This window comes from Ruegeria sp. CF5, from assembly GCF_056537325.1.
This window is the reverse complement of record NZ_JBQFRI010000008.1, coordinates 1-225,041: the sequence shown is the minus strand read 5'-3', so window position 1 is coordinate 225,041 and position 225,041 is coordinate 1. Positions and strand designations below refer to the sequence as shown.

Sequence of the window (225,041 nt, the reverse complement as noted above, 5' to 3'; positions counted from 1 at the left end):
CCATGGTGACGAAACCGGCCAAGGAATATACCGATTCCATGGGCCGCCGTAAGGTCAAAGGCAACATGGATATCGAACTGACCGTCGATGCCATGGAACTGGCGCCGCGCGTCGATCATATCGTGCTGTTTTCGGGCGATGGGGATTTCCGCCCGCTGATTGCCAGCCTTCAGCGTCAGGGCGTTCGCGTCTCGGTGGTTTCGACCATCCGCAGCCAGCCGCCCATGATCTCGGACGAGTTGCGCCGTCAGGCCGACAACTTCATCGAGTTGGAAGACCTGCGTGACGTCATCGGACGTCCGCCGCGTGAAATGCCGATGGAGCCCCGGGAACCTCGGGAGCCCCGCAGCGTCGCGGTAGCGGGCGGTAGCTAAGGCCAGAGGAATATCTGGCATGAACCGCAGTGATGGGAAATTGCGCGGTCAGGATCGTTATGATTCTGACCGCGCTTCTTTAACTAGCATTCGGTGCTTAAACACCAATCACGTTAATGCCCGACGATGTCAGGATCATGACGCCATCATGACATCTGGACCAATGCTGCGAAAAACCTTACCTGTCCGGGTCAGGGAGATGTCCACATGACCAAGCCGCCACTCACACTCTACCTCGCCGCCCCAAGGGGTTTTTGCGCAGGCGTGGACCGTGCCATCAAGATCGTCGAGATGGCGTTGGCCAAGTGGGGGGCGCCGGTCTATGTGCGACACGAAATCGTGCACAACAAATTCGTGGTGGACGGGCTGCGGGCAAAGGGCGCGGTGTTTGTCGAGGAACTGGACGAATGCCCCGATGACCGCCCTGTCATCTTTTCGGCCCACGGCGTACCCAAGGCCATTCCAGCCGAGGCGGCGCGGCGCGAAATGATCTATGTGGATGCAACATGCCCGCTTGTGTCCAAGGTGCATATCGAGGCCCAGAGGCACGCGGATGCCGGATTGCAGATGATCATGATCGGCCACAAGGGCCACCCCGAGACGGTTGGCACTATGGGCCAGTTACCCGATGGCGAAGTTCTGTTGGTGGAAACCGTAGAAGACGTTGCCAATGTCCGGGTCCGCGATCCCGAACGGCTGGCTTTTGTTACGCAGACAACGCTGTCGGTCGATGACACCAGGGACATCGTTGCGGCATTGCACGCCCGCTTTCCCGCGATTATCGGACCACACAAGGAAGACATCTGTTATGCCACCACAAACCGACAAGCAGCGGTCAAGATCGTAGCACCCAAATCCGATGCGCTGCTGGTTGTGGGCGCGCCAAATTCTTCGAATTCCCGCCGTCTGGTTGAGGTCGCCTCCAAGGCGGGCTGCAACTATGCCCAACTGGTCCAGCGCGCCACAGATATCGACTGGCGCGCGCTGACAGGTATTTCCAGCATCGCAGTCACCGCCGGGGCATCCGCTCCCGAAGTGCTGGTGAACGAGGTCATCGAGGCATTTCAGTCCCGTTTTGACGTCACTGTCGAAATGGTTGAAACGGCGATCGAGAATGTTGAGTTCAAGGTGCCGCGCGTGCTGCGGCAATCTGCGTGATGCCAGACCATAAAACGATCGACGCCTATACCTCGCATGTTGCGGATTATCTGAAGGTGCCGTTGCCCGCCAAACAGCTTGAGGCGCGGCAGGCCTTTGCGGATGCGGTAGGCGCAGCAGGATATGTGCTGGATCTGGGTTCGGGGCCCGGATCGGACAGCACGTTTCTGATGCGACAGGGCCTGAAGGTTCGGGCACTGGACGCCACACCCGCTTTTGTCGAGTACGCCCGCGACAACGGCGTAGATGCGCATCTGGGCACATTCGATGATGTCACTGAAACGGCGGAATATGATGGCGTCTATGCCAGCTTTTCCCTGCTGCACGCCCCTCGTGCGGATTTTCCGCGTTATCTGGGCGCGATCCACAAGGCCCTGAAACCCGGCGGTCTGCTTTTTCTGGGCATGAAACTGGGCACCGGAGAACACCGTGATCATCTGGACCGATACTATACCTATTATTCGCAGACCGAGATTGAGACGGCTCTGACCGAGGCGGGGTTCACGCTCGATCGTTTCGTGACGGGAATGGGCAAGGGGCTGGCCGGATCGTATGACGGTTTCATTCTGGTTTTCGCCTATGCCTGAACTATTCGCCTATACCGATGGGGCCTGTTCCGGCAATCCCGGCCCGGGGGGTTGGGGTGTCTTGCTGCGCGCCATGGACAAGGGCGCTGTGCTGAAAGAGCGCGAATTGAGCGGCGGTGAAGCCGAGACAACCAACAACCGCATGGAATTGCTGGCGGCGATCAACGCGTTGGAGACACTGGAACGCCCATCAACGATCACCGTGGTAACAGACAGTGCCTATGTAAAGAACGGCGTTACCGGCTGGATTTTTGGGTGGAAGAGAAACGGCTGGAAAACCTCAAACAAAAAGCCGGTCAAGAACGTGGAACTCTGGCAGCGACTGGACGAGGCGCAAAGCCGTCATGACGTGACCTGGGAATGGGTCAAAGGCCATGCCGGGCATCCTGAAAACGAGCGGGCCGATGAACTGGCCCGCGCGGGAATGGCCCCGTTCAAGCCGGGCAAGGCCAAAGTCTGACCCGACCCATTTTGGTTGCTGGCATTATTGGGAAAGCAGGCGCGCGCCGATTTCCTTGACGAATTTCGCCGCCACCATCGCAGTCATGCCATAGGGGTCGCGATGCGGGTTCAGCTCGACGATATCAGCCCCGACCAACTGCCCCTCGAACCGGTGGATCAGGTCGATCACCTCGCGCGTCGTCAGACCGCCGGGTTCGTGATGTGAAACACCGGGGGCAAACGCCGGATCAAGCGCATCCAAATCCAGCGAAAGGTAGACCGGGCCACCAAAGGAAATCTGCAGGTCCGGGCGCCAGTTGCGCATATCGATCACCTCGACCCCGAATTTGTCTGCCTGTTCGCGCTGATGCGTGTTCATGGTGCGGATGCCGACCTGCACCAGCCGCTTGACCGGGCAGTTCTCCATCACCCGCGCAAAAGGGCAACCATGTCCCAGCGGGCCGATTTCCTGCGTGTCGTAGAGGTCGGGATGGGAATCGATGTGCAGGATGTTCAGCCCCTCGTACCGTTCGGCATGGGCCTTGATCAGCGGATAGGCAACCGAATGATCGCCACCCAGCGACAACAGCCGCGCCCCGCTGGACAGACGTTCCGCCGCACCCGCCTCGATCCGGTCTATCGGTTCCTGACCGCGCATTTCGAATACATCAAGATCGCCCGTATCCCGAAACCGGTCGGTTGCACCCAGATCGGTGCCATCTTCGGCGGTCAGGTTCGCAGCACCCGAATGCAGCGCCTCGCGGATGCGACCCGGAGCAAAGGCCGGGCCCTGCAGGAACGACGAATGCAGGTCCAACGGAACCCCCATCAGGGCGACGTCGCCCGGTTTCAGATCATGATGCATATGAGTTGCCCCTGAATATGATTTCGGGCGATCTGGCCCTCAATCCTTCAGGGGGTCAAGGCCTCAGCGGCGAAAATACCTCTGCCACAGCCAGAGAACGAGGAGCGCGCCGAGAACAGCACCAACAAAGCCCGAGAGCCAGCCCATAACGGTCAGCAGCGCGCGCAGGATCAGTCCGCCAACCAGTGCGCCAACGATCCCGACCAGCATCGTCGTCGGAATGTCCGCCTCGATCCGCATCAGGCGGGTTGCGAAGAACCCGGCAGCGGCGCCTATGATAATCAAGGCAACGACGGGCATCTCATTTCCTCCAATGCGTCGGCACGATGATCAGTGCACCGATGGATGACAGTACCGCATCCAATCCCGGCGAGCCAAATCCGATTCCGAACATGATGCGGATGAAATAGAACAGGAACGCGCCACCAACGCAGATGATGATGGATTGCAGATAGCCGTTCTTGGTAAAGCCTGTGATCTCGGACAGATATCCGACGATCCCGGCAATAACGACTGTGCCCATGAGGATCATGAACATCCGGCGGCCCTCCGACTAGAGGCGGGTTCCGGCAGCCACAGGCCAGCCCCGCAAAAAGCTTTGTTTATCCTGCGCGCCTTTGCCTGCCCTTTGCAAGCGCAGTAGCTCGACTGCCCCCTCCCCACAGGCCACGCGCAGCACGTCGTCCAGAACCTCGCCCGCTGCCCCCTGTCCGTCCGACAGGCGGGAGGCCAGCAGTTTGACGCGTTCGCCCTCGATTTCGGTCCAGGCACCGGGAAACGGCGAAAGCCCCCTGATCTGACGATCAACCTCGGCAGCGGGCCGGGACCAGTCCACGCGTGCCTCTGCCTTGTCGATCTTGGCGGCATAGGTCACGCCATCCTGCGTTTGCGGTTCGGGGGTGAGTTCGTGCAGACGGCCCAGCGCTTCGACGATTTGCTCCGCACCCATGACTGACAGCCGGTCATGTAACTGATCGGTGGTTTCTTCTGCGCCGATTGGCGTGGCGGCCCGCAGCAGGACGGGGCCGGTGTCCAGCCCAGCCTCCATCTGCATGATGCAGATACCGGTTTCAACATCGCCCGCCATGATCGCACGGTGAATTGGCGCCGCCCCCCGCCAACGGGGCAACAGACTGGCGTGGATATTCAGACATCCATGCACCGGCGCATCCAGAATGGACTGAGGCAGGATCAAACCATAGGCCACCACAACGGCAATATCAGCCTGCAGCGCGGAAAATTCCTGCTGTTCCTGCGGGGACTTCAGCGACACCGGATGCCGTACCTCCAGACCCAAGGCTGCAGCCCTTGCGTGAACTGGGGTCGGGCGGTCCTTTTTCCCGCGTCCGGCTGGGCGGGGCGGCTGACAGTACACGGCCGCAATCTCGTGCCCGGCATCGACCAGCGCATCCAGTACCGGAACCGAAAACTCGGGCGTTCCCATGAAAACGACGCGCATGATAGTGCTCCTTTATGGCGGGTTATCCCTGTTTGCGCGCCTTGCGCAGCAGCATATCCCGTTTCACCTTGCTGAGGCGATCAAAGTACATCTTGCCGTTCAAGTGATCGATCTGATGCTGAACGCTGGTGGCTTCGATGCCCACAAAATCGCGCCGATCCATCATCCCTTGTTCGTTCAGGTAACGCACGGTGACAGCCCGAGGTCTTTTTACTTTGGCTGAAACACCGGGCAGGTTCGGGCTGGCCTCATCATGCTCGCGCAGTTCGATGGAACTGTGCAGGATTTCCGGGTTTGCCAGACGTACGGCCCTGCCCCGTTCGGTCGATCCGTCCACAACCGCCAGACGCAGCATCACACCGATCTGTGGAGCCGCCAATCCGACACCGGGCATCGCCTCCATCGTGTCGATCATGTCGTCCCAGATCGCCCGGATGTCGTCGGTGATCTTGTCAACTTCATCAGCTTGGGTTCGCAACCGCTTGTCAGGCCAAGGAAGACAGGTGCGTACAGTCATGGTCTGTTCTCCAGATAATCAGCCTCGGCTGCTGCCCGGGCGTCGGGGTCCAGATGATCGAAAGTCACAACCCCGTTCAGGTGATCGAATTCATGCTGAATGCAACGCGCCTCGAACCCGTCGAAATCAGCCATGTGAATGTCACCTTCGGCGGCCGTCCATTGCACGGTGATGGCCTTGGGTCGCACGACCGGGATCAGAATGCCAGGGATCGACAGGCAGCCCTCCTCCATCTCGGTGGGCACGCGTTCCGCTGCCATGATGGTCGGGTTGATCATGACCATCGGGCTGGGAGTGCCCTCTTTCCAACCGCAATCCATCACAAAGAACCGTTGCATCACGCCGACCTGCGGTGCGGCAAGCCCCCTGCCCGGTGCGGCATACATCGTATCGAACATGTCGCGGATCAGACCCTCGGGCACTTCACCCACAACCGGTTCGCATTTGTGCGACAGCCGGGGATCGGGCCACTTGAGAACCTCCAGAACGCTCACGCCCGTGCCTGCTCGCGCTTCAGTTTCTGCATCTTGCGGGTGATCATCTGACGTTTGAGAGGCTTGAGATAGTCGATGAACAGCTTTCCGTTCAGATGGTCGATTTCGTGCTGAACGCAGGTTGCCCAAAGGCCGTCGAACACCTCTTGCTGCGCTTTGCCGTCCTGGTCCATCCACGCAACCTCGACCACCTTGGGACGGGTCACTTCGGCGTACTGATCCGGGATTGACAGGCATCCCTCTTCGTAGACGCTGGTTTCATCCGACGACGATATGACCTCGGGGTTGAACATCACCAGCGGGCGCGGCGCCTCGCCCTCTTCCTTGACGCAATCCAGAACGATCAGCCGGTCCAGTACACCGATCTGCGGCGCGGCAAGGCCGATGCCGGGCGCGTCGTACATCGTTTCCAGCATGTCATCGGCCAGTTTGCGCAGTTCGTCGGTAAGGTCGCCCACCGGCGCACAGACCTTTTTCAGACGGGGATCAGGATGGATCAGGATATTGCGTTTCATGAGGCTGATTTAGGTCATCACGCGCCCAGCCGCAACGCCCCCCTTGCACCTGCGTAATTTGCGTTTAGCTTTCAGCCCGAAGAACGGAGTACACATGACTTTCAACGACCTGATCGACCGCCGGGGAACCCAGAGTTCCAAATGGGACAAGATGGAGCAGCTGTTCGGCGTATCGCCCGAAGACGGGCTGGCCATGTGGACAGCGGATTCGGATTATGCCACCGCGCCTTGCGTGATCGAAACTGTCCACAAGGCCGCCGAGCACGGTGTATTTGGATACTCGTGGGAACACCCCCAATATCTGCAGGCCGTACAGTGGTGGATGAAGAACCGCCATGGCTGGTCGATCGACACAGATTGGGTGCTGACAACTCAGGGATTGGGCAATGCCATTGCACTGGCGTTGGACGTCTGGAGTGAGCCGGGTGATGGTGTGGTGATCTTTTCGCCGGTTTATCATGAGTTTGCCCATAAGGTGAACAAGTCCGGCCGAAAGGTGGTCGAGTGTCCGCTGGTACGGGACGGTGATACCTATGTGCTGGATCTGGACGACGCCCAGTCGCGTCTGGACGGCTCTGAAAAGCTGCTGCTTTGGTGTTCGCCTCAGAATCCTTCGGGCCGCATCTGGACACCGGACGAGTTGCGCGCGGTCGCGGCATTTGCCGAGCGAAACGGGCTGATACTGGTATCTGACGAAATTCACCATGACCTGATCTATCCCGGGAACACCTTTGTCCCGATGGATGTTGCCGCGCCTGATGCGCGCCCGTGGACAGTTACGCTGACGGCGGCGTCAAAAACGTTCAATATCGCCGGGCAGCGCACCGGCAACATGATTATCCCCGACCCGACCCTGCGGGCGGCCATGCGTCACCGGCTGAATACGCTGGACTATTCACCCAGCTCTCTGGGCGTTTCGATGATTACCGCGGCCTACAGCCCCGAGGGTGCTGAATGGGTTGATACGCAGGTTGCGCATCTGGATGGGAACCGGCGCCGCTTTGACGATACGATCGCGGCCATTCCCGGATTGTGGTCGATGCCCCTGCAATCGACCTATCTGGCATGGGTCGACTTTTCAGGCACCGGGATGGAAATGGAAGAAATCGTCCGACGGCTGCGCGAGGATGCAAAGATCGCCACTTCACCCGGACCCGGATTTGGAACCGGCGGCGAAACCTTCCAGCGGTTCAATCTGGCCACTCAGGGCGCGCGGGTTGACGAAGCCTGCGACCGGCTGCGTGCCGCATTCGCCGATCTGCAATAACGTCAATGCGGCGCGGCCAAGTTCTTTGCTTGTTGGTCCTGGCGGTAGGTGCCGCCTGGATCGGCTGGCATCAATACCGGCCTGGACCGCCAGCCCCGCCGTTGGCACCCGAAGCGCAAAGGGTCGATCACATACTGATTGAAAAATCAGACCGGCGGCTGACAGCGACGCTTGGTGGCGCAGTGGTAATGCAGGCCGACATCGCGCTTGGGTTTTCTCCGCTAGGTGACAAGGTCCTGGAAGGCGATGGCAAAACGCCCGAAGGCATATTCACCATCGACCGGCGCAATCCACAAAGCGCCTATCACCTGTCACTGGGTATCGATTACCCAAAGCCTGAGGATACTGAACGCGCTGCAAAACAGGGCATTGATCCCGGCGGGGACATCTTCATTCACGGGCAGCCAAATGCCATTGTCGGCTTTACCCTTCCCGGCGACTGGACGGCTGGCTGCATTGCCATCTCAAATGCGGAAATGGCCCGACTGTGGAGCCTTGCCGCCAACGGAACTGTTGTCGAAATTCGCCCCTGATCCGTCAGTCGTCAGCCGTCAGAGCCCAACAGGGCAACGGGCGCATCCGGTGAGCGATAGAAATCCAGCGGAGCCTTGTCCGCTGCCACGGTGCTGCGCTTGAATTCATAGCGCATCTCACCCGCTTCTTCCTCATCCGCGACGATCAGACATTGATACAGATGGTTCGCGCCATCATAGATGTCGACCAGCCCCCGCAAACGCGGTGTCGACGCCGCTTCGACCGCGAAGCCGTCTTTCCACAACCGCAGGATTTTGAAGTGATTGTCGCCCAATTCCACCCGAAGGCGGCTGGATTTCTTCAGTGTGGCGATTCGCGCGGCATCCAGTTCGTCGCGCATTTCCTTTGAAACATAGGTACTCATCAACACACTCCCCTCGGCTCAGTATCAGTGTGCGCGAGAAATTGTAAAAAACAAATAAACTCAGCAGCTCTTTTCGAAACATTGTGCATCTAAGCCGCCGGGAATTCCCGCTTCGCTGTGCGATTTTGCAGGTCACATGCGCGGCGGGCGATGTAGGACACAGTGCGCTGGCGCATTATCTTCGTACTGAACCTAAACAAGGAGATTACGGTATGGGCCTGCTTGTCGAAGGAAAGTGGCACGACACTTGGTACGACACGAAATCCACCGGAGGCGCCTTCAAGCGGTCCGAGGCCCAGTTTCGCAACTGGATCACGGCGGATGGCACTCCAGGACCGTCCGGAAGCGGTGGTTTCACGGCCAAGTCGGGCCGGTACCATTTGTACATCAGCTATGCCTGCCCATGGGCCCATCGGACGTTGATTTTTCGCGAACTCAAGGGGCTGACAGATCACGTTACCGTTTCCGTCGTGCATCCCGACATGCTGTCCGATGGCTGGTCGTTTGAAACCGATGATCATGGCGCCACCGGCGATCCGCTGCATGGCTTTGAGCGGGCGCATCAGATCTATACCAAGGCTGACCCTCTTTTTTCGGGCCGCGTGACCGTTCCGATTTTGTGGGACAAGCAGAAAGAGACCATCGTTTCCAACGAAAGTTCGGAAATCATCCGCATGTTCAATTCGGCTTTCGATGGCATCACGGGCAATTCAGACGATTTCTGGCCCGCGCCAATCCGGGATGAGATCGAAGACGTCAATACGCGCATCTATTCAAACGTGAACAACGGCGTCTACAAATGCGGCTTTGCGACCACGCAGGAAGCTTATGATGCGGCGGTTCATCCGCTGTTCGACACTCTGGACTGGCTCGAGGATCGCCTGTCGTCAAACCGCTATCTGATGGGGGACCGACTAACCGAGGCGGACTGGCGTCTGTTCACAACGCTGATCCGGTTCGACCCGGTCTATCACCTGCATTTCAAATGCAACCGAAAGCGGCTGATCGACTATCCGAACCTCTGGGCCTATACCCGTGAGCTGTATCAGTGGCCGGGCGTGGCATCGACGGTGAACATGAACCACATCGTCAGGCACTATCACTACAGCCACGACAGCATCAATCCGCACCGCATCATTCCGATAAACCCAGAGATCGACTATCACGCACCGCACAGGCGGGATCAGCGACCTGCCGCATAGTGTTCGACCATCGCCGCCAGATCCTCTGGCGGCGTACCGCTCTGCACATAGGCGCAGGCATTTGGACTGTGGGCAAAGATGGATCCGTCCGAGAAAAAGGTCGTGTTGGTGACGAAAATCACCCGCGCCTCTGGTCGGCGGTAACTGGCGAAATCCGCAACGGCCAGCGCGCTGCCAGCCTCCAGAACCAGATCCAGAACAATGATGTCAAAGGCGGTTCCGTATAAGGCCAGAATGGCCGCCTCCTGCGTCTCGACAAGTGTCACCTCGGCGCCCTGCCTTTCAAGGTGCCTTTGCCAGACCCGACCAAGTTCGGGGTTACTCTCAACAATCATAACTTTCATTTGCAACAACCTCGGTACTCGTGCATGAGTGGTACCGTCCCCATGATCGGTCATCCCGCCAATTCCTTAACAAAGTGTTAATGTCGCTCTCTGGTGGCCCTGCTCACGCGGATTTGCTTGTGCGGACGGCGAAAATCCGCTTGAAGCAGGCGAAACACCGGTGCCGTTGACTGAGAATCCGAATGAGCAATCAAGATACAGACCCCCGCGCCCGACGCGACCATGGTGGTGGCCTGGACAGGGCGATGAAGGCGTTCGGCGGTGCCCGATCCGATTGGATCGACCTGTCCACGGGCATCAATCCGCATCCCTATGAGGTCGCGGACCTTACCAATTCCGACTGGGCGGAATTGCCCGATCACGGTGCATTCGAAACACTTACAGAGGCTGCACGCCAGTTCTGGCGCGTACCCGATGGCGCCGCGATTCTGCCAGCCCCCGGCGCATCGGCCCTTATCGCGCGTATTCCGGTATTGGCGGCACCTAGAAGCGTCGAAATAACTCCACCGACCTACAATGAACATGCCGCCGCATTCACCGCGCAGGGCTGGCAGGTTCAGAATACCGGCCCCGCCGATGCCCGCGTTCTGGTTCACCCCAACAACCCGGACGGGCGCATCTGGACCGAGGCTGACGCCGCAGCCCCCCTGACGGTAATCGACGAGAGCTTTTGCGACGTCACGCCTGATGCTTCACTGATCCATCTGGTAGAACGCCCCGGAACGGTTGTTCTGAAAAGCTTTGGCAAGTTCTGGGGGCTGGCAGGGTTGCGGCTGGGATTTGCCATTGCCCGTCCTGACATAATTGCACGGTTGAACGATCTGACCGGCCCGTGGGCAGTATCGGGACCGGCATTGCGTGTTGGTGCCCGCGCGTTATCAGACACTGGTTGGGCCGACGCCACCCGAGTGCGGTTGGCACGGGATGCAGCGCGGCTGGATGCCCTAATGATCGACAAAGGGGCAAAGCCGGTGGGTGGAACGACCTTATTCCGATTGTACGAAGTTGAGTCAGCAATCGAGTGGCAAACGCGGCTGGCCGAAGCGCACATCTGGAGCCGTATCTTCCCCTATTCGCAAACTTTCCTCCGCCTTGGCCTGCCGCCGACCCACGGGTGGACGCGACTGGAGAAAGCGCTGTGAGCACGGCCCTCTTGCTGGCCATAGCCATGTGCCTGGACGCAGCCCTGGGCGAACCGGATTGGTTGTGGTCGCGCCTCAGACATCCCGCAGTGCTGATCGGTGCCGTAATCGGATGGCTGGACAAACAGCTGAACCACGGGCCGAACAGGCGCCTCAGAGGGGTTGCAGTGGTGATCCTGCTGGTAGCCGGCGGACTCATCCTGGGCTCGTTACTTGCGCGGCTTGGACCTGTGGCCGAAATCATCGTCTGTGCCATTCTGCTTGCCCAGAAATCACTGGTGACGCATGTGCGCGACGTGGGCGATGCGCTGCGCAGGTCGCTGCCCGAAGGCCGCGACATGGTTGCACGGATCGTCTCGCGCGATACGTCGGGCATGACGCAGGCACAGGTTGCCCGATCGGCCATCGAAAGCGCCGCCGAAAACCTCAGCGACGGGGTGATCGCACCAGCGTTCTGGTTCCTGATCGCCGGGTTGCCCGGGTTGCTGATTTACAAGGCCATCAATACCGCTGACAGCATGATCGGCTACCGCAATGAGAAATACCTGGAATTCGGCTGGGCCTCGGCCAGACTGGACGACCTGCTGAACCTTGTCCCTGCCCGGTTGACCTGTCTGATGATCGTTACCCTGTCCGGCCAATGGAACAACTGGCGAAGCATCGTCGCCGATGCGAGGCGCCATATCTCACCCAATGCCGGTTGGCCCGAAGCCGCGATGGCGCGGGCCCTGAACGTCGCACTTGCCGGGCCACGCAGCTATCACGGTCAGGTGCGGGATCTGGCCTGGGTGAACGGAAACGCGCGCAAAGAGATTGGTGCATACGAGGTTTTCCGCGCATCCGGCATGCTATGGAAGGTTTGGGGGCTTGCGCTTGGCGTCGTGTCGGTGTGGTTTGTCATAAGCCTTGTCTTTTGACGTTCAACACGGATCACCCAGACCATGCGTTTTCTTTCCGGCTTTTTTGCCCTTGCCCTGCTGTCCTCACCTGCCTTTGCGCAATGCGGCGGTGGATTTAATCAGTTTGTCAAAGGGCTGAAATCCGAAGCTGTCGGTCAAGGTTTTGACAAGGCAACGGTCAATGCGTTCTTCAAGGGCACGCAGCAGGATGCGAAGGTTCTGAAAGCCGATCGGGCGCAGGGGGTTTTCCAGAAACCGTTCATCGATTTTTCGCGCCACCTGATCTCAAAGAACCGCATTGATCGCGGACAGGCTATGGCCCGGAAATATGATACCGTCTTTGACCGGATCGAGGCCGAATACGGCGTGTCGCGCGGCGTTTTGCTGGCTTTCTGGGCGTTCGAGACGGACTATGGCGCGTTTCAGGGTGATTTCAACACGCGGAACGCTTTGGTGACGCTGGCACACGACTGCCGCCGACCTGAACTGTTCCGGCCGCAGATCTTTGCTGCAATCGAGCTGTATGAGAAGGGCAACTTTGACCCCGCCCGCACAACCGGTGCCTGGGCAGGGGAAATCGGCATGGTTCAGATGCTGCCCCGCGACATACTGGAAAACGGCGTTGATGGGGATGGTGACGGGACCGTTTCACTGAAAACCTCGGCACCGGATGCCCTACTATCGGGGGCAAAAATGCTGTCGCATCTGGGCTGGCAACCCGGTCAGCCGTGGCTGCAGGAGGTGTCTGTGCCTGCGCAGATGGACTGGTCAATATCCGGTCCCGGGAAACCGCGCCCTGTGTCCGAATGGCAGGCCATGGGCGTGACGACGCGTAACAGTTCGCTGCCCGCCAATATGCAGGCGTCACTGATTATACCACAGGGGCACAAAGGCCCCGCCTTCCTCGCCTATCCGAATTTCGACGTCTATTTCGAATGGAACCAGAGCTTTGTCTATGTGCTGACCGCCGCCTATTTCGCAACCCGGTTGGAGGGTGCACCTATCTATGATGCAGGCGCAGCCGAGCCGGGCCTGTCCGGTTCGCAGATGAAACAGCTGCAGTCGAAACTGCAGTCCCGGGGTTACGATGTTGGAAAGATCGACGGTATCCTCGGGGCCGGAACCCGCGCCGCCGTTCAGGCCGAGCAGGCACGGCTTGGACTGCCGGCGGACGCATGGCCCACGCCAGAGCTGTTGAACCGTCTCTGATCAGTCAGTTGGGGCGAACGGGATAGCGTTCGCCTTTTTCATTAATGAGGATAAGGCGACCACCACTGCGCACATACAGGTCGCATCGGCTAAATCCATTGTGAAAATCCGTACACACACTACCGTCGCTGGCGACGTGATACGTGCCATAGGCGGTTCCGCCACCATTTGCGGCGGAGTAGGTATAGGAATATGCCCCACCCGCCGAATATCGCGACTGTCCGTCGTCGTAAAAAGTCAGGGTTTGCCCAGCCAGAGCATCCAGTTCATCTGAGCTCAGCGGAACGTCGCCTTGCCGCAGGGGCCATTCCCCGGCGCCCAAAGGTGCTGCCCACATGACAGCCATGGAAAAAAGCAGAATTCGGATCATGCCTCACCCTAGCCCGGACCGCCGCGCGACAGGTGTCACTTTGCAGTGAGGGGTCAGGCGACCATGGCCTCGGCCTTTTTCAGATCAACTGAAACAAGCTGACTGACGCCCTGTTCCTGCATCGTTACACCAAAAAGACGGTCCATCCGGGCCATGGTTACCGCATGGTGGGTAATGATCAGGAAGCGTGTGTCGGTCTGACGGCACATCTCGTCTAAAAGATCGCAGAACCGAGTCACGTTTGCATCATCCAGAGGCGCATCAACCTCGTCCAGCACACAGATCGGCGCGGGGTTTGCAAGGAATACGGCAAAGATCAGCGCCATGGCGGTCAGGGTCTGCTCACCACCCGACAACAGGCTGAGTGTCGACAGTTTCTTGCCCGGCGGCTGACACATGATTTCCAGCCCAGCATCCAGCGGATCATCGCTTTCGACCATGACCAGATTGGCCTCACCACCACCAAAGAGGTGCTTGAACAGCATGGCGAAGTTGGAATTCACCTGTTCGAAGGCGGTCAACAAACGCTCGCGCCCTTCGCGGTTGAGGCTGGCGATACCGCTGCGCAGCGCTTTGACCGCTTCTTCAAGGTCCGCTTTTTCGGAGTTCAGCGCGTCGAATTCCTCCTGAACCTCCTTGGCGTCTTCTTCGGCCCGCAGGTTCACCGCGCCCATCGCATCACGCTGACGCTTGTGGCGGTTGACCTCGGCCTCAAGGGCATCGGCCGCAGGCATCCGGTCAGGATCGACATCAAGCTGGTTCAGCAGCTGATTGGGCGTCAGTTGCTGATCTTCGGCAATCCGCTCTGCGGCGGCGACGACACTTTCCCGCGCGGCTTCGCAACGGGCTTCGGCAGCAGCTCGCGCCTCGCGCATTTCCGAGGCCAAACGCTCGGCATCGCGTTCCGCTACAACTGCTTCTCGGTGATGCGTTTCAGCTTCGGCCAGCCGGTCCGCTGCTTCGGAACGGCGTGCTTCGGCAGTTTCGATCTGCTCGCTCAGTTCCTCACGCGCCTCGGCAATCTCGGCAGGTGCCGCCATGGCCTCGGTCAGTTCCTCTTCGGAACCGGTCTTGCGTTCTGACAGTTCCGCGATCCGTTTGCCCGCTGTTTCCAGACGGTGACGCCAACCGCTGAGATCCTTAGTCACCTCCTGTGCGCGCCGTGTCCGCGCCTCACCTTCGCGCCGCAATTCGTCATGGCTCGACCGGTGAGTCAGCATGGTGATCCGCGCGGCCTCGACGGTATGCTTGATGTCCTCGACATGCGCGCGTGCACTGTCGAGGTCGCCCAATCCTGCAAGCGCACTTTCGGCTTCGCGCACCTGAATGCGCGCCGACATCGCATCTTCCTTGTGACGGTCGACTGCCAATGTCAGCGTTTCCAGCTTGCCCTGCGCAAGGTTTCTATCCGCCTCGGCCCGGCTGAGCGCACGTGCCGTCTCAGCCATGCGCTGATCGGCCGTCCGACGCGCCTCACGCGCCCGGCGGTCCGCTTCGGTCACATCCGCCAATTGTTGCGACAGGGCCTCGTGCGCGGCGCGTGCGCCTTCGGCCTGTGCCTCGATCCGCGTCAATTCCTGTTTAAGCGCTTCCAGCTTGTTCAACTGTTCCAGCCGCAATGCGGCGGCACTGGGCGCATCCTCGGCCCAGGCCCTGAAACCATCCCACCGCCACAAATCACCCGAACGGGAAACAAGGCGCTGGCCGGGTTTCAACTTCTGCTGCAGACGGGCACCCAAATCGGCATCGACAAGCCCGATCTGGGCAATCCTGCGGCTCAGCCGGTCAGGGCCCGAAACATGCAACGCAAGCGGCTGCACATCGTCCGGCAAGGGCTGATCGGCGTCATAGGCCGGAACCTGCGTCCATCCCGACGGGCCGTCCCCTTCGACCAGAGGTGCCCGCAGATCATCGGCCAGAGCAGCGCCAAGCGCCTTTTCATACCCCGGCTCGACCCGCAGCAGATCAAGAACCTGCCCGCCCTCGGCCGTGTCACGCTCGACCAGCTTGGACAGTGCAGTGGTCTCGGCCCGGATCGCCCCTAGCTCACCTTCGGCCTCGGACCGCTTGGCACGGGCTTCGGCCTCGCGCGCCTGGGTATCGTTGCGCAACTCGTCGGCAGCAGCCAGAGCCTCTTCGGCGGCTTCAGCCGCTTCACGGGCTTCTTCCTCGGCCTCCTGCGCTGTTTCAAAACCCTCGCTTGCGCGGGTAACCGCGGCACGGGCCTCGTCCACAGCCGCACGGGCTTTTTCCTCTTCACCTTCAGAACGGGCCAGTGTCTTGCGGCTGTCTTCGACCAGACGCTGGGCGGATTGGTGGCGGGCAACCAGCCGCGCCATATCCTCGGTCTCTTGCGACAGGTGCTGTTCGCGTTCCTGCAGGACAGCAGCGGCTTCGTGTGCAACTTGGGCAGCTTCGGACAGTTTGTCCCCGTGGCCTTCCGCCGCCTTGGCCAGTTCGCGCGCTTCCCATTCCAACCGCTCGATCATCTCGTCCGCGTCGCGGTTCAGGCCGGTTTCACGATCAATATCGCGGCCAAGCTGCTGAATTCGTGCAGTCAGGGTTTCGATGGTCTGGCGCGCGCGACTTTCCTGATCGTTCATCGCGTCCCGCTGAACCTGCAGGCGCTGAAGGACTGCTGCCGCAATCGCCTCTTCCTCGCGCAGGGGCGGCAGCGCCTCTTCCAGTTTCGTTCTTTGTGTCGAAGCCTGTCTGGCCTCAACCTCGGCCCGGGATGCTTCGGTTGTCCGCTCGCGCAGCTTGTCCTCGGCCTGCAGGCGGGCGATGTCCGCCTCTTTCCAGCGGCGATAAAGCAACATGCCCTCGGCATTGCGCAGTTGCTCACCAATCTCGCGATAACGGGCCGCCTGCCGCGCCTGACGCGCCAGTTGCGCCAGCTGAGCACCCAACTGCTCCAACACATCATCCACGCGGGTCAGGTTCGTTTCGGTGCCCTTCAGTTTCAGCTCGGCCTCGTGCCGCCGCTGATACAGGCCCGAGATACCCGCCGCCTCTTCCAGAATGCGCCTGCGCGCCTTGGGCTTGGCGTTGATCAGTTCGGCGATCTGCCCCTGCCGGACCAGAGCGGGCGAATGCGCGCCCGTCGATGCGTCTGCAAACAGCATCTGAACGTCGCGCGCCCGAACGTCCTTGCCATTCGTTTTATAGGCACTGCCTACGTCGCGTGTGATCCGGCGCACGATCTCAAGCTGGTCGCTTTCATTGAACCCCGAAGGTGCCAGCCTCTCGGAATTGTCCAATGTCAGCATCACTTCGGCAAAGTTGCGGGCTGGTCGGCTGGCGGCACCCGCGAAAATCACGTCTTCCATGCCACCGCCACGCATCGCCTTGGGGCGGTTTTCGCCCATAACCCAGCGCAGAGCCTCAAGAAGGTTGGATTTGCCGCAGCCATTTGGACCGACGACTCCGGTCAGCCCGTCCGCAATAATCAGGTCGGTCGGGTCAACAAAGCTTTTGAAGCCGGTCAGTCTGAGTTTGGAAAACCGCAAAAGGCTGCCATCCGTGATTCCTATGGCCTTGAAGTCTGCGCAATGGATGGGGGTCGAGTCAACGTGGATGCGCAGGATATGGCCCAACAAGGCGAGTTATCCACAATATCTTGCCACATGAGGCGGCAAATCCGCCCTTTTCAATAAGGCGAGCACTCGAATACCTGATAACCGGTATCGCGATCCCCGTTTTCGAAAATGCCGTAATCGATGCACTCGTAATTCGGTACGGATATCGCGGTCAGCAACAGCCTTTCCCCGGCGGCGCGATCACATCCCAACACCCCGGTCGTTACCGCCGCATCCCCCAATACATCCAGCACCGGACACCCGGACACCTGCGCCATGGCCAGCGCCGCCCTGTCCCGGATTGGTCCCAGGCGGGGCGCATATTGCGTGTTGACGCGCACGGCCTCAGCCAGATGACCACGCACGCGCACGTCAAACACACTGCCATTCACCGCAACCCGGGTTGCAGGTACCCCCCTGAACTCGGGCGTTGCAGCAGAACAGGCCGTCAGAAAAAGAAAAAGGAGAATGCGCACCATGCGCAAGCTTTGGCAGGATTTGGTTAACAGGTTCTTTCGCCCTGTTCGTGTCCAAGAACTTCGCCCAGCCGTCTGATGCCTTCGTGAATGGTCGGCACATCCGAGCACGAAAAGCTCAGGCGAACAGTGTTGGCACCGGACCCATCGGCAAAGAACGCCTGACCGGGTACAAACGCGACCCCCACTGACTCAAGCGCACGGGCCAAAAGTGCCGCCCCGTCGCATCCCGCAGGAAGTGTCAGCCAGATGAACATGCCACCCTCGGGTCTGGTCCATTGCACCCCGTCTGGCATGTGTTCGGACAGGGCGGACAACATCGCATCCCTTCGCTGCCGATAGGCCGCGCGCAGTTTTGGAACGTGGTCTTGGAAACAACGGTCGGCGACTTCAAAAATGGCCATCTGGTTGACTGTTGATGAATGCAGATCGGCGGCCTGCTTCAACAACACCATCTGCGCGATAACCGGTTTTGCGGCAACAACCCATCCGACCCGCAGCCCCGGTGACAACGTTTTGGAGAAGCTGCCGCAATAGATCGTGCGGCAGTGTTCAATCGACCCTTTGCGTTCGATCTCAAGCGCCAGAATGGGTGGCACATCTTCACCATCAAACCGCAGGGCCTGATAGGCAGCATCCTCAATCAGAGCACAGTCCAGCTCATCCACCAGATCCAACAGGTATTTACGCCCGCGGCGATCTACCGTCTCCCCCGTCGGGTTGGCAAAATCTGCCGAGAGATAGGCGAATTTGACCCTGCCTCCTTCCGCTTTTGCTGCGGCCTGATATTCGGTGGCATCCCGGTTGCCGTTCACACTCAGTTGGTCAAATCGGGGCTCATATGCGTTAAATGCGGATAATGCGCCCAGATAGGTCGGCCAGCCCACCAGCGCGGTATCCCCAGCGGTCAGGAACAACTTGCCCAGATAGTCCAGCGCCTGCTGGGACCCGGAGGTTATCAGGACATTGTCGACATCACATGGCACCCCGATCTTTTTCATTTCGGAAACGATCCAGCGCCGCAGCGGGTGGTATCCTTCGCTTACCGAATATTGCAAGGCTTGGGATTGGTGCGCCGGATCCAAAACATGCGTGAATGCTTGGCTGAATTCTTCGGCCGGAAACAGCTTGGGATCGGGGATTCCACCTGCGAATGAAATGATCCCCGGCTGATCCAACAGCTTGAGCAACTCTCGGATTTCAGATGCCTTCATACGCGATGCGCGCGTTGCAAATAGCTGATCCAACGACATGGCTACTCCTCTGGCTGTCTGACGAAGCAGCCTAGGCAGAAGTGTATTAATGTCAATATTGCTGACCTTTTGTTTCAGCCTTTCTACGCAACCCGGCCATCTTGCAGCCATTCCAGATACGTGGTCATATGATTTGACCAATCTGAATGAATGCAAAAATGCCTTTCCAGAAAGTCCAACCCGAAAAATTGTCCACCGGAGTGATCCGCCAGATCGAGCTATTGATATTGCGCGGTATTTTGCGGCCGGGTGAGCGGCTGCCATCCGAGCGCGAATTGGCGGAGCGGCTGGGTGTTTCACGACCATCCTTGCGTGAAGCAATTTCCGAGCTGCAAGAACAGGGGCTACTAGCCGCCAGGGCCGGCTCGGGCATTTACGTGGCCGAAGTTCTGGGCTCTGCGTTTTCTCCAGCGTTGATCCGGCTGTTCAGCAGTCATGACGAGGCCATGTTCGACTATCTCTCGTTTCGCCGCGATATGGAGGGGTTGGCAGCGGAACGCGCGGCGCGGTTGGGATCGGACAGTGATCTGCAGGTGATCCAGACCATTTTCAACAAAATGGAAAGTGCCCATTCCCGGCAGGCAACCGATGAAGAGGCACATCTGGACGCCCAGTTTCATATGGCGATCATCGAAGCCAGCCATAACGTCGTGATGCTGCACATGATGCGGTCGATGTTCGATCTGTTGCGACAGGGAGTGTTCTACAACAGGCAGATCATGTTTCACCAACGCACGACACGAAACGCGATCCTTCTACAGCATCAGGCGATCAACACCGCCCTGCAATCACGCGATGCAGTTGGTGCAAGAACTGCAGTCGAAGAACATCTGAATTTTGTTGAACGCTGCATGGCCGACCATCTGAAGGCAATCAAGAACGAGGCTATTGCGCAGCAACGGCTGGAGCATGAAACCCGCCAGGATTAGGGAAGTGGCTCAGGTTTTCCGCGCACCATGCAACAGTTTGTGTTTCCAAAGCTGCAAACGCTTAAGTGGCTTGGGATCAGACTTCAGCAATTCGGGAAAAGTGCTATTGGTCTCTTTCCGTGATCTGAGTTTCAAAGGAGTACTCAGAATTTTCCTGGTCAATTCATCTGTGACTTCGGTTTTCTGCCGCTCCAGCTCGATCATGTGCAAAAGCTCGGAGTGATAGGCGTCCTGAGCTTCGGAGCGTTGCCCCTTGCGGTATCGAAACGCCCCGATCTGGGCATGGACAGGAATCATATCGGCATGTCGGGAAAACCGAAGCCAGAGCTCTCCGTCCACCGCCAGCTTCAGGGATTCATCAAGGCCACCACCCGCGCGCTGCCACAGGCCCTTTCGCCAAAAAGTGGATTCCTGCTGAATCCATTGATAATCGCCGGCCAGAAACCGAAGGTGTGAAACCGCTCTTGGTCTGTGATTGCTGAGTTGCTGATCTTCCTCGTCGATGCAGGTGACCCTGCCCGACAACCATTCCATACCGTCATTGGCGGCAAACAAAGAGCCGACAAGATCAAGCCCACCCGGCATGAGGATGTCATCCGAATTGATCCACCCCATGACATCACCGGTTGCCACTGCAAAGCCCTTGTTGACCGCGTTGGCCTGACCAGTATCCGGAGCAGATATTACATGTGCAAAGGCATCCCGATAGCGCCTGACGATTTCCATGGAACCATCCCTGCTGCCACCGTCGGACATGATCAGTTCAAGTCGGGGATAATTCTGCGCCAGTACGGACATGATTGTACGTTCCAGAAACTCCGCGCAGTTCAGGTTCGGGATCACTAGACTGATGACTGGTAGGTTTTTCATTTAACGTTCTCAACAAATCCGTCAGTCACCGGCGTCACCGGGTAAAGCATGTGCCGAAAATTAATCGGTTGAAAGCAAAACAGCACAAACGTGCTTTTCTTGCGGATCACACTCGAAGATCAGAGGTGATCAAACAGATGCTTCAACCCGGCAATTTCTGCCGGGTTGAAACATTATTCTCGGTTAGTGCAGTTTGGCACCAACATCAGCAATAGCCGCATCGATCAGCTTGTTGGCCTGTGCAGCGGTCATCTGTTTCTTGAGAACAGCGTTGGCTGCGGAAACGGCCACATTGGCAGCCTGATCGCGAACTTCCTTCACAGCAGACGCCTCGGCCGAGGCAATCTGATCTTCGGCAGCGGCCAGACGACGGGCAATCGACCGTTCCAGATCGGCCTTCGCCTGTTCAGCAGCAAGAACTGCGTCATCCTTGGCAGCTGCCACGATGGCCTGAGCCTGATCCTGAACTTCGCGCTGCTTGCGCTCATACGAGGCTAGCAGGCCACGGGCTTCTTCGTGCAGGGCGCGTGCTTCATCCAGCTCGGCCTTGATGCCTTCGGCGCGGTTGTCCAAAGCCCCGCCGATCATGCCCGGAACCTTGAAATAGAACAGAACCGCGATGAACACGATAAAGCCCAGCAGGACCACAAAATCTGTGTTGCCAAGCGAGAAGAACGGGCCGCTTGCGGCAAGTGCCGGGCTGGCCGCGCCAACGGTCAGGATAAGGGCAAGAGTATTCCGCATATCACTTATCCTTTCATCTGCGCTTCGACGGCACCGGAGATAGCGTCGGCATCCGCCTCGCCGCCCAGTGCGGTGACCAGTTCAGCCGCCGTATCTTTGGCAACCACTTGAATGCTTTCCAGCGCACCGGCACGGATTTCGGCAATTGCCTTTTCCGATTCAGCCGCTTTTGCAGCGATTTCCGCATCCGCCTTGGCAATCGCATCATCCAGTCCAGACTGGATTTCGGCGCGTGCTTCGGCAGCGATACGCTGTGCCTCAGAACGGGCATCGGCCAGCGCCTTGTTATAGGCCTCTTCGGCCTCGACCGCTTTGGCCTTCAGATCTTCGGCCGCAGCCAGGTCATTTGTAATGGTCCCCTGACGTTCAGCCAGGATTGCCGCGATGCGGGGCAGAGCCACGCGGGACAGGACCAGAAAGATGACGACCAGCGTAATGACCAGCCAGAAAATCTGGTTGGGGAACCAATCGAAGCAGAGCTGCGGCATCCCGATGGCAGAGCCATGCGAGTCGACGCACGAGCCAACTACTTCTTCTGAAATGGGTTCAGTCGCCATGATGTCCTCCGTCGGAACGTTGTCTTTACAACAGGTGGGCCGCTATGGCTTGGGCCCACCTGCGCGTAAGGATCAGGTTCCGCAGATTAGACGGCGAACATCAGCAGCAGCGAGACCAGGAATGCGAAGATCCCCAGGGCTTCTGCGAATGCGATACCGATGAACAGGGTTGCGGTCTGCGAAGCAGCCGCCGAAGGGTTGCGCAGGGCGCCGGCCAGGAAGTTGCCTGCAACGTTGCCCACCCCGATTGCGGCTGCGCCGGAACCGATTGCTGCCAGGCCTGCGCCGATGTGTGCGAGATCGCCTTCCATGATGTATCTCCTTACGAATTGGAAGTTTCGATGTTGGGGTATCGGACCTTAGTGCGAAGGATGCAGCGCATCTTTCAGATAAACACAGGTCAGAATGGTGAATACGTAGGCCTGAATGAAGGCCACCAGGACCTCAAGACCGTACATAGCGGTGATCGCCAAAACGGACACGGGCGAGATCACCGAGATCGCGGCAAAGCCTGCGAAAACCTTGATAACTGCGTGGCCTGCCATGACGTTACCGGCAAGACGAATGGAGTGGCTGACCGGACGCACGAAGTACGAGATCAGTTCGATGATCGCCAGGATCGGGCGCAGCGCCAGCGGCGCGCTGGAGACCCAGAACAGGCCCAGGAAACCGGCGCCGTTCTTGACGAAACCCAGAACGGTCACGGTCAGGAACACGGCCAGCGCCAGCGGAATGGTGACCGCAAAGTGCGAGGTTGTGGTGAACGAGGTCGGGATCAGACCCAGGAAGTTCGCCGTCACGATGAACATGAAGAGGGTCATGACATACGGAAAGAACTTGACGCCCTCTTTCCCGCAGATGTCTTCGAGCATCTTGTAGATGAAACCATAAGCCAGTTCGGCAATCGACTGCATGCGGGTCGGCACGATGGCGCGCTTTGAGGTGCTGAGCACCAGCAGGCCAAAGATCGCGGCAATCGCCAGGAACAGCCACAGCGTAACGTTAGTCGGCGTGTACCAGGCCATCTCACCGCCGAACAGCGGCTTGACGATAAACTGATCCATCGGGTGGAAAACCAGGCTGCTGCCTTCTGCTGCGGTGGTCTCAGTCGCCACGTTCAGTCCCTCTCGTCCTTATCGGTGGCCTGAGCCGCCGTTTGTTTCTCTTGAACCTCTTTCGCGCTGCGGAGCATAACCTTCACGCCCGCGACAAGGCCCAGCAATGTGAACAGCACCAGAAAGATCGGGATCGTCCCGAACAGGCTGTCCAGCCCGTATCCGATGCCAAATCCGATCCCCAGACCGGATACCATTTCGATGACCATCCTCCAGGCAAGCTCACCCCCGGACACGTCAGCATCCGCACGAGGCTTCGGCTCTTTCGCCTTTTTTGCCGCTTCGATCTTGGCCTCCAGCTGCGCCATACGCTGCTTTTGGTCATCATCGGTCACGGGCGTTTCCCTCGTACAGTCTTGGGTAGGGTGCTAAGGCGCGCAGCGCGCAGAGTCAACGGTGTTGAGCACATGGCGCGACGGCGGATAAGTCCAAGATTTTTATGCTAAAAATCTTGGACCCGCAGAACGGCAGCGATGCGCTGATCCTGTCGATCGGATGGATTGGCCTGAATCCGCATATTCAACCAAATGGTTGATCTTTGCGCGCCCACCAGTAGCTTGCCTGGGGCGTTAACCTCAAATCCGCCATTGGCACTTTCAACCCAACCGCAATAAAAGAGATTGTTGCATCTGCGCCCTCAGGGGGCACCCGCGAAACAAGATGCGCGTGAGAACATGAGGGCAGAGAATGAGTAACGTGGTTTGGCTGAGCAATATCTACCGTAGCTCTTCCGCAGAACGTGGATACAGACCGATTGGATACCCAGACGTAGTAAACCCGCCTCTCGACAATGAAGTTGGCGTGGCATTTCGTTCTGTGACAAGGCGGCAAAAGAATCATCAGCACATTGATGACCACGAGTTTCCAAAACAGCTCTATGCCGTGAAACGATGGGCCGATCACAAACGTCCTAAACGCCATATTCTGAGTGCCGGCGGTGCGTTGGTTGTGTCATCGACATCTGCTGAAATCCTGCGTGAACACGATATGGGGAGATCAAGACTGGTGCCGGTCGATCTTCTTCATCCAGACCAAAAAACCAAGCTGGCGGGCGATTGGTTTTATCTCGCACTGGGGGACGGCAAGCCTTGCTTCAGGGCAAATATCTCAAAGGGTGTAACACCGCTTGGAGATCCGGTCGCATTCTTCTCAATCAACAATGCAGGTCATGTTAGCGATGAGGATCTAGTGTTCTCAAAAGACGTCCTTGGCGGGCCAGATATTTGGTTCGACCCATCGATTATTGCAGCCCCAATCCTGAGTGATCGCCTCGCCAATGCCCTAAAGGCTGCGAAAGTGGCAAAGGACTGGGATCTGTTATGCTGCAAAGTGATTTCGGGATAAAGCCATGTCAAACGACCTCGATACCGTCTTCGCCGCCCTTGCCGATCCAACCAGACGCGCCATTCTGGCGATGCTGCTGGAGGATGATATGGCTGTGACAGATGTGGCCGAGCCGTTCGATATGTCACTGGCCGCCATCTCAAAGCATCTGGTCATTCTGACAAAGGCGGGGCTGATTTCTCAGGAAAAGCGCGGGCGGGTGAAGTGGTGCAAGCTGGAGCCGGACGCGATGCGTGCCGCATCCATCTGGATGCAGGGCTTTGGCCAATTCGAACCCGTCAATCTGGACGCGTTCGAGCGATTTCTGGCGGTGGAACTGCCAAGCGGCGACGAGACCGAAGCATCCAAGTAAACGTCAGTGCGCGTTGGCGCGCTGCGTTTCCTCGGGCTTGAGAAGCATAAGCAGCGCAACGATTGTCAGGGCAATTCCGATCAGTACGAACCCTGTCGGCGCACCGTTGCCAAGCGCAATCTCCCAGAGAATGACCCAACTGGGCGTCAGATAAGTATAGGCCATGACCTTGGCTGACGGCAGGCAAAGAGTTGCATATTGCAGCAGCACGAAGGTTGCAGCACTTGCAAAAACCGCCACATAGATCAGCCCGATCCAGACGATCATCGGCAGGTTCGCCCAATCGGTTTCCAGAATATCGGACCAGCCGAACACAGTCAGGACCAGACACCCCGCCAGCAAGGTCCCAAAGGTGAACACGACTGCGGGTTCACCCCGGTTCAGCTTGCGCACCATCGGTGTATAGATCGCATGCGCGGCACAGCCCCAGAAATAGATGATCTCACCCACGCCAATCTCGAATGCGTGGAAAGCCTGCCAGTCCGCCCGAAAAATCACCCATAACGCGCCGATCGCCCCGATCGTCAGCGCGGTCGCCATGTGCCAGGTGGTGATCTGTCTGAGCAGCACCCACCCCGCAACGGCCGACATGACGGGGGTAAGGGTGAAAACGGCCGCCGCACTAACCGGCGGTGCGGTCTTGAGCCCCTCGAACATCAGCACAAAATAGGTGGCAAACAGCCCCCCCAGCACAAAATACCGCCACGGTGCCTGCGCGGCAGTTTTGGGCAATCCGGTCGTAGCCTGCGCCGCCACACCGATCACAACCGCCGCGAGGGCAAATCTTGCCGCGTTCAACGCAGCGGGCGCAATCTCATTTGCGATCATGGAGCCAAGCGAAAAGCTGCCCGCCACCAACGCCGAAAATGTAAGCATGGCCAGATGGCCGCGGGCCTGCGGGCTCACGGCAGCCAGTCCCGCGATTGTTCCTTCAGGTATTTGAGAAAGGCCTGAACCTTGGTGGTTCGATGCAAATCCACATGTGTGACCAGCCACAGCTTGCCCGACCATTCGGGCAAGGGCTCCATGACCTCTGTAAGCTCGGGCTGACGCGCCGCTTCCCATCGCGCCATAAAGCCGATACCAGCCCCCGCCAGCACCGCTTCGCGCATCGTAAAGTTGTTGGTGCACCGGAACGTAATGGCCTCGGCCGGCGCGTTTGCACGCAACCACTGGGCAAATGGCGCACGACTGTTTTCATCGTCATTGCCGACGAAGAGGTGATTGGCAAAGTCATCGACACCCTTTGGCTTGCCATGGCGGGCGACATATTCCTTGCTGGCGTATAGCCCGACTTCCTGCGCGACGAATGGCTGGACTACGTTGTCCGGCTGATCCGGTGCCGCACCGGCCCGAATGGCCACATGCGCCTCACCATATTCCAGCCGGAACAACCGATCCCCGGTCAGGTAACGTACGATCAGATCGGGATGCATACGCTGGAACTCACTCAATGTGGGTACAACCAGCGGTGCCACTGACGCCAGAGATGTCACGACCAATTCGCCGGATACGTCATCGCCACGGCCTTTCATACGCCCGACCAGTTGATTGAACTGATCCTCAGTGGCCTGCGCAACACGCAAGAGATCCTCTCCCGCCTCAGTCGGCGTATAGCCCCGGGCGTGGCGCTGGAACAATTTGACCCCCAGCCGCATTTCGATCGCGTCGATATGCCGGATCACTGTGGCGTGGTGCACACCCAGAACTTCGGCGGCACCGCTGACGGTACCCATTCGGGCAACCTGATATGCCGTCCTTACTTCGTCCCAGTTGTCCATGTGAAAGTCACCGCTGTGCAAATTCCAACAATCAGTGTTGATATATCCGAGTTTTGTTCGCAGGCGCAACATTCATATTGACAGCACCAACAGATTCCCTCCGATCAAAGGACCCTGAAACATGACCAAGACGATACTCCACATCGATGCCTCTGCCCGTCGCGCAGGGTCTGCCACGCGAGAACTGTCCGACAGCATCGTTAAGCATCTGGGCGCAGGTCGCATAATCCGCCGTGATCTGGCCTCGCCATTGCCACTGCTGACCGAAGACTGGATCAACGCGAACTTCACCCCTGCCGATCAGCGCGATGAAGTGCAGCGTGATCAGCTGGCCCTTTCGGATGAACTGGTCAATGAGCTGCAGCAGGCGGACACCGTTGTAATCGGCCTGCCGATCTACAACTTCTCGGTACCGGCCGCGTTCAAGGCGTGGATTGACCTTGTCGCCCGCGTAGGCCTCACTTTCGCGTATACCGAAAACGGGCCGGCGGGCCTGCTGGAAGATAAGCGGGCGATTCTTGCCATCGCTTCAGGCGGAACCGCCGTCGACTCGGAAATCGACTTTGCAACCGGTTACGTTCGCCACGTGCTGGGCTTTATTGGCATCCGGAATGTCGACGTTGTTGCCGCTGACCAGATGGCAATAGATCCTGAGGTCGCATTGACCACAGCGCGCAACGCAGTAACCGAACTGGCCGCCTGATCCCGACTGCCTTCTTCTGTTCAAAATACCTTCCACCTCGGGTACGCGCCGCAAGGCGCGTACCCTCAAGGCATCCAGCTTACCTCACATCCGATCCGGTCAAAAAACGCAAAAAAATCGGATCGACCCAGCGCAACGGTCCGATCATTGACCAAGGGGTGCACGTAAATGACATCCGCCTCTTTGGCTGCTGCATCCATGAAAAACCGCACATTATTCCCAACCCCGTTGATCATCGCCAGCGGACTGACCGCACCGGGGCGAATACCAAGGTTCTGAAACAGACGATCTGCCGAACCAAAGGACAGGGTCCCGACGCCAAGTTCCGCGCCCAGCGCCTTGAGGTCAATCTCACGGCTTTGTTCCAGCGTCACCAGATAGTTCCGTTTCTTCTTGTCGCGCAGATACAGATTCTTCACCCTCAACGCGTTTTCGCCGGAAACCATGAACTGATCTTCGACCGCTTTGGCCTCTTCTACCGTGCGCAGCGGCACATGCGTATGCAGGCGATAGGTCAGCCCCCAATCGTCCATCTGCGCCAACAGCGCATCGGAACTGAGCGGCAATGAGTCCTGAAAATCCGATGATGCATCCATGAGAGCCTCCTGCTATCCTGTTGCCGCTCTTGCAGGGAAAGGCCATCGGGTTCAAGACCCGCCTGTCGTGTCTGCCTTGACTCTGATCCAAATCCAACATAACGACTGCCCAACATCCGGAAGAGACGATCCTTCCGGTCCCTTGAGTCATTCAGGGATCGCCCCCCACCAGCGTGTTACGCCCGTGGGGGCGTTTGTGCATTGAACCGTCTGCCCTTAGATAAAGGGCGCCATCAGTTAACCGGCGTAGGAGGCCGAAGGCATGTTTGAAAATCTATCCGAACGCCTCTCTGGCGTCTTTGACCGGCTGACCAAACAGGGCGCCCTGTCCGAAGAAGACGTAAAGACCGCCCTTCGCGAAGTGCGCGTGGCCCTGCTTGAGGCCGACGTCTCGTTGCCGGTGGCCCGCGAATTCGTCAAGAAGGTTCAGGATCAGGCAACTGGTCAGGCAGTAACCAAGTCGATCACACCGGGCCAGCAGGTCGTCAAGATCGTGCATGATGCGCTGGTCGACGTGCTGCGTGGAGAAGAAGACCCCGGCAAGCTGAAGATCGACAACCCGCCCGCGCCGATCCTGATGGTTGGTCTGCAAGGCTCGGGTAAGACGACCACCACCGGGAAACTGGCCAAGCGCCTGAAAGAAAAAGAAGGCAAGAAGGTCCTTATGGCCTCGCTGGACGTCTACCGCCCGGCGGCGATGGATCAGCTGGCGGTTCTTGGCACTCAGGTTGGCGTGGATACTCTGCCGATCGTGCCGGGCCAGAAGCCTGTCGATATCGCCAAGCGCGCCAAGCAGCAGGCAACACTGGGTGGTTACGACGTCTATATGCTCGACACGGCGGGCCGTCTGCACATCGATGAAGTGCTGATGGACGAGGTCGAGCAGGTCCGCAACGCGGTTGACCCGCGCGAAACCCTGCTGGTCGTCGACGGCCTGACTGGTCAGGTTGCCGTCGAGGTGGCCGAGGAATTCGACGCCAAGGTCGGCATCTCGGGCGTGGTCCTGACCCGGATGGATGGTGACGGGCGCGGTGGTGCGGCACTGTCGATGCGTGCGGTTACCGGCAAGCCGATCCGCTTTGTCGGTCTGGGCGAGAAGATGGACGCGCTGGAGACCTTCGAGCCGGACCGGATTGCAGGTCGTATTCTGGGCATGGGCGACATCGTTGCCCTGGTCGAAAAAGCCCAAGAAACGATGGAGATGGAACAGACCGAGCGCATGATGAAGCGCATGGTCAAAGGTCAGTTCAACATGAACGACCTGAAAATGCAGCTGGAACAGATGATCCAGATGGGCGGCATGCAGGGCATGATGGGCATGATGCCGGGCATGGGCAAAATGGCCAAGCAGATGGATCAGGCCGGCCTTGACGACAAGATCCTGCGCCAGCAGATCGCCTTGATCCAATCCATGACCAAACGCGAGCGCGCCAACCCGCAACTGCTGCAGGCAAGCCGCAAGAAACGCATCGCCGCAGGTTCGGGGATGGAGGTTAGCGACCTCAACAAGCTGCTCAAGATGCACCGGCAGATGTCGGACATGATGAAGAAGATGGGCAAGATGGGTAAAGGCAAAATGCTGAAACAGGCCATGAAGGGCATGTTCGGCAAAGGCGGCCCCAGCCCCGAGGAAATGGCCGCAGGTATGGACCCCAAAGCGCTGGAACAGGCGGCCAAAGCGATGGGCGGCAAGATGCCCGGTGGTCTGCCCGGAATGGGCGGCGGCATGGCCCTGCCCCCGGGTCTGAGCGGTTTCGGGAAGAAAAAGTAAGTGACCGCCCTTGCGCATCATATCCCACGGCTTGAGACCGAGCGCCTGATCCTGCGCGCGCCGTCCGAGGCCGATTTCGAGGCCGAGGCTGAATTCTTCGCCTCCGATGCCTCGAAATTTGTCGGCGGGCCACTGCGCCCCGACGAAACATGGCGCTCGATTGCCATGCTGTTGGGGCATTGGGAGTTGCGCGGATATGGGTTCTGGGGCGTCGAGGAAAAAGACACCGGCACGTATGTCGGTCATGTCGGCCTGTGGTTCCCGCATGGTTGGCCCGAGCCGGAAATTGGCTGGACCCTTATGAACAACGCGACCGGTAAAGGTTATGCGACCGAGGCTGCACTGGCCGCGCGGACCCATGCCTATGACATACTGGGCTGGGACACGGCGATCTCTCTGATCGACCCGGATAATCACGCCAGCAAGGCCGTGGCCACACGACTGGGTGCAAAATTCGACTACCATTACGAGCACCCCAAGTTCGGCACCACCGAAATCTGGCGTCACCCTGCCCCCGCTGATCTGGTGAATGGCGGGATGGAGGCCTACGCATGACCTCGTTCACCATCCCCACCGTCGAAACAGATCGTCTGATCCTACGGGCCCCGCATTTGGGCGACCTGCCCGCGATGACCGCATTCTTTGCGACCGAGCGCAGCCACATGGTTGGCGGACCCAAGGACGAATTGGGCAGCTGGAGTTCGCTTGCCAGCCGCCTTGGACATTGGGCGTTAAAGGGCTTTGGCCTGTGGCACCTGACCGAGAAAGCCAGCGGCGCATTCGTTGGCTGGGCGGGCATGATCGACGCTCCCGGATGGGCGGAACCCGAGTTGGGCTGGACCCTGATGGCTGAGGCCGAAGGCAAAGGGCTGGGCTTTGAAGCCGCGCAGGCGGCGCGCGATTATGCGGCACGGCATCAGGGACTGAATGGAGTGATCTCATACATCGCCCGTGCCAATGACCGGTCGCGCGCTTTGGCTGAACGCCTTGGCGCCGCTCTGGAGCTTGAGAATGCCGAGCTATTGGGCAAACGCGCCCAGATTTGGCGCCACCCGCTGATCGACATAACGACCGACAAGAGGACCGGCCAATGACCAACCCCGTGACACAGGCTGCCACGCTGTTGAAAGAGCATCGCGAAAGCATCGACCGGCTGGACGCGATCCTTGTCTATACGCTGGGCGAGCGGTTCAAACACACACAAGCCGTTGGCAAACTGAAAGCGGCACACGACCTTCCCCCGTCCGATCCCTCGCGCGAGGCCGCGCAGATCGCACGGTTAGAAGACCTGGCGAAAGAGGCCGATCTGGACCCCGACTTCGCCAAGGCTTTCTTGAATTTCATCATTCAGGAAGTCATCCGGCACCACAAGAAACACCAGAACTAAACCGGGCACATCCCGGCTCTAACAAAGACACGCCTCTGGCGTGATGCCATTCAAAGGAGATACCACCATGGCAATGAAAATTCGTCTCGCCCGCGGCGGCTCGAAAAAGCGTCCCTTCTACCGCATCGTGGCTGCCGACAGCCGCATGCCGCGCGACGGCCGTTTCATCGAGAAACTGGGCACCTACAACCCGCTGCTGCCGAAAGACAGCGAAGAGCGCGTGAAAATGAACATGGAGCGCATCCAGTACTGGCTGGATCAGGGCGCACAGCCGACCGACCGTATCGCACGTATGCTGGAAGCAGCCGGCACCCGCGAAAAGGCCGAGCGCAACAACCCCAACAAGGGTACCCCGGGCAAGAAAGCTCAGGAACGCGCTGAAGAAAAAGCCGCCAAGGCCGCAGAAGCTGCAGAAGCCGCTGCCGCTCCGGCAGAAGAAGCTGCTGAAGAATAAGCAAGGCGGGCGCGTGCAGGATCAGACCTTCAGCGAAGATTTCCGCACGCAGTTCGATCTGCTGATGCGGCTCCGGCGCGATGTGCGTCGGTTCCGCGCCGATCCGGTGGACGAGGCAGTGCTGATGCGCTGCCTCGAAGCCTTTCGCTTGGCCCCCTCCGTGGGCCTTAGCGAGCCTTGGCGCGTAATCCGCGTCGAAAGCCAGGCGGCCCGTGCCGCTGCGCTAAAGAATTTCCAGTCCGCAAATTCAGAGGCCCTTTCGGGCTATTCGGGTGATAAGGCCCAACTTTACAGCCGCCTGAAACTGTCGGGGATGCAGGAAGCGCCGGTACAACTGGCGGTGTTCTGCGATGACGCCACGGATAAAGGGCTGGGACTGGGCGCGGGCACCATGCCCGAGATGCGCCGATATTCGGTCGTGACCGCAATCGCCTTGTTCTGGCTGCGACTGAGGGCCGAAGGATTGGGGCTCGGCTGGGTTTCGATCCTGAATCCCGACCAATTGCACCGTGATCTGGATGTACCTGGCGAATGGCGTCTGATCGGTTACTTTTGTGTTGGCTGGCCCGAAGATGTATCAGACACCCCTGAGCTGGAGCGCGTCGGCTGGGAAACCCGACTGGACGCGCTGCCGGTCGAAACGCGCTGAGGCACCATGTTCGGATTGATACGATTGCCTGTGCTATTGCTGATCGCATTCATTGCGGGTGTTTTTTTTGAGCGCAACAATCAGCGCGAAGCCTGCCTGCCGTCCGGTGACTGGCAGGATGGCGTGTGCCTGACGACGGAATTGCCAAATGACTGATCTGATCTGTGTCGGAACCGTTGCCGGTTCGTTCGGAGTGCGCGGCGAGGTCCGCCTGAAAAGCTATTGCGCCGTACCCGAGGATATTGAGGAATTTTCCCCGCTGACCGACGAAACCGGAACAGAGCGTTACCCGCTGATCATTACCCGAGCCATCAAAAACGGGTTTGCCGCACGCATCGGCGGTATTGAGGCCAAGGAGCAGGCCGATGAAATCAAAGGTCTGCGGCTTTATGCGCGCCGGGATCAACTGCCGTCGTTACCCGACGATGAATTCTATCACGCGGACCTGATCGGTCTGGAAGTCTACGACACAGGGGGTGCCTTGCTGGGGCGCGTCAAATCAGTACAAAACCACGGCGCGTCGGATCTTCTTGAAATCCACGGGCAAGGGATGAAATCCACCGTGCTGTTGCCTTTCACCCTTGCGGTCGTACCAACCGTGGACCTTGACGCAGGTCGCATCGTCGCTGATCCGCCAGAAGGCCTGTTCTGAAACAGCAGCATCGCAGATCTCCAAAGCCCGGAACAGATTGTCATGACGCAGCCACCCAGCAAATCCCACGGTCGAAAGGCCATCCGCCCGACGATAAAGCCACGCGAGTTGATGACGCCAACGCCGGACCTTCACGGCGTATGGAAGGCAAAGATCATAACCCTGTTCCCCTCGGCCTTTCCGGGCGTGTTGGGCGAAAGCCTGACGGGCAAAGCCCTGCAGGAAGGTCTTTGGCAACTTGAAACTATCGACCTTCGGCAATTCGGCATCGGCAAACACCGCAACGTGGATGACACGCCCGCCGGAGGCGGGGCCGGAATGGTTCTGCGCGCGGATGTTCTGGGTCCGGCGATCGATCATGCAATGTCAGGCATTCGAGGCAACTGGCCGCTGATCTATCTCAGCCCACGCGGGCGCAGAATGGACCAGACGATGATGCGCAATCTGGCCCGATGCGACGGTGTGACCATGTTGTGCGGACGTTTCGAAGGCGTCGACGAGAGGGTGATCGAACAGTACGGCATTCAGGAGGTGTCGCTGGGCGATTTCGTCATGACCGGCGGAGAGATAGCGGCGCAAGCGTTGATAGATGCAACTGTCCGGTTGATCCCCGGCGTTCTTGGCAATCAGGCGTCGGCGGAAGAGGAAAGTTTTTCATCCGGCTTGCTGGAACACCCGCAATATACCCGGCCCGCTGAATGGAAAGGGAAACCGATTCCTGAAATTCTGATGTCAGGTCATCATGGGCGCATCGCGGAATGGCGGCACGAGCAATCGGAAAAGCTCACCAAAGAGCGCAGGCCCGACTTGTGGCAATGCTACGAAGCGGCAAAGACCACTTCCGAATAGACGGTATTCCGCCCGAATTTTTGTTGCGAACCCAAGCGATGAAGTGGTGCGTAAACAAGCAAACTGACCGGGCTGTTGCCGCAGTGCCGCACCGGCGTATTCAAGTGCCGACTTCAGTTTGAAGCTGGGATTGGTGTCCTCTAATCCCTCTGAAGCTGCAGGAAAGTTCCAGGGGAAATTATGAGAAAAGTTGCTTTGGCCGCGATGATGGCAATGATGGCCTGCGGGCAGGTGCCCGGCCCGTCCGTTCCCATGCAGGCCGGTCACAATCTGCACTCCGCCCGCTCTGCCGTTCAGGCCTGTTCGACCAATGCGTATCGGGGCGGTAACGTGGCGGTGGCCGGTGGCTACGTAACCGGCATTATTCTGGCAGGTGTCATCGTCGGCCCACTGGTCGTCGCGTCGACCGAAGACGATATTCGCGCTAGCGGCGAAGTGGACTCGGTTGATCGCTGCCTCTCCAAACGCGGGTTCCAGCGCCGGGATCTGACCGAAGGCGAAATCTTCTGGCTCAACAACAGCTACCCGTCAGAACGCGAACAGAAGCTGGATCACCTGATCGGTGGCGGTACCCTTGAAACCTTTGGCCGGCCATCCGCTTGATGGTGGGGCAGCGCGCTGAGCATCAGCGCGCAATTACACCCGCCTTCCAGCGCAGCCAGGTTTCCGGCGAATCGTGGAACACGTTGATATCGACCGGTCCACTCACACCGGGCACCAGTCCGGTGCCGGTGTACTGCCAGAACCTCCAGCGTGCCCCCGGATAGACCTTTCGGGGGTGACCGGCCACGGAACGCAGCCAGAATTCGGTTCCTCTCAGACGACCGATTTCGGTATCGCGGTAGAAATCCACAGTCGAATAGACAACCGGCCTGCGCCCATAGTGCGCCTCAAGAATATCGAGGAACTTTTTGGCCTCGGACCGCACTTTGGACCCTTCGGGGCGCAGCGTGCAGGTTCTGGAATGGGGCGTCCATTCCATGTCCAGCACATGCGGAAGGTCGGCGCCTTTCGGAACGTTGCGGATGAACCACCGCGCCTGCTCCTCTGCCGGTCGGCAGAAATAGTAATAGTGATAGGCGCCCCACGGCACTCCGGCAGCTTGCGCCCCACGACGATGCAAGTCGAATTTCGGATCGGCAAAATCCCCGCCTTCAGTCGCCTTGATGAACACAAAGTTCACGCCCGCCGCTTTTGCCACCGGCCAATCCACTGGTTCTTGCCAGCGGGAAATATCGAGGCCGTGGATAGGATAGGACCGCGGTCCGCGCCCTTCCCATTCATGCGGGTCGGCGTCGTCGAACTTGGGATAGGTGACAAGGCTGGCCGCTGCCGCAACATAGCCGGACTGCGGTTCGGGCCGGGGTTCCGGCACACGCCTTCCACAGGAAACCAGCACGGTCAAAGTCACAAGAAATAACAGCGCAAAACGCATTGAACCGCTCCACCTCAATTTTTATCTTCAAATCTGCTCTGACGACCAGAATGCTGTTTCTGTCGCAGAAGGCAACGGCAGAACCTATCAGCACGAATTTCCGGCTGCTTCGCGCCGCGCCTGCAAAGGAACGGATTCCGGGGTTGATCTCTGCCCCCTTTTTTCCTAAACGAGCGCAATCCGGAATCGTTTTATGCGACTCCGGTGTTTTGGTTTGTTTCGCGGCGACACGCCCGGCTTTCTTCGGCCATGGATGCGTTGCGGGAAAAACCGGACCAAAGGAACATTCGATCTGACCTCTGGCGGGCTGCATGCAGGACCCGGTGAAGACCAAGAGCTCTCAGGCCGTGCCAACTTCGTGGACCAACCACGAGCAGATAGGAGAAACTGCGATGGACCTGATCGCACAGCTTGAGGCGGAACAGATTGCCGCCCTGGGGAAAGACATCCCCGATTTCAAAGCGGGTGACACCATCCGCGTCGGTTACAAAGTGACCGAAGGCACGCGCAGCCGTGTGCAGAACTATGAAGGCGTCTGCATCTCGCGCAAGAACGGCAGCGGCATCGCCGGTTCGTTCACCGTCCGCAAGATTTCGTTTGGCGAAGGCGTGGAGCGTGTGTTCCCGCTGTACTCGACCAACATTGACAGCATCACTGTTGTTCGCCGTGGCCGCGTTCGCCGCGCCAAACTGTACTACCTGCGTTCGCGTCGCGGTAAATCCGCCCGTATCGCAGAAGTCACCAACTACAAGCCCAAGGCTGGCGCCGAGGCGTAAGGAGCGGATCCATGAAAAACGACATCCATCCCGATTACCACCTCATCGACGTCAAGCTGACCGATGGCACCGTGATTCAGATGAAATCCACTTGGGGCGCCGAGGGCGACACGCTTTCCCTGGAAATTGACCCGTCTTCGCACCCGGCATGGACCGGCGGCGGCGCGCGTCTGATGGACACCGGTGGTCGCGTATCCAAGTTCAAGAAGAAATACGAAGGTCTGGGTTTCTGATCCTATCCCCTTCTGATTTCAAGGAAGGCCGCCCATCTGGGTGGCCTTTTTCTTTTGCAGGTGAATGAAACCCGAAGCCGGAAGGTTATGCAGGCGATATTCCCCGCACCAACTCGAATTATCCTGCATCTGCCGAACTCGGTGCTTTCGCGGGGTTAGGACCGCTGCCGGAACATTGTCGGTGTCATACCGGTCTGACCTCGAAAGAAACGAGAGAAGTGAGACTTGTCTGAATAGCCCAGCATGAGGCCGATTTCAGAAATTGTCATTCGGCGCTCTTTTAGATGTTCCTTGGCAATATCGACCCGCAGCCGTTTGATCTCGCGGGGTAGTGTTGTGCCCTGTTGCTGCAATGCCTTAAGCAACCGATCCGGTTGTATTCCGAGCAAACTGGCCACGGAGTGCGACCCCAAATCCGCCTCGTCCAGTTTGTCGCGTAACACGGACCTCATAGCGGCAACGACGGTTACCTCCTCGTCATGGCTGGCGCTGGCCTGGTGCCTGGGTTCAACCGCTGACATCTGATCCAGGCTCAACCATTCAACAGGGAAGCTGAACCGCATTCCGGGATCGGTCCCAAGACCAACCTCAATCCCTTTGTAGTCAATCGGCAAGCCATTGATGTACCGGCTTTCCCATCGCACAACGGACGGGTCCCATGCATTACCGACCACGGATTGCAGAAGCCTCATGTAAATTGCGGCTCCGAAACCCGTAACCTGTACCGGCAAGACGGCGGGTTCCTGTTGCCGCTCGATCCAATAGGTCGCCTTGTCAGCATCAATGATAAGCCGGTGCCGAACTGAGCTGGACTCTTGAGGTACAAGCCGAACAAAGCTGGCAAAGAACTCAAAAAGCGTCTTTGAGGATTGCCGGGCCTGCGCAAAAGGCGGCCAGCCCTCCAGATCGAATGTTTCCCCAACATGAAGCCCGAGGTACCGGTCGCCCGCCAGTTCCGCAAAGGCATTCAAAAGTCCGTAAACCAATTCTGAATGTACATAGACTGATGGGTCACCCAACAGTTCAGCTTTCAACCCAACCTGATCCAGGGCTGGTCGCGGGTCGATCTTGCGATCAGTGAGATACTGCAGAAACGGCGCTGCCAAAGCCAGCCTGATAAAGCCCTCGCTATGGTCTTGAGTGGAGGAATTGAATGGCACGGTTGTCCGCCTTCGTTTGAAGCGGCACACCAAAGGTGTGTTGCCACTTTTTACGTCACATTCAGCCATCCTAATTAGAAACGGGCAACCATGTCACATTTTTTCGGGCTAGCATTAAAGATATTTGAATGTGTCGAGGTAACTGATGTCCGACTTGCGAAACTCCCTTTTGTCCGCGGCCTTCGTTGCAGTGGCTTGTTCTTGTGCCTGCCCTGCTCTGGCGCAAGATGAAGAACTCCCTCAAATGCTTTTTATCAATGTGCATGTCTTTGATGGCTTGAATGAACAGCGTATCGAGAATGCCAGTGTTTTGATCGAGGGGAACCTGATCAAGTCCGTTTCAACCGATGCCGTCGATGCCCCTAATGCGACTGTGATTGATGGCGGGGGTCGCACGTTGACCCCCGGCTTCATTGAACTGCATGCCCACCTGATGCTGATGGGGCCGACCCTACCGGCAATGGAGGCCAACACGACATGGGAAGACTTCGCAATCCATGGCGCACGAATGGCCGAGATGTATCTCATGCAGGGTTTCACCACTGTGCGGGATGCAGGCGGGGCAAATGGCGGGCTTCGCCGCGCAATTGATGCAGGGCAGATCGTTGGCCCGCGTTATTATCCGTCGGGTGCGTTTATCGGAACGCGTGGTGGCCACGCAGATTTCGCCAACTTCACTGCGCCGCCGGGTTCTCAAACAAATATGAGCCGCCTGAACTTGGCGCAAGAAGTCAGCGGAGTCGACGACGTCTACAAGTTCGCCCGCAATAACTTCCGGATGGGCGCGACGCAGTTGAAATTCATGCAATCCGGCGGTGTCGTTTCAGCATTCGACCCATGGCAGTTGCTTGCAGGATCTCCTGCAGAGATTGAGGCCGCTGTGCAAGTGGCGAACGAATATGGCAGCTATGTCATGGCGCACTCCTACCGGAAAGAGGCGATCCTGAACGCCTTGGATGCCGGGGTGATGTCGATCGAACACGGGTTCTCGTTTGACTGCGAAATCGCGGAGGTCATGAACGAGAAAGGGGCCTACATCACAACGAACCTCACGGCTTTTGACCCGGGCCTGTTGGATATTCCTGCAGTCGCCAACGTGCCTTCCAGCCTCGCCAAGGCGAAATCGGCCTCGGCCACATTCGCAGGCTACATCGACAACATGAAAGAATGCCCGGTAAAGCGGGGCTTTCAGACCGACTGCGTCGGCTCAGTTGAGGCATGCAACATCCAGATCGCCTATGAGAAGCACCTGAACAACGAGTTCTTCGGGCCATACACATCAATGGTGACACTGACGTCGACAGGCGGCGAAGCTGTTGCACTGTCGGGCGATTTCATGAACCCTTATACCGCTGGCAAGCTTGGAGTGATCGAGGAAGGCGCCTATGCGGATATTCTTTTGATCGACGGAAACCCTCTTGAGGATTTCTCGGTGGTCGGCACGGGGGATCAGTGGTTCGGTGCTGATCCAAGACCGGAGAGTCCCGAAACGATTAGGCTGATCATGAAAGATGGTGTGATATACAAAAACACACTGGATTGATCCGGACAAAGAAGGTGAGACGCGTTGATACGCCGAAAGTTCCGTTTAGCAATGATCGTAGTGCTGGCTTTGTGCGGACAGTCAGCCATGGCCGCGACGGGTCAGATCCTTGATTGGTCCGACTTGCCTGACCCGTCAGTTCAGGTCTTTGATGACCCTTATCGCGATCTTACCCCCGAGCAATTCGATGACGTGATCTTTGTCGTTCGCTTGCGTGGCAGACTGCAGCAAGACACGGGCACCGTCGAAGAGCGCCAGAAATGGCAAAAGCTTTTGACCGAGACGCTGGACGCTTTGGCGGCCGATGGTATTGATGTCGACTGGCTGCTGGAGCAGCGACAGGTCGTGACCGAACGCCGAAGACGCGCCGGTACCGCGGGTAACCCGCTGTTTGACGGCCAGATGGTAACGGTGGCAGGTTTTGCCATTCCAGCGCCACCTGACGCCGATGGTCGGCCCGTGGCCTATCTAGTGCCCGAGCGTGGTATGTGCAGTCACATGCCGCCACCGCCACCCAATCAGATGATCCGGGTGCGGCTGAACGATGATTGGGCACCCAGCTATTTTCACGAGCCCGTGCGGCTAACGGGAACGCTGTCCATCGAGCCTTCGGATCACAAAATGATGGTCGTTGATGGCCTTATGCCTATGCGCGCAACCTTCCAGCTGGACACCGACAGCGTCGAGACACTTGAAACGCAAGGCGAGGGGCTTGAGTGGACGCAAAGTATTGCCGAACGCCTTCGTGCGGCGGGCAGCCGCAAGACAGGCGGCGCGAAGGTTTCCGAATGATAAGACTTCTGATCGCCGCCCTTCTGGCGATCGCATCCGTCGATGCAGCCTGGGCTCAGGGTTTGTCTGGCCCGTCTTCCGTCGAGGCTGATCTTGAACCAGGTGATGGGCTGACCGATCCACAACTCCGTTCAGACTTCCCACGCAATATCGCGCCGCGTTGGTTCGACTGGAAAGACCGGCTGGCCGAGGACGGGTTTCGGTTCAATATTGATTATCTGGCACTGGGCCAATCCACGAATGCCGATCAGGGCAGTGGCGAAGCCGCCAGCGGTATTGCTCGCTTTTATGGTAGCTGGCAGGCAGCCGAACGCGGATCTTTGACATTCAAGATCGAACACCGACACAGCTATACGGATATTGCCCCGCAGTTTCTTGGCCTGAATGGTGGTGCCCTGTCGATCACAGGAACGGCATTCAACGACTCCGGCTTGCTGCTAACCAACCTGTTCTGGACACAGAGGGCCGATGATGGAGCATGGACACTTCAGTTTGGTCAGATTGATGTGACTGACTTTGTTGATGTCTACGGGCTGGTCAGCCCTTACTCCGGGTTTCAGAATCTCGCCTTCAATACCAACCCGACCATCAACGCCCCAAACCCAGGGTTGGGAATTGCAGGAGGTGTAAAACTCAACAGCAATCTGTACGCTGTAGCCAGTATTGCCGATGCCAACGCTGACCCGTCCGATCCGAACTTTGACGTTTTCAGTGACGGCAATCTCTTTATGTCGCTCGAGCTTGGATATACTTCCGGTTTTGACCGCATCTACTTTGACAATATCCATCTGACCCTCTGGCATGCGGATGCAGCTGACGACGGCAGCCGACCCGAAGACTATGGCGGAGCGTTCTCGGCCGCGTGGTTTGTGAACAACAAGTGGATGCCGTTCTTTCGCGCCGGTGCCGCTAAAGGGACGGCCGCGCTTTACAAACGGTCTGTGTCTACCGGTCTGGGGTATTACGGCCGAAACACCGATCTTGCCGGGCTGGGTCTCAATTGGGCCGAAGCGCGAGGCATCGACGAAGACCAGTTCACGGTCGAGGCTTTCTATCGTTTTTCGGTGTCACCGGGCCTGCAGATCACGCCATCTATACAGTTCATTTCCAATCCGCTGCTAAACCCAAACCAGAAAAATATTACTCTGTTCGGTTTGCGAACACGGGTTGTGTTCTGAGGTCTTTGTTTCGAAGCGCGAAGGCAAGCGGCAGTGTACGAACCGCCATGAATTAGCACTCGCGACGGCAGACATATCTTTCGAAACCCTGTCTGAACGACACTGTCCCATTTGCGCAGCAATGCATCAGCAATTTGAAAAGTGGTGCAAATTTCGCCTGATGTACAATGCTCTGCGCCGTCAGGTAAGATGAAGGTGCAGAGATTTCAAACGGGATGCAGAGACATGTACAAAGAAGCTTTGGGCGCGGGTGGAATTGCTGTCGTCACAGGGGCCGCAAGCGGTGTTGGGCGTGTTGCGGCGTTGCGCTTTGCGCAGGCCGGCCTTGGCGTGGTTCTGGCCGATATGCCTGGCCCACAACTTGAAGAAGCTGCTGGCGAGGTACGCGCTGCCGCGGCCCCGGGGGCAAAGGTGATTGCCGTCCCGACCGACGTCAGTGTCGATGAAGATGTTCAGGCTTTGGCAGACACGGCGTTTGCCGCAGGCCCTGTCGCCGTCCTGATGAACAATGCCGGGATCGGAATGCGGACCGGCAGCTGGCAAAACAGCGCCAACTGGCAAAAGATGTTCGATGTGAATTTCTTTGGTGTGATGCGAGGGGTTCATGCCTTTCTGCCCCGCATGATACAGGCCGGCCGCCCGGCTGTGGTGATCAACACGGGATCCAAGCAGGGGATAACCACTCCGCCGGGCAATCCGGGCTACAATGCAACGAAGGCCGCGGTAAAAGTCCTGAGTGAACAACTGTCGCACGACCTGCGGAAAGAAGATGCGCCGATTTCCGTCCACCTGTTTGTTCCGGGGTTTACCTATACCGGTATGGTTGCCGCCCACATTCCCGAAAAACCCGATGCTGCGTGGTCAAGCGAGCAGACGGTGGACTATTTCCTGGGGAAAATGTCTGACGGCGATTTTTACATCCTGTGCCCCGACAATGACGTCGACGAAGTCACGGACAGGCGGCGCGCGGAATGGGCCATTGGCGATATCGTCGAAAACCGCCCGGCCTTGTCGCGCTGGCACCCGGATTATACCGATGCCTTCAAAGCCTTTGAACAAGACGGGAAAGGCTGAGAAAATCGAACGCCTTTCCCATTCTATTACGATGATCTTCCCGGTTCAGCCGCCGGCAGAGATCGAATGTCTCACCAAACAGTGATCGAAGTTCACTTGCTCAAATCACTGCATCCGCAGACGCTGACGTCACTCACGTCAAATGCATTTGGTATTGCGCCCCATTGGCGGGGCTGGAGAGTGACATGAACAGACTGAAGGAAATTTCCATACTTGCCGCGATTGTGATCGCCGTTCCGCTGGCAGCGTCCGCAGGTAACGACACCGACAAGAAAACCAAGGATCAGGTCACCAGCGACCACAAACTGGACAATGACCCAAAGTGGTCGAACTGGCCGCACCTGCCTGAGCGGCAGGGCGGAAGCGCGTACAGCAAAAGAACCCGCATCGAATATGGCGGCCCGGTCGAGCGTAATTTCGAATCCGGCCGCCGGTAGTCCGGTTCAGGTGTTGAAGAGGAAGTGCATCACGTCGCCGTCCTTGACGACATAGCTCTTCCCTTCAGCCCGCATCTTACCGGACTCTTTAGCACCCTGTTCACCACTGCATGAGATGTAGTCGTCATAGGCAATCGTTTCCGCGCGGATGAACCCCTTTTCGAAGTCGCCATGAATGACACCTGCCGCCTGCGGTGCGGCGGTCCCTTCGCGGATGGTCCAGGCGCGGGCCTCTTTCGGGCCGACGGTGAAATAGGTTTCAAGCTTCAGCAGGTCGTACCCTGCGCGGATCAGACGGTCGAGACCGGGCTCGCTGAGGCCCATCTCCTCGAGAAACATCTGCGCCTCTTCGGTTTCGAGCAGGCTGATCTCTTCCTCGATTTTGGCGCTGATGATGACATGGGCATTACCCTGATTAGCCGCCATTTCAGCAACCCGCGCGGAATGTTCGTTGCCGGTGGCCGCTTCTTCTTCGGAAACGTTGCACACATAAAGGACTGGCTTGGTCGTCAGCAACTGCAGTGTGTTCCAAGCCTTGGAGTCTTCTTCGCTGACTTCGACCAGACGCGCAGGCTTGCCATCTTCAAGCATTTCCTGCGCCGCGGCCAACAGGCGATCCTGCTGCTGCGCTTCCTTGTCGTTGCCTTTCAACTTGCGCACCAGATTGGCACGGCGCTTTTCGATGCTTTCCATATCGGCAAGCATCAGCTCGGTCTCAATGGTTTCGGCATCGGCTACCGGATCAACGCACCCTTCCACATGGGTGACATCCCCATCCTCGAAACACCGCAGGACATGTGCAATCGCATCAACTTCGCGGATGTTGGCCAGAAACTGGTTGCCCAAGCCCTCGCCCTTCGAGGCCCCTTTGACCAGACCGGCAATATCCACAAACGTGATGCGCGTCGGAATGATCTGACGGGATTTCGCAATCCCCGCCAGTTTATCCAGACGATCATCGGGTACCGCCACATCGCCCACATTCGGTTCGATCGTGCAGAACGGGAAATTGGCCGCCTGCGCAGCCGCGGTTTTGGTCAGCGCATTGAAGAGGGTCGACTTGCCCACGTTCGGCAAACCCACGATTCCCATTTTAAAGCCCATGACGGTCTCCTGATGCCATTCGCGGCTGCTTCTATGCAGGTACGCGAAAATGCGCAAGCAGAGCCGGGAATACCGACAAAATGAGTCCGTTTGGACACATCACAAAACTGTTGAGATGTTGTGTACTTGTGAGCATTGAAAAAGAGACATTAGAATAACCACTTAACCAGTTACCAGTGAAATTATATCGAAGAAAAACAATGAAATACCTGATTGCTTCCGTTGCTCTCGCCGCCGTTGCATCAACCGCGCAGGCTCAATCTCTTGTATTTGGGGCGGGATACGCCGATTTCTCGGACAGTCAGTCTGAAGATCAAGCCATATTTTCGTTGGAATATCAGCACAGACCGTTTCACGAGGCGACAAGGTTCAGTGCGACGTGGGGTGGTGCGCTGACCGTCGACCAATCAGGCGATACACATATCGGCGTCGGTCTGATCGGTATCTACACGTTTGCAGACCAGTGGTTTGTTGAAGGCAGCGTGATGCCGGGATACTTCTCTGAGGCCGACGAACTTAACGATCTTGGCGGCAGCTTTCAGATCCGCAGCCTGCTGGGCGTGGGATACACACTGAACAGCGGCAACAAACTGTCGCTAGCAATCACGCATAAATCGAATGCCAGCACGCAGGACGAAAACCCGGGTTTGAACGCAGTCTTCCTGCGATTCCACAAGGCGTTCTGATACCTTGTCGACAAGCCGGGATTGATTTTCCGTCAAAGTTTCTGCACATCAGGTTCAAACCTGATTGCAAGGACATCCGATGACCCGTATCGACGCCAAATTCGCCGCCCTGAAAGCCGAAGGGAAGAAAGCCTTTGTCGCCTACATCATGGCTGGCGATCCCGACTATGACACCTCGCTTGAGGTCGTAAAGGGTTTGCCGGGCGCCGGTGTAGACGTCATCGAACTGGGTCTGCCCTTTACCGACCCGATGGCAGATGGACCCACCATTCAGGCCGCAGGTCAGCGGGCACTGGACGGAGGCATGACCCTGCAGCGGACGCTCGACCTTGCGCGTGCCTTTCGTGAAACGGATGATACGACGCCCATCGTGCTGATGGGATATTACAACCCGATCTACAGCCGTGGCGTTGAGCAGTTTCTGTCTGATGCAAAGGCCGCAGGCATCGACGGCCTGATCGTCGTGGACCTGCCGCCGGAAGAGGACGAAGAACTGTGCCTTCCGGCGCAGGCGGCCGGACTGAACTTTATCCGTCTGGCAACTCCGACTACCGACAACAAACGCCTGCCCCGCGTTTTGCAGAACACTTCGGGGTTCGTTTACTACGTCTCGATCACCGGCATCACCGGGGCCGCCGAAGCACAGGCTACGGATGTCGGCCCAGAGGTGGCGCGGATCAAGGCGGCAACCGACCTTCCGGTGATTGTCGGCTTTGGCATCAATACTCCGGAAAAGTCGCGCAACATCGCAAGCGTTTCTGACGGCGCGGTTGTCGGCTCGGCTATTGTCAGCCAGATCGCTGCAGGCAGGCCGGTGAACGAGGTTCTCGACTTTGTCAAAACACTTTCGGACGGTGCCCACGCCGCCTGAACTGCCGTACCGCACAACACAATTCTGAAGCGCCGCAGCCGGTCAAAAGCCGGTTGCGGTTTTCTTTTTGCGTCCTAACACTTTGAAAAAGCGGCTGGAAACCCGAAGTGCCGGGTGCGGCACATACCCGCAATCTGTTTTGTTGCGATCTGATTGAAAAATTGGTAAAGAAACTTAACCAATCCTCTGAGGGCCCGGAAATCATGCCAGTCATCACCAACATCGAAGACCTGAAACGGATCTACGAACGCCGAGTGCCGCGCATGTTCTACGACTATGCGGAAAGCGGCAGCTGGACCGAGCAAACCTTCCGCGAGAACAGCTCGGATTTTGAGAAAATCCGTCTGCGTCAACGGGTGGCCGTGGACATGACCGGGCGTTCGACCTCATCCCAAATGATTGGGCAGGATGTCTCCATGCCGGTTGCGCTTGCCCCCGTTGGGTTGACGGGTATGCAGCACGCCGATGGTGAGATGAAGGCCGCAAAAGCCGCCGAGGAGTTCGGGGTGCCTTTTACCCTGTCCACAATGTCGATCAACTCGATCGAAGACGTGGCCGAGAACACCTCCAAACCCTTCTGGTTTCAGCTCTACACGATGAAAGACGAGGATTACGTCGGCCGTCTGATCCAGCGTGCCAAGGATGCGAACTGCTCGGCGCTGGTAATCACGCTTGACTTGCAAATCCTTGGCCAGAGGCACAAGGACCTTAAGAATGGCCTGTCCGCCCCACCAAAGCTGACCGCAAAAACAATCGCCAATCTGATGACGAAATGGGCCTGGGGCATCGAAATGTTGGGCGCACATCGGCGCGAGTTCGGCAATATCGTGGGCCATGTCGAAGGCATTTCGGACGCATCTTCGCTTGGCGCTTGGACTGCCGAGCAGTTCGATCCCAGTCTGGACTGGGGCAAGATTGAAAAGCTGATGGAGAAATGGGGCGGCAAGGTAATTCTCAAGGGCATTCTCGACGCTGAAGATGCCAAAATGGCAGCAAAACTGGGCGCAGACGCCATCGTCGTGTCCAATCACGGCGGCCGTCAGCTGGATGGCGCACTCAGTTCGATCCGTATGCTACCCGAAATCATGGATGCGGTCGGCAGTGACATCGAAGTGCATCTGGATAGTGGCATCCGGTCAGGTCAGGACGTGCTGAAAGCTTTGGCCATGGGTGCCAAGGGGACCTATATCGGCCGCGCCTTTGTCTATGGGCTGGGCGCGATGGGTCAGAAAGGCGTCACCACCGCCCTTGAGGTCATTCAAAAGGAACTGGACACTACCATGGCCCTCTGCGGTGAACGCAGCGTATCCGATCTTGGTTCGCATAACCTGCTGGTACCCAAAGATTTTGGTGGCGTCTGGCAACCCTGACGGGAACTGGATAATCTCCCGCGCATGTTCATATGCAGCGCTCAGAATCTGGCCTTTGTTTCCGTTCCCAAGACCGGGAGCACGGCGATCAGGATGGCGCTGCGTCCCTACGCCGACATCATGTTCACCAGATGGCGCAGGCACATGTCCGCGCAGAAATTCGGCAGTCAGGTTGCCCCCTTTCTGAAAGAGTCGCTGGGCCTGAACCCCGAACGTTTTGCGGTCATGCGCGAACCAGAAGAACAAATTCGCAGCTGGTATCGGTATCGTATGCGTGAAAGCAATTCAGACGGGCCGACCAGCACCACCGGCATGGATTTCGACCAGTTCGTTCTGGACGCTCTGTCGGACGACCCGCCATCCCATGCCCGAATCGGAACCCAGTGGCGCATGCTGACGGGAAGGGATGAGCTTTTGGTTCATCACCTTTTTGCATATGAAACGCCAAATCACCTGCGCGGTTTTCTCAATGAACGGTTCGGCACGGAAATCGGGTTGAAAACCGTCAACGTTTCGCCCCCGGTGGACGCGCCACTTTCAGAGAAAACGCGGCAAAAACTACGCCGCGCAAGACAGAGTGAATACGTGCTTTATGACATGCTCATGGAGGCTGGCGGCCACCTAGAAAACCGGTTCTGATCAAAGGCCGTAAAAGCACTTTTCAAGCCAAATGAAACAGGCTATATGCGCGGCTTCACGCGGGCATACAGCCTTGGAGGATGCCCGCCCTAACATTGGAGAATTATCATGGCTGGAGAGATTCCTGATCTCGTAGCTCTGGAACGGACGGGGACAGGCAAGGGCGCCGCTCGTCAGGCACGCCGCGACGGCATGGTTCCGGGCGTTGTATTCGGTGGCGACAAAGACCCGCTGGCGATTCAGATTCCGTTCAACGAACTGTTCAAGCGCCTTAAAGCTGGCCGGTTCAAGTCGACCCTGTGGAACCTGAAGGTTGAAGGCCACGAGGACGTCCGCGTCATCTGCCGCGACGTTCAGCGTGACGTCGTCAAGGACCTGCCGACCCACCTGGACCTGATGCGTCTGCGCCGGACCACCAAAATCGCGCTGTTCATCCCGGTTGAGTTCATCAACGAGGAAGAAGCCCCCGGCATCAAGAAGGGCGGCGTTCTGACTGTTGTCCGCCCCGAGGTCGAACTGGTCTGCACCGCGGGTGACATCCCTGAAAAGATCACCGTTGATCTGACCGGAATGAACATCAACGACGTCGTCACCATCTCGTCGGTCGAACTGCCCGCAGGCACCAAACCGACCATCGACCGCGACTTCGTGATCGCCAACGTTTCGGCACCGACCGGCCTGGCCACCTCGGACGACGAGGAAGAGGGCGAAGCCGAAGTGGCACCCGATGAAGTTGAAGTCGTCGGCGAAGAATAAGCCACGCGACAGCAATGCAAGTTTGAAACAGGGTCCTTCGGGGCCCTGTTTTTTCTTCAAACATTCAATTAACAACATTTATTCAGAAATGGCGCTATAGTCACTCGCAGGCCGACATTTCGGGCCGTTTTGGCAAGAAATCCTTATCCAAAGGGAGAGCGATTATGACCAATACGTTTCATGTTTCAGCCGCCGTTCTGGGGGCATCACTGCTGGGCTTCATCTGCACTCCGGCATCTGCGCAGGTACAGGATACCTTGCCCAGCAAGGACGACGTTGCAGAACGTTTCACCTCGGACCATTTCTCACCCTATGCAGGGCGCAATTTTCCGACGCAACTTCTGTGGGGTGACACGCACCTGCACACCGATGTTTCGGTGGATGCCGGAACGATGACGCGCCTCAGTCAGGAAGACGCGTTCAAGTTCGCGCGCGGCCACGAGGTTACGACGACACACGGGTTGCAGGCCAAGCTGGCAAGACCGTTGGACTGGCTTGTGGTGTCCGACCACGCCGAAATGTACGGCCTGATGCCGCAATTGCTGGGTGGCGATCAGGAAATTCTGGCAACGGAACAAGGCAGGCTCTGGTACGATGCCCTGAGCAGCGGGGACAATGACGTGGTATTTAACACGGCGATGCAAATCGTGGCTTCGCTGTCGGGCGACGAGCCCCCGATTGATAATCCCAAGGCCACAAAAAAAGCCTGGCAACATTACACGGCCCTTGCGGACCAGTATAACGAACCGGGCGTTTTCTCTGCCCTTATCGGCTATGAATGGACGTCCGAGGGCGGCGACAACATCCACCGCAATGTCATTTTCCGCGATGGAGCGGAGATGGCCAATCAGGTTTTGCCGTTCTCGCAATTCGACAGCAAGAATCCCGAAGATCTTTGGGCTCATCTGGCCGACTATGAAGACCGGACCGGCGGTGATGTCCTTGCCATCCCCCACAACGGCAACCTGTCCAACGGGCGTCTGTTTTCGGTCTCGAACTTCGACGGCTCACCTCTGACCGAAGACATGGCCCGCCTGCGTGCCCGTTTCGAGCCGGTCATCGAAACCACACAGATCAAAGGCGATAGCGAAGCACATCCGTTCCTCAGCCCCGACGACGAATTCGCCGATTTCGACACCTGAGACGCATCAAACCTGAACGGGACCGAAGCCAAGACCGAGGACATGCTGCAATACGAATACTCGCGCGAGGCTTACAAAACCGGTCTGATGCTGGAAGAGACGCTGGGCATCAATCCCTTCAAGGTCGGTCAGATCGGTTCAACCGACGCGCATACCGGGATGGCAGCGGTCGAAGAAGACAACTTCTTTGGCAAGCATTCGGGCGTTGAACCCGAACCCAACCGCTGGGAACATCTGGTGATCGAAGCGCCTGATCCGGAATTTTCGATTTACGGATGGAAACAGGCATCAGGCGGATATGCCGCCGTTTGGGCCCCGGAAAATACCCGCGAAGCAATCTTTGATGCGTTGGAGAGACGCGAGGTTTATGGAACCACCGGGTCCCGCATCATGGTCAGGTTCTTTGGTGGATGGGACTTTACACCGGATGACGCCCTGTCCCGCCTGCCTGCGGATCTGGGATATGCGAAGGGCGTTCCGATGGGCGCTGATCTGCCACCCCAAAGCGGCGATGGTGCCCCCAATTTCCTGATCGCGGCCCTCAAGGATCCGTTCAGCGGAAATCTGGATCGCGTTCAGGTCATCAAAGGCTGGCTGAACGCCGATGGCACACGGGGCGAAAAGGTCTATGACGTGGCGTGGAGCGGCGACCGTCAACCGGGCGATGATGGAAAGCTGCCATCGGTCGGCAGTACGGTCGATGTTGAAAACGCGACCTGGACCAACACGATAGGCTCACCGGAACTGATCACATTTTGGGAAGATCCTGACTTCGATCCGTCTCAGAAGGCATTCTATTATGTGCGCGTCATCGAAATTCCCACACCAAGGTGGACTGCGTACGAGGCGAAACGCTTTGACGTTCAAATGGACCCGGACGTTCCTATGACCACAACCGAGCGGGCCTATACCTCGCCGATCTGGTTTACCCCAAAAGGATAAGGAGTCAGGATCGGGCCGCGATTTCCCGTTGCGGCCCGTCTGGATTTTTTCGTCAATTCAGGGCATGACAGCGGCCAAGTGAAAAGCAGCACGGGGCGATGCCATGAAACTCTTTGTCGGATTGGGAAATCCGGGCCAGAAATACGCCCGCAACCGACATAACATCGGGTTCATGGCGTTGGACCAGATCGCCGGTGATCACGCTTTTGGCCCATGGAAATCCAAGTTTCAGGGCGAGATTGCCGAAGGGCGGCTTGGCACCGAAAAGATCTTGCTGTTGAAACCAATGACCTTCATGAACCGGTCCGGCCAGTCGGTCGGTGAGGCGATGCGGTTTTTCAAACTCGACTCGACGGACGTCACCGTCTTTCACGACGAACTGGACCTTGCCCCCGGCAAGGTGCGGGTAAAGGCAGGTGGGGGCCATGCCGGGCATAATGGCCTGCGCTCGATCCATGATCATATCGGCGCGGCCTATGACAGGGTGCGGTTGGGCATTGGACATCCCGGCAGCAAGGACAAAGTCTCGCCCTATGTCCTGAGCGATTTCGCAAAAGCCGATGCTGAGTGGTTGGATAATGTTCTGCGGGGCGTATCCGATGGCGCGCCAAATCTGGCGGCGGACGAAGGCGGGAAGTTCATGAACGCCGTGTCCCTACGCACGGCACCTGCACGATCTTCCAAAACCACAAAGCCCGAGGCACAGGACAACGCAGCCAATCGCACCACCGCGCCTGCGGAACCGGCACCTGACACGCGGTCTCCGATGCAGAAACTTTTGGATAAGTTCAAATAAGGCCGCAAACCACACCCAAAATTGCCGCCACGTAGAGATTGCGCAAACCGCAGACACGCGCTCCAATACCCATGTAGATGGAGGGGTGTAATGCGAACAATCCTGAAATGGCTCGGCCGTATTCTGTTGGCATTGATTCTGGCAGCAGCCGTTGTCGGATTCTGGAAGCGCGAAGAAATCAAACGCCTCATGGCGGTGAATTCGTTGTTTTCCGAAGAAAATATTGTCCACAACTTCTCCAACATGGACGCCGCTTTCCTGACGGCCCCCTTGCCGCGCGGCAATGGGCCGACAAGCGAGCTTGCCTATGGTGCCGAATACACCCTGCCGGAAGACGCCGCCGGGTGGATCGAGGACCGGGCCGTGACCTCTCTGCTTGTCATGCAGAACGGTGATATCAGGTTCGAGGAGTATTTTCTGGACACCACCCCCGAGGACCGCCGGATTTCGTGGTCCATCGCCAAAAGCTATCTCTCGGCCCTGTTCGGCATCCTTCTGGCCGAAGGCGAAATTGACTCCCTGGACGATCCGGTGACGAAATACGCACCCCAGCTCAAAGGTAGCGCCTACGAGGCCGCGACCATCCGAAACGTCCTGAATATGGCCAGCGGGGTGACCTTTAACGAAGATTACCTCGACTATAACTCGGATATTAACCGCATGGGCCGGGTCGTAGCGCTTGGCGGAGAGCTGGACGATTTCGCGGCCTCCCTGACAGACAGTTTCGCACCTCCCGGAGAAACCTGGCAGTATGTCTCGATTGATACCCATGTGATTGGAATGGTCGTCCGCGGCGCCACGGGGCGCAGTGTCACCGAATTGATAACCGAGAAAATCATCCACCCACTGGGACTTGAGAGGGATGGATACTACATCACGGACGGCGCAGGTGTTGCGTTTGTGCTAGGCGGGCTGAACTTCACAACGCGGGATTTCGCGCGGTTCGGGCAGATGATCCTTGAAAACGGGATGTACAACGGCCAACAGATCGTCCCCGCCGAGTGGATATCGGAATCCACCTGGCCCAGCGCCCCGACCGCTTCGGGCAAGATCGGCTATGGGTATCAATGGTGGATACCCGTCGGCGCGCATGAGGGCGAGTTCATGGGGCGCGGCGTTTATGGGCAGTATCTGTATTTTGATCAGGCCCGTAACGTTCTGATCGTGACCACAGGCGCGGACAGAAAGTTCCGCGAACCGGGCGTGAATGAGGCGAATATCGAAATGTTCCGCAAAATCGCACAAAGCCTGTAAGATGGATTCATGCAGAAAGAAGACAGCATAAATGTTCTGGGCGGCGTCCTGTCCCCATGCTCGCGAAATCCGCTAACCGGGTTCTTTCGGGATGGCGCCTGCAATACCTGCCTCGAAGACAGGGGCAGCCATACGGTCTGTGCCGTTATGACTGCAGAATTTCTGGCCTTTTCTAAATACGTCGGCAACGATCTGAGCACACCGCGCCCGGAGTTCGATTTTCAGGGACTTAAACCCGGTGACCACTGGTGCCTATGCGCGGCCCGCTTTCTTCAGGCCCATGACGAGGGCTGCGCCCCAAAAGTAAATCTGGAAGCAACCCACAGGCGCGCGCTGGATATCGTGCCAATCAAACTTCTGGTCGAACACCGAATTGATAGCTGATCCGGATCAGCCCAGATCAGAACGCCATCTGCCAGGTCAGGCTGACGCTGTAGCTTTCAAACCCGCTTTCGCCGATCCCGTCATAGAACATGTTGGCCGACAGCACGCTGCTGTTTTCAAGCAGATAGTCAAAGCCCAGATCGGCGCGTCCGCGCGCGGTATCTCCGATCGGTGATACACCCGGCGCGACACCCGTACCAGACGTGGTACTCCAGACTCCGGACAGACCACCGGTCAGGGTCATCTGTCCGCGCTTGACGGGAAGCGGACGGCTGAAATCCAGACCCAGCTTGGCCGTGGTCAGGCTGAAATCCTGCTGAGGGATCAGATTGCCCAGACTGTCGACATAGGCGTCCTGATCATCGCTGACATAGCTTACGTCCAGATGCGGCATGAGGGTTGTCTGACCGCGCAGCATTTCACCGGTTACCCGGGATTGCAGCAACCAGCGATCACTGTCGAACTTATCGCGGTAGGTGCCCAGCGGTGAGATTTCGTTGCTGGTTTGCCCATAAAGGGCGCGGCCTTCGAAATAAACCGGGTGGTCGGGCAGTTTCGCCACAAGATATGGACCGATCAGCCAGCCAGTGCCGTCAACCTCGGACGACCCGCTTTCGCTTTTGGCGTAATCGAACTGCAGCATGGCCCCGACCAGCAGGTTCTGGTTGATCCGCCGATGCGCCCCCAGAACAGCCAGCGCATATGCACTGTCCACGTTATCCTGCGAACTCCAGTTGCCGGTTACATTAAACCAGACCGGCAGGGATGGATCGCTGGCAAACTCCAGATATCCGACTCCGCGGGTGACAGACGTATCCAGCACACCTGCTCCGGTTCTCTGCAAAAACTGCGTCAGCTTTGGCTGGTTGGTCGCCAGATTGTTGGCCCGCGCATATTGAAAGGCCTGAATCTGTCGCTGGGTATCCTCGACAATCCGATTGGCAACGGTCACCTGGTTCGAGGCAACGCTGGGGTTGCCCGCCAGATCTTCGGCTGCGCCCGCTTCGACCACGACACCAAGGTCTCCGCCCCCCGATGGCGTAATCATCGCAGAATAGGATTGTGGCCCGCCGGAAAGCGCACCAATTGTCCCGTTGGTGACTGAAATACCTGACGTACTGAAATTCTGAACAGCTTCGGAAAATGTGAAGGTGACCCGGATGGGATCAAGGCTGTTGAAGTTCGAAGGAAGACCCGAAATGGTCACCGTCGGCCCGGATGAGTCATAGTTAACGGTCACCGTGTTCGAGGCCAGATTGGTATTCCCCGCCGCATCGGTAAACACCCCGGCCGGGATCGACAACTCAACCAGCCCGTTGGCCTGAGGCGTCAGTGTCGCGGTATAATTCTGGCCCGATCCGGTCATCGTGGCGGTCGCGTTGACCAATGCCAGATCACTCACGACGAAATCGGTGCTGGGTTCACTCAGTGTGATCTGCGCGGTAAAAGTTCCGCTCCCCGTCGATGCCAAAGGCGCAATGGTCGCCGTTGGCCGGGTAACATCCGCTGCGGTGCGCGTGTTGATGAACTGCGTGGTTGTCGCTCCGGACAAGGCCATTTCGTACCTGTAAAGTGTACCGCCCGGCGCTTCGCGCGCCGTGAAAACGACGCCCATATAGTCATCCGTGGCATACGTCCCCTGAGCACCGTCCTGACTGATGATGGTGACGTCCAGCCAGCCCATACTGGCAAGGCCAGCCGGGGTGATCGCCGCCTGAGGCACGATTGAACCTCCGGAAAAGATCATGCCGCCCGGCACTTCTCCTACAAGTCCAAAGGAAAGAAAGGCGGTCGTACTGGGGCTCACTGGAATGTTGACGACGGTAACCTGTTGCCCATTTGGTGACGAAGCAGATGTTGTAATAAACGGAGGGCCAAGCGCCGCACCTTCCCGACTGGTTCCCGCCAAAAATATTACGGCCAACAAACACAGGCACACAATTCTGCGTACAAGGGACCAAACCATCCCGACCTCCTACAGCGCCATCGAGGCGCAAACACACGCACGCGAAAAAGGAAACTGCCTTCCCCTGCGCACCACTTCCGCTCCCGCTACATTCGGGGCTCCCCAAGACTGACAACCTGAAATTGCAAGTCGAAGGGAAAGTTAAATCAAATCTTAAGAGTTGTATAGCTGCCGGAATTTCACGACCCGTTCAGCCGAGTCCGCCCGGATTGGCACCCTGCTGGTTCTATAGGCAGCCAACCCGAGCGAAATACAGTAACAGTCACGAATGATTAACAAATCCCGGATCTTTGCCAGCCACGTCTCCTACGGGGTTGGTACATTGCAACAACGCCGAACAATGGGTTTTTGCTGCAAAACAAGATACAATCCCAACAAATTGACAGCAATTCGCAAGTATTTGAAACATTGCCAACGGCCCTGATAGTAAGCCCAGTCGAATCGACCGGGCTACCGTTTACCGTGTCAGGAATCAAATCCAGGTTGTTCCTGACTTCACCCAGCCTGACGCCCTTCGGTGTCCGACATGTCGAATCCAAGGAAATTGGCAACAGTCTGAACGTCCTTGTCCCCGCGTCCACACATGTTCATGCAAATCAGGTGATCTTTGGGCAGGTCAGGCGCAATCTTCATGACATGGGCAAGTGCGTGACAAGGCTCAAGCGCTGGGATGATCCCCTCGGTCGAACAACACAGCTGAAACGCCTCAAGCGCCTCCATATCCGTGATCGACACATACTGGGCACGCCCCACCTCGTGCAGCCAGGAATGCTCGGGCCCGATACCCGGATAATCCAGACCTGCGGAAATCGAATATCCTTCCAGAATCTGCCCGTCATCGTCCTGCAGCAGATAGGTGCGGTTGCCATGCAGAACACCGGGTCGGCCACCAGTCAGCGAGGCACAGTGTTCCATCTTTTCGTCGACACCCTTGCCACCAGCTTCGACACCAATGATGTTGACCGATTTGTCATCGAGGAACGGATAAAACAGGCCCATCGCGTTCGAGCCACCACCGATGGCGGCAATGATGGTATCGGGCAGACGGCCTTCGGCCTTATGCATCTGTTCCTTGGCTTCCTTGCCGATGATCGACTGGAAATCGCGAACCATTGCCGGATAGGGATGCGGCCCGGCCACGGTACCGATGCAGTAGAACGTGTCGCGCACATTGGTCACCCAGTCGCGCAGCGCGTCGTTCATGGCGTCTTTCAGCGTGCCACGGCCAGAGGTCACCGGAATCACTTCAGCGCCCAACAGGCGCATGCGGAACACGTTCGGAGCCTGACGCTGAACGTCATGCGCACCCATATAAACCACGCATTTCAGGCCGAATTTGGCGCAGACGGTGGCGGTCGCCACGCCATGCTGCCCGGCGCCGGTCTCGGCGATGATCCGGGTCTTGCCCATGCGGCGTGCCAGAATGATCTGACCCAGCACGTTGTTGATCTTGTGCGCGCCGGTATGATTCAACTCGTCCCGCTTGAGATAGATTTTCGCCCCGCCCAGATGCTCGGTCAGACGTTCCGCGAAATACAGCGGCGAGGGGCGGCCCACGTAGTTGGCCCACAGATCATCCATCTCGGCCCAGAAGGTCGGATCGTCTTTGGCCTTTTCATACTCCTCCTCCAGCGACAGGATCAGCGGCATCAGAGTCTCGCTGACGAACCGTCCGCCAAAGATACCAAAACGGCCCTGCTCGTCGGGGCCGGACATGAAGGAATTGAAAAGATCGTTGGCCATGGGTGTCTCCATCGTCGTACCCGTCGTTCATAGGAGGTGGCGCAGGGATTTTCCATGGCAAAAAGTACTATCCTGTTGCAATCGGATTTTGCCGCCAAAACCGATATGCCTGATCACGGGTTGGAACCCCGATGCAGGGAAAACAGCACGACCGATAGGTGATCGCCAGACGCGAAGCAGTCTGGATTATGCGACGATGAGGCCCAGAATGGGCGAATGTCAGCATTGCCTCGGCATCCTGCCAGACGCTGAGGGAAAACCAGAACTCATCGCGAGGGAACAGGTCGGCATGAAAACAAAGCGGGTCATCCTGTGCCTGCCTCAATGCCTGATCCGAACGCCAGCGGAGCTCCGGATTCAGAACCCGGTTTTGCGGACGAAACCCGCCAATCGCTGCCAACATCTTTGCGCCCTCCTGAACAAGGGGTACGCAAAGACAGGTCTATCAGATCACCGGGCCGCGTTGATAAAGGCCTGAATCAACGTTGCATCCTTGACGCCCGGCGCACTTTCCACCCCGGAAGACACGTCAATCTGACGGGCGCCGGTCATTCGAATGGCCTCAGCAACGTTGTCGGGTGTCAGACCACCGGCCAGCATCCAGGGCTTGCGCCAGTACTTGCGCCCGGCAAGAAGGCGCCAGTCGAAAGCCAGACCATTTCCACCGGGTAACTCCGCGTTTCGCGGGGGTTTGGCATCAATCAGCAACTGATCCGCCACGTCCATGTACAGGTCGATCTGCGCCAGATCCTCGGCATCGGCGATTCCAATGGCCTTCATCACCGGCAGACCGAACCGGTCTTTGACCTCCTGCACACGTTCAGGGCTTTCTTTGCCGTGCAATTGCAACATGTCCAGCGGAACATCAGACAGTATGGCCTGCAAATCCTCATCCGTCGCGTTGACGGTCAGGGCTACTTTGGCGATCCCGGCCGGCACGTCCTGCGCCAACTGGCTGGCAGTCGATACACTGATGTTGCGCGGCGACTTGGGAAAGAAAACAAACCCCACATACCGTGCGCCCGCATCCACGGCGGCACGCACCTGTTCTCTTGCGGTCAGACCGCAGATCTTGATGCTGACATCATCGGACATAGGATCGCCTCAGCTTGCCTCATCCAGCAGCGCAAGCACCTCGTCCTTACCTTCGTTCTGCTTTTTCTTGAGCTTGTTTACTTCACGCTCAAGTTTGCGAACTTCGCTTTTCTTTACTACGGCGTCCTTGCGGTGCTTATGCTCGCGCAGCCATTCCCAGATGAAACCGATGATCAGGCCGGCCACGACCCCACCCAGAACCACAAGGAACAACGGCAGCGACGCCGAGAAGTTGAACCCCAGCAATTCAGCCAGAGCGTCCGGCATCAGTTTCAGTTCCACCGCCGCGCGGTTGGCCAAAGAGACGGAGACCAGAATGATCCCCAACGCCGCCAGAAAGGCATAGCGAAGATAACGCATCATGAGTTCAGGCTTTTCCGTTTAAACGATCCCTGAGCAATTTGCCGGTCTTGAAAAACGGCACATGCTTTTCTTCTACTTGCACTGTTTCGCCGGTTCTGGGATTGCGACCAATCCGCGCGTCACGCTGTTTGACCGAAAATGCCCCGAAACCGCGCAGCTCGACCCGGTCACCGCGTGCCATCGCATCGGTCACCTCTTCGAACACGGTGTTCACGATCCGCTCGACATCGCGCTGATAAAGATGCGGATTCTCATCGGCGATTTTCTGAATCAATTCTGAACGGATCATGCGCTCTTCCCTCCCAGGCCACCGGTTCGTGTCGTCTACTGCTCTGGTAGTATAGAAAAAAACCCGGATCGGGGGAACGTAAACTCTGTGTGCTTTGGGACCATTTTTCGGCAATACAGAAGATTTTTTAGGTTCAACCCGCGTTTCAGAGCCAATTGCACACGCAATAGGGGAATTTGCCCTCAAATTTGGAACTTATTGATTCGCAACAAAAACGGCCCCGTGCAATTGCACGGGGCCGTAATTCTGCACCTTGATGGCGTGTCGGCTTAGTCGCCGGATTTCAGCGCTGCACCAAGGATATCGCCCAGCGACGCGCCCGAGTCGGAAGAACCGTACTGTTCCACGGCCTCTTTCTCTTCGGCGATTTCGCGCGCCTTGATCGACAGACCCAGACGGCGGGTCTTGCTGTCGACATTGGTGACGCGAACGTCGATCTTGTCACCGACCGAGAAACGCTCGGGGCGCTGTTCGGCACGGTCGCGGCTCAGATCCGAACGGCGGATGAAGGATTTCATGCCTTCGTATTCCACCTCGATGCCGCCATCTTCGATTGCGGTCACTTCGACGGTCACGATCGAACCACGCTTCACGCCGCCCACGGCTTCGGCGAACTTGTCACCGCCCAGGGCTTTGATCGACAGCGAGATACGCTCTTTCTCGACGTCAACTTCCGAGACGACGGCCGAAACCATGTCGCCCTTGCGGTAGTTCTGGATAGCATCCTCGCCACGCTCGTCCCAGGACAGGTCGCTGAGGTGAACCATGCCGTCGATGTCGCCTTCGAGGCCGATGAACAGACCGAATTCGGTGATGTTCTTGACTTCGCCTTCGACCTCGGTGCCCTCGGGGTGTGTTTCTGCAAACACTTCCCATGGGTTGCGCTGAGTCTGCTTCAGGCCCAGGGATACGCGACGCTTGGCGCCGTCGATTTCCAGAACCATGACGTCGACTTCCTGGCTGGTCGAAACGATCTTGCCGGGGTGGACGTTTTTCTTGGTCCAGGACATCTCGGAAACGTGCACCAGTCCTTCGACACCGGCTTCCAGCTCGACGAACGCACCGTAGTCGGTGATGTTGGTGACGCGGCCCTTGTGCACCGAACCCAGCGGGTACTTGGCGCCGACCAGATCCCACGGATCATCTTGCAGCTGCTTCATGCCCAGGCTGATGCGGTGGGTTTCCTTGTTGATCTTGATGACCTGAACGTTGATGGTCTCGCCGATCGTCAGGATCTCGGACGGGTGGTTCACACGGCGCCATGCCATGTCGGTGACGTGCAGCAGGCCGTCAACACCGCCCAGGTCAACAAATGCACCGTATTCGGTGATGTTCTTGACGACACCCTCGACGGTCTGACCTTCGGACAGGTTGCCGATGACTTCGGCACGCTGTTCGGCACGCGATTCTTCCAGGATTGCGCGGCGCGAAACAACGATGTTGCCACGGCGGCGGTCCATTTTCAGAATCTGGAACGGCTGCTTCAGACCCATCAGCGGGCCAGCGTCGCGCACGGGGCGGACGTCAACTTGCGAGCCGGGCAGGAACGCAACTGCGCCACCCAGATCGACGGTGAAGCCACCTTTGACGCGACCAAAGATTGCACCTTCGACGCGCTGGTCGTCGGCATATGCTTTTTCCAGACGGTCCCATGCCTCTTCACGGCGGGCCATCTCGCGCGAGATGACGGCTTCGCCACGGGCGTTTTCTGCGGCGCGCAGGTAAACTTCGACCTCGTCACCAACAGCGATTTCAGGGGCTTCGCCGGGATTTGCGAATTCTTTCAGATCAACGCGGCCTTCCATTTTGTAGCCTACGTCGATGATGGCTTGGCCGGCTTCGATCGCCAGAACCTTGCCTTTGACAACAGAACCCTCTTCGGGTGTGTCCATTTCGAAGCTTTCATTCAGGAGGGCTTCGAATTCCTCCATGGATGCGTTAGCCATGTGGCGTTGTTTTCCTTTACATACGTTTTTTCTGGCCGAGCGGTTGTCTCCGCCGGTCTTAAGGATTGGTCAGGCAATCTGACTTTTTCGCCACAAAACAAAGAGGGCCGGTTCTTGTCCGACCCTGCTCGTCTCTTTCTTTTATGGCTCAAATCGCCTTGTCGACGCGCGCTCTATACCCAGTTCACCGGGTCGCCGCAAGCCCCGCGCGATAAACGCAAGGAATGTCGCAAGCGGTCGCTCAGTATGCGGTCTTGTCTGTTAGGACTGTCGTGAACTGCACAGGAGCGGCGCATGTCGGACAAACTGAACTTTCTGGTCATCATTGCGGACGAACACCGCAAGGACGCCATGGGATGCGCGGGGCATCCAATCGTGAAAACGCCGAATCTGGACGCGCTGGCCAAACGTGGCACCATGTTCGACGCCGCCTATACACCTTCGCCCATGTGTGTTCCCACCCGGGCAGCTTTGGCAACCGGCGATTGGGTCCACAAGACCGGACACTGGGACAGCGCCACACCCTATTCAGGAGAGCCACGCAGCTGGATGCGCCAGTTGCGCGACGCCGGGCGCGAAGTAGTGTCCATCGGCAAGCTGCATTTTCGGACCACCGAGGACGACAACGGATTCAGTCAGGAAATTCTGCCGATGCACGTGGTTGGCGGCGTCGGATGGGCCGTCGGGTTGCTGCGCGAAAACCCACCGGAATATGATTCGGCGGCGGAACTGGCCGGAGATGTCGGTGTGGGCTCCAGCACCTATACCGACTATGACCTCGATATCACGCAGGCAACCGAAGAATGGCTGGCCGACCCCAAGCGGACCGAACAGCCCTGGGCCGCCTTTGTCTCACTGGTCAGCCCGCATTACCCGCTGACCTGCCCCGAAGAATGGTACGCGCTTTATGATCCTGCGGACATGGACCTGCCGGTTGGTTATGGGCAGGGACTGCCCGATCATGAGGAACTGAAGAACATCGCCGGTTTCTTCAACTATGACGACTATTTTGACGAACAGAAAATGCGCGAGGCCAAGGCCGCGTACTATGGCCTGACGTCATTGATGGACGATTGCGTCGGTCGCGTGTTGCGCGCCCTCGAAGCCAGCGGCCAAGCCGAAAATACCGTGGTTGTCTATGTCTCGGACCACGGGGACATGATGGGCGATCAGGGTTTCTGGACCAAACAGGTAATGTACGAGGCCAGCGCGGGCGTACCGATGATCGCTGCCGGTCCTGGTCTTCCCGAAGGCCATCGGGTTACCACCTGCACCAACCTGACGGATATTGCCGCCACCGCTCGCGACGTGTGTGGCGTGGCCGAGGACGCAGGCAATGCAGGTCAGCCCGGCCAGTCATTGAGAACCATCGCCAACGCGCCCGACGACCCAGACAGAACGGGGTTCAGCGAGTATCACGATGGCGGCTCCAAAACTGGCAGCTTCATGGTTCGGTGGGGAAACTGGAAATATGTCCACTATGTCGGCCATCCACCGCAACTGTTCGATCTGAATGCCGACCCGCACGAGCAAGTTAACCGCGCCATCGAAGGTGTGAACGACCCCCGGATCAGTGCAGCACTGGCCGAGGGCGAACGGCGCCTGCGCGAAATATGCGACCCCGATCAGGTCAATGCCCGTGCCTTTGCCGATCAGCGCAAAAAGATCGAGGAACTGGGAGGGGAAGAGGCCTGCCGCACGGCGTTCGTCTTCAACCACACGCCAACGCCATCCGAACAGGATAAGATGCGCGAGGGCTCGCCGCTTTAGATCAGAGTTCCTCGCCCTTTTTCAACAACTCGTCGATCAGGGCGCGCTGCAGGTTGTTGCTGTCGCCACCGCCAAACTGCGCCGCGCCGCCGGTGTAAAGCGTGCCATAGGTCTTGGCCACGTTCACGGTCTGCGCCACGCCCGAGATGAACTGATCCTTCTCCAAGGGTGACAGCGGGTGGATGAAAACGGCCCACAGCGTGTCGTTCGCGATGGCATAGCGCGCATCCAGCGCGCTGTCGAAATTGGCCTGCATCATTCGGCGCATATCCTCGGAGGACAGCTCCTGCGCGCTGCGGATTGGAACCATTGCACGCATTCGGTCGGCTGTCGGATCGGTGATGACCAGAACAGGAACGTCCGACACGGTCAGTTCGAAACCCGGGCCACGGGGCTGCGCATCAGGGTCGAGGACAAAGATGATCTTGCCCAGCCGCTCATATGTCATGGGCGGTTCTGCCTCCTGAGCGGACAGGCTGCCGGCAAAAAGGATCAAGGCAACAACAAGTCGGATCATCACGGTACTCCTGCGGTTTTCACGCCAACAATAGGGGGCGATCCGGACACTGGCCAAACAAAGCTTGGTGAACGGAATTTTGGTATCGCCCTGAATTTCCGAACGATCTGCAATGTTTTGCGGCCTCTCTGCGATAACGCGTTCAAACCTTTGTTCCTACCTTTTCAACACCGGCCGGAAACGGCGTGGAAACTGATCCGAAAAAAGGAAGGAAAAACCGATGAAATCCCTTGTTCTGACCGCCCTGATTGCCGCTTTGCCTCTGGCCGCAGCGCCCGCCTTTGCCGCGGACGAGATCAATGTTTCAAACGGCATCTCAGCGGGGGGTGCGCCGCTGGCTGCGCATGGGGTCGACCTTGTGGCGCTGGTCAATGACGGCAACCCGGTCGAAGGCTTTGCCACTCACTCAGCCACCTATGACGGCGCGTCCTATTACTTTACCACCGAAGAAAACCACGACGCATTTGTGGCTAATCCGGCTGCCTATCTGCCGCAGCACGGTGGTTTTTGCTCTTACGGAGTTTCTGTGGGCAAAAAGTTTGACGGCGATCCCGATCAGTATGTCGTCACCGACGGAAAGCTGTTCCTGTTCCTGAATGCGGCGACCCGCGCCAAGTTTCTGGAAGACGTGAGTGGCACGGCTCAAGTCGCAGATGGTCAATGGTCGAAAATCCGCAGCATTGCGGTCGGCGAACTGTAACCCGGTCTGATCTGGCGGGCCATCTTGCCTGCAACTCTGCCTGCGTCGCTTATGTCTTCGCGGGCAGTTTTGACCGGACCTGTGCGATGGCACGATCCAAAGCCTCTTCCACCGACAAATTCGATGTATCAAGCAAAACCGCATCCTCGGCGGGTTTCATGGGCGCCGCACTTCGGCCCGCATCACGCGCATCCCTTTCGCGCACGTCTGCAAGGACGCCATCACGCGTGACGTCCTCACCTTTGGCGCTGAGTTCAAGAAAGCGACGTTCGGCGCGCACTTCGGGGCTGGCGGTGACATACAGCTTTACTTCAGCTTGCGGGCAGATAACCGTCCCTATATCCCGGCCATCCAACACCGCACCGCCGTCACGCTTGGCAAAGGAGCGCTGAAAATTCACCAAAGCGGTGCGGACCTCGGTATTAACCGCAACTTTCGATGCAGCCTGCGCCACATCAGCCGTGCGTAAATCACCCTGATCCAGTTCTTCCGCCGTCAACGCCTGAGCCGCCGCAACCGGGTCTTCGCCGTTCAGCACCCGGCGTCCGACAGCGCGATACAGCAGGCCCGTATCCAGATGGGCAAACCCAAAATGCGCAGCAACCGCTTTCGAGATCGTCCCCTTTCCGGCGGCGGCTGGACCATCGATGGCTACGGTGAAACTCATCATCTTCTCCGGAAAATCTGTACCCCAAGGCCTTAGCAACAGGACCCCCAAAAAGGAACCTGAAATGCGCCTTGCCCGGCGAAGCCCGCCCCGCTTCACAGTCAGAAGCCGAGTTTCACCAGAAGCCGCAATATCCCGAAACCGGACCGCTGTTGATCAGATCAGCCGCGTGCCAGTTTGGCCCCAAGCCCGCCCATCAGCGGCTCGAAGATCGGAAAGGAAGTGGCAATTGGGCCGCCGTCATCCACCGAAACAGAGCTTTGCGCGCCCATGCCCATCACCATGAAAGACATGGCAATGCGATGGTCCAGATAACTTTCGCAGGTGCCGCCGCCGGGAACGCCACCGATGCCCAGCCCTTCGACGGTCCACCAGTCGTCACCTTCTTCAACCGTGACGCCATTGGCGCGCAATCCACGCGCCATGGCGTCGATGCGGTCGCTTTCCTTGACGCGCAATTCCTTGACGCCACCCATCATCGTGGTGCCCGTGGCATTGGCCGCAACAACCGACAGGACGGGGTATTCGTCAATCATCGACGCCGCACGCTCGGGCGGAACGGTGATCCCCTTCATGTCCGGCGAATAACGGGCGCGCAGGTCGGCAACCGGCTCGCCACCTTCTTCGCGCTCATTTTCATAGCTCAGGTCGGCCCCCATTTCCCGCAGAGTGGTGAACAGACCCGCGCGGGTTGGGTTCAACCCGATCCCAGGCACCAGTACGTCCGAACCCGGCGTGATCAGAGCGGCACAAACAGGAAAGGCCGCGCTGGACGGGTCGCGCGGAACCGCAATGACCTGCGGTTTCAGCTCAGGCCGCCCGGTCAGGGTGATCACGCGCCCCTCATCGGTATCTTCGACCGTGATTTCGGCACCGAAACCGGCCAGCATCCGTTCAGAGTGATCGCGGGTCGCCTCCTGTTCGATCACGACCGTTTTGCCCGGTGCATTCAGCCCTGCCAGCAACACTGCGGATTTCACCTGCGCCGAAGGAACCGGCACCTCATAGCGCACCGGGACTGGATCGGCTGCGCCCACGATAGTCATTGGCAAACGCCCACCGGAACGCCCGACCGATTTTGTTCCGAACAATGCCAGCGGATCGGTAACCCGCGCCATCGGCCGCTTGTTCAGGCTGGCATCCCCGGTAAACGTTGCCGAGATCCCAGATGTGGCCATCGCGCCCATGATCAAACGCACACCGGTGCCGGAATTACCGCAATCGATCACCTGATCGGGTTCGGCAAATCCACCAACGCCTACGCCGTGGACCGACCAGTTGCCGCCTCCGTGATCGATCACTTCTGCCCCAAGGGCACGCATCGCCTTGGCGGTATCCAGAACATCCTCGCCTTCCAGCAAACCGGAAATCTTCGTCTCACCTACCGCCATTGCCCCAAGGATCAGCGACCGGTGCGAGATCGATTTGTCGCCCGGAACCTCAGCCGTACCCGTCAGCGGGCCGCAGGGATGAGACGTCATCGGGATGGGCGTGCCGTGTCCGGACATGGGGGCTCCTTTTGCGCTATCAGTCACTGCCGATTAGCGAATTGGCGCCGCAGCGTCCAGCGGCAATACTAGGTCGCGTTGCTTTGGCCCTTGTTCTCAGATCTCGCCCAGCCATCTGGCGGGGTTTTCTTCCGCGATCTGGCGGAACACTTCTTCACCCAGTGCGTTCCTCAGGCGGAAACACACGGACCGCTCGGACAGCTTTTCCTGTCGGGTCATGTAATAGTCTGAACCAAATAGAACCCTTGATCGCAGGCGCGCGCCTTCTTCGTCCTCTCCCATCAGGAAGATACGCAGGAAGGGCACGAAATCTTCGAACTGAAACAGGGTATAGGAAATATCGGTCCATAAGCCCGGATAGTCACCACTGCCAATCATACGGCGGATCGCCACCTGCCAGTTTCGGCTGTAAGCATCATCAAGCGGATCATTCCGTTCCGGATTGACGTATGCCTCCCAGTCGCGCTGCCCGCCGAAATGTGCAAGACATATCCTCAACCCGGGAAAGGCGCGCATGACCGGAATATAGGCCTCGGGCTCGGTATACCGATCTGCCCAGTGATCCGACAGGTCCCGCCCCTGAACCCCGCCACGCGAACAATGGGTCATCAGCGGCAGTCCGTTGCGTTCCATCTTCGGGTAGACGCGTTCCATCAACACCGGATCATCCGGTGCAAATCCCAGACGCGGATAGATCTTCACACCGCGAAAGCCAAGCGTGTCTATTGCGCGCCACAACTCCGTTGCCTGCGGGTCCGCACGCGGGTCAATCGTCGCGAACGGGATGACCGATCTTCCAACTTCGGGATTCCGCGCAAGTTCGGCCAGCTCATCATGTTGGGCACGCAATGAAACGGCTGGCGCGCCAAATCCAAAAGCGGACAGTTCCATCGGCAGAACGACGAAGCGGGTGCTGTCAGGATAATGGCGTCGCATGTTGTCCAGAATGGACCGCTGACTATCTGCCGTTGTTTCCTTTTGAAAGCGATACAGCCGGTCAAGCTTGTCGGCGACCGGATGTTGCCCGATCATACGTGCGCCAAATGCCAGCACTTTTATGATCCAAGGCATTCGTTTGAACGGCTTCAGGGCCGGATAGGGATAATCCTCGGGCACGTGCTGCCCGTGAAACAGGTGCGTATGGCAATTGGTAATCTGAAAGTCGGACATGGCAATTCCTGAAAGAACGTCTGGAAAGGGAAGTGCAATCTGCCCCCCATTCTAACACAGCTCTCAGGTCTTGCGGGATCGTGATGCGAATTAGTCGCCTGTCCGGCGGAACGTCAGATAGTGCGGCAGCCGCCCCTCGCGCAGCGCCTTTTGTTCGTAACGGGTCGATATCCAGTCATCCCATGGCTCGCGCCAGTCGGCGGGGCCTTCGGCCAGCCATTCGAAACCAGCGCGCGGCACCTCCTCCAGTGTTTGCCTCACATAGTCGGGGATGTCAGTTGCCACACGAAAGATCGATCCCGGTTTCAGGACGCGCGCCAGCGGTTCCAGATGTTCAGGCGTGACGAACCGTCGGCGATGGTGGCGCTTCTTGGGCCAGGGATCAGGATATAGAAGAAAAGCGCGCGAGATACTTTGTTGAGGCAGCACATCGAACAGATCGCGGGCGTCCCCCGGGTGTACAGAAAGGTTATTGACGCCTGCACGACGAATTTTACCCAGCAGCATCGCGACACCGTTGATGAAAGGCTCTGCACCGATGATGCCGATATCCGGGTTTTGCCCAGCCTGATGCACAAGATGCTCGCCGCCGCCAAAGCCGATTTCCAGCCAGACTGGTTTGCCCCCAAACAGTCCATCCAGATCAATGGGGGCGCGCTGAGGGTTGCTGTCCCAGTCCACGGCGCCGGGTGACAGTGCCGCGAGGTCTTCGCTCAGATACGTCTTTTGACTGGGCTTCAGGGTTTTTCCTTTGAAGCGGCCATAGAAGTTTCGGCGGGGGCGTTGCGGGGTCTCGGTGCTCATGGCGGTGGCCATACTGCGGAGGCTTGCCCGTTGCAAGAGGGGCCGTTCCGCGGCTGGATGTGGGGCCAACCCCCACACCCCCGAGATATTTCAGGCAAGAGGAAACGGCGCAGCCTTTAGGATGCGCCGAACCCTCGTTTTTTGTTAGACGGCCCGTTTCAGGGCGTCAGCCAGATCGGTGCGTTCCCAGCTGAATCCACCATCTGCATCGGGCTCACGGCCAAAGTGACCATAGGCCGCCGTGCGCTGGTAGATCGGCTTGTTCAGCTCGAGATGTTTGCGGATGCCGCGCGGTGTGAGGTCCATGACCTGACCTACGGCCTTTTCGATCTCGGCATCCGACACCTGACCGGTGCCGTGGGTATCCGCATAGATGGACAGGGGTTTCGAGACGCCAATGGCATAGCTAAGCTGAATTGTGCAGCGTTCGGCCATACCCGCCGCAACCACATTCTTGGCCAGATAGCGCGCAGCATAGGCTGCCGAGCGGTCAACCTTGGTCGGGTCCTTGCCCGAAAACGCACCGCCGCCGTGCGGCGCGGCACCGCCATAGGTATCCACGATGATCTTGCGGCCCGTCAGGCCCGCATCCCCGTCCGGTCCGCCGATGACGAACTTGCCGGTCGGGTTCACATGCCATTCTGTTTCGCCGTTCAGCCAGCCCTCGGGCAGGGTTTCGCGAATATAGGGCTCGACGATCTGGCGGATGTCATCCGAGCTCAGCGTCTCGTCCAGATGCTGAGTCGACAGAACAACCGAGCTGACGCCAACCGGCTTGCCATCGCGATAAACGACGGACAGCTGCGATTTCGCATCCGGACCCAGTGCCGGTTCGGTCCCGTTTTTGCGCACTTCGGCCAGACGGCGCAGGATTGCGTGCGAATACTGGATCGGAGCAGGCATCAGCGCAGGGGTTTCGGTCGTAGCGTAGCCGAACATGATACCCTGATCGCCCGCACCCTCGTCCTTGTCATCGGATGCATCCACACCCTGGGCGATATGGGCCGACTGTTCGTGCAGCAGGTTCGTCACCTCGACGGTTTGGTGGTGAAACTTGTCCTGCTCGTAGCCGATATCCTTGACACAGGCGCGTGCGATTTCATCGATGCGCCCCATATAGTCGTGCAGTTTGTCCTGATCCGACAGACCAACCTCGCCCCCGATCACCACGCGATCAGTCGTTGCGAAAGTCTCGCACGCGACGCGCGCTTCGGGTTCTTCGTTCAGGAATGCATCAAGCACGGCGTCCGAAATCCGGTCGCAGACCTTGTCGGGGTGCCCTTCGGAAACGGACTCCGAAGTGAAAGTATAATTCTGACGGGACATAAAAAGTGCTCCATTAGGGTCAAGCCCACCACGCCAGGAAGCCGTTGTGACAGGCGAAGATCGGGATACGCGCAGGGACACCGGGGGTCAATTGGAAATTACCGCTTACCCCGGCGAACGCTGCGCAAAAGTAACGCAACCAGCCCCAATAACGCGAAAAAGACAGGACCGTCGCCCAATCGGCTATAAAATGTCGGGGGCAAAGGCTGGGGTATCTCGGCATCGATGAAACCGGCCTCACCCAAGGGCAACGAACCGGTGATGCGTCCAAGCGGATCGATGACGGCGGAAACACCGGTATTTGCAGATCTCAACATCGGCACGCCATGCTCGATCGCCCGCATTTGAGCCTGCGCCAGATGCTGATACGGCCCGGACCGGGTGCCAAACCATGCATCATTGGTGATCTGCAACAGGAACGCGGGACGTTCGGGCGCAGACAGGACGTCCTGAGTGAATACTGCCTCATAGCAGATAAGCGGCAGAGCCAGACCCAGCCCGCCAAGGTTCAGCACGGACGCCCCCGGCCCGGCGCTGAACCCCTGCCCTGCGGTGGTGGCAAATCCGTGAATGCCTATTCGGGACATGAGGTTCCCCAAAGGCACATACTCACCAAAGGGAACCAGGTGGTGCTTGTCATACAACCCGGCCTGCTGGCCGGTCTCGTCCAGATACACCATCGAGTTATAGATACGGGCACCCTCGCTGCGCTGCGCGCCGAGGATAACCGGAACGCCCTGCGCAGCCAGCGCGATGGCGTCAAGAACATGCCCGGCATTTTCCAGCCAGACCGGAATCGCGGTTTCCGGCCAGACGATCAAATCCGGACGCGGGCCAGCGGAGGTAAAGTCGATCTGGCGATTGAAAAACAGGGGCGCGTATTGTGGGTCCCATTTCTGATGCTGCGGGGCGTTCGGTTGCACCAGCCGGACAACATCGCCCGAAAGCTCCGCTTCGGGACGCGTCAGCCCATATCCCAAAGCCGTAACCGCGAATCCAACGGCCACCACAACCGGCCACAACAAGGCCCGGTTCACCCGGCCGGAGGACAAGGCGGCGCCCAGTGGCAGCGTGACGGCGAATGTCAGGGCGCCCAGTCCATAGGGACCAATCAGCGACAGCATCTGTGCAACGGGGGTATTTACCCAGATCTGCGCAACGCCTGCCCATGGGAAACCGGTGAACAGATATCCGCGAGCAACCTCGCCCAGTGACAGAAACAGGGTCAGCAACAGGCCTTGATCCTCAGGTGTCGCATCGGGTCGCCGCGCAAACCAGAACGCCGGAGCCCAGAACAACGCCATTCCACCCGCCATGAAGACCAGCGCGAACGGGGCCATCCAGGCGTGGCGCTGAGCGTCCACCAGAAAGGGCTCCACGATCCAGATCAGCGCATGGCCGAAATACCCGGTGGCAAACAGCCAGCCCAGCCAGACCGCCCGCTTTTTGCTTTCACAGGACAGAAACAGCGCAGGCAACGCAACCAAAGACAACAACGTTGCTGGCCAGAAACCAAATGGCGCTAATCCGAAAGCCGCGACGCTGCCCAGCAGGACCGCCAGTATGAGCCGCAGCCAGAATGGCCAGCGCGTGGCAGGGTTCATGCAGTAACGCCCGGCAGCATCACTCGCAGGCGCTTGATGCGGCGCGGATCGGCGTCGATGACCTCGAATTCAGGACCTTCGGGGTGGATCACGACCTCTCCGCGCGCGGGTACACGCCCGGACAACATAAAGACCAAACCACCCAGCGTATCTATCTCTTCCTCGTCCACATCCTCGTGACTCGTCAGCGATTGCCCGATCTCGGCCTCGAAATCCTCAAGCGGCACGCGGGCCTGAACCGTGTAACAACCGGGTTTGTCCTTGATCCACAGCTTGTCTTCATCCGCGTCATGTTCGTCGGCAATTTCGCCCACAACCTGTTCAATCAGGTCTTCGATCGTCACCAGACCGTCAACGCCGCCATATTCGTCAATCACAAGGGCCATATGGCGCCGCTCGGTCTGCATCTTGGTCAGCAGAACACCGATCGGCATGGACGGCGGTACAAACAGCAAGGTTCTCAGCATGGATCTGAGATCGAATTCTGCCGACTCTCCGTTAAAGCCGTGGGTAAGCGCAAAATCCTTGAGATGCACAAATCCAAGCGGCGTATCCAGCGTACCCTCGTAGACCGGGATACGGGACATGCCACTGTCACGAAACACCTGCGCCAGTTCTTCTTTCGCAGTTGTCGCCGGAACCGAGATGATCTCGGCTGTCGGAATTGCCACGTCCTCAACCCGCATTCGGCGCAAGTTGATCATCCCGCGCGGCTGCGCGGCCAAGACCTCTTGCCCGTTTTCCGGGGCAGTTTCGTTGTCATCATGAGAAGAGAACGCGTCCAGAATACGGGAAAAAAGTCCGCTTCTCTCTTCGAGTTGGGTATCGTCGTTCCGGGGTTGCGCGCCATGCGCCGCCATAGAACTGCCGTCTGTTTCGCCCATTTTCCTGTTCCAAATGATCGGGTCGGATGACCCCAATTACCCATTATATGGGTCATCGATACCCATCTTGCCAAGTATTTCGACCTCGACGCGTTCCATCAAAGTGGCGTCAGGGTCACGAATGTGATCATACCCCAAAAGATGCAAAACGCCGTGCACAATCAGATGAGTGACGTGATCGTTTACGGATTTACCCTCATTTTCGGCCTCGCGAGCGCAGGTATCGTAAGAAATCGCGATGTCGCCCAGCGCAATTTCGCCTGTGAAATCGGGCTGCGGAACAGGCGGAATATCCCCTGCCCCGGCAGGCGCCAGATCCTCGGCAGGCCAGCTCAGAACATTTGTCGGCGATGGCTTTCCGCGAAATTCGGCGTTCAGTTCGGAAATGCGGGCATCGTCACAGGCCAGCAGGCTGACCTCGCACAATTCCGGATCAAGACCGCAATGCTCGAGGGTCGCCTTAACAGCAGTGCGCGCCAACGGCTCAAGGTCCCGCCAGCGGGCGTCCTCAACTGTCATTTCCAGGTTCATCAGCGATCCCGATCAGGTTCAGCCGGTCGATGGCCGGCCAGCGTCGGCCTCATACGCCTCGATGATCGCCGCGACAAGCGGATGACGCACGACATCTTTCGAGGTGAAATAATTGAAGCTGATATTCGGGATCGTCTTCAACAGCCTTTCGGCATCCGCCAACCCTGACTGCACTCCGCGCGGCAGGTCGACCTGAGAACGGTCGCCGGTGATCACCATGCGACTGCCCTCACCCAGCCGGGTCAGGAACATCTTCATCTGCATGGTGGTCGCGTTCTGCGCCTCGTCCAGCACCACAAAGGCGTTGGCCAGCGTTCGCCCTCGCATAAATGCCAGCGGCGCGATTTCGATCCGCTTTTCCTCGATCAATTTGGCAAGCTGCTTTCCGGGTAGGAAGTCATTCAGCGCATCATAAAGAGGCTGCATGTACGGATCGACCTTGTCCTTCATGTCGCCGGGCAGATATCCCAGCTTTTCCCCGGCCTCGACTGCCGGGCGGCTGAGGATGATGCGGTCGACATGGCCGCCGATGAACATCGAAACTCCGACCGCTACGGCCAGATAGGTCTTGCCGGTACCGGCGGGGCCGATGCCAAAGGCCAGTTCATTGCTGAACAACGACTGGACATAGGCCTTCTGGGCATCCGTACGCGGTTCCACCAGCTTTTTGCGGGTCTTGATCTCGACCGTGCCGCCCTTGAACATCTCAAGCTGATCGCCGTCGCGCACACCGGTATCCTCTTCAGAACCGCCCATCCGCAATTCGCGATCCACATCGGCCGATTCGACCGGTCGACCACCTTCAAGGCGTTCGTACAGCGCCTGCAAAATCTCGACCGCCTGCTTTTGCGCGTCCTCGTCGCCGATGATCGCCAACTGATTTCCGCGCCGCAGAATCTGCACCGTCAGTTTTTGCTCAATATCGGCAAGATTGCGGTCGTATTCGCCGCACAAATCTATCAATAGCCGGTTGTCTGGAAATTCAACAAGCACCTCTGGCGGGGGCATGTCATCCTGCGGTGGGTTCAGGGCACCGATGGCCAATCCGTTCTCCTGTCTTGGCGTGTCCCCCCGAGCGTAGACAACATTTCTCGCCGGGTGCAAGCCACAGTTTTAAAATTTATTCCGGGTGAACCAAAACCGTTGCGGCAGACACCGTACTTGGCCTGCCAACACGATCCACAAATCAGCCAAATTCAGAATTTGTAGTTCAGCCCGAACCGTACGCCACCATAGGTCGGGGTCGACTTCGTCGACAGTGCTGACGAGAAATCAATCACTTTGGACTGGAACTGCACGTATTCATATTCCCCCGTCAGCGACCACTTTTCGGACAGTTGGTGCTCGGCACCGAGACTCAGCAGAAACCCGTTGCGACGATCGGATTCTTCCATCGAACTGCTGCTTCCCGATCCGGCACCCAAAAGTGTCGTCTCCACACCGCCGTTCACATAGCCGACTGAGCCGAAATACAGGGTTTTACCACTGCGATTCGTTATGCCGCTGCGAAACCGCAGGCTGAAAATGTCGGTGACTTCGGACTTGCCACCAAGCGTCCGACCGAATGCAGGCCCGGTTGTCGAATCCTCAAGCCCCGCAAGATCAAAGCCCAGCTCAAAACCATAGACATAGCTGCGGCCTTCGCCGATGGGCAGATTCGCGCGCCATCCGCCACGGATGCCGCCGAAGGCACCGTCGATCTTCAGATCCCCGATGTCGACGGTTGTTCCGCCATTGCGTACGCCAAAACGGTCGGATTTGCCCCAGCCATAGCCAAGACTGAACCCGCCGTAAAAATGGCTGAGGCCGCTTGAGACAGGTGTCGGACTGATAACCGGAGGTTCTATCGGGGCTTCGGACAAGGTGCCCGCCTGTGATGGGGTACCGGCAACCGAAATCAACGACACAACTGCCAGAGCGCGAAGACATCCGGCACCCAATTTCGCGAGCCCTGCTTTGTATGACACTCGCACCCTCCTGACCTTCGGCAACCTGATAACCAACTCTCCGGACCCCTTTGTCCAACCCCCTGATACACTGACAGGGCATGATCCATCTATCCTCGGAACATGGTTCCGAAGCATAAATCAAGGGTAAATTTTGGAAACAAACGCCAAATATGGTGTCTGACTGCGATACAGGTCAGGTCAGATCAACTCACCGGCCAGCGAATTCGCACCCGAGGATTTGACCCGAACGCGGCGCAGATCACCGGCCTGCACATCCGCGCCCGCGACGTGAACTGCGTGAAGATACTCGGATTTTCCGACCATCTGCCCGTCAAGCCGCCCCGGCTTTTCGAACAGCACGCTCACCTCGCGGCCGACCATGCCGTCCTGAATTTCGCGCTGGTGGCGGGTGATCAGCCCCTGAAGACGCTGTAGGCGGTCATCCGCCTCTGCCGCGTCCACCTGTGGGCGCTCTGCCGCCGGGGTGCCGGGGCGTGTGGAATACTTGAAGGAATAGGCGTAGCCGTATTTCACCTCTTCCACGAGATCGAGTGTCGCCTGAAAATCCTCTTCGGTCTCTTCCGGGAAGCCCACGATGAAGTCACCGGACATCAGGATATCCGGACGCGCGGCGCGAATGCGTTCGATCAGCCGCAGATAGCTTTCCGCCGTGTGGCTGCGGTTCATCCGTTTGAGTATCTTGTCCGACCCCGATTGCACCGGTAGATGCAGATAGGGCATCAGTTTTTCACAGGTCCCGTGCGCTTCGATCAGATCGTCCGCCATGTCGTTGGGATGCGAGGTGGTGAAACGGATACGCTCCAACCCGTCGACCTTGTTCAGTTCCCAGATCAGACCGGCCAGTGTCATGTCACCATTCGGACCGGCCCCATGATAGGCGTTGACGTTCTGACCCAGCAGAGTGATTTCGCGCACGCCCCGTTCAACCAGATCCTGCGCCTCACGCAGAATGCGGTCCGCTGGTCGACTGACCTCGGCCCCGCGGGTATAGGGCACAACACAGAAGGCACAAAACTTGTCGCAACCCTCCTGTACGGTCAGAAACGCAGTCGGACCACGCTTGGCCTTGGGGCGATTCTTCAGCTTCTCGAACTTGTCTTCCTCGGGGAAGTCGGTATCCAGCGCCTTTTCCCCGGCCTGTGTCTTTGCCTCCATCTCGGGCAAGCGGTGATAGCTCTGCGGCCCCACCACCAGATCGACAAGCGGCTGGCGGCGCATGATCTCTTCGCCCTCGGCCTGTGCGACACATCCAGCGACACCGATCTTGAGGTCGGGCTTGTCCGCTTTCAGTCCCTTGAAACGACCCAGTTCGGAATAAACCTTTTCAGCCGCCTTTTCCCGGATATGGCAGGTGTTCAGCAGGATCATGTCCGCGTCATCGGGGCTTTTGGTCTCGACATAGCCCTGACCGCCCAGCGCCTCGGCCATGCGCTCGCTGTCATAGACGTTCATCTGACAGCCATAGGTCTTGATATAAAGCTTCTTGGGTTCGGACATGGGGCTGGCCTTTGCATTCGCTGGACCGGCGTCATCTATACGGATCGGACGCCGCTTGCAATGCAGGCGCAATTACCCGAATTTGACCCGGAATTCCAGCAATGCAGGCAAAGGCCGGACCATGCAGTACGAAACCCTAGACGAATTTCTGAAACAGGGTTCAGCGGCACTTGCCCGTGGGCCGGTCGCGCTTGTCTTCGTCGAGGACGAAGTCGAAGTGGACAGCACGCTGCGCCATCATCTGGATCTTGGATTCAGATCGGTGATCGCATTCACGCCTCAGGACATTGCACCGGAACCTCAGCTCTCGGAACGTATTTATCGCGTTACGGGCAACTACTCTCAGGGCGCCAACGTTTTCGACACGATCAACCGGATCATCGACGCCGCGCCGGGCGTATGGATGTATTACTGCTTCAACGCGGAATACCTCTATTACCCTTTCTGCGAAACCAGAACCATTGGCGAGATGCTAGCCTTTCACGGGGAAGAGCGGCGCGACGCCATGCTCTCATATGTCATCGATCTTTATGCCGGTGATCTGGACGCCTGCCCCGGCGCGGTTTCGCTCGATCAGGCGATGCTGGACAGGACCGGCTATTATGCGCAGTCGCGCTATGACGCCGAAAACAAACGCCCTTTTGACCGGCAACTGGACTTTTCGGGCGGCTTGCGCTGGCGCTTTGAGGAACACGTGCCTTATGAGCGCCGCCGCATTGACCGGATTGCGATCTTCAAATCGAAACCCGGCCTTCGGATCAGGCCCAACCACACGTTCAGCGATCAGGAATACAACACCTATTCCTGTCCCTGGCACCACAATCTGACGGCCTCGATCTGTTCATTCCGCGCCGCAAAGGCGCTCAGGCGAAATCCGGGGTCGCGCAATGCCATCACCAGCTTTCGCTGGCGCAATTCGGTGCCGTTCGAATGGCACTCGCAACAACTGCTTGATCTCGGCCTGATGGAACCGGGGCAGTGGTTCTGACCGCCCCGGATTGCGGTACCCTCAGCGGCGGAACAACACCGGGAACCAATCTTCGCGCAGTCTCTGGCCCGGCTGCATGTCGTGTCCCGGATAGGGTGGCGATGTGGGGCCCGGCCTTTCGACATAGCGCGCGTCATCCCCCACCAGACGCAAGGAAAACGCTCGCCGGCGCGTGGCCGAGGTATTGCCGCGCGCTCCATGCAGAACGCGATAGTTGAACGCAACTGCGTCGCCGGGCTCCATCTCGAACTCCACCACCTTCATGCCTTCGGCATCGGGATCGGGTATCGGCATGTACTGGCCCTCATCCGCAAAGAATCCTTCTTCGGAAACCCAGCGGGTCGGCAGCACTTCTTTTTCCCAGCGATGCGAACCGGCGACACAACGCAGGGCTGCCTCTTTCACCGGATCAAGCGGCGACCAGAAGCTGACGGTCTGCTGACCTTCGACAAAATAGTATGGCCCGTCCTGATGCCACGGAGTCGCCATTGACGTGCCCGGCTCTTTCACCAGTACGTGATCGTGGAACATCTGCACGCTGTCGGATTGCATCAAATCCGCCGCCACTTCGGCCGCGGGCGAGGATTCGATCACATCCCGGAATTGCGGGATGCGTGTCCAGTTGCAGTAGTCGTCAAAGAACCGCCCGGATTCGCCGTCCTTCTTATTCTCCGACGCATACGGGCCGGGATCGGCCATATTCGCGGCAACGCCGTCGCGCAGTTTTTCCACCTGCTCTGCAAACAGCCCTTTGACCAGAACGACTCCGTCCTGTCTGTACGTATCGATCATGTCCTGCGTGACGAGGGGATGAGGCATTTCGAACTCCGCTTTTAAACCTGACTGATCTGCGCATGTTTGCAGCCTCTGTTCAAATAATATCTTTTAAAGCTATAAATAAATTCATGTTATATATCTCACTCCGCCAATACGAATACGTCTGCGCCATTGGCCGGTATGGCAGCCTGTCTACTGCGGCTCAGCACCTAAACGTTTCGCAACCCGCCCTGTCCACTGCGCTGACCCGGATCGAAGAGCATCTGGGCCATCCATTGTTTTCGCGCAGGCGCGGTTCGGCGATGGCCGTGACACCGCAGGGACGCCAATTCATCGAACAGGCAGAGCTATTGCTGGCCAGTGCAGCGCAACTGGAAAACTCGGATCGTCCCCATCTGGGCACGGAAAGGCTGCAACTGGGATGTTTCGTCGATCTTGCGCCATTTCTTCTGGCACCCGCCCTGCACCAGTTGCGCAAAGTGATACCGAATGTGACCGTAAGCTATCGCGCCGACAGGTTCGAGGCACTGCTGACGGCGCTCATCAAAGGGCAGATCGACCTTGCGATCACATATGATCTGGGAATGGACGCAGGGTTCACGCGTCGCCCCCTGTTCGTAAGCAGGCCAAATGCGATCATGTCGCCCGACCACCCCCTGTCTCGCGCCGGTCAGGTTTCACTGGCGGACCTGACCGAATACCCGCTGATCCTGTCCGAAGAGGGCCTGTCTGCACAGCATATCCTTGGTCTGTTTCGGCGCAGCGGGCTGACCCCGCAGGTGAATCACCGTGCCGCGTCGCTTGAAATTCTCCGAAGTCTTGCGGCGCATAACGAAGGTGTCGGTCTCAGCTACGCCGACCCGCCCGCCAGACGCAGTTATGACGGCAAGCCGATTGTCAGCCTGCCGGTTTCCGACCCTGAGGCGTCCGAGGCCGTGGTACTGGCCCGGCACGGAACCGGCCCCGTGACAGCAGAGATCGCAGCAGCCGAAGCTGCACTGATCCGGATTTTCAAAACGGAATGATTATGGCTTGCGGCGCAGGCGGATCACAACATCGACCGATGCGATCTCGACACCGTCAGGTGCGTCCGGCAGGCGCTGAATGACCAGCTGCTCCGAGGGCGCATCACTCAGACGGCCTTCGTCTTCCCAGAAGAAATGCGGATGGTCGTGTGTATTGGTGTCGAAGTAGCTCTTCGATCCGTCCACCGTGATCTCCTGCAGAACACCGGCCTCGCAGAACGCCCGCAACGTATTATAGACCGTGGCCAGCGATACGGCGGCGCCGGTTTTCTTTGCCGCTTCAAACAGGCTTTCCGCTGTAACATGGCGATGCCGTCCGTCGCCCACCAGCAACTCGGCCAGGGCCACACGTTGACGCGTTGGCCGCAGCCCGGCATCAGCCAGCCAGTTGGTTGCGATTATTTGGCTTTGCGGTGTCATTGATCCGATACCCGTATTTGCTAACGCTATATAAGGGCTGTGGAACCGGAATTTCAAATGAAATTCATTCGCAAGAATGCCGTGTCTGCAGAAGGATGTGGCGTACCCGCTCTTGCAGGACCTTGCAAACGGGTGCTAGACGAGGCCAGATAAGACGAACAGACCCTGGCAGAAGAGGCGGCAGAATGGCCCAATTCCCAAGCAGTTTTGACAAGGACGATCTGCTGAAATGCGCCCGAGGCGAGCTATTCGGCCCCGGTAATGCGCAATTGCCTGCCCCGCCGATGCTGATGATGGACCGGATCACCGAAGTTTCCGCGGATGGCGGTGCGCATGGCAAGGGTCACATTCTGGCTGAATTCGACATCACTCCCGATCTCTGGTTCTTTGACTGCCACTTCCCCGGCAACCCAATCATGCCTGGCTGTCTGGGGCTCGATGGCCTTTGGCAGCTGACCGGATTCAATCTGGGCTGGCGCGGCTGGCAGGGGCGTGGAATGGCCGTGGGCGTTGGCGAAGTCAGGCTGACCGGCATGGTGCGCCCCGACCGCAAGATGTTGACTTACAAGGTTGACTTCAAAAAGGCTATTCAGACGCGCCGCCTGACCATGGGTGTGGCGGATGGTATCGTCGAGGCTGACGGCGAAATGATTTACGACGTAAAAGACATGAGAGTCGTTCTTTCAGAAGCCTGAGCCTGACCGGCCCGAAATAAGGAGCACGCACATGCGTCGAGTAGTTGTCACCGGCCTGGGGGTTGTTTCCTCCATCGGGAACAATGCCGAAGAGGTTCTGGCCTCTTTGAAAGCTGGCAAATCCGGCATCGAGACCAACGAACAAATGATCGAGCATGGCTTTCGCAGCCAGATTGCAGGCCCTTTGCGTATCGACGTCTCGGAACACGTGGACAAGCGCACGCTGCGGTTCATGGGACCGGGCGCAGCCTATGCCCATATTGCCATGCGGCAGGCGATCGAAGATGCCGGGCTGACCGAAGATCAGGTCGTGAACCCGCGCACCGGTCTGGTTGCAGGGTCCGGCGGCCCGTCGACCAGCGCGATGCTGACAGCCCATCAAACCGTCCTCAAGACCGGCGCCACCAAGCGGATTGGGCCGTTTGCGGTGCCGAAATGCATGTGCTCGACCATCTCGGCCAACCTGGCGACAGCGTTTAAAATCAAGGGTATCAACTATTCGATCACCTCGGCCTGCTCGACCTCTTTGCACTGCATCGGCAATGCAGCCGAACAGATCATGATGGGCAAACAGGACGTCATGTTCGCCGGTGGCGGCGAGGAACTGGACTGGACCCTGTCCTGCCTGTTCGACGCGATGGGCGCGATGTCATCGAAGTACAATGACGCACCGGAAAAAGCCTCGCGCGCGTTCGATCAGGATCGCGACGGATTCGTGATCTCGGGCGGCGGCGGCATGGTCGTGCTGGAAGATCTGGAACACGCACAAGCGCGCGGCGCAAAAATCTACGCGGAAGTCACAGGCTTTGCTGCAACCTCGGACGGGCACGACATGGTTGCTCCGTCGGGTGAAGGCGGCGAACGGGCAATGCGACTGGCCCTGGCCACCGTGCCCGAAGATCGCAAGGTGTCTTATATCAACGCGCACGGCACATCGACACCGGTCGGCGACGTGGGCGAGGTTGAGGCAGTGCGCCGCATTTTCGGCCAGGGCAACGTACCACCCATTTCTTCCACGAAGTCTATGACCGGGCACGCGCAGGGCGCGGCCGGTGCTCTGGAAGCCATATTCTGTCTGCTTATGCTGGACAACGATTTCATCACCCCTTCCATTAACGTCGACACACTTGCCGAAGGCATTGAGCCGGGTGAAATCGCAACCAAAGTCATTGAAAACGCGGGACTGGACAGTGTCATGACCAATAGCTTCGGCTTTGGCGGCACAAATGGTTCCATGGTCCTTTCCAAGTTTCACGGGTGATAAGAATGTCAGAAGTACTCAAAGGCAAGCGCGGCCTGATCATGGGTGTCGCCAATGACCGTTCCATCGCATGGGGTATCGCCAAAGCCATGCACGAGGCGGGCGCAGAACTGGCATTCACCTATCAGGGTGAGGCATTTGGCAAACGGCTGGAACCGCTGGCGCAAAGCGTCGGAAGCGATTTCATGGTGGACGCGGATGTTACAGATGATGCGTCTCTGGACCGCGCGTTCGAAGAACTTGCCGCCCGGTGGCCGACCATCGACTTTGTGGTTCACGCCATCGCCTACTCAGACAAGTCCGAACTGGCCGGGCGGTTCCTGAACACCACCCGCGCAAATTTCAAACATTCGATGGATGTCTCGGCCTATTCCTTCATCGAGGTCGCGCGCCGCGCCTACCCGATGATGGCAGAGAATGGCGGCACACTGCTGACCCTGACCTATCAGGGGTCCAACCGGGTCATTCCGAATTACAATGTGATGGGCGTTGCCAAGGCGGCGCTGGAATCCGCGACACGTTATCTGGCCAACGATCTTGGCCCGGACGGCATTCGCGTAAACGCCATCTCGCCCGGTCCGATGAAAACTCTGGCCGGTGCCGCAATCGGCGGGGCGCGCAGGACCTACAAGTTCTGCGACCAGAATGCGCCCATGCGTTCGAACGCCACACTGGAAGCCGTTGGTGGAACCGCTGTCTACCTGACATCCGATGCGGGCGCCTGCACCTCGGGCGAGATCATCCGCGTCGATGGCGGCTTTCACGTACTGGGCATGCCGCAACCAGAATCCATGTGACTCTATCTTTCCCTGCCCCCGCCAAGATTTGACCATCTTTGGCAGGCAGGGATTGCCACATGAGTAAAGTCGATCTGATCCTTGAAAATTCCGCCCACCGCGGGCAGCCCCGTCGAAAATCAGGGCTGCTCAACAATCGGGCGCGTGTGATGTTGCTGACGCTGACCACATTGCTGGTCGCCTTCGTCTTTCTCACCCAGCCGCAGGTGCGCGACGCCGTCACCTCACTGCTTCCCTAAACGCAGGGTGAAATCCCTGCGTCCGGGAATGCGGGTTCAGGCGATCGAAACAACCTCGATATCAAAAATCAGGTCCTGTCCGGCCAGCGGGTGATTGCCGTCCAGCGTGACCGTTGCCTCATCGACTTCGACCACTGTGACCGGCAACGCCTGTCCATCAGGTGCCTGCATCTGCAATTGCGTACCGATGTCCAGCGGGATGTCATCTGGAATGCCTTCGCGCGGGATGGCCTGCCGCATGGCCGGATTGATCGGTCCATAAGCGTCGACGCAGGCGATCTCGACCCGCTTTTTCTCGCCCGTCGTCATTCCGGGCATGGCGGAATCTAATCCGGGAATGATCTGCCCCGACCCCACGACAAACTCCAGCGGCTCGCGGCCTTCGGAACTGTCAAAGACATTTCCGTCCAGCAATTTGCCTGTGTAGTGAATGCGAACCGTGTCGCCTTGTTTGATTTCACTCATCTTGGGTCTCCGGTCCTTTGTCTGGGCATGAACGCCCCACCCTAGGGCCTGTCACGCCAATGTAAACCCGCCCCCCTTTCACACAGATTTCTCCTGTGCCAACCTGCGCCCGATCAGGGGAGGATCAGATGCCAATCACAACTTGCATATTCGACGCCTATGGCACGCTGTTCGACGTGGCCGCCGCTGCCCGTCAGGCCGCCGCGGAACCGGGATTTGACACGCTGAAGGACAAATGGCCCGAGCTTGCAAATCACTGGCGCCTCAAACAGTTGCAATACACATGGCTCAGGGCTGTCGCAGATGCACATACCGATTTCTGGGACGTGACGCAGGATGGGCTGGACTGGGCACTGGAGGCCACAGGGCTGGACGGCGATGCCACGCTACGCCAGCGCCTGCTGGACCTATACTGGGAACTTCAGGCCTATCCCGAGGTTCCGGACATGCTTGCAGCCCTGAAAGCGTCCGGCAAACAGACGGCGATACTGTCGAACGGCTCGCCGCCGATGCTGGATGGCGCTGTGCAGTCGGCGGGTATCGGAGGAGTACTGGACGATGTGCTGTCGGTCGAAAGCGTCGGCGTCTTCAAACCCCATGCCCGTGTCTATGATCTGGTGCAGAGCCGGTTCGGCTGTGCCCGTGACGAAGTGTTGTTCGTCAGTTCCAACGGCTGGGATGCGGCCGGGGCCAGCGGCTATGGCTTTGTCACCGCCTGGGTCAATCGGTCAGGAGAGCCAATGGACCGGTTGCCGTGGAAACCCGATCACGTATTGTCGGATCTGACCTCGATCCCGCAACTGGCAGGCGCCTGATGCGCTTTTTCACTTCGTCCGATGGCAAACGCCTGTATTTTGAAGACGCAGGAACTGGCCAGCCTTTGCTGTGCCTGTCGGGTTTGACCCGAAACAGCAAGGATTTTTCCTTTCTCGCGCCACATGTGACCCACCTGCGCATGATCGCGATGGACTACCGTGGTCGCGGCAAGTCGGATTACGACCCCGATTACATGAACTATAGTATCGCGCGCGAAGCGCAGGACGTGATCGAACTGCTGGACCATCTGGGGCTGGGCAGAGTTACCATACTCGGCACCTCGCGGGGCGGATTGATCGCGATGGCGCTGGCCGCCAGCAATCCCGAACGTTTGTCCGGCGTGATCCTGAATGACGTGGGACCTGTCATTGAACCCGCCGGGATTGCGCGCATCATGGATTTCGTTGGCAACAAGCCGGCGTCAAAAACGCTGGACCAGTCCGCCGCAGCCCTGCAAAGCGCCATGGAGCAACAATTCCCCGGTGTTTCGCTTAAGACATGGCGCAGACAGGCCGAATATCAGTATTCCGAAACACCCGATGGTCTGGACCTGCGGTATGACCCGGCCTTGCGAACCGCGTTGATCGAACAGGCCACGACTGGGGCGACACCTGATCTTTGGGCTCTTTTCGACGCGCTGGCCCCAATCCCCACCGGCCTCATCCGGGGTGGGAATTCAGATGTTCTGGGCACCACGACCGTCAGCGAGATGAAAAGCCGAAAACCCGACTTGATACTGGCCGAGGTCCCCGACCGGGGCCATGTGCCGTTTCTGGACGAACCTCAGTCCCTGGACGTTATTCGAAGGATAGTAAACACCGCATGAGCACCTTGGAAATGATCGAATCCGCCGCCGCGCGTTTGGACGGCCACGTCAGACGTACGCCCATTCTGAATTCGCCCTTTCTGGACGAAATCGCAGGCCGTCGGGTGCTGGTGAAACCCGAATGCCTGCAACATACCGGCAGCTTCAAGTTTCGCGGGGCATGGTCTGCAATTTCTGCTCTGGACGAGGAAACACGCCAGCGGGGCGTGATCGCCTATTCCTCGGGCAACCACGCGCAGGGCGTCGCACTGGCGGCCTCAAGGCACGGGATTACCTCGGTGATCGTCATGCCGTCTGACGCCCCACAGTTGAAGATCGACAACACCCGCGCACTGGGGGCCGAAGTTGTTCTGTATGATCGGTCCCGCGAGTCCCGCGAAGAGATAGGTCAGGCTTTGGCATCCGAACGCGGACTGACCCTGATCCGCCCCTATGACGAACCGCAGGTGATCGCCGGGCAAGGCACCACCGGGCTGGAGATCGCACAGCAAACTGCCGAAATGGACGTGGGCAACGCTGATGTTCTGGTGTGCTGCGGCGGCGGTGGCCTGTCATCGGGCATCGCGCTGGCCCTTGAAGCGCACGCGCCGGACATGCGCGTGCGCCCGTGCGAGCCGCTGGGGTTCGACGACGTCAAACGCTCGTTGGCGGCGGGGCGCATCCTGAACAACGACGCGACCTCGGGCAATATCTGCGACGCCATCCTGACTCCGCAACCCGGCGACATCACCTTTCCGATCCTCCACCGCCTGTGCGGACCGGGCCTGAGCGTCACCGAGGAAGAAGCTCTGCGCGCCATGGCCCTTGCCTTTCTGCGGCTGAAAATCGTGCTGGAACCGGGTGGGGCGGTTTCTCTGGCCTCGGCCCTGTTCCGATCAGATGAAATCGAAAGCGACACGGTGATCGTGGTTGCATCGGGTGGCAACGTGGACGCTCAAATTTTCCAAAAAGCGCTGGAATTCCTGACGTGATCTGAAAATTGGACCGGCGTAAGCTGCTGCCGTATACCAATACCAAACACTCAACAGATCTCGGTTCCGGAACTGCAAAATGACAAGGCTCAAGCGATGAAGATCGCCAATCTCGGGGATGTAAATCTGCACTACCGGATCGACGGAGACCCGGACGGCGCGCCGATTGTATTCGCAAATTCGCTGGGAACCGATCTGCGCCTGTGGGACGATCTGCTGCCCCTTTTGCCCAAGGGGCTGAAGATCATCCGATATGACAAGCGCGGACACGGCCTGTCGTCGCAACCTCCGGCGCCTTATTCCATGGGTGCCCTTGTCCGCGATGCTGAGGCCTTGCTGGACCATCTTGCCGTCCGCGACTGCGTATTTGTCGGCCTGTCCATCGGCGGGATGATCGCACAGGGGCTGGCGGTCAAACGGCTGGACCAGATTCGTGCGCTGGTGCTGTCAAACACGGCGGCCAAGATCGGAACCGCCAACATGTGGCAGGACCGAATCGAGGCGGTACGGGCGGGCGGTATCGAGGCCCTCGCCGACTCGATCATGGAGCGTTGGTTTTCGAAACCATTCAGGAACGGGCCGGAGATTGAGATTTGGCGCAACATGCTGGTGCGCCAACCGGACGAAGGGTATGTCGGCTGCTCTGCCGCCATATCGGGCACCGATTTCTACACCCCGACCAGCGGATTGCGGCTGCCGACGTTGGGTATCGCCGGGACCGAAGACAAATCGACCCCACCTGATCTGGTCCGCGAAACCGTCGATCTGATCCCCGGCTCACGATTCGAACTGATCCGCAAGGCCGGGCACCTGCCTTGCGTCGAACGCCCCGAAGAATACGCAGAATTGCTGCGGCAGTTCCTGCATGAGATTGGCCATATCTGAGGGAGACAGGGTTGGCGGATTTTCTTCTGATACATGGGTCATGCCACGGCGCATGGTGCTGGCGTGACCTGATCCCAGAACTGACCGCATTGGGCCATTCGGCCCATGCAATCGACTTGCCCAGTCACGGCTCGGACCCGACCCCGATCCCGGACGTGACCATGGAGAACAGCCGCGACGCCATTCTTGCGGCCTCGACACCCGAAACCATCATCGTGGCCCATTCCTGGGGTGGATACCCCGCAAGCGCCGCTGCCGAGGCCGATCCCGATGCCATGCGCGGCCTGATATACCTGTGCGCCTACGTTCCGAAACCGGATACGTCGATGGTCGAAATGCGCAGGCAGGCACCGCGCCAACCGATCCTTGATGCTGTCATAAAATCGGCGGACGGGCTGTCCTATATGGCACGCCCCGACAAGATAAAGGGGCTGTTCTATCACGACTGCCCGAAAGAAACCGTGTCCTACGCTCTGCCCCGACTGTGCCCGCAGGCCATCGGACCGCAGGAGACCCCTCTGACGTTGACAGATCGGTTCGCCGGCGTTCCCAAAGCCTATGTTCGAACGCTGGACGACAGATGCGTTCCCACCGAATATCAGCAGGAAATGAGCTGCATAGCCCCCGATGACATGCGCCAAGAAATCTTCAGCTCGCATTCCCCGTTTTTCTCACACCCCAAGGATCTGGCTCAGGTCCTGAACCGAATCGCGGAGGGTATCTGATGGCGGGTTCCGTCTTTGACAGCGCCCTGTTCGCGCGTCTTTTCCCAACCGGCGAAGTGGGCCGCCTTTTTACCGACAGCGCCGAGTTGCGCGCCATGCTTCTGGTCGAAGGGATGCTGGCCAAGGTTCAGGGCGATCTGGGCGTGATCCCCGAACTCAGCGCTCAGGCCATTACCCGCGCGGCAATGGAGGTACAGCTTGATCCCGGTGCGCTGGCCGAGGCAACCGGCCAGAACGGCGTAAGCGTTCCCGCACTTGTCGCCGCTTTTCGTTCCGAAATGCAGGCACCTGAACACGCAGCCTTTGTGCATTGGGGCGCGACCTCTCAGGACATCATCGACACCGGACTGATGCTTCGGCTGCGGCAGGCATTGGGGCTGATCGAAGCTGATCTGAAAACCGTCCTGCGCCGACTGGCGCAACTGGCCGACACACACGCGACCCTGCCGATGCCCGCGCGCACCTATGGTCAGCATGCCACCCCGACCAGTTTCGGCGCGGTTGTCGCAAGCTGGGGCGCACCGCTGTTGGCCTTACTGGACGAAGTGCCTGAGTTACGGCGCACGTGTCTGCTGGTCTCGCTGTCCGGCGCGGCAGGCACCAGCAATGCGCTGGGACTAAAAGCCAAGGACATGCGTAAGGCACTGGCGGATCTGCTCAATCTTCAGGACCCCGGGCGCAGCTGGCATACGGACCGCTCACCAGTTCTGCGCATTTGCGACTGGCTGACCCGGGTCGTTCTGGCCCTTGGCAAAATCGGTGAGGATGCGATCGAGCTTGCACAGACCGGCATTGCCGAGATTTCCGTCAGTGGCGGCGCATCCTCGACAATGCCGCAAAAGCAGAACCCGGTATCGGCCTCGGTGCTGGTGGCACTGTCACAACAGCAAACCGGCCTGATGAATACCCTGCACAACGCGTGCCTGCATCGCCATCAACGCGACGGGGCCGCATGGTTCAGCGAATGGATGTGCCTGCCCCAGATCGTTCTGGGCGCTGCCGCATCGGTGCAAACCGCACTGTCGTTGAGTTCAGGCATCTCTCCGAACGCAGATGCCATGCAGGCGTCGCTGGACCAAAGCAAGGGCATGATCCACGCCGAAGCGCTGAGCTTTGCGCTGGCCGATCACATGCCTCGCCCCGACGCGCAAGCCGCAACCAAGGCCCTATGCCGCGAAGCGACCGAGACCGGCACGCCGCTCAGCGACATAGTCGCGCGCCAATGGCCGCAATTGGATATCAGCCGGATATTCGACGCCGCCCAGCAACTTGGCCTTGCCCCGGATGAGGCCCGGCAGTTTGCGGCAAAAGTGACGGAACGTCTACGCGACTGATCCCGGCAGAGTTCTTTCCCACCGGTCCAAGCATCGCTAGGGTCAGCCCGACCGAATTGGGGACGGGCTTTCATGCGACTGCCGTATTTCTTTGTGCTGAGCACGGTGATGATCGATGCAATGGGTATCGGTCTGATCATGCCTATCATGCCGGACCTCATCGTTGAGGTTCAGGGCGGCACACTGGCCGATGCCGCGATCTGGGGCGGTGTGCTCAGCACTGCCTTTGCAGCGATGCAGTTCCTGTTTGGCCCCGTTCTGGGCAGCCTGTCCGACGCCTATGGCCGCCGTCCGGTCCTGCTGGTTTCGCTGTTCGTCATGGCGCTAGATTATATTGTCATGGCCATTGCGGGCAGTATCTGGCTGTTACTGGTGGGCCGCATCGTCGGCGGCATCACGGCAGCAACCCATTCCACCGCCGCCGCATTCATGGCCGACATTTCCAAACCCCATGAAAAGGCCGCAAAATTCGGCATGCTGGGCGCGGCCTTCGGCGTAGGCTTTGTTCTGGGCCCGACGATGGGCGGCCTGCTGGGCGAATACGGCACCCGCGCCCCGTTCTGGGCCGCCGCCGGACTAGCCGGTCTGAACTTTCTGATCGGCATGTTCGTGATGACCGAAACCGTAACCGACGCCAACCGGCGCGCCTTTCACTGGCGGCGCGCCAACCTGTTTGGCGCAATCCGGGCGATTGCAGCACTTCCCGACATCAAGCCCCTGCTCTGGGTCTATTTCCTCTATTCTGTCTCGATATATGTCTATCCTGCGATCTGGGCCTATTTCACGCAGGAGCGCTTTGGCTGGTCCCCGCAGATCATCGGCCTGTCGCTGGGCATCTACGGGATCGGCATGGCCATGGTTCAGGGCGGGCTGATCCGCCCTGCCACCCGCTACCTGGGCGAGCGTGGAACCGTGATATACGGGCAGATATTCGATATCGTCGGCTTTGGCATACTTGCGTTTCTGACAAACGGCTTCATTGCCCTGCTGATGATCCCGGTCACGGCTTTGGGTGCGGTCGTCACCCCGGCCCTGCAGGCGATGATGTCAAAATCCGTGCCCGATTCGCAGCAGGGCGAGTTACAGGGCGTGCTTGCGGCTCTTCACGCACTTTCGATGGTCATTTCGCCCCTTTTCATGACGGCAGTCTTCGCCCAGTTCATCCGCGAAGACGCGCCAATCTATCTGCCCGGCGCACCGTTCCTGCTTGCGCTGGTATTGATGCTGGTCGGTTGCGTGATTTTTGTGCGCGCCCGGCCCGTCGTGGCGTAACAACGACACGTCCATGACGGTTTCCACCTTGCAGACCGCTCAACCACGCGCCACCGTGGCCTCTGAGCAAATGGGGGAGAGCCATGCAAACCATCAAAGCAGCCGTCTGCAGGGAGTTCGGAAAACCCCTGACCATCGAAGAGGTTCAACTCGCCCCACCCGGCATGGGCGAGGTCGAGGTCACGCTGGACGCCGTTGCCATCTGCCATTCCGACATCACCTATGCCAGCGGCGCATGGGGCGGCTTTCTGCCGTCGGTCTACGGGCACGAGGCCGCCGGGATCGTCACGGCCGTTGGTGAATCCGCCGGTGGCTTTGAACCGGGTGACTCGGTCGTGGTTACCCTGATCCGCGCCTGCGGGTCATGCCCGTCCTGCGCCGGTGGCAAACCAACCATCTGCGAAACGCCATATGACACGGTGAAAGGCCCGCTGCGGACCGGCGATGGCGGTCCGCTGGAACAGGCGATGGCCTGTGGCGCTTTTGCGGAAAAGGTCGTCGTGAACCACCGGCAGATCGTGAAGATCCCGCCTACGATGGACAAGGATGTGGCCAGCCTGCTGTCCTGCGGCGTGATCACCGGCGTCGGGGCAGCTGTGAACGCCGCTAATCTGCGCCCTGGACAGGATGTGGTCGTTATCGGTGCGGGTGGCGTTGGCCTCAACGCCATTCAGGGCGCGCGCATTGCCGGGGCCCGCCGCATCGTCGCCGTTGACATGACCGAGGACAAGCTGGAAATCGCAAAGGAATTCGGCGCGACCCACGGGGTTCTGGCGACACTGAAGGAACCGTGGCGGGCCGCCTTCAAGGCTCTGGGCGGGCGTGGGGCGGATGCCGTCCTGATTACCGTCGGCGCCATCCCGGCTTATGATCAGGCGCCCCGTTATCTGGGGCGCGGTGGCAAGGCGATCATGATCGGCATGCCGCATTCGGGGGCAACGGCCAGCTATGAACCAGTGATCCTTGCCGCCATCGGTCAGGGGCTGATCGGTTCCAAGATGGGCGACGTGGTCATTCAGCGCGATATTCCGTGGATGATCGACCTGTACCAGCAAGGTCGTTTGAAACTGGATGAGCTGATCTCGGGCCGCTGGACGTTGGACCAGATCAACGAGGCCATCGAAGACACAAAAACCGGCAGCGCCAAGCGCAACGTCATCATCTTCGACCGGGAAACCGCAGCGGGCTGATACCGCCGCAGAAAGGACGCCCGATGAAACTGCAGGACCTCGATGTCATCGTCACCGCTCCACCCCCGCCCGGCTGGGGCGGGCGGTATTGGATACTGGTCAAGGTCACCACGGATACAGGCATAACAGGTTGGGGCGAATGCTATGCCTCATCCGTGGGACCCGAAGCGATGAAGCATGTCATCCGCGATGTGTTCGAACGGCATATGGCCGGAGAGAACCCTGAAAACATCGAACTGATGTTCCGCCGTGCTTATTCCAGTGGCTTCACGCAGCGCCCCGATCTGACGGTTATGGGCGCGTTTTCGGGACTTGAAATCGCCTGCTGGGATATTCTGGGCAAGGATCGCGACCGGCCCGTTCATGCCCTGATTGGCGGGCGGATGAATGAACGTATTCGCGCCTACACGTACCTTTACCCCCTGCCGCAGCATAATCTGACCGATTTCTGGACGTCACCGGAACAGGCTGCGGACTGCGCGGCCGAGATGGTGCGGCGGGGCTATACCGCCGTGAAATTCGACCCGGCGGGGCCTTACACGCTGCGCGGTGGGCATATGCCTGCAATGTCCGACATCTCGATGTCGGTGGCCTTTTGCAAAGCCATCCGCGAGGCCGTCGGCGACAAGGCCGATCTGCTGTTCGGCACCCATGGTCAGTTCAACACCGCCGGTGCCATCCGGCTGGGTCAGGCGTTGGAGCCCTATTCCCCGCTGTGGTTCGAGGAACCCACCCCACCCGACATGATCGACGACATGGCGCGCGTGGCTCGCAACGTGCGCATCCCCGTCGCGACCGGCGAGCGCATGACCACCAAGGCCGAATTCGGCGCCGTCCTGCGCGCCGGAGCCGCCGAGATTCTTCAGCCCGCACTGGGTCGCGCCGGTGGTATCTGGGAGATGAAAAAGGTCGCCGCCATGGCAGAGGTCTTCAACGCCCAGATGGCCCCGCATCTTTATGCCGGACCAGTGGAATGGGCGGCCAACATCCATCTGGCGGCCTCGATTCCGAATATTCTGCTGCTGGAAACCATCGAAACGCCCTTCCACGATCAACTGATCAAAGGCTCGATCCGGATCGAAGACGGTTTTGTCACGCCTCCGACCGCGCCGGGACTGGGGATCGAAGTTGACGAGGATCTGGCCCGCGCACACCCCTACACCGGCGACGGTTTGCACCTGCAAATGCAGGAAGACCCGTGCGACTACGTACACGGGAACGCATTTCAGGGGGGCGCTCCTGCAACCGAGGGGTGACAAGACAGCTTGGGTTGGGGCATATTGCTCCAACTTTTAGCTACTACACGAGCAGATTGTGACAATTCAGGAAACAGTTTCTGATCCCCTTGCACCTGAAACGCCCGTCGACATGCAGGAAAGCGCCAGTCAGGCCGCCGCCTTTCTGAAAACACTGGCGCATGAAGGCCGTCTGATGATCCTGTGCCATCTTGGAGCAGGTGAGAAATCGGTTGGTCAGCTTGAGAAACTTCTGGATATTCGTCAGGCCGCAGTCAGTCAGATGCTGGCCCGCCTGCGCGAAGAGGGACTGGTCACGACGCGCCGCGACGGCAAGGCGATCTATTATTCGCTTTCGGATGGAAACACGGCACAGATGATCGGTCTGCTCTACACGCTGTTCTGCAAACCCCAATCCTGACGGGCGTCAGTTCGAAACGTATCCTGCGATGACCTGTAACAGCTTGAACGCTGTCGCGGCGTCGTTTTCAACCACCGCCAGGAATTCCTCTTCACCGATGCGCAGGCAGGTCAGGTCGGTTTCCGCCACCATGCTCAGCGCGCGCGGTTCTTTGCGGATCAGCCCCAACTCACCCACCAGTGTCCCCGCCCCCACTCGAGTGATCAACTGATCGGCAGCGTCTTTCTGAGGCAGATACAGGCCCGCCTCGCCGTCGATGATCATATAGGCGCCGTCCCTTGGCTGGTCATCCTTCAGGAACACCGTCTCGCCGGCCTTGGCCTCGTACCACTGAGCCCCAAACGCCAGCAGCCGCAGCTGTCTACGATCCAGTTCCGAAAACAGCGGCGTCTGTTCCAGCGCCCGCAGCTTGCGCACCAGATCGGCGGATGCCGCGCCGTCTTCTTCGACTTCCATCGGGGCCTCCTCTGACACAATTCTGCCCTGTCGTACTTCGATGTGCAAATCGAACACATCGGGGTCCTGGAAGTGATCATTCAGGTAGATTACCGTTGTCTCTGGCAAAAGAGCGCGAAGATTTTTGTACACGGCAACCTGAGTGGCCATGTCATAGCTTGCCAGCGCGTTTTCCAGTATCAGGATGTCCGGCTTTTTGATCGTCGCCCGTGTAAACGCCAGTGGCTCGGCAAATACCGCCGGCAAGTTCTGCCCACCCAGCGCAACGGGTACGTCATAGATCAACTCGATGACCAGAGACTGAGCGCCGTTTTCAGCCAAGGCGTCCGCGATGATTTTGCGCACCTCGTCCGAGCGCGCGCCCCCGACTTGACTGACCTTACCGAACAGGGCGTTTTCCAGAACCGTCAATCCCGGCGCGAAGCTGTCCGGGTCGAGGGGAACGAAAACATCATGCAGACGTTCCAAAAGCTCTTCCGAATGGGTTTGCCGCAGTTCCAGAATACGGCCCTTCAACCCGTCGGAAAAGGCTGGACCAATCTGTTCGGCCGAAATGACAAACGGCACCGCAAGCAAATTGGCCAGTTGCGCATCATTCAGTCCCGATGCGCCGTCCTTGCGGGTTTTCTCAACCAACTCAACCGCGGCCTCATAGGTTTTGGCCTCAAGTCCCAGCTTGCGGAACAACGGGTGATCGGTTCCGTCCAGACCAAAGATCTGGCGCAGCATCTCGATCACATCGCGCGTCAGGCTGACCAGTGTCTCGTCCAGTCCCAGTTCTCGCAACTGTCCAAGGAACACGGTCTGCTGCGCCAGCAGGTCCTGGGTTACCGGAACGCGGGGCGTCGCAAACAACAGGTTTTCAGCGACCGGCAAGGCGGGGTTGTATGCGTTGCGGTCAAAGACCAGCGCCTGATGCCCAAGCCCCGCATCCCGGATCGCCTGCTGCACCTGCGGGCGCAATTCCACCAATCTTGCTGCCAGTTCCGGATGCTCTTCAGCGTCAAAGACCTGATCCGCTCCGCGCCGGAACAAGGTATCGCCCGATCCCATCCCTTCGATCAGCTTCAGCCACCAGTCCCTCAGGCTATCGAAATCGTCAAATCCCGCAAGTGACGGGTCAAGCCATTCGGCCCCGAACGGATCGGGGCTGTTTCCGGCGCGCAATGTTTCCTGAAAATCGGGGTCGTCCGGAATGTCACCGACCGGCTGGTATCGCATCGGCATCATCACATTGTCGCCCAATGTGCCCTGAAACATGACCGGGCGCGAGGTCGCAAATCCGATCCGCGCGGCAACGACCCCCTGATGCAGCTCGGACAAATTCAAACCGCCGACTGTCACCTTGCCTGATCCGGGCAGAACCTCTCGTGTCAGCAACTCTCCCAGCGCACGGCGGTCTTCCTCGCTTGGTGCCGAGATTCCGATTGCCCCTCCGCCGGGAAGCGTAACGTCCAGGTCATCCAGAACATGGTTTCCATCGGCATCGCGCACCGACACGTGATCCAGAACGATATCGCCATTCAGCCTGGGACGCTCTGCCGGATCGCCGTCAAACAGGGACTCATCGACCATGCCGTCGGGTGCAAACCGCTCGATGACAACCTCCCAGCGCAGGGACATGTCCTGTGTCTGGTTGTAATAGGCCAGCAACTCTTTCCACGGCGAGCTGAGGTCCTTATAGGCCGCCAGCGCCGCGACCAGCGCACCCAGCGACACCTCGCCCCGTAGAACCAGATAACCGCCGACCAGATAGAACATGAACGGCGTCAGTTGCGAGATGAAGTTGTTGATGAACTTCATAAAGAACTTTTTCTGGTAGATATCGAACCGGATACCGAACAGCCGCCCCAACTGGTCCGACACCATCGCTCGGCGATAGCGCCAGCCGCCATTGCCGCGCAGGGTGGATGCGCCTGCTGCGCTCTCGCCGATCTGGGCGGCCAAAACCCGGACCTCCTGAATGCGTTTCTTGTTCAGCAGGTTGATCTGCCGCTGCAGTTTCGGGATCAACCACGCCTGCAAGGGGATCAGGGCAACCGCTGCCAACCCGAACCAGACACTTTGCAGGAACAGAAACGACAGGATCGTCAGCATCTGGCCCGCCTGCAGCACCGGCTGGCTGATCGCATCGCCCATCAGACCGCCCATCGGCTCGCTTTCAGCGGTGACCATCGATACCAGTTCGCCCTGACTGACGCGTTCGAAATAGGGTTGGGGAAAGCGCAATATCCGGCTGATGAGCTGATAGCGGAACCGCCGCAGCATCCGTTCGCTCAGAACGCCTTTCATCGTATTGATGCGCATTTTCATCAGGCCATGCGCCAATACCGCGGCCAGAAATGCAAAACACAGGATTACCAGAAACTGGGTCTGTTCGAAAGAAAAGCCCCAGAATTCGATCGTTTGGCTGGCGGATCCGATCGCGTCGTTGATGATGCGCTTGGGAAGTTCCAGTGTCAGATACAGCAGCGGGAACAGAGTCGAAGTCACGGCCAGCAGAACCAGCTGATCGCGTTTCGAATACTTCCAGATGAACCTAAATAACGTACGTTCTATGGGACCTGCCCCTGTCGGCTTAACCAGGTGGTTCAATTTTCGCGTCGACCACCAAATTTTTACAGGTTCAATTTATCGCATTCGTGTCAAGTGAAGCAAATGCTAGCGCTTTTTGCCATTCTGCGCCATATGTGAACGAGTTCATTTGCGTGAAACACTTTAAAACCCTAGTCTTGTAAACAGGACGATATCGGGAGGGCCGCCTTGCCTGCTTTGCTTGGCACCATATTTCTGTTGCTCTGCCTTTTGCAGATCAAACATATGTTTGCCGATTTTTATTTACAGACGCCCAAGATGCTTTCCGGTCGGGGCGAGTATTTTCATATGGGTCGGGCGCAACACGCGGCCGTTCATGTCATTGGATCAGTTGTTATTTTTCTGGCCGTCGGGTCGCCGCTCAGTTTCGTGCTGATCATCGCGGCACTGGAATGGATCATTCATTTCAACATTGATTTCGCCAAAGCCAACTATTCCGACAAAAAAAAGCTTCAGCCGACGCAAGCCGCCTACTGGCGTGCCGCCGGTCTGGATCAGTGCCTGCACAACCTGACCTATGTCGCCATGGTCTGGGCCTGGGCCAAATTCGTCGGGTAACGTTCCGCTTCAGGGTTCCACCGGTCGGTTACGCTTGATCGTCCGCAAAACCACATTTGTCTGCGCGCTTGCCACGGCGGGCAGACGGAACAGAAAATCCTCAAGGAACAGGTTATAGGCCGACAGGTCTCGACACAGCACCCGCAGATGGTAATCCGCCTGTCCTGTTGTTGCATAACATTCCTGAACCTCCGGGCTGTTCTCAACCGACCTTATGAACTCGACGATTTTGTCAGGGTCATGCCGGGTCAGATGCACGTGCACAATCGCCTCAAAGCTCAGCCCCATGACGGATGGATTTACGATTGCGCCATAGCGTTCGATCACCCCAAGTTCTTCCAGCGACCTGACGCGCCTCCACAAGGCGGATGCGGACATGCCCACCGCCTCGGCAAGGTCCGCGTTCGAGATGCGGCAATCGCGTTGCAGCATTGTCAAAATCCGCCGGTCGCGGTCATCCAGCTCAGTCATTTTGGTCAGACCTTTCAGAATTCACTGCCTATTTGGCACAGTCTTCCGACTATAAGCTCAAACTTCGGCAAAATTGGATCACATTTCCACAATACATGACCTAGAATTTCTCATCTACCAGAAATACCGAACAGGTTATCCAGATGAGCCGCCACGAGACATCCCTCCAGACATACCAGTTGGAAGATCGCTACAAACTTGAACAGGGCCGGGTTTTCCTGACAGGCACACAGGCCTTGGCTCGTATCATGATGGATCAGGCGCGCCGTGACAGGGATGCCGGGCTGAACACCGCGGGCTTCATCTCGGGCTATCGCGGTTCGCCCCTTGGCGGTCTGGATCTGGAGCTTTGGCGCGCACGGGATCGTCTGAAACAGGATCGCATCACCTTCATGCCCGCCGTGAACGAGGACCTCGGCGCAACAGCAGTACTGGGCGCGCAGCAGGCCTCGCTCGACCCGCAATGCGAAGTCGAGGGCGTGTTTTCCATGTGGTACGGCAAGGGGCCCGGCGTGGACCGGTCTGGTGACGCACTGAAACATGGCAACGCCTATGGATCGGCCCCAAAGGGCGGTGTGCTGGTCGTGGCGGGTGACGATCATGGCTGCGTCAGCTCTTCGATGCCGCATCAATCTGACGTGGCATTCATGGCGTGGTTCATGCCAACGCTGAATCCTTCCTCGGTCGACGAGTATCTGAGTTTCGGCGAATACGGGCTTGCCCTGTCCCGGTTTTCGGGAACATGGGTCGGGTTCAAGGCCATTTCCGAAACCGTGGAAAGCGCCCGGTCGGTCGAACTCCGACCGGACCGGCAGTTCATCTTGCCTGAAATCGACACACCTCCCAACGGCCTGCACGTACGATCGGCCGACCTGCCCTCGCCCGAGATCGAAACACGGATCAAACACAAGCTGCGTGCGGTGCGGGCCTTTGCCGAAGAAAACCCGATTGACCAGCGCATATACGATATCGAGGGCGCAAAATTCGGCTTTGTCACAACGGGCAAAGGGCATCTGGACCTTATGGAGGCACTGCGCCTGCTGGGGCTGGACGAGGCAAAATGCCGAGAGCTTGGCATCGATATTTACAAGGTCGGCATGGTCTGGCCTCTGGCCCGCCGCAACGCCCTGCGTTTCGTGAAAGGCAAGGCCGAAGTTCTGGTCGTCGAAGAAAAACGCGGCATCATCGAAAGTCAGTTCAAGGAATATTTCTATGACTGGCCTGGCGACAAGCCGCATAAAATGGTCGGTAAATACGACAGCCACGGCGAGCCTCTGATCCCCTGGACCGGAGAGTTGAGCCCCCTGATGCTGGCCCCCATCGTCGCCGCGCGCCTGCACACGTTTTTCCCCGAGGAAGGCCTGCCCGCCAAGGCCACGGCGCTGACCGATACGCCGCCGCAACTGATCAACGTGCCGGGCGCAACCCGCACGCCCTATTTCTGTTCGGGCTGCCCGCACAACAGCTCGACCAAGGTGCCCGAAGGCTCAACGGCGGCAAGCGGCATCGGATGTCACGTCATGGCATCGTGGATGGATCGCCAGACCGTCGGCTACGCCCAGATGGGCGGAGAGGGCGTGCCGCATGTGGTCGCTTCGAAATACAATGGCGGCAAGCACATCTTTCAGAACCTTGGCGAAGGGACATGGTATCATTCAGGCTCGCTGGCCATTCGCCAGGCGGTCGCTGCGGGAACCAACATCACCTACAAGATTCTCTACAACGACGCCGTGGCGATGACCGGCGGGCAACCCGTCGACGGCCCGATCAGCGTGGCGGGCATCGCCCAGACCTGCCGCGCCGAAGGGGTCGAGCGGATCGCTATCGTCTCGGACGACATCTCCAAGTTCCATCACGCGGATTTTCCGGCGCAGACCTCGTTTCACGACCGCTCGGAAATGGACTTGCTGCAACGTGAATTGCGCGACATCCCGGGCGTTACTGTTCTGATCTACGAACAGACCTGCGCCACCGAAAAGCGCCGCCGCCGCAAGCGGGGCACGATGGAGGACCCGAACCGTTTTGTCTGGATCAACGATCTGGTCTGCGAAGGCTGCGGCGATTGCTCGGTCGAATCCAATTGCCTGAGTGTCGAACCGCGCGAAACGCCGCTGGGTCGGAAACGCAAAATCAATCTGTCGACCTGCAACAAGGATTTTTCCTGTCTGAACGGCTTTTGTCCCAGCTTCGTCACGGTCGAAGGCGCAACCCGGCGCAAGCAAGCTGCCAAACTGGACCTGAGCACACTTGAAAGCGGTCTGCCCGACCCGAAACTGCCGATACTGGACAAGCCTTTCGACCTGCTGGTGACGGGGGTTGGCGGCACCGGCGTGGTCACGGTGGGCGCCCTGATCACGATGGCCGCGCATCTTGAGGGCCGCGGTACGTCCGTTCTGGACTTTACCGGCTTTGCGCAGAAATTCGGAACTGTCCTCAGCTACATCCGACTGGGCGACAACCCCGAGGCGCTAAATCAGGTCCGCATCGATCAAGGAACCGCAGATGCGGTGATCGGGTGCGATATCGTCGTCAGTTCGGCCCCAAAGGCTTCGGCGCATTATCGGAAGGGCACGCAGGTGGTACTGAACCGGGCCGAAATGCCGACCGGCGATCTGGTTCTGCGACGCGACGCGCAGCTTCGGACCGACGCACGGGAAGAGGCAATCTCACACGTGGTGGGCGCGCAAAACCTCGCGGGCTTTGACGCCAACGCCGCCGCTGAAACCCTGCTGGGCGACGCGGTTTTCGCCAATGTCATGATGCTGGGCTATGCGTGGCAAAAAGGTCTGGTGCCGGTATCCGCTACCGCTTTAGGACAGGCCATCCTGCTGAACGGTGTAGCAATCGAAGCCAACCGGCTCGCCTTTGCCATCGGTCGCTGCATGGCTGCCGATCCGGCAAAGTTGCAAGGTTATTCAGACCCGGCGCCTGAAACCGAAACGCTGGATCAGATGATCACGCGCCGTGTTGACTATCTGACCGTCTATCAGAACGCCCGCTATGCAAAACGCTATACGGATCGCTTGGCTAAAATCCGGACGGCCTTACCGGATGTTCCGGAAGATATGCTGCGTTCCATCGCCCGCAACCTGTTCAGGTTCATGGCCGTAAAGGACGAATTCGAAGTGGCACGCCTCATGACCGGGGACAGTTTCGCGCAAGAACTGGCGCAACATTTTCAGGGTGATTACAAGGTCAGATACCACATGGCCCCACCTATTCTGAACGGACGCCGCGATGCGCGTGGCCGGCCTGCAAAACGCGCTATCGGCCCGTGGCTGCGCCCTGTTCTTGGAGTTCTGGCACGGGCCAAATCTCTGCGCGGATCCGGATTGAACCCCTTCGGTTATCATGCCGAAGCCCGCCTGCACCGTGATATCCGCGACTGGTACAACGCTTTGCTGGATCGCCTGCTGCAAGATTATGATCCCGAAACCGGGGAAGCATGGTGTCAAGCCTTGGCCGCAGCAGATGAAATCCGGGGCTATGGTCCGGTTCGTGAAGACAGCTTTGCCAAGGCGCGTGATACTGTGGAAAGTACCTTGCAATAGCCCTGATCAACAGAATTTCGGCTGGCTCAGACGGGTTCCCCTTCCCAGTATTGCCGGGCATAGTCGCTGAATTCTTCGACCTCTTCAGGCAACGGTTCGACGCCAGTAAAGACGAACAGGTAATGCGGAACCAGCGCCAAACGCGTGGCCAGCGGTTCGTTCAACTGCGCCAGATCGTAACCGATCTGCATATAATAAAGCACGCGCGCACGGGTTTCTGCTTCGGTGTCCTGATACCCGTACCGCGCGAACATGGCACACAGTGCGGTCAGACGATTTGCGTCGGACTGATCCAGCATTCTGCGCACCTTGCCAGATCGGCGCGCCCAGTCCCGCACCGCGAAATCCAGCGCCGTATCGAACAGGGCCGTGTTCACCACGCACCGATGCACATTGCAGACCGCCGCCGTGATCGTCTTGGCGGGCGCTTCGGCCTGCGCGATCAACGCTGCCGTATTTGTGGCCTGCCACCGCGCCAGAAGAGCATCCAGAAGCTCTTGCCGGGACTTGAAGTACCAATAAAAGGATGACCGCGAGACGGCCATGCGCTCGGCAAGGTTCAGCACCTTGACCTGCTCCACCCCGTCCGAGATCAGAACGTCCATGGCCACGTTCAGCCAATCGTCGCGCGTGACCTTGACGTTGCCCACCAACGGCTCGGCATCGGGATCATCGCGGTGAAGGACTGGTTTGGTGTTCATCTGCTCAACTCTCCGGTGGTGCTCCGCCCTCGGCGCTGCGTCGGGCGACGAAATCCTTCAGAGCAGCGGCGCGATCAGCGTCATGCATTGGTGGTTGCGACGTTTCAACGATATTCTTCCATATTCCGGTGGCCCGATGGTTTGCATCGACGGCACCGCGTTCGCTCCATGTACCGAAATTCGACCAATCCCCGACCAGAGGTTCATAGAACTGCGTCTGGTATCGCTCCATCGTATGCGCCGCGCCAAAGAAATGGCCCGAGGGCTGGACCTCGCGCAGAGCGTCCAGCGCAATGTCCGCATCGGTCGCGGGGGTTCCGGCGCACAGCTCGGCCACCATCTGCAGTACTTCCAGATCGGTGATGATTTTTTCGAACGATACCGTCAGCCCGCCTTCAAGCCATCCCGCCGAATGGATCACGACTGTCGCCCCGGCCATCAGGCATCCCCACAACCCGAACTGCGTCTCATTGGCCGCTTGAGCATCGTTGATATTGGCGGCACTGCCACCGGCACAGCGCCACGGCAGCCCGACCTTGCGCGCCAGCTGACCGGCCACCAGCGAAGCGGTGAAATGTTCGGGCGTCCCAAACGCAGGCGCGCCGGACTTCATATCCACATTGCTAGTGAAAGTGCCGTAGCAGACCGGCGACCCGGGCTTGGCTAGCTGGGTCAACGTGATCGCGGCCAACGCCTCGGCATGGCTCAGCGTCATTGCCCCGGCGACCGTCACCGGCGCCATCGCACCCATCAACGTAAAGGGGGTGACGATGGACATCTGCCCGGCCCGGGCAAAGTCGATCAGACCCTGCGCCATCGGCATGTCGATCACGCGGGGCGAGTTGGTGTTGATGATCGTGTAACACCATGGCTGCGCCTGAAATTCATCATCGGACAGGCCCCGAAAAGTCCGGATCATCTCGAACCCGTCCATGACCTGCGGCGTGCCGCGAGAATAGATGAACGGGACCTTGTCACTCAGGGTCAATTCCGCCTCGGTCATCGCGTAGTGGCGCAGATGCATCGGAATATCCTGCGCCTCTACCAGAGGCGGCACCATGTGCAGCACGTCGAAGGCCTGGGTGATCTGGACCATCTCGCGGAAATCACTCAACGTTCCGGGGCGTCTGCCACGTTCAAGATCGGTGGCGTGGGGCGCGCCCGCACCGGGCTGAAACACCAGCCGCCCCAGTTCCAGCGTGATATCACGTTCGGGCACCGCCCCTTTCATGACAATGGACGGGGGAGCAGAGGCCAGCGCCGCATCGACCATCTCGCGACCGACAAAGACCATCTCGTCCTCGACCCGCGCCCCGCCCTGCTGGAACAGGTTGCGCGCTTCGGGCAGCAGGACCTTGATCCCGATCTCCTCCAGTACCGTCAGGGACGCCTGATGCAGCGCCTCGATACGGTCCTCGGTAAAAGCCGCCATCGGCGGGAATGGATTGCGCAGATTACGATAATCCACCTGTCGCAGTGGTGTATCCGCAGCGTCGGCGCGTGCTCGGCGGCCCCGGCGCGTCATGACCGCATCGCCTTGCCTTGGGGGTCGTAAGGTGAAGGGGCAACAACCCGGGCAGGCCGCTCGACCCCGACCACATGAACAGAAAGTTCAGTCCCCGGTGAAGCCCTGTCGCGGTCCAGCAGCGCCATTGCCAGCGACTTGCCGGTATAGTGGCCATACCCGCCCGAGGTCACGAACCCGACGCGTTCGCCATCGGCCCAGATCGGCTCGTACCCGCTGGCATCCGCATCCACCGCGTCGATTTCCAGCGTGACCTGCACCTGTGCCGAACCGTTTCCGTCACGCTCGGCCAGCGCAGCCTCTTTGCCGACGAACTCCTTGTCCCAGTCGATCCAGCGGTCCATTCCGGTCATGCCCGGCGTATAGGCTTGCGTGAATTCCGCCGACCAGATGCCAAAGCTTTTCTCAAGCCGTGTCGAGAGCATCGCGTTGAATCCGCACTCGCGGATGCCTTCTTTGGCTCCGGCCTCCAGCAGCATGCGGCGCAGCTTGATATGATCGCCATAGCGGCAGTTGATCTCATAGCCCTTTTCGCCGGTCACTGACATACGCGCAACGCGGGCGCGGACAAGACCGATGTCAAAATCACCGCAGCCCATGAATTTGAGCCCCGAGATATCCTGTTCCGCCAGCTTTTCGACCACCTCTTGCGATTTCGGCCCAACCACGGCGAACCCGCAATATTCCTCACCCAGATCGCGGATTTCGACACCATCCATCATGTGATCGTCGAACCAGCGCATGTGCCACGCGCGCAGGTAATAGCTGCCCATGATCCACCAAGTCCCGTCGCCCCAGTTGAGCACGGTCAGATCACCCTTGAGCCGCCCATTCTCGCCCAGCATCGGGGCCAGCTTTGCCCGACCCGGTGCGGGGAGTTTCGAGGCCATGACCTTGTCGAGCCAAGCTTGTGCATTTGGTCCGGTGACCTCAAACCGCGAAAAGCCCGAGATATCCATCAAACCCACGCCTTCGCGGACCACCTTGCATTCCTCAGCCACGATATCGTGCGCGTTGGACCGTTTGAGCGTCGGTGTCTCCTCAAACCCTTTTGGCGCGAAATACAGCGGCACTTCCAGATCCCAGCTCACGCCCCATTTGCACCCTGCCTCGCTCATCGCATCATGCGCCGGGGCCATTTTCAGCGGACGGCCCGCAGGCAGTTGCTCGTTCGGGTAGGTCATTACGAATCGGCGGGAATAGAACTGGCCCGTGGTCTCGCGGATATAGCGCTTGTTTTGGGCGAAATCGCCATAGCGCGCCACGTCCATCGGCCATGCATCGGCCTCGGGCTCGCCATGTATCATCCATTCGGCCAGCGTTTTGCCGACACCACCGCCCTGCAGGAATCCTGCCATCACCGCGCAGGCGGACCAGTACCCGCGCTTGCCCGGAACCGGACCGACCAGAGGGTTGCCGTCTGGGGAAAAGGTAAAGGCCCCATTCACCCAGGTCTTGATGCCCACATTCTGAATCGACGGATACCGTTCAAAGCCAAGGGTCAACTCGTTCTCGATCCGGTCCAGCTGTTCCTGAAACAGCTCCTCGCCATAGTTCCACGGCGCGCCGTCCATGGCCCAGTGTTCGTGATCGACCTCATAGATACCGACCAGAACACCTTTCTGGTCCTGTCTCATATAGGTGAACCCTTCCAGATCCACCGTCATCGGCATCTCGAAATCGGCCGCTGCAACCTCGGGAACTGAATCGGTGATCAGATAGTGGTGTTTCAGCGGAGACACCGGCAGTTCGATGCCCGCCATGCGCCCCACCTGCTTGGCCCAGAGGCCTGCAGCGTTGACAACATGTTCGCAGGTGATCGTGCCCTTGTCGGTCACGACCTGCCAGCCATCTTCAGTCTGGATCAGTTCTTCGACCTTGGTTTCCTCATAGTATTCCGCGCCACGTTTTTTTGCGGCGGTGGCATAAGCCTGCACTGTACCTGTTGTGTCGATATAGCCCTCGCGGTCGGCCCACATCGCGCCCAGCACGCCGTCGGTGGACATGATCGGGCAGCGTTTCTGCGCCTCTTCCGGCGTCAGCAACTCGCAATCGTCAATGCCGATGGACTGGAAGGTGCGATAGTTCGACTGCAGCCATTCCCACCGCTCGGGTGTGCCGGCCAGCGTCAGACCGCCGGTCATGTGCAGACCGATATTTTGACCGGATTCCTTTTCGATCTCGCTCAGCAGGTCGATGGTATAGGCCTGCAGCGCCGCCATGTTGGGATCCGCATTCAGTGCATGGATGCCCCCCGCCGCATGCCATGATGACCCCGAGGCCAACCGCCGTCGCTCAAGCATAACGACATCGGTCCAGCCGAATTTGGCCAGATGATACAGAACCGAAGCGCCAACGACGCCGCCCCCGATGACCACAACGCGATACTGAGACTTCATCCCGACCTCCCCTGGACGACTCGCAAGAGACGCTATGCGTACTGTTCACTTCTGTCTAGACATTTCTGTACAGTACTGGATGAAACCCTCGTATGTAATAAATTCAGGAAATTTTCAGATTTGGGCGCTTGGCCGTTCCTGAACGGCCTGGAACCAGTTCAGGGTTGAAGTGTTTCCTTCGGGAATGCGCGCTTTGATCACCCGCGCGAAGTCAACAAAAACAAAGGTCGAAATATCCGCAAGGGTGAAGTGATCGCAGGCAACAAAGGGGCTTTCCTTCAGCCGCTCCTCCAGCACATCGAAGAACCGGGCCAGCCGATCGGAACCGCGCTGTGCCAGTTCCGGTATCTGGGCATAGTTGACCGGCCCCGGAATGGCCCGATCCTTGAATGCCGGATGCGTGTTACGTAGCACTTCGCCGACGGGTAAACCGCCCTGCTGTTCGACAATCGCATTCCACATCAGAACCAACCCCTTTTCGTCGGGCGTTCGTCCCATAAGCGGAGGTTCGGGAAACTGCGCCTCAAGATAGGCGGCGATTCCAAGGTTTTCGGCCAGAACCGTGCCCTCGTCAGTGACCAGCACCGGAATGGTTGCCCGGGGATTGATGGCCCTGAACTCTTCCCCCAACTGTTCGCCCTTGGCGATCGAGACATCGCGGGTTTCGATCTCAAGCCCTTTTTCGGCGATGAACATACGGGCACGGCGTGGATTGGGCGCGGTCGAGCAGTCGTAGAAAATCATGTGTGGGCAACCTTTGATCCGGATGTCACCACGATATGATCAGGCCGCGCCCCAAGGCGAGGGTTTCCTGCCGTTACCCTGCGGAAGTTTCAGGTGATCGCCTGATAGACCGCCCGCGCAATCACCCGTTCTTCATCCGTGGGGATAACAAGGATCGGAATGCCGCCGTCTGAGATCACCGTCGAATTGCTGTCATTCGCTTCGGCGTTCAGGCGGAGGTTCAGAAATTCCATCCCTTCCAGAACCCGTTCCCGGATCGGCGCGGCGTGTTCCCCTATCCCGCCGCAAAACACGACCGCATCCATTCCACCCAGAATGGCCGCCATGGCGCCAAGCTCTCGCTTGATCCGGAATACATAATAGTCAATCGCCTCATTTGCGCGCGGGTCATCGCTGGCCAGCAGGGTCCGCATGTCGTGGCTGATTTCGCTGAGCCCCAAAAGACCGCTTTTCTTGTAAAGGATATGCGTGATCGCATCGACGCTGTGGCCCTGCTCCATCAGATACAGCAGGACGCCTGGATCAAGTTGCCCGCACCGTGTACCCATTGGCAGACCGTCCAGAGCCGAAAAACCCATGGTCGAACCGATGCTCTGCCCGTTTTCGACGGCGCACATCGACGCACCGTTGCCCAGATGGGCAATCACGACCTTGCCCGCCGCAAGCTCGGGGTAATCCTGCTGCAGCTTACCGGTGATGTAGTCATAGGACAGACCGTGAAATCCGTACCGCCTGACGCCCTTCTCATAAATCCGGCGCGGAATGGCAAACGCGTCGTTCACGAAGGGATGGCCAAAGTGAAAGGACGTATCGAAACACCCCACCTGCACCGCGTCGGGGAATGTCTCTTGCGCAGCACGCACGGCGGCAAGGTTGTGTGGCTGATGCAGAGGTGCAAGAGGAGATAGCGCGTCAAGTTGCGTCATCACATGATCAGTCAGAACGGTCGGACCGCTGAACGTTCGGCCACCATGCACGATCCTGTGCCCGACACCGGAAATCCGGTTCTGCCCCAGCCGTGGGCAAATCGCCTCCAGAATCGCTGTGACCGCGTTGGAGTGATCTGCCGGGCCTATCTGAAACGTCTGCCGGGCGTCGTCACCCTCCAGCACAAGACTGGCGACAGGGCCCAGATTTTCAACCTGCCCATGCCACAGCAACGCGGGCTCAGCCTCGGCCCGGTAGACGCCGAACTTGATCGAGGAACTGCCTGCATTCAATGTCAGAATTGCGTTCATTACAGCTCCTGCTTTCCAGACGTCCCTGTTTCTGGGTCTGTGTGGCTGTCAGCGACGATAGACGAAACACCGGCCTTCAACCGCGCCCTCAGGCAGCGAAAGTTCGGTCAGCCCGTCAAAATACATCCGGTCGCTCGACACCATCAGCCCGCCTTCTGCCAACAAAGGTTCGATCAAAGGGGAAACGAACCGTGCAAAGGCATCGTTCTTTTCCAGATTGTGCCCACCAAGATCGGCATGAATCAAACTGGCCGTTGCCCCGAAACGATCAACCGAGGCAGGTAGCGTTTCACGCACATCGCCCAAGATCAGCATCTCGTCGGGCGGTGTGGAATCGGGATGCGAGGCTACGTTGCGCTCGAACACATAGACCGGCCGGTCTGAAATGCGCTGTCGCATGTGGTGATAGGTCCGACCGTTGCCCAATCCCAGCTCAAAGACAGGACCGCCCATCTGCGCCGTTTGCGCGATAGCAAAATCCAGACAGGCGCGCTGGGACACCATGCGATCAATGAATACGTCAAGGCGACTTTTGGTGTCGGACAAGGGCGGGCTCTCCTCTGATAAGGTCAGGCCGGATCGCGCCCGGCGATGAGTTTCATGCCAAATACTCAAGAACTTGTGTAGTCGCACAGCGAAAGTTTTCACAATTCCGCGACGTTTCGGCCTAAGAACGGGTTTGACTAGTTGGGTCCAAGCGCGCGAAACTGTGATAAAAAAAACAGGGAGTTGTAAAAGCCGATGTCGATCTGCGACAAGACGGGTGGAAAACCCGAATGACCCCGTTGTTGTCTGTCCGGGATCTGAGCATCGGCTTTGGCACGGCGGACCCGGTCGTCAGGGACGTCAATTTCGACGTCGAGCCGGGCCAAACGCTTGCATTGGTTGGCGAATCCGGTTCGGGCAAGACAATCACCTGCCGCGCGGTTCTGCGTATTCTGCCCCGCACCGCCCAGATCCGTAGCGGGACAATGACACTGGGCGGCGGATCAGAACCGACGATCCTGTCACAAATCTCCGAGCGCCGGATGCGTGATATTCGCGGCGACCGAATCTCGATGATCTTTCAGGAACCGATGCGATCGCTCTCGCCGCTTCACAAAATCGGCAATCAAGTCAGCGAAGTGCTGTGGCTGCATCGCGGCGCGTCCGAGCGTCAGGCCAAACGCACGGTTCTGGAACAATTCGAACGCGTCGGGTTCCCCGATCCTGAACGGGCCTACAACTCGTACCCGTTCGAAATGTCCGGCGGGATGCGCCAGCGCGCGATGATCGCGATGGCGATGGTGTCCAAGCCGGACCTGCTGATCGCGGACGAACCGACAACCGCGCTGGACGTGACCACGCAGGCGCAGGTGCTGGGGCTGATCAAGGAGCTTCAGAGAGAAACGGGGATGGCCCTGATCCTTGTCACCCACGATCTGGGCGTTGTTGCCAATATGGCCGAACAGGTCGTCGTCATGCACAAAGGCCGCGTGATGGAGGCCGGAGCGGCGAACCTCATCCTCGAATCCCCGGCCCACCCCTACACGCAGCAGCTTTTTAATGCGGCGCCCGCCATTCCCGATCAGGATACGGTTGGCCTGCCGATGCCCGACGAAGACCTGATTTTGGAACTGAAGGGCGTCTCCAAGACCTATACCATGCGGTCCAGTCAAGGCTGGAAAGCGGAAAAACTAATCCATGCCTGCCGCGGTGTGGATTTCAAGCTCGCCCGCGGCAAAACACTGGCCATCGTCGGCGAAAGCGGGTCGGGCAAGACAACAGCCGCGCGGATCGCACTTGGAGCCGAATTGCCCGATCCCGGCGGCGAGGTTCTGTTCCGCCCTACCCCCGATCAGGAGCCGATTACTGTCCACAAGATGAGCCGCGCTGAACGAACGGCATTCCAGCGGCAGGCCCAGATGGTGTTTCAGGACCCCTACAGCTCTCTTAGCCCTCGCATGCGCATTCAGGACGCGATGACCGAACCGCTGGAAATCCACGGCATCGGCGGACCTGCCGAGCACCGGGAGAAAGCGGCCGAGATGCTAAGACGTGTGGGACTGAACGCCGACATGCTGAAACGCTATCCGCATGCCTTTTCGGGCGGCCAGCGGCAACGTCTGTCCATCGCCCGCGCCATGATGCTGGACCCGTCGCTGATCGTTTGCGACGAGCCGACCTCGGCCCTGGATGTATCCGTGCAGGAACAGATACTGACCCTGCTGGAACAGCTTCAGGACAGCCTGAACCTGTCCTACCTCTTCATTTCGCACGACCTTGCCGTTGTAGCCCGAATTGCCGACGAAGTTGCGGTGATGCGCCAAGGTCTGGTCGTCGAGCAAGCCCCGCCCGACACACTGTTTTACAACCCCAAACACCCATACACCAAAGCGCTGATCGCGGCGCAGCCGGAACCCGATATCAACCGTCCCATCGACCTGAATCTGGTCGCTTTGGGTGCGGGCTCTCCCGACAGTTGGGATGAAGCCTTTCGGTTTTCCGAGTCCGTGATACCCTCGCTGGTGGAAATGGAGCCCGGCCATAAGGTACGTTGCCATGTTTAAGACCCCTCGAAAATCACTGCTTCTGGCCACTGCGCTGGCATTTGCATCCCTCCTTCCGGCTGCGGCGGAAACCGTTCCCCCCGCTCAGGAAGGCGCGTTCTGGAAATCCGAAGTGGACGCGGGAAATCTGCCTCCGGTTCAGGAACGACTTCCCGCTGAACCGCTGATTGTCGACCTTGCAGCCAAGGGGCGCGAGTTCGGCACCGAAGGCGGCACACTGCGCACCATGGTCACCCGGTCCAAGGATTTGCGCCAGATGGTTGTCTATGGCTATGCGCGGCTAGTGGGCTATGACGAAAACTACGAACTTGTCCCGGATCTGCTGCAGTCGTTCGAAAACGAAGACAACCGGAAATTCACCCTGCACCTGCGCGAAGGGCACAAATGGTCGGACGGTTCGCCTTTCACCTCCGACGACTTCCGATACTGGTGGGAGGACGTTGCCAACAACGACTTTCTCAGCCCTTCCGGCCCGCCGGATTTCTTGCTTGTGAACGGTAATCCGCCCTCGGTGTCCTTCCCGGACGAAACAACTGTTGTTTATGAATGGGACGATCCGAACCCGAACTTTCTGCAAAGCCTGGCGCAGGCCCGACCGCCTTTCATCTATCGCCCGGCAGAATTCCTGAAACAGTATCACGAGGATTATGCGGAACCGGCTGCACTGGCAGCGGCGGTCGAGGACACACGGGTCAAAAGCTGGGCGGCGCTGCACAACAAGCTGGACAACATGTACAAATTCGACAACCACGAACTGCCGACATTGCAGCCGTGGGTCAACGCCAGCTCGGGCAAGAAAATCCGTCACCACTTTGTCCGCAATCCCTATTATCACCGGGTTGATGCCAAAGGCGTGCAACTGCCCTATATCGACGTCATCGAGATGGAGATCGTGGCCCCCGGTCTGGTCGCGGCCAAGGCCAATGCGGGTGAAACGGATCTTCAGGGGCGAGGATTGGACTTTCGCGACGCCTCGATCCTGAAAAAGGGTGAGGATGGGGGAGGTTACAAAACCTACCTCTGGGAAACCGGTGTCGCCTCGCAGATCGCGATCTATCCCAACCTTAACTTTACCGACGATGTCTGGCAAAAAGTGCTGCGCGACGTGCGGGTACGCCGCGCCTTGTCTCTGGCCATTGACCGGAAAACCATCAACCAGGCCCTGTATTTCAAGCTGGCAAAACCGGGGGCAATGTCGGTTCTGCCCGCCTCGGCCTTCTATAACGAGGACAATCAGGCGGCCTGGGCCCAGTTCGATCCCGAAACGGCAAATCGGTTGCTGGACGAGGCCGGTCTGGACAAGCGGGACAAGAACGGCATCCGCATGCTGCCGGATGGCCGCTCGATGGAACTGATCATTGAAACCGCCGGTGAACGTCAGGAAGTTGAAAACGCGCTGCAGATCGTGACCGACAACTGGCGGGACGTCGGTGTCAAACTGGTGATGCGTCCGCTGGACCGGGACATCCTGCGCAACCGGGTCTTTGCCGGCAACTCAATGGCATCGGTCTGGTTCGGCTGGGACAACGGCATTCCACAGGTCTATACCTCGCCCGCATATCTGGCACCCACCGATCAGGTGTTTCTGGCCTGGCCGAAATGGGGTCAATATCATCAGACCGGGGGTGAAGTCGGCGAGAAACCGGACATGCCCTCGGCCGAACGGCTGATGGAGCTGGCCCATGACTGGGACATGGCCTCGACGGATGAAGAACGCGCCGCTGCGTGGGAAGAAATGCTGAAAATCCACGCGGATGAGGTGTTTGGCATCGGCATTCTGAACGGGGCGCCTCAGCCCATCGTCGTTTCCAACCGGCTGCGCAACGTGCCGCAAAAAGCGCTGTGGGCCTGGGATCCGGGTTCGCATTTCGGAGTCCACCGCGTAGATGAGTTCTTTTTTGCGGAATGACGGGAGCAGCTGAATGATAATGCTGCGCTACGCAGTCTACCGCTTTTTCACCATGCTGCTTACGCTGCTGGTGGTATCGGCACTGATCTTCGTGATCATCAATCTGCCCCCCGGTGATTATCTGAGCAATCAGATCGCCGAGTTGCAGGCCTCGGGTCAGTCCGCGGGCGTGGCCAAGGCAGAGTTTCTGCGCAAGGAATACGCGCTCGACCGCCCCTTGTGGGAACAATACATGATCTGGATGGGTTTCATGCCCGGTCCACACGGGTTTTCGGGGCTCATTCAGGGCAACTACGGATGGTCCTTCGAGTTCGACCGGCCCGTGTCCGAAATCGTCGGTGACAGCCTGTGGCTGACCGTTGTCGTCAATCTGGCTGCCGTTCTGTTTGTCTATGCCGTTGCCCTGCCGCTGGGTGTTCTGGCGGCAGCGCGGTCCCGCACCTGGGTCGATTACACATCCGCCTTCGTTGGCTACCTGGGTCTGGCAACGCCGAACTTTCTGCTGGCGCTGATCCTGTTCTACTATGGCCACCGCTATTTCAACCTGCCCATTGGGGGCTTGATGGACCCGTCTTTTGAGGGCCAGCCGATGAGTTGGGAAAAGCTCAAGTCGATCCTGATTCACCTGATCGTACCGACCTTTGTTATCGGCACATCCGGCGCGTCGGCCATGATGCAGCGCCTGCGCGCCAATATGCTGGATGAACTTGGCAAACCCTACGTGGAAACCGCCATCGCCAAGGGGATGGCGCCGTCGCGAATGTTGACAAAATACCCGCTGCGCGTGGCCTTCAACCCGTTTGTCGCAGATATCGGCAACCTGCTCCCGTCGATGGTTTCGGGCTCGGTTCTGGTCTCGGTCGTGCTTGGCCTGCAGACCATCGGCCCGACCTTGCTAACCGCGTTGAAAACACAGGACCAGTTCCTGTCGGGCTTTGTTCTGATGTTCGTGGCCCTACTGACGCTGGTGGGCACAATGATCTCGGATATCCTGCTGGTCATGCTTGACCCGCGCATCCGCTATGAGGGGCGCGAGGCATGACGAAACTCCCCGACGGTCGCTATGTCGACGACGCCGAATTCGATCCGCAGGCTTCGCTACAACAGCTTGAGCGCAAGGATCTGGATGCACCGAACTGGGTGCTGGTCTGGCGCAAGTTCAGAACGCACAAGCTGGGGCTGGTTTCTGGCATCTTCCTTCTGCTGTGCTATCTGATGCTGCCTTTCGCCGGGTTCATCGCACCCTACGGACCGAACGACAGAAATGGCGAACACCTCTATGCGCCGCCCCAATCGGTAAACTGGTTCCACGAAGGAGAGTTCGTCGGTCCGTATATCTATCCGATCGTGGCCGAAGCCGATCTGGAAACCTTCCAGTGGAAATTCGTCCCCGACACGGAAAACCCGAAACCGATCCGCTTTTTCTGCCAGGCCTCTACCTACAAATTGGCCGGGCTCATCAAAACCGACAGGCACCTGTTCTGCGCGCCCGAAGGGGCCACGCTGTTTCTGTGGGGCTCTGACCGGCTTGGCCGGGACGTCTTCAGCCGTATCCTCTATGGCGCTCAGCTATCGCTTACGGTTGGCCTGATCGGCATTTCAGTGTCCTTCTTTCTAGGCATCCTTTTTGGTTCGATGGCCGGGTATTTCGGTGGCAAGATCGACTGGGTCATCAACCGGGTGATCGAAATCCTGCGCTCGCTGCCGGAACTGCCGCTGTGGCTGGCGCTATCCGCCGCCGTGCCGTCCAACTGGAGCCCCGTCGCGGTGTTCTTCATAATCTCAATCATCCTTGGGATTCTTGACTGGCCGGGGCTGGCCCGATCCGTTCGGGCAAAGTTCCTTTCCCTGCGCGAAGAGGAATATGTGCGCGCCGCCGAGATGATGGGCGCAAGCTCGGGTCGGGTGATCCGCAAGCACCTGTTGCCGAACTTCATGTCCCACCTGATCGCCTCGGCGACGCTTTCGATACCGGCGATGATTTTGGGCGAAACCGCGCTCAGCTTCCTTGGCCTCGGCCTGCGTGCGCCTGCGGTCAGTTGGGGAGTCATGCTGAACGATGCTCAGAACCTTGCCTCAATCGAGATTTATCCGTGGACGGCAATCCCGATGTTGCCGATCATCATCATCGTTCTGGCCTTCAACTTCCTCGGTGACGGTCTGCGCGACAGTCTGGACCCCTATCAGCAATGACCTTGCTGTCCTCTCTTCCTGCCCCGGATACCTATCGGTTGAAGGGGGGCGGTTATCGGCCCAGCGCATTTGCGGTCAGTGAACTTGCATCGGCGTCCTTTGCCACCGTCGGGCAGGAACTGGCCCGGCTTATGGTGGCGCTGAACCTTGCCCCCGAAAGGCCCGAGGTCAGTGTCGATCACCGGCTGGCCTCTCTCTGGTATGGCTGGTCGTTCAAACCGGACGGTTGGGAGATGCCCGGCGCATGGGACGCAATTGCCGGTGATTACCGCGCCTCGGACGGCTGGATCAGGTTGCACACCAACCTGCCGCAACACCGCGCCGCGGCGCTGCGCGTACTGGGGGTACCGCACGATCGCGATGCCGTTGCCAGTGAGGTATCGACCCGTTCCATCAACGATCTTGAAACCGTTATCGTGGCGCAGGGTGGCGTTGCAGCAGCCATGCGCAGCCGCGATGAGTGGCTGTCCCATCCGCAGGGTCGGGCGGTTGCCAGTTCGCCCCTGATCGACTGGCGGCATCCGCGCAACTGCAAACTCCGCCCCCGCCCTCAGGCTTCGGCACAACGCCCATTGGCCGGTCTGCGTGTCCTTGATCTGACCCGCGTTCTCGCCGGCCCGGTTTCGACCCGCACACTTGCTGCTTTCGGGGCCGATGTGCTGCGCATTGATCCGCCCGGCTGGGATGAGCCGGGCGTGATTCCCGACATCTCACTGGGTAAACGCTGCGCGTTTCTCGATCTCAAAAAATCGGACGGCCTCGACCGCCTGAAACAGCTTCTGTCCGAGGCAGACGTTTTCATCCATGGTTACCGGCCCGGCGCTCTGGACGGTCTGGGACTGGACCGGGCGACACGCGACACGCTGGCGCCGAACCGGGTCGAGGTTACCCTGAACGCCTATGGCTGGCGCGGCCCCTGGTCCTCGCGCCGGGGTTTTGACAGCCTTGTGCAGATGAGCGCGGGGATTGCAGATGCAGGCCGCGTCTGGGCCAATGCCGACAAACCAACACCGCTGCCGGTTCAGGCCCTGGACCATGCCACAGCGTATCTGATGGCCGCGGCGATTCTGTCCGCACTGGCCAACGCTGCCAGCGGCGAAACGATCGCACTGGCCCATCTGTCCCTTGCCCGCACCGCCGAGCTTTTGGCGGGGTTGAGCAAATCCGAAGAAGGGGATGAGATTTCCTCGACAGCGGCAGAGGACTATTCCTCTGCAACCGAAGATTCCGGCTGGGGTCTGGGGCATCGCCTTGCACCCGCCTTGCAGGTGGGACAAACCCGAATGACTTGGCCCCTGCCCGCCACAAAACTCGGCACGGCCAAGCCCGTCTGGTCCGAGACGTCGAACTAATCGCAACCGCCGCGCGGTACGCGCGGCCCGGCCCAACGCTTTGTTCAGTGTCTCTTCAGAGACGCGGATCAAAGGGGCGGGAGTATTCCTGCCCACATTTACCGGTCATCTCCTCCGGGGCCGACATCGTCCAGATAATCCTCGTCGATGGCAGCCTGCACGGCCCCGGTCACGGCCTCACGCTCTTTTGGCGTCAGGTCAGCGGGGTTCTTTTCATCAGCCAACCGAACCGTGACCTCACGGTGCGCGAACCGGACACCTTCGCGTGCAAACAACTCGCGTATTTCCTGATAGACCTTCTTGCGAACCAGCCACTGATCGCCCGGCTTGGTCATGAATTTCACCCGGATGATCATGGCCGAGTCCTGCATTTCGATGACACCTTGCGACTTCAGCGGCTGAATGAAGTTGTCGCCGATCACAGGGTCCGTCAGCAGTTCCTGCCCCAGCTTCTTGATCAGCTTGCGGACCTTTTCGACATCCGTGTCATAAGTGACCCTCAGCGGCAGCTTCATGATCACCCAGTCGCGTGAGTAGTTGGTCAGAACCTTGATCTCTCCAAACGGAATGGTGTTGAGCGCGCCCAGATGGTGGCGCAGCTGCATCGAACGGACCGAGATCTTCTCAACCGTCCCTTTGACGTCGCCGATATCGATATATTCGCCCTTCCGGAACGCGTCGTCCATCAGGAAAAAGGCACCCGAAAAGATATCCCGCACCAACGTCTGCGATCCGAATCCAACCGCCAGACCGACGACACCGGCACCGGCAAACAGCGGGCTTACGTTGATGCCAAGCTCCATCAGGACAATCAGAACGATGGTCACCACCACGACAGCCAGAATGGCACCCCGGAACAGCGGCAGCAGGGTTGCCAGACGGCTTTGCCCGCCCTCGCCACCTTCATCACCAAGCTCTGCCTCGGCGCCACCGTCGTCGGTTTCCTCGGCGATCTTGCTGTCGATCCAGATGCGGAAGAAATTGAACAGGATGTAGCCGATGAAAATGATCACCATGACGTCCAGCGCCCGTTCAATCGGCAGGTCATCGCTCCAGCCTGCTTCGGGATGCCAGATCACGACTAGCGCATAGATGCCGACCACAAAGGCCAGAATACCCGCAACCCGCCTTGCGAGGTCCTCATAGGTCAGAATCGCGTGCTTTCTCTGTTCGGCCTCGGGGGTTTTCTCGGCCTCGCCTACTTCACCGGGTTCGACGGCTTCGGCGTTCATTTCCTCGATCCTACGCGAGCGATCGAAATACCGCTCCAGCATGTAGTTCATCGCGCCATAGGCGATTACGACAGACATGAAGATTGCATAGGAACTGGCCACCAGCGGTACCGGTGCCGGATTTTCAAGGACCAAATCCAACGCCAGCCGGAACCAGCTGAAGATGATATAGACCCCCAGTGCCGGCGCCCACCCAAACGACACGAAGCGCAATATCCATGACACTTGCTCGGGCGCCCGCCCCCCCCGGATCGCATTGGAAATGGCCCGGGCGTTGAACAGGATCATAAGAATGTTGGCAAACGCACCGACCAGCGTCAGGCTGCCGTAAACCATGGCATATACGTTGTAGTTCAGGCCAAAGTCCGCCACCCATGTCGAAAACAGCACGACCGAAATATCAAAGGTCGCGATCGCCGATGCCCAGAGGAAAAGGCGCTTGGCATTGCGATCGGAAAACGGCGGCAGGCGGTACTGGCTGAGGAACGGCGACAGGACCATGCGCCACAGATCGGACACCGTGCGCGACAGGAAATAGGCCGTGAAAATCGCCGTTATGGTGAACTGGACCGAGATATCTTCTGCCTCGCCGAAGATCAGATACCCGACGATCAGCGCCATCAGCATCGCAAAGACGGTTCCGCCAATTCCCATCAGGAACCGGAATACGAGGAATGGCATCTTTTCGCGGTAGCCAATCGGATTTTCCTTGATCCGGGCAACGACAAAGCGCTTGGCGATCCGCTTGCCGTAAATCTCGACCGACAGCCATCGCCCCAGCAACAGCAGCAGGATGTTCCAGAACAGAACTTCGGCATAGGTCTGAATACGGCCGTCGGGGCTGGTCTGGCGCAGAATGTACTGCACCTCGAACACGGAATATGGCAGCGCTTCAAGCCGGGATTCGAGCGATGCGCGGAATTTCGAAAACCGCTCCTGCGCCTTCATCAGCTGCGACCCTTCAGCCATTGGATCTGCGGCGTCGGCCCCCGCACCGGACCCGGCGCCGGTCGCCCCGGTAACCACAGTGCCCGCGTTGTCGATCACGATGACGCTGGCGCCCGCCTCGGTGGCGGCACGGATCGCGGCGGCCAGTTCCCCGTCGGGTTTTGTCTCGGCCTCGCTCGATCCGCCGAGCGGATATCCCGGAATAAGCGATGTCTGCGCCGATGCACCCGGAGAGAGTGCCACCAGTACAGCCCAAAAGGTCAGGGCCAGTCCGACCAGAAACGTATGCTTCATAAGGTTTTGCGTCCAGTTCACGTGATGCAGGGCAGGTTACAGGAGGCCCTTGTCCTGTTCAAACACCTCCCGCAGGCTATCGCAAGATCGTGTCGCACCGTGTTCCTCGGGTCATGCAGGGGATATTGGTGTTTTCAACCCGGCGGAATTTGAATATGACCGGGGCAGAAAATCGCGAAATCCGGTTTCCTTTCAATTTCGTGCTATCACAAAGTTGGAACAACCACACGCATGGGACAGTACAAGGGCTCGCAATGATTGGCCGCAGCAATGTGACAATATCCGTTTTTGCGATCCGCGGTTCATGGACCTGGCGCCGGGCATCCCATCGGATTTCACCGTTTCACCCTGTTGCGAAATCGCAATGCTTCACCTTCGCGGGACCTCACGGCTTTCGCTTTGGCAAGCACTGCCGAAAATTATACGATAACAGGTGCTCACGCGCGAATTCTGCACAGAAACCGAGCTTGCGGGCGGAAGCATGAGTCAGAACAACAACACGTACAAGTCCGGGCGCGAGCCGCGTATCCTGTTCTACAGCCACGACACGTTCGGACTGGGGCATCTGCGCCGGTCCCGCGCGCTTGCAGCGGCCATAACCGGGGCTGATCCGACGGCATCGGCACTGATCCTGACGGGGTCTCCGGTGGCTGGCCGCTTCACCTTTCCGCGCCGGGTCGACCACGTCAGGCTGCCGGGGGTAACCAAGCGCGCGGACGGGTCCTATGCCGCACAGACTATCGGCATGGGCATCGACGAGGTGACCGAGCTGCGTTCGGGCCTGATCCAGACCGCTGTCACCCAATACGATCCCGACGTTCTGATCGTCGACAAGGAACCAACCGGTTTTCGCGGCGAGCTGATACCCACGCTGGAACATCTTGAACGAACAGGTCGCACAAAGCTGGTGCTGGGGCTGCGTGACGTTCTGGATGAACCAGCCGTGCTGGCAACCGAATGGGATCGCAAGGATGCCGTTGCGGCGACCGAACGATTTTATCACGAAATCTGGGTCTATGGTCTGCGCTCGGTCTACGATCCGACCTCTGGCCTGCCACTCAGTGCCGATGCGCAATCCCGCATCCACTGGACCGGTTATCTGCGCCGTGATCTCGGCCCCATCGGCGAGCCGCCGGAACAACCTTACATCCTGATCACGCCCGGCGGCGGCGGCGATGGCAAGGCGATGGTCAATCTGGTCCTGTCCGCTTATGAGAAAGACCCCGATCTGGGGCCGCGCGCGGTTCTGGTTTATGGGCCGTTCCTGTCGGGTGAACTGCGCGAGGATTTCGAAACCCGCGTTGCCGCACTGAACGGACGGGTTACGGCAGTTGGCTTCGAATCCCAGATCGAAACCCTTTTTGCAGGTGCATCGGGTGTTGTCTGCATGGGCGGTTACAACACGTTCTGCGAAGTTCTGTCCTTTGACAAACGCGCGCTGATCGTGCCCCGTACAACCCCGCGTCTGGAACAATGGATCCGGGCATCCCGCGCCGAGGATCTGGGACTGGTGCGGATGCTGGATGAAAAGCGCGACGGGCTGACAACCGACGCCATGATTCAGGCCATACGCTCTCTGCCGCAACAATCCCTGCCGTCTCAGGCCATCAAGGGCGGTCTGCTGGACGGGCTGGATTATGTCACCCACCGGGTTGATGCGCTATTGAGTCAGGAAATGAGACAGGCCACCGCATGAAGGCAACTGCGCCCAAGTTGGCGGTGCTGGTCAAAGGTTGGCCGCGCCTGTCCGAGACGTTTATCGCTCAGGAACTGGTCGCCCTTCAGGAGGCCGGGCATCGTTTCGATATCTGGTCCCTGCGGCACCCCACCGACACCAAACGTCACCCCTTGCACGACCGGTTCACCGGCGAAGTCCGCTATCTGCCGGAATATCTGTACGAAGAACCCCGGCGCGTCTGGCGCGCCCGCGAAATCGCGCGAACCCTGCCCGGCTATCACACGGCCTACGAGGTCTGGCGCAACGATCTCAGGCGTGACCCGACACATAACCGCATCCGCCGTTTCGGACAGGCCTGCGTTCTGGCTGCCGAACTGCCGCCGGAATCCTGCGCGCTTTACGCGCATTTCATGCATACCCCCTCATCCGTAGCCCGCTATGCCGCGATCATGCGCGGGCTACCGTGGAGCTTTTCGGCCCACGCCAAGGACATCTGGACCTCGCCCGAGTGGGAAAAGCGCGAAAAACTGCGCGCCGATACATATGGCGCCGCCTTTGGCGCAACCTGCACGGCCTTTGGCGCCGAGCATCTGCGCGCGCTGGCCGACGACCCGGCGCGTGTTGATCTGGTGTATCACGGTCTGGACCTGACCCGCTTTCCAACACCGCCCGTCCGCGCGCTCCGCCAAGCTGATGCGGGTTTTCGCATGCTGTCCGTTGGGCGGTTGGTTGAAAAGAAGGGCTTCGACCGGTTGATCTCGGCTTTCGCCCTGCTGCCGCCCTCCCTTGATTGGCATTGGGTTCATATCGGCGGTGGCGGGATGCGGGACATGCTGCAGGCGCAGGCTCAGGCGGCAGGAGTGGCCGACCGCATCACCTGGATGGGTGCCTGTGACCAGCCCGAGGTCATCGGGGCCATGCAACAGGCCGATTTGTTTGTCCTGCCCAGCCGTGTCGCAACCGACGGCGACCGCGATGGCTTGCCCAACGTGTTGATGGAGGCCGCCTCGCAGAACCTGCCGATCCTGTCGACGCCGGTCTCGGCCATCCCCGAGTTCATCGAAAACGGAATTCACGGCATCCTGTCCGATGACGATCCGGATGCGCTGGCGCAAGCCATCAAAAGTGTCGCTGAAAACCCGGCGGGTGCCGAGCGTATGGCAAAGGCCGCCCGCGAACGGCTGGTATCGGAATTCGGCATGGCCCCCGGAATCGCGCGCCTGTCCGATCGGCTGAACGCGCTTTGTTCCCATAATCACCCATGACCCGCGTCGCCTTCTATGCCCCGATGAAGTCTCCCAACAGCCCGGTCCCCTCGGGTGACCGGGAAATGGCCCGCAACCTGATGCGCGCTATCGGGGCGCAGGGCGCACAGGTCGATCTGGTTTCGGAACTACGCATCTTCGACAAAACCGGTGACAGCCAGATACAGGCAGAACTGCAGCAGGCTGCCATTAAGGAAGTTGATCGCCTGACAGCGTCCCTGCCCGGCGACACAGCCCTTTGGGTGACGTATCACAATTACTATAAATCCCCCGACCTGATTGGACCTGCGGTAAGCGCAGCGCGCGGCATTTCCTATGTCCAGCTAGAAAGCACCCGCGCCACAAGCCGCCTGTCGGGCCCGTGGTCAGACTTTGCACAGGCTGCGCATGAGGCCTGCGACGCGGCCCACGTGATTTTCTATCACACCGCCAATGACCTCATCACACTGGAACGGGAACGCTATGGCCAGCAGGCTCTGGTCAATCTTCCCCCCTTCCTGCCGCTGACGGAATTGCCACCTGCATCGACACAGGCCGGACCGATGCTGACGGTCGGCATGATGCGGGACGGCGACAAGCTGCAATCGTATCGCATCCTGTCTCAGGCCCTCAGCCATCTGGATGGCGATTGGGCGCTGGATATCGCAGGTGACGGCCCAGCCCGACCGCAGGTCGAGGCATTGATGGTGCCCTTTGGAGACAAGGTCCGGTTCCTCGGCCAGCTTGACCGCGATGCCCTGCAGACGGTCTACCAACAGGCGGCGCTGTTCGTCTGGCCTGGCGTGAACGAAGCCTACGGAATGGTCTATCTTGAGGCGCAGGCCACAGGTGTACCCGTTGTGGCGCAGGACCGCCCCGGCGTGCGCGACGTTCTTCTGCCCGGCGAATATCCTTACGCCACGGATGGCCCGCAAGCATTGGCCCACCAATTGACGCAGCTTTGGAACAATGCTCCGATGCGCCACGATAAGGGGCAAATGGCCCGCGATTATGTAAGGGAACGACACCTAATGCCTGCCGCCTCGGGGATTTTCTGGTCCACCGTCAACCCATTGCTGGAGGCAGAAATTTGAAACGCCTCGCACTTCTGCGCCACGGACATACCGAATGGAACCGCGCGGGCCGCATTCAGGGCCGCACCGATATTCCGCTGGACGACGAAGCCAGCACCGGTCTTGCCGGCCTGCGCCTGCCAACGCCCTGGGACAAGGCAAACCTGTGGTCCAGCCCCCTTGCCCGGGCCCGTGAGACGGCGAAACTGGTCACCGGGCACGAACCGCAGATCTCCGGCGCTTTGATCGAAATGGACTGGGGTGACTGGGAAGGGCTGCGGGGCGCCGACCTGATCGAAGACCCCGATAGCGGCTATCGTCATATCGAAGACTGGGGCTGGTCCTATCGCCCCCCCGGCGGCGAAAGCCCTGCTGAGATCTGGCAGCGCCTTCAACCCTGGCTCGATGATCTGCACGGCGACACCGTTGCCGTCTGCCACATCGGGATCATGCGCATCATTCTGGCCAAGGCATGGGGATGGGATTTCAGTGGCCCCGCACCGTTCAAAATAAAACGCAACCGCCTGTTTGTGATCGACCTGACGACAATGACCCCGGAACCCGAACCAATCCGGCTGATCCCGGCAGAGGGCACGGCATGAAGGTGATGATCGCGGTCACCCATCTTTTGGGCACTGGCCACCTGAGCCGCGCCCTGACTTTGGGCCACGCGTTTCGCCGCGACGGGCACACTGTGTTCGTCGTGTCGGGTGGCATGCCCGCGCCACAGCTGAACAGCAACGGGATTGAACTCCTTGGACTGCCACCGCTACGATCTGACGGAACCAACTTCACCCGCCTTCTGACTGAGAGCGGAGAAGTTGCGGATGCCGGATACCTGCAGGCCCGCGCGGCTGCGCTTGGGGCTGCGGTTCGCGATTTTGCACCCGATGTCCTGATCACCGAGCTTTTCCCGTTTGGTCGCCGGGTGCTGGCGGAGGAGTTCGAAAGCCTTCTCGAGGCGGCCCATTCCCTGCCGCGCCGCCCGGTTGTTCTGAGTTCGATCCGCGATATCCTCGCGCCACCTTCCAAGCCAGCAAAAGTAACGCGTGCCGACGAAATACTGGAACGCTACTATGATGGTGTTCTTGTGCATTCTGATCCCGGAACAACGACGCTGGATGCAAGCTGGCCGGTATCGGAACGTCTGGCCAAAAAGCTCCACTATACCGGCTACGTTGCGCCCGGCCCTGCGGGACATCATCCGGAGAAGATGGGCGAAGGCGAGATTCTGGTCAGTGCTGGTGGCGGTTCGGTTGGCGATCCGATCTTCCACGCGGCCATCGAGGCCGCCCGTAAGATGACCAGCAGCCGCTGGCGCCTGCTGGTGGGCGGACAAGATGCAAAGGCGCGCATCACAAGGTTCCAGGCGATGGCCGAGGGCGCACCGGTAATCATCGAACCCGTCCGCCCGGATTTTCGGCAAATGCTGTATCACGCCGCCGCGTCCATCAGCATGTGTGGCTACAACACGGTTCTGGATATCCTGCAAAGCGGCGCCCCGGCTGTTTTCATCCCGTTCGATGACGGTCAAGAGGTCGAACAGGGACTGCGCGCACGCAGCTTGAGCCACATGCCCGGCATCGATGTCGTCACCAGCGCTCAGCTGAGCGGTGAAAATCTGGTTCAGGCGGTCGGACAAGTCGTGTCAGAAAATGCAAGGGACGCCTCTGGTCTGTCCTTCGATGGTGCAGAGCGTTCGGTGGACATCGCGAAACAGCTGCTTGAGGCACAAGGATGACCCCGGACTGGACACCCCTTCAGCAGGAACTCGCCCTGTGGGAACAGCAGGACCTGCGCCTGCCCTTCTGGTGGCGCGACGATGATGCGGTGACGGTGACGCCCCAGCTTGAGCAACTAGCTGACCTGTCTGCACAATCCGGCGTCCCGGTGCATCTCGCCATTATCCCGAAGGGCGCGGATGACAGCCTTGCTGCGTTTCTGTCTCAGACACGGCTGATACCGGTGGTTCACGGATGGGCCCACGCCAATCACGCGCCCGCTACGGAAAAGAAATCCGAATTCCGTCTGCATCGACCAATGCAGGAGATGATTGCCGACGCACAGACCGGGATGACCCGCCTGCAAGATTTGTTCGGCGGGCAGCTCAGACCGATGTTCGTTCCCCCATGGAACCGGATCGCGCCTGAGATCGCGCAGGAACTGCCCGGGCTTGGGTTTCGCATCCTGTCCACGGCAACCCCGCGCAAATCGCGCTTTGCCGCGCCGAGGCTTGAACGGGTCAACACCCATCTCGATCCGATCGACTGGCGCGGTACGCGCGGTCTGGTATCGCCGGACAAACTGATCATGCAAGCCACAGCCCTGCTGCGGGATCGCCGCGAGGGGCAAGCGGATAATGCAGAACCTTTTGGCCTGCTGACCCACCACCTTGTCCATGATGACGACATCTGGACCTTTACCCGGGAATTGCTGCACAGGTTCCTGACCGGCCCGGTCAGCCTGTGGACGGCACCCAAAGACTGAAATCAGGAGTTGTCGATGAGCCGACTGGATTCAATGCTGCGCCGCCTGACTGCCCAACGGGACGGTCTGAACTGGGCGGCGATGCAAATAACCGACAAGGATGGCGACGTCCTCGATATGGGCCTTGGCAACGGCCGCACATACGACCATCTGCGCGAGATTCTGGTCCAGCGGAGAATCTGGGTCATGGACCGTGTTCTGCAATGCCATCCCTCCAGCACTCCACCGGAACAGGATTTCCTGATGGGCGAGGCCGAGCCGATGCTAGAAAAACTGGCGGCCGGCGGCCCCCGCGTAATTCTGGCGCATTACGATTTCGGGCGCGGCATCAAGGACGAGGACGTGGCCGAGGCCGCACGCCTCAGCCCGTTGATCGCCCGGGTCATGCTGCCCGGCGGGTTACTTATTTCAGGTCAGCCGCTGGTTGGCTTCCAACAGGTATCCGGCCCCGAAACCATCGCCCCGGACCGGTATCTGTTCTATCGCACCTGATCACGCGACGCGCCGACCCCGCGACCATACAGCGTTGAGCGCGGGCACCCCTGCGCGCATTCTGAACCGGATCAGATCGGCACGTGTCCCGGCCCGAATTTCCCCGCGATCCTCTAGCCCCGCAGCGTGGGCGGGGGTCTGGGTCACGGTTTTCATCCCCCGCGCCATGTCGCCCCACATCTCCCCCAGTCTGGCCGCCGACAACAGCAGCGCCGAAGGAACATAGTCAGAGGACAGGATATCAAGATGGCCCAGCTCGGCCAGTTCATGCGCGGCAACGTTGCCGGAATGTGACCCACCGCGGATCAGGTTCGGCGCTCCCATGATCACCTTGATACCGTGATCGTGACAGGCCCGGGCGGCCTCGACGGTAGTCGGGAACTCGGCCAGGCGAATGCCATGATCCGCCGACACGCGCACCTGCTCGGCGGTAGTGTCGTCATGGCTGGCCAGCACGGCCCCGAAACGCCGCGCGGCTTTTACCGTTTCAATCTCGTGCTGGTCACCGTGGCGGTCCCGCAGCCCCTTCAACTGAGCCACGTGCTGCATGAACGTGTCATCGTCCATCGCATGTTTGCCCTTCATATAGGCCTCAAGCTTGGACAAATCGCGAAACTGCCGCTGCCCCGGCGTGTGATCCATCAGGGACACCAGGCCCACACGGTCCTCGGCCCCGAACTCATCCAGTTCATCCAACAGCGTTTCCGAGCAGACCTCGGCCCGCAGATGCAGGAAGTGACTGATCTTCAGCGCATCCTGCTCGCGCAGCTGCCACAATTCCTGCGACAACCCGCGCGCGTATTTCAGATACCGCGCCGCGCCGGACGGGATCGACCCCACGCGCATCGCGTCAAACACGGTGGTGATGCCCGTGCTGGCCAGTTCGGCATCATGGGCGATAATTGCCGCCGCATGGGGCCAGTCCACCTTTGGGCGCGGCTGGATATGACGCTCCAGATTGTCGGTATGCAACTCGATCAGGCCGGGGCTGACATAATCGCCTTCACAATCAATTGCGCCGGGGGGAACGGCCGCGCCGGTATCGACCGCTTCAATGGTCTCACCCACGATCCGAACACTGCCGGTGACGGTTTCACCGGGCAGCACAAGCGTAGCATTGGCAAGGATCAATTCTTCTGTCATCTGAACTTCACACAGTTTGAGCTATGGATCGGCCACACAGGTAGGAGGCCAATGTGACATTCACGCGATACGCGATTTATTTTGCGCCACCCGCTGACGCGGAATGGACGAAATTCGCAACCAACTGGCTGGGCTGGGACATGGAAACCGGTGCCGAGGTCGCGCATCCCGTTGTGAACGGCATCGACGTTGCCACAGTCACCGAAGTGCCGCGTAAGTATGGCCTGCACGCGACCATGAAGCCGCCGTTCCGCCTGTCCGAGGGGCAATCGCTGGCAGCGTTGCAGGACGCCTGCGCGCACCTCGCGAAGTCTCATGCGCCGGTCCTGCTGGATGGCCTGGACATCGCGCGGCTTGGCCGGTTTCTCGCTTTGCGCCCGCTGGGTGATGCCCAGGCCCTGAACATGCTGGCCGCCGCCTGTGTCCGTGACCTTGACAGGTTCCGCGCGCCTGCACCCGAAGCTGAACTGGCCCGTCGACGTGCAAGTGGCCTGACGCCGGAACAGGATGCCAACCTGACAGACTGGGGCTATCCCTTCGTGCTGGACGCCTTTCGCTTTCACATCACGCTCAGCGGCAAGCTGGACAAACCAACACTGGCAAGCGTGCAATCGGCGCTGGGCACCCATCTCGGCCCGCTTTTGCCCGCCCCGTTTCGGATAGATGATCTGGCCCTGATGGGCGAGGCTGAAGATGGTCGGTTTCACCTGATCCATCGCTATGCCCTCTCTGGCTGAAGACGCGCCAAAATTTCATCCACTGTCGCCTCCAGAGGACCGGAGTTATCAATCTCGATAACCCGGTTCAAACCTTCGGGCAGCGGCGCCTTGGCCCGGCCCAGACGCCGACCCTGCTCTGCCGCGCTTTCCCGCCCACGTGCTGACAATCGGCGCGCCAGAACCTCTGCGTCCGCGGTCAGTGAAATCACGATCAGATCGCCAAACACCTCCTGCGCCTGCAACAGCACGGCCCGGGACAGGTTGACCAATACAGCTCTGGCGTTTCGCCGCTGATCTGCAATCTCTTTCGGAACGCCGTAAAACAAACCGTGCGCAGGCCAGTGCAGCGCAAATGCACCGTCCCGTGCCATCTGCTGGAACACGTCAACCGAGACCCGGTCAAAGTCTTCGCCTTCCTCCCCTGCGGGCCGCGTAATAACCCGCCGCACCCGCTGAATGCCATCCGCACGCGCCTCAAGCGCCTCCATCACGCTGTCCTTGCCGACCCCCGAAGGGCCAACAACGGCTATGACGGGTGCAAGGCTCATGCCGCCATCCCCGGCGTGAAGTCCGAAACATCAACTTCGCGATCGCACACCCGTTCCCGCGCCTCGACGTCGTGGAAGATGCCGACAATCGCCGCACCACGCGCCTTGGCCTCTTCGATCAGCGACAACACCGTTTCCCGGTTCCGCGCATCCAGACTGGCCGTCGGTTCATCCAGCAACATCGCCGGATAGTCATGCGCAAAACCGCGCGCGATGTTCACTCTCTGCTGCTCTCCGCCCGAGAAGGTTGTCGGGCTCAGCGACCACAGCCGCTCGGGTATATTCAGCCGCGCCAGCAATTCTGCCGCCTTGTCCAGTGCCACCTGCCGGTCGCATCCGATGGCCAGCAATGGCTCGGCCACCACCTCAAGCGTCGGCACGCGCGGCACGACGCGCAAAAACTGGCTGACATAGCCCAGCGTCTCACGCCGCAGCGCCAGAATCTCGCGCGGCTCGGCCCGTGCCACATCCAGACCACCGACCATAACCTGCCCCGAGGCCGCCAGATAGTTACCGTAGATCACACGCATCAGCGTCGACTTGCCCGCGCCCGACGCACCGGTCAGGGCCACACACTCACCGGGTGCGACCTTCAGCGAAGCACCCTCCATCACCGGAATTACCGCGCCGCCCTGATTGTGCAGGGTAAAGCTTTTGCTGACTTCAGTTAACTCAATCATCGCTTCTTCTCGTCCCAAATACGGATTCAAACCTGCAACACACTCGATACCAGCAGTTGCGTATAGGCATGCTGCGGATCATCCAGCACCTGATCAGTCAATCCGGCCTCGACCACGTGGCCGTCCTTCATCACCATCAGCCGGTCCGCCAGCAGGCGCACCACGGCCAGATCGTGGGTGACGATGATGGCGCTCAGCCCCATCTCGCGCACCAGCCCGCGCAGCAGGTCCAGCAGACGCGCCTGAACCGAGACATCCAGCCCGCCGGTCGGTTCATCCATGAACACAAGCCGCGGACCCGTCACCAGATTGCGCGCGATCTGCAACCGCTGCTGCATCCCGCCCGAAAACGCGGTTGGGCGATCATCGACACGCGCCTCGTCAATCTCGACCCTGCCCAGCCAGTCGATGGCCTTGTCGCGGATATCGCCATAGTGACGATCACCGACGGCCATCAGACGTTCACCGATGTTGCCGCCCGCACTGACCGACATGCGCAACCCGTCGCGGGCATGCTGATGCACAAAGGCCCAGTCCGTCCGGCCCAGCATCCTGCGCTGAGGTTCGGACATCGTCACTGTATCCACCGGACCGTCGACACGGGTGTCAAAGACAACCTGCCCCGCATCGGGCTCCAGATACCCCGCCAGACAATTCAGCAGGGTCGACTTGCCCGACCCGCTTTCGCCCACGATTCCCATCACCTCACCGGGGTAGAGATCGAAACTCACATCCGTGCACCCGATCCGCGCGCCATAGCGTTTCTCGATGCCTTTGACCTGTAACAGAGGGGTCATGCCGCATTCTCCTCGGCCAGTCGGCCCACATGGCCCGCCTCACGGCGCGACCGGCAATAATCGGTGTCCGAGCAGACAAACATCCGGTTGCCCGCATCATCCATGATCACCTCGTCCAGATAGCTGTCTTCGGCCCGACACAGATCGCAGGGATGGTCGGCCTTAGTGGCCTCGAACGGGTAATCCTCGAAATCAAGGCTCACCACCTTGGTATGCGGTGGTACCGCGTAAATCCGCTGCTCGCGTCCTGCGCCGAACAGCTGGATCGCGTCCATTTCCAGCTTGGGGTTGTCAAACTTCGGGATCGGAGACGGGTCCATCACATAGCGGTCCGAGACCTTCACCGGATAGGCATAAGCGGTCGAAATCGCGCCATGCTGGCTGATATCTTCATAGAGTTTCACATGCATCAGCCCGTATTCCTCAAGACTGTGCATCTTGCGCGTTTCAGTCTCGCGCGGCTCCAAAAAGCGCAACGGTTCGGGGATCGGCACCTGATAGACGATGATCTGATCCTCGCGCAGCTTCGCCTCGGGGATGCGGTGGCGGGTTTGAATGACCGTGGCCTTTTGGGTTTCCTCGGTGGTCTCGACGCCTGCCGTGTTCTCAAAGAACTTGCGGATCGAGACCGCGTTGGTCGTGTCATCGGCGCCCTGATCGATCACCTTGAACGTATCATCAGGCGTCAGCGTGGCGGCCGAAACCTGCACGCCGCCGGTGCCCCAGCCATAGGGCATCGGCATCTCGCGGCTTGCAAAGGGCACCTGATAGCCGGGCACCGCCAAACCTTTCAGAATGGCACGGCGGATCATTCTCTTGGTTTGTTCGTCCAAATATGCGAAGTTATACTCGTTCATTTGATGTATCACTTTGTTTTTTGGTGTTTTTGTGGACGTTTGGGTTCTTGGTTCATTTTTATTGATCATGGTGATCTATTTGCTTTGGCATAAGCGTCACGCCAGACGGCGACGGCGCGCCATGCGCCGCGACACAACCGGAGAATGGAGTTCGGTTGACGTGTCGCATGCACGCGGGAATTCCAGAGAACACCCACCGTACCTCTGAGCTTTGCGGAACGGATCGCCCGCTTGGCATGCACGTCAGGATAGGCCAAGCTGCGCTCAAACATTTGATTCTCCACGATTTCGAAAGGGCGCGCGTTGGAGTATTTTTTCTTTTGGGTTATTTTTGCAGCCGCTGTAGGTTTCACAATTCGCGACCAAATCCGAAAGGAGAAGCGTCGAAAAACCCTGCGACGGGATGAGAACGGGGTTTGGCTCTGGGTTGATTTCGACGGCAGTGAACGCCGTTCTGACCTTCACCCTGCCCAACCCGGAGGGGCCTGGCACTCCGAAGGAGGAGACGGAGATGGTGGTGGCGACGGCGGTGGCGGGGACTGAACTCATTCCGCAGCCTCCCGTGGCGCGATCCGTTCCTCGGCCTCACGGCGCAGCTTGCGCACCAACTCCAGTTCGGACTGAAAATCCACGTAATGGGGCAGCTTGATATGCTCCAGAAACCCGGTGGCCTGAATGTTGTCGGCGTGGCTTAGAACAAATTCCTCATCCTGCGCCGGGGCGCCCAGATTGTCCTCGCCCAGTTCCTTCCACCGCAGCGCCCGATCCACCAGCGCCATGGCGATGGATTTGCGTTCGGACTGACCAAAGACCAGACCATAACCGCGCGTAAACTGAGGCGGCTCGGTTTTGGAGCCCTTGAACTGGTTCACCGTCTCGCATTCGGTCAGTTCGACCTCGCCGATTTCGATGGCAAAGCCCAGCTCGGGAATGTCCATCTCGACCGCGACCTTGCCGATGCGCAACTCACCGACAAAGGCGTGATTGCGGGCGTATCCCCGCTGGGTCGAATAAGCCATGCCCAGCACGAACCCTTCGTCCCCGCGCGTCAGCGATTGCAGGCGCAGCGGGCGGTTCGACGGAAACTCCATCGGTTCGCGCGTCAGGTCGCCCGGCACATCCTCGCTGGCCGGTTCATCCTGAATGATATCCTCACCCTTCAGGAATTCGGTGATATGCGGCGTTGGCTCCTGCCGCGCCATCCCTTCGGGCGCCGCCGAAACTTCACCATCCGCGGCCAGTTTGAAATCCAGCAAACGGTGGGTGTAGTCGAAAGTCGGTCCCAGAACCTGCCCGCCCGGCGCATCCTTGAACGTGGCCGAGATACGGCGATCACAGGCCATTTCGCCGGTTTCAACAGGGTCCGAGTATCCGAACCGCGGCAATGTCGTCCGATAGGCACGGATCAGGAAAATGGCCTCGATCAGATCGCCGCGCGCCTGCTTGATCGCCAGCGCGGCCAGATCCGGATCGTATAGCGAGCCTTCGGCCATGACCCGGTTCACCGCAAGGCTCAACTGCTCGCGGATCTGGGCAAGGCTCAGCTCGGCCACATCAGTCGATCCCCGGCGTTCTTCGGCCAGCCACGCATGGGCGTTTTCAATGGCCTTTTCGCCCCCTTTGACGGCTACATACATGGCTTATCCCTCCGCCTCGATCTGAGTGCTGCGCGGCAGGCCCGCCACCTGGTCCCGGCATGTCAGGAAAAAGTCGCGGCCCAGCGGATACAACACCGCGTTGGCCTGCATCGCGGGAATATCGGGCAGAGACAGATATGCGGCTTCCCTGATGCCCGGCCCGCGCAGAACAGCACCGCTCTGGCCCAGTTCATCGCATTCGATAATCAATGTCGCGGAGCGGTCCGGATATTCTGGCGTTCCCACCCGATAGGCTGACAGAGAGCCGAGTTCTGCCCAGCTCCCCACAGCAAAATCCGCCTCGGCTGGTCCAACCAGTGGCGCGCCCGTGTGAAAGGTCAGCCACTGACGAACCGCATCCGTATTCAAGCGTCCTGCAAGATGCACAGGCGTGTCCGGATCGCACAGCGTCAACAACAGCGTACCGGCCGCCACGGACAACGGCGCAGGTGGCTCAGCCCCGGAAAGCGCGCGGATCTCACCCGGTCGCGCCATCACGGTCATGACAGCGCGAAACGCATGGGCCGCATCAATGGGCGCGTTTCTAAATCCGCCTGAGAATTGCGTCTGGGCGTTCACTGGTCTTCCCCCCGAACCATTGTGAAAAAGTCGACTTTGGTCGCAGCCGCCTTGGCAGCGCGCTTGGTTCCTGCCGCCTGCATCTGCCGCTTCAGGGGGTCGAGCACTTCGGCCCGCACCTTTTCCGCCGCCGAAGTCTGCATCAGCGCGTCGACAATGGCCGCGACCTCGGCCTTCGGCTTGGAACGGCCCTGCACATAACCGTGCCCGACCGTGCCATCCTCCAGCACCAGCGAACAGCGCGTCACCGTCATTTCCCCCAGATTGAACGGGGCGCCGGTGCCGCCCGTCCGCCCACGGACCATCACGCCACCCACCTCGGGCGCGCGAAGCCACTCAAAGGTGGGGCGATCCGTAATGCGATCCCACACTGCCATTACCGCACCGTCCGGAGCCCGGGCCAGCAGCCCCATCCACTCCTTACGCGTCTCAGCCGCAATTTCTGTCTGTTTTGCCATCAAAGCCTCTTGGCCGGGTTGTCTACATTTACTATACAACTAGACAAATATTAACTCCTGAGGGTGCGACTCGCAATCCTCAACCTTGTGAAGTTTTGATGACATGAGCCGAACACCCGTCTGGAAAAGCATTGCCCTCAGCCTGACCTCGGACATCGCCGAAGGGCGGTATGACACAGGCGACCGCCTGCCGACCGAAGCACAATTGGCCGCGACCCACGGGGTCAACCGCCACACGGTCCGGCGCGCGCTGTCTGAAATGGCCGAACAAGGTCTGGTTCACGCGCGTCGCGGCGCCGGAGTGTTTGTCGCGGCGCGCCCGACGGATTACCCGATTGGCAAACGGGTCCGGTATCACCGGAACATCTCGGCCAGCGGCAAAATTCCGGGAAAGAAGATACTGGCACTCAACACCCGCGCGGCCGACGAGGCCGAAGCAGAAGCGCTGGGATTGCAAACCGGTGATCCCGTCCACGTCTATGACGGGCTGTCGCTTGCCGACGGGCAGCCCATCGCGGTCTTTCAAAGCGTGTTCCCGGCGGCGCGGTTTCCGGATTTGCCGGGCACACTGGAAGAGACGCAATCCGTCACCAAGGCCCTGCAGCTGAACGGCATCGCGGACTACACCCGCATTTCGACACGACTGACCGCCAGACAGGCCAGCGCCACGCAGGCCCTGCACCTGCAACTGAGCGAAGGCGCGCCGGTCCTGTTTTCGGTCGGCGTCAACGTCGATCCGGACGGGCGCCCGGTTGAATACGGCAGGACCGTGTTCGCCGGCGAAAGGGTCACGCTGACCATCGCGGACGATTAAGCGATCAGGCGGACCCGGTCAGGTCGTCACGCGTATTTCTCCAGAAACGCCTCGGCCCGCAGAGCCCGGAAATCCGGCAAGGCTGCGCGCAGACGCGCGTTGTCCCAGTCCCACCAGGCCAGTTCCATCATCCGGTCCGCGACATGTTCCGGGAATCGGCGACGGATCGGTTTCGCCGTAACGCCTGCAACGATGGAATAGGGCGCGACATCCTTGGTGACGACGGCACCCGATGCCACGACAGCCCCATGTCCGATCGTGACCTCGGGTTTGATGATCGCCGCATGCCCGATCCACGTGTCATGCCCGATCCGGGCCGTCCGACCAGCCCGATGCGCAAACCACTCAGCGTCATGTTCAGCATCGTCCCAGTAATCCCCCGAACGATAGTGAAAATGGTGCAGCGATGCCTTTTCCATCGGGTGATCCGTCGCGCCAATCCGGGTGAAACTGGCGATATTCGAGAATTTCCCGATCTCGGCATTGGCGATATCGCACGTCCGGTCGCAATAGGAATAATCCCCGATCACCGAATTTGCGATACGGCTGCCTGCGCCGATCTCGACATATTCCCCGAAACGGCTGTCGGTAATCTGACAGTCGGGATGTATGAAAGGCTGGTCCGAACGCAGTCGCGCCATCAGTGTCGTCCTTTATTGCAGATCACGGCAGGTGAAAGACTTTGCCTCTGGCCGCGCGCGGTTTGCGCTTTTTGCCGGTCTCGCCCTGAATCAGACGCTTGCGCAGCCAGCCCGAGAACCAGTCCATCAGCATCACCATCAGGATGATCAGGACGATGTAATAGGCCACCTCTTCCCAGTCCTTCTGCGTGATGATTGCCTGCGTCAACAGCAGACCAATCCCACCGCCGGTGATTGCCCCGATCACGGTCGCGCTGCGCGTGTTGGATTCGAGGAAGTACAAAAGCTGGCTCAGCAGCACCGGCGTGATCTGCGGGATCACCCCAAAGCGATAGCGCTGCGGCGCGTTGGCCCCGGTGGATTGCACCCCTTCGATCTGCTTCTGGTCCACGTTTTCCAGCGCTTCCGAGAAGATCTTGCCGAAAGTACCCGTATCCGTCACCAGTATCGCCAGCGCGCCGGTCAGCGGGCCGGGACCAAAGGCGCGGGCCAGAACCACGGTCCAGATCAGCGCATCGACCCCACGCACGAAATCGAATACCCGGCGAGTTACAAAACGCACCGACCGCAGCGGGTTAAAGTTCCGCGTCGCCATGAAGGCCAGCGGCAGCGCCACCATTCCGGCCCCGAGGGTCCCGAGAAAGGCCATCAGAATGGTCTCGAATATCGCCCAGGCCACATCCTGATGCCGCCACATCTTGTTGGTCCAGAAATCATTCAGGATCGCCCCGGCCTCGCCCGTTGCGGCCAGCGTCATCAGTTCGGGGAGAGATTTGCCATAATAGGGGCTGTCAAGCGTGAACCAGAACAGCTCCCACCCGTTGAAATACCGGAATACCTCGGACCGGTTGCGGGTCACTGTCAGACGGCCCGCGTCCGTGGTGACCGCCAACCGGTTTTTCGACATGTTGATCCAGTCCGGCACATCGCCCGAGGGCAGTTCCGCCTGCACACCCGCTGAGCGGCTGGGCGTGGCCCGGATGGTGCCATATCCGGGGATGTCATATTCCACCGTTTCCGGCCCGAACCGCACGACATGGCCGTCTTCCAGATCGATGACGGTGGTTTCACCCAGCGCAACCCAGTCCGGTGACTGACCGTCGGGATAGGCACCCTTGCGCTCGCCTTCAATGGCGACGGACACCGCGCCGTTGCGGTTGTCGCGCGTTACATGCGTTTTGTAGCTGTAGCTGTCGGAAACCAGAATCCGGCCATTTTCCCAGTTCGCACGCCCGGCCAGACCGGGAATGTCGAAGGCAAAGAATACATAGACAAGATACGCCAGAACCAGCGCAGGCAATCCAAAATTCACAACCCGTTTGCGCCGGAACAAGCGCCCGGCCTCGTCCTTGAGGGTTCCGGCAGGCAGATCGGTGGCAAAGGTGCTCATGCCCGTACTCCAGCATTGGTTCCGTGGGTCAGGCGATCACGCAAAAGGCCCGAGATCTGGTCCACGACCACGATCGTCACGAACAGAAGAATGAAAATGGCCGCAGCCTCATCGTATTTGCCCTGCCCCCAGGACATGGCATTGCGCAGCTCATAGCCCAGACCGCCCGCACCTACGAAACCCAGTATGGCCGAGGCGCGAATGTTGATCTCGAACCGCAACAGGGCATAGCTGACATAGTTCGGGCCGACTTGCGGGATCACGCCCAGATACATCCGCTGCGCCCAGCTTGCGCCGACAGACTGCAACCCCTCGACCGGCTTGAGTGAGGCGTTTTCGTTCACCTCCGAATACAGCTTGCCCAGTGCGCCCGCCGTATGAATCGCGATGGCGATCATTGCCGGAACAGGGCCGCCCCCAAGCACAAAGATCAGGACCAGCGCGATCACGATTTCCGGGATGGCCCGGCAAATATCCGAAATGCGCCGGAACAGCGGGATCAGCGAGGGCCACAGCGCCATTCCGCGTGTCGCCATCAGCGCCAGAAAGGTACCCCCGATCGTGCCGATCAACGTCGCGGCGGCGGCGATATTCAGGGTTTCGACCAGCGCTGGAAAGAAGGTGACAAGATGCGCGGGCATCTCACCGATCTTTTCCCAAGCCTCGGCCAGCACCTCGGAAGGGTAATCCAGTACGCGATGCCAGCCATCGCTAAAGCTTCCGGCGTTGCGGCTGTCGGCGGTGCGAAAACCGGCGGCCATCAAGGCCACGAACAGGACCAGAAGGATACCACCATAGACCCTCTTGCGTCGGGTCATCGCAGTGTATTCGTCGCGGATCTGATCGACGCCCGGGGACCCGGCAGTCAGGTCTGTCATGGAATGCTCCTGAGGGAAACAAGGGGCCCGGCTGCGCCGGACCCCGATCATTGATCATGCAGGCTTAGTTGGACTTCAGCTTGCGGGCTTCGATGATGACCTCGTAGGCGTCATGGGAGATCGGATCAAAGCTCTTGGCTTCACCCGCAGCCACACCGTAGAAGCATTCGCGGTCCTTCTCGTCCAGGGTATCCCAAAGAGCGGTTACCTTGGCTTTTACTTCGTCAGGCAACTCCGAGCGGACAACGACGGGGCCTTCCGGGATCGGCTTGGACTTCCAGATTTCGACCATGTCATTCATGTCGACCAGACCGGCATCCACCGCACGGCGCAGCGCGCCCGACTGATAGCCATCTTCCCATTCACCCAGACCATCGGCCCAGGTCACACCGGCGTGTACGTCGCCATTGTTGACGGCAACGATGGTTTGCTCGTGACCGCCGGTGAATTTCACTTCACCAAAATAGTCGCCCGAGTCCATGGTCGCGCCAGTGGCCTGAGGAATTTCGATGGACGGGATCAGGTAACCCGAGGTCGAGTTGGGATCGCCGAAACCAAAGGTCTTGCCCTTCATGTCTTCCAGCGAGGTGATGCCGCTGTCCTTGCGGGCAAAGCCAACCGAGTAGTAGCCGTAGCCGCCATCGGTGTTGACCTTGACCAGAACCGGCTCAACCGCTTCGGGGTCGGACAGATAGGTTTTCGCATAGCCCGACGCGCCCAACCATGCCACGTCGATGGTACCGCCCAGCAAACCCTGGATCACACCGTTATAGTCGGCCGGAGCGAACAGTTTGGTCGGCACGCCCAGCGCCTCTTCGGTGTATACGCGCAGGCACTCGTTGTTGTTCAGACGGTCCTGAGCGTTTTCGCCGCCCAGAATACCAATGCGGAACTCGCTGATCTCTTGGGCCATGGCCGGGGCGGCAATGGCAGTTGTCGCAACAAGGGCGGCAATCAGTTTTTTCATCTGTCTCTCTCCAGTTTGATTACCCCGACCTCTCATCGGGCCGGGCGATGAAAGGGGTGGGGGTGGCTCAGATGGTGGCCTCGGCTTCCATCAGGGCCTTCTGGGTCGCATCCAGCGTCTCGATCTCGGTCGAGGTCGCCTCTTCCGAGAAGCTGGCATCGGCGCCGTAAATCTCGCGGGCGACACCGGTGGTCAGTTGTTCCGGCAGCCCGTCGAACACGATGCGCCCGTCGCGCATACCAACAACGCGGTCGCAATAGCGGCGCGCAGTGTCCAGCGTGTGCAGGTTGGCAATAACGGTGCGGCCATCCTCTTCGTGGATGCGGCGCAGCGCCTGCATCACCACCTGTGCATTCATCGGGTCCAGCGAGGCGATGGGCTCGTCCGCCAGAATGATCTTTGGGTCCTGCATCAGCGCCCGCGCGATGGCGACGCGCTGCTGCTGACCGCCCGACAGGGCCTCGGCCCGTTTGGGCGCGTGTTCGGCAATCCCCAGACGATCCAGAATGTCGATGGCCCGGTGGATGTCTTCCATCGGGAACAGGTTGAACATCGTGGCCAGCGTCGAGTGGCGGTTCAAAGTGCCGTGCAGCACGTTGGAGACGACATCAAGGCGCGGCACCAGATTGAACTGCTGAAAGATCATCGCGCATTCCGCCTGCCACGCGCGCTTGTCCCGACCCTTCAGCCGGGTCACGTCGCGACCTTCGAACAGGATCTGACCATCGCTTGCGTCCGTCAGCCGATTGATCATCCGCAACAGCGTCGACTTGCCCGCACCCGAGCGCCCGATGATCCCGATCATGCATGGCTTGTCGACATCCAGCGTCGCAGACTCCACGGCAACATTTTCGCCGAAACGCTTGGTCAGTTTTTCTATGCGCAGCACGTGCCACCCCCAGTTCATGTTGGGCGGTCAGCTACAGACTGGACTCAACGGCTATGTGTCAGTGTGGTGAAAGTTTTGTAACGGTGCTCAGCAAGCTACCTGAGGTGCTTGCGCAGAAAGTCCACGGCTGCACGGGTCTTCGCGGGCAGATGGGCCTTGCTGGGATACAACATCCATGCGGCTGTATCGAAGGTCGTTGCGGTGACCTGCCGATCCGGGAACAGATCGATCAGTTCGCCGCGTTGCAGACTGTCCCGGACCAGCCAGTCTGCGAGCAACGCGGGACCCAGCCCGAACAACGCCGCTTCGCGCAGTGCCAGCGGGTTCGAGATCATTACCGGCCCGGAAACGAAAACGTCACTATCCACACCGGCGGCATCCCGAAACAGCCAGCGTTCTCGGTGGTTCGGCAATGCCAGCCCCAGACAATCCCGCTCTGACAGTTCGTCCGGAGTTTCCGGCCGGCCATGCGCCCTGATATAGGATGGCGATGCGCAGACGCGATATCGCGTTGTGATCAGGCGACTGCTGATCAGGTTTCCACCCGGCGCGGGGGCAAGCCGGATCGCCAAATCAATCTGGTCAGAGATCAAATCCACATTCTCGTCCGTCAGGATCAACTCCAGCTCTACTTCGGGCAACGTGGCACGAAACTGTTCAAGCAGCGGAACCAGACACACCTGCCCGAACGCTACAGATGTGGTCAGGCGCAACCGTCCCTTGGGCTGCATCGCTCCTTCTGCCGCCAGATCCTGCGCCGCATCCAGTTCTTCCAGCAACGGCTCAATGCGCCTCAGATAACTTTCACCCGCATCAGTCAGAGACAAATGCCGGGTACTTCGCTGGAACACTCGAAAGCCCAGTTCACCCTCAACTCCCGAGACCAACCGGGACACCGAAGATGGGTCAACATCAAGCACCCGCGCGGCGGATGCAAAACTGCCAAGCCGTGCGACCAGCGTAACCGTTTTGAGGGCGTTCAACTCCATTCGTGCAAAATACGCACGAACATAATACTACTCAACGTCTTTTTCTGCATGATTAGCCAGCTCTAGATTGCGGCTGTCGAAAATCGGAGAAGCACATGACCCATCTTCAGGGAAAGACCACCGTGATAACAGGCGCGAGCCGCGGCATCGGCGCAGCAACCGCCCTCCACTTTGCCGAACTCGGAGCGAACGTTGTTCTCGCCGCTCGAAGCACCAGGGCAATCGACCAGCTTGCCCGCGAGATGGGTGATCAGGCAATTGCCATTCCCTGCGATGTCCGAAACCGGGCAGAGGTTGAAAACCTGATGGCTCAGACGAGCCTGGAATTCGGCGGGATCGACGTCCTGATCAACAACGCCGGGATGATCGATCCGATAGCCCGGTTGACAGAAAGCGAACCGGACGACTGGCGGCAGGTCGTCGATGTCAACCTAATGGGTGTCTATCACGGGCTGCGCGCCGCTATTCCCATGATGCAATCGGCGGGCGGCGGCACCATCCTGAACCTCTCTTCCGGGGCAGCCACCAGCGCGCTCGAAGGCTGGAGCCATTATTGCGCGACCAAGGCCGCCGTCCTGTCGCTCACGCGTTGCGCGGATCGGGAGTATCGGGCACACGGCGTCCGGGTCATCGGGTTGAGTCCTGGAACTGTGGCAACGTCGATGCAAAAGTCGATCCGGGCCTCCGGGATAAATCCCGTCAGCCAACTGGATCCTGACGCCCATATCCCGCCGCTTTGGGTCGCCAAAGCGCTCGCCTTCCTTTGTGGTCCGGGCGGTGACGCATATCTGGGCGCGGACTTCTCACTCAAGACCGAGGAAGGGCGCCGCAAAGCTGGGCTGCCTTCAATCGCGGCCTAGCCCTGTCCCTTTCGCCGGAACAGAGGTATACGCGCCTCCGACTCATTCATGTTACGAGGCCACCATGAGCTTTGACCGCACGATCAAGATCGCCCCTTCGATCCTCTCCGCCGATTTCGCCAATTTCGGGCAGGAGATTCAGGCCATCGAGGCGCAGGGCGCCGACTGGGTCCATGTAGATGTGATGGACGGGCATTTCGTTCCCAACCTCACCTTTGGTCCCCCTGCGGTCAAGGCGTTCCGCCCGCATGTGAAAACCGTGATGGACGTGCACCTGATGATCACGCCGGTCGATCCCTATATTCAGGCCTATGCTGATGCAGGCGCCGATATCCTGACAGCGCATATCGAGGCCGGGCCGCACACCCATCGCACCTTGCAGGCGATCCGGGCAGCCGGAATGAAAGCCGGTGTAGCACTGAACCCCGGCACCCCGGCCGAATCTGTCGAGCATCTGCTCGATCTGGCCGATCTGGTCTGCGTGATGACCGTGAACCCGGGCTTTGGCGGGCAAAAGTTCATCGACCTGACCGACAAGGTCCGCCGTCTGCGCCAGATGATCGGTGACCGCCCGGTTCATATCGAAATCGACGGTGGCGTCGATCCGCAGACCGCTCCGCTGGTTGCGGCGGCGGGAGCGGATGTTCTGGTCGCCGGTTCCGCCGTGTTCAAGGGCGGCTCGGTCAGCAATCCAGACGTTTACGGGAGCAACATCCGCGCCGTGCGCACAGCCGCGGAAAGCGCGCTTTAACGGATAGCCCGGAGGTCTCCCGCCAGTCGTCGACGTTCCTTGCGGAACGCCTCCTCCTGTTGGGCCCGGCATCGCGCCTTGCGCGATGCCGGGCCCAAGGCCGCAAGCGGGATAGGCAAAGCCGATCTCGCGCGGACGCGGGAGCATACGGGTTGCGCCTATCGCAACCTGTCGGCAAAAACCTTCAACAGTTGGTGCTTGAGTATCTTGCCGGTAGCTGAGGCAGGCAATTCGCGCGCCACAACGATCTGGCTGGGCCGCTTGTAACCGGCAAGCCGATCCGCAACGAAATCCAGCAACTCGGCCTCGGTCAGGCCGGGTTCTTCGGCGATCTGCACAAAGGCCACCACTTTCTCGTCGCCATCCACGATCCGCCCAATGACCGCCGACTGAACCACAAGGGCATGATCATTCAGCGCTGCCTCGACCTCGGGCGGATAGACGTTGAAACCGCCATGAATGATCAACTCCTTACACCGACCCACGATGTGCAAGTGCCCTCGTTCGTCGAACTGGCCCAGATCGCCGGTCCTCAGCCACACGCCGTCAAACGCTGCCAGCGTCGCATCCGGATTGCGATAATAGCCTTTCATTACATTCGGGCCGCGCACCAGCACCTCGCCCACACCATCCCCACCGCCCTCGACCGTCTGATCGACGCGTACCTCCACCTCCGGTATCGGCGGGCCGACCGAGATATCCGGGTCCCCCAATGCATTGCGGGACATGCTGACGGCAGCCGTGCTTTCCGTCATGCCGTACCCGTTCTGAAGCGCGATCCCATAGAATGCCTCGGCCTCACGTTTCCATGCCGGATCAAGCGGCGCCGCACCGGACGAGGCATAGCGCAAGGTGTTGTTTGGCAGCCTGTCGTACCCCTGTTCCTTGGTGTACTGCATCAGCAGGGCATGCATCTGCGGAACCGCCGAAAACAAGGTGATCCCGGAATTCAGCGCCTCATACGTTCTTGCCACCGAAAACCGTGCCTCAAGGCGCACAAGCGCACCGGCACAGATGGCGGCCGTCACGACCGAAGCCAAACCGAACACATGTGTGATGGGCAAAACACCGTATATCACGTCATCCCCGGTCAGACCTCTCAGCTCCGCCGAGGACCTCCCGGCAAAACACAGGTTTTCGTGGGTCAGCATGACCCCCTTGGGCGCGCCGGTCGTTCCGGTAGTGAATAGCATGACGGCCACATCAGCCAGAACAGGGTCGGGAAGGCCGGGGTTTGGGCGTGCCATATGTAACGCTCCGAACGCGCCATTGATCTGAATGGCATCCAGCCGCCGGGCATGCTCCGCCGCCTCTGCCGAAGATGCCGAGGTGAACAGAATGGCCGCAGGCTCTGTGTGTTCGATAATGCGTCCGACCTCACTGGCCGTCTGGCGTGCATTGACCGGCATCGCACAGGCCCCGATCCGCGAACAGGCAAACAGGGCCGCCACCGCAGAGCAACAGTTTTCAGCCAGAATCAAGACCCGATCATTGCGGCGAACACCAGCATCCGACAGCGCCCGGCCCAGATCCGTCGCCGCGCGGTCCAGATCGGCATAGCTCCACCGGGTTCCCCCATCATCCTCGAATGCAGGGGCATCCGGTCGATCCTTGATCCGGGCCGCCAGAAAGTCATGCCAACTGCTCATCTCCGCGAACCCTCCTCCGACTCTGAATCCGCAGCGCTACCGCTGTTTCGCCACGGTCTTTCGCTTGAATACTCCCGCAGCCGTTGCAACCAGATCACCATTTTCATGCCTTAGCTCACCGGAAATATGTGCCAGCTTACGCCCGCCGCCGACAGGCCGCCCAATGGCCGTCACCCGACCCTCATTCACCGCCGACGCATAACTGATGTTCAGCGATACGGTCAGCACCATCGGATGGGCATCCCGGTCAAACCAGGCCGAGGCCGCATTTCCGCAGGCCACATCCAGCAACATGGCGATGATCCCACCATGCAACAAATCCTGGCCGTTCAGGTGATCCGGGCGAATTTTCAGATCGCACCGTGCGCAGCCCTCGGGATCGGACATGTCAATCTCGAATCCTACGGCATTCTGGCACCCGGACCGTCTGGGTCCGGGTCGATCCTTATCAGGCTGCGCTGAGGGCAATGAACCGCTCCAGATGATAATCCGCATCGCCGAACCGGTGATCTGCCATGACGATGCGCTTGGCGATATGGGCCAGCTCATACTCCTGCGTCATCGCGATCCCGCCGTGCATCTGAATGGTTTCTTCCGCGACCAGACGCCCGGCCCGCGCAATCAGATTGCGCGCCGCTGCAATCTGCAGATCACGATCTTCGGCCTCCAGATGACCCGCCGCGTTGATGACGGCAGATCGCGCCTGTTCCAACTCGATCAACAGGTCGGCAAAGCGATGCTGCAGCGCCTGGAACGTCCCGATCGGACGGCCGAACTGTTGCCGGGTCAGCAGGTACTGACGGGTCAGTTCCACCGCACTTTCCATCGCACCCAAGGCCTCGGCTGCCAACGCGACATTGGCAGCGGCAATGGCCGTCATCAAGGGCGCATAGCCCTGCCCGGCCTCGCCAAGACGAGCCGTCGAGGGAACCCGGACCTCGTCCAGCGTAACCTCAGCCGCGCGGCCACCGGCCAGCATCGGATAACCGCGCAGGTTCATGCCCCGTGCATCTGCCGGAACCAGAAACAGGGAAATGCCGTCCAGATCAAAGAACCCGCCATTTTCCCGTGCCGAGACGATCAGGTAACCGGCGGCTTCGGCATTGACCACAACCGCCTTGCGCCCACTCAGAACCACGTCATCCCCGTCGACCCTTGCCGAGGTCTCCACCCGGCTCAGATCATAGCGGCTGGCAGGTTCGCCATGGGCCAGTGCCAGATGCAGGCTACCCGCGATCACATCGCCCAGCAGGCCCTTCTGTGTCTCACTGCCCAGCGACGCGATCAGATGCCCGCCCAGAATGGCCGTATCCAGAAATGGCTCCACAACACCCGCGCGACCCAGCTCTTCAAAAACCGTGGATATGTCAAATCCGGTACCGCCGAACCCGCCGTCCGATTCCGGAAACAGCGCGCCGATCACACCCAGATCGGCCAGTTCGCTCCAGATTGCGGAATTCAGGCCCGCGTCGCTGTCCAGCGTCTCATTTCGCACAGCTGTCGTGTATTTGTCTGCCAGATACCGCCGCAACGTATCCTGCAGCATTTGCCGTTCTTCGGTCAGATTGAAATCCATCCGTTCAGCCCCCCATCTTGACCTTGGCGATGATCCCGCGCTGGATCTCGTTCGACCCACCAAAGATCGACAGTTTCCTGTTGTTAAAATACTGCGCCGCCACCGGGCCCGCGTAATCCGGCCCGATCGGATCGTTGTCCCCCTCAACCGCTTCCGAGGCAAAAGGCATCGCATAAGGCCCGACCGCGCGCCGCGTCAGGTCATTTATCTCCTGCCGGATGATCGTCCCCTTGACCTTGAGCATCGAACTTTCCACCCCCGGTGCCTGCCCCGCAGCCGCCTTTGAGATGATCCGCATATTCGTCGTCGCCATTGCCATCAGATCAATCTCGATCTTCGCCAGCCGCGCCGCGAAATGAGGGTTCTCGATCAGGGGCCGTCCGTTGGCGCACTCGATCCCCGCAATACGCCGGACGGCATCCAACCCGGCCTGACTGAATCCCACGCCCGCAATGTTGGTCCTCTCATGGGTCAGCAGATACTTGGCATAGGTCCAGCCCCTGTTCTCCTCCCCGACAAGGTTTTCGACCGGCACCCGCACGTCGTCGAAAAACACCTCGTTCACCTCGGGCGTGCCATCCAGCAGCACGATGGGCCGCACCTCGATCCCCGGCGTGTCCATATCGATCAGCAGGAACGAGATACCCTCCTGCTGCTTGGCATCCGGATCGGTGCGCACAAGGCAGAAAATCCAGTTGGCATACTGCCCCAGCGTGGTCCAGGTCTTTTGCCCGTTGACCACATAGTGATCCCCGTCCCGCACAGCGCGCGTCTTCAACGAGGCCAGATCGGACCCGGCACCGGGCTCGGAATAGCCCTGACACCACCAATGCTCACCATTCAGGATTCGCGGCAGGAAATAGTCCTGCTGCGCCTTCGATCCGAACTTCTGCAACACCGGCCCCAGCATCGACAGGCCAAACGGCACAATGCGCGGGGCATGGGCTTTGGCACATTCCTCTTCGAAAATATGGCGCTGAACCGCATTCCACTCTGCCCCGCCAAACTCGCTGGGCCAGTTGAAATTCAGCCACCCCTTTTCGTTCAGCGTGGCGTGCCACCACTCGTGTCCTTCCTTGCCCAGGCTTTGCCCCGCCTGCACTTTGTCGGAAACGTCCGCGGGCAGTTTCTCGGCCAGAAAGCCGCGCACCTCCTCCCGAAACGCCTGTTCTTCAGCGGTATAGTTTAAATCCATCCCTGCTCTCCTCCCCAAAGCCGCAAGTGGTACAGTGCCAGCCCGGCGTACCACGCCGGGCCGCGCCGGACCCGCCCTCGATGGGTGGGTCCGGCGCCCCTGATCAATAAATCTCGAACAATCCTGCAGCGCCCATGCCGCCGCCAATGCACATCGTCACGACACCCAGCTTCGCGCCACGCCGTTTGCCCTCGCGCATCAGGTGGCCAACCATTCGGGTGCCCGTCATGCCAAACGGATGCCCGATCGCGATCGAGCCGCCATTGACGTTGCAGATCTCGTCATCAATGCCCAACTTGTTCCGACAATACAGCGCCTGTGACGCAAACGCTTCGTTCAGCTCCCACAGGTCAATATCCTCAACCTTCAGCCCATGCCGCTCCAGCAGACGCGGCACCGCAAAGACCGGGCCAATCCCCATCTCGTCAGGCTCGCAGCCCGCGACACAGAACCCCTTGAAGGCGCCCATTGCCTCAAGCCCGCGTTTTTCAGCTTCGGTGCTGTCCATCAGGACCACAGCCGCCGCCCCGTCCGACAACTGGCTGGCATTGCCCGCAGTGATATAGTTGCCTTCACCGCGCACCGGATCCAGCCCGGCCAGACCGTCCAAGGTCGTGTTGGGGCGATTGCACTCATCTCGGTCAACCGTCACCTCGCGGGTCGAGACCTCGCCGGTTTCCTTGTCCTTCACGCCCATCGTGGCCTGCATCGGCACGATCTCGTCATCGAACTTGCCAGCAGCCTGCGCCGCCGCAATCCGCTGCTGCGACCTCAGGCCATATTCATCCTGTTCCTCGCGACTTATGCCATAGCGGTCGGCCACGATATCGGCGGTTTCGATCATCGTCATGTAAATCGCAGGCTTATGCTCTTCGATCCATTTGTCCTGCGCCCGCCGGGCCTGCGGCTGCACCATCGAGATGCTCTCGACCCCGCCCGCAACCATCGGACCCGACCCGCCTTCGGTAATTGCCTGCGAGGCCAATGCAACCGTCTGCAGCCCGGACGAACAGAACCGGTTCACGGTCATGCCCGAGGCCGTCACCGGCAACCCAGCCCGGATGGCAATCTGCCGCCCAATATTGCTGCCCGTTTCACCTTCGGGATAGCCGCAGCCGATAATGCAATCCTCAACCTCGGCACCGTCCAGCCCGGCGCGACTGACGGCCGCCTGAACGGCATGGCCACCCATTTCCGCGCCATGGGTCATGTTGAACGACCCGCGAAAGGACTTGGCCAAACCCGTGCGTGCAGCGGATACGATCACAGCCTGTTTCATCACAAAGTCTCCTTGTTCAGATCATCAAAGCTTCGCCCGTCCGCCACCAGTTTCTCAAGCAGCGGTGCGGGTTGCCAGAAATGGCTGTCTTCCTCGGCCCATTTCCGGATATCGGCCAGCAAACCGGGCAACCCCTGAATGTCCGCCCATTTCAGCGGCCCACCCCAATAACGTGGGAAACCATAGCCATACAAAAGCGTCACATCCACATCGAGCGGACGCCGGGCAATGCCCTCACCGACCACCTTGGCCGCCTCATTGACCATCGCCGCCATGTATCGGCGCACGATCTCTTCATCGGTGAAGTCACGCGGCGTGATCCCCTGCGCTGCGCGATCCGCCTCGATCAGAGGCATCACGTCCGGGTTCGGCACACCGCCGCGCTTTCCGGCCTCATAGACGTAATAGCCCTTGCCGGTTTTCTGCCCGAAGTGACCATCCTCACACAGTTTGTCCGCGTAAGTGCTGTCGCGCGCGCCCGGGTCCAGCCCCTCGGCCCGTTTACGTTTGCGCACCGCCCAACCGATATCCAATCCGGCCAGATCCGCCACGGCAAACGGACCCATAGCAAAGCCAAAACCGGTCAACGCCTTGTCGATCTGATAGGGGCTGGCCCCATCAAGGATCATGTGGTCGGCACAGGTGCGATAGGTGCTCAGAATGCGGTTGCCGATGAAACCGTCGCAAACCCCGGCGCGCACCGACACCTTTTTCAGCCGCTTGCCAAGGGCAAAGCCGGTCGCAACCACATCCGGCGCGGTCTTGTCGGCAACAACGACCTCAAGCAGCTTCATCACGTGAGCGGGTGAAAAGAAATGCAGCCCGATCACATCCTCGGGCCGCTTGGTGATGGCCGCAATGTCGTTGATATCCAGATAGGATGTGTTCGACGCCAGCACCGCCCCCGGTTTGCAGACCGCATCCAGCCGGGTAAAGACCTGTTTCTTGACCTCCATATCCTCGAACACCGCCTCGATCACCAGATCGACGGCACTCAGCGCTTCATATTCCGTGGCGAGTGTCAGGGTGTTTTCAAGGATTTCGTCATGCTGCTCCTGACTGATCTTCCCGCGCTTCAGCGCACCGCTCAGGTTCGCAGCAATCCGCCCTTTGGCTGCCTGCGCCGCCTCGGCTGACATCTCCAGCAAAACCACCTGCAGGCCCGACAACAGGGCCGCCGTCGCGATTCCCGCACCCATCGTACCGCCGCCGATAACACCGATCTGGCGCAGCGCCCGCGGCTCCACCCCATCCAGTTCCGGCAGCTTGCCAACGGCGCGCTCGGCAAAAAATGCGTGGATCAGGCCCTTGCGCTGATCCGAGGCCATCAGTTCCGAAAACAGCTCGCGTTCCCGGTTCATCCCCGCATCAAAGCTCTCGGCCTCACAGGCGGCCTGAACCGCGCGCACGGCAACCGCCGGGGACAGTTGGCCGCGCCCTTTTTTTAGGACCTGCTCATAAACCGCATCGAAATCGACCGGTGCAGGGGCAGGCATGTCACACACAGCACGGCGCGGTGCACCGCTGCCCAGCAACTCGCGAACATAGGCCAGACCTACCTCGCGCGGATCGCCATCCTGCACTTTGTCGACCACCCCAAGCTGCGCGGCCTCAGCGGCCTGCACATGACGGCCCGACGTGATCATGCCCAGCGCCGCCTCGACCCCGGCCACCCGAGGCAGCCTCTGCGTGCCGCCAGCACCGGGCAGAATGCCAAGGTTCACCTCGGGCAGGCCCACCTTCGCCGAAGGAAGCGCGATCCGATAGTGGCTTGCCAGCGCCACCTCAAGTCCACCGCCCAGCGCGGTGCCATGTATCGCGGACACGACCAGCAGGGGCGATGCCTCGATCCGGGTGCATAGCGCAGGCAAAAACGGGTCCTGCGGCGGTTTGCCAAACTCGCGGATGTCTGCACCAGCAAAATAGGTCCGGCCCTTGCCATAGATCAGAACCGCTTTTGCGCCTTCACCTTCGGCACGCTCTATCCCGGCCTGCAGCCCGCGCCGGACATCGACACCCAGCGCATTGACCGGCGGATTGTTGGCGGCAAGCACCGCAATGTCACCAATCAGTTCATATTCAATAGCCTCGGACATCCACGCCTCCTCAAACGGTCGGGCGCTTTGTCGGGCCGCCCTGAATTACATCCCATGTTCAGATCGCAATATCGCATCTGACATACAGAATTCCGCCTTGCGGAATTCCGTTTCACAGCAAACTACCCAGACCGCGCCCAATATCAACCCCATTTGCCAATGGTGACGGACGGTCAGTCCCGCGCACTGGCCTGGCATCTTGAAAAGACGGTATCCCGGAAGTAACCCGTTTGGCGACCTCTCCCAACAAACAGCCTGCCGGGAACAAGAATGCACCTCGCCATCCTGATGACCAACACCGACGAAAGCGCCTTTGCGCAGGCCCACCCCAAGGATGGTGAAGCCTTCACAACACTCATCCAACTGGTCCGGTCCGACTGGAAGACCACTGTATTTTCCGTGAAGGACGGCATCTTTCCCACAGACCTGTCGGATTTTGACGGCGCGTTGATCACTGGCAGCCCAGCCTCGGTACGCAGCGGCGAGGGTTGGGTTCTCAGGCTTCTGGATCTGATCCGGGACATGCACCGGCTCAGACAGCCGGTATTTGGTGCCTGCTTCGGCCATCAGGCCATTGCAGCGGCACTGGGGGGCACGATCGACTGGAATCCAGGCGGCTGGGTGCACGGACTGACCGTCAACCCTGTTTTGTCACGACCGGGTTGGGCTGATGACCTGCCCGACCAGATTCGCCTGTATGGCTGTCACTCGGAACAGGTCACCCAACTGCCGGAGGGCGCGGTGAATCTGACACGCTCGACCGAGGCCGCAACGACCGGTTTCGCCATTGGCCGCCACATCTATACCACCCAGCACCACCCCGAGATGACCAAAGAGTTCGTCATCGCCCTGACCGAAGAAATTTCTGCCACTCTCGGGCCGGATGTTTGCCAGCGCGCACTGGCCTCTTTGGCCGAACCCGCCGATCAAAGGGTCTATGCCGAAAGCATCGCGCGCTTCTTTGAACAGGCGAAACAAGGCTGACCGCGGCAACAACAAACGCACATGTTACCTCAACCCGCGTAAATTTCGCGAAGATCATGCTAGCTTCTTTCCCAAGCGATGTATCTGAAACGGGGCGTCGCACCAATATGCCAGGGGAGAGAACGAATATGTGCGACGTTTGCGTAATGAATTCTGTCAAAGACCGGATGCTGTCTCGTCGGTCCTTTTTCAGGGCCGGTGGCATGATGGCGGCGGGGGCCGCTCTGGGTGCGGTGACAGCACCACCGGCGATGGCGCAAGGACATGGTGAGGTCGTGGACATGACACATGTCTACGACGCTGACTTCCCGACCTATTTCGGCGCACCGGGGATCGAGACCACGCAAGGTTTCAATCTCAAGGAGCACGGTTTCAACCTGCTCAATCTGGCCGTCAACGAACACACCGGAACCCATATTGACGCCCCGCTGCATTTCTCGGCGGACGGCCAGTCGGTTGACGAGATTCCGGTCTCGAATTTGGTCTGTCCGCTATGTGTCGTGGATATTGCCGCACGCGCCGCCGAAGATGCCGATGCGCAGGTCACGCCGGACGACCTGAAGGCGTGGATCGACGCCAATGGTCCGATCCCCGATGGCGCCTGCGTGGCGATGTATTCAGGCTGGTCCGGAAAAACCGGCGGCGCCGACTATCGCAATGCCGATGCAGAAGGAAAAATGCACTTCCCCGGTTTCCACGTCGAAGCCGCCCAGATGCTGATGGACGATACCGGGGCCGTGGCGATCGCGGTTGATACACTGTCACTGGATCACGGGCCTTCGGCGGATTTCGCGACACATTATGCGTGGCTGCCAACAAATCGCTATGGCATCGAAAACCTCGCCAATCTCGACAAGGTGCCCGCCAGTGGCGCGACACTGGTTGTCGGCGCTCCGACACATCGCGGCGGGACGGGTGGCCCTGCGCGCATCTTTGCCATGGTTTGAAACCGTACCGCTATCGCGAGGGCTATGGGTTGAGTGACTAAACCAACGCCTTCGCGAAAACCAACATTTCTGCCGCAGATTTGCGCCTGCTGCACGGCTGCTATTCCCAATCACGACTGGCTGGCGTGGCCTTGGGCGCGTAAACGGAACTCGCAAGCACATACGCTGCCCGAGGTTCAGGACATGGCTCAATCGACAACACACCGTTCCCCCGTCATCACCCTGTTCGCACTTGTTGCGGACATCTTCGTGGGCATTTTTGATGCGCTTACCCGCATTGGCGAAGCGAACTCGAAGGTGCGCCAGATCAAGGCGCTGTCCGACATGAGCGACGACGAGCTGGCCGCCCGTGGCATGCGGCGCGAGGATATCATCCGGCTGGTGATGGCCGACGTCATCTGAACCGGCGCCCCGCCGCCAGAGCGGCGGGACCAACCGTCAATTACATCCCTGCGATGGCTTTTGCCCCTTCGGCATAGGCGGCTTCGCACAATTCAAAATCAGCATCGGTCAGGGCAAGGGAGGGATAGGTCTTGCCCGCCGCCTTGAACATGCCGTTTTCCATGAGAACCGCATTGAACTTCGTCGCCTTGGCCGTGTCCGAGCCAAAGACGTCGCGATAGTCGCGGATATCTCCGGTCGTGAACACGATCTCGAACAGGGTCGGGTCGCCAACGATCCGGTGGGCGATGCCCTGCCCGTCAAGCGCCGCCTTCGCCATATCCATCAGACGCTGACCATTGGCCCGCAGCCGGTCGTATTGCCCGTCGCGCCGCAGCACCTCCATGGTCTTGAGGCCCGCAACGGCGGCAACCGGATTGCCTGACAGCGTACCCAGTTGCATCAGCCACTTTTCCGCACCGACCGCTGCCTTGTCGAAATGCGCCATGATATCGGCACGCCCCGCGATGGCCGCCAGCGGAAAGCCCCCGCCGATGATCTTTCCCAAGGTCGCAATATCCGGCGTGACGCCGTAAAGCTCCTGCGCCCCGCCATAGGCAAAGCGAAATCCCGTCACCACCTCGTCAAAGATCAGCACGATGCCGTATTTGTCGGCCTCTTCGCGCAGCAATTGCAGGAAGCCGGGTTCAGGCGGAATGATCCGCTGCAACGGCTCGACGATGATACCCGCAACGTCCTTGCCGTGTTCCGCCAGCAGCGACCGGATGTAATCGGGATCGTTGAACGGCGCGATCAGCATTTCCGACCGGACGCTTTCCGGAATTCCGGCACTGTCCGGCACCGCCTGCGGGAAATTCACCATCTTCGCGGGCGCAAGGCTCATCTGTGCCTCGGCGCTCATGCCGTGATAGCCGCCTTCGAATTTCACGATCTTGTCCCGACCGGTGAAGGCGCGTGCCAGCCGGATCGCATACATGTCCGCCTCGCCGCCGGACGAGACATAGCGCACCTGTTCCGAACAGGGAACGGCAGAGCAGATTTCCTCGGCCAGTTCGATGGCACGGGCGTTGTTGGCAAAGAACGTCATGCCCTTTGGCATCTGTTCGGCCACCACCTCCAGCACCTCGGGATGGCCATGGCCCAGCAGCATCGGGCCGGACCCGATCAGCAGATCGACATATTCCTTGCCGTTTTCGTCCCAGACGCGGCTGCCGTTGCCATCGCGAACGAAGATCGACGGGTCGAAATTGCCAAACCCGCCACCCGGAAGAACCGCTCTGGCCCGTTCCGCCCAATCGGTCTGTGTAAGGATTTTGTCCATGGGTTTTGTCCTGTTGCCGTGTGGATTTTCAATTTTGACCAAAAAGTCAAAAATCAGTCAAGGATCATGTGCGGCGCCGGAAGCGCCTGCCGGTCGGGCGCCACGCCAAGCCCTGCGCCCGTTGGCGGTGCAATCCTGCCTGCGTCCCGCACCGGCCCGTCCGGCGCCAGCCGGGGCGAGACATAGCCCGACAGGTCACAGACATTCATCAGATGCGCCGGATCGGTCGCAGCCCCCAAATGCAGCAGCGCGGCGGTCGTGATGTCCGACCCCCAAGTATCTTCAATACACATCTTCGCCCCCAGATGCAGGCAAAGATCACGCGCGCGCCTTGACGGCGACAGCCCGCCGAATTTCGACAGCTTGATCGCCACCGCGTCCATGCATCCCTGCCGGTGCCCTGCCAGCAGGCTTGCAGTGTCATGGGCGTTTTCGTCCAGCTTCATCGGCAATCCGGTTGCGGCGCGAACCCGCGCGCAATCCTCGATCGTGGCGCACGGCTGTTCCAGCATAACATCCAGATCAGCCACCGCGCGCCCGACACGTGTCGCATCCAGCGACGAGGCCCCGCAATTCCAGTCACCGTAGACCAGCGGCCCGTCACCCACCGCCTCGCGCACCTGCCGGAGCCGGGCAACATCGGCCTGCCAGTCACCATCGGCACCCAGCTTGACCTGAAATTGGGTCATGCCATTCGCCAGTGCGTCACGCGCGATCCGCGCCATTTCATCCGGCGCGACGCAGGTGATGGAGTGATAGAGCGGCATAGTTTCGGCACGCCGCCCTCCAAGCAACGTGTGAAGAGGCAATCCTGCCGCCTGACCGGTCAGATCCCACAAGGCGATATCGATGGCGGATTTGGCATAAACATGCCCCTGCAGATGCCGGTCCAGCCGCGCCATCAGCGCCTCGGGACCAACCGGATCGGCCCCCAGCAGCACCGATGACATCTCTTCTATCGCCGGGGCGACGCCGCCTGCGTAGGCGGGCAAATAATGGGGGATCGGACAGACCTCTCCCCAACCGGTCAGCCCTTCATCGGTGTCCAGGGCAACGATCACGGTATCGACCGTATCGCAGGTCTTGCCGTCGGCCATGTAATAGGGCTGGTGACTGCTGAGCGGCACGTGCCACAGGGAAACTCGGTTGATCTTCATGGATGTCTCTCAGGGATGGGGGGCAGGAGGGATGAGGGCGCTGCCCCCTTCTTGGCCTGGGGCCAATTCACCCCCCAGAGTACTTCTGGCCAGATAAAGGGGCGGATCATCGCGCGGCCTCATAGGTTGCGACAGGTGGGCCAAGGGCGTCTTCGTCCGGGTGGACGCCAAGACCGGGTGTTTCGGGCAGGATCAGGTGACCATCCTGATTTCTTGGTCCGCGGCCGCCTGCGATATCGATGCTCAGCATGTCCTGACAGGCCCAGACGCCAAGGCGGTTGTGATCAGGGATGGTTGCAGCCAGATGCAGCGCCTCGGCATCGGCCAGAACCGAGCCGCCAGTGGCCATAACGAACATGTCGATACCATGCGCCAGCGCGATATCCCGCATCCGCGCGGCCTTGGTCAACCCGCCGACGCGGTTCAGCTTGATCCCGAACACCTCGGCCAGACCGTCTCGGGCGACGCCGGCAGCATCCTGAAGCGTCACCAGGCATTCGTCCACACTGACCGGGGCGGCATGCAGGGCGCGGATGGCGGCGATATCGTCCAGCGTTTCGCCGGGCTGCTCGAACATCACACCCAGATCCTCGGTCGCCTTCATCACCCGCAACGCCTGTTGCCGGGTCCAAGCGCGGTTGACGTCATAGAGGATGCGCTCGCCACGGGGGCGGTGCGCCTCGACATCGCGTATACGCTCGATATCGCGCTCCACATCGCCGCCCACCTTGACCGAATGCACCCAGTAGCCGCGGTCGCGGTAACGCTCCATGACCGCGCGGGTCTCATCGACGGTCTTGGCCCCGACGGACGAGGCGATAGGGGCAGGCGTGCGCGATCCGCCGCCCATCAGATCGGCGATGGGCAGGCCCGCCGCCTGCCCGGCGATGTCCCAGCACGCCATGTCGATCGGCGATTTGGCATAAAGGTGCCCGGGCAGGGCCAGATCCATCGCGCGCTCGACCTCGAGCACCTTGCGCGGGTCCAGCCCCAGCACGAAAGATGCCATCGTCGCGATTCCGGCGCGGATGCCCGGACCATGTGCCGGGACGTAGGTATGGCCCCATGGCGTGCCTTCACCCCAGCCAGTCAGCCCCGCATCGGTTTCGACCTTGACGAAAGTCGCATCCAGCACTTCGAATTTCAGCCGCCCGCCGGACAGCCAATAGGGGTGCTCCAGCGGCAGGTCGGCATGGTAGACCGAAATTCGGGTGATTTTCATGAGGTGAACTCCGCAATTGGGGGGCCGAGGCTGTCGAAATCGGGTGTCACGCCCAGCCCCGGCGTGTCCGGGGTAAACAATTTGCCATCCTCTGCAGTCGCCCCGCCAATACCGGTCGAGCCGGTGTTATAGTTCATCAAATCGGTGGTGTTGTGCAGGTACTCGGTCGGCGTCGTGGCGGCGAAATGGGATAGCGCGGCCGTGGTGATCTCGCCACCCCAAGTATCCTCGGCGACCACGGGAATGCGGTTTTCGACCAGATAGTCCCGCACCCGTCTGGCCTTACTGAGACCGCCGAGGTTCGAGATTTTCAGGCAGACCAATTCGGCCGCATGGTCGGCCACGATCCGCTGCGCCATGTGCATGCCGGTGACACACTCATCCAGCTTCATCGGCAGGTCAGTCCGGGCGCGCACCTGCATGCATTCCTCGTAGGTGCGGCAGGGTTGTTCAAGGATGTAGTCCAGATCCCGCGTGGCGCGCGCCACGCGCAGCGCATTGTCGGCGCGCCAACCCTGATTGGCATCTGCCATTGCCTTTTCGCCGGGTTTGAGAAGCGGCACTGTCGACCGGATACGCTCGATATCCGCTGCCCAGTCGCCACCGACCTTGATCTGGAACTGGCGGTACCCCTGTTCACGATACGCGTCCATTTCGGCCACTGTCTCTTTGGTGCCCTTTTGCGGCGCGACCCGGTACATCGGCGCCCCATCGGTCAGTTTGCCGCCCCACACCGTATAAAGCGGCGCGTTCAAGGATTGCGCCAGAATATCCCAGCAGGCCGCGTCGAAGGGCGACTTGGCATAGCCATGCCCCTGCACCAGATGGTCCATGATCTGTTCGATACGCGCCACGTTGCGCGGGTCCTCGCCCAACAGATGCGGCGCCACCAGCCGGGCCAGCGCAGACACACCTTCGGAATGGGCCACCATGTAGTTTTCGCCACAGGGCGTGAACTCACCACATCCCTGCAAACCGGCGTCGGTGTCGATCACCACGACCGAGGCGATGGCCGTTTCGATGGCATTGCCCGCCCCCCAGACATAGGCCCCGCCCACATAGGGAAGGCCAGTCTGAAAGATGCGGATACGGGTGATTTTCATGCGGCGTCCATTTTCGGCAGATCGGCCATCCCCTCGCCCCGCCACAGAACAAAGGTCAGGATCGGCTGGTCCGAAGTGATCATGGCGTGGCTCTGCCAACTGGCATGGACCCGTGTCTGGTCTGGCCCCACCAACGCCTCGTCACCCTCGATGCGGAACATTGCACCGCCTGCCAGGGTCAAGTACAGTTCCTCTGCCTGATGGCTGTGCCAATCATAGTTCAAACCCGCACCCCAATAACCTATGTAACCGCGCAGCTGGGTCGAATGGAAATGCCCGGTAGGACCAAAAAGCTCATAATACCCGTAGCGTTGCAGGAAATCTGCCCCGACTTCTTCCTCGGTATAGGTCCGTTTCCAATGCGCCAGATGCGTCGTCGCCCTGACGGCATCGATCAGCGCCTGCGTCCGCCCTGTTCCGGGGCGATCAAAATCCCTCACCAGGTCCGCCGCCGGAACCGCGCAGGGTTGCAGGTCTGTCGCGGACAGATCGGTGGGCCAGGGCCCGAATTCGGAAAGAGCCGTGTGTGACTGATGCAGGCGCTGCGCGGCTGCAAGAACGTCGTCCAGTGTCATGGGATCACCACAATGTTGCCGGTATGGGTCTTGTCGATGAACGCCTGCTGCGCTTCGCGCAGCTCGCTCAGAGGATAGGTCGCGGCCAGAACCGGCTGCAGTTTACCCTGTTCGATATAGCGCACGACATTTTCGAACACCTCGGGCGGCAGAACGGTCGAGCCGGTAAAGGTCAGATCGCGCAGGTAGAACGTGCGCAGATCGAACTCGACAATGGGTCCGGCAATCGCGCCCGAACAGGTATACCGCCCGCCGCGTTCCAGAATATCGATCAACTGGGGCCAGTAATCTCCGCCGACAACATCCGCGACTACTGTGATCCTTTCATCCCCCAGCGCCGCGCGCAGGTCACCCGGCGCGCGTGGCAGAATGCGATCCGGGCCAAGTCGGGCCACCTCGCCCTGCTTGGCCTCGGACGCCATGGCGATAACCCGCGCGCCGCGCAATCTGGCCAGTTGAACCAAGGCACCGCCCACGCCGCCGGACGCTCCCGGAACCAGAACGGTATCCCTTGGCCCGACACCCGCCCGTGCAAGCATCCCTTCGGCGGTTGTGTACGAGCAGGAAAAGGTGGCCAGTTCGGCGTCCGACAATGGCGTTTCCACCGCCGCTACCCCGCGTGCATCCGCCACCGCGTATTGCGCGAAACCACCATCGCATTCCGAGCCGTAATAACCCGTCCTGTCCATGTTCTCCGGCTCGGACCAGTCGCGCAGCCAGCCATTCACCATGACACGCCGCCCGATCAGCCCCGCATCCACGCCGTCACCAACCGCCTCGACCGTGCCCACAGCATCGGCCCCCTGAATGCGCGGAAAGGTCAGGGGTCGGCCGCCCCATGTCGGGTCCTCTTCGGCAACCTCTTCATAGGCGCCGCCGGTGGTCGCCTCGCTGACTGCTTTGGAATACCAGCCCGACCGGGTGTTCACGTCCGTATTGTTCAGCCCACAGGCGCCCACCCGGATCAATACTTCCATCGGTCCCGGCTGCGGGGTTGGCCAATCCTCATGCCATTCGTATTTGTCCAGACCACCGTGTCCGGTCAGGACCATGGCCTTCATCGTTGCGGGAATGGTCATTGTTGCGCTCCTGCTGCGGGTATCGGGGGGCGCTGCCCCCACCGCGCTTCGCGCGTCTCCCCCGGAGTATTTTGGAAAAGATGAAGCTGTGGTTTCATTCCGCAGGCTCCATGGCAACGTCCGCCCTCGGCAGCAGACTCTGCGGGTCATAGGCGGGTTCGCCCAGAATGCGCCCCTTGCGTGGCTGGCCCGCGATCACAACCTCGATCTGCGTCCCCGGCACGTTGGCGTGCGGTTTGACATAGGCAAAGGCAAGGATCTTGCCGACGGTGTGACCATAGGCAACCGAAGCGGTCGAGCCGACCACCTTGCCCTCGAGCAGCACCGCCTCACCGCCATGACCATCCTCGACCCCATCCGGTTCGATCTCCATATAGGTGCAGACCCACGGCAAGTCGGTGTTCAAGGTCTTGTCTTTACCCAGATAGTCCTTGTCGGTGCGCGCAAAGCGCAGAACATCCGCCTCGGCAAGTGTCACCTCATTGGTCAACTCACCAGCGCCCTTGAAGCCTTTTTCCATCCGCAGCGCGTTCATCGCGAAGGAGCCATAGTCGGTGATCCCATGCGCCTCACCCGCCGCCCAGAGCGCATCATAGACCGCCAGCGCGCTGTCGCGCGGGATATGCAACTCCCATCCCAGCTCACCGGCATAGGACATGCGGAACGCCCAGAGTCTGTGCCCGGCCACCTCAATCTCCTGCGCGGTCAGCCATTTGAACCCGGCATTGCTCAGGTCCGCATCGGTGCAGGCGGCCAGAACCTCGCGCGCCTTTGGGCCGTTCAGGCTTAACGCCGCCCAATCGTTGGATCGCAGGATGATCCGGGCATCTTCATCCGCGCGCTGGTGGTTCAGATGATCCAGCAGGCGTTGTTCGAAGAAGGCCGCGCAGACAAGGTAATAGCGTCCTTCGTCCAGCTTCACGACCGTGGTTTCCAACTCGATCCGGCCACGGCGGTTCAGCATATGGGTCAGAGCGATGCCCCCCGCCTTTTGCGGCAGGCGGTTTGCGACCAGCCGGTCCAGCAGCGCCTCGGCACCGGGTCCCGTCACCTCGACCTTGGTAAAGGCCGAGATATCCATGATCCCCACCGCCTCGCGCACGGCCTTGCATTCGGTACCGACCATGTCGTGCACCACGTTGCGGCGGAACGAGTAGTGATCGCGCTGTTCGACACCGTCTTTGGCAAACCAGCGCGGGCGTTCATGGCCATAGACCTCTTCGTAAACCGCGCCCTTGTCCTTCAGCCGTTCGTAGAGTGGCGAGGGTTTGATCGGACGCCCTTCCAGCCGGTTGAAATGCGGGAATGGAATCTCATGGCGCAGCTTGTAATCCTCATGCGCCTTGGTGACCTGCCAGTCCTTGGTTGCATAAGCCCCGAACCGGCGCGGATCGTAGTCGCGCATCGAGATATCCGCCGCCCCATGCACCATCCAGCGCGCCAGTTCGCGGGTCAGACCCGGCCCCCAGCCGATGCCGATTTGCGTCCCACAGCAGCACCAATAGTTTCGGACCCCCGGCGCAGGTCCGATCAGCGGGTTGCCATCCGGCGGGTGCGAAATCGCACCGTGCACTTCGCGCTGAATACCCAGTTCCGCAAAAATCGGCATCCGGTTCAGGCTTTCCTCAAGCCATGGCATGATCCGGTCGTAATCGGCGTCGAACAACCAGTTCTCGTAATCCCATGGGCAATGGTCGTGCCAGACGGAATTCGAGTTCTCTTTCTCGTAAATCCCGATCAGCCCGCGCTTTTGCTCCATCCGGATGTAGCCGGAAACTTTCTTGTCATCGCGGATGACCGGCAATTCCTTGTCCAGCCCCTCGAACACGGGCACCGGCTCGGTCACGAAATAGTGGTGCGTCATCGAGGTCATCGGCAGTTGCAGCCCCGACCACTCGCCCATCTGACGGGCATAGGTACCGCCTGCATTCACCACGTGCTCGCAGCGGATCGTGCCCTTCTCAGACTCGACCACCCATTCGCCGTTTTCGGCCTGCGTGATGTTCGTCGCCCGGCAATGACGGATGATCCTCGCCCCCAGCTGGCGCGCCCCGGCGGCCATCGCCATGGTCACATTGGTCGGGTCCACGTGGCCGTCATCCGGCGTGTGCAGCGCGCCCAGCACGCCTTCGAGATTGTAGAACGGCTGCAGCTCGGCCACCTTTTCCGGCCCCACCAGTTCGATGTTGAACCCCAGCGACCGGCCCACCGACAGCGTGTGGCGCAGCCAGTCCATTTCATCCTCGGTATAAGCCAGACGGAAGGAGCCGCAGCCGTGCCATGTCACTGCCTGGCCGGTCTCGGCCTCCAATGCGCCAGAATACAGGCCGATGTTGTAATCCACACATTTGCCCAGCCCGAAGGAACTGGTCGAATGGGTGATCTGACCGGCCGCATGCCACGTGCTGCCGCTGGTCAGTTCGGCCTTTTCCAGCAGGACCACATCGGTCCACCCTTCATGTGCCAGATGATAGGCCAGACCGACCCCCATGACACCTCCGCCCACGATCACCACGCGGGCCTGTGACGGCAGTTCCTTCCCGGACATGATTTTTCCTCTTCCCGAGTCGCGTTTCTGCTCGACAGGCTAATTCCACAAATGTACCATCGTCAATCATGAATGACACAAATGTATCATCAACCGTTCTGGACCGCCTGACCGAGGAATGGGACGCCCTGACGCCCGAGGCGCAGAAGGCCGCGCGCTATGTGCTGGAAAATCCCACGGATGTTGGGGTTTCAACGGTGCGCGAGATTGCCGAGGCCGCCAATGTCAAACCCAACACTTTCGTGCGCATGGCGCGGCAGGTCGGCTTTGACGGGTACGAGGATTTCCGCGCACCCTTCCGCCAAGCGATTCGACAAGGCGCGGTGTCGTTTCCGGACCGCGCCCGCTGGCTGCAGGGCATAGGCAAGTCAGGGGAACTGGGCGGGCTCTATGCCGATATGGTCGGGTCCGCGATCCGCAACATCGAAGAAACATTTGCAGGTATCGACGCCGCACGCCTGAAGGCCGCCGCCGAAGATATCTGGAACTCGCGCCAAATCTTTACGCTTGGTGTCGGCGTCAACAACTCGAACGCCCGCAACTTCACCTACCTTGCCTCGACGGGGATGAAACAGTTCCACGCCATCCCCCGCCCCGGCTCGACCCCGGTGGACGATCTGGCGTGGGCTGACAAGCAGGACGTTCTGATCGCCATCACCTGCAAACCGTACCGCACCGAAGTGATCGAGGCCGTGAAGCTGGCCCGCGAACAGGGGCTGACCGTTGTCGGCCTCTCGGACAGCCCGGCCAGCCCGATCATCCTGAACGCCCATCACGGCTTTGTCGTCGCCGCCGACACGCCGCAATTCTTTCCGTCCTCCGTTTCGACCATCGCGCTGCTGGAAACGCTGCTGTCCTTCGTGATCGCCGTCTCCAGCGACGAGATCGTCGAGCGGGTCGAACGGTTTCACCAACGCAGACACCAACTTGGCCTCTACGCGGAGGAGCCCGAATGAACGCACCCCTGACCCACTCACTGGACGCCCGGTATTACACTGACCCAGCGATCTTCGAGCAGGAGATGCAGGGTTTACTGGCCCGAACGTGGCAATTCGCAGGACACGTCGCACAGGTGCGCGAGACAGGGGATTACTTCGCCTTCGAGATCGCCGGACAGAACCTCTTTTGCATTCGCGGCCGCGACGGGGAAATCCGCACGTTCTACAACGTTTGCCAACACCGCGCGCACGAAATGGTGACGGGTGCAGGCAACACCCGCGTCGTGGTCTGCCCCTACCACGCCTGGACTTATGAGCTGTCGGGTCAATTGCGCGCTGGGCCGAACATCAAATCCGTCCCCGGCTTTGACCGAAGCACCATCTGCCTGACCTCTGTCCGCACCGAGATCTTCAACGGTTTCATCTTCGTCAACCTCGATGATGACGCCGCCCCGATGGACGAATGGTACCCCGGCGTGCGCGAGGAAATCCGCGCCTTTGTTCCGCATATCGACGATCTGGAACCGCTGGAATGGGTCGAGATTCCGGAAAACTGCAACTGGAAGGTCAGTGTCGAGAACTACTCGGAATGCTACCACTGCCCGACCAATCACCCGACCTTTGCCGAAGGCGTGGTCAAGCCCGAGACCTATGACATCCAGCCCGACGCAGGCGGCGGTTATGTGCTGCGCCACACGACGGAATGCCAAAGCCTCGACAAGATGACCTATCCCATCGACCTGTCAGTTCCTCATGCGGGCGACTATCAGTCGTGGTTCCTGTGGCCGATGTTCTCGTTCCAGTGCTACCCGGGCAATGTGCTGAACACCTATCACTGGCGCGCGGGTGACGCCGACCACTGCACCGTCTGGCGCGGCTGGTACACCGAGGGCGGCTCGGAAAGCGCGGTGATCCGGCAACTGGCCGTACAGGATCGTGAAACCACGGTCGAGGAAGACATACGTCTGGTCGAAAGCGTCCACCGCGGCCTCAAATCCCGCGGCTATCGCCCGGGCCCTCTGGTGCTGGACCCCGGCTGTGGCGTGATGTCGGAACATTCGATCGCCCGCTTGCAACAATGGATGCGCGAGGGTGTGGAAACATGAGGTCAACAGTCGCCACAGCCAAGGAAATTCGTCGAATTTTCTTGGTCCCGGAGCACGCGGAATGACCCGCCTTTCAGGTCAGTGCATGTGCGGCGCAGTAACGTGGTCCTCGACAGGGAACGTGACGCGCCGTTTGTCCTGCCATTGCGGCGACTGTCAAAAGGCCACTTCCTCTCCCTTCACGACCTTTGTCGGACTGGCCCCCGAAGCCGTTGAATGGGTGGGAGAGGTCAACCATTTCGAAAGTTCCCCCGGCACCCATCGTGGCTTTTGCCCCAAATGTGGATCACGTCTGTATTTCAGGTCCGACAAATGGCCGGGCGAAATCCACATTCACGCGGCAACACTGGATGATGATGCAGGCTACGTCCCAGACGCCCATGTGGTCATGGGCAGCGCAGTTTCGTGGCTGCAATTGTCGGATGACATTCCCAAACATCAAAGCTTTCAGGCCGATCCCGCCATAGCGAACAAGGAGTAACCCCATGCTCATGCCCGGAGAATGGCGCCCCGAACACAAACTGTTCCCCTATCAGGTGGGCTTTACCTCTCCGCCCTTCGACTTTGACGCGGCCCCTTCGGACTTCCTGCGAATGTGCCCCGAGACGGTGGGCGTGCATGGCTGGATGTTGCATGTGCCCGACTATGTGCACGGGCTGGACCAACGCAAAAAGAACTTTGGCATGCTCGAAGATTTCGTCCACTGCATGTCCCGCAACGGCGTCGATGTCTGCGGTCAGGTCGGCTCGAACTGGGTGCACGCCTGCGGGCTGGGGGTCGAGGGCGTGCGGCAGCATTGCGAGGACCTGTCCGACAAGCACGGCATCCGTTTTCACATGGCCGGTTACGCCATGGTCGAGGCCCTGCGCGAGATGAATGTGGAAAAGGTCGCCCTCAACGCCGCCTATCACTGGCCCGAATGGTGGCAGGGTACGGTCGGCTTTCTGCGCGAGGCCGGGTTCGATGTGCTTTATGCGGGTAACTTCCACGATCAGGGCTGGTTCGCCGATCAGGAAGAGGTCAACTCCTATCGCTGGGTATTTGACGGTGATCTGGCCCGTAAGAGTTTCGAATATGTTGCCGAACAGGCCCCGCAAGCGGACGCGATCCTGATTAACGGCATGTGCAACTTCCGCACTGGCCCCGGCGGTTTACCGCAACGCCCGCTGCATCTGGCGGACGAGTTGGAAACCGCTCTGGGCAAACCGGTCATCGGTCACGACATCGCGCTTTACTGGCGCATCTTCAAATCGCTGGGCCTTGCCCCAGAGACGCCGCGCGGGCGATTGTTACAAAGCCTGTAGGCGCACAAACAGGTTGTACAAACCGGAAGAAACCCCCTCAGAAACAGGTACAAAATGCACAAAATCCTTGCCCTCTGGGCTGTTCCCCGCTCGACCTCGACCGCCTTCGAATGGATGATGCGACAGCGCGGCGATCTGGACTGCCTGCACGAACCCTTTGGCGAAGCCTGGTATCAGGGCGAGGAACCCCTGTGGCACCGCTTTCAGCCGGGCGAGAAAACAACACCTGGCCTGACACTGGAAACCGTTTGGGCGGATGTGCAGGACCGCGCCCGCAAAGGGCCGGTATTCATGAAGGATTTCCCCCATTATATCAATCACATGTGGGATGCTGAGTTTCTTTCGAACTTCAACCACGCTTTCCTGATCCGCGATCCGGCCAAGACGATCACCTCGATGTACAAGCAATGGCCGGACTTCGCCGAAGGCGAGGTCGGCTTTCCCGAACAGCGTGCATTGTTTGACTTACTGACCGCCCTGAACGGTGCGCCGCCTTGCGTAATCGACAGCGACGACTTGCTGGAAAACCCTTATGGTATAACGAAAAAATTCTGTGAAACCATGGGGATACCGTTCATCGAAGAGGCCCTCACCTGGGAAGCGGGTGGGGATCCGTCGGCCCATAGCTGGTGGGATGGCGGCTCGTTTCACGGCAATCTCGCCAAGTCCACCGGGCTGACCCCGCAACCGCGCAAACACATTTCGCTGGATGAAGCCCCGGATCGGGTTAAACAGGTACACCGCCGGATGAAGCCGCACTACGATCACCTATATAAACATCGGCTGACAGCCTGACCCCATCACACCGACTACCACGGAGACCCTAATGGCAGACATCTTTGACGAAGACCTTTTCCTAAAAGGGCTGGAACAGCGCAAAGGCACACTTGGCGCGGAATATGTCGAAAAAAATCTTGCCGCTGCCGATGACTTTACGCGCCCGTTTCAGGAAGCCATGACAGCCTGGTGCTGGGGCTTTGGCTGGGGAGATGACGTCATTGACGCAAAAACGCGCTCGATGATGAACCTGTCCATGATCGGCGCCTTGGGAAAGATGCACGAATGGGAGATTCATTGCCGGGGCGCAATCACCAACGGCGTCAGCAAAGAGGAAATTCGCGCTATTATTCATGTGGTTGGAATTTATTGCGGCGTCCCACAGGCCCTGGAATGTTTCCGTGTGGCCCGCAAAGTTCTGGACGAAGCCGGGCAACTTTGACCCTTGGCCAATAACCCAAAAGAAGGCCCGCTTTTAGGCGGGTCTTTTTTTAATCTCATCCTGATATGTTACAGAATAAGTGTAGCTACCAATTATTCGTTACATTTCTCTTGCCGCGAATCGCTTCATCGCGTATTACCCGACCAATCGGTCACTTAATGACGCCCTACGCAAGACTGGAGTTTCTGACGCATGGACGCCTTTATCTGCGACGCACAACGGACCCCGATCGGACGCTACGGCGGTGCGCTGTCACAGGTTCGCACTGACGATCTGGCGGCGATTCCGCTTGCGGCTCTGAAAGAGCGAAACCCACAGGTGGATTGGTCCAGTGTCGATGACGTCATTTTTGGCGATGCCAATCAGGCCGGGGAAAGCAACCGGAACGTCGCGCGGATGGCCGCCTTGCTGGCGGGATTGCCGGTCGAGGTTCCCGGCACCACGATTAACCGGCTGTGCGCATCAGGAATGGACGCTGTGGGCATGGCTGCGCGCGCTATAAAAGCGGGTGATTATGACATGGCCATCGCAGGCGGCGTTGAAAGCATGTCGCGCGCGCCGTTCGTTATGCCCAAGGCAACAAGCGCCTTCACCCGCTCAAACGCGGTTTACGACACCACCATCGGCTGGCGCTTCGTCAACAAAAAGATGCAGCAGATGTACGGCACGGATTCGATGCCACAGACCGCTGACAACGTGGCCGATGATTATGATATTGGCCGCGCCGATCAGGATGCATTTGCCGCACGCAGCCAGGCCCGCTGGGCCGCGGCGCATGAGGCCGGGGTGTTCAAGGAGGAGATCACCCCGGTCACCATCCCACAGCGCAAAGGTGATCCAATCATCGTGGACACCGATGAACATCCCCGACCGGGCACAAGCGCCGACAAGCTGTCCGGGCTCAAGGGCGTCAACGGGCCAGACAAATCAGTGACGGCCGGAAACGCCTCGGGCGTGAACGACGGTGCCGCGGCAATCCTGCTGGCAAACGAGGCTTCCGCAGCCAAGAACAGCCTGACGCCGATTGCCCGCGTCGTAGGCATGTCTGTTGCAGGCGTTGAACCGCGCGTCATGGGAATTGGTCCCGTACCTGCCAGCCGCAAGGTGCTGGCGCGCGCCGGGCTAACCATCGACCAGATGGATGTGATAGAATTGAACGAGGCTTTTGCGTCTCAGGGCCTGGCCACCCTGCGCGAACTTGGTGTCGCCGATGATGCACCCCATGTGAATCCCAACGGCGGCGCGATTGCCATCGGTCACCCATTGGGCATGTCCGGCGCACGTCTTGTGATGACCGCAGCCTATCAACTGCAGCGTACGGGCGGGCGCTATGCGCTTTGCACCATGTGCGTTGGGGTTGGTCAGGGGGCCGCACTTATACTTGAACGCGTCTAAGGCGCGGACTGAACAGCGGGAACAGATAACATTCGCCGCGCGACAGAGAAAACGTGAGGAGATCCGATATGTACGCTCAGATGATCAAGACAGCTGGAACTGGCGTCAAATCCCGTGATGAAATGACGGATCAGGAACGTGACTTTCAGGATAAGATCGACGCAGATATCAAGATCGAGCCAAAGGACTGGATGCCGGATGACTATCGCGCAACGCTGATCCGTCAGATTGGCCAACACGCGCATTCGGAAATCGTCGGACAATTGCCCGAAGGCAACTGGATCACCCGCGCGCCGACACTCGAACGCAAGGCGATCCTGCTGGCCAAGGTACAAGACGAAGCAGGACATGGCCTGTATCTGTACTGCGCTGCCGAAACGCTGGGCGTGTCGCGCGATGAGATCACGGAAATGCTGCTGGATGGCCGCATGAAATACTCGTCCATTTTCAACTATCCGACATTGAACTGGGCCGACATCGGCGCGGTCGGTTGGCTGGTCGATGGTGCGGCGATCATGAATCAGGTGCCGTTGCAGCGAACCTCGTTTGGCCCCTATTCGCGCGCGATGATCCGCATCTGCAAGGAAGAGAGTTTTCACCAGCGGCAGGGCTACGATGCCATTCGGAAAATGGCGGAAGGCACACCTGAGCAAAAGCGGATGGCGCAGGACGCCCTGAACCGGCTTTGGTATCCGTCCCTCATGATGTTCGGACCATCCGACAAGGAATCCGTTCACAGCGCCCAGTCGATGGCTTGGAAAATCAAGATCAACACCAATGATGAACTGCGCCAGAAATTCGTGGACCAGACAGTACCTCAGGCAGAATATCTGGGGCTGACGATCCCCGATCCGCACCTGAAATGGAACGAAGAGCGCGGCCATTACGACTATTCAGACCCGGACTGGTCCGAATTCTTCGACGTTGTGCGGGGAAATGGCCCCTGCAACGTTGACCGGTTGGCAGCGCGCAACAAGGCCTGGGACGATGGGAAATGGGTGCGCGACGGTTTGCTGGCGCATGCCCGCAAGAAAAAAGCCACCGGCCTGGCCGCCGAATAACCCCACTCGTATGGAGGACTGCACATGAAAAACGAATGGCCCCTTTGGGAAATCTTCATCCGTGGCCAGCACGGCATGAGCCACCGGCACGTCGGTTCGCTGCACGCCCCTGACGCAGAGATGGCGATCAAGAATGCCCGCGACGTCTATACCCGCCGGAACGAGGGCGTGTCGATCTGGGCGGTCGAGGCCAACAACATCGCGGCAAGCTCGCCCGGCGACAAAGGCCCTCTGTATGAGCCGAGCGAAAGCAAGGTTTACCGCCATCCGACCTTTTTCGACATCCCCGAAGAAGTGGGGGCAATGTAATGACCCGCGATGAGGCATTCCTGCAATTCCTGCTGCGGATGGGGGACAACACCCTGATCCTCGGCCACCGTGTCAGCGAATGGTGCGGTCATGCACCTGTGCTGGAAGAGGACATTGCTTTGGCCAACACGGCGCTGGACCTGATTGGACAAACCCAGATGTGGCTGGGTCTTGCGGGGGATGTTCAGGGCGAAGGCAAAAGCGCCGATGATCTGGCGTTTCTGCGTGATGCGTGGGACTTCCGCAATGTGCTGCTGGTCGAAGTTCCCAACGGCGACTTTGGCCGCACTTTGATGCGCCAATTTCTGTTCGATGCCTGGCACTCGATCATGCTGGGTCGTCTGATGAAATCATCCGACGAACGTGTTGCCGCAATTGCAGAGAAGGCAAGCAAAGAGGTTGCCTATCACCTGGAACGCTCGGGCGATACCGTGGTCGGTCTTGGCGATGGAACCGAGGAAAGCCACGCCCGGATGCAGGATGCACTGGACTACCTCTGGCCCTACGTCGGTGAGATGTTTGCCGGCGATGACGTGGATGCAGAAATGTCTGCCGCGGGTATCGCGCCTGACCCCGCCGGGTTGCGCGAAGAATATGACGCCCTCGTCGGGCGCGTGCTGACTGAGGCGACGCTGACCATTCCCGAAAGCCGTTTTGCCCACAAGGGCGGGCGCGATGGACGGATGCATACCGAACACCTTGGGCATCTTCTGACGCAGATGCAGTGGCTGCAACGCGCCTATCCGGATGCGAGTTGGTAAATGACGATGACACGCGCCTCGGTCGATCAGATTTGGGAGTGGCTCGATACCGTTCCCGACCCCGAGATCCCAGTGATCTCGGTCGTGGATCTGGGTATCGTGCGCGATGTTCAATGGGATGCGGAAACACTGAAGGTCACGGTGACGCCAACCTATTCAGGTTGTCCGGCGACATCGGTGATCAGCATGGATATCGAAACGGCCCTGCGCGATCACGGCATCGAAGATATCCGTTTGGAAACAAGCATCTCTCCGGCCTGGACGACCGACTGGCTAAGTCAGAAGGGCCGCGAAAAACTTGAGGAATATGGCATCGCTCCACCCCAGCCCGCGGGTGGGCCGGAGCGATGCCCGAATTGCGGCAGCAAGGCAGTAGAAAGGGTTAGTCAATTCGGCTCGACCCCCTGCAAGGCCCACTGGCGCTGCACCGATTGCCTGGAACCATTTGATTATTTCAAGTGTATCTGAGCCCTAAAAAAGGAGAACAGCCGGATGGCACGCTTTCACGAACTGGAAGTCACAGACATCCATAAAACGATCCGTGACGCAGTGGTGGTCACGCTTGCACCGGTCAACGGTGCGGCCGAAGAGTTCGAGTTCACCCAGGGGCAGTACCTGACATTCCGCAGGGACTTCGACGGAGAGGAACTGCGCCGGTCATATTCGATTTGCGCAGGTAAGGATGACGGGGTCCTGCAAGTGGGCATCAAGCGCGTCGACGGCGGTGCCTTTTCCACCTGGGCCAACGAAGAACTCAAAGTCGGTGACAGATTGCAGGCCATGCCGCCAATGGGCAGCTTTTTCACCACCATCACTCCCGGTGCTGAAAAACAGTACCTTGGGTTTGCGGGCGGCTCGGGCATTACACCGGTTCTGTCGATCCTCAAGACGACACTGGCGCGCGAACCCGATGCTCGGTTTACCTTGGTCTACGCCAACAAGGGCGTGAACACGATCATGTTCCGCGAGGAACTGGAAGACCTCAAAAACCTTTATATGGGCCGTCTGAACGTGATCCATGTGCTGGAATCCGATGCGCAGGAAATTGACCTGTTCACCGGGCTGGTAACGCAGGAAAAATGCGCCGAGCTGTTCCGGCACTGGATCGATATCGAAAACGTCGACACAGCCTTTATCTGCGGCCCTGAACCGATGATGCTGGGTATCGCCGCGGCCCTGCGTGCGCATGGTCTAGACGACGGTCAGATCAAGTTCGAGCTGTTTGCAAGCGCCCAACCCGGACGGGCGAAACGCAAGGTCGTGTCGGCGGATGCCGCGACAAGTGCCAACCAGACCAAGACGTCGATCACGTTGGATGGGGCAACGCAAACCATCACCATGCCCAAGGATCTGTCGATCCTCGACGCGGCTTTGGAAAACGCCATGGATGCACCCTATGCCTGCAAAGCCGGAGTGTGTTCGACTTGCCGCTGCAAGGTCATCGAGGGCGATGTCGAGATGGTCGCCAACCATGCGCTGGAAGATTATGAGGTCGAGAAGGGCTATGTGCTGAGCTGCCAGGCCTTCCCGCTGACGGACACCGTTGTCGTCGACTACGACCAGTAAGGGAGAAGAACTATGGCCGAAGACATGACGATCGAAAGCTATCTGGCCGCCGGTGGTGTTCTGACCAACCCCACTAATGTCCCGCCGCGCTATCGTGCCGAGCTGATGAAACTGATGGCGACATTCGTGGACAGTGAGTTGGCCGGTGCAGCGGGTTTTGCCGACATCATCAATCAAGGGCCGGGCATCAAAGAGCGGATTGCAGCCGCCAGAATCGTTCTGGAAAAGACCGACCATGCTGACCGGGTCCTGCGCATCATGGGAGAGTTTGGTGCCAATGCCGAACGCTATGTAAGTCACCACCCGTGGACCACCCGGCTTGATCGTGGGGCGGATGTCGGCGCAACCAGATCCGAACATGACATGCGGCTTGCGGTGTTCAACTACCCGATTGAGGGTTGGGTAGACGCCGTTGTTATGAACCTTCTGATGAGCCGTGCCGTCGCCGTACAGCTGGCTGAGTTTTCCCTGATCTCATATCAACCGCTTGCCGAAGCCTTCCGGACCATTGCCCCGGTGGAGGCACATCACGGCGAACTTGCGCTGGAGGGTGCGGTGAAGCTTCTGGAACAGGGTCATACAAACGAGATGCAGGACGCCGTTGACTATTGGTGGCCGCGTGTTTCGGAAAGCTTTGGGACGGGGTCATCACAGAAGCTGGAAAGCCTTCGCGAGATGGGCCTGCGCAAGTCATCCAATTCCGAGCTCAAAACCAGATGGGACGCCGAAGCCGGCGCAATCCTGACAAACCTCGGCCTGAAAAAACCGGAGTAAATTACCCCTCCCGGGGTACTCCCGCCTGTCGTTGACGCCTTCGGCGCCGCTTCCCGTTGGGCCGGGCCGCGCACGCCGGAGCGCGCGTGGCGGGCGCACATTCATTCACACGAACGGCTGATCAGTCCAAACTTCAAAGCCCAGGAGCGAAACGAGCCGCGCTTTTTTCCGCTGCCGGTTTTGACCACAGCATCGTTCGCGCCGCCCTTACGGTTGAATTCATAGACGTCGATCACTTTTTCAGCGCAGCCACAGGCTTCGCCCAGCCCAACCTTGGTGAAGTAGAACTTCTCGAAACTTTCCGGGGTTTGCATCGCGATCCTCCCTGCCTCATTGAAGCAGCAATCTCGGAGGTACCCAAGTCAATTTATCGCGCGTCAGAGACCCTGAACACCATGAAGGGTCAAATTGCTGACCAGCTTGGCATAGTCCTCGCGCGCAGCCGTATCGGCCCCGGAATTCCACATGTAGTACCAGTTCAGCATACCAAAGACGGACATCGTCGTGGACCTGAGCTTGTTCGCCTCACCCCGGAACACGTCCGGGGCAATCTCGGTGATTATGCCGCTCAGGAACTCGATCATATCCCGCTGATACCCGCGCAGCAGCTTTTGCTGGTCCGACGGAAGGGCCGACATTCCACTGGTCTGTACCCGGTGTTCGTCATCGACACCCTGATAGGCCAGAAGGATTTCCGCCACCACCTTCTGCAGCCGATCCGCAGCGTTCAGACCATCGATGTCGATCCCGCAAATCAGATCGCGCAGCTCGCGCAGATAGGTTTCAAGGATGTCGAACAGGATCGCATCCTTGCTGTCGTAGTAGTGATAGATATTGGCTTTGGAGATTCCGCATTCGCGCGCAAGTTGGGTCATCGACGCGCGGTCGAACCCCTCGCGCGCAAAGACGCGCGCGGCGGATTTCAGTATCTGCGCGCGCTTCTGGTCATGGTCTTTGGCTATCGTGCGGGCCAAACCTCACTCCTTATCCCGGTTATCGACAACGCGCTTGGCCTTGCCCTGACTGCGTTCAACATCGCCGGGCTCGCCTACAACAATCTCGGTGGAAACACCAACAATGTCCTTGATACGCTTGGTCAGCATGCGGGCTGCCGCGGTTTTGCTCAGCTCGTCCGCTGCGTCCGGCAGAGCCTCGACAAAGACCCGCATGGCATCCATCCGGCCTGCCTTGTACAATTCGATCTGGTAATGCGGTGCAAGACCGCCCGTCGCCATGACCTGTTCCTCGACCTGACTGGGGAACACGTTCACGCCACGCAGAATGATCATGTCGTCCGATCGTCCGGTGATCTTTTCCATCCGCCGCATCGAGCGCGCGGTTCCCGGAAGCAGCCGCGTCAGGTCGCGGGTACGGTAGCGGATCATCGGCAGGCCCTCTTTTGTCAGGGTCGTGAACACCAACTCTCCCATTTCACCGTCGGGCATTACCTCACCGCTCACGGGGTCAATGATTTCGGGATAGAAATGATCTTCCCAGATCACCGGCCCGTCCTTGGTTTCAACGCATTCGTTGGCGACGCCCGGCCCCATGATTTCGCTGAGGCCATAGATGTCGACCGCATGCATGTCGAACGCCTGCTCAACCTCTTTGCGCATGGCGTCGGTCCAGGGCTCAGCCCCGAATACCCCCACAGACAATGAGGTTTCGCGCGGGTCCATGCCGACCTTGTGATATTGCTCAAGAATGTTGAGCATATAGGACGGCGTTACCATGATCCCGTCCGGCCTGAAATCGGTGATCAGGCCCACCTGTTTTTCGGTCTGGCCGCCGCTCATCGGCACGACAGTCGCGCCAAGACGCTCGATCCCGTAGTGCGCGCCCAGCCCGCCCGTAAACAGGCCGTAACCATAAGCATTGTGAACCATGTCGCCTTTGCGCAGACCGCTGGCACGCAGCGACCGCGCCACAAGGTCTGCCCAATTGTCGATATCGCCCTGCGTGTATCCGACCACTGTAGGCTTACCGGTCGTACCGGACGAGGCATGCAGGCGGATGATCTGCTCACGCGGCACGGCAAACAGGCCAAAGGGATAGTTGTCGCGTAGGTCGTTCTTGTAGGTAAACGGAAATTTCGCCAGATCGCCCAAAGACTGCATATCGTCCGGATGCACTCCGGCCTCATCAAAGCGCTGTCTATACATCGGTACATTGTCATATGCGTGACGCACCGACCATTTCAAACGGTCCAGCTGAAGCTTGCGGATTTCATCGATTGACGCGATTTCAATCGGGTCCAGATCGGATTTGTTCGGGGTCAGATCCTTCATGGTGTCCTCCTCGCCTTAATTCTCATCAAACAACGCACCTTTAATCGCGCGGGAAAACCCCCTGAATTCCGCGATCCTGCGTCCGTCCTGATTGGTTACTGTTACGTCATATACTCCGCTGCGCCCGGTCAGGCTCAGCTCGGTTGCCGTTGCGGTCAAACGATCACCCTGCCGGGCCGGACCAATAAAGCTGATAACATTGTGCTGAGCGACCGTGGATTGATTGCGGCTGTTGCAGGCAAAAGCAAAGGCACTGTCGGCCAGCATGAAAGTCACACCTCCGTGGCAAATGCCGTGCCCGTTGCAATGATGCGACACAACGGTCATCTCCAGCGCAGCGGTCCCCTCGTCGATATGAGTGATTTCCATTCCAGCCCATTTTGATGCGCTATCTTCGGCCCACATCGCCGCGGCGGCTTTTTCGGCGCGTTCCTTTGGCGTCATATCATTCGCCCCGGAACTTTGGTGCACGTTTTTCGAGAAACGCCGTGACGCCTTCCGCATAATCGGCGCTTTCGCCACAGGCCTTCATTGCGTCGGCCTCCAACTCCAGATGATCGGTCAACGTGTCAACCGCTGCGGCTTGAATAGCCATTTTGGTCAGACCTAGGCCCAGTGTCGGCCCGTTCGCAAACTGTTCGGCCATGGCACGGGCTTCGTCCATCAGGCGATCGTCAGGCAACGATTTCCAGATCAATCCCCACTCTTCCGCTTGTTTCGCGGGCAGCGGTTGCGCGGTCAGGGCCAACCCCTTGGCCCGCGCTTCACCCAACAGGCGCGGCAGATGCCAGCTGCCGCCAGTGTCCGGTATCAACCCGACTTTGGAGAAAGACTGAATGAACTTGGCGGATTCCGCCGCCAAAACGATATCGCAGGCAAGTGCAAGGTTCGCCCCTGCTCCGGCCGCGACGCCGTTTACCGCGCAGATCACCGGAAACTCCAGTGACCGGATCAAACGCACCAGTGGCGCATAGAAAGAACGCACTGTCTGTCCCAAATCCGGCGGTCCATCCATTTTTGACGGATCACGATCAGCCAGATCCTGCCCCGCGCAAAAACCACGTCCCGCGCCCGTCAACAGAATCGCACGTGCGCCATTATCACGCGCGGCTTCCAGTGCGCCCCGCAGGGCCGCGTGCATCTCAGCAGTGAAACTGTTCAGGCGATCCGGACGGTTGAGAGTTATTTCGACCCAATTTCCATGGTCCTGCGCAACAATCGTATCTGACATGACCTCCCCGCTTTTCAGATGTTGTTACAAATTTCTTGCATAAACCGAACGGTTGGTCAATAAATTCTTCGAATCTCGATTCCCGTGAAGAAAAGGGGGAAATGATGACTCGGAAAGGTTCAACTTGTCCGGCACAAACGGATCAGATTTGCAGTCTTTCTGAAAAAAATCGCGAAACCAAAGCCTTGGGGCCCCAGCAGAAACCTGCCCGATATCTGTTTCGCGATTCACCAACCCGTTGATAGTTACAAAATTGACTATTAACACATTAATGACTTATGTTTCGGAGGAGGATACCAGTCATGAAATTCACCAGGCTTTCAACCTTGCTTGCCACCGCAGCTCTTGCGGTCAGCGGAACAGTTGCAACGGCAGCCGACTACACGTTGACAATTTCCAGCTGGGCGCCGCCGACGCACGGCATCAACGCCAAGATGTGGCCCAAGTTCGTCGAGATGGTTGAAGAGGCCACAGACGGCAAAGTCACCGCCGAACTCAAGCTTGGCATCGCCCCGCCCCCGGCACAGATGGACCTGATCATGGATGGTGCGGCGGATGCCTCGATCATCTTTCACGGCTATCAGCCGGGCCGCTTCGTCACCACGAAGCTGATTGAATTGCCCGGATATGAGGGTTCGGCCGAGGCTGCATCAGTTGCCTATTGGCGCGCATACGACAAATACCTGAAAGACGCGGACGAGCATCGCGGGGTAAAGGTCGTCGCGTTGCACACACACGGCCCCGCCCAGCTGCACTCCAGCTCATCTGTTACCGAACTTGGTGAGATTTCCGGCCTCAAGGTCCGCATCCCAGGTGGTGTTGGTGGTGACGTGGGAACCGCGTTGGGCGCGACGGGCATTCAGGTGCCTGCCCCCAAGGTTTACGAGACGCTGGCCTCCAAGGCGGCTGACGGTGTCGTGATGCCCTTTGAATCCCGCAAGGGCTTTAAACTGACCGAAGTGGCGCAGAACGTTTACGAGATGCCCGGTGGCCTTTACCGTGGTTCCTTCGCCTTCATCATGAACGAAGACACCTTTGCCGACCTCCCCGCAGACCTGCAGGCGGCGCTTGACGAAAACGTCTTTGGTGAACCGCTGAGCCGGGAGATCGGCAAAATCTGGGACGAGATTGATGCGATCGGTCGCGAAGCCACGGAAAGCGCCGATGGCAATGCAATCAATGCCGCCTCGGATGCCGATCTTGAGAAATTCTCGGTCATTGCAGAGGATGTGCGCGGAAAAGTCATCGCCGAAGTCAGCGAAACCGGCGTGGACGCGCAGGCCGCTTATGACATGATCCGGTCGGAAATGGCGTCCAACTGATCCAGTCTGCGGGGCGGCGCGACGCTGCCGCCCCCAGCCAACCCCTTTCGGGAGCAGCCAAATGACCTCTCTCATCCAGCTTGTTCGGCGGGTCAGCATATTGCCGGTTATCGTAGCCAGCGCAGCGTTGTTCATCCTCATGATCATGACCTTTTGCGATGTGATCCTCAGATCCGTCTTCAATTCCCCGATCGAGGCAGCAACGGAACTGACCCGCATCCTGATGGCGATGCTGGTCTTTTCGGTCCTTCCGATCATATCGGTCACCAACGGCCATATTGCCGTCGACCTGACCGACGGAATATTCCATCGTCTGCGCCTGAGCCGAATTCGCGACGCCGTGATCTATCTGGTCAGTGGCGTGATGCTGTTCTGGCCCGTCCAACGGGTCTGGGTGCTGGCGGAACGCGCGCGCGACTATGGCGACGTGACTGAATATCTGTCGATCCCGACCTATCTCGTCGGCTGGTTCATCACCATATCCGTGGCAATCACGGCAGTGGTCATGATCATCACCGGCCTGCTTCATCTCTTTGCCCCCAATACCCTGTCGGAGCATGCCAAATGACCGCCGCGCTTATCGGATTTGCACTTGTCCTTGTTCTGGTACTTGTGCGCTTGCCCATCGTTTTTGCAATGGGCCTCGTGGGCACCTTTGGCTTTGCCTATGAACGCGGAGGCTCAATCTTCGATGAGCGCGGGCTCAAGGCCGCGATGTCGATGGTGGGCCGCCAGATCACAGACACCGCGCAGGATTACGGCTTGTCCGTTGTGCCGCTGTTCATCCTGATGGGTCTGTTCGTCAACAAAGGCGGCATGGCGCGCGAGCTTTACGCAGTTTCCAATGCCTTTCTGGGTCACATGCGGGGTGGGATCGCAATGGCGACCGTGGCGGCATGCGGTGGGTTTTCCGCCATCTGTGGCTCGTCCCTGGCCACCGCCGCCACCATGTCCAAGGTCGCCATGCCGCAAATGCGCCGCTATGGATATTCAGACGAGCTGTCCACCGCTTCCATCGCAGCAGGCGGTACGTTGGGCATTCTGATCCCGCCCTCAGTTATTCTGGTTATCTACGGCCTACTGACCGAAACCTCGATCGGAAAGCTGTTCATGGCCGGTATCATTCCAGGCTTGCTCGGCATCCTGTTTTATCTTTTTGCCGTGCGCTGGACCGTCTGGCGCAACCCCGAAGCAGGTCCGGCGGGTGAGCGCGCCGACTGGGGAGAGCGATTTCGGGCGCTGGGGTCGGTCTGGGCCGTGCTCTTGCTGTTCTTTCTGGTTATCGGCGGGCTTTACGGCGCCTTCGATTTCGAGCCGCTGAACCTGACGTTTTCGCCCACCGAAGCCGCGGGCATGGGTGCCGCCGGTGCATTCCTGATCGCCTTGTTCCGCGGTGGCCTGACCATTGGATCGACCTTCGAAGTGCTCAAAGAAACATGCTTTACAGCAGCCGCCTTGTTCGCGGTTCTGATCGGCGCACAGATCTTTTCCAACTTCATCAACCTCGCTGGTCTGCCCGAGGCGCTGATTGCGCTGGTTACGGCCTATGACGTTTCACCGTTTGTCGTAATCCTGATGATCCTGGGCATCTACATCATACTTGGTTGCGTTTTTGAATCGCTGTCCATGCTGCTGCTGACGGTGCCGATTTTCTTTCCGCTAGTGACCTCGCTGGGTTATGATCCGATCTGGTTCGGCATCGTCGTTGTTGTTGTGACGGAAATTTCCCTGATCACCCCGCCTGTTGGCCTGAACGTGTTCATCCTGAAGGGCGTGGTCGGAGACGTGTCAACGGGCACGATCTTTCGCGGCGTGACACCTTTCTGGGTCGCTGACATTTTCCGTCTGGCGTTGATCGTGCTGGTGCCGATTGTCGTTCTGTACCTGCCTCAGCAGATGGGCGCACTGGGTCACTGAAAACGGCGACCGGCTCAGCCGCCGGTCGCTGCTTCATTGCGTTAAGCATTCATTTATTGACCGATCATTCGGTTAATTATATCCTAACGATACCGTACTGCCCGGCGGTGTAACAGGAACAGGAGAGTCCGATGACCTTGCAACAGATTTCCAGTTTTGCCGCCGGAGAATGGATCGCACCCGACGCAGGCGCCCGAACCATCGCGTCGGCCATCACAGGCGAAGCTTTTGCAAGCGCCGGAAATTCGTCGCTTGATACCAATGCCATGCTGGAATTTGCACGCAACACGGGCGGTCCGGCCCTGCGCAAGCTGACCTTTCACGAGCGCGCAAAGATGCTCAAGGCGCTGGCTCAGGCCCTGACGACGCACAAGCAGGCGCTATACGATCTCAGCTTTAACACGGGCGCCACGCAAAACGACCACCTGATCGATATCGACGGCGGTATCGGCACGATGTTCGTTTTTGCTTCCAAGGGTCGCCGTGAGATGCCCGACAGCCATGTCTATCTGGACGGAGATGTTGAGCAACTATCGCGGCACGGAACCTTTTTGGGGCAGCACATCAGCACGCCGCTGCGCGGCGTGGCCGTTCACATCAATGCGTTCAACTTTCCTGTCTGGGGCATGCTTGAAAAACTGGCCCCCACCCTTTTGGCGGGCGTTCCCGCCATCGTGAAACCCGCAACCAACAGCTGTTATGTGACTGAGCTGGCCGTGAAAGTCATGCTGGACAGCGGCATTCTGCCCGCCGGGGCGCTGCAGCTGGTATCAGGTGGGATCGGCGACATGCTGGATCACCTGACCTGTCAGGATGTGGTCAGTTTTACGGGGTCGGCCGATACCGCACTGAAGCTGCGGCAGAATCCTGTGATCCTGCAGAATTCTGTCCGTTTTGTTGCCGAACAGGACAGCCTCAACGCCTCAATCCTCGGTCCTGACGCGGCACCCGGAACACCTGAATTCGACCTTTTCGTGAAAGAGGTCGCGCGCGAGATGACGACGAAGGCCGGGCAGAAATGTACCGCAATTCGCCGCATCATCGCCCCCGAAGGGCTTGTCCAACCGGTTATCGAGGCGCTTTCGGCCCGTCTTGCAAAAACCACCATCGGCGATCCCCGGCTTGAAACGACCCGAATGGGGGCACTGGTTTCAAACGGACAGAAGGCTGATGTCCTGGCCAAGGCAGAAATCATCGGGCAAGAGGCGGAGCGGGTTTTTGGTGATCCGGAGTCGTTTGCCATCGAAGGCGCGGATACAGAAAAAGGCGCGTTTGTCCCGCCGATGCTGTTTCACTGCGCCGACCCGGACAACGCCAATCGCGTTCACGATACCGAAGCTTTTGGGCCTGTCTCGACCATCATGGGCTATCGCGACACAGATCATGCCATTGCAATTGCCAATCGTGGTCAGGGTTCACTGGTTACCTCGCTGATCACACATGACCCGGACATCGCGCGCAATGTGGTTCTGGGGGCTGCGGCGTATAATGGGCGCATCTACATCAATGATCGCGACTCGATGAAGGAATCGACCGGGCACGGCTCCCCCCTGCCCCACATGGTGCATGGCGGCCCCGGTCGCGCGGGAGGCGGCGAGGAACTGGGCGGTGTTCGCGGCGTCCAGCACTACATGCAACGCACCGCCATTCAGGGCTCACCCGAGATGCTGACCGAAATCGGTCAAACCTGGGTTCCCGGCGCGACCGAAGTCAAAGGCCCGAGCCATCCTTTCACGCGGAAATTCGGAGATCTGTCGATTGGTGAGACACTGCATACCGCGTCCCGCACCGTGACGATGGACGACATCGAACATTTCGCCCATTTCACGGGTGATACGTTTTATGCCCACATGGACGAAGAAGCGGCCAAAAGGAACCCATTCTTCCCTGGCCGCGTGGCACATGGCTATCTGCTGCTCAGCTTTGCCGCAGGGCTGTTTGTCGAACCGAACGAGGGACCTGTTCTGGCCAATACCGGACTGGACAACCTGCGCTTCATGAAACCGGTCAGCGCGGGCGACAGCATCAAAGTCCGCCTGACGGTCAGGAAAAAGACCCGCCGCACCGACGAATACGGCGAGGTCCGCTGGCACGTTACCCTGACCAATCAGGATGACGACAAAGTCGCGGAGTACGAGTTGCTGACCATGAACGCTTATTGAGGTCCGTAGTCCAATCGGAACCCTCAATTTCGGTGTTTGTGTTTTTCTTATCCGCGCTAAGGGTTTAAACTGGTCCCATGACCAGTGACCAAAGGTGGTTCGAAACCGCAGTGGCCGATCTGACCGACCCGCACAATCTGCGCGTCTGGTCGATCATCGTCTCGCTGTTCGGCGACCTCGCACAGGAGCGGGGCGCACAGATTTCAGGCGGCGCGCTGACTCGCATCATCGAACCGATCGGCATCAAACCCGAAGCGATCCGTGTCGCGCTGCACCGTCTGCGCAAGGATGGATGGATTGAAAGCGCCCGCATTGGCCGAGTCTCTATGCATTTTCTGACTGATTTTGGCCGAACCCAATCCGCCCAGGTGACGCCCCGTATCTATGCAACCGAACAGGTGACGCCGGAGACGTGGCACATACTGATTGCCGAGGAAGGACCAGGCATCCGCACGCTGGATGATCTGCTGCTGACCCGTGATTACACATCCATGGGCAAGAACATTGCCATGGCGTCGGGATCACCGCCCCGGAATTGCGAGGGCCTTATGGCGTTCGAGGTAACCGCGCGCTCGGTCCCCATGTGGTTGCAGACCCGCATTTGCCCGCCGGAGTTGCGCGAAGCGTGCGAAAGCCTGCGTGATGCTGTCCGGCGCACCCATGATACACGCCCGCCGGGCTGGGACCTATCCCCGGCGCAAGTTGCAACCCTGCGCACACTGATTGTCCACAGATGGCGCCGAGTCGTTTTACGGCATCCGGATTTGCCACCGATTTTTTTTCCGAAGGACTGGGCCGGGCCGTCCTGCCGAACCGAAGTGTTCAGACTGCTCGGTACCCTGCCCTGCCCGAAAGTCGCCGACGTCAATCAATCGGATTGACCCAACGGCATCTGCTACACAGGCTGCGCGATCCAATTCCTTTTGTTACGCTTCAGGCTGAACGCCCAGCGGAGGATCGGCGCGCCATGACGCACCAGACCGACATGCTTATCATAGGCGCCGGTTTCTCGGGCCTTGTCATGGCGATCGAGGCGCGAAAGCGTGGGATTTCGGACATCACGATATTGGAAAAGGCCGGCGATATCGGCGGCACATGGCGTGAGAACACCTATCCCGGTGTCGCATGTGATATACCCTCGCACCTGTATTCAATGGCGACACACCTCAACCCGGACTGGAGCACTGCCTATGCCGGTGGCGCTGAGATACAATCCTATCTGCAGCGTGTCGCGCGGGATGAGGGATTGTATGATCTTTGCCACTTTCATCAGGTGTTCAAGTCCGCCAGATGGGCGGGCGACCGCTGGCATGTCGAAACCGAAGACGGTCACAGGTGGTCATCGCGCATTCTGGTGTCTGCGATAGGTGCGCTGCACATTCCATTGATCCCGGAAATACCGGGCGCCGACAGCTTTCCCGGCCCTGCATTTCATTCGGCCCAATGGGATCATTCCCGGGAATTGGCAGGTAAGCGTGTGGCGGTCATTGGAACAGGTGCATCCGCGGTGCAATTTGTTCCGGAAATAGCCAAAACCGCAGAAGAAATTACGATTTTCCAGCGCACTCCGCCCTATGTTCTTCCTCGCCCGGACGGACCGATTGCGCCATGGGTTCGCAAGCTCTACGGCCGGTTTCAGGCATTGCCCAGATTGCGGCGGGAACTGATCTACAGGATATTCGAATTCCGCCACCGCGTCTTTCGTGGTGAAGAGGGGGCCGTCAAATTCGCCATGAAGATGTGGCGGAAGTCACTGACAGACGCCATCTCCGACCCTGCACTGCAAAAAGCGTTGACGCCGGATTACCGGATCGGATGCAAGCGCATACTCAGTTCGAATGACTGGTATCCGGCCCTGGCCCGCAGAAACGTCGAACTGATCCCAAGTGGTGTCGAATACATCGAGGGAAACAGGATCATTGCAAGCGATGGCAGCCAGACCGAAACGGACGTTCTGATATGGGGCACTGGTTTTCGTGTTACCGACGCAATGGAACGGCTGAACATAAGCGGCGTCGAGGGGCAGACGTTGCGCAATGCCTGGGCCAACGGCATGCAGGCCAATCTTGGCACTGCAGTTGCAGGGTTTCCGAATTTCTTCATCCTGCTCGGGCCACATACCGGGCTGGGCCACAACTCGGTCGTGCTGATGATCGAGGCGCAGGTGGCGCATATCGGAAAGGTGCTGACACAGATGAAGGCAGGCGGGCTAAGCATCATAACTCCGGATGCCGAGAAACAGGCTGCGTTCACCCGCGAAATGCAAGAACGTCACTTAAACAGCGTGTGGCAGGCAGGTGGCTGCACCTCGTGGTATCAGGACGCTGAGGGCCGGAATACGACGCTTTGGCCGGGGACTGTGGCCGAGTACAAAAAACGCATGGCTCGCTGCGGGCTGGAACAATACCACGGAATTGATCCATCTGAATTGACCGGGGAAAATTGATATGAATGTGCTTTTGATCTTAGTCCTACTCATCGGTGGTCTACTGCTTGGGCTCCATCTCTGGACCCGGCGGCTCGCCCGGCAGGGATTGGAACTGGTTCCTCAACTTGGCAAGGTCATCCCGGTTGACGGCGGCAGCATTCACTATGTTGAAGCGGGGGACCCTGCCCGCCAGACTATTGTTCTGATCCATGGTCTGTCCGGCCAGTTACAGCATTATACCTACGCCCTGATGGACCTGCTTGCAGAGGAGTATCACGTTATCGCGGTCGACCGGCCGGGATGCGGATATTCCACGCGGGAAAGTGCCGAGCTTGGCACATTGCCCGAGCAGGCGCGCATGATTCATCAATTTCTTCAGATCAAGGGCGTATCAGACGCCGTTCTGGTCGGCCATTCTCTGGGTGGGGCAGTTTCACTGGCGATGGCGCTGGACTATCCCAAGGACGTCTCGGCTCTGGCCCTGTTGTGCCCGCTCACCCACAAAGTGCCCAACACACCGGCTGCATTCAAAGCTCTGGAGATACGCACCGGGTGGCTGCGAAATCTCATTGGCAACACCATTGCGGTGCCCATGGCGCGGAAAACTGCCCCGCAGGTTCTGGCTGATGTGTTCGCGCCCGAAAATGTCCCTGACGACTTCATCTACAAAGCCGGAGGCGCACTGGGGTTGCGCCCGTCTGCCTATATTACCGCGTCTCAGGACGTGGTTGGTGCGGACTTGAGCATCCAGCACCAAGCCGATCGCTACAATGACCTGACGGTGCCCGGGGCCATCCTGTTTGGCGCAGAGGATAAAATCCTGTCACCGCGGCAACATGGCGAACCGATGCGCCAATTCGGTATTGCTGTTGAGGAACTGGAAGGACGAGGGCACATGATCCCGATCACCGCTCCCGCAGAATGTGCCGCATTCATTCGAAATGTAGCGACCTCACATCAAATCCCGCAGGAGCCTGCCGGATCGCAATAACAGGTTTGAATGATGAAAATGGAAAGAGGGAAGAAACCGGTAATTCCACGGTTTTCCCTCTTGACCCTACCCCACACCTCCCTTAAATCGCCTCTCACTCATGGCGGAGTAGCTCAGTTGGTTAGAGCAGCGGAATCATAATCCGCGTGTCGGGGGTTCAAGTCCCTCCTCCGCTACCATCCCTCCCAGATAGATTTACTCTATAAAATCAAGGGAGCATGAGGTTTCTAGCTCAGTTTTAGCTTCGGGCGCAGATAGCCATCTGGGCGTGTTGAATCGCCGACTTTCTACAAAATCACACAACATGAAGTGGAAAATGAGTGGAAAAAAGAGGTGAAATTGCCCAACCCGCGACTCACTAAGTGGCCGCGTTAGCGGCTTACTTCCTCGTCATCTTCGTCTGGTTCGCTATCCTGATCTTCACGCTGGAGGGGGAAACCGCTTCGATCCAGCCGCATTGCGACTCTTTTCTGTTCGATCTTGTCAGCCCAAATACCTAGGCGGCTACCGGGATTGCTTCGCATCTCATATGCCATTCATTGCCTCCATTTAGCTATTTGACGCCGCCGCGCGCTGTCCTGCGCGGAATGCGTCGTTCTGAATCTGTTTCTGTGATTTGCGGAAGCTGTCAGCATCAGGCGTTGTGATGTTGAATGTCTGCGGCTGGCTGATGACTGTACCGCCTGCCGCACCGTTCGTGCCGCCCAGATCGACCGGAATCTTGCGACCCTTGCTGAGCGGAATCACCGCCTCATTGGGATGCAAAACGGCAGGGATGCCCGACGTATTTGCAGTCCCCTCCTTGTAGTGGGGTGCGTGACGATAGGCGGCGGGCGAAATCATCGGCCCGGCGTTAACCGCCGTTGGACTGCTGGTTAGCCCACCCTCAGCCGCGAAGAACGAACCAATGAGCGTACCGAAATTGAAACCTCCACCACCGGACCCAGAGGTGTTCCCGCCAAGAAGCGTGATCAGTTCTTTTACAGCCATGTCCGCAATGATCCGCGTGGCGGTTTGGAGGATGGATTGCCCTAGCGCTTCGATATCGAACTTACCCGTCGCGGCGAATTCGGCCACGGCGTCTGAAAGGGATCGAATTGCGCCCTCTTCGATCTGCCGTCCGGCTTCGGTCCAAGTTGGAACGGAGTCGATCCATTCTTTCACGGGATCACGCGCCAGACGTTGCAACTGATCATTCAACGTCTGGGCAGCTTCATACTGACGGATCATCGCTGCGGTCTGTTCGTCGATTGCACCACCGCCAAGCGTCATTGCCGCCGCCATCAATTCGGCAGTCTCTTGCGTTGAAGCTTGGCCAGTTGCCAGCAGTTCCAGAGCGGCGTTTTCCTGTTCGATCTGAAACAGGCGGTTGTTCATCTGCTTGGACAACTTCTCGATTTGGCGAGACTCCGCCCCCAATGCTTCAACGCGCCCGCCGCCTTTCCGGCCAGAGCCATTCTGTTCGCTGAGCTGCTTGCGCAAGGCATCCTGCTGCTTGGCTGCGGCCTCCAATGCTGCAATCTCGTTTGCGGCATTTGCGATCTGGTCAAGGCTGACGCCACTACCGCTCTGGGCCGCGTTCACCATGTCCTGCAACTGCACGGTGCGGTTCGCGGCGGCAGCACTCAGACCTTCGGAAATCTGCAATTCAAGGCTGCGGTTGGTAGCTGCAATACTGGCGAGTTGGTCTTTCACGCTGCCCTGGAATGTGCTGAGTGCTGAAGGTACAGAACCAAGGTTTGCGAGCAATGCGGCGGCTGCATCGGCTGCGGTCCCCAGCTCAGTGGACAGGGCGCTTGCTGCACTGCTGCTGCGGCGCGTGGCGTCAGTATTACCGTTGTTCGCTGCCAAGAGGCGCAAGGCTGCGTCTTCGGCCTGTACAAGCTGCACCAATACACCCCGCGCGCCGCCTTCAGCGCGGTCCAGACCGCCAGTCGTATCTTCGACGGCCTTACGCAGCTTAGAGACGGCTTCGGCTTGCTGTTCAAATGTTCGGGCGTTCTCAACGCCGTGCATCAAATCAAGGAAGATGCGCGCGCGGTCATTGGTGGTGTCGAAGGCGCGGCGGATGGCGTCGATGTCGTTGGTAAAGATATTGCCGTCGCTGGTCAGGGCGTCACGAATACCGGCGATCATGTCTGAATTGGCGGTTGCCGCATTCAGTTCTGCAACCTTGTGCAATCGCTCAAGGTGCGCGTCCAGTTCACTGTTCAGCGCGCCATATTCTCGGCGAAGCTGGCGAATGTTCCCACCAGACATATTGGACGTTGCGCGCTGCAAATCTGAAATGCGCGAATTGGCCTCGGAAAGGGCATCACTGAAGGACTTCGTTTCTTCGCCTGCTGCGAAGAACCACTTGGCAATTGCCGCACCTGCCGCAACTGCGCCGATGGTGATGAGGCTGAGTGGGTTCACGAGAGAAGTGAAACCGGCGAGCAAAGTGCGAAATACGCCGCCGCCTGCGGCCTTAAGGGCGTTCATCTGAGATGCGAGCTGGGACCCCTGCTGCAAAGCGATCATGCCGACGCTTTGAAAGCCCATCTGGCTCGTAATGAGCACATCGGAAAGCTGGTGCCCCAACATGATACCTTGCTGGGTGGTGGATGCGTTGCGCTGCATGGCGGCGGTGTGCTGATCGACTACGGCGGACGCACCGGCAAGTTGTTGCGCTGCGCGCTGACGCGCGTCAGCCGCAAGACGGGAGGAAATGGCCCCTTCACGTTCGGCAGTGCTGATTTCTTCAAGCGCAGTCTCATAGGCTTTGCTGGCCTGATAAAGCGGATTGTACTTTGCCCGGAGCCGATCCATTTGCGCAGCGTGATCCGCAGCACTGCGAGCCGCTTCCTCTGTTTGGCGAGCAAGCTGTGCCTGTTCTCCTCGCAGGTGCTCGGCAGCGACGGTGTTTTGAAGCAGGCTGCTGCGAAGGTCATCGAACTGGGACTTGGCAGAACGCACATCAAGGGTGCTTGTGGCGTTCACCAGATTGGAACGCAGGCGCGTCATGGCGTCGTTGAGCGGTGCAATGCCGCGCGCGTCACCGAGATCACCCATGCGGAGGGCAAGACGCTGTGCGGCCTGCTCCGAAGACCTGAGCGCGGAAGCTGATGCAAGCGCCGTGCGTTGGATGGTGGCGGCGGCTTTGTCTGTGGCCGTGCTGAGTTTTTCAGTGGCGGTTGTTGCCCGTGTTAGCGGGGAGACGTCAACCTGAGGATTGATTTTACTGAGTTTGGTAAACGCGCCCGTGCTGTCCCGATCTAGATCACGGACGGCTCGCTTTACAGCTTCCAACGCAGCAGTGAATTTGCGTGCACCGGATTCAGCGGTGGCTGCATTGATCTTCAAACGCAGTTCGTGCGTTTCGCTCATGTGCTTTGTTCTTTCTTCGGTCTGTTCTGAAAAGGGCTGGCGGCGTCAGAAACGGCCATGCAGACCCGCCGTTGCTGACGCTGCCAAGTCGTGCGCGGCAAAGAAGAAAAGCACCGCGCTCACTGACTGAGAGATATGCACATTATACAGGAGGACCGCTGTTTTCAGAAGGAAACGGAACGGAACGGGTCACTTAACAATGCAGCTAATTTCGCGACGGCATTCGAACACCGAAGTTTTACTAAGAGCTTACAGTGACACGTGATTCAGACGCCATTAGCAACGGTTTCTGGGCACTCAAACATTAGCCTACGTACCATTCGGCCTAGGCACTCGTTGGTAACACAACAAACTATGGTTTGGTCGCAAAAACTGAGAATGCAATCGAAGCACTCGGTGTCGTGCTCCACGTATCCGTCGACTCGCGTAATAGGTACGTGCCGTTAAATGGCGTTTCTCGAACTTCGACTACCTCTTCACTGATGAGCTGTGGACGCATGTCAGTTATCACAGTGCCTCTCTCCGAATAAAAGCCTTCGAAGGATACTCGAGGTGTTTCATCGCCAATTGGAATTGGAAACGTCTCTCTTGAAACTTGCGAGTTCGACGTCATAAACAGACGCCTGCTCGGATAAGAGTAGGCTTGCCCATTAACTCGGATAATTAGGCGAAAGTGCAATGGTGCATCATTCCAAGACAGAAAGGTCACATTGTCGATTGATAACCATTGTTGTACCTGCGGTTCGCTGGATTTGCCATCAAGGAGCTTTGGCACTAATGCTACAGCCAAGCCAGCAAAAGCTGTAATCACAGCAACAATGATTGCCTGTCTAGCGGTAATTTTTGCAACACGAACCTCTGAAGACGGCCCATCAGTCGGTTCGCCTTCTTTGCTTTCTTCGTCAGACAATGCCTTCCTCCACCACGTCTCCCTAAAAACACCTAAAGTAAGATGGTAGTATATATTTCCGGCTTGAGTCCTGTATTTTCGTCGAGCGTCCTTGCTGAGCGCCAAAGGACTCAACCAAGCTCGGCGTCAGATTGATGTTCAAAGCGAACATCGGGATAAATGATCTAACAAGTGCCTGCGACGCAACTTTTTTCGAATGAACCTGAAAATTTCTTGAGGCCAGAATTGAATCGAAACAGGGGGTGCCGATTTCCGGTTGGGTCCCCCGGTCGTGGGTGTACAACCTGTACAACCAGCGGTTTCTAACATCACTTTAGGCGGGTTACTCTGGCGCTGGCAGAAGGCACCTGCGCGCCTAACCGAGCACAGGGATACTGCCCCCTTGGGTCCCCTTGTGATTTATTTTCAGGCCGCTAACGCGGCGACGAACCAAGCCAATGTGATGTTAAGCTGCTTGTGCCAATCGCTTGCGTAGACGCGCGACTGTGTTGGGGTGCCAGCGACCTCCACGAGCGGTCTTAATCCCACGTTGATTCAACTCGTCTGCCTGTTGCCTTAGGGTACTGAAACCACCAATATCTAGGTCTGCAAGCACGTCTGCCAGATCGTTGGCACGCGCGTCAGCGCGGTCCCTTTGAGCGGCACAGGCTGCGCTATTGCCCTTGCCAGCGCGACGTAGGGCGGCTGCACCATTTGGGTTCCCGAACTTCTGACCACGGGCTTTTGCGGCCTGCATGGCTGCGCGTGTTCTGTCACCGATCATGCGGGACTCGGCTTGAGCAATCACGCTCATAATTCCGACCGTCAGGGCATTGGCATCGGGCATGTCACAGCACACGAAATCGACGCCGGAGTCCTGTAGTTTAAGGAGAAACGCAGCATTGCGGCTCAGTCGGTCCAGCTTGGCGATTACTAGCTTGGCCCCCATCACACGCGCTATTTTCAGGGCCTTTTCAAGCTCAGGGCGGTCGTTGTTCCTGCCGGACTCTACCTCTTGGAATTCAGCAACCGTCGCCGCGTTAGCGGCCTTGGCGTAGGCAGCGATAGCTATCTGCTGAGCTTCTAGCCCTAGGCCGCTGCGCCCCTGCTTATCGGTCGATACTCGAATATATGCGACGATCTTCACGGCAATGCCTCCAAATTACATCTTTCCCAAGGGTCCCTACGCAAGTTGTAACATTCCGAAAATCTGATTCGCGAGTCTTTTCAATGGGTTAAAAGATTTTTCCGTTAATTAATTAAAGGTCAATACAACTGACCCAATAGAGTTGCTGTTTGCGATGTCGAGGGCGGCTGAAGGCAGCAATCCGAAAAAAGTTCGCCGCCAGCGAACTTTTTTCTTGAACTTTGCCCAGCAGTTCTTATGTTTGATTTCAGTTGGTCACAGCGGAAGGAAAAGTCGTCACATCTTGAGCCGTCAGGCTCGCGGGAGGTTCGCCTCCTACCGCTTAACCGGCCCCACGGCCCACGGCTCCCCAGAGGACGCCACGGGACACGGTCGGCGAAGCAGAGACCCACGATGACCGTGGGTCTCTTGGTACTTTGGTTTGGTTGTCGTTGTCCGCACTTCTTGTTCGCGATGACACCCTGCCCACGGTGGGTATGGGTGAGCAAGAAGGAGACCAGAAATGGCCTTAGAGACTAACGAACGACAACAGCGATTGAAAAGAACGAGTAAGTGGCCTTCGTGGCTTCGCGCTCCGTTCCTGTTAAAGTGGGCAATCCGGCTTGGATGGCTCGCCTACCGCATCTGGCGGTTCTGGAATACCCTGTCAGGGGGTCCCGGTGACTAAATCGCTTCCACTGTATCCTAGCGTTGAAAGGGAAAACGAATGCTGTCAGAAGCACTCCGTCTTATCCGTGTTTTTCATGACATGAAGCAGCAGGAACTTGCAGACAGACTTGGCCTGTCCAAATCATATGTTTCGGAACTGGAAAGCGGTAAAAAGGCACCATCACTAGATGTAATACAGAAGTATTCCGATGCTTTTGGCCTGCCCCCGTCTTCGATCATGTTTTTTGCCGAAAATTTGGAGAACCCGTCCAAGGTAGATCGAACGAAAACTGCAATAGCAGGCAAAGTTCTTCAGTTTCTCCAATTCATTGAGGCCAAGACTGCAGATGGAAAAGCGTAAGTATCAATTGCGAGATAGCCCGTTCTTTCGGCTTCGGACAAAAGCGAAGTTGGCTGACTTGTTGCAGGTATCACCATCCAAGCTCAAGCGGCTCGTCAAGCTCGAGAACGGCTACATCAAGTTCCAAAAGCCTAAGAAAAACGGTGAAATGAGGGACATAAGCGCGCCCATACCGCCATTGAAATCTGTGCAAGCGCGGATAGCTAACCTGCTACACCGTGTAGCCCCTCCCGACTATCTGTTTGCGCCGGTCGAAGGGCGATCTTACGTCGACAACGCCGCGCGTCATATCGGCGCGCGCTCTGTGCGCCTGCTAGATATTGAAGACTTCTTTCCGAGCTGCACCATCAAAAAGGTGATATGGTTCTTCAGAACACGAATGGAGTGTAGCGACGACGTCGCGACGATTTTAGCACGCATTGTGACGGAGGAAGGCGTGCTTCCGCAAGGAAGCCCATGCAGCCCCATCCTTGCCTACTTTGCTTACATCGATATGTGGGAAGAAATCGAAGAAGCGGTGCGTACGGCTTCGTGTACGCTCAGTGTCTATGCAGACGACCTGACGATTTCTGGGGAGACTGTGCCGGAACGCACGATTTGGGAAATAAAGAAAATCCTGCACCGTCACGGGCATCGATATGCCGTGCACAAAGAACGTTCACGGCGAGATCGCCCCGCCGAGGTTACGGGCGTTATCCTGACACGCTATGGCGTGACTGCGCCCAATCGGCAAAGACAAAGAATACACGCTGTCAGGGACGAATTGAGCAAATCCAAATCGCCATCTCAAGTCAAGAGTTTCGAGGCTCAATTGCGCGGAAGGCTGGCGCAGCTTAATCAAATTCGCGCAGGCAATGGGCCGCGTGAAGACATATGAAGCTCAAGACGCATTCGGGCGAAATTGAATTGCACCCCTCGCGCCGAACACACATCACGAAACCGTAGTAAATCTAATTGGTGAGGTGAAGCGACCACCTCACCTCTCACCTCACTCGCCCTAAACCCTTATTATATTGGCCTAAATTGACTTGAAGTGAGGTGGGTGAGGTAAATGAGGTTGGTATGTTGTTCTATAGAGAGATAGTTTTTCCCATAGGGATGCTTACGCAAAGAAGGCAGAAAAAGAAAAACCCCTATAGGGCATGAACGCACCCACCTCATCACCTCACCCGCCTCACCTTTCCGGATTAACCCTTTAAAAATAGACGGTTGGTCAAGTGAGGTGGACCTCATAAACGCACCCCGCAAATAAAAGCACCTCACCGAGACACGAAAAAGGCCGCTGACGCGGCCTATCTCGATTTGCAATATTGCTTCGTGAGCGTCATTCGTCCTTCGGGATCAGCCTCCACACGGTACGTCTCTGGCGAGTTCCAGCCTTTTCGAGGCGGATTTCCACACCATCAATATTGAAGTACGCGTCAGCGTGATCGCCGAGGAATTTGCCCAATGCCGTAGCATCATAGATAAGGTCTGCGTCTTTGCGGGTTCTCTTTACCCCCTCAAGTTCAATATCTTCAGCGAAACACAAGGCCACCAAACCTTCATCCGTGCCAGCAACCATCTCTGTTGTGACAAACTGCTGCTGAGGATCATTTGCCTTTTCCCACCAGACCGCAATCAAGTTATTGATGCCCTCAGCTTCATTGATAGCCGCAACAGCATCCTTCTGGTCCTCGTTTCCAATGAACGTACTGACACCCGCGTTTTCGAGAACACCGCCAAGAACTCTTACCCACTCACTGTAAGACGCCATATGCGGGGCATTCTTCGGTCGGGGCATGCCATTCGCCACCCATGCCTTAATGAGCGTCAGCGCAGCCCACAGTAGTTCTCCGCGATGGTCCGAAACGTAGGTGCCTTCCAGATCAAACTTAAACTCCTTCCGGTCCTTCGGATTTTCCATCCTGGCGTCTAGGCGGATCAGGAATGCACGTCGCTTAAGGTCTTCGTTGAGGCGAGCATTGTTAGATGTCATCACGAACATTGCGTTTGCCGATACGGTTGCCATCTCAGACTTCCCGAGAACTCGCCCCTCAAAAGTCGTCGCCGTCAGAACTGAGGCCAATGCATCAGACGTGATTTCACCGGACACGTTGTCAAAAAGGCCGTACGGCTTCTGCTTTCGCAGGCTCGCAAAGATCGTCTTACGGCGTTCTTCTTCAGACGAAGGAAGTGCAGCGGAAGGTTCCGATACCCCGGCAGCAATGATGTATGAAGATGCGGCAAGCAGAGACGCGCCAGTGGCTACCTTAGGCTTCGAGATGAATGCGAGAGGCAACGGGCCATTGATCATCTGCCGACAATATGGGGTAAGCACCATAGCTAACGTATTCGCCATGCTGGCTGGAATCTCATCGGCCTCTAGTGGCTCGCCTTCACTGCGGCAGGCCTGACCGTCGAACGGAAAATCGCCAAACAGGTCACAAAGCATGCGCAAGGCGCGATCAATGTCTAGCTGTGTTGGCTTCTTCGGTACCGACGGGATGCGCAGATCGTTGGGCAGAGACATAAAGATGCCCGTCTCATCGTCATAACCGCTCATGTCGATCAGCCCCCCGTCAGGGGCGAAAACTGGGTAAGTCGCAATCTGTGTCAATTCTGGAAACTGATAGTCCCCATAGAAAAGCTCTTCGACCACATCCATAGGGGCGCTGATGCTCTGAGTTTCACCGTTCTGGTCTTCGAAGAACGGAGCATAGCGGTTCACAATAGGTCGGAGGCTTCGGGGAAACAGGATTTCCATTTCATCCTTGCCGGTCTTGGCGTCCCTAACGACCCGAACCAGTTCCTTTCCATGCCGGAACACGACCGGCTCAAAAGAGGCATTGACGTCCTTGATGCGCGTATATGCGTAATCCGCAAGGTCAGTGAAACCGAAGGTCCCCCGCACATTAGCCTCGCCATTCGCCTTATCATTCGCGACTGCCATCGCTGCCCACTCATATTCTGCGAAGTTGTGAGCTGCCTTGAGGTGGTTCTTGGGCAATGCCACCTTCCATTTACTGGCAATCCTGCCCGTGAAGATATTGATCTGAGGTGTGTCGATATTCGACTTCACGAGCGACATGTAAAACTTGGCCAACTCGAGATCGCTAAAGGGGTCATCCTCTCCCCGATCTTCAATTTGACACTTGAAATGACTTTCCATGTAACACTTCACGTCTCGGATTTCGTCAATTTCCCGAATGTTGAACTTGTTCCTAAACTTCTTCCCGTTGTCAGACATCTTAGTCCGAACCGATACCGTAGGTCTTCCCGGCGGGGTCATTGCAATCACGGTACCCATCACATTACCTTTGATCGCAACTGTTCTTCGCGAGATAGCGAAGCTGAAAATACTGAGTTGTTTGCCATTCGATTGTTTTCTCCTTTAGTCAGTTTTGCATCGTGGTTTTCCCTTCTGTTTGGCAGGGCGCTAACGCGCCCCGCGCTTTCTCCGGCGAGTGGGTGACACCACCACCGGTTTATCTTCTTCGACACCATCGGGCAGCGAACACGCTTCGAGATAGGAGTCGATCTGGTTCTCAATTAGCATTTCCCAATCGTGTTCAGCCGCTGCTGTCGCCGCGTTGCACATCAGTGAAAACCGCGTATCTGGATCACTTACATGCTGAAACTCGGCGTAGATTTCTCGGGATAACTGGTTGCCGGTCGTGCGCATCACGGCGTCGCTGGTCCGGGCAACTGATGACAACACATCAGCCATTATGTGCAAGCCCAGCATGTACCCATCGCCTTCAGCATTTCGGACATGCTTTTACGAGAGTGACCCACAGCCTCCAGTTCATTGACCAGCGCATAGATAAGGCCCACCACTTGATGAGGGTCTTCACCATCCCAATCAATTGCCACAAGCGCTGTGCGCGCGGCCTCAACGGTTCGCTGAGTCTTATCCATCACGCAGTCCTGCCATTAACCACGCCAAGCAGGCAGATAAGTTCCGCGCACATCATGCTGAGCTGCTCGTCACGCTCCAAAGACGGTTCCTTTTCGCCGACTTCCTTGATGTCGTGAGCCAGCTTTACAATCTGTTCGTCCATTTCATTTTCTCCTTTCGACTTCACGATATCGGTGTGTTCAACACCTGAAGAAACCTACTCAGCGACATGCTGGCACACAACGGATTCAGAAATAAGTGATTGATATTATATAGTTTTAAGCTTCAAGCTGAATTTATGGGGTGTCCAATTACCACTACTCAGCTTCAAGCTCAGTTTGTATTATTTCAGGTTGTAACAATCGGCTTCACACCGGGCGGTGAAAGTCGACGGCGCGCGTCAGCGCGTCACCAAGCGATTCCATGTTCACTACCTTGGATAAGGGCCAAGCGCCCTGCCTCCAACACCACTCGCCGTTTTCACCGGGCACGAACCCAGCGGAAGAAAGTACCCGTGTCGTTAAGCTAGGATCGTCGTCCAGATGCAACTTGATCCAATTGAACGATACATGAAGCCCGCCGCATGACCGGTATCGCGGATACCGATTTACGACGCTGTGGAGGATCGAAGAAAGCTCATAAACTAGCTCGTTATCGCCGCGCTTACGCCTTCCGTGTCGATCATAAATCTTGGTCTCGGGCAATCGCCCGTTGTGGAACGTCTGCATTATCTTCTCCAATTCAGTTTGTAATTTTTAGGTCCCCGGCGGTGACGTGGGCGTCACCGCCGGGGCATCGGAGCCGGTGTTCAAATCCTTCCAATAAAGTGAACCCCCACTACATTCGCAGGTTTAAAGTTTAGCCCCGAACTCATTGGCCAAAATGGCCTCAATGTTTCTGCCGATAGACGGCCATGCAGCCCGCCATACAGCCTCATCATTGCAAGCGATCCTGCTGGCATGCCACAACGCTACGCGTCGAAAGTACCGCGCCCGTGCGCGTTTCATGCCACTATGCCGCGTCATCTCGCGCCTCCAAAAATGCTCGAATCTCCATTTCTAGCCGCGCCTGTTCTTCAGCCCGTTCCCGATACGTCATGCGTGCACGTAGCGGCTGGACGTTTTGCCATTTGTCATCACGCGCCATTTTCCGTTTCACTTGAGCGGCAGTCATTGGAGGCGGCAAAGGTCCACCCGCAAAAATCGACTTTTCGGGTGGGTTAGTCATACCGACGCACCGCTGCTGGAATTGAGGTTCGACGATCTGTAGCGGTTGCTGCGGCACCACCCCCAAAGCGCCGTTTGATTTCTTGGTAAGCACGATCTGTCAGACGGTGTTTTGTAGGAAGGAACAAGAACCCATCACCGGAGACGTGGAACAATGCCCACCAAGCGCCGCCATGATCTTCCCGAATGATGGTCTCTATCTGATCCAGTGTCATGCCAGCCCCCATGCTCGCGCTTTGGCGAGCCTCTCGGACGGGCTGAGCGTCAGCAGCCGACGAAGCAGCGTAGCCTCGTCAGCGACCGAGGATGGGTCACTCGCAGGCGCAGCACCAGTCAGCCCAAGTTCGCGGGCACGTGCCATACGCTGAAAGCGCGGCAAACGATTAAGTTCGGCATGCGCGTCGTCTTCGCCCTGCTGCAACGCCTCGCGAAGTTCGCGCTGCCTGACCTGCTCCTTTACCGTTTCAAGAGCCTGCATTTCGCTCAGCATCTGTTCGGCATTGTAGTCGTCGGCAAGAACAGCCAATCGGACGGATGGAAGTGCAATCAAGTCGTCGTCAGAGTCGATACTCACACCAAGCTGGCTGGCCACCTGCTGAGCACGCTCACGCGTACCAAGCCAGCGGTCCCGCATAACCGGGTCCGTAGCGACCAAGTCGCGGAAAGTTTCGTTTGGGTCGCTCACCTATGCGGCCTCCTTTTCATAGAGATTTTCGTATCGGGCGTTGGTAATTGCGTACGGCACAGCCCAGTGCTCAAACGGCGGTAGTGCATCGGCATCGCCAAGGACGGTCCAACGCAGAACTGGGTCGGGCATTACAATCTTGAGCCTCAACGCTTCCAAGTGTTCAAAGAGCACTGAAGACTGAACAGACAGTGCCAGAGCATTGGTGAAAGCGACCCTCGCACCAAACAGACGTTCGACCTGTTCACCCTGTAACCATCTTTCCAAGCGGCTGGCACGGGCGACCGCATTGTCCCCTACCCACAGCTCTTCACCGTCATTCTTGGCCGCGCCGAAAAGGTCGGGAACAGCATCTCTCTCGCGCGGCTTGATGGACGGCAGGACATCTGCCAGCCGATAGAGCCGTGCACCCATCGGACCTGTGGTATAATCCAACCCACGCGTCCGGGCTGTCACAGTATTACGCGTCAGCCCGACCGCATGGGCCAGATCACTTTGACTTACAGTCAGCACTTGTTAACCTACTCACAAATAAAGGAAGTTTTCTTTGGATCATTCATCCCGTTGTGTGCGGATTATGCGCCTGAGCTGGGAACAAAGCAAGAAAACCGCAAAAACGGGTCAAGGTCAGTAATGCTGACCTTATTGAACCAAAGCGGCAAAGAGATCGGGCATACAGGCCCCCAATTATCCGCGACCCCTCACAACTCTTTAGTGTTTCTTCAAATTACGGCGTTGGAATCATCGCCTTTTACAGAGCTACCTATCGCTGGACCTCAATTGGTGGCACGCTTGTTCATACGTTGATTAACCTTAGTAGGTAGAAACCATTGCGGGAACAGGTATCATGGAACGATCTGAAGTCGAGAACCTATTGGCCCGGTTCGAACTGGCCCAAATCATTAAAATAAAAGAGGAGGTTCAGTCATCTCTTGATGGGCCGTCCAAGTTGATACTTGAACTAGAAGGCAAGGTCCGTTCCATGCGGCAACGCTTGAATATTGCAGCTACCGTTGCAGTTATTTTTGGGGTGGGCGGTGCATGGGGCTATAGCGTGCTCAGCAAAGCAACGTCTGAAATCAATGAACTACAAAGTAAGTTGTCGACCGCCACCCATCAAATTAAGTCGTACGAGCAGCTAGTTCAAAGCCACTCGGATGAATTAGAGGAACTCAACGCCAAAGCCGCAAAAAGTGCGACAGAACAGTTATCAAAAGCCGTCACAACTGCGATAGATGACTTCCAGCAAGGTGTTAAATCTGGGGAACTCAGAGACCTCAAAATTCGAGGACGATTGACGGCTGAGGAAGTTTGGGCCAACAGAGTGATTGTGACCGGAAAGGGCGGCGGCATCTATCTCACAATCCACAAAACAGGAGGCCGCCTTTCAATTGTTGGTGGGAGAGACAAGGATAGCCTAGTCGAAGTCGGTCCTTCTGCAAACGGTGGTGGTGATGTCGTGGTCTTCGACAAACAAGGCCGCGAAAACGCTTTTTCAACTTTAAGTCGGCAATGAAACATCCGCGATTTCGCGAGATTGAGTGGTAGGTTCGCAAATCTGCACGACGCTTTCCGGAAATTGGAGGGAGATGGTGATTTTCTCATGCGCCAACTGTAGTGGATTTGATTGCTTAATACTCAAACGGGTTAACCTGCTTCAAGCTTTCAAACAGGTACTGCATTCCCGCACCGTCTCCATAACCACCCTCAACGGCGTCCTTGTTGGTACGGCCTGTAAGGTAGCGGCGGCGCGCGTCGGAAGTGTTGGCACTGGCGGCTTGTAATTTCCATTTATTTACGCAATCTATATAGACATGCGGAATCAGGAGTGGAAATTTGGCTCACGTATTCAAAAAGACTGTGAAATCCAAAGGTGACACCACGCGGGATGTGTGGGTCGCACGCTGGAAGAACGAAAAAGGTAAGTGGAAGGAAAAGGCGACTTTCGCAAAAAAGAAAGACGCCCAGAATTTCTTGACCACCGTCGGTCCAGAGGCAGCACGACAGTTTGAACTATACCGCAGCGACAAGAGCTATATCGATGTCGCACGGGCGTATCGGCTGAGCTTGGTGGAGCCTACGGACGGTAGCGACCCAATCGGAGAGCAGACCAATCGGACATACAAGCAGTACCTGACCTATTCCGCGTATGTCCTTCAACAACACAAGATTGGTGAGGTAAGCGACGACGACATGCGCCGGGTCCGCGACTATTGCGTTTCGAACACAAACAGCACCCGCGCCGCTTCCGAAGCCTTCCGACTATGCAAAGCAGTAATGAACTATGCAGAGGAAGAGGGACTTATCGCCCGTGCACCGGGGCAGAAACTGAAAGTCGCGAAGAGCCGAACAGACCGGATGCAGGACCGCATTCGAAAGGTAGACCAAGTCTACACACCCGAAGAGATTAAGACCCTTCTCCGCGCTGCGGATGCACTGGCAAAAGATAAGCAGAAACAGCGCAGGGAAGCGTGGGTGCCATATCGGGCAATGACTTACTTTCTCGTATATACTGGCGCTCGAATTTCGGAAGTTCGGGGCTTCCCGCGCGCGGCGTTTCTGCACAATCGCGGCCTGATTCAGATACGCCAAAAAGCGACGGAAGGCGGTGAAATCGAGTTCCCGAAGTCGGCTGACGGTATCCGGGACATTCCGCTACATCCTGACCTAGTTGCGCCGATGCAAACAGCGCTGCGCGCCCACAATCGAGACCTTGTTTTTTCAACCCGCAACGGCGACCCGCTGGAACTTCGGAACCTCTACAACCGGATGTGGAAAGTTCTTCTTGCTAAAGCAAACGAACTAGCGGCGACCAAAGAGTCCGGCCTATCTCCGGTTCGGGAACTCGGATTCCATGCCCTGCGCCATGCATACGCCTCGCGACTGATTGCGGCCAATGTAGACCTAAAGAGACTGCAAGTGTGGATGGGCCACCATGACCCGGCGTACTCGGTCAAACAGTACGGGCACTTGATGGAAGACAGGGCCGCTGACGCGGCGTTGATGGAAAAAATCGCGATTTAGAAGTGGAAAATGGAGTGGAAAAGTAAAATCATATATCCATGATCCATATGATATTAAAATATAAATTTATTAATTGATACGCGCTATCATAATCCGCGTGTCGGGGGTTCAAGTCCCTCCTCCGCTACCACCACCTCCCAACTTTAGATTCTTGGTTTGAGATGAAGGCGCTTTTGTGTCCCTTAACCTCAACGGGATGGCGTCATTTTCCACCAAGGACACAACGATTTCAGAAATGAGAGACCTGATGACGCCCAGCGTTTGGGCCTCTGGTTTTTCAGCGGGCTTACCCATTGAGCTCACGAGACCCTGAATGGCGTGGATATTCTGTTTCAGAGTTGCGGGATCAAAGGAGACCGCGTAACTGCTCGCATCCGTCGAATGCAGTTCTACTCGCGCCGTCCTCAATTGGGTCTTCGCTTCAACGAGCTTTGCTTCCTCATTCCCCCGGTTCAATCGGCTCGGACGCCAGGAAAGTGGTCTACCAGGAAATCGATCAGAATCCGCACCCGTCGCGGCAGGAAGGTTGTTTCCGGGCGTAGAATGAAGATCCCGCCCCCGGCGTCTTGTTCAGTGCAATCAGTTAAGACTGGCACCAACTGGCCATCTAGCAGGTCTTGGGAGATGAGAAACTCTGGCAGCCAAGCAATGCCTCGCCCCGCGCAGCACGCTGCATGGAGAGCTTCCAGGCTGTTGCAAATGAAGCCAGGGCCAAGCCGTGCATGCCCGTGTGATGCTCGGGCAATCCCCCAATCCGAAAGGTGCCTCTCGTGGACCAAGCGCAGACATTTGTGTGTGGTAAGCTCTTCCGGTTGCTGAGGGATGCCATGCTGTTCGAGATAGGCAGGTGCGGCACATATCACCCGCCGGTTGGTCATCAGTTTTCGCGAGACCAGTGATGAATCGCGTAGGGCACCACTGCGGATCGCAAGGTCAAAACCTTCCCCGACCAAATCGACCAATTTGTCGGTCAGCAGCAGTTCGATCTCAACCTCTGGATGTCGCTCCATGAATTCGATCGCCAGGGAAACTACATACAGGCGACCTAGAGCCGCAGCGCTTGTTACGCGGATTGTGCCGCGCAGCCTGTCGCCATCGTCAGCAATATCCTCTTCCAGCGCTGTCAGGCGAGAAAGAAGGCCCCGCGCTTCCTCCACATATCGCTGCCCTGCATCGGTCAAGGCCATGCGCCGGGTTGAGCGGACAAGAAGCGGCACCCTCAACCGCTGTTCAAGCTGATGCACCCGTTTACCCACAGCGGACGGGGTGTATCCCAACACTCTGGCGGCAGCTGAGAAACTGCCGTGATCAACAACGGCCAGAAGGATCTCGATTTCTGTCTTTTGTGTCATCTGTTCCAAAATCTATCAAGACATGATCCAAGTAGCCAACTTATCATGCAAAGTGATCCAACGTATCTCAGGTGGAGATGAAAACTCCAAGGAAAACCGCTTTGCACACCGCTTCGAACGTCTCCCTTTTCTCGCCACTCACTTTGCCGAATGGGCATGTATTGAAGAACCGGATCATCAAATCGGCGATGTCGGATTCGTTGGCGGATGGCCAGGGAAACCCAACTCGTGCTCAGATGCGGCTTTATGAACGCTGGGCTGAAGGGGGGCTTGCCGCGTCGATCATCGGCGAGGTGCAGGGTGATCCGCGATATCCCGAGAAACCGGGAAATCTGGTACTGGATGGTGCAGCCGACGAGACAGCGTTTCGCGACCTTGCACGTCGCGGGTCGGCTAATGGAGCCCAATTGTGGCTGCAGCTTGGGCATGCCGGGGCAATGGCTCATCCTCCGATCAGCAAACCCAGAGGGCCAAGCGCTATCGAGTTTCCTGATTTCCGCAGCGAAGCTATGTCAATCGCCGAGATAAGGGCCGTTCCAGATAGTTTTGCCCGCACCGCACTGCGTGCGGCAGAATTGGGATTTGGTGGCGTGCAAATCCATGCCGCACACGGCTTCCTCCTGAGCCAGTTTCTGTCGCCACTATTCAATCGCCGAACCGATGCCTATGGCGGTTCGATACAGGTGCGGATGCGGCTACTCATTGAAACGGTGGAAGCTGTACGCGCGTCGGTCCCATCCGACTTTGTGGTAGCAGTAAAGCTGAATGCAACCGATCAACTCGACGGAGGCCTAACGGAAAACGAAGCACTCGAAGTCGTTGCCGGACTTGAAGGCAAGGGTGTCGACCTTCTGGATATCAGCGGCGGGACCTATTTCCCCGGGGCACCTTCCAGCTCAGAACGCGCGACGAAGGGTCCTTACTTTGTCGACTTTGCGCGCGCTGCGCGTCGACTGATATCAGTTCCCCTTATGGTCACCGGCGGTTTCAAACGCAAAGAAGAGGCAGAAGCTGCAGTCCGATCAAGGGATGTGGATGTCGTGGGAGTGGCAAGGGGTATTGTCCTTGATCCCTCTTTGCCCGCAAAATGGCAGGCCGGAAAAAGTGATCCCTCTTTCCCTCGATTTGCCACCTTGCCGCCCGGAGGAATGACTGCTTGGTTTACCATGCGCATGACCGATCTCGGAGAAGATCGAGAGGATCATGTTAACCGGGACATCAGTGAAGCTATTGCAGAATATGAGAAACGCGATGAATTGCGCGTCGTTCAGTGGAAGAGAAGGTTTTCTGCTCTGTAAGGTTTTCCAGCCCTGAAAGGGTAGCTTTCCCCAAATCGGTCATTGACCCAATCTGCAGCGGGAGGCAGGAAACCACCCGATCTCATTTGCATCATACGGTCCAGAGCGGTCACTCGTTGGGGTCGGGTCATGCCGCGTTTGCAGCCTACACTCCAGACAGTCGCTGCGTGCGCCGAATGAGGCGGAAAGAATACGGATTTTGTGATAGTTGCAATTCGACAGCCTACAAATCTGATCTAAAAAAGCAAAAGTTCAGCAATCAATTAAACGACGTGAAACCTAGGAAAAACTAGGGATTCAGATGACAGATAATTCATCAACTAGCTTTAGCGCATCTCTCACATCGGTAGTATGCTCACCTCCTTTTATCTTATCCAAAGCGGTACGCAGCTCAGGGATCGCACTGTGCGACTGTCCAAATAGTTTGCTTTGCTTTGTGTAATCTACGGACGTTCGAAGTTCGAACATCCTTGCCTTCTGGCTTCTCGCAGCGTCTAAAGCTTTAAGAAATTCCTTTTCCGCCAACTCATTCTTGCAACGTGCTAGCGCGTAGACTCGTTCCGTCTCAGGCCGAGCCCATCCTTCATTTGTGCGATGCTGCTGATCATGGGCCTGAGCCAGCATATCCAAGGCTCCTTTCCGGTCACCTATTTTCAAAGTGAGCTCCGCAACTAAGGTCAGAAAGAAGGGTTTGTAGTTTCCCGCGCCACTTTCCCACCATGCGATCGACGCTTTGTGTAACGCATCGATCGTTTCTTGTTTTGGCGAAACAAAGGCATTCACCCAGCTTCGCCAGAGGGCCGCAGTCAAAGACATGAATGTGAATGAATGCCCAGCTGAAATCTCCTCAAGCTCCTCAACTACCTCCAAGACTTTCTCGGGTTCACGACGCAGCAGGTGAAGCATGCACAAATATGTCAGTGACTGAGCAATGCTATGAGCGTGCTCTAGCTGTTTAGCACCCGCCACCGCTCGATTTTGTATCTTTAGGGCTTCGTCAGGGTTCCCGAGCATCCACACGGCTAAACTCAGAAAACATGAGGTAATTGCCGCATGGTCCGATCCATAGATATAAGCCAGCTGCCCGTCACGCTCTCGGCTGTAGAGGTCCAGTGCTTTGCTTAGGTGCTTATATGCCGGGCTTAGCTCTCCGATATGGAATAATACTGCTCCCATCGCGCGATGTGCCACCATCTGATGCTGCGTCTCACCGGTCGAGGCCGCCAAATCCAGCAATTGCCCTGCGACAGATCTTGCCAAATCGTATTCCGCACGGACCAAATGAAAGGAATACAATCCATTCAGAACCGGGAACAGGTGCTGTGTTTCTTCAACGCGATCACACAAGTCACGTATTCTTGCATAAACTGAACCGGTTTCATCGGCGGCAATCCCTGCAGTTGACCTCAGAACACCGGCCTTGAGAACCAGAATCTCAATTTCCCTACGATCCCGTTCAATGCTCTGTTCCAACTCGCCAAGCTGCTCAAGCGCCAGTGACAGCTGTGTACTAGCTTCGGTGTTGGCAGATCGCTGGATCGCACGCTGACCCGCAAGGTACCGATAGTCGACGGCTTCCTTGTTCATGCCGGCCATAGTGTAATGATGCGCCAGAATTTCCGGGCTCGCATCGCCCTTATGCGCCGACGTGTCATCCAATTGCTGCGCCACGCGAGAGTGTAGAACCCGGCGTTCACGCATCAAAAGACTATTGTAGGCAGTGTCGCGAATAAGGGCGTGGCAGTAGCTAAAAGTTTCAAAACCCTCGGCACGAGAAACCGTAACTATGCCAGCCTCCACCAAGAGCTCGAGACCCGCACGCAACGCTTTATCGCCGATGCCGGCCACTTTCGAGATCAACGGATAGGTGAATTGCGGTCCAATGACAGCTCCGATTTGGGCGACCTCTTTTGCGGAGCTCAGGCGATCAAGGCGCGCCATCAGCGCATCATGCAGCGTACTGGGCACCGAGTTCGCTGCCGAGACCCCACCCATCGAGTAGGTATCCCTTCCCCTAGTCAGGATGCCCGACTCAAGGAGATCTTTGGTCACCTCCTCCACATATAGCGGAACACCGTTAGATCTTGCCGCGACCACGTCATACATCTCATCAGCAATCGTCTCGCCTTCGGCGACTTCGTCGACAATGGTTTTGACATGCTGAAAGTCTAATTGCTTCAAGGCAACTTTTGTGAGGTTTGACTGAAGTGTCCAACTCGGATCGAACTCAGGTCGGAATGTCATAACAACAAGCACTGGAAGATCACGAATACGGTCGACGATCCGATCCAGAAGCAACTTAGTTGTCGGATCAATCCAATGGGCATCTTCAAAAAGGAAAAGAACCGGACCGCCCGCAGCCTCCGACGAAAGGTTGTTCACCAACAAATCTAGAGAATGATCCATAATCTGCTGCGGCGTCAGTTCCAAAGGTCCTAATTGATCTTCGAATGGAATGGAGAGAAGGGTAGCGGCCAACTTCAGTGCTTCGTCGGATTGATCGCCCAGCACGTCGCGGATTTTTTCAAGCTTTACGTAGCTTGGCTCGTCTGCACGAAGATTTGCCCTACTCTCAAGTTGGCGAACTACGGGATAAAACGCAGTCGCAAAATGATATGGAGAACATTGATATCGCGTTTGTGTGTGTGGAAAATCGGCAATGCTCTGTCGAAACTCTTCTACCAATCGCGACTTTCCAATTCCCGGCTCTCCTGAGACCAACACAACCTGCCCAAGACCTCCACTGGCAAGCGCCCACTTATCATTCAGCGCCTCCAGTTCTACAGAGCGACCGACCAAGGGTTTGAGCAACACGTCATCTATCGCCATGAAACGACTGACCGTTTCACGTGCCCTAGTCACTTGCCAAGCTTCGACTTCCTTAGCAAAACCCTTGAGCTTGAACGCACCGCGCAGAACATACTCAAATGCATCACCGGCCAACTGATGAGTGGTTGGGGCGATGATTACCGCCCCTGGATCCGCCATTGTCTGAAGACGCGCGGCCAGATTGGGCGTCTCGCCCATCGCCGTCCCGTCCTCAAACATTTTTTCGCCTCGCAAATCACCGACCACAACCAATCCGGTTGCAATGCCTATTCGGACATTGAGTTTCGCATGGGTGCGAATTTTCGGAATCTCATCGATGATACGCAGACCCGCACGGATAGCACGCTCGGGGTCATCTTCATGGGCGTGGGGAAACCCGAAAAAAACCATGATACCGTCGCCATAGTAACTTGCGATATGGCCATCAAACGCGGCGACGGCCGAGGCACAGGTTTCCTTGAAGAGCCGAAGAACATCAGCCAGATCTTCCGGATCGACACGTTGCGCGATTTCGGTTGAGCCGACCAGATCGATGAACATGACCGTAAGCTGGCGCCGCTCTGCCACGATTTCGGGGCCGTTGGACGTGATGGGTTGTTTCAGCGCCTTTTCAGTGCTTGCGCGAACAGCCTTGAGGAACCGCCTTCTCGGTCCGAGGGGAAGCCCAATTGTTATCAAGTCTTCGTCAGTTAGTTCTGACAGGTCGCCAAATTCGACTTCGTGTTCAGCAAAAGCAGCAGCATACTTGGATAAACCATGTTTCTGGAGCCAGGTCGCGATATCGGACATCAAATAGTTTTGCTTGCGGTTGTAGAGGGACCACTTCGTACACTTGCCAGCAAGCATCTCCCCGTTAACTTAAGTCCGCCATTTAGCCGGTGGTCTATTTGTCGAACAATGAGATCGTGTTTTGTTCTAATGAAGACTATGGCACCATATTAGGTCAAGGGCTTCATCGGCTCTATTTACGCTGTGCGGCGCTTCAAGCCAGATGTTCGACGCGGCAGCGAGATCAGTCGACGAACGAATTTACTGATCGTGGGACGGAACGGACCTTTAGCGCAGTTCACAAATGAACGGCGGACTGCGGTTTGTTCCTTTACATTGAACGAATGCTGGACCGCATCAAAAGGTCATGTCCAAAATCTCTATGCGGCTGCCACACTGTTTTGATGCGCTTGTGGAATTGCCAGCGTCCAGAATGTCCTCCCTGATGTACCCGATGTCGCGCAGATGGGTTGAATTAAGTTCACGCAGCGCTTCGCCTAATTTTTGACGTTCCACACGTTCCTCGCGATAGGCTTGAAAGGTTCGCCACAGTTTACCAGCGATGATGAGGTAACCATCTGTCGGTGCGGTTGAAGTCGGGTAGTCGGTCATTCGTCTTTCTCCTCCGTGTTATACAGAGAAAGCATGGCGCAACCTGCCTTCCGCAGGCTAGTTCAGGGCATTTTAGGCCCCGGTACAGTTTCTGAACTGGAACGGAATCCTCTTCAAGATATAATCTGAACAGGAGGGAGGAACGCTGCGATGCCCGCCAAATCCTATGGAATGATTTGCCCAATCTCAAAAGCCTGCGAAATTCTGACACCGCGTTGGACTATCCCGATTTTAACCGAAATGGGGTATAACGGCTACACCAAGTTCAGCGACCTTAAGCGGGTACTTGGCAACATTTCTCCGGCGATTCTCTCAAAGCGGCTGTCCGAGATGGAAGCAGTAGGTTTGATCGAACGGATCGAAAACAAAGCCAAGGGAACCATAGACTACTTGCCTACGGATAAAGCGAAAGCGCTCGTCCCAATTTTAGATGCTTTGGCCGAGTGGACCCAGAAACATATTGAAGCCGAGCTGGCTGTCTGCAGTTATGACTTGTCGCAACTTATGTGGTATTTGCGCCAGATGATCGTGGTTAACGAACTTCCTCGTCGGCGCGTGGTAGTGCGCATGAATTTTGCCGACGAAGAGGGGCCATTCCCAGTCTACTGGCTGGTCTACGAGCCCCACAGCGGCATTGTTGAGGCCTGTGTAGACGTGCCTTCCTTTGACGTGGACTTGTATATCGAAACGACCAAGTTGTCGTTTGGAGCTATTTTTTACGGTCGAACAAGCGTTGCCCGTGAGGTCGCGGAAGGACGCATGTTTTTTTCCGGAGATAAAGTGTTGGAACGGACCATTGATCGATGGCTGCCGCGAGCGGCCCTGGCATCAGTCGAAGGCACCCTGCAGTTGGCAGCGGCTGAGTAGCGATCTTTATCAGTATCTGACCTGCCTTCGATCGTCTCCAAAGGGCTCACTGTCGTCGTTTGAGCAAGCGCAGCATCTTGTCTTCAGTCGTGCCTAGCGCAGGACAGGACGACCCAAATCGGACATTCACCTCATCAAATCACGCCGCGGCGCAGCTTCAGAAATCCGGTCTATTGTTGCGTCCGCGAGATAAACGCGTGGCAAAAATCGGCGATTCGTCGATTTCATTGCAGTCACTGTTGGCGAGATTAAACCAGCAGGCGCTGAAGTTCTGTGTCACTCACTGTGAACCTGATGATGGTCGGTATGGCCATCTGGACGCTCTCGAAGCTGTGATCAAAAACAGTTTGACCTTCCACTTACTCGAAGCCGTAGGCCCCAAAGGAAACACATCACCCATGTGGAAACATGAAGAACGCCATTATGATTTCAGCAGTTCCAGCCACAGGTATCCCCGGTTACATTTTCTGGCCTGTCGTTGAATTCGTTCAATCGACCGCAAGCCAAACCACAACTCAGGGCACAGTGCTCGTTGACATCGTTCTGCCAGAAACACTGTCCACGAATGCGCAGATCGGCCAGCGGGGCATTGAAGCGAATTGTGCGGCCTCTCATGGACTGAACGGGGGCGGGCAGCAAGGCGTCGCGCCGCCGCTGGTCTATGTCATCTACGAGCCGGATCGCCACAGTGATGAGAGTTTTCAACGCGCTGTTGCACTGGGTGTCAAAAGCCACCATTGGACCTTCGGGAGCATGCCTCCTGTCGAAGGTTTGACGGGCGCGGATATTGCGATGATCATACAAGATGTGCACGAGTTGCAGCGCGCCAACGGCATCAACTGATCATGCAAAAGATTACCGGAAAGCGGATTGTCGCGACAACAACCTGGATCGCCATATCGATGCTGCTTGCGTCCCCATCAATGGCGGATCATGAGCTTCTTGAACGTGACCTCAATGCTGGTCAAGCGATGTACCAAGAGCAATGCGCTTCCTGCCACGGCAGTAATCTCGAAGGTCAGGAAAACTGGCGTTCACCCGACAGCGAAGGCATATTGCCAGCGCCCCCTCATGACGAAACGGGGCACACATGGCACCATGATAACCAGCTGCTCTTTGACTACACGAAACTGGGCGGGAGGCGCGCGCTTGCTGCAATAGGTGTGCAGGATTTTGACAGCGGGATGCCGGCATTCGACGACATTCTGTCTGACGATGAGATCTGGGACATCTTGGCTTATATCAGATCAACATGGCCTGAGCGCGTGCAGGATATGCAAGCAAGCCGCAACCCGCCGCATCAGTAATACGTAGCAATTCCGGCTACCCATAAAGTTGCTCAAAAAAACTGAGAAATATGCTTGACCCTCCACCTGCTGGAAACCCTATCTACTACAAAAGTCGAGCAGAAGAGTCATCAAATACAGGCCCATGAGAGTGAAGTGCACAGCCCTAAAGATGTTCCAGATCGTGATGACGGTCGGGCTTTTGGTGTTTGTCGCTTTCTCGTCAACACATGAGCATGTTTCGCAGGCAACGACAGTAAACACTGAACATGCCCAAATGGACCACGACCCCAATCCGGTGAACAGCACTCATGCAGAGACTTGCTTGGTTCATGTTGCGTGCAGTCTTGCTGCGATGTCGGGTCAGACAAACTTGGCGATTGCATTGCCCTTGTCCAAGACGATGACTCTGCCCCTTTACGACCTCGTACAACCGTCAGCCTTGTCGCTCACTGAAACGCCGCCTCCCCGCGCGTAAGAACGTCCTATCAGCCGCCCGGTCGCTTGACTGAACCCGGCTGATATTATCGTTCATCAAATTTCGTTGGCATTCAACGCGTCCGATCGCGATGCCGACGTCACTCCAAACTTGAGAAAACCAATGACAGCAACGCAATTCATGCGTGTGGCTGCCACTTGTCTTGTCGTCGGAATGACCGGGACAACAAGTGCGCTTGCCGACGTGTACGATATCACAGTGGACCGCATCCGGATCGATGCGGACACATTCAAAAAGAAGGGCATTGGCTACAATGGCAGCCAAACGCCTACTGTTCTTCGCTTCAAGGAAGGCGAGGATGTCACTATCCGGGTCAAGAACAACCTGCGGCAGTCGACCTCAATTCACTGGCACGGGCTGATCCTTCCCTATGATCAGGATGGCGTTCCAGAGATCAGCTTTGACGGGATCAAACCGGGGGAAACCTTCACCTATCAATTCCCCATCAAGCAGGCTGGGACCTATTGGTTCCACAGCCATTCCGGATTTCAGGAACCGGACGGGGCCTACGGTGCCATCGTGATTGAACCGAAGGGCGGGGAGAAGGTCCGCGCGGATCGTGACTATGTTGTGCAGTTAACCGATACGCATCCGCATCAGGGAAAGCGCATCATGCGCAACCTGAAAATGTCATCGGATTACTACAACAGAACACAGCGTACAGTTGCCGATCTTGTGCGAGATTCTCGCGCCGATGGGTTCAAACAAGCCATGGAAGAACGAAAGATGTGGGGGCGCATGCGAATGATGCGCACCGATGTTGAGGATGTTCAGGGCTTTGCCGCAATGATCAACGGTGCGACGACAAGCCAGAATTGGACAGGGCTGTTCAAGCCTGGTGAGAAAGTTCGACTCCGCTTGGTCAATTCTTCTGCCATGACCTACTTCGACGTGCGCATTCCTGGCCTCAAAATGACAGTCGTTCAGGCGGACGGAAACGATGTGAAACCAGTGGTGGTTGACGAGCTTCGTATTGCTGTGGCCGAGACCTATGACGTGATTGTGCAGCCGCGAAAAGCGCAAGCCTACAGCATCTTTGCGGAATCCATGGGACGTACCGGCGTGGTGCGCGGAACGCTTGCACCTGCCGAGGGCATGGTGGGCCCGATGTACAAACCGCGCACACCCCCACTGCTCACCATGGCCGACATGAGCGGCATGATGGGCGGCATGAACATGGAAGACCATGTGATGCAGGCGGACCATTCCATGATGGACATGACGCCAGCCGCCCCAGTCGAAAAGAAGAAACAGGGCGAGATGGACCATAGCCAGATGGACCATGGTGCAATGAATCATAGCCAAATGAACACTGATCAGATGGACCACTCGGCCATGGGTCACGACCAGATGAGCAATGATCAAGTGGATCATGCTGCAATGGGTCATGGCGAACCATCCAAGACCGCAGCAATGCCTGCGCATGCCGGTCACGGTCAGGCTCCCAACTCCATGAGTGCCATGTCACATGCACAAATGGGCCATGGCGCAGGGAACGGGGCTTCAGCACCGTTCTATGCCGATGGCAGCGGGTTGATCCCCGAGGCGGCGAACGGCGGGAGGTTCCTGTCATACCAAGACCTGTCGGCTGCAAAGCCGCTCTATCCGGATCGCCCACCGACACGTGAGATCGAGCTGCGGCTGACCGGAAACATGGAGCGCTACATCTGGTCCATCAACGGCAAGAAGCTCTCCGAGGCCGAGCCGTTGGTACTTTATTATGGTGAGCGGGTGCGCTTCAAATTCGTCAACGAAACGATGATGTCGCATCCCATGCATCTGCACGGTATGTGGTCGATCCTCGATACCGGCAAAGGCCGCAGAGACCCGATCAAGCACACAATCAACGTCAACCCTGGCACGACCGTTTACACCGAAACAGAGGTCGATGTGACAGGACAATGGGCCTTTCATTGCCACCTGTCCTACCACGCCGACGCAGGGATGTTCCGCAAAGTCGTTATCAAAGGAACACCGGCATGACATTGAAACGATCACTCAACCAACAGATGACAGCTTTGGCGCTGTCGATCGTGGCGGGTGGGGTCGCGCAGCACGCAAGTGCAGAAGCTCTCACTTACGGCATTCAGGTCGAGCAACTGGAATATCGTTCGACCGATGACGGCGGGACATATGTCTGGGATTTCGATGCTCTGGTGGGCACCGACGAATTGAAGTTCGTGTGGCGCAGCAAAGGTGAAGTCGCAGAAAGCTCTGGTGAGATCGAGAGTCTGGAAAACCAGCTGCGATTGCAGATGCCCATATCCAGATTCTTCGATGCGGTTGTCGGGGTGTACGCACAAACGCCAGACCAACTGCCCGACAGATATGCAGCTGTTCTTGGTGTCAAAGGACTTGCACCACAGTGGTTTGAAATCGACGCAGATCTCTACCTGTCAGACCGGTCGTTCCTTCGGTTTGAAGGGGAATATGAGGCTTTGCTGACCAACCGCTTGACCCTGATACCATCCTTAGAGGTCACTCTGCCTGTGCAGGATGATCCGGCTTACATGCAAGCAGCGGGAGGGGCCACTGTCGAGATCGGCGCGCGCCTTGGCTACGACCTCATCGACCGATCGGTCGCTCCTTACATCGGCATCAACTATGAAAAATCGTTCGGTGGCACTGCCGACATGATGCGAGCTGCCGGTGAGGAGGATGACGAATTCTCAATCGTGACCGGTGTCCGATTGATGTTCTGAGAACCCCGCGCGGCGGGATCACCGCCGCGCATTTTCAGTCTCTCCAACCTTAGAAAGGACAGTTTAATGAGAGCAGTATTTGTCAGCGCAGCAATGGTTTTTGCCATGTCAATTCCAGCGATGTCAGGGCCATCCGGCGGCAGCCATGGTTCGGATCATGGAGCGGGGCATGATATGGACCACTCGGCGATGATGACAGCGGGAATGCCCGGAAACAAAGGCGAAGCCCGCCGGGCAATTCGCGTCAACATGAAGGAAACCGACGACGGTGAGATGATCTTCACACCCAACAGATTTGCGGTGAAGAAAGGGGAAACCATCCGGATCAAGATCTCGAACCGCGGGGAGCTTGAGCACGAGTTTGTGCTGGATACCCGTGAGAACAACCAGACTCACAAGGAACTGATGGCAAAAGGGCAGGATGAAAACGCGCATCAGATGCCCAATGCAATCACTCTGCAACCGGGTGAGAAAGGTGAAATCGTCTGGACCTTCACAAATGCCGGCGAGTTCGAGTTCGCCTGCCTGATCCTTGGCCACTACGAATCCGGCATGTTCGGAACCGCCAGCGTCAGTTAATCGAGTCGAGCTGCGCGCTGTGGTGGCGCGCAGCCACACTGCAAAAGAATTCCCCAAAATGGAAACTATGATTCACGCAACGGCTGAAGCTGTATTGCGGTTCTTCGGCATCGCCCTGGACGACGACGTCCCCCAAGTGCTGCATGCATTGTTACACATTGTCCTAATTGTTGGGCCCGCTCTGCTCTCAGCGCTGGCGGTGTATTACTTGGCGCGCCTTACAAAGAAATTCAGATCGAACAGCGCCCGGCGAGCAGAGCCATTCATCGAAGTTGAAGGCGTGGAGAAGTCATTGCTCGCGCATGTCTTTGCTAGGACCCAACCAAGGCAAATCTACCTTGTCATTCTGAGCCTCGCAGTGATGCCCGTTTTCTACCTGACATTAGAGTTGCCCAAACAGATTGTGAACAATGTACTTGGCACATCACACCAACAAGACGTCAGCTGGCTCTATTGGTCGTTTACGCAGTCAGAGCTTCTGAGTGTCCTAAGCCTTTTGTTTCTGGCGGCCATATCATTGAATGGTTTAATAAAATATCAGCTGAACACGGCAAAGGGCCGGGTCGCTGAGCGTTTTTTACGCCATCTTCGTTTGCGTATCTATCGTGAATGGCGGTTACAGAAAACGTCAGCGAGAAAGCCGGAAGTGCACCAGGTCATGGGGCCCGAGATCGAACCTTTGGGAGGGTTCGCGTCAGACTTTTTGACCCTTCCGATCACCCAGGGCGGGACGTTCGTGACAATCTTGGTATTCATGTTTGCCCAGGATCCAATTCTCGGGGCAGCTGCTATCGCTATTTTGCCTGTCCAGCTTACGATCCTTCCCAAGCTTCAAAAGCTGATCAATCGACTAAGCCGCTTGCGCATAATGCACATGAGGCGGTTGAGCCATAAGCTAACGTCGCAAATGGAACCAGAGGGGGATTTGCCCGACGACCTATCCGAGATTATTGCAACCCTGCGCAAACTTGAAGAGACGCGACTTCGAATTCACCGCGCAAAATTTCTGGCCAAGGCCCTCACGAACTTCCTGACCTCACTGACGCCGTTCTTTTTTTACCTTCTGGGTGGATTCCTCGTTTTACAAGATCGCATCACCCTTGGAGCACTGATTGCTGTACTCGCGGCTCACAAGGACTTTTCCGCCCCACTGAAGGAGCTGTTCCGCTTTTACCAACAGCTCCAAGACACAAAAGTTAGATACCGGGAAGTCCTTCGCTTTTTGCATAGCGCATGTCACGAATGACCGAATTCATGGCTGCGCCGCGTCAGGAAAAGCAATTCAGTCGCAACAGTTTTCGTGCTGCGAGCGCTTGCAACATGAAAATCGACTCACAGGTTGGGCTCGTAACCGACATTGGAGACAGCGCGGCATCGACCGAACAACAAGTCACGCTAACCTCGCAAACGGCCTAAAACCGCCATTTGACCACGCTGCTGGTGTTGCAGTGCAACTTCGCCAACGCGAATATTGGTCTTTTTACAAACCGTGTCGGGGATACTCAGGTGGTTGAGTTACCGGCCTTTTCGTTAACAATCTCGAGTATTCTGTTTCTTTGGATTTTTCCCGACGGACCTTTAGGAAGATCAAGCAAGATGTGAACTTCATCGGGTGATTTGAAGCGACCTAGCTGGGCTTCGCAAATCTTCGACAAATCCAAAGGTGTTAGTTCAGAACCTTCGCGAATTTTGACAGCAGCCTCGACGGTTTCGCCATAGCTGTCGCTGGGGCGCGCAAAAGCGGCGGCTTCAACAACGTCGGGGTGGGAATAAAGCGCCTCGTCGATCTCGCGCGGCGCTATGTTTTCACCGCCCTTAATGATCAGTTCCTTTAACCGACCGGTGACAAATACGTACCCGTCCGCGTCCATTCGGGCGATATCGCCCGTTCGCAGCCAGCCATCAGAGGTAAATGTGCCTGCTGTTGCATCGGCGTCTTTGAGATACTCCAGCATCACATTTGGTCCGCGAATGACCAATTCACCTTCGGTCCCGTTTGGGACCTGTCGAAGGTTGGTGTCAAAGATCGCCGCCTCATTGCCGTACGCGACGCCTGGAGATCCAATCTTGCGAACACCCGGAGGCAACGGGTTGGACAAAATTTGCGCAGCGGTTTCCGTTAACCCCATTGTTTCAACGATTGGGATTTCGAACCGGTCTTCAAAGGCGCGTTGTACGTCCGGCGCCAATGCTGAAGATGCGGAGCGACCGAAACGCACACGCTGGCGGGTGTCCGCATCTGGCTTGGTATCGGAGTGCAGCAGGTGAGATATTATGGTCGGCACAACCGAAAACCAAGTTGCCTCAACCTTTCCCAGGTTGCCCCAGAATCTGCTTGCCGAAAAACGCTCACACATGGCCAGTGATCCGCCCGAAACAAGCGTTCCCATGACGGTTACGCACAGCCCGTTGATGTGGTAGATCGGCAATACGCAAAACCCGCGATCAATTTCGGACAATTCATGAGCCACCGCTGTGGTCCAGCCACCGGCCAACAGGCTGGAATGGGTGTGAACCACACCTTTTGGGCGACCGGTTGTTCCGGACGTGTACATCAAAAGCGCATGGTCGCTGGGTGATAGATCGTACAAGCCGTCAACAGCAACGTCGGATTCTGCAACTTGTAGTGGTGTGACCTTAGCGGGATCGGCCGTCCGAGCGAACATATCCATTTGTTCAGGATGCACAAAGCCATAGCGTGCACCGCTATGTTCCAGCGCGTAGGCCACGGCGCTGTCACCCGCGACAAGGTTGATCATTGTTGCCCGGAATCCTCCGTAGAGCACTCCGCAAAGGACTTCCAAGGCCTCCCGGCAGTTGGGATAGAGGATGGCGACGCTTTCCCCCTTCGCGACGCCCAAACCGGTTAACATGGCCGCTACCCGGCGTGCAGTTTCGCGCAATTCGCACCAGGTCAGATCCGGCGACCCGTCAGGGAAAACGAACCCGGTTCCTCCCTGACTTGCTCGTAGATCAAGCCAGTCACGGACGGTTCCCTTCGGTGGCTCTGTCATTTGCCAGCCTCCGACCAGTAGTCGCCGAAAATCTCGTCCAACTCTGGTTCACGCGGCGATGTTTCACGTACAATCTTGGTGGTCTGAACAAAATGCCGCCAGTGCAGGTTGTTATCGATGGAATTGCCCCCCCAACTGCCGCAGCCCATGGAGAGGGAAAAAGGCATTCCATTGGTGAAGCTTCCGCCGGTGGCGAAGGTATGCGCCTGGTTTACGATAACCCGGCAGGTGGGCAGATCCCGGCCCAATTCAAGCGCGTGGGTATCATCTGCCGTATGAATACCAACAGAGTGCCCGGCACCTTGATGCGCCAGAATGCGGGTGGCGGTCGCCTTCGCTTCTTCGAAATCTGCGGCACGATAAAGCGCCAGAACCCGGCTGAGCTTTTCCCCGGACAGAGGATGGTCCGGGCCTATGCCCTCGGTTTCTACCGCCAGAAACCTGGTCCCCTCTGGCACTTTATCGGCTATCCCCAGTGCCTGGAGCATTTTGTCGGCGTCCTGCGCTATGACTGAACGGTTTAAGTGGCCATCGGGCCAAAGCCTCATGATGATGTCACCTGCGTTCGAAGACGGCACCAAGGCACCACCTTCGGCGGCCATCGCAGCAACGAAGGCGTCATAAACCGTACTCACAACGACCACTGCATTCTCGGAAGAGCAGGACGTCGCGTTGTCGAAACACTTCGACGCAGCGATCTTAGCCGCAGCGGCTTGCAGATCAGCAGTTTCGTCCACGATCACTGTTACATTGCCCGCGCCAACCGCGACTGCAGGAGTGCCACAGGACTGCGCGCGCTGGACGTTGTTTTGACTGCCGGTGCAAATCACCCGATCAACAGTTTCCATCAGTTGCTGTGTCTTGGCTTTTGAACCAGGCGCCGGGATCATCTGGACCAGATCGCGGTCCAGTCCCAGCTTATCGAATTCAGAGTGAATGTAGCCAATCAACATCTCGCAGGATGCGACCCCCTTGGGGGACGGCGCGACGACGATGGCGTTACCGCCCTTGAGCGCATTGATTATGTTATTGGCAGGTGTCGCAGCAGGGTTTGTCGACGGTACAACCGCGCCAATTACGCCGATCGGCCGAGCGATCTCGGTGATGCCGGTTTCCTGGTTTTCACTGATGATGCCGTGGGTTCTTGCATCGGCGATATCACGCAGCAGACCCAGAGTTTTCCGGTGGTTCTTCGTGATCTTGTCCTGCACGTTGCCCAGACCGGTGGTTTCAACAGCAGTCTCGGCCAGAGCCCGATTGCGCGCTGGCTCCATGATGGCCCATCCTGCCGCAAGTGCCGCTTTGTCATAAAGCGCCTGACTGCCACCAGCTTCGAAATCCCTCTGCGCCTTGCGCGCCTGAGCCACGATACGATCTACTTCGGCTATTTCGGGTGAAATTCCGTCCTGAGCGTTCATCTTGGTCCTCAATAGGTTGATCGGGGCGGACCCGCTCCGCCCCGCTGTTTCCGTCCGGCTCAGAGACCGGCCAGCAACTCGTTCAGTGTCTGCTGACGCTGAGCCCACATCTCAATCACCTCATCACGTGTCATGACATGCATCGGTGAACCGCCGGCTTTCATCTTCTTGGAAACCCGGTCGTTGGCGAACATTTCCGGCACAGTTGCCGCCAGTTTCTCGATCACTTCCGTCGGCGTCCCCTTGGGCACCATTACACCCCGGAAATTGACCGAGGAATTGTCCACATCCAGCCCCTGTTCCATCATTGTTGGCACGTCCGGCAGAAATGCGTTGCGCTCCAGATCAGCGACACCAAGTATTTTGACGTTACCTGCCTCTTGTGCGCGGAACGCGTCCGACAGGTTGTTGATGCCGCCCATGACTTCACCGGCGATCACCGCTTTCATCGCTGCGGCCCCACCGCCTTTGGTCGGGATATAGGCCATCTTGGTTCCCGCTGCCTTGTCGATCTGCAGAGCGGCAATGTGGTGGCCGACAAAAAGACCCGCCCCGGATACCGTCAGTTTGCCGGGGTTCTCTTTAGCATAGGTGATGACGTCCTCCATCGAGTTGAACGCGCTGTCTGCACCAACCACAAAAACCGCCGGATCAGCACCCCAGTTTGCTATCGGTTCAAAGCTGTCAGTTGAATACTCTACGCCGCCCTTGATCGATTGAGCGATGAAGTGCGGTACATTATAGGCCGCCAGAGTGTAACCATCCGCGTCCGCCTGAGTGGCGAACCAGTTCCAGCCTACGCGCCCACCTGCTCCGGGTTTGTTGATAATGGCAATCGGCATACCCAGTGCATCTTCGTTTCCGGCGGTCATAGTGACGATCCGCGCCTGAAAGTCGGTCGCGCCACCTGCGCCGTAACTGACCATCATCATGATCGGTCGTTCGGGGTATTCTTCGGCGGCTGCTGCACCCGTAAGGCTCATGAGGGCTAGTGCCGCCCCAGCAAGTATATGTTTCATTTGCGTTTCCTCCCAGATTAGGTTCAGACGCGCCCTGCGCGGTCAGAACAAAATTTCCTTTGGCGTGTAGACGTTCAAAAGCGTGGCAAAGAGCCCGTACATTACCGCCACGAAGATCACCGTAATCAGGCATCGCTTGAGCCAGGTTTTGAGTTCGGAGTGCGGAGCTGGATCATAAATTGACAGCAGAATGAAAAACGCGATCGCTGTCGCAGTGTAGAACCCAAGCGTTTTTGCCGCCCAGAAAACGTAGATCACCGTGATGATCAGGCCCGGCAGCATGTTTGTGAACATCGTACGGGTCACACCGTTCCCGACTTTGGACAGCCCCAGCACCGCCTTGCCAAACGTCCACCCCGCCAGAACCACAAAGACCGATGCGATAAGACGCGGGAACAGAAACGCCTCGGCCGGTTGCTGGGTATAGCTGACCCAGGTCACCCAAAGACCAACTGCGAAAACCAGACCAGACCCAAATACGTGTTGTGAACGGTTCATGCCTGCGCCTCCTCTTTGGTGGTGTAGCGACGGTGGCGCAGTTCCATCCAGACCGAGTACGCGACTGAGGCCAGCACCACTGCGATCAGCAGCAAGTTCAATCCACCGGTCAGGAAATACGAAGCTTTACCCACGGTGGCGTCCGCGATCATTCCACCTTGAATAAAGTTGGCCTCAGCGATGGGTCCAAGGATAAGCCCCAAAACCAACGGCGCGGCAGAGAAACCAAAGCGCTCTAAAAAGAACATTCCGATGCCGAGACAGGCCATGACATAGACGTCGCCCATCGATCCCTGCACCGAATATGCCCCAAAGACCGACAGGGCCAGAACGATGGCTGCCATCACTGATTGCGGAACCTGTGCAACACGCGCTGCAAGACCGGCAACATAAAGGCCGAAGATGCACATCAAGACCTGACCGATCAGCATGGAATTGATGAAGGTCCAGGCCACATCGGGATGATTGTCGAACAGGTCTGAGCCCGGAAAAATCCCGTGGATCAGCAATCCGCCCAGTAGAACGGCAGCGGTAGGACTGCCCGGGATCGAAAGAGTCAGCAGCGGCACCAGAGAAGGGCCAACCATCGCATTATTGGCGGATTCCGCGGCAATTACTCCTTCGGAATGGCCGGTTCCGAACTTGTCCTTTTCGGATGAGAACTTTTTGGTTTGATCATACGCGACGAGGCCCGCGATCTGCCCTCCCACCCCGGGGATCAGGCCGATGATCGAACCTGTAAGCGTGCCGATGCTCAATGCCCGTGTGCGGCTGAACAGTTCGCGAACGGCAGAAAGGATCGAGTGTCGCTGCACTTCAATAACCTCTGCGCCTGTATTGTACCGACCCTTTGCAAACATCGTCAGTACCTGCGGAATTGCGAACAGGCCGATCAGTGCAGCAATGATATTGATGCCCCCTCCCAAAGCGGGGTGAAAGATAAAGCGCTGTGCCCCCATGATGTCGTCAAATCCGATAGTGGCCAGCCACAATCCGATACAGCCCGAGAGCAGGCCTTTGACCACTGACGCGGAATCCAGGGTGCCGATCACTGTCACACCCAGAATGGCCAGCCAGAACAGATGTGAAGGGCCGAATGCCAGTGCCCATTTTGCCAGAACCGGCGTCAAGAAGATCAGCAGGAGTACACCAAAAATGCCACCCACGGCCGAGGCCAGAAATGACAACTGCAGCGCCCGCGCACCCTGGCCCTGCTTGGCCATAGTATGCCCGTCCAATGTCGTTGCGATATTGGCAGGCGCGCCGGGGATCTTTAGCAAGATGGCGCTGACCGCTCCGCCAGCCACGGTTGACGTGTAGGCAGCGCCCAGCAGGATCAGACCCTGAACAGCTTCAAGTTGGAAGGTAAACGGTATCAGAAGCGCAACAGCCATTGTGGGTGAAAGCCCTGGTGTCGCGCCCAGGATCAACCCCCCGATCGTACCGCCAAGCAGCAGCATAAACGACAGCGGTGTGAAGACGTCTCCGAAGTAATAAATGAATTCCATTCAGGGCCTCCCAACCCGTCGGTTCATACTTTTACTTTTGTTGACAATTCAGGGTAGGCGATGAAAATAGTATTGCAAATGTTTTCATAAATTCGACCTTGCGGGAGGATATTATGACTAATTTTCAAAAGGGTAAGGTGGATATTGTAGCGGTCGCAAAGGCCGCAAAAGTGTCACCATCCACGGTGTCGCGTACCTTCAATCACCCGGATCTGGTGAACCCTGCGACTCGCAAAAAGATCAATAGAGCAGTCCAAAAACTGGGGTACATCCGCAACCGGGCAGCACAGACGATGCATGGCAAGCGGTCGGGCACCATCGGATTGGTAGTGCCCACGATTAACCATGCCATTTTCGCCGAAGTCATACAGGCCTTTTCGGATTCAATCGACAAAGCCGGTTTCAGCCTTTTGTTGGCGTCGCACGGTTATGACCTCGATCGAGAATATGCGATGGTTCGTAAGTTTCTGGAGCACCGTGTGGACGGAGTGGCGCTGGTCGGGTTGGAGCATTCAGACGCCACCGCACGATTGATCGAACAGCAGAAGATACCGGCCCTGGCGATATGGAATTTTTCGGAGGAATCTCCCCTTCCCTGTGTTGGGGCCGACAACCGGTTGGCCGGGCGGTTGGCGACTGAGCATTTGTTGGAATTGGGGCACAGAAACATTGGTCTTATCTTTCCCACAACCAGTGGCAATGACCGTGCGCAGCATCGGCTGTCGGCCGTACATGACACACTGGATGCAGTGGGAGTTTCTGTCCCAATCGAACATGCATCGGAAGCGCCCTACAGTGTATCTCAAGCCAAAGAAGCGGCATTGACCCTTTTGGCCAAACAATCTCGTCCGACGGCTTTGCTTTGCGGAAATGACGTGATTGCACAGGGCGCCTTGTTTGCGGCGCAAAACCTAGGACTAAAAGTTCCCGACGACCTGTCGATTATTGGAATCGGTGACTTTAAAGGGTCTGCAGATGTTGAACCGGGCCTCACGACAATTCGCATCCCTGCAGAAACCATCGGAATACTCGCAGGCGAAAAGTTCACCGACTACATTACATCGGACGATCCAGCTCCATTTCGAATCCGCTGCGATTTGGAACGGATTGTCAGAGGAACAACAAGCCGAGCATCTATTTCCTAGGCAACCAAGACAAGCCCCTTCTTGCGCCGAGCAAGCAAGATTTGACGTCTACCTAAGTGCGGAGGCCAGTTGCTTTGGCGAATTAGAACAACTGGTCTTTAAGCGTATTGAGTGTCCGGTTTGTCACCTAATCCAAGTCGTGTTGCATTTGCAGCGAGCTTCCGCTTCCCGCCCAAAATTCCGCATGAAATCTGGGATTTCACCCTTTCGTGGCCAAGTCCCGATGCATCTCTTCCAGTAGAATTTGTTCAGCTTCTGACAATGACACCGCCGGATTTGCGATCAAAAAAACAGATGCATTTGGCTCATTCTCATAAGGCGGAAGACGGAATAGTTCACCTCTTGCCGCGTAGGGGTCGGCCAAGTGAACGGGAAGGAAGCCAATTCCCAATCCGCATTCGATCATCCGTCTGACTTCGTTCACATGACTGGATTGACCCCTGACATACTGACCGATTGAGGCACGGGCGCGGAATGCGGTCACGTCTCCCATGTGGCTGCCTCCCAAGACGTCTGCCGTGAACCCTATGAACGGTTCTCCTCTCAGGTCGATAGCAGCAAGATCGGCCTGCCCGGCAAGATGGTAGCCGGAACCGCAATAGAGACCGAAACGTTCATCCAGCAATGTCGTCGAATTCAGGCTTTGCGGGATAACGCCATCGCACAGGCCAAACGTCGCGGACCCAAGTTCTACCATTCGGATGACATCTGCGGTCGTCGCCACCAAGATCTCAAGCTCAACACCTGGGTATTTGCTAAAAAACCGGGTAAGCCGTTCATTGAAAACACTACTTTCAACATGATCGATCGAGGCAACCGTGATTTTGCCGGTCAAGGCCCGGGGCGCTTTTTCAAACGTCAGCGGCAGCCTTGAAATCGCCGAGTAGATCTCGGTCGCCTGATCGTAGAGAGCTTGACCGGCGGGGGTAACGGAAATCCGGTTCCCCTTACGCATCAACAGGCGTTTTCCGGTGCTTTGTTCCAGACGTTTGACGGCCAGACTGACTGCGGGTTGCGAACGCAGAAGCTCTTCCGCCGCTTTCGTCATGCTGTCGTTCTGCACGACCACCATGAAAGTATACAGAAGGTTCCAGTCCAGATTTCGCGCAAAGTCACTCATGCCATCCCCATACACCATAAATTTGGTTAATGCCAAATCTAAAAACTATAAATTTGAATTAGGCAAAGGGATCGGGAATCCTCCTTCATCAAATCCAGCAAACGATCGGGAGGAACTCATGTTTGCGAAAATTTCACTGGCTGCCGTCGCCGTATCCGCATTGGCAACATCGGCAATGGCCGAGGACAAAACGGTCCGCATGGGAACCGAAGGTTACTATCCGCCTTTCAACTTTTTCGACAGTGCGGGCCAAATCAAAGGCTTTGACATTGATGTAGGTAACGCGCTGTGCGAGCGGATGGACGTCAAGTGCGAATGGGTGACGACTGACTGGGACGGCATCATTCCGGCGCTGAACTCGGACAAGTTCGACACAATCATTGCCTCGATGACCATCACGGACGAGCGCAGCAAGGTTGTCAGCTTTTCCAAACCCTACTACTTCAATTCGATCCGCTTTGTCGCCGCCGAAGGTCATGGTCTGGAAAATGCTCTGCCTGCGGACCTCAAGGGCAAGATTATCGGCACTCAGTCAGCCACAGGCGAAGTTGAAATTCTTGAGCAGTATTTCCCCGACAGCGAGCTCAAACTGTACCCCAAGCTGGACGACGCGCTGCTTGATCTGGAAACAGGCCGGGTCGACCTTGTTCTGGCCAGCCAGTTTGTACTAGGCGACTGGCTGAAAACCGACGAAGGTGCCTGCTGCGAATTTGTCGGCGAAACCTTCCTGCCCGACTTCGCCAAGGGCACCGGTATTGCAGTACGACAGGACGACGCCGAGCTGCGTGACGCGCTGAATGCGGCGCTGGACGAGATCGTGGCCGACGGCACCTATGACAAGATCCGGGGCGAATACTTCACTTTCGACATCATGACCCAGCCCAAGAAGGCATCCGAACTTCTGGGTAACTGAGCAGTACGGGGTCCGCAATTGCCTGTGGACCCCACCGCAACCGGGGGACTTCACCCATGACAGATTTGCTTTCGCTACTGGCCTTCGGCGACGACGGCTGGGGAGATGAGTTATTGCGCGGCTTCTGGGTCACGATGGCTCTGGCTTTGGTGACGGCCCCGTGCGCACTGGCGATGTCGTTTGTCATAGCCTGGGGCAAGCACTCCAAGCGCAAATGGGTTCGTGCATTGGCAAATGGCTATACGACCGTGTTTCGCAGCCTGCCCGAGATTCTGACCCTGATCCTCATCTACTACCAGCTGCAGAGTCTGCTGAACTTCGCGGTCAGGCTGTTCGTTCCGGATGCAAACATCTCTCTCAATGCGTTCGCCGCCGGTGTGGTCGCCCTGACACTTGTGTTCTCGGCCTTGGGGTCTGAGGTTGTGCGCACGGCCTATCAGGCCGTTGGTCAAGGTCAGTCCGAGGCTGCAGCTGCGATGGGCCTTCATAGGGCACAAGCCTTCTTTCTCGTGGTCCTGCCGCAGATGTGGCGGCACGCCATTCCCGCCTTCGGGAATCTGTGGCTGATCCTGCTCAAGGATACCTCGCTTATCTCGATCATCGCAGTAAGTGACATGATGCGCTACGCCAACATGGCGATCGCCACCACGCGCGAACCGTTCTTTTTCTATTCGATCCTTGCGCTGATCTACGTGGCGCTGGCCTTCATCTCGGGGCAGATACAGACCGTTCTGGAGCGCCGCGCCAATCGCAATCTGGTCGGAGGGCGCTGAGATGTGGTCGCATGTAACTGACAACCTCGATCTGTGGATCGAAGGACTGCAGAATACGGTCAGCCTGACGGTATTCGGCTTCATCCTTGGCTTCCTTGTGGCCATTCCACTGGCCGCCGCACGATTGAGCAAGAATAAATGGCTGTCCCGTCTTGCCTATTTCTACATCTACATGGTGAGGGGCACCCCGCTGCTGGTGCAAATCTTCATCATCTATTACGGGTTGGGCCAGTTCCACAAAGAGCTTAAGGCGCTGGGTGTCTGGTGGTTCTTCCGCGATGCATACTATTGCGGGCTGCTGGCCTTCACGCTGAATTCGGCCGCTTATCAGGCCGAGATTCTGCGGGGCGGTATACTGGCCATTCCCAAAGGGACTATCGAGGCAGGACAGGCGCTTGGGCTGCACCGTTTTCAGATTTTCCGCCTGCTAATCCTGCCGATCACCGTTGCCCGGATGCTGCCCGCCTTTGGCAATGAACTGGTACTGCTGCTCAAGGCGTCGGCGCTGGTCAGCGTGATCACAGTTCGGGACCTGATGGGACAGGCGCGTTACCTCTTCGGTGAGACCTTCGATCTGAGCGTCTTTTATATCGCCGCAGTAAACTACCTGATCGTCGTTCTGCTTATCGAAGCAATCTGGCGGCACCTCGAAAACCGCAACGTCTGGCTCAAGTATAAGGGATAATTGCGATGAAGATTCAGGCAGACGACATCGCGTTCGGTCGCGAAGGCGTGTTTCGCACCGCGGCCGGCCCGGACGGAACTCATGTGGAAATGCCCTATTCCGGCATCCGCACATTCATGCGCCGCCGCCCCACCGTCGATATGGATGGGGTTGATATCGGAGTTTATGGAATTCCGTTCGATCTGACCACCTCGGGCCGCCCCGGCGCCCGATTGGGTCCAAGCGCGTTGCGGGAAGCAACCTCTCACCTAGCTTGGGGCGAGGTCTGGCCATGGGGCTTCGACCCGTTCGATATCCTTTCGGTCGTCGATTGTGGTGACGTGCCGTTCCGGCGCGGTCAGGTCGAACAGATGCGCGACAGCGCCATCGCCATGGCGCGCCATATCACATCATCCGGGGCCAGCACGCTTATGCTGGGGGGCGATCACTGCACCACTTATACTGCGCTGAAAGCCCATGCCGAAAAGCATGGACCTCTGGCGCTGATCCAGTTCGACGCGCATCGCGACACGCAGAAAAGCGACTGGTTCGATCACGGTACATTCGTGCATCACGCGATGAGGGAGGGGTTGATCGACCCTGAACACTCGGTACAGATCGGCATCCGCACATTTTATGAGGATGATGACCCGATCACCATTCTCTACCGTGACTGGATGCATGATCACGGCTGGCGTGGAGCACTGGAAAAGGTCCGAGAGGTTGTCGGAAATCGCCCCACTTATCTGACGATCGATATCGACAGTCTTGATCCGGCTTATGCGCCCGGCACCGGTACCCCTGTCGTGGACGGGCTGACCCCGAATGATATCATCCAGTTCCTGCGCGGCAGTGTTGATATGAATTTCATTGGCATGGATATCGTTGAAGTGTCCCCTCCTTACGACCATGCGGATGTAACGGCGCTGCTTGGGGCGTCTCTGGCGCTGGAATATATCTGTGCCCGCGCCGCGCAGAGAAAGGCCGTTTCATGACCCACCGCGTCGCCATCATCGAGTTCATCAACGAAAGCAACACATTCACCGTTATGCGGACGGGAATGGATGACTTTCACGCCTCACATTACTTCAAAGGTGATGAAATTCCGGCCAACTTCCGCGGCACCGGGTCCGAGGTCGGCGGTGCGATTGAGGTCGCCGAGGCGCGTGGTTGGACGCCCGTCTATATCACCGCCGCCCATGCCGAACCAAACGGTCCCGTGACCGAGGGAGCGCGGGCCGAAATCACCGGCGAATGTGCCCGCCGCCTGCGTGAAAACGGGCCGTTCGACGGAGTATTTGTCGCGCTGCACGGCGCGATGGTAACCGAGACCGACCAGGACGGCGACTGCCAGTTCCTTCGCGAAATCCGGGCTGTTGTGGGGGATGAGGTTCCACTGGCCATCACGCTTGATTTGCACGCCAACATTTCGGACGAGACGGCAGAGCTGGCGCAAATCGCCGTGTCGTTCCGCACCTATCCACACGTAGACATGCGCGAGGTAGGCGTCGAGGCCTGTGAGCTGCTGCATCGGGCACTTGAGGATGAGATCGCACCAAAGCTGTTGATCCGCCGCCCGCCGATGCTGGTGGGTTGCGATGATGGACGCACGACTGAAAACGGCCCGATGTGCCGCCTGCTGGAAGATGCCGCAGAGGAAATGCAGACCCCCGGTATTTTAAACGTCGCGATCAATGCCGGGTTCACCGATGCCGATGTCTGGGCCGCCGGACCATCGGTTCTGGTGACCTATGACACGCCCACTACTGCAAGCGAAACTGCGGCAGGCTGCGCCGAACGGATGTGCGACAGAATCTGGTCGTTCCGCGATCGGTGGGACCTGCCAATTCCGTTGGAAGATTGTATCGCGCAACTCAAAACCTCTACAGCAGGCACTGGCCCTATCGTGGTTGCGGATTTTTCCGACAACCCCGGCTCGGGCGCATACAGCGACTGCACCGCGTTGATCGCAGCCATGTTGGAGGCTGGAATTCAGAACGCGGCAGCCGGGGCGCTTTACGACCCCGTAGCCGTCGCCCAGCTCGTCACCCACGGTGTCGGCGCCACAGTCACTCTCCCCCTCGGTGGCAAAACCGACGCGTCCGTGGGTGGCGGGCCGCTGGAGGTGACCGGTAAGATCATGGCCATCAGCGATGGCAGCTTTACCTTCGAAGGTCCGATGTTCACCGGCCTTCCGGGCTCAACCGGGCAAAGCGTCTGCCTGCGGGTGCAGGGGATCGACATCATGATCGTGTCCGACCGGATGCAGATGCTCGACAAAAACGTATTCCGAGTTGTGGGGATCGAACCGGCGGACAAGACCGTTCTGGCCGTAAAGTCGATGCAGCACTTTAAAGGAGCCTTCGGCCCGATTGCGTCGCGCATCATCATCACCGACGCAGGTGGGTTGTGCACCCCCAACGTCAAACGGCGCACCTATACGCGCCTGCGCCGCCCTGTCTTTCCGCTGGATGAGATCAATGCCTGAGATTTTCGACATCGCCATCATCGGGGGCGGAATTACCGGGGCCTCCGCCGCATTTTTTCTGGACGGGCAGCGTTCGGTTGTCCTGTTGGAACAGGAAACCTCGCTTGGCTATCATTCCACCGGACGCTCGGCCGCGGAATTCACCCGCAGGTTTCATTCGAAAGTGACAGGGCAGCTCACGCAAGCCAGCAGTGACTTCATGATGCGGCCACCATCCGGGTTTGCCGAGGTCGACCTGCTGCGCCCGCGTGGCAACCTATTGATCGCCGACGCCGAAAAGGCAGACCATTTGCTTCAGGTGTTTGAGCACGAACGGGCAAACACACCTGAAGGTACATCGCCGGTCGAGTTGCTGAACATCGATCGAACTTTGGAGAAAATGCCCTTCCTCGACCCTGATTGGGTCAAGGCGGCGTTTTTCGATCCCGATTGCTGGGATGTCGAGGTGGAAAGCCTGTTGCAGGGATACACGCGCGGGGCCAAGGCCAAAGGCGCCGAAATTCGCCAATCCAGCGTCGTGACCGCCGCCCGTCAGGAAAGCGACCACTGGGTGCTGGAAACATCCAGTGGCGAGGTAAGAGCCCGCATGGTCGTCAATGCCGCTGGAGGTTGGGCTGATCCGATTGCCGGGATGTTCGGCGCTGACCCATTGGGCATCGTGCCCCACCGCCGCACGGCAATCAGCGTCAAGGTTCCGGATTTCGATGTATCCCACATGCCCGAGGTCAATGAGATCGACGAAGTGTTCTACTTCAAACCGGACGCAGGCCAATTGATGGTCAGCCCCGCGGACGAAACCCCTGTCGACCCGCACGACGCTTGGCCCGAGGAATTGGATATCGCTTACGCGGCCCATTACCTGAGCGAATGCACCACGCTGGAGGTCACACATGTCGCCCATAGCTGGGCGGGATTGCGCACATTTGCCAAGGACAGATTGCCCGTCATTGGGTTCTCGGGACAAGTCGATGGCCTGTTCTGGCTGGCCGGTGTCGGCGGATACGGCATCCAGACCTCGCCAGCGGTAGGCCAACTCGCCGCGTCGCTGCTGACCGGCGCAAATATGCCCTCCAATCTGACCGGGGCGGGCGTTGACGCTACCCTGTTCTCCCCTTCCCGTTTTGAAAGCTGACTCATGAAAATTCTCGATGCTGAAACAACGGCAGGCGTGCTTCCCTTTGGTGGTTTGATCGATCAGATGGAAGGGCTGTTCGCAAGCGGTCTGACTGCGCCCGACCGCCACCACCACACCATGCCGATGCAGGGTGAACCTGACGCGACGCTGTTACTGATGCCAGCCTGGACCGAAACACTGGGCTGCGTCAAAGTCGTGACGGCCACGCCGGGCAACTCGGCCCGCAAATTGCCTGCGATCGCCGGTTCGGTGCTGGTCTTTGACCGGACGACCGGCGAACATCTGGCCTTGCTTGACGGCGCCATACTGACGGCACGGCGTACGGCTGCGGCCTCGGCCTTGGGCGCACGGCTTCTGGCGCGGGAAGATGCAGAGAATCTGCTGGTCATCGGGGCCGGAAAAGTTGCCGCTCAACTCCCCGACGCTTTCCGTGCAGTACGCCCGATCAAGACCGTGCGCATCTGGGATGTTTTTCCTGCAGCCGCGGAACGACTGGCAGACACCCTGAAAGTGGCTGGATGGGACGCTCAGGCGGTGTCTGATCTGGAAACAGCGGTGCCGCAGGCCGACATAATCAGCGCGGCGACGCTGGCAACGGAACCGTTGTTAAAGGGGGATTGGCTGACACCCGGACAGCATTTGGACCTGATCGGTGCCTTCACCCCGGCCATGCGCGAGGCTGACGACCGCGCGCTTCAACGCGCCCGCCTGTTTGTCGACACCAAATTCGCAACAATTGAGGCCGGAGAGCTGAAGACACCATTGGAAACCGGCGCAATCGCCCAGACGGATGTTCTGGGAGATCTCTACGCGTTGACACAGGGTAAAACCGGCCGCAGCAGCACACAGGAAATCACTCTGTTCAAATCGGTAGGTAACGCGGTGATGGACCTTGCTGGTGCAATCACCGCCACACGGAAGCTGGAGGAGAGCAACCATGTCTGAACTTGCAATTGAACGCGAAATCGACCGCTCGAAGATGCAGGTGAGCGACGAGGTCGCCATCGAAATCACCAACATGAACAAGTGGTACGGGGCATTCCACGTGCTGCGCGACATCAATCTGACCGTC

General features: G+C 58.3%; 227 protein-coding genes, 1 tRNA gene, 2 pseudogenes and 1 riboswitch (1 of these 231 running past the window's edge). Of the genes and pseudogenes, 121 read left to right on the top strand and 109 right to left on the bottom strand.

Annotated features, from left to right (window positions below):
* The 4 genes from ACR0NW_RS18415 to rnhA form a co-directional block, all read left to right on the top strand.
* Nucleotides 1-374: the 3' portion of a LabA-like NYN domain-containing protein gene (locus ACR0NW_RS18415; RefSeq protein ID WP_170654018.1), read on the top strand. 220 nt of this gene lie to the left of the window's left edge; the window shows 374 of its 594 coding nt (coding positions 221-594); the start codon falls outside the window, past its left edge; the stop codon is at nt 372-374.
* A gap of 207 nt (nt 375-581) precedes the next feature.
* Nucleotides 582-1,532, top strand: a complete 951-nt coding sequence (ispH, locus tag ACR0NW_RS18410; RefSeq protein ID WP_480451961.1) for a 4-hydroxy-3-methylbut-2-enyl diphosphate reductase — start codon at nt 582-584, stop codon at nt 1,530-1,532.
* Nucleotides 1,532-2,119 carry a class I SAM-dependent methyltransferase gene (locus ACR0NW_RS18405; protein ID WP_480451959.1) on the top strand — a complete coding sequence of 196 codons (588 nt, stop codon included), beginning with the start codon at nt 1,532-1,534 and terminating at the stop codon, nt 2,117-2,119. Before ispH ends, ACR0NW_RS18405 begins: the two co-directional genes overlap by 1 nt.
* Complete coding sequence (rnhA, locus tag ACR0NW_RS18400; RefSeq protein WP_170654023.1) at nt 2,112-2,579, top strand: ribonuclease HI; 468 nt, start codon at nt 2,112-2,114, stop codon at nt 2,577-2,579. Before ACR0NW_RS18405 ends, rnhA begins: the two co-directional genes overlap by 8 nt.
* A 24-nt stretch (nt 2,580-2,603) precedes the next feature.
* Here rnhA and speB (ACR0NW_RS18395) read toward each other — a convergent pair whose 3' ends face one another.
* The 7 genes from speB (ACR0NW_RS18395) to def (ACR0NW_RS18365) all read right to left on the bottom strand — a co-directional run bounded on the left by speB (ACR0NW_RS18395) (nt 2,604) and on the right by def (ACR0NW_RS18365) (nt 6,410).
* The gene (gene speB, locus ACR0NW_RS18395) at nt 2,604-3,425 is read right to left on the bottom strand and encodes an agmatinase (protein WP_480451957.1); all 822 of its coding nucleotides are present in this window, start codon (nt 3,423-3,425) and stop codon (nt 2,604-2,606) included.
* Between the two features lie 63 nt (nt 3,426-3,488).
* Entirely contained in the window at nt 3,489-3,725 is a 237-nt protein-coding gene (locus ACR0NW_RS18390) for a GlsB/YeaQ/YmgE family stress response membrane protein (protein WP_480451956.1), read from the bottom strand.
* Nucleotide 3,726: 1 nt separating this feature from the next.
* Nucleotides 3,727-3,963 (bottom strand): hypothetical protein, encoded by a 237-nt coding sequence (locus ACR0NW_RS18385; RefSeq protein WP_170654029.1) that lies wholly within the window; start codon nt 3,961-3,963, stop codon nt 3,727-3,729.
* A gap of 15 nt (nt 3,964-3,978) precedes the next feature.
* Nucleotides 3,979-4,884: a methionyl-tRNA formyltransferase gene (gene fmt / locus ACR0NW_RS18380; protein WP_480451954.1), complete on the bottom strand. Its 906-nt coding sequence runs from the start codon at nt 4,882-4,884 to the stop codon at nt 3,979-3,981.
* Nucleotides 4,885-4,906: 22 nt separating this feature from the next.
* Nucleotides 4,907-5,401 (bottom strand): peptide deformylase, encoded by a 495-nt coding sequence (gene def, locus ACR0NW_RS18375; protein ID WP_480451952.1) that lies wholly within the window; start codon nt 5,399-5,401, stop codon nt 4,907-4,909.
* Nucleotides 5,398-5,895: a peptide deformylase gene (gene def / locus ACR0NW_RS18370; protein ID WP_480451951.1), complete on the bottom strand. Its 498-nt coding sequence runs from the start codon at nt 5,893-5,895 to the stop codon at nt 5,398-5,400. Before def (ACR0NW_RS18370) ends, def (ACR0NW_RS18375) begins: the two co-directional genes overlap by 4 nt.
* Nucleotides 5,892-6,410, bottom strand: a complete 519-nt coding sequence (def, locus tag ACR0NW_RS18365; protein WP_480451950.1) for a peptide deformylase — start codon at nt 6,408-6,410, stop codon at nt 5,892-5,894. Before def (ACR0NW_RS18365) ends, def (ACR0NW_RS18370) begins: the two co-directional genes overlap by 4 nt.
* Nucleotides 6,411-6,504: 94 nt before the next feature.
* Between def (ACR0NW_RS18365) and ACR0NW_RS18360 the strand changes: the two genes are divergently transcribed.
* Both ACR0NW_RS18360 and ACR0NW_RS18355 read left to right on the top strand, forming a co-directional pair.
* A complete protein-coding gene (locus ACR0NW_RS18360; protein ID WP_480451948.1) occupies nt 6,505-7,677 on the top strand; it encodes a MalY/PatB family protein in 1,173 nt (390 codons plus the stop codon).
* A gap of 29 nt (nt 7,678-7,706) precedes the next feature.
* Nucleotides 7,707-8,210 (top strand): L,D-transpeptidase family protein, encoded by a 504-nt coding sequence (locus ACR0NW_RS18355; RefSeq protein ID WP_480451947.1) that lies wholly within the window; start codon nt 7,707-7,709, stop codon nt 8,208-8,210.
* Between the two features lie 11 nt (nt 8,211-8,221).
* On the opposite strand, the gene ACR0NW_RS18350 is transcribed toward ACR0NW_RS18355, so the two are convergent.
* A complete protein-coding gene (locus ACR0NW_RS18350) occupies nt 8,222-8,575 on the bottom strand; it encodes a hypothetical protein (protein ID WP_170654043.1) in 354 nt (117 codons plus the stop codon).
* A 212-nt stretch (nt 8,576-8,787) separates the two neighbouring features.
* Here ACR0NW_RS18350 and ACR0NW_RS18345 point away from each other — a divergent pair, with 212 nt between their 5' ends.
* The gene (locus tag ACR0NW_RS18345; protein ID WP_480451946.1) at nt 8,788-9,777 is read left to right on the top strand and encodes a glutathione S-transferase family protein; all 990 of its coding nucleotides are present in this window, start codon (nt 8,788-8,790) and stop codon (nt 9,775-9,777) included.
* Here ACR0NW_RS18345 and ACR0NW_RS18340 read toward each other — a convergent pair.
* Complete coding sequence (locus ACR0NW_RS18340; protein ID WP_170654047.1) at nt 9,759-10,121, bottom strand: response regulator; 363 nt, start codon at nt 10,119-10,121, stop codon at nt 9,759-9,761. The genes ACR0NW_RS18345 and ACR0NW_RS18340 overlap by 19 nt on opposite strands.
* A 182-nt stretch (nt 10,122-10,303) precedes the next feature.
* Between ACR0NW_RS18340 and ACR0NW_RS18335 the strand changes: the two genes are divergently transcribed.
* The 3 genes from ACR0NW_RS18335 to ACR0NW_RS18325 are packed head-to-tail and all read left to right on the top strand — an operon-like array spanning nt 10,304 to nt 13,371.
* On the top strand, nt 10,304-11,263 hold the full coding sequence (locus ACR0NW_RS18335) for a threonine-phosphate decarboxylase (RefSeq protein WP_480451944.1): 960 nt from the start codon (nt 10,304-10,306) through the stop codon (nt 11,261-11,263).
* Nucleotides 11,260-12,180 (top strand): adenosylcobinamide-phosphate synthase CbiB, encoded by a 921-nt coding sequence (cbiB, locus tag ACR0NW_RS18330; RefSeq protein WP_480451943.1) that lies wholly within the window; start codon nt 11,260-11,262, stop codon nt 12,178-12,180. The genes ACR0NW_RS18335 and cbiB overlap by 4 nt, the downstream gene beginning before the upstream one ends.
* Before the next feature lie 24 nt (nt 12,181-12,204).
* Nucleotides 12,205-13,371, top strand: coding sequence for a lytic murein transglycosylase (locus ACR0NW_RS18325; protein WP_480451941.1), 1,167 nt, complete (start codon nt 12,205-12,207; stop codon nt 13,369-13,371).
* 4 nt (nt 13,372-13,375) lie between these two features.
* Here the strand turns inward: ACR0NW_RS18325 and ACR0NW_RS18320 are convergent, their stop codons facing one another.
* From ACR0NW_RS18320 to ACR0NW_RS18305, 4 genes are all read right to left on the bottom strand, one after another.
* Nucleotides 13,376-13,741: a hypothetical protein gene (locus ACR0NW_RS18320; RefSeq protein ID WP_480451940.1), complete on the bottom strand. Its 366-nt coding sequence runs from the start codon at nt 13,739-13,741 to the stop codon at nt 13,376-13,378.
* Between the two features lie 53 nt (nt 13,742-13,794).
* Nucleotides 13,795-17,250 (bottom strand): chromosome segregation SMC family protein, encoded by a 3,456-nt coding sequence (locus ACR0NW_RS18315; RefSeq protein WP_480452011.1) that lies wholly within the window; start codon nt 17,248-17,250, stop codon nt 13,795-13,797.
* A gap of 140 nt (nt 17,251-17,390) precedes the next feature.
* The gene (locus ACR0NW_RS18310) at nt 17,391-17,798 is read right to left on the bottom strand and encodes a hypothetical protein (protein WP_480451939.1); all 408 of its coding nucleotides are present in this window, start codon (nt 17,796-17,798) and stop codon (nt 17,391-17,393) included.
* Between the two features lie 23 nt (nt 17,799-17,821).
* On the bottom strand, nt 17,822-19,048 hold the full coding sequence (locus ACR0NW_RS18305; protein WP_480451937.1) for an aminotransferase-like domain-containing protein: 1,227 nt from the start codon (nt 19,046-19,048) through the stop codon (nt 17,822-17,824).
* 158 nt (nt 19,049-19,206) lie between these two features.
* Here ACR0NW_RS18305 and ACR0NW_RS18300 point away from each other — a divergent pair, with 158 nt between their 5' ends.
* Complete coding sequence (locus ACR0NW_RS18300; RefSeq protein ID WP_480451936.1) at nt 19,207-19,977, top strand: FadR/GntR family transcriptional regulator; 771 nt, start codon at nt 19,207-19,209, stop codon at nt 19,975-19,977.
* 9 nt (nt 19,978-19,986) lie between these two features.
* Here the strand turns inward: ACR0NW_RS18300 and ACR0NW_RS18295 are convergent, their stop codons facing one another.
* From ACR0NW_RS18295 to ACR0NW_RS18270, 6 genes are all read right to left on the bottom strand, one after another.
* Nucleotides 19,987-20,847 (bottom strand): glycosyltransferase family 2 protein, encoded by an 861-nt coding sequence (locus ACR0NW_RS18295; protein WP_480451934.1) that lies wholly within the window; start codon nt 20,845-20,847, stop codon nt 19,987-19,989.
* Nucleotides 20,848-21,030: 183 nt separating this feature from the next.
* A complete protein-coding gene (locus ACR0NW_RS18290) occupies nt 21,031-21,591 on the bottom strand; it encodes a F0F1 ATP synthase subunit B (RefSeq protein ID WP_170654066.1) in 561 nt (186 codons plus the stop codon).
* 5 nt (nt 21,592-21,596) lie between these two features.
* A complete protein-coding gene (locus tag ACR0NW_RS18285; RefSeq protein ID WP_170654068.1) occupies nt 21,597-22,148 on the bottom strand; it encodes a F0F1 ATP synthase subunit B' in 552 nt (183 codons plus the stop codon).
* Between the two features lie 86 nt (nt 22,149-22,234).
* Entirely contained in the window at nt 22,235-22,459 is a 225-nt protein-coding gene (locus tag ACR0NW_RS18280; protein ID WP_005981269.1) for a F0F1 ATP synthase subunit C, read from the bottom strand.
* 48 nt (nt 22,460-22,507) lie between these two features.
* Entirely contained in the window at nt 22,508-23,263 is a 756-nt protein-coding gene (locus tag ACR0NW_RS18275; RefSeq protein WP_170654070.1) for a F0F1 ATP synthase subunit A, read from the bottom strand.
* Nucleotides 23,264-23,265: 2 nt separating this feature from the next.
* Nucleotides 23,266-23,598 (bottom strand): AtpZ/AtpI family protein, encoded by a 333-nt coding sequence (locus ACR0NW_RS18270; protein ID WP_480451933.1) that lies wholly within the window; start codon nt 23,596-23,598, stop codon nt 23,266-23,268.
* 352 nt (nt 23,599-23,950) lie between these two features.
* Between ACR0NW_RS18270 and ACR0NW_RS18265 the strand changes: the two genes are divergently transcribed.
* Both ACR0NW_RS18265 and ACR0NW_RS18260 read left to right on the top strand, forming a co-directional pair.
* Nucleotides 23,951-24,607, top strand: coding sequence for a hypothetical protein (locus ACR0NW_RS18265; protein WP_480451931.1), 657 nt, complete (start codon nt 23,951-23,953; stop codon nt 24,605-24,607).
* Nucleotides 24,608-24,611: 4 nt separating this feature from the next.
* Nucleotides 24,612-24,959 carry an ArsR/SmtB family transcription factor gene (locus tag ACR0NW_RS18260; RefSeq protein ID WP_480451930.1) on the top strand — a complete coding sequence of 116 codons (348 nt, stop codon included), beginning with the start codon at nt 24,612-24,614 and terminating at the stop codon, nt 24,957-24,959.
* 3 nt (nt 24,960-24,962) lie between these two features.
* Here ACR0NW_RS18260 and ACR0NW_RS18255 read toward each other — a convergent pair whose 3' ends face one another.
* A complete protein-coding gene (locus ACR0NW_RS18255) occupies nt 24,963-25,865 on the bottom strand; it encodes a DMT family transporter (RefSeq protein WP_480451929.1) in 903 nt (300 codons plus the stop codon).
* Nucleotides 25,862-26,740 carry a LysR family transcriptional regulator gene (locus ACR0NW_RS18250; RefSeq protein ID WP_480451927.1) on the bottom strand — a complete coding sequence of 293 codons (879 nt, stop codon included), beginning with the start codon at nt 26,738-26,740 and terminating at the stop codon, nt 25,862-25,864. Before ACR0NW_RS18250 ends, ACR0NW_RS18255 begins: the two co-directional genes overlap by 4 nt.
* Before the next feature lie 121 nt (nt 26,741-26,861).
* Between ACR0NW_RS18250 and ACR0NW_RS18245 the strand changes: the two genes are divergently transcribed.
* Nucleotides 26,862-27,443, top strand: a complete 582-nt coding sequence (locus ACR0NW_RS18245) for an FMN-dependent NADH-azoreductase (RefSeq protein WP_480451926.1) — start codon at nt 26,862-26,864, stop codon at nt 27,441-27,443.
* 65 nt (nt 27,444-27,508) lie between these two features.
* On the opposite strand, the gene ACR0NW_RS18240 is transcribed toward ACR0NW_RS18245, so the two are convergent.
* Entirely contained in the window at nt 27,509-28,039 is a 531-nt protein-coding gene (locus ACR0NW_RS18240) for a prolyl-tRNA synthetase associated domain-containing protein (protein WP_480451924.1), read from the bottom strand.
* A gap of 262 nt (nt 28,040-28,301) precedes the next feature.
* On the opposite strand from ACR0NW_RS18240, the gene ffh reads away from it, so the two are divergent.
* The 10 genes from ffh to ACR0NW_RS18190 all read left to right on the top strand — a co-directional run bounded on the left by ffh (nt 28,302) and on the right by ACR0NW_RS18190 (nt 34,404).
* Complete coding sequence (gene ffh, locus ACR0NW_RS18235; RefSeq protein WP_170654087.1) at nt 28,302-29,810, top strand: signal recognition particle protein; 1,509 nt, start codon at nt 28,302-28,304, stop codon at nt 29,808-29,810.
* Nucleotides 29,811-30,365 carry a GNAT family N-acetyltransferase gene (locus ACR0NW_RS18230; RefSeq protein WP_480451923.1) on the top strand — a complete coding sequence of 185 codons (555 nt, stop codon included), beginning with the start codon at nt 29,811-29,813 and terminating at the stop codon, nt 30,363-30,365.
* Nucleotides 30,362-30,904 (top strand): GNAT family N-acetyltransferase, encoded by a 543-nt coding sequence (locus ACR0NW_RS18225; protein WP_480451922.1) that lies wholly within the window; start codon nt 30,362-30,364, stop codon nt 30,902-30,904. The genes ACR0NW_RS18230 and ACR0NW_RS18225 overlap by 4 nt, the downstream gene beginning before the upstream one ends.
* On the top strand, nt 30,901-31,197 hold the full coding sequence (locus ACR0NW_RS18220; RefSeq protein WP_074737903.1) for a chorismate mutase: 297 nt from the start codon (nt 30,901-30,903) through the stop codon (nt 31,195-31,197). Before ACR0NW_RS18225 ends, ACR0NW_RS18220 begins: the two co-directional genes overlap by 4 nt.
* A 67-nt stretch (nt 31,198-31,264) precedes the next feature.
* The gene (gene rpsP / locus ACR0NW_RS18215; protein WP_170654093.1) at nt 31,265-31,651 is read left to right on the top strand and encodes a 30S ribosomal protein S16; all 387 of its coding nucleotides are present in this window, start codon (nt 31,265-31,267) and stop codon (nt 31,649-31,651) included.
* A 13-nt stretch (nt 31,652-31,664) separates the two neighbouring features.
* Nucleotides 31,665-32,300 (top strand): 5,6-dimethylbenzimidazole synthase, encoded by a 636-nt coding sequence (gene bluB / locus ACR0NW_RS18210; RefSeq protein ID WP_480451920.1) that lies wholly within the window; start codon nt 31,665-31,667, stop codon nt 32,298-32,300.
* Nucleotides 32,301-32,306: 6 nt separating this feature from the next.
* On the top strand, nt 32,307-32,456 hold the full coding sequence (locus ACR0NW_RS18205) for a hypothetical protein (protein ID WP_170654097.1): 150 nt from the start codon (nt 32,307-32,309) through the stop codon (nt 32,454-32,456).
* Entirely contained in the window at nt 32,449-32,952 is a 504-nt protein-coding gene (gene rimM, locus ACR0NW_RS18200) for a ribosome maturation factor RimM (RefSeq protein ID WP_480451918.1), read from the top strand. Before ACR0NW_RS18205 ends, rimM begins: the two co-directional genes overlap by 8 nt.
* Nucleotides 32,953-32,994: 42 nt before the next feature.
* Nucleotides 32,995-33,801 carry a tRNA (guanosine(37)-N1)-methyltransferase TrmD gene (trmD, locus tag ACR0NW_RS18195; protein WP_480451916.1) on the top strand — a complete coding sequence of 269 codons (807 nt, stop codon included), beginning with the start codon at nt 32,995-32,997 and terminating at the stop codon, nt 33,799-33,801.
* 180 nt (nt 33,802-33,981) lie between these two features.
* Nucleotides 33,982-34,404: a hypothetical protein gene (locus ACR0NW_RS18190; RefSeq protein ID WP_480451915.1), complete on the top strand. Its 423-nt coding sequence runs from the start codon at nt 33,982-33,984 to the stop codon at nt 34,402-34,404.
* Nucleotides 34,405-34,426: 22 nt separating this feature from the next.
* On the opposite strand, the gene ACR0NW_RS18185 is transcribed toward ACR0NW_RS18190, so the two are convergent.
* Nucleotides 34,427-35,236 (bottom strand): glycoside hydrolase family 25 protein, encoded by an 810-nt coding sequence (locus ACR0NW_RS18185; RefSeq protein WP_480451914.1) that lies wholly within the window; start codon nt 35,234-35,236, stop codon nt 34,427-34,429.
* A 392-nt stretch (nt 35,237-35,628) separates the two neighbouring features.
* Here ACR0NW_RS18185 and rplS point away from each other — a divergent pair, with 392 nt between their 5' ends.
* Both rplS and rpmE read left to right on the top strand, forming a co-directional pair.
* The gene (gene rplS, locus ACR0NW_RS18180) at nt 35,629-36,012 is read left to right on the top strand and encodes a 50S ribosomal protein L19 (protein WP_170654109.1); all 384 of its coding nucleotides are present in this window, start codon (nt 35,629-35,631) and stop codon (nt 36,010-36,012) included.
* Between the two features lie 11 nt (nt 36,013-36,023).
* Nucleotides 36,024-36,245: a 50S ribosomal protein L31 gene (rpmE, locus tag ACR0NW_RS18175; RefSeq protein ID WP_170654111.1), complete on the top strand. Its 222-nt coding sequence runs from the start codon at nt 36,024-36,026 to the stop codon at nt 36,243-36,245.
* A 155-nt stretch (nt 36,246-36,400) separates the two neighbouring features.
* Here the strand turns inward: rpmE and ACR0NW_RS18170 are convergent, their stop codons facing one another.
* On the bottom strand, nt 36,401-37,405 hold the full coding sequence (locus tag ACR0NW_RS18170; RefSeq protein ID WP_480451912.1) for a helix-turn-helix domain-containing protein: 1,005 nt from the start codon (nt 37,403-37,405) through the stop codon (nt 36,401-36,403).
* Between the two features lie 244 nt (nt 37,406-37,649).
* Between ACR0NW_RS18170 and ACR0NW_RS18165 the strand changes: the two genes are divergently transcribed.
* The 5 genes from ACR0NW_RS18165 to ACR0NW_RS18145 all read left to right on the top strand — a co-directional run bounded on the left by ACR0NW_RS18165 (nt 37,650) and on the right by ACR0NW_RS18145 (nt 42,429).
* Nucleotides 37,650-38,948 carry an amidohydrolase family protein gene (locus ACR0NW_RS18165; RefSeq protein ID WP_480451911.1) on the top strand — a complete coding sequence of 433 codons (1,299 nt, stop codon included), beginning with the start codon at nt 37,650-37,652 and terminating at the stop codon, nt 38,946-38,948.
* Between the two features lie 87 nt (nt 38,949-39,035).
* Nucleotides 39,036-39,740, top strand: a complete 705-nt coding sequence (locus tag ACR0NW_RS18160) for a DUF3299 domain-containing protein (RefSeq protein WP_480451910.1) — start codon at nt 39,036-39,038, stop codon at nt 39,738-39,740.
* Nucleotides 39,737-40,918 (top strand): carbohydrate porin, encoded by a 1,182-nt coding sequence (locus tag ACR0NW_RS18155; protein WP_480451909.1) that lies wholly within the window; start codon nt 39,737-39,739, stop codon nt 40,916-40,918. Before ACR0NW_RS18160 ends, ACR0NW_RS18155 begins: the two co-directional genes overlap by 4 nt.
* A 225-nt stretch (nt 40,919-41,143) precedes the next feature.
* Nucleotides 41,144-41,992: an SDR family NAD(P)-dependent oxidoreductase gene (locus tag ACR0NW_RS18150; RefSeq protein ID WP_480451907.1), complete on the top strand. Its 849-nt coding sequence runs from the start codon at nt 41,144-41,146 to the stop codon at nt 41,990-41,992.
* 185 nt (nt 41,993-42,177) lie between these two features.
* On the top strand, nt 42,178-42,429 hold the full coding sequence (locus tag ACR0NW_RS18145; RefSeq protein WP_170654121.1) for a hypothetical protein: 252 nt from the start codon (nt 42,178-42,180) through the stop codon (nt 42,427-42,429).
* Between the two features lie 6 nt (nt 42,430-42,435).
* On the opposite strand, the gene ychF is transcribed toward ACR0NW_RS18145, so the two are convergent.
* Nucleotides 42,436-43,533, bottom strand: coding sequence for a redox-regulated ATPase YchF (gene ychF / locus ACR0NW_RS18140; protein WP_480451906.1), 1,098 nt, complete (start codon nt 43,531-43,533; stop codon nt 42,436-42,438).
* Nucleotides 43,534-43,733: 200 nt separating this feature from the next.
* Between ychF and ACR0NW_RS18135 the strand changes: the two genes are divergently transcribed.
* The 9 genes and pseudogenes from ACR0NW_RS18135 (at nt 43,734) to ACR0NW_RS18095 (ending at nt 52,373) form a co-directional block, all read left to right on the top strand.
* Complete coding sequence (locus ACR0NW_RS18135) at nt 43,734-44,219, top strand: acyloxyacyl hydrolase (protein WP_480451904.1); 486 nt, start codon at nt 43,734-43,736, stop codon at nt 44,217-44,219.
* A gap of 79 nt (nt 44,220-44,298) precedes the next feature.
* The gene (gene trpA / locus ACR0NW_RS18130; protein ID WP_480451902.1) at nt 44,299-45,090 is read left to right on the top strand and encodes a tryptophan synthase subunit alpha; all 792 of its coding nucleotides are present in this window, start codon (nt 44,299-44,301) and stop codon (nt 45,088-45,090) included.
* A gap of 203 nt (nt 45,091-45,293) precedes the next feature.
* Nucleotides 45,294-46,460 carry an alpha-hydroxy acid oxidase gene (locus ACR0NW_RS18125; RefSeq protein WP_480451900.1) on the top strand — a complete coding sequence of 389 codons (1,167 nt, stop codon included), beginning with the start codon at nt 45,294-45,296 and terminating at the stop codon, nt 46,458-46,460.
* Nucleotides 46,461-46,553: 93 nt separating this feature from the next.
* Nucleotides 46,554-47,099, top strand: a complete 546-nt coding sequence (locus ACR0NW_RS18120; RefSeq protein ID WP_480451898.1) for a hypothetical protein — start codon at nt 46,554-46,556, stop codon at nt 47,097-47,099.
* Between the two features lie 108 nt (nt 47,100-47,207).
* Nucleotides 47,208-47,855, top strand: a complete 648-nt coding sequence (locus ACR0NW_RS18115) for a 50S ribosomal protein L25/general stress protein Ctc (RefSeq protein ID WP_170654132.1) — start codon at nt 47,208-47,210, stop codon at nt 47,853-47,855.
* Between the two features lie 164 nt (nt 47,856-48,019).
* Nucleotides 48,020-49,939 (top strand): annotated as a pseudogene (locus tag ACR0NW_RS18110) (DUF3604 domain-containing protein).
* A 103-nt stretch (nt 49,940-50,042) separates the two neighbouring features.
* Entirely contained in the window at nt 50,043-50,735 is a 693-nt protein-coding gene (pth, locus tag ACR0NW_RS18105) for an aminoacyl-tRNA hydrolase (RefSeq protein WP_480451896.1), read from the top strand.
* Nucleotides 50,736-50,825: 90 nt separating this feature from the next.
* A complete protein-coding gene (locus tag ACR0NW_RS18100) occupies nt 50,826-51,989 on the top strand; it encodes a serine hydrolase domain-containing protein (protein ID WP_480451895.1) in 1,164 nt (387 codons plus the stop codon).
* Nucleotides 51,990-51,998: 9 nt separating this feature from the next.
* Nucleotides 51,999-52,373 carry a DUF2237 domain-containing protein gene (locus ACR0NW_RS18095; protein WP_170654140.1) on the top strand — a complete coding sequence of 125 codons (375 nt, stop codon included), beginning with the start codon at nt 51,999-52,001 and terminating at the stop codon, nt 52,371-52,373.
* Nucleotides 52,374-52,389: 16 nt separating this feature from the next.
* On the opposite strand, the gene ACR0NW_RS18090 is transcribed toward ACR0NW_RS18095, so the two are convergent.
* The 7 genes from ACR0NW_RS18090 to rpsA form a co-directional block, all read right to left on the bottom strand.
* Nucleotides 52,390-54,339 carry an Ig-like domain-containing protein gene (locus ACR0NW_RS18090; protein ID WP_480791890.1) on the bottom strand — a complete coding sequence of 650 codons (1,950 nt, stop codon included), beginning with the start codon at nt 54,337-54,339 and terminating at the stop codon, nt 52,390-52,392.
* Between the two features lie 495 nt (nt 54,340-54,834).
* On the bottom strand, nt 54,835-56,082 hold the full coding sequence (gene trpB / locus ACR0NW_RS18085) for a tryptophan synthase subunit beta (RefSeq protein WP_170654144.1): 1,248 nt from the start codon (nt 56,080-56,082) through the stop codon (nt 54,835-54,837).
* 67 nt (nt 56,083-56,149) lie between these two features.
* A complete protein-coding gene (locus ACR0NW_RS18080) occupies nt 56,150-56,485 on the bottom strand; it encodes a hypothetical protein (RefSeq protein WP_480451891.1) in 336 nt (111 codons plus the stop codon).
* A gap of 47 nt (nt 56,486-56,532) precedes the next feature.
* On the bottom strand, nt 56,533-57,177 hold the full coding sequence (locus ACR0NW_RS18075) for a phosphoribosylanthranilate isomerase (RefSeq protein ID WP_480451890.1): 645 nt from the start codon (nt 57,175-57,177) through the stop codon (nt 56,533-56,535).
* 9 nt (nt 57,178-57,186) lie between these two features.
* Nucleotides 57,187-57,537 carry a LapA family protein gene (locus ACR0NW_RS18070; RefSeq protein WP_170654431.1) on the bottom strand — a complete coding sequence of 117 codons (351 nt, stop codon included), beginning with the start codon at nt 57,535-57,537 and terminating at the stop codon, nt 57,187-57,189.
* A 7-nt stretch (nt 57,538-57,544) separates the two neighbouring features.
* The gene (gene ihfB, locus ACR0NW_RS18065; protein WP_170654150.1) at nt 57,545-57,829 is read right to left on the bottom strand and encodes an integration host factor subunit beta; all 285 of its coding nucleotides are present in this window, start codon (nt 57,827-57,829) and stop codon (nt 57,545-57,547) included.
* Nucleotides 57,830-58,098: 269 nt separating this feature from the next.
* Nucleotides 58,099-59,775: a 30S ribosomal protein S1 gene (rpsA, locus tag ACR0NW_RS18060; protein WP_170654152.1), complete on the bottom strand. Its 1,677-nt coding sequence runs from the start codon at nt 59,773-59,775 to the stop codon at nt 58,099-58,101.
* A 294-nt stretch (nt 59,776-60,069) separates the two neighbouring features.
* On the opposite strand from rpsA, the gene ACR0NW_RS18055 reads away from it, so the two are divergent.
* Nucleotides 60,070-61,545: a sulfatase-like hydrolase/transferase gene (locus ACR0NW_RS18055; RefSeq protein ID WP_480451888.1), complete on the top strand. Its 1,476-nt coding sequence runs from the start codon at nt 60,070-60,072 to the stop codon at nt 61,543-61,545.
* 1 nt (nt 61,546) lies between these two features.
* On the opposite strand, the gene ACR0NW_RS18050 is transcribed toward ACR0NW_RS18055, so the two are convergent.
* Nucleotides 61,547-62,062, bottom strand: a complete 516-nt coding sequence (locus tag ACR0NW_RS18050; protein ID WP_480451886.1) for a hypothetical protein — start codon at nt 62,060-62,062, stop codon at nt 61,547-61,549.
* Nucleotides 62,063-62,282: 220 nt separating this feature from the next.
* Between ACR0NW_RS18050 and ACR0NW_RS18045 the strand changes: the two genes are divergently transcribed.
* Entirely contained in the window at nt 62,283-62,762 is a 480-nt protein-coding gene (locus tag ACR0NW_RS18045) for a YHS domain-containing (seleno)protein (RefSeq protein WP_480451885.1), read from the top strand.
* A gap of 49 nt (nt 62,763-62,811) precedes the next feature.
* On the opposite strand, the gene ACR0NW_RS18040 is transcribed toward ACR0NW_RS18045, so the two are convergent.
* The 11 genes from ACR0NW_RS18040 to miaB all read right to left on the bottom strand — a co-directional run bounded on the left by ACR0NW_RS18040 (nt 62,812) and on the right by miaB (nt 74,723).
* Nucleotides 62,812-63,429 carry a (d)CMP kinase gene (locus ACR0NW_RS18040; RefSeq protein ID WP_480451883.1) on the bottom strand — a complete coding sequence of 206 codons (618 nt, stop codon included), beginning with the start codon at nt 63,427-63,429 and terminating at the stop codon, nt 62,812-62,814.
* 161 nt (nt 63,430-63,590) lie between these two features.
* Complete coding sequence (gene aroA / locus ACR0NW_RS18035) at nt 63,591-64,937, bottom strand: 3-phosphoshikimate 1-carboxyvinyltransferase (protein WP_480451882.1); 1,347 nt, start codon at nt 64,935-64,937, stop codon at nt 63,591-63,593.
* A gap of 96 nt (nt 64,938-65,033) precedes the next feature.
* Nucleotides 65,034-66,107 (bottom strand): amidohydrolase family protein, encoded by a 1,074-nt coding sequence (locus ACR0NW_RS18030; protein ID WP_480451880.1) that lies wholly within the window; start codon nt 66,105-66,107, stop codon nt 65,034-65,036.
* A 90-nt stretch (nt 66,108-66,197) separates the two neighbouring features.
* The gene (trmB, locus tag ACR0NW_RS18025; RefSeq protein WP_480451878.1) at nt 66,198-66,911 is read right to left on the bottom strand and encodes a tRNA (guanosine(46)-N7)-methyltransferase TrmB; all 714 of its coding nucleotides are present in this window, start codon (nt 66,909-66,911) and stop codon (nt 66,198-66,200) included.
* Nucleotides 66,912-67,055: 144 nt separating this feature from the next.
* Nucleotides 67,056-68,237 carry a methionine adenosyltransferase gene (gene metK, locus ACR0NW_RS18020; RefSeq protein ID WP_170654167.1) on the bottom strand — a complete coding sequence of 394 codons (1,182 nt, stop codon included), beginning with the start codon at nt 68,235-68,237 and terminating at the stop codon, nt 67,056-67,058.
* A 6-nt stretch (nt 68,238-68,243) separates the two neighbouring features.
* Nucleotides 68,244-68,293, bottom strand: a riboswitch (SAM-SAH riboswitch).
* A 42-nt stretch (nt 68,294-68,335) separates the two neighbouring features.
* The gene (gene lnt, locus ACR0NW_RS18015; RefSeq protein ID WP_480451876.1) at nt 68,336-69,841 is read right to left on the bottom strand and encodes an apolipoprotein N-acyltransferase; all 1,506 of its coding nucleotides are present in this window, start codon (nt 69,839-69,841) and stop codon (nt 68,336-68,338) included.
* Nucleotides 69,838-70,725: a hemolysin family protein gene (locus tag ACR0NW_RS18010; RefSeq protein WP_170654171.1), complete on the bottom strand. Its 888-nt coding sequence runs from the start codon at nt 70,723-70,725 to the stop codon at nt 69,838-69,840. The genes lnt and ACR0NW_RS18010 overlap by 4 nt, the downstream gene beginning before the upstream one ends.
* Before the next feature lie 36 nt (nt 70,726-70,761).
* Nucleotides 70,762-71,256, bottom strand: coding sequence for an rRNA maturation RNase YbeY (ybeY, locus tag ACR0NW_RS18005; protein WP_480451875.1), 495 nt, complete (start codon nt 71,254-71,256; stop codon nt 70,762-70,764).
* Nucleotides 71,257-71,274: 18 nt separating this feature from the next.
* On the bottom strand, nt 71,275-72,300 hold the full coding sequence (locus ACR0NW_RS18000; RefSeq protein ID WP_480451873.1) for a PhoH family protein: 1,026 nt from the start codon (nt 72,298-72,300) through the stop codon (nt 71,275-71,277).
* Nucleotides 72,301-72,452: 152 nt separating this feature from the next.
* Nucleotides 72,453-73,223 (bottom strand): outer membrane protein, encoded by a 771-nt coding sequence (locus tag ACR0NW_RS17995; protein ID WP_480451871.1) that lies wholly within the window; start codon nt 73,221-73,223, stop codon nt 72,453-72,455.
* 180 nt (nt 73,224-73,403) lie between these two features.
* Nucleotides 73,404-74,723, bottom strand: coding sequence for a tRNA (N6-isopentenyl adenosine(37)-C2)-methylthiotransferase MiaB (gene miaB / locus ACR0NW_RS17990; protein WP_480451869.1), 1,320 nt, complete (start codon nt 74,721-74,723; stop codon nt 73,404-73,406).
* A 121-nt stretch (nt 74,724-74,844) separates the two neighbouring features.
* On the opposite strand from miaB, the gene ACR0NW_RS17985 reads away from it, so the two are divergent.
* On the top strand, nt 74,845-75,711 hold the full coding sequence (locus tag ACR0NW_RS17985; RefSeq protein ID WP_480451868.1) for a glycosyltransferase family protein: 867 nt from the start codon (nt 74,845-74,847) through the stop codon (nt 75,709-75,711).
* Between the two features lie 21 nt (nt 75,712-75,732).
* Here the strand turns inward: ACR0NW_RS17985 and ACR0NW_RS17980 are convergent, their stop codons facing one another.
* On the bottom strand, nt 75,733-76,530 hold the full coding sequence (locus tag ACR0NW_RS17980) for a phytanoyl-CoA dioxygenase family protein (RefSeq protein WP_170654183.1): 798 nt from the start codon (nt 76,528-76,530) through the stop codon (nt 75,733-75,735).
* 86 nt (nt 76,531-76,616) lie between these two features.
* Here ACR0NW_RS17980 and ACR0NW_RS17975 point away from each other — a divergent pair, with 86 nt between their 5' ends.
* On the top strand, nt 76,617-77,513 hold the full coding sequence (locus tag ACR0NW_RS17975; protein ID WP_480451866.1) for a LysR family transcriptional regulator: 897 nt from the start codon (nt 76,617-76,619) through the stop codon (nt 77,511-77,513).
* Here ACR0NW_RS17975 and irrA read toward each other — a convergent pair whose 3' ends face one another.
* Complete coding sequence (irrA, locus tag ACR0NW_RS17970) at nt 77,514-77,933, bottom strand: iron response transcriptional regulator IrrA (protein ID WP_480451864.1); 420 nt, start codon at nt 77,931-77,933, stop codon at nt 77,514-77,516.
* 185 nt (nt 77,934-78,118) lie between these two features.
* Here irrA and fabA point away from each other — a divergent pair, with 185 nt between their 5' ends.
* From fabA to ACR0NW_RS17950, 4 genes are read left to right on the top strand one after another with little or no spacing between them, the layout of a single operon-like run.
* Nucleotides 78,119-78,628 carry a bifunctional 3-hydroxydecanoyl-ACP dehydratase/trans-2-decenoyl-ACP isomerase gene (gene fabA / locus ACR0NW_RS17965; RefSeq protein ID WP_170654189.1) on the top strand — a complete coding sequence of 170 codons (510 nt, stop codon included), beginning with the start codon at nt 78,119-78,121 and terminating at the stop codon, nt 78,626-78,628.
* Nucleotides 78,629-78,659: 31 nt separating this feature from the next.
* Nucleotides 78,660-79,889 carry a beta-ketoacyl-ACP synthase I gene (gene fabB, locus ACR0NW_RS17960; RefSeq protein ID WP_480451862.1) on the top strand — a complete coding sequence of 410 codons (1,230 nt, stop codon included), beginning with the start codon at nt 78,660-78,662 and terminating at the stop codon, nt 79,887-79,889.
* A 5-nt stretch (nt 79,890-79,894) separates the two neighbouring features.
* On the top strand, nt 79,895-80,686 hold the full coding sequence (locus tag ACR0NW_RS17955; protein ID WP_480451861.1) for an enoyl-ACP reductase FabI: 792 nt from the start codon (nt 79,895-79,897) through the stop codon (nt 80,684-80,686).
* 59 nt (nt 80,687-80,745) lie between these two features.
* Entirely contained in the window at nt 80,746-80,925 is a 180-nt protein-coding gene (locus ACR0NW_RS17950; protein WP_170654195.1) for a hypothetical protein, read from the top strand.
* Between the two features lie 36 nt (nt 80,926-80,961).
* Here the strand turns inward: ACR0NW_RS17950 and ACR0NW_RS17945 are convergent, their stop codons facing one another.
* The gene (locus ACR0NW_RS17945; protein ID WP_480451859.1) at nt 80,962-81,390 is read right to left on the bottom strand and encodes an FKBP-type peptidyl-prolyl cis-trans isomerase; all 429 of its coding nucleotides are present in this window, start codon (nt 81,388-81,390) and stop codon (nt 80,962-80,964) included.
* A 128-nt stretch (nt 81,391-81,518) separates the two neighbouring features.
* Between ACR0NW_RS17945 and ACR0NW_RS17940 the strand changes: the two genes are divergently transcribed.
* The 10 genes from ACR0NW_RS17940 to ACR0NW_RS17895 all read left to right on the top strand — a co-directional run bounded on the left by ACR0NW_RS17940 (nt 81,519) and on the right by ACR0NW_RS17895 (nt 91,065).
* Nucleotides 81,519-82,205: a haloacid dehalogenase type II gene (locus ACR0NW_RS17940; RefSeq protein ID WP_480451858.1), complete on the top strand. Its 687-nt coding sequence runs from the start codon at nt 81,519-81,521 to the stop codon at nt 82,203-82,205.
* On the top strand, nt 82,205-83,032 hold the full coding sequence (locus ACR0NW_RS17935) for an alpha/beta fold hydrolase (protein WP_480451856.1): 828 nt from the start codon (nt 82,205-82,207) through the stop codon (nt 83,030-83,032). Before ACR0NW_RS17940 ends, ACR0NW_RS17935 begins: the two co-directional genes overlap by 1 nt.
* Nucleotides 83,029-84,003, top strand: a complete 975-nt coding sequence (locus ACR0NW_RS17930; protein WP_480451854.1) for a threonine ammonia-lyase — start codon at nt 83,029-83,031, stop codon at nt 84,001-84,003. Before ACR0NW_RS17935 ends, ACR0NW_RS17930 begins: the two co-directional genes overlap by 4 nt.
* Nucleotides 84,004-84,099: 96 nt before the next feature.
* The gene (gene pcaD / locus ACR0NW_RS17925) at nt 84,100-84,888 is read left to right on the top strand and encodes a 3-oxoadipate enol-lactonase (protein WP_480451853.1); all 789 of its coding nucleotides are present in this window, start codon (nt 84,100-84,102) and stop codon (nt 84,886-84,888) included.
* A gap of 11 nt (nt 84,889-84,899) precedes the next feature.
* Nucleotides 84,900-85,613, top strand: coding sequence for an alpha/beta fold hydrolase (locus ACR0NW_RS17920; protein ID WP_480451852.1), 714 nt, complete (start codon nt 84,900-84,902; stop codon nt 85,611-85,613).
* Nucleotides 85,613-86,947 (top strand): class-II fumarase/aspartase family protein, encoded by a 1,335-nt coding sequence (locus ACR0NW_RS17915; protein ID WP_480451850.1) that lies wholly within the window; start codon nt 85,613-85,615, stop codon nt 86,945-86,947. Before ACR0NW_RS17920 ends, ACR0NW_RS17915 begins: the two co-directional genes overlap by 1 nt.
* Nucleotides 86,948-87,019: 72 nt before the next feature.
* Nucleotides 87,020-88,219 (top strand): TCR/Tet family MFS transporter, encoded by a 1,200-nt coding sequence (locus ACR0NW_RS17910; RefSeq protein WP_480451848.1) that lies wholly within the window; start codon nt 87,020-87,022, stop codon nt 88,217-88,219.
* 83 nt (nt 88,220-88,302) lie between these two features.
* Complete coding sequence (locus ACR0NW_RS17905) at nt 88,303-89,409, top strand: Zn-dependent alcohol dehydrogenase (protein WP_480451846.1); 1,107 nt, start codon at nt 88,303-88,305, stop codon at nt 89,407-89,409.
* A 23-nt stretch (nt 89,410-89,432) separates the two neighbouring features.
* Nucleotides 89,433-90,665, top strand: coding sequence for a mandelate racemase/muconate lactonizing enzyme family protein (locus tag ACR0NW_RS17900; RefSeq protein WP_480451845.1), 1,233 nt, complete (start codon nt 89,433-89,435; stop codon nt 90,663-90,665).
* 112 nt (nt 90,666-90,777) lie between these two features.
* On the top strand, nt 90,778-91,065 hold the full coding sequence (locus tag ACR0NW_RS17895; RefSeq protein WP_170654433.1) for a metalloregulator ArsR/SmtB family transcription factor: 288 nt from the start codon (nt 90,778-90,780) through the stop codon (nt 91,063-91,065).
* A 6-nt stretch (nt 91,066-91,071) separates the two neighbouring features.
* Here the strand turns inward: ACR0NW_RS17895 and ACR0NW_RS17890 are convergent, their stop codons facing one another.
* Entirely contained in the window at nt 91,072-94,116 is a 3,045-nt protein-coding gene (locus tag ACR0NW_RS17890; RefSeq protein ID WP_480451843.1) for an ABC transporter transmembrane domain-containing protein, read from the bottom strand.
* A gap of 168 nt (nt 94,117-94,284) precedes the next feature.
* Here ACR0NW_RS17890 and ACR0NW_RS17885 point away from each other — a divergent pair, with 168 nt between their 5' ends.
* Nucleotides 94,285-94,674 carry a DUF3307 domain-containing protein gene (locus ACR0NW_RS17885; protein WP_170654217.1) on the top strand — a complete coding sequence of 130 codons (390 nt, stop codon included), beginning with the start codon at nt 94,285-94,287 and terminating at the stop codon, nt 94,672-94,674.
* Nucleotides 94,675-94,683: 9 nt separating this feature from the next.
* Here ACR0NW_RS17885 and ACR0NW_RS17880 read toward each other — a convergent pair whose 3' ends face one another.
* Complete coding sequence (locus tag ACR0NW_RS17880) at nt 94,684-95,145, bottom strand: Lrp/AsnC family transcriptional regulator (RefSeq protein WP_170654219.1); 462 nt, start codon at nt 95,143-95,145, stop codon at nt 94,684-94,686.
* 143 nt (nt 95,146-95,288) lie between these two features.
* On the opposite strand from ACR0NW_RS17880, the gene ACR0NW_RS17875 reads away from it, so the two are divergent.
* On the top strand, nt 95,289-98,696 hold the full coding sequence (locus tag ACR0NW_RS17875) for an indolepyruvate ferredoxin oxidoreductase family protein (RefSeq protein ID WP_480451841.1): 3,408 nt from the start codon (nt 95,289-95,291) through the stop codon (nt 98,694-98,696).
* Between the two features lie 26 nt (nt 98,697-98,722).
* Here ACR0NW_RS17875 and ACR0NW_RS17870 read toward each other — a convergent pair whose 3' ends face one another.
* The 6 genes from ACR0NW_RS17870 to ACR0NW_RS17845 form a co-directional block, all read right to left on the bottom strand.
* On the bottom strand, nt 98,723-99,397 hold the full coding sequence (locus ACR0NW_RS17870) for a TetR/AcrR family transcriptional regulator (protein WP_480451839.1): 675 nt from the start codon (nt 99,395-99,397) through the stop codon (nt 98,723-98,725).
* Nucleotides 99,398-99,401: 4 nt separating this feature from the next.
* Nucleotides 99,402-100,922 carry a trimethylamine methyltransferase family protein gene (locus ACR0NW_RS17865; protein WP_480451837.1) on the bottom strand — a complete coding sequence of 507 codons (1,521 nt, stop codon included), beginning with the start codon at nt 100,920-100,922 and terminating at the stop codon, nt 99,402-99,404.
* Nucleotides 100,919-103,321, bottom strand: coding sequence for a GcvT family protein (locus ACR0NW_RS17860; RefSeq protein WP_480451835.1), 2,403 nt, complete (start codon nt 103,319-103,321; stop codon nt 100,919-100,921). The genes ACR0NW_RS17865 and ACR0NW_RS17860 overlap by 4 nt, the downstream gene beginning before the upstream one ends.
* 114 nt (nt 103,322-103,435) lie before the next feature.
* Nucleotides 103,436-104,065 (bottom strand): glutathione S-transferase family protein, encoded by a 630-nt coding sequence (locus ACR0NW_RS17855; RefSeq protein WP_480451833.1) that lies wholly within the window; start codon nt 104,063-104,065, stop codon nt 103,436-103,438.
* An 89-nt stretch (nt 104,066-104,154) separates the two neighbouring features.
* Nucleotides 104,155-105,303, bottom strand: a complete 1,149-nt coding sequence (locus tag ACR0NW_RS17850; RefSeq protein ID WP_480451832.1) for an acetate/propionate family kinase — start codon at nt 105,301-105,303, stop codon at nt 104,155-104,157.
* 48 nt (nt 105,304-105,351) lie between these two features.
* A complete protein-coding gene (locus ACR0NW_RS17845; RefSeq protein ID WP_480451830.1) occupies nt 105,352-105,849 on the bottom strand; it encodes a class I SAM-dependent methyltransferase in 498 nt (165 codons plus the stop codon).
* A gap of 230 nt (nt 105,850-106,079) precedes the next feature.
* Here ACR0NW_RS17845 and ACR0NW_RS17840 point away from each other — a divergent pair, with 230 nt between their 5' ends.
* Genes ACR0NW_RS17840 through ACR0NW_RS17820 form a run of 5 tightly spaced genes read left to right on the top strand, consistent with a single transcriptional unit; the run spans nt 106,080 to nt 113,306 of the window.
* On the top strand, nt 106,080-107,852 hold the full coding sequence (locus ACR0NW_RS17840; protein ID WP_480451829.1) for an ABC transporter ATP-binding protein: 1,773 nt from the start codon (nt 106,080-106,082) through the stop codon (nt 107,850-107,852).
* Nucleotides 107,845-109,761: an ABC transporter substrate-binding protein gene (locus ACR0NW_RS17835; RefSeq protein WP_480451827.1), complete on the top strand. Its 1,917-nt coding sequence runs from the start codon at nt 107,845-107,847 to the stop codon at nt 109,759-109,761. Before ACR0NW_RS17840 ends, ACR0NW_RS17835 begins: the two co-directional genes overlap by 8 nt.
* 13 nt (nt 109,762-109,774) lie before the next feature.
* Nucleotides 109,775-110,803, top strand: coding sequence for an ABC transporter permease (locus ACR0NW_RS17830; protein ID WP_170654238.1), 1,029 nt, complete (start codon nt 109,775-109,777; stop codon nt 110,801-110,803).
* Entirely contained in the window at nt 110,800-111,954 is a 1,155-nt protein-coding gene (locus ACR0NW_RS17825; protein WP_170654240.1) for an ABC transporter permease, read from the top strand. Before ACR0NW_RS17830 ends, ACR0NW_RS17825 begins: the two co-directional genes overlap by 4 nt.
* Nucleotides 111,951-113,306: a CoA transferase gene (locus ACR0NW_RS17820; RefSeq protein WP_480451825.1), complete on the top strand. Its 1,356-nt coding sequence runs from the start codon at nt 111,951-111,953 to the stop codon at nt 113,304-113,306. The genes ACR0NW_RS17825 and ACR0NW_RS17820 overlap by 4 nt, the downstream gene beginning before the upstream one ends.
* A 98-nt stretch (nt 113,307-113,404) precedes the next feature.
* Here the strand turns inward: ACR0NW_RS17820 and ACR0NW_RS17815 are convergent, their stop codons facing one another.
* Nucleotides 113,405-115,780 carry a mechanosensitive ion channel family protein gene (locus tag ACR0NW_RS17815; protein WP_480451823.1) on the bottom strand — a complete coding sequence of 792 codons (2,376 nt, stop codon included), beginning with the start codon at nt 115,778-115,780 and terminating at the stop codon, nt 113,405-113,407.
* Between the two features lie 481 nt (nt 115,781-116,261).
* Here ACR0NW_RS17815 and ACR0NW_RS17810 point away from each other — a divergent pair, with 481 nt between their 5' ends.
* From ACR0NW_RS17810 to ACR0NW_RS17780, 7 genes are read left to right on the top strand one after another with little or no spacing between them, the layout of a single operon-like run.
* Nucleotides 116,262-117,476 carry a glycosyltransferase family protein gene (locus ACR0NW_RS17810; protein WP_480451821.1) on the top strand — a complete coding sequence of 405 codons (1,215 nt, stop codon included), beginning with the start codon at nt 116,262-116,264 and terminating at the stop codon, nt 117,474-117,476.
* A complete protein-coding gene (locus ACR0NW_RS17805; protein ID WP_480451820.1) occupies nt 117,473-118,723 on the top strand; it encodes a glycosyltransferase family 4 protein in 1,251 nt (416 codons plus the stop codon). The genes ACR0NW_RS17810 and ACR0NW_RS17805 overlap by 4 nt, the downstream gene beginning before the upstream one ends.
* Nucleotides 118,720-119,796: a glycosyltransferase family 4 protein gene (locus ACR0NW_RS17800; RefSeq protein WP_480451818.1), complete on the top strand. Its 1,077-nt coding sequence runs from the start codon at nt 118,720-118,722 to the stop codon at nt 119,794-119,796. The genes ACR0NW_RS17805 and ACR0NW_RS17800 overlap by 4 nt, the downstream gene beginning before the upstream one ends.
* A complete protein-coding gene (locus ACR0NW_RS17795) occupies nt 119,793-120,377 on the top strand; it encodes a histidine phosphatase family protein (protein ID WP_480451816.1) in 585 nt (194 codons plus the stop codon). The genes ACR0NW_RS17800 and ACR0NW_RS17795 overlap by 4 nt, the downstream gene beginning before the upstream one ends.
* A complete protein-coding gene (locus ACR0NW_RS17790; protein WP_480451814.1) occupies nt 120,374-121,516 on the top strand; it encodes a glycosyltransferase family protein in 1,143 nt (380 codons plus the stop codon). The genes ACR0NW_RS17795 and ACR0NW_RS17790 overlap by 4 nt, the downstream gene beginning before the upstream one ends.
* Nucleotides 121,513-122,262: a polysaccharide deacetylase family protein gene (locus ACR0NW_RS17785; RefSeq protein ID WP_480451812.1), complete on the top strand. Its 750-nt coding sequence runs from the start codon at nt 121,513-121,515 to the stop codon at nt 122,260-122,262. Before ACR0NW_RS17790 ends, ACR0NW_RS17785 begins: the two co-directional genes overlap by 4 nt.
* A gap of 15 nt (nt 122,263-122,277) precedes the next feature.
* Nucleotides 122,278-122,754, top strand: a complete 477-nt coding sequence (locus tag ACR0NW_RS17780) for a class I SAM-dependent methyltransferase (RefSeq protein WP_480451810.1) — start codon at nt 122,278-122,280, stop codon at nt 122,752-122,754.
* Here ACR0NW_RS17780 and ACR0NW_RS17775 read toward each other — a convergent pair whose 3' ends face one another.
* On the bottom strand, nt 122,755-123,897 hold the full coding sequence (locus ACR0NW_RS17775) for an alpha-D-ribose 1-methylphosphonate 5-triphosphate diphosphatase (RefSeq protein ID WP_480451809.1): 1,143 nt from the start codon (nt 123,895-123,897) through the stop codon (nt 122,755-122,757). It lies immediately after the preceding gene.
* Nucleotides 123,898-123,950: 53 nt separating this feature from the next.
* Here ACR0NW_RS17775 and ACR0NW_RS17770 point away from each other — a divergent pair, with 53 nt between their 5' ends.
* Complete coding sequence (locus ACR0NW_RS17770) at nt 123,951-124,634, top strand: DUF1045 domain-containing protein (protein WP_480451808.1); 684 nt, start codon at nt 123,951-123,953, stop codon at nt 124,632-124,634.
* Here the strand turns inward: ACR0NW_RS17770 and phnN are convergent.
* The 8 genes from phnN to phnG form a co-directional block, all read right to left on the bottom strand.
* Nucleotides 124,616-125,164: a phosphonate metabolism protein/1,5-bisphosphokinase (PRPP-forming) PhnN gene (gene phnN, locus ACR0NW_RS17765; RefSeq protein WP_480451806.1), complete on the bottom strand. Its 549-nt coding sequence runs from the start codon at nt 125,162-125,164 to the stop codon at nt 124,616-124,618. The two genes, ACR0NW_RS17770 and phnN, sit on opposite strands and share 19 nt — an antisense overlap.
* The gene (phnL, locus tag ACR0NW_RS17760; protein ID WP_170654266.1) at nt 125,161-125,844 is read right to left on the bottom strand and encodes a phosphonate C-P lyase system protein PhnL; all 684 of its coding nucleotides are present in this window, start codon (nt 125,842-125,844) and stop codon (nt 125,161-125,163) included. Before phnL ends, phnN begins: the two co-directional genes overlap by 4 nt.
* 26 nt (nt 125,845-125,870) lie before the next feature.
* Complete coding sequence (gene phnK, locus ACR0NW_RS17755; protein ID WP_480451803.1) at nt 125,871-126,641, bottom strand: phosphonate C-P lyase system protein PhnK; 771 nt, start codon at nt 126,639-126,641, stop codon at nt 125,871-125,873.
* Nucleotides 126,638-127,498, bottom strand: a complete 861-nt coding sequence (locus tag ACR0NW_RS17750) for an alpha-D-ribose 1-methylphosphonate 5-phosphate C-P-lyase PhnJ (RefSeq protein ID WP_480451802.1) — start codon at nt 127,496-127,498, stop codon at nt 126,638-126,640. The genes phnK and ACR0NW_RS17750 overlap by 4 nt, the downstream gene beginning before the upstream one ends.
* 65 nt (nt 127,499-127,563) lie before the next feature.
* Nucleotides 127,564-127,770 carry a hypothetical protein gene (locus ACR0NW_RS17745; RefSeq protein ID WP_480451801.1) on the bottom strand — a complete coding sequence of 69 codons (207 nt, stop codon included), beginning with the start codon at nt 127,768-127,770 and terminating at the stop codon, nt 127,564-127,566.
* A 273-nt stretch (nt 127,771-128,043) separates the two neighbouring features.
* Nucleotides 128,044-129,135 carry a carbon-phosphorus lyase complex subunit gene (locus ACR0NW_RS17740; RefSeq protein WP_480451800.1) on the bottom strand — a complete coding sequence of 364 codons (1,092 nt, stop codon included), beginning with the start codon at nt 129,133-129,135 and terminating at the stop codon, nt 128,044-128,046.
* A 3-nt stretch (nt 129,136-129,138) separates the two neighbouring features.
* Nucleotides 129,139-129,714 (bottom strand): phosphonate C-P lyase system protein PhnH, encoded by a 576-nt coding sequence (gene phnH / locus ACR0NW_RS17735; RefSeq protein ID WP_480451799.1) that lies wholly within the window; start codon nt 129,712-129,714, stop codon nt 129,139-129,141.
* On the bottom strand, nt 129,711-130,172 hold the full coding sequence (gene phnG, locus ACR0NW_RS17730) for a phosphonate C-P lyase system protein PhnG (RefSeq protein ID WP_480451797.1): 462 nt from the start codon (nt 130,170-130,172) through the stop codon (nt 129,711-129,713). The genes phnH and phnG overlap by 4 nt, the downstream gene beginning before the upstream one ends.
* Before the next feature lie 103 nt (nt 130,173-130,275).
* Between phnG and phnF the strand changes: the two genes are divergently transcribed.
* Nucleotides 130,276-130,986 (top strand): phosphonate metabolism transcriptional regulator PhnF, encoded by a 711-nt coding sequence (gene phnF, locus ACR0NW_RS17725; RefSeq protein WP_480451796.1) that lies wholly within the window; start codon nt 130,276-130,278, stop codon nt 130,984-130,986.
* 26 nt (nt 130,987-131,012) lie between these two features.
* Here the strand turns inward: phnF and ACR0NW_RS17720 are convergent, their stop codons facing one another.
* The 6 genes from ACR0NW_RS17720 to ACR0NW_RS17695 all read right to left on the bottom strand — a co-directional run bounded on the left by ACR0NW_RS17720 (nt 131,013) and on the right by ACR0NW_RS17695 (nt 136,740).
* On the bottom strand, nt 131,013-131,627 hold the full coding sequence (locus ACR0NW_RS17720; RefSeq protein ID WP_480451794.1) for an LbetaH domain-containing protein: 615 nt from the start codon (nt 131,625-131,627) through the stop codon (nt 131,013-131,015).
* A gap of 22 nt (nt 131,628-131,649) precedes the next feature.
* On the bottom strand, nt 131,650-133,017 hold the full coding sequence (phnE, locus tag ACR0NW_RS17715) for a phosphonate ABC transporter, permease protein PhnE (RefSeq protein WP_480451792.1): 1,368 nt from the start codon (nt 133,015-133,017) through the stop codon (nt 131,650-131,652).
* Complete coding sequence (gene phnE / locus ACR0NW_RS17710) at nt 133,014-133,895, bottom strand: phosphonate ABC transporter, permease protein PhnE (protein WP_480451791.1); 882 nt, start codon at nt 133,893-133,895, stop codon at nt 133,014-133,016. The genes phnE (ACR0NW_RS17715) and phnE (ACR0NW_RS17710) overlap by 4 nt, the downstream gene beginning before the upstream one ends.
* A 64-nt stretch (nt 133,896-133,959) precedes the next feature.
* Nucleotides 133,960-134,862: a phosphonate ABC transporter substrate-binding protein gene (gene phnD / locus ACR0NW_RS17705; RefSeq protein ID WP_170654286.1), complete on the bottom strand. Its 903-nt coding sequence runs from the start codon at nt 134,860-134,862 to the stop codon at nt 133,960-133,962.
* A 67-nt stretch (nt 134,863-134,929) separates the two neighbouring features.
* A complete protein-coding gene (phnC, locus tag ACR0NW_RS17700; protein WP_480451789.1) occupies nt 134,930-135,751 on the bottom strand; it encodes a phosphonate ABC transporter ATP-binding protein in 822 nt (273 codons plus the stop codon).
* 95 nt (nt 135,752-135,846) lie between these two features.
* Nucleotides 135,847-136,740, bottom strand: coding sequence for a LysR family transcriptional regulator (locus ACR0NW_RS17695; protein WP_480451787.1), 894 nt, complete (start codon nt 136,738-136,740; stop codon nt 135,847-135,849).
* A gap of 95 nt (nt 136,741-136,835) precedes the next feature.
* Here ACR0NW_RS17695 and ACR0NW_RS17690 point away from each other — a divergent pair, with 95 nt between their 5' ends.
* Nucleotides 136,836-137,600 carry an SDR family oxidoreductase gene (locus ACR0NW_RS17690; RefSeq protein ID WP_480451785.1) on the top strand — a complete coding sequence of 255 codons (765 nt, stop codon included), beginning with the start codon at nt 136,836-136,838 and terminating at the stop codon, nt 137,598-137,600.
* A 64-nt stretch (nt 137,601-137,664) separates the two neighbouring features.
* Nucleotides 137,665-138,351: a ribulose-phosphate 3-epimerase gene (gene rpe / locus ACR0NW_RS17685; protein ID WP_480451783.1), complete on the top strand. Its 687-nt coding sequence runs from the start codon at nt 137,665-137,667 to the stop codon at nt 138,349-138,351.
* A gap of 158 nt (nt 138,352-138,509) precedes the next feature.
* On the opposite strand, the gene ACR0NW_RS17680 is transcribed toward rpe, so the two are convergent.
* The 6 genes from ACR0NW_RS17680 to ACR0NW_RS17655 all read right to left on the bottom strand — a co-directional run bounded on the left by ACR0NW_RS17680 (nt 138,510) and on the right by ACR0NW_RS17655 (nt 146,146).
* Nucleotides 138,510-140,000, bottom strand: coding sequence for a class I adenylate-forming enzyme family protein (locus tag ACR0NW_RS17680; RefSeq protein WP_480451781.1), 1,491 nt, complete (start codon nt 139,998-140,000; stop codon nt 138,510-138,512).
* Between the two features lie 36 nt (nt 140,001-140,036).
* A complete protein-coding gene (locus ACR0NW_RS17675; protein ID WP_480451780.1) occupies nt 140,037-140,387 on the bottom strand; it encodes a PaaI family thioesterase in 351 nt (116 codons plus the stop codon).
* A gap of 61 nt (nt 140,388-140,448) precedes the next feature.
* Entirely contained in the window at nt 140,449-141,576 is a 1,128-nt protein-coding gene (locus tag ACR0NW_RS17670; RefSeq protein ID WP_480451778.1) for an acyl-CoA dehydrogenase family protein, read from the bottom strand.
* 4 nt (nt 141,577-141,580) lie between these two features.
* Nucleotides 141,581-142,771, bottom strand: coding sequence for an acyl-CoA dehydrogenase family protein (locus ACR0NW_RS17665; RefSeq protein ID WP_480451776.1), 1,191 nt, complete (start codon nt 142,769-142,771; stop codon nt 141,581-141,583).
* Nucleotides 142,772-142,874: 103 nt separating this feature from the next.
* Nucleotides 142,875-144,050: an acetyl-CoA C-acyltransferase gene (locus ACR0NW_RS17660; RefSeq protein WP_480451774.1), complete on the bottom strand. Its 1,176-nt coding sequence runs from the start codon at nt 144,048-144,050 to the stop codon at nt 142,875-142,877.
* On the bottom strand, nt 144,050-146,146 hold the full coding sequence (locus ACR0NW_RS17655) for a 3-hydroxyacyl-CoA dehydrogenase NAD-binding domain-containing protein (protein ID WP_480451773.1): 2,097 nt from the start codon (nt 146,144-146,146) through the stop codon (nt 144,050-144,052). Before ACR0NW_RS17655 ends, ACR0NW_RS17660 begins: the two co-directional genes overlap by 1 nt.
* Before the next feature lie 270 nt (nt 146,147-146,416).
* Here ACR0NW_RS17655 and ACR0NW_RS17650 point away from each other — a divergent pair, with 270 nt between their 5' ends.
* The 3 genes from ACR0NW_RS17650 (at nt 146,417) to ACR0NW_RS17640 (ending at nt 148,479) form a co-directional block, all read left to right on the top strand.
* Nucleotides 146,417-147,130, top strand: a complete 714-nt coding sequence (locus ACR0NW_RS17650; RefSeq protein ID WP_480451771.1) for a type 1 glutamine amidotransferase — start codon at nt 146,417-146,419, stop codon at nt 147,128-147,130.
* 128 nt (nt 147,131-147,258) lie between these two features.
* The gene (locus tag ACR0NW_RS17645) at nt 147,259-148,077 is read left to right on the top strand and encodes a cyclase family protein (RefSeq protein ID WP_480451769.1); all 819 of its coding nucleotides are present in this window, start codon (nt 147,259-147,261) and stop codon (nt 148,075-148,077) included.
* Between the two features lie 183 nt (nt 148,078-148,260).
* On the top strand, nt 148,261-148,479 hold the full coding sequence (locus ACR0NW_RS17640; protein ID WP_170654311.1) for a DUF1127 domain-containing protein: 219 nt from the start codon (nt 148,261-148,263) through the stop codon (nt 148,477-148,479).
* A gap of 40 nt (nt 148,480-148,519) precedes the next feature.
* Here the strand turns inward: ACR0NW_RS17640 and ACR0NW_RS17635 are convergent, their stop codons facing one another.
* The 7 genes from ACR0NW_RS17635 to ACR0NW_RS17605 form a co-directional block, all read right to left on the bottom strand.
* Nucleotides 148,520-149,800 (bottom strand): aspartate aminotransferase family protein, encoded by a 1,281-nt coding sequence (locus tag ACR0NW_RS17635; RefSeq protein WP_480451767.1) that lies wholly within the window; start codon nt 149,798-149,800, stop codon nt 148,520-148,522.
* 53 nt (nt 149,801-149,853) lie between these two features.
* Entirely contained in the window at nt 149,854-150,957 is a 1,104-nt protein-coding gene (locus ACR0NW_RS17630) for a mandelate racemase/muconate lactonizing enzyme family protein (protein ID WP_480451765.1), read from the bottom strand.
* A 106-nt stretch (nt 150,958-151,063) separates the two neighbouring features.
* Nucleotides 151,064-152,179, bottom strand: a complete 1,116-nt coding sequence (locus tag ACR0NW_RS17625) for a mandelate racemase/muconate lactonizing enzyme family protein (protein WP_480451764.1) — start codon at nt 152,177-152,179, stop codon at nt 151,064-151,066.
* Nucleotides 152,176-153,282, bottom strand: a complete 1,107-nt coding sequence (locus tag ACR0NW_RS17620; protein ID WP_480451763.1) for a mandelate racemase/muconate lactonizing enzyme family protein — start codon at nt 153,280-153,282, stop codon at nt 152,176-152,178. The genes ACR0NW_RS17625 and ACR0NW_RS17620 overlap by 4 nt, the downstream gene beginning before the upstream one ends.
* Nucleotides 153,279-153,857 carry a dimethylsulfonioproprionate lyase family protein gene (locus tag ACR0NW_RS17615; RefSeq protein WP_480451761.1) on the bottom strand — a complete coding sequence of 193 codons (579 nt, stop codon included), beginning with the start codon at nt 153,855-153,857 and terminating at the stop codon, nt 153,279-153,281. Before ACR0NW_RS17615 ends, ACR0NW_RS17620 begins: the two co-directional genes overlap by 4 nt.
* Nucleotides 153,854-154,936: an alcohol dehydrogenase family protein gene (locus ACR0NW_RS17610; RefSeq protein WP_480451760.1), complete on the bottom strand. Its 1,083-nt coding sequence runs from the start codon at nt 154,934-154,936 to the stop codon at nt 153,854-153,856. The genes ACR0NW_RS17615 and ACR0NW_RS17610 overlap by 4 nt, the downstream gene beginning before the upstream one ends.
* Nucleotides 154,937-155,030: 94 nt before the next feature.
* Entirely contained in the window at nt 155,031-157,484 is a 2,454-nt protein-coding gene (locus tag ACR0NW_RS17605) for an FAD-dependent oxidoreductase (protein ID WP_480451758.1), read from the bottom strand.
* Nucleotides 157,485-157,552: 68 nt separating this feature from the next.
* Here ACR0NW_RS17605 and ACR0NW_RS17600 point away from each other — a divergent pair, with 68 nt between their 5' ends.
* The 13 genes from ACR0NW_RS17600 to ACR0NW_RS17540 all read left to right on the top strand — a co-directional run bounded on the left by ACR0NW_RS17600 (nt 157,553) and on the right by ACR0NW_RS17540 (nt 167,917).
* Nucleotides 157,553-158,440, top strand: a complete 888-nt coding sequence (locus ACR0NW_RS17600; protein ID WP_480451757.1) for a MurR/RpiR family transcriptional regulator — start codon at nt 157,553-157,555, stop codon at nt 158,438-158,440.
* Nucleotides 158,437-159,528, top strand: coding sequence for an aromatic ring-hydroxylating oxygenase subunit alpha (locus tag ACR0NW_RS17595; RefSeq protein ID WP_480451755.1), 1,092 nt, complete (start codon nt 158,437-158,439; stop codon nt 159,526-159,528). Before ACR0NW_RS17600 ends, ACR0NW_RS17595 begins: the two co-directional genes overlap by 4 nt.
* A 61-nt stretch (nt 159,529-159,589) precedes the next feature.
* The gene (locus tag ACR0NW_RS17590; RefSeq protein ID WP_480451753.1) at nt 159,590-160,009 is read left to right on the top strand and encodes a GFA family protein; all 420 of its coding nucleotides are present in this window, start codon (nt 159,590-159,592) and stop codon (nt 160,007-160,009) included.
* 4 nt (nt 160,010-160,013) lie between these two features.
* A complete protein-coding gene (locus ACR0NW_RS17585) occupies nt 160,014-160,832 on the top strand; it encodes an aspartate racemase/maleate isomerase family protein (RefSeq protein WP_480451751.1) in 819 nt (272 codons plus the stop codon).
* 54 nt (nt 160,833-160,886) lie between these two features.
* Nucleotides 160,887-161,627 (top strand): sulfotransferase-like domain-containing protein, encoded by a 741-nt coding sequence (locus ACR0NW_RS17580; RefSeq protein WP_480451749.1) that lies wholly within the window; start codon nt 160,887-160,889, stop codon nt 161,625-161,627.
* Nucleotides 161,628-161,658: 31 nt separating this feature from the next.
* Entirely contained in the window at nt 161,659-162,051 is a 393-nt protein-coding gene (locus tag ACR0NW_RS17575) for a carboxymuconolactone decarboxylase family protein (protein ID WP_480451748.1), read from the top strand.
* A 192-nt stretch (nt 162,052-162,243) separates the two neighbouring features.
* Nucleotides 162,244-163,446, top strand: a complete 1,203-nt coding sequence (pcaF, locus tag ACR0NW_RS17570) for a 3-oxoadipyl-CoA thiolase (protein ID WP_480451746.1) — start codon at nt 162,244-162,246, stop codon at nt 163,444-163,446.
* 68 nt (nt 163,447-163,514) lie between these two features.
* Nucleotides 163,515-164,507 (top strand): 1,2-phenylacetyl-CoA epoxidase subunit PaaA, encoded by a 993-nt coding sequence (paaA, locus tag ACR0NW_RS17565; protein ID WP_480451744.1) that lies wholly within the window; start codon nt 163,515-163,517, stop codon nt 164,505-164,507.
* A gap of 24 nt (nt 164,508-164,531) precedes the next feature.
* Nucleotides 164,532-164,816, top strand: a complete 285-nt coding sequence (gene paaB, locus ACR0NW_RS17560) for a 1,2-phenylacetyl-CoA epoxidase subunit PaaB (RefSeq protein ID WP_170654343.1) — start codon at nt 164,532-164,534, stop codon at nt 164,814-164,816.
* Nucleotides 164,816-165,577: a 1,2-phenylacetyl-CoA epoxidase subunit PaaC gene (paaC, locus tag ACR0NW_RS17555; RefSeq protein WP_480451742.1), complete on the top strand. Its 762-nt coding sequence runs from the start codon at nt 164,816-164,818 to the stop codon at nt 165,575-165,577. Before paaB ends, paaC begins: the two co-directional genes overlap by 1 nt.
* 6 nt (nt 165,578-165,583) lie before the next feature.
* Nucleotides 165,584-166,045: a 1,2-phenylacetyl-CoA epoxidase subunit PaaD gene (paaD, locus tag ACR0NW_RS17550; RefSeq protein WP_170654439.1), complete on the top strand. Its 462-nt coding sequence runs from the start codon at nt 165,584-165,586 to the stop codon at nt 166,043-166,045.
* 24 nt (nt 166,046-166,069) lie between these two features.
* The gene (locus ACR0NW_RS17545; RefSeq protein WP_480451740.1) at nt 166,070-167,143 is read left to right on the top strand and encodes a 2Fe-2S iron-sulfur cluster-binding protein; all 1,074 of its coding nucleotides are present in this window, start codon (nt 166,070-166,072) and stop codon (nt 167,141-167,143) included.
* 12 nt (nt 167,144-167,155) lie between these two features.
* Complete coding sequence (locus ACR0NW_RS17540) at nt 167,156-167,917, top strand: Phenylacetic acid catabolic protein (RefSeq protein WP_480451739.1); 762 nt, start codon at nt 167,156-167,158, stop codon at nt 167,915-167,917.
* A gap of 101 nt (nt 167,918-168,018) precedes the next feature.
* Here the strand turns inward: ACR0NW_RS17540 and ACR0NW_RS17535 are convergent, their stop codons facing one another.
* From ACR0NW_RS17535 to paaG, 5 genes are all read right to left on the bottom strand, one after another.
* Nucleotides 168,019-168,231, bottom strand: coding sequence for a hypothetical protein (locus tag ACR0NW_RS17535; protein ID WP_480451737.1), 213 nt, complete (start codon nt 168,229-168,231; stop codon nt 168,019-168,021).
* A 63-nt stretch (nt 168,232-168,294) separates the two neighbouring features.
* The gene (locus tag ACR0NW_RS17530; RefSeq protein ID WP_480451735.1) at nt 168,295-168,891 is read right to left on the bottom strand and encodes a TetR/AcrR family transcriptional regulator; all 597 of its coding nucleotides are present in this window, start codon (nt 168,889-168,891) and stop codon (nt 168,295-168,297) included.
* 3 nt (nt 168,892-168,894) lie between these two features.
* A complete protein-coding gene (gene paaK, locus ACR0NW_RS17525; RefSeq protein ID WP_480451734.1) occupies nt 168,895-170,205 on the bottom strand; it encodes a phenylacetate--CoA ligase PaaK in 1,311 nt (436 codons plus the stop codon).
* Between the two features lie 15 nt (nt 170,206-170,220).
* Complete coding sequence (gene paaI, locus ACR0NW_RS17520) at nt 170,221-170,649, bottom strand: hydroxyphenylacetyl-CoA thioesterase PaaI (protein WP_480451732.1); 429 nt, start codon at nt 170,647-170,649, stop codon at nt 170,221-170,223.
* 1 nt (nt 170,650) lies between these two features.
* Complete coding sequence (gene paaG, locus ACR0NW_RS17515; protein ID WP_480451731.1) at nt 170,651-171,436, bottom strand: 2-(1,2-epoxy-1,2-dihydrophenyl)acetyl-CoA isomerase PaaG; 786 nt, start codon at nt 171,434-171,436, stop codon at nt 170,651-170,653.
* Nucleotides 171,437-171,738: 302 nt separating this feature from the next.
* On the opposite strand from paaG, the gene ACR0NW_RS17510 reads away from it, so the two are divergent.
* From ACR0NW_RS17510 to ACR0NW_RS17475, 8 genes are all read left to right on the top strand, one after another.
* Entirely contained in the window at nt 171,739-172,758 is a 1,020-nt protein-coding gene (locus ACR0NW_RS17510; RefSeq protein WP_480451729.1) for a TRAP transporter substrate-binding protein, read from the top strand.
* A 61-nt stretch (nt 172,759-172,819) separates the two neighbouring features.
* Complete coding sequence (locus ACR0NW_RS17505) at nt 172,820-173,326, top strand: TRAP transporter small permease (RefSeq protein WP_480451727.1); 507 nt, start codon at nt 172,820-172,822, stop codon at nt 173,324-173,326.
* Nucleotides 173,323-174,675, top strand: a complete 1,353-nt coding sequence (locus ACR0NW_RS17500) for a TRAP transporter large permease (protein ID WP_170654363.1) — start codon at nt 173,323-173,325, stop codon at nt 174,673-174,675. The genes ACR0NW_RS17505 and ACR0NW_RS17500 overlap by 4 nt, the downstream gene beginning before the upstream one ends.
* Before the next feature lie 131 nt (nt 174,676-174,806).
* Entirely contained in the window at nt 174,807-176,837 is a 2,031-nt protein-coding gene (gene paaZ / locus ACR0NW_RS17495) for a phenylacetic acid degradation bifunctional protein PaaZ (protein ID WP_480451725.1), read from the top strand.
* 77 nt (nt 176,838-176,914) lie between these two features.
* On the top strand, nt 176,915-177,718 hold the full coding sequence (locus ACR0NW_RS17490; RefSeq protein WP_480451724.1) for a PaaX family transcriptional regulator C-terminal domain-containing protein: 804 nt from the start codon (nt 176,915-176,917) through the stop codon (nt 177,716-177,718).
* An 86-nt stretch (nt 177,719-177,804) separates the two neighbouring features.
* A complete protein-coding gene (locus tag ACR0NW_RS17485; protein WP_480451722.1) occupies nt 177,805-179,283 on the top strand; it encodes a flavin-containing monooxygenase in 1,479 nt (492 codons plus the stop codon).
* Between the two features lies 1 nt (nt 179,284).
* A complete protein-coding gene (locus tag ACR0NW_RS17480) occupies nt 179,285-180,256 on the top strand; it encodes an alpha/beta fold hydrolase (RefSeq protein ID WP_480451721.1) in 972 nt (323 codons plus the stop codon).
* Between the two features lie 102 nt (nt 180,257-180,358).
* Nucleotides 180,359-180,435: transfer RNA gene (locus ACR0NW_RS17475), tRNA-Met, on the top strand.
* A 192-nt stretch (nt 180,436-180,627) separates the two neighbouring features.
* Here the strand turns inward: ACR0NW_RS17475 and ACR0NW_RS17470 are convergent.
* The 4 genes from ACR0NW_RS17470 to ACR0NW_RS17455 form a co-directional block, all read right to left on the bottom strand.
* Nucleotides 180,628-180,792: a hypothetical protein gene (locus tag ACR0NW_RS17470; RefSeq protein WP_480451720.1), complete on the bottom strand. Its 165-nt coding sequence runs from the start codon at nt 180,790-180,792 to the stop codon at nt 180,628-180,630.
* Between the two features lie 13 nt (nt 180,793-180,805).
* Entirely contained in the window at nt 180,806-183,622 is a 2,817-nt protein-coding gene (locus tag ACR0NW_RS17465; protein ID WP_480451719.1) for a phage tail tape measure C-terminal domain-containing protein, read from the bottom strand.
* A gap of 352 nt (nt 183,623-183,974) precedes the next feature.
* Nucleotides 183,975-184,532, bottom strand: a complete 558-nt coding sequence (locus ACR0NW_RS17460; protein WP_480451717.1) for a hypothetical protein — start codon at nt 184,530-184,532, stop codon at nt 183,975-183,977.
* A gap of 445 nt (nt 184,533-184,977) precedes the next feature.
* Nucleotides 184,978-185,658 carry a recombinase family protein gene (locus ACR0NW_RS17455; protein ID WP_480451716.1) on the bottom strand — a complete coding sequence of 227 codons (681 nt, stop codon included), beginning with the start codon at nt 185,656-185,658 and terminating at the stop codon, nt 184,978-184,980.
* 706 nt (nt 185,659-186,364) lie between these two features.
* Between ACR0NW_RS17455 and ACR0NW_RS17450 the strand changes: the two genes are divergently transcribed.
* Nucleotides 186,365-186,667, top strand: a complete 303-nt coding sequence (locus ACR0NW_RS17450) for a helix-turn-helix transcriptional regulator (protein WP_170632146.1) — start codon at nt 186,365-186,367, stop codon at nt 186,665-186,667.
* The gene (locus ACR0NW_RS17445; RefSeq protein ID WP_480451714.1) at nt 186,654-187,544 is read left to right on the top strand and encodes a reverse transcriptase family protein; all 891 of its coding nucleotides are present in this window, start codon (nt 186,654-186,656) and stop codon (nt 187,542-187,544) included. Before ACR0NW_RS17450 ends, ACR0NW_RS17445 begins: the two co-directional genes overlap by 14 nt.
* Before the next feature lie 447 nt (nt 187,545-187,991).
* On the opposite strand, the gene ACR0NW_RS17440 is transcribed toward ACR0NW_RS17445, so the two are convergent.
* The 7 genes from ACR0NW_RS17440 to ACR0NW_RS17410 all read right to left on the bottom strand — a co-directional run bounded on the left by ACR0NW_RS17440 (nt 187,992) and on the right by ACR0NW_RS17410 (nt 192,971).
* On the bottom strand, nt 187,992-189,818 hold the full coding sequence (locus ACR0NW_RS17440; RefSeq protein WP_480451712.1) for a hypothetical protein: 1,827 nt from the start codon (nt 189,816-189,818) through the stop codon (nt 187,992-187,994).
* A gap of 267 nt (nt 189,819-190,085) precedes the next feature.
* Nucleotides 190,086-190,394 (bottom strand): hypothetical protein, encoded by a 309-nt coding sequence (locus ACR0NW_RS17435; RefSeq protein WP_480451710.1) that lies wholly within the window; start codon nt 190,392-190,394, stop codon nt 190,086-190,088.
* Nucleotides 190,376-190,567 carry a hypothetical protein gene (locus ACR0NW_RS17430; protein WP_480451708.1) on the bottom strand — a complete coding sequence of 64 codons (192 nt, stop codon included), beginning with the start codon at nt 190,565-190,567 and terminating at the stop codon, nt 190,376-190,378. Before ACR0NW_RS17430 ends, ACR0NW_RS17435 begins: the two co-directional genes overlap by 19 nt.
* Nucleotides 190,567-190,710: a hypothetical protein gene (locus ACR0NW_RS17425; protein WP_480451706.1), complete on the bottom strand. Its 144-nt coding sequence runs from the start codon at nt 190,708-190,710 to the stop codon at nt 190,567-190,569. Before ACR0NW_RS17425 ends, ACR0NW_RS17430 begins: the two co-directional genes overlap by 1 nt.
* 1,056 nt (nt 190,711-191,766) lie before the next feature.
* Nucleotides 191,767-191,988 (bottom strand): hypothetical protein, encoded by a 222-nt coding sequence (locus ACR0NW_RS17420; RefSeq protein WP_480451705.1) that lies wholly within the window; start codon nt 191,986-191,988, stop codon nt 191,767-191,769.
* Nucleotides 191,985-192,458, bottom strand: coding sequence for a hypothetical protein (locus ACR0NW_RS17415; RefSeq protein ID WP_480451704.1), 474 nt, complete (start codon nt 192,456-192,458; stop codon nt 191,985-191,987). Before ACR0NW_RS17415 ends, ACR0NW_RS17420 begins: the two co-directional genes overlap by 4 nt.
* Nucleotides 192,459-192,971 (bottom strand): hypothetical protein, encoded by a 513-nt coding sequence (locus ACR0NW_RS17410; protein WP_480451702.1) that lies wholly within the window; start codon nt 192,969-192,971, stop codon nt 192,459-192,461.
* A gap of 334 nt (nt 192,972-193,305) precedes the next feature.
* Between ACR0NW_RS17410 and ACR0NW_RS17405 the strand changes: the two genes are divergently transcribed.
* Together ACR0NW_RS17405 and ACR0NW_RS17400 are read left to right on the top strand one after the other, a co-directional pair.
* Nucleotides 193,306-193,974, top strand: coding sequence for a hypothetical protein (locus ACR0NW_RS17405; RefSeq protein WP_480451701.1), 669 nt, complete (start codon nt 193,306-193,308; stop codon nt 193,972-193,974).
* A gap of 344 nt (nt 193,975-194,318) precedes the next feature.
* Complete coding sequence (locus tag ACR0NW_RS17400) at nt 194,319-195,482, top strand: tyrosine-type recombinase/integrase (RefSeq protein ID WP_480451699.1); 1,164 nt, start codon at nt 194,319-194,321, stop codon at nt 195,480-195,482.
* Between the two features lie 452 nt (nt 195,483-195,934).
* On the opposite strand, the gene ACR0NW_RS17395 is transcribed toward ACR0NW_RS17400, so the two are convergent.
* The gene (locus tag ACR0NW_RS17395; RefSeq protein ID WP_480451698.1) at nt 195,935-196,834 is read right to left on the bottom strand and encodes a LysR family transcriptional regulator; all 900 of its coding nucleotides are present in this window, start codon (nt 196,832-196,834) and stop codon (nt 195,935-195,937) included.
* Nucleotides 196,835-196,911: 77 nt separating this feature from the next.
* Here ACR0NW_RS17395 and ACR0NW_RS17390 point away from each other — a divergent pair, with 77 nt between their 5' ends.
* Nucleotides 196,912-198,132, top strand: a complete 1,221-nt coding sequence (locus ACR0NW_RS17390; protein WP_480451697.1) for an NADH:flavin oxidoreductase/NADH oxidase family protein — start codon at nt 196,912-196,914, stop codon at nt 198,130-198,132.
* Between the two features lie 297 nt (nt 198,133-198,429).
* On the opposite strand, the gene ACR0NW_RS17385 is transcribed toward ACR0NW_RS17390, so the two are convergent.
* Both ACR0NW_RS17385 and ACR0NW_RS17380 read right to left on the bottom strand, forming a co-directional pair.
* Nucleotides 198,430-201,750, bottom strand: a complete 3,321-nt coding sequence (locus ACR0NW_RS17385) for an ATP-binding protein (RefSeq protein ID WP_480451696.1) — start codon at nt 201,748-201,750, stop codon at nt 198,430-198,432.
* Nucleotides 201,751-202,086: 336 nt separating this feature from the next.
* On the bottom strand, nt 202,087-202,341 hold the full coding sequence (locus ACR0NW_RS17380) for a hypothetical protein (protein ID WP_480451694.1): 255 nt from the start codon (nt 202,339-202,341) through the stop codon (nt 202,087-202,089).
* Nucleotides 202,342-202,491: 150 nt separating this feature from the next.
* On the opposite strand from ACR0NW_RS17380, the gene ACR0NW_RS17375 reads away from it, so the two are divergent.
* The 7 genes from ACR0NW_RS17375 (at nt 202,492) to ACR0NW_RS17345 (ending at nt 209,520) form a co-directional block, all read left to right on the top strand.
* Entirely contained in the window at nt 202,492-203,208 is a 717-nt protein-coding gene (locus ACR0NW_RS17375) for a winged helix-turn-helix transcriptional regulator (protein WP_170654381.1), read from the top strand.
* A 408-nt stretch (nt 203,209-203,616) separates the two neighbouring features.
* Entirely contained in the window at nt 203,617-204,051 is a 435-nt protein-coding gene (locus ACR0NW_RS17370) for a c-type cytochrome (protein WP_480451692.1), read from the top strand.
* A gap of 2 nt (nt 204,052-204,053) precedes the next feature.
* A complete protein-coding gene (locus ACR0NW_RS17365) occupies nt 204,054-204,515 on the top strand; it encodes a c-type cytochrome (protein WP_480451691.1) in 462 nt (153 codons plus the stop codon).
* Between the two features lie 580 nt (nt 204,516-205,095).
* Nucleotides 205,096-206,976 carry a multicopper oxidase domain-containing protein gene (locus ACR0NW_RS17360; protein WP_480451690.1) on the top strand — a complete coding sequence of 627 codons (1,881 nt, stop codon included), beginning with the start codon at nt 205,096-205,098 and terminating at the stop codon, nt 206,974-206,976.
* Nucleotides 206,973-207,695, top strand: a complete 723-nt coding sequence (locus ACR0NW_RS17355; RefSeq protein WP_480451688.1) for a copper resistance protein B — start codon at nt 206,973-206,975, stop codon at nt 207,693-207,695. Before ACR0NW_RS17360 ends, ACR0NW_RS17355 begins: the two co-directional genes overlap by 4 nt.
* A gap of 66 nt (nt 207,696-207,761) precedes the next feature.
* A complete protein-coding gene (locus ACR0NW_RS17350) occupies nt 207,762-208,274 on the top strand; it encodes a cupredoxin domain-containing protein (protein ID WP_480451686.1) in 513 nt (170 codons plus the stop codon).
* 58 nt (nt 208,275-208,332) lie between these two features.
* On the top strand, nt 208,333-209,520 hold the full coding sequence (locus ACR0NW_RS17345) for an ABC transporter ATP-binding protein (RefSeq protein ID WP_480451684.1): 1,188 nt from the start codon (nt 208,333-208,335) through the stop codon (nt 209,518-209,520).
* A 256-nt stretch (nt 209,521-209,776) separates the two neighbouring features.
* On the opposite strand, the gene ACR0NW_RS17340 is transcribed toward ACR0NW_RS17345, so the two are convergent.
* The 5 genes from ACR0NW_RS17340 to ACR0NW_RS17320 are packed head-to-tail and all read right to left on the bottom strand — an operon-like array spanning nt 209,777 to nt 215,731.
* Nucleotides 209,777-211,288 carry an AMP-binding protein gene (locus ACR0NW_RS17340; RefSeq protein WP_480451682.1) on the bottom strand — a complete coding sequence of 504 codons (1,512 nt, stop codon included), beginning with the start codon at nt 211,286-211,288 and terminating at the stop codon, nt 209,777-209,779.
* Nucleotides 211,285-212,706: an acylating sulfoacetaldehyde dehydrogenase gene (gene sauS / locus ACR0NW_RS17335; protein WP_480451680.1), complete on the bottom strand. Its 1,422-nt coding sequence runs from the start codon at nt 212,704-212,706 to the stop codon at nt 211,285-211,287. Before sauS ends, ACR0NW_RS17340 begins: the two co-directional genes overlap by 4 nt.
* A 59-nt stretch (nt 212,707-212,765) precedes the next feature.
* Nucleotides 212,766-213,725 (bottom strand): Bug family tripartite tricarboxylate transporter substrate binding protein, encoded by a 960-nt coding sequence (locus ACR0NW_RS17330; RefSeq protein ID WP_480451679.1) that lies wholly within the window; start codon nt 213,723-213,725, stop codon nt 212,766-212,768.
* Nucleotides 213,726-213,767: 42 nt separating this feature from the next.
* Nucleotides 213,768-214,223 carry a tripartite tricarboxylate transporter TctB family protein gene (locus ACR0NW_RS17325; protein ID WP_480451678.1) on the bottom strand — a complete coding sequence of 152 codons (456 nt, stop codon included), beginning with the start codon at nt 214,221-214,223 and terminating at the stop codon, nt 213,768-213,770.
* A complete protein-coding gene (locus ACR0NW_RS17320; RefSeq protein WP_170654400.1) occupies nt 214,220-215,731 on the bottom strand; it encodes a tripartite tricarboxylate transporter permease in 1,512 nt (503 codons plus the stop codon). Before ACR0NW_RS17320 ends, ACR0NW_RS17325 begins: the two co-directional genes overlap by 4 nt.
* Before the next feature lie 113 nt (nt 215,732-215,844).
* On the opposite strand from ACR0NW_RS17320, the gene ACR0NW_RS17315 reads away from it, so the two are divergent.
* On the top strand, nt 215,845-216,876 hold the full coding sequence (locus ACR0NW_RS17315; RefSeq protein ID WP_480452008.1) for a LacI family DNA-binding transcriptional regulator: 1,032 nt from the start codon (nt 215,845-215,847) through the stop codon (nt 216,874-216,876).
* 199 nt (nt 216,877-217,075) lie between these two features.
* Here ACR0NW_RS17315 and ACR0NW_RS17310 read toward each other — a convergent pair whose 3' ends face one another.
* Nucleotides 217,076-217,996, bottom strand: a complete 921-nt coding sequence (locus tag ACR0NW_RS17310) for a LysR family transcriptional regulator (protein ID WP_480451676.1) — start codon at nt 217,994-217,996, stop codon at nt 217,076-217,078.
* Nucleotides 217,997-218,114: 118 nt separating this feature from the next.
* On the opposite strand from ACR0NW_RS17310, the gene ACR0NW_RS17305 reads away from it, so the two are divergent.
* The 8 genes and pseudogenes from ACR0NW_RS17305 to ACR0NW_RS17270 all read left to right on the top strand — a co-directional run.
* Complete coding sequence (locus ACR0NW_RS17305) at nt 218,115-218,909, top strand: transporter substrate-binding domain-containing protein (protein WP_480451674.1); 795 nt, start codon at nt 218,115-218,117, stop codon at nt 218,907-218,909.
* A gap of 56 nt (nt 218,910-218,965) precedes the next feature.
* Nucleotides 218,966-219,682: an ABC transporter permease subunit gene (locus ACR0NW_RS17300; protein WP_170654408.1), complete on the top strand. Its 717-nt coding sequence runs from the start codon at nt 218,966-218,968 to the stop codon at nt 219,680-219,682.
* A 1-nt stretch (nt 219,683) separates the two neighbouring features.
* Nucleotides 219,684-220,367, top strand: coding sequence for an ABC transporter permease (locus ACR0NW_RS17295; RefSeq protein ID WP_480451672.1), 684 nt, complete (start codon nt 219,684-219,686; stop codon nt 220,365-220,367).
* 5 nt (nt 220,368-220,372) lie between these two features.
* Nucleotides 220,373-221,341 carry an agmatinase gene (speB, locus tag ACR0NW_RS17290; protein ID WP_480451671.1) on the top strand — a complete coding sequence of 323 codons (969 nt, stop codon included), beginning with the start codon at nt 220,373-220,375 and terminating at the stop codon, nt 221,339-221,341.
* A complete protein-coding gene (locus ACR0NW_RS17285) occupies nt 221,338-222,834 on the top strand; it encodes a M81 family metallopeptidase (RefSeq protein ID WP_480451670.1) in 1,497 nt (498 codons plus the stop codon). The genes speB (ACR0NW_RS17290) and ACR0NW_RS17285 overlap by 4 nt, the downstream gene beginning before the upstream one ends.
* Nucleotides 222,827-223,966 carry an NAD(P)/FAD-dependent oxidoreductase gene (locus tag ACR0NW_RS17280; RefSeq protein ID WP_480451668.1) on the top strand — a complete coding sequence of 380 codons (1,140 nt, stop codon included), beginning with the start codon at nt 222,827-222,829 and terminating at the stop codon, nt 223,964-223,966. The genes ACR0NW_RS17285 and ACR0NW_RS17280 overlap by 8 nt, the downstream gene beginning before the upstream one ends.
* Before the next feature lie 3 nt (nt 223,967-223,969).
* Nucleotides 223,970-224,914 (top strand): bifunctional Delta(1)-pyrroline-2-carboxylate/Delta(1)-piperideine-2-carboxylate reductase, encoded by a 945-nt coding sequence (gene lhpI / locus ACR0NW_RS17275; protein ID WP_480451666.1) that lies wholly within the window; start codon nt 223,970-223,972, stop codon nt 224,912-224,914.
* Nucleotides 224,907-225,041, top strand: a pseudogene (locus ACR0NW_RS17270) (amino acid ABC transporter ATP-binding protein); the annotation flags it as partial. The gene lhpI and the pseudogene ACR0NW_RS17270, both read left to right, overlap by 8 nt.

What these genes read in the sequence shown, in the direction of transcription:
- ACR0NW_RS18325 (WP_480451941.1), top strand. Translation starts at nt 12,205, where the DNA reads ATGCGTTTTCTTTCCGGCTTTTTTGCCCTTGCCCTGCTGTCCTCACCT.
- phnN (WP_480451806.1), bottom strand. Translation starts at nt 125,164, where the DNA reads ATGAGCCTTGCACCCGTCATAGCCGTTGTTGGCCCTTCGGGGGTCGGC.
- ACR0NW_RS17605 (WP_480451758.1), bottom strand. Translation starts at nt 157,484, where the DNA reads ATGTCCGGGAAGGAACTGCCGTCACAGGCCCGCGTGGTGATCGTGGGC.
- ACR0NW_RS17505 (WP_480451727.1), top strand. Translation starts at nt 172,820, where the DNA reads ATGACCTCTCTCATCCAGCTTGTTCGGCGGGTCAGCATATTGCCGGTT.
- phnE (WP_480451792.1), bottom strand. Translation starts at nt 133,017, where the DNA reads ATGAGCACCTTTGCCACCGATCTGCCTGCCGGAACCCTCAAGGACGAG.
- ACR0NW_RS18100 (WP_480451895.1), top strand. Translation starts at nt 50,826, where the DNA reads ATGCGAACAATCCTGAAATGGCTCGGCCGTATTCTGTTGGCATTGATT.
- ACR0NW_RS17540 (WP_480451739.1), top strand. Translation starts at nt 167,156, where the DNA reads ATGGCCGAAGACATGACGATCGAAAGCTATCTGGCCGCCGGTGGTGTT.
- ACR0NW_RS18295 (WP_480451934.1), bottom strand. Translation starts at nt 20,847, where the DNA reads ATGAAAAACCTACCAGTCATCAGTCTAGTGATCCCGAACCTGAACTGC.
- ACR0NW_RS17865 (WP_480451837.1), bottom strand. Translation starts at nt 100,922, where the DNA reads ATGACGCGCCGGGGCCGCCGAGCACGCGCCGACGCTGCGGATACACCA.
- ACR0NW_RS18030 (WP_480451880.1), bottom strand. Translation starts at nt 66,107, where the DNA reads ATGTCCGACTTTCAGATTACCAATTGCCATACGCACCTGTTTCACGGG.
- paaI (WP_480451732.1), bottom strand. Translation starts at nt 170,649, where the DNA reads ATGACGCCAAAGGAACGCGCCGAAAAAGCCGCCGCGGCGATGTGGGCC.
- ACR0NW_RS17825 (WP_170654240.1), top strand. Translation starts at nt 110,800, where the DNA reads ATGACGAAACTCCCCGACGGTCGCTATGTCGACGACGCCGAATTCGAT.
- ACR0NW_RS17840 (WP_480451829.1), top strand. Translation starts at nt 106,080, where the DNA reads ATGACCCCGTTGTTGTCTGTCCGGGATCTGAGCATCGGCTTTGGCACG.
- ACR0NW_RS17780 (WP_480451810.1), top strand. Translation starts at nt 122,278, where the DNA reads ATGAGCCGACTGGATTCAATGCTGCGCCGCCTGACTGCCCAACGGGAC.
- ACR0NW_RS17450 (WP_170632146.1), top strand. Translation starts at nt 186,365, where the DNA reads ATGCTGTCAGAAGCACTCCGTCTTATCCGTGTTTTTCATGACATGAAG.
- ACR0NW_RS17910 (WP_480451848.1), top strand. Translation starts at nt 87,020, where the DNA reads ATGCGACTGCCGTATTTCTTTGTGCTGAGCACGGTGATGATCGATGCA.
- ACR0NW_RS17425 (WP_480451706.1), bottom strand. Translation starts at nt 190,710, where the DNA reads ATGGACGAACAGATTGTAAAGCTGGCTCACGACATCAAGGAAGTCGGC.
- ACR0NW_RS18345 (WP_480451946.1), top strand. Translation starts at nt 8,788, where the DNA reads ATGGGCCTGCTTGTCGAAGGAAAGTGGCACGACACTTGGTACGACACG.
- ACR0NW_RS18040 (WP_480451883.1), bottom strand. Translation starts at nt 63,429, where the DNA reads ATGAGTTTCACCGTAGCCATCGATGGTCCAGCCGCCGCCGGAAAGGGG.
- ACR0NW_RS18190 (WP_480451915.1), top strand. Translation starts at nt 33,982, where the DNA reads ATGAGAAAAGTTGCTTTGGCCGCGATGATGGCAATGATGGCCTGCGGG.
- ACR0NW_RS17820 (WP_480451825.1), top strand. Translation starts at nt 111,951, where the DNA reads ATGACCTTGCTGTCCTCTCTTCCTGCCCCGGATACCTATCGGTTGAAG.
- ACR0NW_RS17440 (WP_480451712.1), bottom strand. Translation starts at nt 189,818, where the DNA reads ATGGAAAGTCATTTCAAGTGTCAAATTGAAGATCGGGGAGAGGATGAC.
- ACR0NW_RS17390 (WP_480451697.1), top strand. Translation starts at nt 196,912, where the DNA reads ATGAAAACTCCAAGGAAAACCGCTTTGCACACCGCTTCGAACGTCTCC.
- ACR0NW_RS18240 (WP_480451924.1), bottom strand. Translation starts at nt 28,039, where the DNA reads ATGGATGCATCATCGGATTTTCAGGACTCATTGCCGCTCAGTTCCGAT.
- ACR0NW_RS17785 (WP_480451812.1), top strand. Translation starts at nt 121,513, where the DNA reads ATGACCCCGGACTGGACACCCCTTCAGCAGGAACTCGCCCTGTGGGAA.
- rpsA (WP_170654152.1), bottom strand. Translation starts at nt 59,775, where the DNA reads ATGGCTAACGCATCCATGGAGGAATTCGAAGCCCTCCTGAATGAAAGC.
- ACR0NW_RS17645 (WP_480451769.1), top strand. Translation starts at nt 147,259, where the DNA reads ATGTGCGACGTTTGCGTAATGAATTCTGTCAAAGACCGGATGCTGTCT.
- paaK (WP_480451734.1), bottom strand. Translation starts at nt 170,205, where the DNA reads ATGAAGGATCTGACCCCGAACAAATCCGATCTGGACCCGATTGAAATC.
- pcaF (WP_480451746.1), top strand. Translation starts at nt 162,244, where the DNA reads ATGGACGCCTTTATCTGCGACGCACAACGGACCCCGATCGGACGCTAC.
- ACR0NW_RS17670 (WP_480451778.1), bottom strand. Translation starts at nt 141,576, where the DNA reads ATGGATTTCAATCTGACCGAAGAACGGCAAATGCTGCAGGATACGTTG.
- ACR0NW_RS17850 (WP_480451832.1), bottom strand. Translation starts at nt 105,303, where the DNA reads ATGAACGCAATTCTGACATTGAATGCAGGCAGTTCCTCGATCAAGTTC.
- ACR0NW_RS17800 (WP_480451818.1), top strand. Translation starts at nt 118,720, where the DNA reads ATGACCCGCGTCGCCTTCTATGCCCCGATGAAGTCTCCCAACAGCCCG.
- ACR0NW_RS17985 (WP_480451868.1), top strand. Translation starts at nt 74,845, where the DNA reads ATGCAGTACGAAACCCTAGACGAATTTCTGAAACAGGGTTCAGCGGCA.
- ACR0NW_RS17815 (WP_480451823.1), bottom strand. Translation starts at nt 115,780, where the DNA reads ATGAAGCATACGTTTCTGGTCGGACTGGCCCTGACCTTTTGGGCTGTA.
- ACR0NW_RS17875 (WP_480451841.1), top strand. Translation starts at nt 95,289, where the DNA reads ATGAGCCGCCACGAGACATCCCTCCAGACATACCAGTTGGAAGATCGC.
- miaB (WP_480451869.1), bottom strand. Translation starts at nt 74,723, where the DNA reads ATGTCCGAACCCAAGAAGCTTTATATCAAGACCTATGGCTGTCAGATG.
- ACR0NW_RS17300 (WP_170654408.1), top strand. Translation starts at nt 218,966, where the DNA reads ATGACAGATTTGCTTTCGCTACTGGCCTTCGGCGACGACGGCTGGGGA.
- ACR0NW_RS18305 (WP_480451937.1), bottom strand. Translation starts at nt 19,048, where the DNA reads ATGTCGTTGGATCAGCTATTTGCAACGCGCGCATCGCGTATGAAGGCA.
- ACR0NW_RS18125 (WP_480451900.1), top strand. Translation starts at nt 45,294, where the DNA reads ATGCCAGTCATCACCAACATCGAAGACCTGAAACGGATCTACGAACGC.
- trpA (WP_480451902.1), top strand. Translation starts at nt 44,299, where the DNA reads ATGACCCGTATCGACGCCAAATTCGCCGCCCTGAAAGCCGAAGGGAAG.
- ACR0NW_RS17655 (WP_480451773.1), bottom strand. Translation starts at nt 146,146, where the DNA reads ATGTCCGAGGCTATTGAATATGAACTGATTGGTGACATTGCGGTGCTT.
- ACR0NW_RS18245 (WP_480451926.1), top strand. Translation starts at nt 26,862, where the DNA reads ATGACCAAGACGATACTCCACATCGATGCCTCTGCCCGTCGCGCAGGG.
- ACR0NW_RS17285 (WP_480451670.1), top strand. Translation starts at nt 221,338, where the DNA reads ATGACCCACCGCGTCGCCATCATCGAGTTCATCAACGAAAGCAACACA.
- aroA (WP_480451882.1), bottom strand. Translation starts at nt 64,937, where the DNA reads ATGTCCGGACACGGCACGCCCATCCCGATGACGTCTCATCCCTGCGGC.
- ACR0NW_RS18050 (WP_480451886.1), bottom strand. Translation starts at nt 62,062, where the DNA reads ATGATCCGACTTGTTGTTGCCTTGATCCTTTTTGCCGGCAGCCTGTCC.
- ACR0NW_RS18135 (WP_480451904.1), top strand. Translation starts at nt 43,734, where the DNA reads ATGAAATACCTGATTGCTTCCGTTGCTCTCGCCGCCGTTGCATCAACC.
- ACR0NW_RS17930 (WP_480451854.1), top strand. Translation starts at nt 83,029, where the DNA reads ATGAGCACCTTGGAAATGATCGAATCCGCCGCCGCGCGTTTGGACGGC.
- phnK (WP_480451803.1), bottom strand. Translation starts at nt 126,641, where the DNA reads ATGACCCCTCTGTTACAGGTCAAAGGCATCGAGAAACGCTATGGCGCG.
- ACR0NW_RS17445 (WP_480451714.1), top strand. Translation starts at nt 186,654, where the DNA reads ATGGAAAAGCGTAAGTATCAATTGCGAGATAGCCCGTTCTTTCGGCTT.
- ACR0NW_RS18150 (WP_480451907.1), top strand. Translation starts at nt 41,144, where the DNA reads ATGTACAAAGAAGCTTTGGGCGCGGGTGGAATTGCTGTCGTCACAGGG.
- ACR0NW_RS17630 (WP_480451765.1), bottom strand. Translation starts at nt 150,957, where the DNA reads ATGAAGATCAACCGAGTTTCCCTGTGGCACGTGCCGCTCAGCAGTCAC.
- ACR0NW_RS18385 (WP_170654029.1), bottom strand. Translation starts at nt 3,963, where the DNA reads ATGTTCATGATCCTCATGGGCACAGTCGTTATTGCCGGGATCGTCGGA.
- ACR0NW_RS17280 (WP_480451668.1), top strand. Translation starts at nt 222,827, where the DNA reads ATGCCTGAGATTTTCGACATCGCCATCATCGGGGGCGGAATTACCGGG.
- ACR0NW_RS17355 (WP_480451688.1), top strand. Translation starts at nt 206,973, where the DNA reads ATGACATTGAAACGATCACTCAACCAACAGATGACAGCTTTGGCGCTG.
- ACR0NW_RS17740 (WP_480451800.1), bottom strand. Translation starts at nt 129,135, where the DNA reads ATGTATGTAGCCGTCAAAGGGGGCGAAAAGGCCATTGAAAACGCCCAT.
- phnF (WP_480451796.1), top strand. Translation starts at nt 130,276, where the DNA reads ATGAGCCGAACACCCGTCTGGAAAAGCATTGCCCTCAGCCTGACCTCG.
- ACR0NW_RS17585 (WP_480451751.1), top strand. Translation starts at nt 160,014, where the DNA reads ATGCTCATGCCCGGAGAATGGCGCCCCGAACACAAACTGTTCCCCTAT.
- ACR0NW_RS17580 (WP_480451749.1), top strand. Translation starts at nt 160,887, where the DNA reads ATGCACAAAATCCTTGCCCTCTGGGCTGTTCCCCGCTCGACCTCGACC.
- ACR0NW_RS17695 (WP_480451787.1), bottom strand. Translation starts at nt 136,740, where the DNA reads ATGGAGTTGAACGCCCTCAAAACGGTTACGCTGGTCGCACGGCTTGGC.
- ACR0NW_RS17750 (WP_480451802.1), bottom strand. Translation starts at nt 127,498, where the DNA reads ATGAACGAGTATAACTTCGCATATTTGGACGAACAAACCAAGAGAATG.
- phnD (WP_170654286.1), bottom strand. Translation starts at nt 134,862, where the DNA reads ATGAAAAAACTGATTGCCGCCCTTGTTGCGACAACTGCCATTGCCGCC.
- ACR0NW_RS18145 (WP_170654121.1), top strand. Translation starts at nt 42,178, where the DNA reads ATGAACAGACTGAAGGAAATTTCCATACTTGCCGCGATTGTGATCGCC.
- ACR0NW_RS17480 (WP_480451721.1), top strand. Translation starts at nt 179,285, where the DNA reads ATGAATGTGCTTTTGATCTTAGTCCTACTCATCGGTGGTCTACTGCTT.
- fabB (WP_480451862.1), top strand. Translation starts at nt 78,660, where the DNA reads ATGCGTCGAGTAGTTGTCACCGGCCTGGGGGTTGTTTCCTCCATCGGG.
- fmt (WP_480451954.1), bottom strand. Translation starts at nt 4,884, where the DNA reads ATGCGCGTCGTTTTCATGGGAACGCCCGAGTTTTCGGTTCCGGTACTG.
- ACR0NW_RS18390 (WP_480451956.1), bottom strand. Translation starts at nt 3,725, where the DNA reads ATGCCCGTCGTTGCCTTGATTATCATAGGCGCCGCTGCCGGGTTCTTC.
- ACR0NW_RS17420 (WP_480451705.1), bottom strand. Translation starts at nt 191,988, where the DNA reads ATGACACTGGATCAGATAGAGACCATCATTCGGGAAGATCATGGCGGC.
- ACR0NW_RS18300 (WP_480451936.1), top strand. Translation starts at nt 19,207, where the DNA reads ATGCCTTTCCAGAAAGTCCAACCCGAAAAATTGTCCACCGGAGTGATC.
- metK (WP_170654167.1), bottom strand. Translation starts at nt 68,237, where the DNA reads ATGTCCCGTCAGAATTATACTTTCACTTCGGAGTCCGTTTCCGAAGGG.
- speB (WP_480451671.1), top strand. Translation starts at nt 220,373, where the DNA reads ATGAAGATTCAGGCAGACGACATCGCGTTCGGTCGCGAAGGCGTGTTT.
- ACR0NW_RS17635 (WP_480451767.1), bottom strand. Translation starts at nt 149,800, where the DNA reads ATGGACAAAATCCTTACACAGACCGATTGGGCGGAACGGGCCAGAGCG.
- ACR0NW_RS18115 (WP_170654132.1), top strand. Translation starts at nt 47,208, where the DNA reads ATGGCTGGAGAGATTCCTGATCTCGTAGCTCTGGAACGGACGGGGACA.
- trmB (WP_480451878.1), bottom strand. Translation starts at nt 66,911, where the DNA reads ATGAGCACCGAGACCCCGCAACGCCCCCGCCGAAACTTCTATGGCCGC.
- ACR0NW_RS17350 (WP_480451686.1), top strand. Translation starts at nt 207,762, where the DNA reads ATGAGAGCAGTATTTGTCAGCGCAGCAATGGTTTTTGCCATGTCAATT.
- ACR0NW_RS17510 (WP_480451729.1), top strand. Translation starts at nt 171,739, where the DNA reads ATGAAATTCACCAGGCTTTCAACCTTGCTTGCCACCGCAGCTCTTGCG.
- ACR0NW_RS18280 (WP_005981269.1), bottom strand. Translation starts at nt 22,459, where the DNA reads ATGGAAGGCGATCTCGCACACATCGGCGCAGGCCTGGCAGCAATCGGT.
- ACR0NW_RS17650 (WP_480451771.1), top strand. Translation starts at nt 146,417, where the DNA reads ATGCACCTCGCCATCCTGATGACCAACACCGACGAAAGCGCCTTTGCG.
- ychF (WP_480451906.1), bottom strand. Translation starts at nt 43,533, where the DNA reads ATGGGCTTTAAAATGGGAATCGTGGGTTTGCCGAACGTGGGCAAGTCG.
- ACR0NW_RS18320 (WP_480451940.1), bottom strand. Translation starts at nt 13,741, where the DNA reads ATGATCCGAATTCTGCTTTTTTCCATGGCTGTCATGTGGGCAGCACCT.
- ACR0NW_RS18225 (WP_480451922.1), top strand. Translation starts at nt 30,362, where the DNA reads ATGACCTCGTTCACCATCCCCACCGTCGAAACAGATCGTCTGATCCTA.
- irrA (WP_480451864.1), bottom strand. Translation starts at nt 77,933, where the DNA reads ATGACACCGCAAAGCCAAATAATCGCAACCAACTGGCTGGCTGATGCC.
- ACR0NW_RS17855 (WP_480451833.1), bottom strand. Translation starts at nt 104,065, where the DNA reads ATGATTTTCTACGACTGCTCGACCGCGCCCAATCCACGCCGTGCCCGT.
- lhpI (WP_480451666.1), top strand. Translation starts at nt 223,970, where the DNA reads ATGAAAATTCTCGATGCTGAAACAACGGCAGGCGTGCTTCCCTTTGGT.
- ACR0NW_RS18070 (WP_170654431.1), bottom strand. Translation starts at nt 57,537, where the DNA reads ATGCGTTATCTTCGCTATGCCTTTCTGGCGGCGTTGGGGATCATTCTG.
- ACR0NW_RS17470 (WP_480451720.1), bottom strand. Translation starts at nt 180,792, where the DNA reads ATGGCATATGAGATGCGAAGCAATCCCGGTAGCCGCCTAGGTATTTGG.
- paaA (WP_480451744.1), top strand. Translation starts at nt 163,515, where the DNA reads ATGTACGCTCAGATGATCAAGACAGCTGGAACTGGCGTCAAATCCCGT.
- ACR0NW_RS18350 (WP_170654043.1), bottom strand. Translation starts at nt 8,575, where the DNA reads ATGAGTACCTATGTTTCAAAGGAAATGCGCGACGAACTGGATGCCGCG.
- ACR0NW_RS17895 (WP_170654433.1), top strand. Translation starts at nt 90,778, where the DNA reads ATGCAGGAAAGCGCCAGTCAGGCCGCCGCCTTTCTGAAAACACTGGCG.
- paaB (WP_170654343.1), top strand. Translation starts at nt 164,532, where the DNA reads ATGAAAAACGAATGGCCCCTTTGGGAAATCTTCATCCGTGGCCAGCAC.
- ACR0NW_RS18160 (WP_480451910.1), top strand. Translation starts at nt 39,036, where the DNA reads ATGGCCGCGACGGGTCAGATCCTTGATTGGTCCGACTTGCCTGACCCG.
- ACR0NW_RS17945 (WP_480451859.1), bottom strand. Translation starts at nt 81,390, where the DNA reads ATGAGTGAAATCAAACAAGGCGACACGGTTCGCATTCACTACACAGGC.
- ACR0NW_RS17935 (WP_480451856.1), top strand. Translation starts at nt 82,205, where the DNA reads ATGCGCTTTTTCACTTCGTCCGATGGCAAACGCCTGTATTTTGAAGAC.
- ACR0NW_RS18080 (WP_480451891.1), bottom strand. Translation starts at nt 56,485, where the DNA reads ATGTTGGCAGCGATTGGCGGGTTTCGTCCGCAAAACCGGGTTCTGAAT.
- ACR0NW_RS17610 (WP_480451760.1), bottom strand. Translation starts at nt 154,936, where the DNA reads ATGACCATTCCCGCAACGATGAAGGCCATGGTCCTGACCGGACACGGT.
- paaG (WP_480451731.1), bottom strand. Translation starts at nt 171,436, where the DNA reads ATGTCAGATACGATTGTTGCGCAGGACCATGGAAATTGGGTCGAAATA.
- ACR0NW_RS18220 (WP_074737903.1), top strand. Translation starts at nt 30,901, where the DNA reads ATGACCAACCCCGTGACACAGGCTGCCACGCTGTTGAAAGAGCATCGC.
- ACR0NW_RS18340 (WP_170654047.1), bottom strand. Translation starts at nt 10,121, where the DNA reads ATGAAAGTTATGATTGTTGAGAGTAACCCCGAACTTGGTCGGGTCTGG.
- ACR0NW_RS18335 (WP_480451944.1), top strand. Translation starts at nt 10,304, where the DNA reads ATGAGCAATCAAGATACAGACCCCCGCGCCCGACGCGACCATGGTGGT.
- ACR0NW_RS17365 (WP_480451691.1), top strand. Translation starts at nt 204,054, where the DNA reads ATGCAAAAGATTACCGGAAAGCGGATTGTCGCGACAACAACCTGGATC.
- ACR0NW_RS17870 (WP_480451839.1), bottom strand. Translation starts at nt 99,397, where the DNA reads ATGAACACCAAACCAGTCCTTCACCGCGATGATCCCGATGCCGAGCCG.
- ACR0NW_RS17310 (WP_480451676.1), bottom strand. Translation starts at nt 217,996, where the DNA reads ATGAGTGACTTTGCGCGAAATCTGGACTGGAACCTTCTGTATACTTTC.
- ACR0NW_RS17975 (WP_480451866.1), top strand. Translation starts at nt 76,617, where the DNA reads ATGTTATATATCTCACTCCGCCAATACGAATACGTCTGCGCCATTGGC.
- ACR0NW_RS17545 (WP_480451740.1), top strand. Translation starts at nt 166,070, where the DNA reads ATGGCACGCTTTCACGAACTGGAAGTCACAGACATCCATAAAACGATC.
- sauS (WP_480451680.1), bottom strand. Translation starts at nt 212,706, where the DNA reads ATGAACGCTCAGGACGGAATTTCACCCGAAATAGCCGAAGTAGATCGT.
- ffh (WP_170654087.1), top strand. Translation starts at nt 28,302, where the DNA reads ATGTTTGAAAATCTATCCGAACGCCTCTCTGGCGTCTTTGACCGGCTG.
- ACR0NW_RS17345 (WP_480451684.1), top strand. Translation starts at nt 208,333, where the DNA reads ATGGAAACTATGATTCACGCAACGGCTGAAGCTGTATTGCGGTTCTTC.
- ACR0NW_RS18010 (WP_170654171.1), bottom strand. Translation starts at nt 70,725, where the DNA reads ATGGGCGAAACAGACGGCAGTTCTATGGCGGCGCATGGCGCGCAACCC.
- paaC (WP_480451742.1), top strand. Translation starts at nt 164,816, where the DNA reads ATGACCCGCGATGAGGCATTCCTGCAATTCCTGCTGCGGATGGGGGAC.
- ACR0NW_RS18090 (WP_480791890.1), bottom strand. Translation starts at nt 54,339, where the DNA reads ATGGTTTGGTCCCTTGTACGCAGAATTGTGTGCCTGTGTTTGTTGGCC.
- ACR0NW_RS17880 (WP_170654219.1), bottom strand. Translation starts at nt 95,145, where the DNA reads ATGACTGAGCTGGATGACCGCGACCGGCGGATTTTGACAATGCTGCAA.
- ACR0NW_RS17980 (WP_170654183.1), bottom strand. Translation starts at nt 76,530, where the DNA reads ATGCCTCATCCCCTCGTCACGCAGGACATGATCGATACGTACAGACAG.
- ACR0NW_RS18260 (WP_480451930.1), top strand. Translation starts at nt 24,612, where the DNA reads ATGTCAAACGACCTCGATACCGTCTTCGCCGCCCTTGCCGATCCAACC.
- ACR0NW_RS17860 (WP_480451835.1), bottom strand. Translation starts at nt 103,321, where the DNA reads ATGAAGTCTCAGTATCGCGTTGTGGTCATCGGGGGCGGCGTCGTTGGC.
- ACR0NW_RS17535 (WP_480451737.1), bottom strand. Translation starts at nt 168,231, where the DNA reads ATGCAAACCCCGGAAAGTTTCGAGAAGTTCTACTTCACCAAGGTTGGG.
- rimM (WP_480451918.1), top strand. Translation starts at nt 32,449, where the DNA reads ATGACTGATCTGATCTGTGTCGGAACCGTTGCCGGTTCGTTCGGAGTG.
- ACR0NW_RS17620 (WP_480451763.1), bottom strand. Translation starts at nt 153,282, where the DNA reads ATGAAAATCACCCGTATCCGCATCTTTCAGACTGGCCTTCCCTATGTG.
- ACR0NW_RS17675 (WP_480451780.1), bottom strand. Translation starts at nt 140,387, where the DNA reads ATGTCCGATCCCGAGGGCTGCGCACGGTGCGATCTGAAAATTCGCCCG.
- ACR0NW_RS17790 (WP_480451814.1), top strand. Translation starts at nt 120,374, where the DNA reads ATGAAGGTGATGATCGCGGTCACCCATCTTTTGGGCACTGGCCACCTG.
- trpB (WP_170654144.1), bottom strand. Translation starts at nt 56,082, where the DNA reads ATGGCCAACGATCTTTTCAATTCCTTCATGTCCGGCCCCGACGAGCAG.
- ACR0NW_RS17830 (WP_170654238.1), top strand. Translation starts at nt 109,775, where the DNA reads ATGATAATGCTGCGCTACGCAGTCTACCGCTTTTTCACCATGCTGCTT.
- def (WP_480451952.1), bottom strand. Translation starts at nt 5,401, where the DNA reads ATGACTGTACGCACCTGTCTTCCTTGGCCTGACAAGCGGTTGCGAACC.
- ACR0NW_RS17315 (WP_480452008.1), top strand. Translation starts at nt 215,845, where the DNA reads ATGACTAATTTTCAAAAGGGTAAGGTGGATATTGTAGCGGTCGCAAAG.
- rpmE (WP_170654111.1), top strand. Translation starts at nt 36,024, where the DNA reads ATGAAAAACGACATCCATCCCGATTACCACCTCATCGACGTCAAGCTG.
- ACR0NW_RS18120 (WP_480451898.1), top strand. Translation starts at nt 46,554, where the DNA reads ATGGCGCTGCGTCCCTACGCCGACATCATGTTCACCAGATGGCGCAGG.
- ACR0NW_RS18250 (WP_480451927.1), bottom strand. Translation starts at nt 26,740, where the DNA reads ATGGACAACTGGGACGAAGTAAGGACGGCATATCAGGTTGCCCGAATG.
- ACR0NW_RS18310 (WP_480451939.1), bottom strand. Translation starts at nt 17,798, where the DNA reads ATGGTGCGCATTCTCCTTTTTCTTTTTCTGACGGCCTGTTCTGCTGCA.
- phnL (WP_170654266.1), bottom strand. Translation starts at nt 125,844, where the DNA reads ATGATTGAGTTAACTGAAGTCAGCAAAAGCTTTACCCTGCACAATCAG.
- ACR0NW_RS17660 (WP_480451774.1), bottom strand. Translation starts at nt 144,050, where the DNA reads ATGAAACAGGCTGTGATCGTATCCGCTGCACGCACGGGTTTGGCCAAG.
- ACR0NW_RS17640 (WP_170654311.1), top strand. Translation starts at nt 148,261, where the DNA reads ATGGCTCAATCGACAACACACCGTTCCCCCGTCATCACCCTGTTCGCA.
- trmD (WP_480451916.1), top strand. Translation starts at nt 32,995, where the DNA reads ATGACGCAGCCACCCAGCAAATCCCACGGTCGAAAGGCCATCCGCCCG.
- ACR0NW_RS17465 (WP_480451719.1), bottom strand. Translation starts at nt 183,622, where the DNA reads ATGAGCGAAACGCACGAACTGCGTTTGAAGATCAATGCAGCCACCGCT.
- ACR0NW_RS17395 (WP_480451698.1), bottom strand. Translation starts at nt 196,834, where the DNA reads ATGACACAAAAGACAGAAATCGAGATCCTTCTGGCCGTTGTTGATCAC.
- ACR0NW_RS18405 (WP_480451959.1), top strand. Translation starts at nt 1,532, where the DNA reads ATGCCAGACCATAAAACGATCGACGCCTATACCTCGCATGTTGCGGAT.
- ACR0NW_RS17340 (WP_480451682.1), bottom strand. Translation starts at nt 211,288, where the DNA reads ATGACAGAGCCACCGAAGGGAACCGTCCGTGACTGGCTTGATCTACGA.
- ACR0NW_RS17375 (WP_170654381.1), top strand. Translation starts at nt 202,492, where the DNA reads ATGCCCGCCAAATCCTATGGAATGATTTGCCCAATCTCAAAAGCCTGC.
- ACR0NW_RS17435 (WP_480451710.1), bottom strand. Translation starts at nt 190,394, where the DNA reads ATGCTGGGCTTGCACATAATGGCTGATGTGTTGTCATCAGTTGCCCGG.
- ACR0NW_RS17385 (WP_480451696.1), bottom strand. Translation starts at nt 201,750, where the DNA reads ATGTCCGATATCGCGACCTGGCTCCAGAAACATGGTTTATCCAAGTAT.
- ACR0NW_RS17575 (WP_480451748.1), top strand. Translation starts at nt 161,659, where the DNA reads ATGGCAGACATCTTTGACGAAGACCTTTTCCTAAAAGGGCTGGAACAG.
- ACR0NW_RS17900 (WP_480451845.1), top strand. Translation starts at nt 89,433, where the DNA reads ATGAAACTGCAGGACCTCGATGTCATCGTCACCGCTCCACCCCCGCCC.
- ACR0NW_RS17940 (WP_480451858.1), top strand. Translation starts at nt 81,519, where the DNA reads ATGCCAATCACAACTTGCATATTCGACGCCTATGGCACGCTGTTCGAC.
- ACR0NW_RS18075 (WP_480451890.1), bottom strand. Translation starts at nt 57,177, where the DNA reads ATGTCCGATGATGTCAGCATCAAGATCTGCGGTCTGACCGCAAGAGAA.
- ACR0NW_RS17305 (WP_480451674.1), top strand. Translation starts at nt 218,115, where the DNA reads ATGTTTGCGAAAATTTCACTGGCTGCCGTCGCCGTATCCGCATTGGCA.
- speB (WP_480451957.1), bottom strand. Translation starts at nt 3,425, where the DNA reads ATGCATCATGATCTGAAACCGGGCGACGTCGCCCTGATGGGGGTTCCG.
- ACR0NW_RS17330 (WP_480451679.1), bottom strand. Translation starts at nt 213,725, where the DNA reads ATGAAACATATACTTGCTGGGGCGGCACTAGCCCTCATGAGCCTTACG.
- rplS (WP_170654109.1), top strand. Translation starts at nt 35,629, where the DNA reads ATGGACCTGATCGCACAGCTTGAGGCGGAACAGATTGCCGCCCTGGGG.
- ACR0NW_RS17835 (WP_480451827.1), top strand. Translation starts at nt 107,845, where the DNA reads ATGTTTAAGACCCCTCGAAAATCACTGCTTCTGGCCACTGCGCTGGCA.
- ACR0NW_RS17955 (WP_480451861.1), top strand. Translation starts at nt 79,895, where the DNA reads ATGTCAGAAGTACTCAAAGGCAAGCGCGGCCTGATCATGGGTGTCGCC.
- ACR0NW_RS18185 (WP_480451914.1), bottom strand. Translation starts at nt 35,236, where the DNA reads ATGCGTTTTGCGCTGTTATTTCTTGTGACTTTGACCGTGCTGGTTTCC.
- ACR0NW_RS17915 (WP_480451850.1), top strand. Translation starts at nt 85,613, where the DNA reads ATGGCGGGTTCCGTCTTTGACAGCGCCCTGTTCGCGCGTCTTTTCCCA.
- ACR0NW_RS17950 (WP_170654195.1), top strand. Translation starts at nt 80,746, where the DNA reads ATGAGTAAAGTCGATCTGATCCTTGAAAATTCCGCCCACCGCGGGCAG.
- ACR0NW_RS17745 (WP_480451801.1), bottom strand. Translation starts at nt 127,770, where the DNA reads ATGTTTGAGCGCAGCTTGGCCTATCCTGACGTGCATGCCAAGCGGGCG.
- ACR0NW_RS18165 (WP_480451911.1), top strand. Translation starts at nt 37,650, where the DNA reads ATGCTTTTTATCAATGTGCATGTCTTTGATGGCTTGAATGAACAGCGT.
- ACR0NW_RS17490 (WP_480451724.1), top strand. Translation starts at nt 176,915, where the DNA reads ATGACCAGTGACCAAAGGTGGTTCGAAACCGCAGTGGCCGATCTGACC.
- ACR0NW_RS17625 (WP_480451764.1), bottom strand. Translation starts at nt 152,179, where the DNA reads ATGAAAATCACCCGAATTTCGGTCTACCATGCCGACCTGCCGCTGGAG.
- ACR0NW_RS17810 (WP_480451821.1), top strand. Translation starts at nt 116,262, where the DNA reads ATGAGTCAGAACAACAACACGTACAAGTCCGGGCGCGAGCCGCGTATC.
- paaD (WP_170654439.1), top strand. Translation starts at nt 165,584, where the DNA reads ATGACACGCGCCTCGGTCGATCAGATTTGGGAGTGGCTCGATACCGTT.
- ACR0NW_RS17905 (WP_480451846.1), top strand. Translation starts at nt 88,303, where the DNA reads ATGCAAACCATCAAAGCAGCCGTCTGCAGGGAGTTCGGAAAACCCCTG.
- lnt (WP_480451876.1), bottom strand. Translation starts at nt 69,841, where the DNA reads ATGAACCCTGCCACGCGCTGGCCATTCTGGCTGCGGCTCATACTGGCG.
- phnG (WP_480451797.1), bottom strand. Translation starts at nt 130,172, where the DNA reads ATGGCAAAACAGACAGAAATTGCGGCTGAGACGCGTAAGGAGTGGATG.
- ACR0NW_RS17775 (WP_480451809.1), bottom strand. Translation starts at nt 123,897, where the DNA reads ATGACAGAAGAATTGATCCTTGCCAATGCTACGCTTGTGCTGCCCGGT.
- ACR0NW_RS17665 (WP_480451776.1), bottom strand. Translation starts at nt 142,771, where the DNA reads ATGGATTTAAACTATACCGCTGAAGAACAGGCGTTTCGGGAGGAGGTG.
- ACR0NW_RS17595 (WP_480451755.1), top strand. Translation starts at nt 158,437, where the DNA reads ATGAACGCACCCCTGACCCACTCACTGGACGCCCGGTATTACACTGAC.
- ACR0NW_RS17680 (WP_480451781.1), bottom strand. Translation starts at nt 140,000, where the DNA reads ATGAGCAGTTGGCATGACTTTCTGGCGGCCCGGATCAAGGATCGACCG.
- ACR0NW_RS18095 (WP_170654140.1), top strand. Translation starts at nt 51,999, where the DNA reads ATGCAGAAAGAAGACAGCATAAATGTTCTGGGCGGCGTCCTGTCCCCA.
- ACR0NW_RS18045 (WP_480451885.1), top strand. Translation starts at nt 62,283, where the DNA reads ATGAAATCCCTTGTTCTGACCGCCCTGATTGCCGCTTTGCCTCTGGCC.
- ACR0NW_RS18285 (WP_170654068.1), bottom strand. Translation starts at nt 22,148, where the DNA reads ATGGCGACTGAACCCATTTCAGAAGAAGTAGTTGGCTCGTGCGTCGAC.
- def (WP_480451950.1), bottom strand. Translation starts at nt 6,410, where the DNA reads ATGAAACGCAATATCCTGATCCATCCTGATCCCCGTCTGAAAAAGGTC.
- ACR0NW_RS17720 (WP_480451794.1), bottom strand. Translation starts at nt 131,627, where the DNA reads ATGGCGCGACTGCGTTCGGACCAGCCTTTCATACATCCCGACTGTCAG.
- ACR0NW_RS18055 (WP_480451888.1), top strand. Translation starts at nt 60,070, where the DNA reads ATGTCGGACAAACTGAACTTTCTGGTCATCATTGCGGACGAACACCGC.
- ACR0NW_RS18155 (WP_480451909.1), top strand. Translation starts at nt 39,737, where the DNA reads ATGATAAGACTTCTGATCGCCGCCCTTCTGGCGATCGCATCCGTCGAT.
- pcaD (WP_480451853.1), top strand. Translation starts at nt 84,100, where the DNA reads ATGAAGATCGCCAATCTCGGGGATGTAAATCTGCACTACCGGATCGAC.
- ACR0NW_RS18290 (WP_170654066.1), bottom strand. Translation starts at nt 21,591, where the DNA reads ATGCGGAATACTCTTGCCCTTATCCTGACCGTTGGCGCGGCCAGCCCG.
- ACR0NW_RS17805 (WP_480451820.1), top strand. Translation starts at nt 117,473, where the DNA reads ATGAAGGCAACTGCGCCCAAGTTGGCGGTGCTGGTCAAAGGTTGGCCG.
- ACR0NW_RS17320 (WP_170654400.1), bottom strand. Translation starts at nt 215,731, where the DNA reads ATGGAATTCATTTATTACTTCGGAGACGTCTTCACACCGCTGTCGTTT.
- rpsP (WP_170654093.1), top strand. Translation starts at nt 31,265, where the DNA reads ATGGCAATGAAAATTCGTCTCGCCCGCGGCGGCTCGAAAAAGCGTCCC.
- ACR0NW_RS17500 (WP_170654363.1), top strand. Translation starts at nt 173,323, where the DNA reads ATGACCGCCGCGCTTATCGGATTTGCACTTGTCCTTGTTCTGGTACTT.
- ACR0NW_RS18360 (WP_480451948.1), top strand. Translation starts at nt 6,505, where the DNA reads ATGACTTTCAACGACCTGATCGACCGCCGGGGAACCCAGAGTTCCAAA.
- ihfB (WP_170654150.1), bottom strand. Translation starts at nt 57,829, where the DNA reads ATGATCCGTTCAGAATTGATTCAGAAAATCGCCGATGAGAATCCGCAT.
- ispH (WP_480451961.1), top strand. Translation starts at nt 582, where the DNA reads ATGACCAAGCCGCCACTCACACTCTACCTCGCCGCCCCAAGGGGTTTT.
- ACR0NW_RS17325 (WP_480451678.1), bottom strand. Translation starts at nt 214,223, where the DNA reads ATGAACCGTTCACAACACGTATTTGGGTCTGGTCTGGTTTTCGCAGTT.
- ACR0NW_RS17370 (WP_480451692.1), top strand. Translation starts at nt 203,617, where the DNA reads ATGAAGAACGCCATTATGATTTCAGCAGTTCCAGCCACAGGTATCCCC.
- rnhA (WP_170654023.1), top strand. Translation starts at nt 2,112, where the DNA reads ATGCCTGAACTATTCGCCTATACCGATGGGGCCTGTTCCGGCAATCCC.
- ACR0NW_RS17590 (WP_480451753.1), top strand. Translation starts at nt 159,590, where the DNA reads ATGACCCGCCTTTCAGGTCAGTGCATGTGCGGCGCAGTAACGTGGTCC.
- ACR0NW_RS17600 (WP_480451757.1), top strand. Translation starts at nt 157,553, where the DNA reads ATGAATGACACAAATGTATCATCAACCGTTCTGGACCGCCTGACCGAG.
- paaZ (WP_480451725.1), top strand. Translation starts at nt 174,807, where the DNA reads ATGACCTTGCAACAGATTTCCAGTTTTGCCGCCGGAGAATGGATCGCA.
- ACR0NW_RS18205 (WP_170654097.1), top strand. Translation starts at nt 32,307, where the DNA reads ATGTTCGGATTGATACGATTGCCTGTGCTATTGCTGATCGCATTCATT.
- ACR0NW_RS17615 (WP_480451761.1), bottom strand. Translation starts at nt 153,857, where the DNA reads ATGACACTGGACGACGTTCTTGCAGCCGCGCAGCGCCTGCATCAGTCA.
- fabA (WP_170654189.1), top strand. Translation starts at nt 78,119, where the DNA reads ATGGCCCAATTCCCAAGCAGTTTTGACAAGGACGATCTGCTGAAATGC.
- ACR0NW_RS17690 (WP_480451785.1), top strand. Translation starts at nt 136,836, where the DNA reads ATGACCCATCTTCAGGGAAAGACCACCGTGATAACAGGCGCGAGCCGC.
- phnE (WP_480451791.1), bottom strand. Translation starts at nt 133,895, where the DNA reads ATGACAGACCTGACTGCCGGGTCCCCGGGCGTCGATCAGATCCGCGAC.
- ACR0NW_RS17405 (WP_480451701.1), top strand. Translation starts at nt 193,306, where the DNA reads ATGGAACGATCTGAAGTCGAGAACCTATTGGCCCGGTTCGAACTGGCC.
- ybeY (WP_480451875.1), bottom strand. Translation starts at nt 71,256, where the DNA reads ATGAACCTGGAAATGACAGTTGAGGACGCCCGCTGGCGGGACCTTGAG.
- ACR0NW_RS17430 (WP_480451708.1), bottom strand. Translation starts at nt 190,567, where the DNA reads ATGGATAAGACTCAGCGAACCGTTGAGGCCGCGCGCACAGCGCTTGTG.
- ACR0NW_RS18265 (WP_480451931.1), top strand. Translation starts at nt 23,951, where the DNA reads ATGAGTAACGTGGTTTGGCTGAGCAATATCTACCGTAGCTCTTCCGCA.
- pth (WP_480451896.1), top strand. Translation starts at nt 50,043, where the DNA reads ATGAAACTCTTTGTCGGATTGGGAAATCCGGGCCAGAAATACGCCCGC.
- ACR0NW_RS17295 (WP_480451672.1), top strand. Translation starts at nt 219,684, where the DNA reads ATGTGGTCGCATGTAACTGACAACCTCGATCTGTGGATCGAAGGACTG.
- ACR0NW_RS17380 (WP_480451694.1), bottom strand. Translation starts at nt 202,341, where the DNA reads ATGACCGACTACCCGACTTCAACCGCACCGACAGATGGTTACCTCATC.
- rpe (WP_480451783.1), top strand. Translation starts at nt 137,665, where the DNA reads ATGAGCTTTGACCGCACGATCAAGATCGCCCCTTCGATCCTCTCCGCC.
- ACR0NW_RS17360 (WP_480451690.1), top strand. Translation starts at nt 205,096, where the DNA reads ATGACAGCAACGCAATTCATGCGTGTGGCTGCCACTTGTCTTGTCGTC.
- ACR0NW_RS17485 (WP_480451722.1), top strand. Translation starts at nt 177,805, where the DNA reads ATGACGCACCAGACCGACATGCTTATCATAGGCGCCGGTTTCTCGGGC.